Below are 227,438 nucleotides of genomic sequence, written 5' to 3'. Positions count from 1 at the left end.
CGATTTCGACCGCTTCGAGCGGGTCATCCGCGACATTCCCGAGATCGTTGCCTGCTGGTCGGTCGGCGGCGGCGTCGACTATGTGCTGAAAGTGATGGCGCGCGACATCGACGCCTATCAGCGGCTGGTGGATGGCCTGTTGGAACGCGAGATCGGCATCGACCGTTACTTCACCTACATCGTCACCAAGACGGTGAAGGAGGAGACGGTGCTGCCGGTGGCCGACCTGCTGCCGGGGCAAGCGTAGGGCAGAGACGTAGGCGGAGAGATCGTCTCTGCGGACAAGCTAATAGAGACAATCTCTCTACGGACTGACGCCGAAACAGTCTCCTTTTTTGCTCGGCACGTCCGATGCTCCGCCTCAATCGAGGGAGATGACAATGTCCGCGCATTTTGCACGCCCGCACCGCCATGAAGCGCTCGACCGTCTTGCCGATCGCCGGCTGCTGCGCGATCTCGGCTACGTCGGCGGCCACTGGACGGCTGGCCACTCGGCCGCGAGCTTCGAGGTTACGGACCCCGCCATCGGTTCCACCGTGGCCTTCGTCGCCGCGCTCGATGCAAAGCAGACGACGGAGGCGGTCGATGCGGCAGCCCGCGCCTTCCCGGCCTGGCGCTCGGCGCTGCCGCAGGAGCGCTCCAAAATCCTGCGAAAATGGTTCGAGCTGATCATCGCCGCCAAGGACGACCTAGCGCTGCTGATGACGCTCGAACAGGGCAAGCCGCTGAAGGAATCGCTCGGCGAGATCGACTACGCCGCGTCCTTCGTCGAATGGTACGCCGAGGAAGCAAAACGCCTCAACGCCGAAAGCGTCACCAGCCATCTGCCCAATGCCGAGATGAGCGTGCGCCGCGAGCCGCTCGGCGTCGTCGGCGTTGTCACGCCTTGGAATTTTCCGTCGGCCATGCTCACCCGCAAGGCGGCGGCGGCGCTCGCCGCCGGCTGCACGGTGGTCGCCCACCCACCCTCCGACACCCCGCTGTCCGGGCGGGCGCGCGCCGAGCTCGGCGCGCGCGCCGGACTGCCGGCCGGCGTGTTCAATGTCGTCACCGGCGATGCGCGAACGATTGTCGGTGCGATGTGCGCCGATGCCCGCGTGCGCGCCATGAGCTTCACCGGCTCGACCGAGGTCGGCCGGCTGATCGCCGCGCAGAGCGCGCCGACCATGAAGCGGTTGGTCATGGAGCTCGGCGGCCACGCGCCGCTGATCGTGTTGGACGATGCCGATATCGACAAGGCCGTCACGATCGCGCTCGATGCTAAATTCGCCACCTCCGGCCAGGACTGCCTGGCCGCCAACCGCATCTATGTACAGCGCCCGATCTACGAGCGGTTCTGCGCCGCCTTCGCCCGCCGCATCGAGCAGCTGCGCACCGGCAACGGGCTTTCCGGCGACGCCGATATAGGGCCGCTGATGCATGAGCGCGCCGTCAAGAAGGTTGAGGAGCAGGTGGCCGATGCGCTCGCGCGCGGCGCGCGTTGTCTCGCCGGCGGCAAGCGCCACGCGGCCGGGCCACTGTTCTACCAGCCGACACTGCTCGTCGACGTGACGGACGCGGCGCTGATCATGCATGAGGAAACCTTCGGTCCGGTCGCCGCCGTGACGCCTTTCGAGGACGAGGCGGAAGTCGTCGCCCGCGCCAATGCTACCGAATATGGCCTTGTCGCCTATGTCGTGACCGAGAACGGCGCCCGGCAGGCGCGCATGGGCCGCGCGCTGGATTACGGTATGGTCGCGATCAACCGGGTCAAGATCACCGGCGCGCCGATCCCGTTCGGCGGCGTCAAGCAATCCGGCATCGGCCGCGAAGGCTCGCGCCACGGCCTCGAAGCCTTCACCGATCTGAAATATCTCTGCCTGGACGTGGCCTGAGCGCCCGCCGAGAGGATCCGAACAAGGAGAAAAAAGATGCTCGAACAATCCAACGAACTTTCGGCCTGGGATCGCGACCACTTCTTCCATCCCTCGACCCATATGGGCACGCATGCGCGTGGCGAATCGCCCGCCCGCGTCATGGCCGGCGGTGAAGGCGTCACCGTCTGGGACAACACTGGCAAGAAGAGCATCGATGCCTTCGCCGGCCTCTATTGCGTCAATGTTGGTTATGGCCGCCAGAAGATCGCCGATGCCATCGCCGCGCAGGCGAAGAACCTCGCCTACTACCACGCCTATGTCGGCCACGGCACCGAGGCCTCGATCCGGCTGGCCAAGATGATCATCGACCGCGCGCCGAAGGGCATGTCTAGGGTCTATTTCGGCCTTTCCGGCTCCGACGCTAACGAGACCAACATCAAGCTGATCTGGTACTACAACAACGTTCTGGGACGGCCCGAGAAGAAGAAGATCATCTCGCGCTGGCGCGGCTATCACGGCTCCGGCGTGATGACCGGATCGCTGACCGGGCTCGACCTGTTCCACAACGCCTTCGACCTGCCGCGCGCCCCGATCATGCACACTGAGGCGCCTTATTACTTCCGCCGCGCCGACCGCTCGATGAGCGAGGAGCAATTCTCGCAATATTGCGCCGACAAGCTCGAGGAGATGATCCTCGCCGAAGGTCCGGATACAGTCGCGGCCTTCATCGGCGAGCCGATCCTCGGCACCGGCGGCATCGTGCCGCCGCCGGCCGGCTATTGGCAGAAGATCCAGGCCGTGCTGAACAAGTACGACGTGCTGCTCGTCGCCGACGAGGTGGTGACCGGCTTCGGCCGTCTCGGCACCATGTTCGGCTCCGACCATTACGGCATCAAGTCGGACCTGATCACCATCGCCAAGGGCCTGACCTCGGCCTATGCGCCGCTGTCCGGCGTCATCGTCTCCGACAAGGTCTGGCAGGTGCTGGTCAAGGGTTCCGACAAGCTGGGTTCCCTCGGCCATGGCTGGACCTATTCGGCGCACCCGATCTGTGTTGCCGCTGGCGTCGCCAACCTCGAGCTGATCGACGAGATGGATCTGGTGAGGAACGCCGGTGAAACCGGCGCCTATTTCCGCGCCGAGTTCGCCAAGGCTGTCGGCGGCCATAAGCATGTCGGCGAGGTGCGCGGCGACGGCATGCTGGCGGCGGTCGAATTCGTCAAGGATCGCGACGACCGCGTCTTCTTCGATCCGGCGCTGAAGGTCGGACCGCAGATCGCCACGGCGCTCGCGGCAAGCGGCGTCATCGGTCGCGCCATGCCGCAGGGCGATATCCTCGGCTTCGCGCCGCCGCTCTGCCTGACGCGTGAGGAGGCCGACACGATCGTCGCCAAGACCGCCGACGCCGTGAACAGCGTCTTTGCCAGCATCTGAGAAGCGACATGAATGCCATGACCAGAACCATTCCGGCAACGATGGCCGCCGTGCAGCTGACCGGCCATGGCGGCCTGGAGAAGCTCGTCTACCGCACCGACGTGAAGGTGCCTTCGCCGGCCGCGGGCGAGGTGCTGGTCAAGGTCAGCGCCTGCGGCATGAACAACACCGACGTCTGGGTGCGCCAGGGCGCCTATGGCACCGAGGAAGACGCCGGGGCCGTGTCGACCTGGCGCCGGCAGGGCAACACGCTGACCTTCCCGCGCATCCAGGGCACCGACACGGTTGGCACCATCGTCGCCGTCGGTGATGCCGTGCCTGCCGGCCGCGTCGGCGAGCGGGTGATGGTCGATTTCTCCATCTACAACCGCGACGACGATTCGCTTGCCGACATCGACTATATGGGCCACGGCCGCGACGGCGGTTACGCCGAGTACCAGGCGCTGCCGGCCGAGAACGCGCATGTCGTCGACACCGACCTCAGCGATGTCGAGCTTGCCACCTTCTGCTGCGCCTACCTGACCGGCGAGCAGATGCTGGAACGCGCGGCGCTGAAGGCCGGCGAGCGGGTGCTGGTCACCGGCGCCTCCGGCGGTGTCGGCTCCGGCATCGTGCAGCTCGCACGCGCCCGCGGCGCCATTCCCTATGCGATCGTCGGCAAGGGCAAGGAGCAGGCCGTGCTCGACATCGGCGCCGAGAAGGTGATCACGCGCGGCGTGGCCGACCTGCCGGCCGCCGTCGCCGAGGCGACCGCTGGCCAACCCATCGACGTGGTCGCCGACCTCGTCGGCGGCGCGATCTTCAACGACCTGCTGCGGATCCTCAGGCCCGAGGGCCGCTACACCACGGCGGGCGCCATTGCCGGGCCGGTGGTGCAGCTCGATCTGCGCACCATGTATCTCAAGCATCTTCAGCTTCACGGCTCGAGCCAAGGGACACGGGCGGATTTCCGCCGCATCGTACGCTACATCGAGGAGAAGAAGATCAAGCCGCTGGTCGGCGGCGTCTACAAATTGTCGGACTTCCACCGCGCCCAGACCGATTTCATGGCCAAGGATTTCGTCGGCAAGCTGGTGGTGGTGCCGGACGTCGTGGCGGCCGCGAACAAATAACGGTCGACGACGGCCGAGGCCGCGCCCTTCGCGGTCAGCCCTTGCGCTCCTGCAGGATGTTGCCGCCGTCCACGACGAGGACGGCGCCGTTGACATAGCTGGCGCCGTCGGAGGCCAGAAACAAGACGGCCGCGGCGACTTCCTCAGGCCTGCCGGCACGTCCGAGCGGCGTGTTCTGCGCGGCGACGTGCTCTTCCGCCGTCGAGGCGCCCGTCGCAATCCAGCCCGGCGCCACGGCGTTGACCGTAACGCCGCTGCGGCCGACCTCGAGGGCAAGCGCATGGGTCAGCCCGACCATGGCCGCCTTGGCGGCGGAGTAGGCGGCCTCTCCTTCATTGGAGACATAAGGTCCGGTGACCGAAGCCATGTTGACCACGCGTCCATGGCCGCGCTGAACCATGCCGGCCAGAAAGCCGCGTGTGGCAAGGAACGCAGTCTTCAAGCTGACATCGATGCCCCGGTCCCAATCGCTTTCGCTGAGATCGAGAAATCGCCGCTGCAGCGCCGGCTGCGCGATCGTCCCCATCCCGGCATTGTTGACGAGGATGTCGATCTCGCCGACCTCCGAGCACAGCCGCTCGACATCCGCCGAACGCGTCAGGTCGGCCACCACCGCGCGGACGTCGAGCCCGTTGGCCCGCAGTTCCTCGGCGCGTTGCTCGACACGTTGCGAGGAGGCGGTGATTGCGACCGAAAGCCCGGCTTCGCCGAGCGATCGCGCGACCGCGACGCCGATGCCATCGGCGGCGCCCGCGCCGGTCACCAACGCCGTACGGGATTTGCGAAACACGAGCATGGCCCCTCCAGGACGCCAGCCAACAGCCGGCAATTCAGTAGCCGGCGCTGACGCCGAAATCGATCGACAGCGCTGCTCCGGTGATCGGCGCGGCACCCGGCTGGCAAAGATAGTGGATGAAGGAAGCGATCTCCTCCACGGCGATGAACCGCGCTCTTTCCCCTTGCGGGTAGTGCCCCAGAAGCTTCCGCTTGTAGCCGTCCGGGTCATCGCCGCCAAAGGTCTCTGCCTGATACTCGATCATCGGCGTCGCCGTGTCGCCGGGACAGACGGCATTGACCCTGATGCCGTGCGGGGCAAGCTCCAATGCAAGGGCCTTGGATAGCAGCACCAGTCCGCCCTTGGAGGCGCAATAGACCGCCGCGCCGTTGTTGCCGACGATGCCCGCGTCGGAAGCAATGTTGATGATCACGCCCTGCGCCGCCGACAGATGCGGAATGGCGGCCGAGATCAGGAAGAACGCGCCTTTCAGATTGACGTCCAGCACCAGGTCCCATTGTTCTTCCTGGACCTCGCTTGCCGGTCCCTCGAGCCAGACGCCGGCGGCATTCACGAGAATGTCGAGGCCGCCTCCCCACTCGCAGGCCTTGTCCACCGCTTCGCTGCAGGCGGCGACGGATCGGATGTCGAGCGGCAGACCGATCGCCTTCGCGCCTGTCGCGGCAACTTTAGCCACGGCATCGTCGAGTTTCGGGCCGGGAAGGTCGGCGAGCGCGATCCGGTCGCCATCAGCCGCGAGGCGCAGTCCGGTTGCTAGACCCATTCCCCCGGCGCCGCCCGCAATCAGGGCCGTCCTGCCAGCCATTCGATAACCTCCACGAAACGCCGCCGCGACGATATGCGAACCATGTCCAGCAGAGATGCCGCATGCACCACACCGGACAAACAATGATCATAGGAGGTTCGGCTCTGGATCACCCCAGTTCCAGCGTCGTGATGCCGAAAACCTTCGTTGGCGCATTGCCGGGCTTGCCGCCCTTGTACATGCGGGTCGTCGAGAAGCCTGGAAGCATGCCGGCGGCCTGAAGCATGGCGGTGAAGCCGACTTGGGTGGCCGGCACGTCGATATGCAGCGCTTCGCCCGCTGTCATGCCCGCCAGTTCCGCCACCAACGCCAGGGCTATGTCCTGGCCATCGGCGAACAGCGGCCCGACCTTGAAACCCTCCCGGCACCGGCGCGCCACGCCATAGCCGGCAATGCCGGCCGGACCGGCGGACATGAGCGCGATCCGGGGCGGCTGCAGCCATTCCCGCAGGAAGGCCTCTCGCGGCGCCGGGAAGCACTGGCAGTCGTAGGCAAGGATCTCGGCTGCGCCGGCGGCCGTCACGGGCAGGACGTCGCTGCCGCCGGTCAGCCCGGCAGCGCGACCGCTATATCGGACCGTCTCATAGGCCGGCATGAACCCTTTGCGCTGGTAGTTGGCCTGCTGCTCGGCCACGCCGTCGAGACCGATGATGCGGTTGCCGAGCCGGGCCATGCCGGCATCCCAGACCGCCTTGCCGTGGCCTTCGCCACGCCGGTCGAGCCGGCAGATGTAAAGGCCGATGAAGCCGAAACCCGGGCCGTAGGCGACGGCCGAAATGCCGGCCACCATCTCGCTGGCGACAAAGGCGCCGATGAACCCTTCCGGATCGGCCGCGCGCAACGCGGCGGCATCGCCGATGCCTGGATTCCAACCCTCCCCCGCCGCCCAGTCGACGAGCATTTCCACCTCGCTGGCGGTCAGTGTCCTTATCGTTCTCGGCATCGTTCCACTCGGCGGTCTGAGGCGATGGATTTCAAGCCGCCACGATAGGATGCGCCTCGCAAGTTGCAAAGGCCGGCGCCGTCCGTCCGCGCCGTGAAAGACGGAGTCGACCTGCTCTGCTCACACAAGACAGTGGAAGAACGACTACTGACCTGCAACTGCCGGGAGGGTTTTTCCAAGTCGATGCAAGGGGTTAGCAAAGAAATCGCCGAGCAGTCATTCGTTGTTCGAATAGGCAACTGGACACAACCGGCGAAGGCTATAAATCTTCATTTGCCGTTGCTTGGAATCGAATGGAGTGCCGCAGGAAATGCCGCTGAGTGCCGAAGAGATCGCCAGTCATCCGGCAGCGCTTCGTCATGTTCAGGAACAGTCGCGCGCGCTCATTCATGTCTACGAAACCAGCCCGCGCCTTGCCGCCGTCTTTGCCACCCAGCAGCGTTGGCTGCTCGGCCATGTCGGGCTTGCCCTTCATTTCAGGCGCGACCCCAATGACCGCCGCACCGAAATGACGGTGGCGCGTTTCATCGAGGTCGTGCGCCGCAATTCAGTCGCCAGCCGCAACACCGCCGAGGCGTTTGTCAAGGAAATGCTGCATTACAACATCGCCGAATATGTTTCGGCGAGTGGCGACGGCCGCGCCCACCCCTTGCGGGTCAGCGCGGCCACCATTGAGACCTTCACCAGCTGGATCCATGCCCATTTGAGAACGCTCGATCGCATCGACGGCGGGAACCGGCTGGCAACCTTCCTCGAGCACCCCGATATGCTGGCGAAGCTGCAGCCGTTGATCTGCGACGGGCTGCTCGCATCCGATCCGGTGCGGGAACCCGAGCAAACCTTCTCGTTGTTTATCTGGCTGAACAACGGCGGCATCGTCATGGACTGGCTGATGTCGGGCATCGATCCGGAGGACGCCAACCTCGACAAGATACCGACCAGCGTCATTTCGATCAGCGAATTCGCGCACTGGCTGAAGCTGTCCCGTACCCATCTGGCGCGCAAGCTGCATGATGCCGAAGCGCTTGGCAGCATCGGCTGGGTCGGCCAGCGCGGACATTCCGTCATGTGGGTTTCGCGACAGTTCTACGACGAATACATGGCCGTCCAGGCAGCCAAGCTTGCTGTCGTCGACGCGGCCTTCGAAACCTGTTTTCCCCCCGCAGGCGAAAGCTGAGCGCCGCGGCGCCTGCACCGCAGGCCCAGCGGCAAAACCGGCGGTTGCACTGGCGTACGCCGGTCAAAACTGCTATCCGCATCCGGCTAGGGCGATATTTGGCGGATTCTGGGGGGAATGGCGCTGAACTTCGAAGACATTGCCGGCCATCCTGCGCTGCGCGCTTGCATTCAGGCGCAGGCGCGGGCGATGTTGCGGGCCTATGAAGGGAACCCGCGGGCGTCCTCGGTCTTTGCCACCCAGCAGCGCTGGCTGATGGCCCATATCGGTCTTGCCCTGCATTTCCGCAGGGACCCCAGCGACTATCGAAGGGAGCTGACGGCCGCGCGTTTCGTCGACGTCACCCTTCAGCATTCGGTGGCCAGCCGCAACACCACCCATGCCTTCATCAAGGAAATGCAGCATTACAATTTCATCGTCGACGCGCCTGGCGGTGACGACGGCCGCATTCGCCCCCTGCAACCAACGGCCGCGGCATTGGTGGAGCTGACAGGCTGGGTTCTCATGCACCTCAGGACGCTTGACGATCTCGACGGCGCGAACCGGCTGGAGACATTCCAGGCACGGCCGCAAATGCTGGCGCAGCTGCAACCGCTGATCGCGGACGGGCTGGTCTCGTCCGTGCCGGTGCGCGAGCCGAAACGGACTTTCTCGCTGTTCACCTGGCTCAACAATGGCGGCGTCGTCATGGACTGGCTGATGGCCGGCGTCGAACTCGAGGACGTCGGCCAGGAGCGTATCCCGACCGGTGTCCTATCGATCGGCGATTTCGCCAGGTGGCTGAAGCTGTCGCGCACCCACCTGGCGCGCAAATTGCGCGACGCCGAGGCGCTCGGCAGCGTCGGCTGGCTCGGCCAGCGCGGCCATTCGGTGATGTGGGTCTCGAACGAGTTCTACAGCGAGTATGTGACGGCGCAGGCGGTCAAGCTCGCCATCATCGACGCGGCCTTCGCCGCTTGCATGGAGAACGCGGTCTTCCGGCAAGCCGAAGCGAGGTCAGCATCATAGCGAGGCTGACCGCTCCAGACCGCGTTTGCCATCCTCAGTCGATGTCGAACGACACGCCTTGCGCCAACGGCAGCGCCTTGGAGAAGTTCACCGTGTTGGTCGCCCGGCGCATATAGGCCTTCCAGGCGTCCGAGCCGCTCTCGCGGCCGCCGCCGGTTTCCTTCTCGCCGCCGAACGCGCCGCCGATCTCGGCGCCCGAGGTGCCGATATTGACGTTGGCGATGCCGCAGTCCGAACCGTCGACACCGAGGAAGCGTTCCGATTCCTGCAGGTCGCGCGTGAAGATCGACGACGACAGGCCGGCGCCGACCGCGTTGTGCAGGTCGAGCGCCTCGTCGAAATCGGAGTACTTCATCACATAGAGGATCGGCGCGAAGGTCTCCTCCGTCACCGGCGAAACTTGGCTGGGCATCTCGACCAGCGCCGGATGAACGTAATAGGCGTCAGGATGGCCGTTCTCGAACCGCGCGCCGCCGGTGACCTTGCCGCCATGCGTTTCCGCTTCCTTCAGCGCCTTCTGCATGTTGTCGAAGGCGGCCTTGTCGATCAGCGGACCGACCAGCGCCGACGTCTCCAGCGGATTGCCGACCGAGACGCTCTGATAAGCCTTCTTCAGGCGCGGCAGCAGCGCGTCATAAACGCTCTCATGCACGAACAGGCGCCTGAGAGTCGTGCAGCGCTGGCCGGCCGTGCCCATGGCGCCGAAGGCAATCGCCCGCAACGCCATGTCGAGATCGGCGGTCGGGCAGACGATGCCGGCATTGTTGCCGCCGAGCTCCAGCACCGCGCGGGCGAAGCGCTTCGCCAGCCGCGGACCGACCTCGCGGCCCATGCGGGTCGAGCCGGTGGCCGAAACCAGCGGCACCTTCGGATGATCGACCAGAACCTCGCCGACGGCGCGATCACCGATCAGCACCTGGAGCAGGCCGGCCGGCGCTTCAGTGCCAAAACGCTTGACGGCGCGCTTGAAGATCGCCTCGCAGGCAAGTGCGGTCAGCGGCGTCTTTTCCGAAGGCTTCCACACCACTGCGTCACCGCAGACGAGCGCAAGCGCTGCATTCCACGACCACACCGCGACCGGGAAGTTGAAGGCCGAGATCACGCCGACGACGCCGAGTGGATGCCAGGTCTCCATCATGCGGTGTCCAGGACGCTCGGTGGCGATGGTCAGGCCGTAGAGCTGGCGGGAAAGGCCGACCGCGAAATCGCAGATGTCGATCATTTCCTGCACTTCGCCGAGACCCTCGGACGGGATCTTGCCGACCTCGATCGACACCAGCCGGCCGAGCTCCGCCTTGTGCGCGCGCAGTTCCTCGCCGAGCAGGCGCACCAGCTCGCCGCGCTTCGGCCCCGGCACCAGTCGCCAGGCCTGGAAGGCCTTGTGCGCGGCATCGATGGCCTTGCCGGCATCGGCCGCCGAAATCTGCTTCAGCGCCGCGATCTGTTCGCCCGTCACCGGGCTGCGCACGATGAGGTCGCCGCCCGAAAGCGCGTCCTTCGCGACGCCCAGTTTCTCCAGAAGTGAGGCCGTTTCCTTCGCTATCGTCATTTTTTTATCCCTTTCAAATCCCGCCTGGATGGGCGAGCGCCGCGCCTTTGGCGCGCCTTTGGGCATGCCCAGGCGCTTTTCATGGCGTGGCATTACTCGCTTCAGGGAAAAACCGCCACCCCGGCATGGTCCAAGCCCGGCTCGCAAAATTAGGCCAGGCTTGGAAGCGGGATCAGCGTGCCTTCGGGATCGACGACTTCTCGGCGCTTTCCTTGATCAGCCGGTCGATATGCATGCGGATATGAGCGGCCTCGGCGGCGGTGTTGGCAAGCGCGATCGCGCGGTCGAAGGCCACGCGCGCTTCCTCGTCACGGCCAAGCTGCATCAAAAGGCCGCCCTTCAGGCCGAAGAAATGGAAATAGCCGGACAGCCTGTCCTCCAGCGGCTCGATCATGGCTAAAGCCGCTTCCGGGCCGCGCACCTTGCTCACTGCCACCGCGCGGTTGAGCGTCACCACCGGCGACGGCTGCATCTGCTCGAGCAGACCGTAGAGCAGGTCGATCTCGGTCCAGTCTGTATCCTCAGGCTCGGCTGCCCTTGCATGCAGCGCCGCGATCGCCGCCTGCACCTGGTAGGGGCCGGGCTTGCGGTGGCGCAGCGCCTTGTCGACCAAGGCAAGGCCCTCGTCGATCATCTTGCGGCTCCAGAGCGACCGGTCCTGGTCCTCGAGCAGCACGATCTCGCCATTCTCGTCGAAGCGCGCCGGCGCGCGCGCATGCTGGAGCAGCAGCAGCGCGGTCAGCCCCATGATCTCCGGCTCCTGCTGAAACAGCCGGAGCAACAGCCTGGCGAGCCGGATCGCTTCCTCGCAGAGCGGCGCGCGGGCCGGCGCCTCGCCGCCATTGCTCGAATAACCCTCGTTGAAGATGAGGTAGACCATGGCGGCAACCGCCGCCAGCCGCTCGGAGCGCTCGACCGCGCCCGGCGTCTCGAATGGCACGCCGGCGTCCGCGATGCGCGCCTTGGCGCGGGTGATGCGCTGCTCCATGGCGCTCTCGCCGACGAGGAAGGCGCGCGCGATCTGCTTGACGGTCAAGCCGGAGACGATGCGCAACGCCACCGCGATCTGCTGCGTCGCCGGCAGGTCCGGATGGCAGCAGATGAACAAGAGCCGCAGGATGTCGTCGCGATAATGCGCGCCGTCCAGCCGCTCGGCCATATCGCCTTCGGCATCCTCGAGATCGGAAATCTGATCCTCTTCCGGCATCGGCGCCTGCTTGGCGCGCTTGCGCACCGCGTCGATGCCGCTGTTGCGGCCGACGAAGATCAGCCAGGCCGCCGGATCGCGCGGCGGCCCGTTCTTCGGCCAGTTCTTCAGTGCCCTCAGACATGCATCCTGGAAAGCTTCTTCCGCGGCATCGAGGTCGCGGAAATAGCGCAGCAGCGCGCCCATCGCCTGCGGACGGGCGGTGCTGATCGCGTTGCTTATCCAGGCGAGCTCCGTCATACCGCGACCTTTGTGGGGTTGAAGACCGAAACCGGCCTGATCTCGTAGGAGCCGCCGCTCGGGTTGACCTCGGAGAGCTCGCGGGCGAACTCGACGGCCTCATCCAAGTCTTGGCATTCGAGCGTGTAGAAGCCGAGGAACTGCTCCTTGGTCTCGGCGAACGGCCCGTCGAGCACCATCGACTCGCCCTTGACCTTGCGGAGCGTCGTCGCGGCGGTGGTCGGCAGGAGACGCGCCACAGGCCCCAGCCGGCCCGCCTTGGCGTATTTGTCCTGTACGTTGAGGAGCTTTGCCATCACCTCGTCGTCCTGTTCCTTGCTCCAGGAGCAGACGACGTCTTCGGAGGCGTAGCAGAGGATGGCATAGAGCATGGTGCGTCCTTTCCGTATCAAAGGACGAGACAGTAGGACCCTTCCCGACACAACGTCGATAAAAAAATCAGGGCGATCACGGGCTTACCCTGCCCCTGCCGTGTAGCCGGCCGGCGTTTTGAACTGCCGGTCCAGACCGTCGGTCCGCCTGCGGTAGGCGCCGACCACCATATCCGCGCCTGGCTTGGTCCTGGTTTTCGACAGCAGCGCCCGCAATCCACCTTCCAGATGCAGATCGTCGACGTCGATCATGTAAATCCAGGGAAAGCGTGCCTCGGTCAGCGCAAGATTGCGAGAGCCGCTGCGTTCCGGATAGCCGCGGTATCGCGAGAAGCAATCCTTCCCAAGAGAGCCATCGACACTGTCGCGCTTTCAGGCAGCGACCGGGACGACGTCGACGGCCTGCTCGCCGACCTGGCCGCCGGTGGTTTTCAGCACGCCGACGATCGGCGCCACGTCGGAATAATCGCGACCGTACCCGACGGTGATATGGTCGTTGCTCGCCCGCATGCCGTTGGTCGGGTCGAATTCCTGCCAGCCGGCATCGCGGCCGCACCAGGCCTTCACCCAGGCGTGCATGGCATCCGCCCCTTCGAGCCTCGGCTTGCCCTTGGGCGGGATGGTGCGCAGGAAGCCGCTGACATAGCCGGCGGGAATGCCCAGCCCGCGCAGCCCGGCGATCATGATGTGGGAAAAATCCTGGCAGACCCCGCGTTTCAGCGCGAAGGCGTCGCTGGCCCGTGTCTGCACGGTGGTCGCCTCGCCGTCATAGGTGAAATCGCGGTGGATGCGGTTGCAGAGATCGACCGCCGTGGCGACCGCCGAACCGGCGAGGCTTTCCCGCGCATAGGCCGTGATCGCCGTATCGATGCCGGCGTGGTCGCTGGCGGTGAGGAAGTGATGCGGCGCGACGGAGGACAGCGAGCGCACCGCATCGAGTTCCGCCCTCAAGCCGTGAATGTCGGGCGAGACGTCGAGGCCGGGTTCCGGCCGCGAGACCGACACCCGCGCGCTCATCCTGATGTCGAGCTCCTCATGCGCGTGGCGAAAGGCGATCGCGGTGACGCTGTTGCCGAAGAAATCGGAAAAATCCGCGCGCTCGGCAGGCGTTGGTGCAAAAGACAGCGAGGCGGCGATCACCCGCTGCACGCCGGTGATCGTCTGCGGCAGCACGCGCACCTGGTGCCGGCCGCCGCCGGCGGCGGAAGCGTAGTCGTAATGCAGATGGAGCCTGATATCGTAGAGCATCTAGAGCAATTCCAGCAAAAGTGCGTAGCGGTTTTGCGTCCGGAATTGCGTAAAAACAAAGAGATAGAGCATTGAAGGCGATCCTTTTTCGCTGGAGATGCTCTACTCGAAATAGGCCTTGGCGAGGCTGTTGTAGAGATCGCCGATTTGGCTGGCGAGATCGTCGAGCACCTTGGCGGTCATGTCCTGAGGTTCCATCACGGCGATCGCCGTGTTGAGTTGCAGAATTTCCTTCGCCGCCGGCGACATGTGTCCCTCGCCGCCGACGGAAGGCAGCATGCCGATCTCGGCCTTGAGCCGCTCGAGCTGGAAAAGGATGGAACGCGGGTTGAGCGGATCGAGCGCGAGCAGGTCGATTACCGTGCGCCGGCCGGCCTGCACCGGATATTGCCGGCGGTGGGTCATCACGCTGTCGCCGATCTCCAACATCATGTCGAGCGCGCCGTCGGGCGCGCCGTTTCCGGTCAGCCGGGCCAGCGTGCGGGCGATCTGGATGCCGCGCTCCAGCCGGCGCCCGATCTCCAGGAAGCGCCAGCCGGTAAAGCGGTACATGTTCTCGTGCAGCAAGCCAGAGAACCCCGCGAGCTTGCGCAGCATCACGGTCATCGCCCGCGTCGCGTCGTCGCCGGGCGCCACGGTGTCGGCGAACTGATGGATGGTCTTCGACAGGTCCTTCAGCGCCAGCCAGCCGTCCGGCGAGAAGCGGTCGCGGATCTGGCCCGCGCTGTAGACGGCGCTGTCGAGCGTGCCGATCAGCCCAAGCGGGATCGCCGCCTCGACCTCGATGCCGAACGGTTCGAGATAGTCCCTGATGTCGGCGAGCAGCGGCATCTCGGGGTCGGAGGTCTCCGCCAGCCGCACATGGTAGGCGCGCAGGATGCGGACCGTGTCTTCCGAGCGCTCGATGTAGCGGCCGAGCCATGTCAGGTTCTCCGCCGCGCGGCTCGGCAGGCTGCCGGGCATGGTGCGGGTGAAGCTGTCATGCTCCTGCGGCAGCAGCGTCTCGCGTTCGACAGGCCGGTCGCTGACCACCCAGACATCGGCAGCCTGGCCGCCGCGCTGCATGGCGATCGCCGTCGGGTCGAGCGAGAAGCCGACGCGCGCGAAGCCGCCGGGCATGACGGTCCAGCCGTCCGGCGTCCGCGCGAGATAGACGCGCAGGCTGGCGGGCCGAGGCTCCAGCACACCGCCGACAAAGACGGGCGTCGTCGAGAGCGTCACGGCCTCCTGGCCGACAAAGCCCGCCCCGTCGGCTTCAATCCCCGCGATCAGTTCCGCCCGCTCTCCTGCCGAAAGCGCCGAGCCGAGCCGCGTCGCCCCATCGTCCTCGAAGGCGAGCCTGGTCGACAGCGCCGGGCCGATCACCATGCGGTCGATATTGGCGAGCACGTGCGCGCGTTCGGTCTGCTGCCCGCACCACCAGGTGGCGATGTTCGGCAGTTTGAGCTCCTCGCCCTGCAATTCCCGCGCGATCCTGGGCAGGAAGGAAAGCAGCGCCCGCGTTTCCGCCAAGCCCGAGCCGAGCGCGTTGACGGCCGAGACGGTGCCGCGCCGGATCGCCTCGACCAGCCCCGGCGTGCCGATCTGCGAGTCCGGCTTGAGCTCCAGCGGATCGGCGAAGGCCGCATCGAGCCGCCGCCACAGCACGCCGACCGGCATCAGGCCCGAAACGGTGCGCACCATCAGCCGGCCGCCGGACACGGTCAGGTCCTCGCCCTCGAGCAGCATGATGCCGAGATAGCGCGCGATATAGGCGTGCTCGTAATAGGTTTCGTTGAGCGGTCCCGGCGTCAGGATGGCGACGCGGCCGCCGGATTCCTTGGCCATGCCGTTCAGCGCGTCGCGAAAGCGGCGGAAGAAGCCGGCGAGCCGGTGCACATGCAGCTCGCCATAGATATCGGACAGAGAGCGCGTGGTGGCGACGCGGTTCTCCAGCGCGAAGCCGGCGCCCGACGGCGCCTGGGTGCGGTCGCCCAGCACCCACCAGCGGCCGTCCGGTCCGCGGCCAAGCTCGAAGGCGACCATGTGCAGGAAGTGGCCGCTGGCCGGCCGCACGCCGACGACCGGGCGCAGATATTCCGGACTGGCGGCGATCAGCCCGGCCGGCAGGACGCCGGTCTCGATCAGACGGTTCGGCCCGTAGATGTCGACCAGGATCGCCTCGAACAGGTCGGCGCGCTGGATGAGGCCGGCGCTGATCTCTGCCCATTCCTTTTCGTCGATTAGCAACGGGACATGCGCCAGCGGCCATTCGCGTTCATTGGCCCCGGCCTTGTCGTAGACGCGGTAATAGACCCCTGCGTCGCGCAGATACTGGTCGGCGCGGGTAAAACGCTGTCCGAGCGTTTCAGCCCCCAACACATCCAGCGCTTCGATGAAGGACCGCCAGGCCGGGCGCGGATTGCCTGACACATCGACCATCTCGTCGACGACGCCGTCGATCGGCCGATAGTGCTCCAGCAGGCTCTGCGCCCGCGGCCTTCCGCCCGCCCGTTTCTGATTCCCCTTGGCCATTGTGGATCAGAGTCTCGCCGGCCGCCTGAGGTCAAGGGTCATCGGGAAGTCTTCAGAAGCTTCTTCGTCGCGCAACACATAACCGCCGGGCGTGTGGCCGCGCGGCTCGAAGCGGGCGAGCCGCCGCGCCTCTGCTTCATTTCCGTTGACGGGGAAGGTGTCATAGTTGCGGCCACCCGGATGCGCGACATGGTAGACGCAGCCGCCAACCGAGCGGCCCGACCAGCGGTCGTAGATATCGAAGACCAGCGGTGTGTTGACCGGCAAGGCCGGATGCAGGCCGGATGCCGGCTGCCAGGCCTTGAAGCGCACGCCGGCCACCGCGACTTCGCGATTGTCGGTCAACTTCATGGGCACAATGCGGCCGTTGCAGACCACCGCGTGGCGTTCCGGGTTTAGACCTTCGGTCCGCACTTGCAGCCGCTCGACGGAGGAGTCGACGAAGCGGACCGTACCGCCGATGGCGCCCTGCTCGCCCATCACATGCCACGGCTCCAGCGCCTGCCGCAGCTCCAGCTTGACGCCGCTGTGCTGCACCTCGCCGCAAAACGGAAAGCGGAATTCGAGCTGGGCGGCGAACCATTCGGGACGGAAGTCGAAGCCATTGAGCTTCAAATCCTCCAGCACGTCGAGGAAATCCGCCCAGACATAATACGGCAGCATGAAACGGTCGTGCAGCGAGGTGCCCCAGCGCACGAAGCGGCCGTCGAGCGGGCTCTTCCACGCGCGGGCGATGATCGCACGCACCAAAAGTTGCTGCGCCAGGCTCATGCGTGCATTCGGCGGCATCTCGAAGCCTCGGAACTCGACCAGACCGAGCCTGCCGGTCGGACCGTCCGGTGAGAACAATTTGTCGATGCAGATTTCCGAGCGATGCGTGTTGCCGGTGACGTCGGTCAAGAGATTGCGGAACAGCCGGTCGACCAGCCACGGCAAGGGCGCTTCGCCCTTGTCCGGGTGCGGCACCTGCGCCAGCGCGATCTCGAGCTCGTAGAGCGAATCGTGACGCGCCTCGTCGATGCGCGGCGCCTGGCTGGTCGGGCCGATGAACAGGCCGGAGAACAGGTAGGACAGCGAGGGATGCCGCTGCCACTGCAGCACCAGGCTCTTCAACAGGTCAGGCCGGCGCAGGAACGGGCTGTCGTTGGGCGTCGCGCCGCCGACCACGACATGGTTGCCGCCGCCGGTGCCGGTATGGCGGCCGTCGATCATGAACTTGTCGGTGCCGAGCCGCGACTGCCTTGCCTCCTCGTAGATCGCCGTGGTCACGGCGACGCATTCCCGCCAGTTGGCGGCCGGATGGATGTTCACCTCGATGACGCCGGGATCCGGCGCGACCCGGATGACGTTGAGGCGCGGATCGTGCGGCGGGGCATAGCCCTCGATATGCACGGGCAGACCGATCGCCTTGGCCGCGTTCTCGGCCGCCGCCACCAGTTCGAGATAATCTTCCAGCGCCTCGACCGGCGGCATGAACACGCAGAGCCGCCCATCGCGCGGCTCGACGGTGAGCGCGGTGCGCACCGCGCCGCCGATTTCGGTGATCTCCTGCTCGACACGGTCCTGCTGGCTGGTCGCCGCGGTGAAGGACACCGCTTGCTGCCGGCGCGCCGCTTCGTCGGCGCGCTCAGGCTCTGCCGGAGCGGCTTCCGGCAAGATGGCCGCGCGTGCCGGTAGCGAGCCGCGCGGCACTGATGGATCGACCGGCACGATGTAGGGGAATTGCGCCGGCGGCACGTAAGGCAGCGTGCCAAGCGGCAAGCGGTAGCCGACCGGTGAATCGCCGGGAACCAGGAACAGCCGGCCGCGCCGGGTGTTCCATTTCTCCGAACGCCAGCGTTGCCCCGCGGCCTGGCTGTTCCAGCGCTGGACCGGTAGCACGTAGCCGGATGGCTTGGTCAGGCCGCGCTCGAAGACGCGCGCCATGCGGCTCCGCTCTTCGGGATCCTCCAGCTTGGAATTCGACGGATCGACATTGTCCGGCAGCTTGCCTTCCTTGAGCAGCCATTCGGCCGGGTCTTCATAGGCTTCACTGACCATCGCCTTGTCGATGCCGAGTTCGCCGGCGATAGCCTTGAGCAGGTTTCCGGCCTGCTCCGGCCCGACTGCGGTATTGCCCTTCTCCCGCGCGATCAGCGAAGGGTCGCTCCACACCGGCTCGCCGTCGGTGCGCCAGTAGAGCGAAAAAGTCCAGCGCGGCAGGCTTTCGCCCGGATACCATTTGCCCTGGCCGTAATGCAGGAAGCCGCCCGGCGCGAAGCGTTCGCGCAGCCGGCGGATCAACTCATCCGCCTTGTCGCGCTTGGTCGGGCCGACGGCCGCCGTGTTCCATTCGGCGGACTCGAAATCGTCGATCGACACGAAGGTCGGCTCGCCGCCCATGGTGAGGCGAACATCCTGCTCTTGCAGAACCGCATCGACCTTGTTGCCCAACGCGTCGAGCGCCTCCCAGCTCTCATCCGAGAACGGCTTGGTGATGCGCGGATGCTCGGCGATGCGGTCGACCCGCATGTCGAAGCTGAAATCAACATTGGCGAAGCTCGCCATGCCGGAGATCGGCGCGGCATTGCGAAAATGCGGCGTCGCCGCCAGCGGCACATGGCTTTCGCCGGTGAGCAAACCGGAGGTCGGGTCGAAGCCGATCCAGCCGGCGCCGGGAATATAGACCTCGCACCAGGCATGCAGGTCGGTGAAATCGACCGACGTTCCGGGCGGCCCGTCGAGCGAAACCAGATCCGGCTTCAACTGGATCAGGTAGCCGGAGACGAAGCGCGCGGCGATGCCGAGATTCCTGAGGATCTGCACCAAAAGCCAGCTCGAATCCCGGCACGAGCCCTTGGCCGCGGCAAGCGTTTCCTCGGGCGAATAGACGCCAGTCTCCATGCGCACGATATAGGCGATCTCGCGCTGCAGCCGCGCATTGAGCCCTACGAGGAAGTTGACGGTATTCGCCGGGCTGCGGTCGATGGTTTTCAGAAAAGCCGACAAAAGCGGTCCGGCGGGCTCCGGCGCGCGGTAGATGGCGAGGTCTTCTCGTATCTCTTCCGGGTACTCGAACGGGAAATTTTCGGCCGATTCCTCGACGAAGAAGTCGAACGGGTTGTAGACCGTCATGTCGGCGACGAGATCGACCTCGATCTTGAGCTCGCTCACCGGCTCCGGAAAGACGAAGCGGGCGAGGAAGTTGCCGTAAGGGTCCTGCTGCAGGTTGACGAAATGGTTCTTCGGCTCGACCTTGAGCGAATGGCTGAGCACCTCGGTGCGCGAATGCGGCGCCGGCTGCAGCCTGATCACCTGGGGGCCGAGAACCACCGGCCGGTCATACTTGTAGTGGGTCAGGTGGTGGACTGCTGCCAGAATTGCCATGGTGCCCCGGAGAATGGCGTTTTACCGCCAAACCCTGACACAAGTCCTGGGCATTCTCCAAGCAGAGATGTTGCGTTGCACCTAATTTAAGCAGCTAATAAACGCACGACGTCGCCGGATAATAGCCAGTCTCCGGCGTCCGTGATTGGCGAAGACCCCATGCGTTCGTCATCCTATGTCGGAGCAAGGAGCGAAGCGACGCGCGCAGACCATAGGATCCATTCCGTGACGCCAGCCGATGAACGCGGCGGTGCAGAACTAACCTCCGACGCGCTTCTGCGCCGACAATTCCCGTACCGCAGCGGCGCCTCGACGTCACGGCATGGATCCTCGGGTCAAGCCCGAGGATGACGAAGCCAAGGCTTGCGACCGCTCAAAAGAAGGCTTGGATACCCGTCTGCGCCCTTCCCAGGATCAGCGCGTGCACGTCATGCGTGCCTTCATAGGTGTTGACCGTCTCCAGGTTCTGCGCGTGGCGCATCACGTGGTAGCCGATCTGGATGCCGTTGCCGCCATGCATGTCGCGGGCCTGGCGGGCGATGTCGAGCGCCTTGCCGCAATTGTTGCGCTTGACGATGGAGATCATCTCCGGCGCCATCTTGCCTTCGTCCATCAGCCGACCGACGCGCAACGAACCTTGCAGGCCGAGCGCGATCTCGGTCTGCATGTCGGCGAGCTTCTTCTGGAACAGCTGCGTGCCGGCGAGCGGCTTGCCGAATTGCTTGCGGTCGAGGCCATATTGCCGCGCCCGGTGCCAGCAATCCTCGGCGGCACCCATCGCCCCCCAGGAGATGCCGTAGCGCGCGCGGTTGAGGCAGCCGAACGGCCCTTTGAGGCCCGAGACGTTGGGCAGCAGCGCCTCTTCACCGACCTCGACGCCCTCCATCACCACCTCGCCGGTAATCGACGCGCGGAGACTAAGCTTCCCCCCAATTTTCGGCGCCGAAAGCCCTTTCATGCCTTTTTCAAGCACGAAGCCGCGGATCTGGTTGTCATGTGCGGCCGACTTCGCCCAGACGACGAAAACGTCGGCGATCGGCGCGTTGGAGATCCACATCTTGGAGCCGGAAAGCCGATAGCCGTTCGCCGTCTTCTCGGCGCGCGTCTTCATGCCGCCCGGATCCGAGCCGGCATCCGGCTCGGTGAGGCCGAAGCAACCGATCCATTCGCCGGAGGCAAGCTTCGGCAGGTATTTCTTGCGCTGCTCTTCAGAGCCATAGGCGTGGATCGGATACATGACCAGCGACGACTGCACGCTCATCATCGAGCGGTAACCGGAATCGATGCGCTCCACTTCGCGCGCGACCAGCCCGTAGGTGACGTAGTTGGCGCCGAGCCCGCCATACTCTTCCGGAATGGTGATGCCGAGCAGGCCCGCCTCGCCCATCTCACGGAAGATCGAGGGATCGGTCTTTTCATCGAGATAGGCTTCCTCGATGCGGGGCGCCAGCTTGTCGGCGGCGAACGCCGCCGCGCCATCGCGCACCATGCGCTCGTCCTCGGAAAGCTGGTCCTCGATCAGGAAAGGATCGTTCCAGACAAAGGCGTTCTTCTCGGCGGCCATGACCTTGGACTCCCGGCATATTTTTGAGGTTGCCCGGCTTATCGGCCTCCCCAGGAGAAAAATCAAACAAAATTGCGTCACGGATCAATGAGCGTTAGTAATGGATCATGAACGTCCAGCGCCGGCTCCTACCGAACACCGCCGCCCTTGCCGCCTTTGAGGCGGTGGCGCGCCTTGGCTCCTTCACCGCCGCCGCCCGCGAGCTGGATCTGACCCAGGGCGCCGTCAGCCGCCAGATCGGCCTTTTGGAAGAGCAGTTCGGCCGCCGGCTGTTCGAGCGCGACAGCCGCAATGTCCGGCTGTCGATGGCCGGAGAAATCTATGCCGAGGCGGTGCGCGCCGCACTTGGCCAGTTACGCGATGCTGCGCTCGGATTGATGAGCAATCGGCATAGCGGCGTCCTCAACCTTGCCATCCTGCCGACCTTCGGCACGCGCTGGCTGATGCCGCTCATCCCGGACTTTGTCGCCCGCCACCCCGACATCACCATCAACTTCGCCACCCGCATCGGCCGCTTCGACTTCGCCCGCGAGCGGCTCGACGCCGCGATCCACCACGGCATGCCCGACTGGCCGGATTCGGACTGCACGCTTCTGATGCGCGAAACCGTCATTCCGGTGGTTTCACCCGAATTTCTGGCCAACCGCGACATCGCCACGCCGGCCGATATCAGCCGCCTGCCGCTGCTGCACATGGCGACGCGCCCTGGCGCCTGGAGCGAATGGTTCGACGAGCAGGGTCTCAGCGCGCCGACTGGTCCCGGCATGCAGTTCGAGCAGTTCGGCACGGTCGCGCAGGCCTGCATGGCGGGCCTTGGCGTGGCGCTGCTGCCGGAAATCCTGATTGCCGGAGAACTGCAGCGCGGCCAGTTGCTGCCGGCGCCGGGCCAACCGATGCAAAGTCGCAACGCCTATTACCTCGTCGTGCCGCATGACAAGCGCGGCCATCCGCCCGTCGCCAGTTTTCGCGACTGGCTGCTGGGTCAGATCGGCAAGGAGCCGGCTGTCCTGGCGTGGTAGCTACTTGCGCCCTGTTCCGGCCGCTCCCGGCTGGCGCTCCGCCTCGACGTTCAGCTACAGAAGTTCCTGCCATCGCCGCGCACCGTGAACCACGCGCACGATCTCGGCTCCGTCCTCGGTCTGGCGATAGAGGATAAGGTAATTTCCTGCGGGAAACGTCCGTAAGTCCGCCCGCACCTCCGGCCGGGCAACGCCCATTCCCGGCATTTCGGCGATCCGCTGGCAATGGGTGTACATCTCGCCATACCAGCGCAACGCCGCTGACGGGCTGTCTTCGGCAATGTAAAGCGCGATGGCCTCGATATCCGCCTCGGCTTCCGGTCGTAGGCGGAGCGTCATCTACGACTTGCGTTCGGCGATTTTCGCATCGAGCTTGTTTTTGATCCGGGCGAAAGCCTGATTACCGTCGACCGCGTTGCCACTTGCGATGCCTTCATCCCAAAGACGGCCCAACTCGTGGATAGCCTGATCACGCTGTGTCCGACGAAATTTCCAGTCGCGCAATGCCTCGCGCATAACTTCGCTTGCCGAAGCGTATTCGCCCGCAGCGACGACCTCCCGCATCATGTTTGCCATTTCGGGAGTGAGGGCAACACTGACTTTTTCTACATTCGCCATACGCTAATAGTAGGCAACCTTACTACCGATTGCAAGGAACGGCGCTCTTAGCACGCCCACCGGCTACTTCCGCTTCATCGCCTCGGCGAGCGCCGCTCCAAAGGCGCCTTGCTGTGCCGGCCGCTCCTGTTGCCGATGCGGCATCGAAGAGCGCGGCGCGGCCTTGCCGCCCTGATCGCGCTGACTGCTACGGGACGCGCCCTCGCCACCATCCTTGCGCATCGACAGCCCGATGCGTTTGCGCTTGATGTCGACATCGACGACCCGCACCTTCACGACGTCGCCGGCCTTCACCACCTCATGCGCATCCTTGATGAAGCGGTCGGCCAGTTGCGAGACATGCACCAGCCCGTCCTGATGCACGCCGATGTCGACGAAGGCGCCGAAGGCGGCGACATTGGTGACAGTGCCCTCGAGCAGCATGCCTGGCTTCAGGTCCTTGATGTCGTCGACGCCCTCGGCGAAGGTCGCCGTCTTGAAACCGGGGCGCGGATCGCGTCCAGGCTTTTCCAGCTCGGCGATGATGTCGCGCACCGTCGGCAGGCCGAAACGCTCGTCGACGAAGACGCGCGGGTCGAGCGCCTTCAGCGCGGCGCTGTCGCCCATCAGCGAACGCACGTCGCGGCCGCATGCAGCGACGATTTTTTTCGCCACGCCATAGGCTTCCGGATGCACCGAGGAGGCATCGAGCGGCTCCGTGCCGTTCGGAATGCGCAGGAAGCCGGCGCACTGCTCGAACGCGCGTGGTCCGAGGCGGGCCACATTCAACAGATCGCGGCGGGTGGCAAAGGGACCGCCGGCATCGCGATGCGCGACGATCGCTTCGGCAAGCGACGGCCCCAGCCCTGAAACCCGCGCCAGCAGCGGCGCCGACGCCGTGTTGAGGTCGACGCCGACCGCATTGACCGCGTCCTCCACCACCGCCTCCAGCGAGCGGCCGAGCCGGTACTGGTCGACATCGTGCTGGTACTGGCCGACGCCGATCGATTTCGGCTCGATCTTGACCAGCTCGGCCAGCGGATCCTGCAGGCGTCTTGCGATCGACACCGCGCCGCGCAGCGACACATCCAGGCCCGGGAACTCCGCCGCTGCCGTGGCCGAAGCGGAATAGACCGAGGCGCCGGCCTCGCTGACGATAACCTTGAGCGGCTTCGGCCCTGACCCGGCCGGCAGGTCCGACAGCATATCAGCCACCAGTTTCTCGGTCTCGCGGCTGCCGGTGCCGTTGCCGATCGAGATCAGCTCGACCTTGTGCTGGCGGATGAGGGCTGCAAGTTCGGCCTGAGTGCCGCGCACATCGTTCCTGGGCGGGAACGGATAGACTGTCGTCGTCGCCACCAGCTTGCCGGTGCCATCGACCACCGCCACCTTGACGCCGGTGCGGATGCCCGGGTCGAGACCCATGGTCGGCCGCGAACCGGCGGGCGCTGCGAGAAGCAGATCCTTGAGATTGCGGGCAAAGACATGGATCGCCTCTTCCTCGGCGCGCTCGCGCAGATCGCGCATCAGGTCGAGCGTCAAGTGCAGCGACAATTTTATCCGCCAGGTCCAGCCGGCCACCTCCATCAGCCATTTGTCACCTGGCAGGTTGCTGCCGATGGCATAGGCATTGGCGATCATGCGTTCGACCGGCTTCACCGGCGATTGATCGACCGGTTTCACCGGCGATTGATCGACCGGTTTCACCGGCGATTGATCGTCGGCATCGACCTCGATGTCGAGCGACAGCACCTCCTCGTTGCGGCCGCGCAGCATGGCCAAGGCGCGGTGGCTGGGCACGCCGGCCCAGCGCTCGGCATGGTCGAAATAGTCGGAGAATTTCGCGCCCGCTTCCTGCTTGCCGTCGACCACCCTGGCGTGCAGGAAGGCGCGTTCCTTCATATAGGCGCGCAGCTTGCCGACCAGATCGGCGTTCTCGGCGAATTGCTCCGACAGGATGTCGCGCGCGCCTTCGAGCGCCGCCTTGGCGTCTGCCACCTCTTCCGTGACATAGGCGAGCGCAAGCTCGGCAGGCACGGCCGAACGGTCGGCAAGGATCGCCTCGGCCAATGGCCCGAGCCCGCGCTCCCTGGCGATCTCGGCCTTGGTACGGCGCTTCGGCTTATAGGGCAGGTAGATATCCTCTAGCTCAGCCTTGGTGCTTGCCGCAGCAATCTTGGCCTCCAACTCCTCGGTCAGCTTGCCTTGCTCGCGGATCGAGCCGAGGATCGTTTCACGCCGCGCATCGAGCTCGCGCAGATAGGCAAGCCGCTCGGAAAGGTCGCGCAACTGCGTGTCGTCGAGCCCGCCGGTGACTTCCTTGCGGTAGCGGGCCACGAACGGCACCGTCGCGCCCTCGTCCAGCAGCCCGATAGCCGCCGCGGCCTGCTCCGGCCGCGAGCCGATCTCGGCCGCGATGATTGCTGCGATGCGCGTGATATCCGATGCCATGCTGATCCCTGTCGAAGAGAGCGGCGACCATAGGCCGGGATGTCCGTCTCGCCAACCATGGTGCGCTCACCCGACCCGGAAGGTCCACAGGAAACAGCGGTGAATGAAGTGCCGGATCGGCTCAAACCATCACGCTCAGTGCCTCGAAAAACGCCACGATATCGACGTCGAGCCGGTCATCCACCGGCTCCGGCTGCGACGACATTTTCGCGATCACCACCTCGTCCCTGGGATTGACGTAAATCCACTGCCCGTGGATGCCGATGCCGCAAAAGGCGCCGGTTGCCGTGCCCATCTGGTACCATTTGTTGCGGTAGCGCCCCTTGGGGAACAGGAAAGCCATCGTGCCGCGCTGCCAGGCCTCGTAGCTGCCGCCGGCGGCGACCGTGTCGCGCACCCAGGCCTCCGGCACAATGCGGCGGCCGTTGGCCGTGCCGCCCTGCCGCATCATCTCGCCGATGCAGGCAAGATCGCGTGGCGTCATCGACATGCCGCCGGCGGTGCGCGCCGTGCCTTCCATGTCGACCGTCACCGACATCTCGCTCGCGGCGCCGAGCGGCAGCCACAGTTTTTCGCTGAGCAGGTCGCCGACGCGTTTGCCGGATGCCCGCTCCACCAGAATGCCGAGCATGTCGGAATTCGGCGAGCGGTAGCGGTAGGTTTGCCCGTGCGGCTCGGCGAGGCGATGGATCGTCAACAGGAAAGCCGCAAGGCTCTCCGAGCCGCCGCCGGGATTCCACAGCGTCGCGCGGCGATAGCGGGCGAAGGCGCTTTCCGGGTCGAGATAGGCTTCCTCGAAATCGAGGCTGACCGTCATGTCGAGCACGTTGCGCACGCTGGCATCGCCATAGGCCGAGCCTTCGGCTTCGGGAATGTAATGCGTCACCGGCGCTTCCGCGTCGAATACCCCCTCGCCTTCCAGTATGCCGGCGAGAACCGCGGTGACCGATTTGCTGATCGAGAAGATGATGTGACGCTGGCCGAACGGCATATGCGGAGCCGACCAGTCGCCGACCAGCCTACCGCCCTTGATGATCGCCAGCCCGTCGGTGTCGGAGCGTTTGAGGAAGGCCTCGACGCTTTCGGCGCCGCCGGCCAGGCTCACTTTCTCCCCGAGCAGACTTCCAAGCGGTTTGGCCTGTTCCTCGCCGCCGGGCGTCACCGCGACATGCACGCTCGGCACCAGTTCGCCGACATTCTGGAACGACCATTGGCTGAACGGCCTCAGCCGCCAGTTATCGAGCCGCACGTCCTTGCGGGCAAAGCCGTATCTGGTCTCGAACGCAGTCTTGCCGGCCACAATTGTCTCCCGGATCTCTTGTTTCTGGTTCTCAGGCGAGCGCCGCGGCGATGGCGTGCACAGCCTTCAACGTCGCCACCGAATAGGCGATGTTGGTGAAATCCGGATAGGTCGAAAGCTTCACCACGACCATCCTGTTGTCCCAGTCGATGTGGATCAGCTGCCCGAACACGCCGCGGCACATCAGCGAACGCGAACGCGGGTCCTCGATCCAGAACTGGTTGCGGTAGCTGCCTTCCGGCAGACTAGGATTGAAATCCGGGCCATGCCGACCGTTTCGCGTCGCCTCGATCCAGCCGGCCGGGATCACGCCGCCGCCATTGTCGAGGATCAGCTGGCCGAAGCGGCCATAGTCGCGCAGCGTCGCGTTGAACCCGCCTTCGGCCAGCGCATAGCCGGCGCTGTCGACAGTGAAGCAGGCACTCTCGTCGGCGCCGAGCTTCTGCCAGAGCTCTTCCGAGACCAGCTGAGCCAGCCGCTTGCCGCTCACCCGCTCCATGATGAAGGCAAGCACGTCCGTCTCGATCGAGCGATACTCGAAGGCCTCGCCATGCTCGCGTACCTTGTCCTTCAGCCGCAGGATCAGCTCGAACATATGCGCCGGCCACTGGAAGTTGGGATCGCTGCCGGGCGGCACCGGTTTCCAGCCGCTGGCGACATCGACCTGGCCGATCTCGGAATAGCGATCCGTGTATTCCTCGGAGAAGCGCACGCCCGTCGTCATGTCGAGCACGTGCTGCACGGCGGCGCCGGCCCAGGCGGTCTCGCCGAGCTCCGGAAGATAATCGGTCACCAACTTGGCCGGGTCGATCAGGCCGCGCCCGACCAGGATGCCGAACACCGATCCGGTAACGGACTTCGCCATCGACTGCGACAGATGCAGCGTGCGCTCGTCCATGCCGTTGAAATAGCGCTCATAGGCTATCCTGCTGTCCTTCAGCACCAGGAAGCCGTCGGCATAGGTCTCGTCGAGCAATCCGGCGAGTGTCGTCGCGTCACCTTTGCCGTCCACCACCGGCAGGCCATCGAGATCGACATCGGCGCGCTCGAGGCGGCGGCGATGGCCATGGCCGCGCCATACTTCCACCGTCGGCAGGACTTCACGGATGTTCTGGAATGCCCACCGGTTCCAGGGGCCTCTGTCCCAGTCGAGCTTCGGCGGCACCATCGCCGGCGGCGAACCCTGCATGATCGGCGGCCGCGGATCGGAGTTGCGGTAAGACGTCATCAAATCCTCCGGTGCATGTCGCCCAAAAGTGCGCAGCGGACTTGGGAACGACATGCGCAAAAGACAAAGACACAAGAAAGGGAGGCCGGAGCCTCCCCTCCTTCATGCTTTATGGCGGAGCTATTTGCGCAGGTTGGTCCAGATCTTGTTGTAGATCTCCACCACGTCCGGCGGGCACGGCGGCACGAACTCGGGCGTCGGCGAGCCGGACGGCGGGCTGATTTCCGGCGAGTTGGCGAATTCCGCCGGCAGGAATTTGTGGCTGCCCGCGATGCCGTTGTCATAGCCGGCGAACTCCGAGATCAGCGCCGCGTTCTCGGGCGCCATCACGAAGTCCTGGAACAGTTTGGCGTTATCGAGGTTCTTGGCGCCCTTCAGCACCGCGACATTGTCCATCCAGCCTTCGACGCCTTCCTTAGGATAGGCGTATTTGATCGCCGGGATCTTCTGGCGCGAACGGTACGCCGCGCCGTTCCACTGTTCCGTCACGATCACATCGCCGGAAGTGATCTTGGTGATGGTGTCGTAGCTGAAGGTTTTCCATGACGGCTTCGCGGCCGTCAGAATCTCGTTGATCTTCTTCAGATTGGCTTTATCGGCGCCGCAGCGCGGCACGCCGGCATAGCGTTCGGCTGCGTGCATGACGGTGTTCACGTCGTCGAGCACATTGATCTGGCCCTTCAGCGCGTCCGGCGGGTCGAACAGGATGGCCAGCGTGTCGATGTCGCCCTTGAACTTGTCCATGTTGACGGAGAACGTCGTGGTGCCGAACTGCCATGGCGCGGTGTAGTGCCGGCCGGAGTCCCAATAGACGTCGACGAAGCGCGGATCGATGTTCTTGCCGTTCGGCATCGCGTTGGGCTCGGTCTTTTCGAGCAGGCCCTCCTCGACCATGATCTTCACGGTGTAGTCGGACGGCACCACGATGTCGTAGCCAGAATTGCCGGCGCGCACCTTGGACAGCATGGTTTCGTTGGAATCGTAGTCGTCCAGCGTCACCTTGATGTTGTACTGCTTCTCGAACTTCTCGATCAGCTTCGGGTTGGTGTAGTCGCCCCAGTTGTAGATGTGCAGTTCGCCGTCGGCGAGCGCCGGCACTGCCCATAGCAGCACGGCCGCGGAAACGGCCGCCATCAGTTTTCCAGACATTGTATGTTCTCCTTGCCTTCCCATTGTTTTGTGTTGGAGCTCACGGGTCACTTGGCGCGCCGGCGCGCGATCAGGAACGAGATCGAGACGAACAGGATCGACACCAGAAGCAGGATGGTTGAGATGGCGTTGATCTCCGGTGTCATCGGCCGCCGGATCTGGTTCCAGATGTAGAGGGGCAGCGTTGTCTGGCCGGGACCGGCGACAAGCTGGGTGATGGTGAAATCGTCGAAGGAGACGATGAAGGCGAGTGCCGCGCCCGACATGATGCCGGGCACCAGCAAGGGCAGCGTGATGCGTTTGAAGGCATTCCACGGCGTCGCGTAGAGGTCGGCCGCCGCATATTCCAGCGTCAGGTCCATGTCCTCCAGCCGCGCCCGGATCGGCATATAGGCGAAGGGGATGCAAAACACGGTGTGGGCGAGGATCAGGTTACCGATGCCGAAATTCAGCCCGAACGTGCCGGCGATCAGCGCGAAGAAGGAGAGCGTCGCCACCGCCGTGATGATCTCCGGCACCATCAGCGGCAGGTTGATGACCATGAATGCCGCGGCAAGCCCGCGCCATGGCTTCACTCTCGTCATACCGATGGCCGCAAGCGTGGCGCAGACGGTCGAGATGATCGTGGCGCTGACCGAGATGATCATCGTGTTGCGGGCGGCGTTGTGGAATTCCTCGTTGAGCAGCGCGGTGCCATACCAACCGAGCGTGACGCCTTCCCAATGCGTGACCAGCGAGCCGCTGTTCAGCGAGAAGATCATCAGGATCAGCACCGGCACATAGAGCACCAAAAGGCAGATGACGGCGATCGAGCGGAAGCCCGGCTGGTCCTTGATGTCGATGGTGCGGGGCTCAGCCATGCTGCACCTTCCCCGACGTGTTGCGGACGTAGAAGAAGAGCGCCACCAGCACCGCAGCCATCAGGATCAGCGCCTGCGCGCAGCCGAGCGGCCAGTTGCGCCCCGAACCGAATTGCTGGGCAATGAGGTCGCCGATCATCAGGTGGACGCCGCCGCCCAGGATCAGCGGCGTGACATAGGCGCCGAGCGCCGGGATGAAGACCAGCAGGCAGCCTGCGATGATGCCGGGTTTGGACAACGGAATGATCACCCGCCAAAGCACCTGGCGGCGCGTGGCGTAGAGATCGTAGGCCGCCTCGATCAATCGGAAGTCGAGCTTTTCCAGGCTTGAATAGAGCGGCAGCACCATGAACGGCAGGAAGGCGTAGAGCAGGCCGAGCTGGATGGCGAAGTTGGTGTAGAGCATGGTGATCGGCTTATCGATCACGCCAAGCGCCAGCAGCGCGTTGTTGATCAGGCCCTCGTCGCGGATGATGAACATGATCGCCAGCGTGCGCACCAGGAGGTTCGACCAGAACGGAATGGTGATCAGGAGCACCCACCAGTTGCGTTGCGCCGGCGGACGCGTGGCCATGAAATAGGCGGTCGGGAAGCCGAGCAGCAGGCAGATCACCGTCGTCACCACCGCGAACAGGAACGAGCGCAGATAGATGATCAGGAAATCCGGCGTGAACTGCAGCGTGTCGTCGAAGATGTCGCGCTGGAACAGGAAGTTCAGATAGGCGTCGGTCGAGAACTGCCACTGCACGCCGCCATAGGGCGCGGCGACAAGGAACGAATAGACGCAGATGATGATGAGCGGCAGCACGCCGAAAATGCCGATGATGATCAGCGCCGGCAGCGACAGCAGCCGGTTGCGCCGCGCGCCGGCTTTCACCGCCTGGGCTTCGAACGACGCGGCCTTGGAAAGCGTGGTTGGGGAGAGCGTGGCTGTCGTCATCAGTCTTTCAGGACGCGCGCCGCGTCCTCCTCGAACTGGATGCCGACCTTGGCGCCGGTCTCGTAGGTCACCGGGCTCGAGCGGCTGTTCTGGTGGCGCACGATGAAGTTTTCGCCGCCGTCGAGCTTCACATGGTAGTGCGTGTCGGTGCCGAAATAGACGATGTTGGAAAGCGTGCCAGTGATCGTGCCCTTGGCCGGGTCGGGCACCAGGTCGGCATGTTCGGGGCGCACCACCAGCGTCACATCGCCAGACGGATCGAAGCCTTCCGGATAGCCCGCGGCGATCGTCACGTTGCTGGCGAATTTGACGGTCGCCACGCCGGGCTTCTTCGACACCACCGAGCCCGCCAGGAAATTCGTCTCGCCGATGAAGTCGGCGACGAAGCGTTCGGCCGGCCGGTCGTAGATGTCGCGCGGCGTGCCGACCTGCAGGATCTTGCCCGCCGACATTACCGCGATGCGGTCGGACATCGTCAGCGCTTCTTCCTGGTCGTGGGTGACGAAGATGAAGGTGATGCCGGTCTCGTTCTGCAGCCGCTTCAGCTCGATCTGCATTTCCTTGCGCAGCTTGTAGTCCAGAGCCGAGAGCGGCTCGTCGAGCAGCAGCACTTTCGGCTGCGGCGCCAACGCCCGGGCGAGCGCCACACGCTGCTGCTGACCGCCGGAGATCTGGCTGGTGCGGCGCGCCTTGAGCGCCTCCATCTTGACCAGCCTCAGCATCTGCGCGACGCGCGCTTCAATTTCGCCCTTGGGCCTGCCGAGCATCTCCAGCCCGAAGCCGATGTTCTCCGCCACCGTCATATGCGGGAACAGCGCATAGCTCTGGAAGACGGTGTTGACCGGGCGCTTGAAGGGCGGCAGCGGCGCGATGTCCTGGCCGTGCAGCAGGATTTCGCCGCCAGTTGGGAAATCGAAGCCGGCTATCAGTCTCAGCAGCGTCGTCTTTCCGCACCCCGACGGGCCGAGCAGTGTGAAAAATTCGTTCTCGCGGATCGACACCGACACCGTGTCGAGAGCGGCTACCTGGTTTTCGCCGGTTCCAAAAACTTTGCGCACACCGCGAACTTCGATCGCGTTCTTACCCGGTTGTTCCGGCACGATTACCCCATTGAGAGAGCCTGCTCTTGGCGGCAGGTTTGTTCCTGTTTGATTGTCACCATAAGCCGGCTGGCTTGGCAACTGCGGAGCAGTGACTCGATTTGAATCTCGATTTCAATTAAGCAATTCCTATGCCATCGTTAGGCTTGGTAGGTGATCTTCCCCCCACAGATCGTGGTTACCGGCCGCACGGTGTGCAGCGCTTCCGGCGCCGTCCCCTCTATATCGGCCGACAACACGACGAGATCGGCGAGGTATCCGGTCTTCAGGCGGCCCTTGCGGTGTTCCATGAACTCGGCATAGGCGCCCTCGACCGTGTAGCCGGCAATCGATTCATGTAGCGAGAAGCTCTGGTCCGGCAGGCCTTCTGCCCAAGGTTTGCGCATCACCGCCGCCTGGATGCCCAGGATCGGGTCAACCGGTGAGACCGGCCAGTCGGAGGCGAAGACGACCCGTGCTCCAGCGTTCTTCAGCGTGCGCCAGGCATAGCTCAGCGGCCACTTGTCTCGTCCGATGCGCGAGATCGTCGGCTCCAGTGGGAAATTCATGGCGCCCGGCGGATGCGGCGGCTGCATCGACGCCAGCACGCCGAGCTCGGCAAACCTTGGCACGTCGAGCGGCGTGGTGACCTCGATATGCTCGATGCGATGGCGACTGTCGCGCCTGCCGTTCTTCTTCAGCGCCGCCTGATAGCCGTCGAGCACGGCGCGCACCGCGCCGTCGCCGATCGAATGCACGGCGATCTGCAAGCCGCGCCTGTCGGCCTCGACCGCCACTTCGGCGAAATGCGCGGGCGAAAACAGCGGCTCGCCGCGCCAGCCCGGCCGGTCGGCATAGTCGTCGACCATCACCGCGGTCCAGGAATCCAGCACGCCGTCATAAAAGACCTTGACCATGCCCGACGACAGCCACTCGGAATTGTAGGTCGCCGCCATGCGCGAGGCTTTTTCGAGCATGTCCAGCTGCATGAAATTCTTGAAGTGGAACGGGATCTTGGTGCGGCAGATCAGCCGCCCCTCTTCTTCCAGACCGGCGAGCAGCTGGAGCTGGTAGAGGTTGCCGTCCATGTTCTGGATCGAGGTGATGCCGTGCTTTGCGCACCACTCAAGCCCGCGATGCATGAGGTCGCGGTCGGCGGCCAATTCCTCGGCCGATGGATAGGGGCTCGGCTCTTCGCCCGTCAGGCCGAGTCGTGTCCGGTTCGCCCCGAAATGCTCGAGGATCGGTCCGAATGCCTCGCCTTCGCGCAGCTCGCCGGCGGCAAGTCCGTCAGCACCCATGACGACCTCGTTGCCCGGCCCCACCTGCTTGCCGTTGAGCAGGCCGGCCTCTTCGAGCGCCTTGGTGTTTGCCCACATCGTATGGTGGTCCGAGGCCGACATGGCGAAGGGCCGGTCGGGGATGATGCGGTCGAGGTGATGCCGCGTCACCGGTTCGGGCAGGATCGCGTAGTCGACCCCGGCGCCGATCAGCAGCCTCGCATTCGGACGCTTTGCTGCGAAACCCTGGATCGCGTCGCGCAGCGCATCGAAGCCATGCACGCCCGCCAGATGCAGATTGTCGAGCTCGGCCGCGCCGCCGAACAGATGCATATGCGCTTCGATGAAGCCCGGCAGGACGGAGCCGCCTTGGGCGTCGACAACCTTTGTCGCCGATCCTTTGAGTTCTTCGATCGAAGCGCGGCTGCCGATGGCGATGATGACGCCATCCTTGACGGCAACAGCTTCAGCGGCGGGATTGTCGTCGTCCATGGTCAGCACACGGCCGTTGACGACCACCAGATCCGCACCACCATCCGCAACCGACATCGCGACTCCACATTTTGCTGAGGGACCGACAGCGCCGAGGGTCCAACGAGCTGCCGCTCCACCGGGGCGACGCCATGGGACAAAAGTCGATGCCGATGCGCCGTCTTCGAAATTCCCCTTGTTATCGTGGAAGACAGCGTGGATAAAGAATGCGACTGTTTATTCGCGTTTGTCAACAGCCGGAATTTGGAATGTATAGTGGACTGCACCGCGCGCCGATGGTGAGGCCGAGCGGGGAACGGGGGCAACGAGCAGTGAAGCGCAGTCTCGACCGCAAGACCAGAATAGCGCTCGAGCCGCGCAAGCAGCCGCGGCAGCAACGGTCAAGCAAGGTGGTCGACAGAATTCTCGACGCGGCGCTGATCCTGACGCGGGAGCAAGGAACCAGAGCGCCGACGACGCTTGCCATCGCGCAGCGCGCGGGCCTGTCGGTCGGTTCGGTTTATCAGTACTTTCCCAACAAGGAAGCCATTCTTCTGGACCTGGCCCGGCGCTGGCTGTCGTCTTTTCCTCAGGTGATCCAGAAGCGCATCAACGCCCCCCGGCCAACCAACCGTGACGAGTTTCGGCGCGAAGTACGCAAACTCTTCATCGACACATCCAGGCTCTATCTCGAAAACGCCACCCTGATGCCGGTGATCGAGGCCATATCCGGCAACGCCGACCTGAGGCCGATCCAGGACCAATATGACAAGGAGATCATCGCCCTCTACGCCGCGTGGCTGCAGCATGTGAACCCGGCTCTCGAAGACAAGATCGCCAGCCGGCTCGGCGTGTTGATGATGGAAGTCGGCCATGTCTGCCGGCTTGTCGGGCTTAAGAGGGACCGCAGGACATTCGACCTCATCGAGGACGATGTGGAAGCCATGTGGCTCGCTCTGGTGACCCCCTATCTCAATCTCGACTGATTTCGCACCTCGAAAGGATCCCCATGAAGACTGTCTATTCGCCGCTCCATGCCGGTCATGCCGGGCAGATGGAACTGGTCACGTCGGCGATTGTCCCTGGTTTCGAAAAGCCGTCGCGGGCCGAATTCATCAGGGCAAGGGTGGAGAGCGAGAAGCTTGGGCCGATCATCGGGCCGGTCGAGCACGAGCTTGCCGCCGCCAAGCGTGTGCATGAGGCGCACTACATCGATTTCCTGCCGACTGTGTGGCCGGAATGGGTCGCTGCCGGCTTCAAGGGCTCGGCCATGGCCTTCACCTGGCCGACGCGGGGGTTGCGCGGCGACGTGCCGCCGAAGCGCATCGACGCCCTGCTCGGCTATTATTCCTTCGATGCCGGCGCCACCTTCGTCGAAGGCACCTGGGCGGCGATCAAATCATCCTATGACGTCGCGCTGACGGCGGCAGCCCTGGTCAAGGGCGGCGAGCGGACCGCCTTCGCGCTCTGCCGGCCGCCGGGCCACCACGCTGGCGCTGCCTTCATGGGCGGCTACTGCTTCATCAACAACGCCGCCGTCGTCGCGCAATGGTTCCGCGACCAGGGCGCCAAGCGCGTTTCGATCCTCGACGTCGACTACCACCACGGCAACGGCACGCAGGAGATCTTCTACCGCCGCGGCGACGTCCAGGTGCTCAACCTGCATGGCGACCCGATGATCGAGTACCCCTTCTTCCTCGGCCATGCCGACGAGCGTGGCGAAGGTGAAGGCGAAGGCTTCAACATCAACTATCCGATGCCCTTCAGCACCGACTGGGACGGCTGGAACGCCTCGCTGGAGGATGCCTGCGCCAGGCTCGCGGCCTATGCGCCCGACGTCGTCGTGGTGTCGCTTGGCGTCGACACCTTCGAGAAGGACCCGATCAGCCAGTTCAAGCTGAAGAGCGAGGACTATCCCAAGATCGGCCGTCGCATCGCCAGGCTCGGCCTGCCGACGCTGTTCGTCATGGAAGGCGGCTACGCGGTGGAAGAGATCGGCATCAACGCCGTCGGCGTGCTGACCGGGTTCGAGGATCGCTGAGCCGCGTCGAGCCGGAAGGAGATGCGCCCCGGATGCAGCCGGGGCGCATTTTTTGACGACTTTACCTCGAGGTCATCGGCTCAACTCACCCCTGAAATTATCGCCAAGCAACGCGAGACGCGGCCTCTGAGTCGCAACACGAGTCCACCGGATTCGATTTTGTCAAATCGCGTTTGATGTCGGATTCATCTGCGGGTAGATTAGACCCGAATCAGCCGGTCCACGGGGGGCGCGGCAACCACCCAAGGTCTCTTGTTCCGGCGCTCGGCCGGCACCAGGCGCGGACGGCTTCGCGTTCCCCAAAAGGATTCGGCTCGGTTGGGCGCTGTGCGTGCCCTTGAGTGTGTTTTCGTCAATGTGACGCGTTTCGGGTCCGGACGCTGGCTAACGCCGGCACCGGGCACAGGGATCGATTCCGGCCAGAATATCAAAATGAGCAGTCCCGCCGCGCTTCTCCAACCCGACGCTTCAGGCTCGCGCCTGGCGTCCCGCGGCGATCTCACCAGCTTCTTCATGCAGCTTGCCGCCAACATCGGCGCCGACAGCTACATGCTGGTCGCCATCGTCCACGACCAGGACCGCAACGATGCGCGCATCGTGTCGTCGAACTGGATCTTTGACGCCATCGAGCTGATCGGCAAAAGGCTGATTGCCAATCTTGCGCTAGGCCCCCTGACGGCGGCTCCCGGCGTACGCCCCAGACCGCTGGTCGCGGCCCACGCGCCCGATGCCGGCGCGCTGCTGAGCGGCGAGGAGGCCAGGCTGCTCGACGTGCTCGGCCACGCCGAAATCTATTCGCTCAGGCTGAATGTCGGCCGCCAGCGCCTTTTCGTACTGTTTTCCGCCGCCGAGCCCGACAAGATCGACCTCCCGGCCCTGATGAAGGCGCAGCTGAAATGCTGCTACGCGCTGTCCGGCATCCCGCAATTGATCGCCGAGGCATCCATGCAGGATCCGCTGTCCGACCGCGAGCGCGAATGTCTGTTCTGGGTGTCGGAAGGCAAGACCACCGACGAGGTGGCACTCATCCTTGGCGTCTCGTCGAACACCGTCAACAGCTACATCACGCATGCCATCCAGAAATTCGCGGCCAGCAACCGCGCGATGGCGATTGCGACCGCGATCAGGAGCGGCATCATTTGAAGCACGCACAGGTCAAAGAGGCCGCGACCGCCCTTTTCAACGATCAGCGCAATCCGTTCGGCGCCTTCTCGCTCGGATCGGAGACGCATCACGCGGTGACCATCCCGGACGCCGTGCGCCGTTGCCGCTGGATTGCCGTCGACATCAACGCTTCCGGCTTTGGGCTGTTCTTCGTCAGCCCTTCCCTGGAGCGCGCCCGCCTGGTCGCCTGCTTCGATTCCGATTATCCGTCGACCGCCGTCGCGACCAAATTCATCTCGGGCGCCAGCGGCGAGGAGATGGTGCGCCACAGCCGCATCTCGACGACACCGCGCTGGTGGGCCGATGACGGCATCGCCGGCTCGCGGCGGACGTTTGAGAACCTAACATGGTCCGAGGCGACCGCGCCGTTGGCGCCAGGCACCAACGGCATCGCCTTTCCGGTGCATGCGGATCGCGGCCAGTGCGGGCTGGTGGTCTTCCTGGGGCCGGACATTACGCTGTCGGACGACACGCTCTGTGAAATCCACGCGCGTTGCTTTGCGCTGTTCGCGGCGGTCGCCCGCATCCGTCCAGGCGAAACCGGCAGGACGCGCGCGATCTCCAAGCGCGAGCTCGAATGCCTGAAGCTGACCGCCAACGGCAACACCAGCGAAGAGATCGCAAAGCTCCTGAAACTGTCGGTGCACACCGCCAACCAGTACCTGACCCAGTCGACGCAGAAGCTCAACGCGGTCAACCGCAACCAGGCGGTGGCCAAGGCGCTGCGCCTGGGCCTGATCGAGTAGCTCGCTCAGGCCAGGCGCCTACACTCTTCAATTCATCATCAGGGGTAAGCGAGCGGCTCGGTCCTACGGATGCGCGCCTCTTCGATCGCATCCTCGAGCAGGGCCGTGTTGTGCTCCGGCGTCTCGCCCGGCTTCTCGAAAGACACGTAGTTGACGACCACGGACGTCCCCTGCCCGGTCAGCGTCAGCTGAAAGTAGACGGTGACGCCGCGCGGCCGAAGCTCGAGATCGAGCACGATGCGCGGATGGCCCGTCCAGTCGACATGCGCCTCACCGCCATGGCCAAGCCTGAGCGTGCCAGGCTGGAAGTAGAGTTCCGCGGCCGAGTCCACCAGGTCCGAGAGGCAGGCGAAATGCTCCAGCCGGATGAAGGCGATATAGTCGGCGACCTCGATCAGCCGCAACTCGCCGACCACATCCTGGATGGCGCTGGCGACGATCTGCTCGCGTGAATTGGCGTGTGGTTGCCGGTTCATGGATTAGAAGCAGCGTCCGTTCATTGGGTTACTTTTCGCTCGGCCTTCTTCGAGTAGACGATCCGCACCAGCTCGGCGACGGCCTGGTAGAATTGCGACGGGATCACGCTATCAACCGAAACTTGCTTGTACATGGAGCGGGCAAGCGCCACGTCCTCGAAGATCGGGATGTTGTGCTCCCTGGCGATCTCGCGAATTTTCAGCGCCACCAGATCCTGGCCCTTGGCGAGCACCAGCGGAGCGGAGTCCTCTTCGCGGACATATTTCAGCGCGATGGAATAGTGCGTCGGATTGGCGATGATGAGCGTCGCGCGCGGCACCGCCGTCATCATGCGCCGCCGCGCCCGGTCGCGCGCCAGCGAGCGCAGGCGCGATTTCACGATCGGATCGCCTTCCGACTGCTTCATCTCGTCCTTCACTTCCTGCTTGGTCATGCGCAGGTCGCGCCGCCAGTGGAAGCGCGACCAGACGATGTCGGCGACCGCGATCAGTCCCATGACGAAGACGATCGCCGTCAATATGTCGACGGCGATGCCGCGGATCTCCAGACCGAAGGCGACAGAGTTGGTGATCATGCCGGCGAGCAGCCTGCGATGATCCTCCGACAGCGTGAAGGTGAGGACGGCGATCGCAAACGCAAGCTTGGCCAGCGACTTGCCGAATTCGACGAAGCCCTGCACGCCGAACATGCGGCTCCAGCCCTTGGCGATCGAAATGCGTGACAGTTGCGGCCTGATCCGTTCGCCGACAATTTGCGGTATGTTCTGAAACACCGAAGCGCCGACGCCGGCGACCACCAGGAGCACCAGCAGGCTGACGACGGCGCGGCCGACCTCGATCAAGACCTGCTGGTAGAGCGTGATGACGTCGGTCTCGGTGTCCATCGGCCAGGCTTCCGGCTTTTCCAGGAACATGGCGAGGAACATGCCGAGATTGACGATGGCGTCCTTGGCGTAGAAGACGGTGAACACCAGTATGGCAAGGAAGGAGGCGAAGATGGCGGTTTCGCGCGAATGGGGCAGCTTGCCCTGTTCGATCGTGTCGCGGATCTTCTTTTCTGTGGCTTCCTCGGTTTTGGAATCCTTGTCGACCGCCTCAGCCATGGTGCCCTGACCGGATCGCTACCCGTCAGGCCGCTTCGGCGGCGGTCTGCGTCGCAGGGAGCTCGAATGCTCCTTGCCGCGACAGACGGATGGTCGCTACCGCGACCGTCTTGCGCGCCGCCATGATGTCGGTGAGCGCAATGCCTTCCGATCCCTGTCCGAGCTCGGATTCGATCATGCGACGTGAGCGTGCACCGATCGCCGACAGCACCGCTTCGGTGAGCGGCGCCGGCGCGCCGCGCAGAGCCAGCGTGACGAGCTCGGTCGACAGTCCGTCGAACAGAAGCACGCGCGCCTTCTGGGTGAGCAGCGGCAGATCGTCGAAGGCAAAGAGGCGCGACTTGACGCCGGCGAGGTCGGGCGTGCCGGCCTCCTCCAGATCCTGCATGAGCTCGTCGAGCTCGGGCTTGGCCATTTCGTTGAGCACGCTGGCGACGCGCTCCTGGCCGGCTGAAGTGTCCCTGGTCGCCTTTTGCGAAAGCACGCTGGCGCGCAGCTGGTTCTCGACGATCCTGGTCGCCGCGTCCGGAATATTGGCCATCGTCACCATGCGCTTGATGATCTGGCTGCGTATCGGCTTTTCCATCGTCAAGAGCACATTGGCGGCAGTCTGCGGCGCAAGCTTCGACAACACCATTGCGGACGTCTGCGGGTGTTCGCCGGCGAGGAAGGTCCCAAGACGCGCGGGCTCGAGCTTTTCGAGATCCGGCCAGATCGGCGGCGGCCCTTCCGGCGCCGGCTCGAATTTCCTGTCGCCCATGATGGCGCTCATTTCCTCGGGCGACAGCGATTCGTTGAGGATCGTGTCCATCCGATCGGCCGAATCGAGCAGGCCGGCGCCTTCCGTGAACTCGGCCTCGAATTCCGCGACGATGCGCTCCAGATCGGCTTGCGGGATGGTGCGCAGCAGGCGGGCGCCCTCGATCAGCGCCTTCAGCTCTTCCTGCTTGAAGAATTTGAGCAGCCGACTGGCCGAGGGCTTGCCCATCGCCACCAGGATCGCGGCGGCCTTTTGCGGGCGCGTCAGCGTCAATGACGTCATCATGCTTTGCTCCGCTGCCGGTCAGTGCTCTCGCCGTCCATGCTCAGGCGCTCTTCGTCGCGGCGATGATCTCGGTAAGCCTGATGCCGAAGCGCGACGGATCGTGCTCCAGCACCGTGATCTCGCCGCGTGCGATCCTGCGGCCGTTGACCACCACGTCGACCGGCTCGCCAATGCGGCGGTTAAGCGCCACGGTCGAGCCCTTCTGCAACGCCATCAACTCCGAAACCGGCATTTCGGTGCTGCCGAGGATGATCTGCACATCGACCGGGATCGTCATGATGATCGAGGAATTGGCTCCTGCCTGGAGGGCAGCGTCCGGTCGTTGTTCCTCTTCCCTGAGCACGCCGCGCAGTTCCTCGATGGCTCGGTCGAGCTGCTCGTCCGGCTGGTCGGCTTCGGGTTCGGCTTCCACCTTGGTCTTTGCCATGCCTCGTCTCCAATATTCCCAAGCCCGGCCTCAGCCCGGCATCAATCCGTCGATAAAATCCTGCCCGGCGTCGTGGGGATGCCGGATGCGGACCGTGTAATTCTGTCCGAGCTTACCGAACTCGCAGACAAAAAGCGTCTTGTCGCGCGCGCTGAGCCTGGCCTGCAGCTGCGCGTTCTCCTCGAACTCGATCACCTGGCCTGGCTGGAAGGCGGCGAGATCGCCAAGCGTCAGACGGGCGAGCGGCATGGTAGCCTCGAGCCGCACGGCCGAGCGCATCACCTCCTCCGAGAAGCGGGCCCGCCAGTCGAACTCCGTCGCCTGGTCGTCGCCTTGATGGGCGGTGGCGCCGCGCGTCGCCAGAAGGATGCGCTGCGGGATCATCACCGTCACCGTGCCGGCGTCGGTCGGCGTCGAGATGCCGTAGACGATGCGAATCGCCGCTCCGTCGCGCAGCACGCGCCGTTTTGCCTCGTTGCCGGACATCGCTTTGGCAACCGGCAGGCGCAGGTCGAGAGAACGCCTGCCTGATCCGTTCAGCGCCACCGCGACCTCCTGGAAGAGCATGGTCGCGACATCGATCTCGATCTGCGACAGGTCGCGCTCGATCGGCGCCACCGGCTGGTCCGGGTCGCCGCCGAACAGCGCCGAGACCATGACCGCGATCGCCGGCGCATCCATGACCAGCGTCATGGCGTCCGCCGAGGCTGGAGAAGAAACGATCGTCATGGCGAAGGTTTCGCCGGCGCGCATGCGCGCATCGGGGACGCGGCCCACTTCGACGGCCTGTAGGTCGACCGTGACCGGCGCGCCGAGCTCACCCGCAAGCGCCTTCTGCAGCAGCGGCAGCGAGCGTTCGGCCATGCCGCGGCCGACGCCGATCACCTGCGCGGCCTCGCCGCTGTCGCCGACGAGGCGCTCGATGATGAGAGCCCGGGTTTGCGACGGACTGCCCGGACTGGTCATGACGGCAAGCGGCCCTGACTGAAATTCTGCATGCTCAGGCCGCCTTCTTCTCGGCGGCGCCTGCATTCATCGTGCTCTGCTCGACGGCATCGATCGTCGGGCGCTCATAGGAAGAAATGGTCTTGCGGCCGAACTCGATCGCGACCTGCGGCAAGGCGCCGTTCATGTAGGCGAGCAGCGTCTGCTTGACGATGATGTAGAGGCGGTTCTTCTTCTCGCGCACCGTCTTGATCTTGGTGGCGACCGGACCGACCACGGCATAGGACAGGAAAATGCCGAGGAAGGTTCCGACGAGTGCGGCGCCGATCAGGCCGCCGAGGATTTCCGGCGACTGGTCGAGCGCGCCCATCGCCTTCACCACGCCGAGCACGGCGGCGACGATGCCGAGCGCCGGCAGGCCGTCGCCGACCGCGACCATCGCGTGATAGGCCTTCAGCTTGTCGGTGCGGATGGTCTGGATCTCCTCGTCCATCAGCGCCTCGATCTCGTGCGAGCGGGCATTGCCGATGATGATGATGCGGCAATAGTCGCAGATGAAATGCGTCAGATCGTGGTTCTTCAAGACGGTCGGGAAGGCCTGGAAGATCGCCGACTCTTCCGGATTGTCGATATGCGCCTCGACCTCGCTGCGCGACTTCGAGCGCAATTCGCGCATCAGGCTATGCAGCACGCCCAGCGTCTCGAGATAGTCGCGCTCCTTCGGCACCGCCTGCTTGAAGGCCTCGAGAATGCCCTTGCCGGTGTCCTTGACCGTCTTCATCGGATTGGCGACGAGGAAGGTGCCGAGCGCCGCGCCGCAGATGACCACCGCTTCCCATGGCTGCATCAGCACATGCAGATGGCCGCCCATGGCCATGAAGCCGCCGAGAACGCAGCCAAGCGTCACCACAAGTCCGATCAGAATACCCACAACAGGTCCTTCCGCATGTCACGTCGTGGATCAGGGATAGTCCTCGTGCCTTGTGTGAGGCTTGAATCACGAGGCGGGAACTCGATTCAGCTTCGCACAAGGAAGCTTCGCTATCATTCCTGGATAGCTTCGGCCGGAGGCGCATATGTTGAACACCTATACGAGCTACCAGCTCATCGCCAAGGACATCCCCAAGGCGATCGACCAGATCGAGTCGCAGCCCGTCGTGAAGCGCGAGACCGACTACTATCTGGCCAATATCGGCAACGTCAAAACCATCGACGATTTCGTCAAGAACACCAGGTTGTTCAACTATGCCATGAAGGCTTACGGCCTGAGCGACATGGCCTACGCCAAGGCCTTCATGGTCAAGGCGTTGAAGGAAGGTGTCTCCGACCCGGACAGCTTCGCCAACAAGCTGAGCGACAAGCGCTACGCCGATTTCGTCAAGGCGTTCAACTTCGCGGCCTACGGCTCGACCGCCACGCTGTTTCCCTCCGCCCAGCAAGGCGCCATCGACAAATACATGCGCCAGACGCTGGAGGAGAATGCCGGCGAGACCAATCAGGGCGTGCGTCTGGCGCTCTATTTCCAGCGCAAAGCGCCCGACATCACCAACTGGTATGACGTGCTCGCCGACACCGCGCTTTCGAGCGTGGTCCGCACCGCACTCGGCCTGCCCGACTCCTTCGCCTCCGCCGATATCGACAAGCAGGCGCAGGTGTTCGAGCAGAAGCTCGATATCGCCGACTTCAAGGACCCCGACAAGTTGAACAAGTTCCTGACCCGCTTCACCAGCCTGTGGGAGATCAACAACCCAACCTCCAGTGCCGTGACCTCGGTCAGCGTGCTCTTCGCGCAACCGACCACGGTCGGCATCTCGACCGATCTGATGATGGCCATGCAGAAGCTGAAATTCTGAGAACACCATGCAGGACAGTCTCTATGTCGCCCTCTCCTCACAGATTGCGCTCGAGCGTCGCCTCGACACCATCGCCGACAATGTCGCCAATGCCTCGACCATTGGCTTTCGCGCCACCGGCGTGAAATTCGAGGACGTGGTCTCCGGCACCGGGCCGAAGTCGGTCTCCTTCGCATCCTCCGGCAAGACCTATCTTTCCACCGCGCACGGCTCGATGACCGAAACCGGTAATCCTTTCGACTTCGCCATACAAGGCGACGCCTGGTTCGCCATCGAGACGCCGGCCGGCACGGTGATGACCCGCGACGGCCGTTTCTCCATGAACGAGAACGGCGAGCTGATGTCGATCGAAGGCTATCCGGTGCTGGACGGCGGCGGCGCGCCGATCCAGCTCGATCCGCGCAACGGCCCGCCCAAGGCCGGCGCCGACGGCTCGCTCCGCCAGAACGACCAGCTTGTCGGCGCCATCGGCCTTTACGATTTCGATCCGGGCGACAATTTTGTCCGCTACGGCAATTCGGGCATCGTGCCCGCACGCGCGCCGGAACCGGTCACCGACCGCTCCGACGTCGGCGTCGCGCAAGGGTTCCTGGAAGAGTCCAACGTCAATCCGGTGCTGGAGATGACCCGGCTGATCCAGGTGCAGCGCGCCTTCGAGAACACGGCGGCGCTGATCCGGCAGAGCGCTTCCTCCACCGACGACGCCATCAAGACGCTCGGTTCGAAGTAGCGGCATGGCTACCGGCTCGTCCCTGCTGCGCGCGCCAGAGAGGCTTATCGAAGCCAGCCCGACGGATCGGCTGGCCACGCTCGAAGGCGTCTGGCGGCGGTTCGGCAATCCGGAAAATTTGCTCAGCCGCGGCGGCCACGTCGTCGAGGTCTCGCCCACCCACTACAAGGTGGGCGGCCTCTCCGACATCGCCAGGCTCGGCGACATCGTCGAGCAGCGTGGCAAGGCCGGCACGCGCCGCGGCGAGATCGTCAGGATAGGCCGCGACGAGGTGGTGGTAGCGCCGTTCGACCGCAGCGCCGATGCCGGCCTCGGCGACGCCGTGTTCCGGCGCGGTCCGCTCGCGGTCGCGCCGCACGCTTCCTGGCGCGGACGCGCGATAGACGCCTTGACCCGCGTCATCGACGGCGGCCCGCCGCTGGCCAGGCCTAACGCCGCCGATGCCGCGCACGCACTGACGCCGGGCGCCATGTCGCGCCAGCGGGTCGGCACGAGCTTCCTGACCGGCGTGCGGGTGATCGACATCTTCACGCCGCTCTGCTTCGGCCAGCGGCTCGGCATCTTCGCCGGCTCCGGCGTCGGCAAGTCGACGCTGCTTGCCATGCTCGCCGGCGCCGAGGCCTTCGACACCGTCGTCGTCGCGCTGATCGGCGAACGCGGCCGCGAGGTGCGCGAATTCCTCGAGGACACCATCGGCGCCGACAGCATGGCAAAGACCGTTGCCGTCGTCGCCACCAGCGACGAGAGCGCCATGATGCGCCGGCGCGCTCCCGACACCGCCATGTGCGTGGCCGAGCATTTCCGCGACCAGGGCCATCGCGTGCTTCTGGTGCTGGATTCGATCACCCGCTTCGCCCATGCGCTGCGCGAGGTGGCGACCGGAACCGGCGAGCCGCCGGTCGCGCGCGGCTACCCGGCATCGGTCTTCACCGATCTGCCGAAGCTGCTGGAGCGAGCAGGGCCGGGCGTCGAAGGCCCCGGGGTTAAAGGCAAGGGGTCGATCACCGCCATCATCTCGGTTCTCGTCGACGGCGACGACCACAACGATCCGGTCGCCGATTCGGTGCGCGGCATCCTCGACGGCCATGTCGTGCTCGACCGCGCGATCGCCGAGCAGGGTCGCTATCCGCCGGTCAATCCGCTGTCGTCGATCTCGCGTCTCGCCGACAAGGCCTGGAGCGCCGAGCAGCGCATGCTGGTGACCAGGCTGAAGTCGATGATCGCGCGCTTCGAGGACACGCGCGACATCCGCCTGCTCGGCGCCTATCAGGGCGGCGCCGATGCCGAGCTCGACATCGCCGTGCGCCAGGTGCCGCTGATCTACGAGGCGCTCACGCAATCGCCGAGGGATCGCGCGTCGGCCGATCCGTTCGCCGATCTCGCCCGCCATCTCAAGGGGAAGCAGAATGGCGACCAAGGAGACTGATCTTCAGCACACCGAGCGCATGCTGCGCGAGATGATCGCCGAGGCCAAAGCCGCCGAGGAGGTCCACGCCAGCCGCGACTTGGCTATCAATGGCCTGTTCCCGAAAAAGGTGGAGTGGCCGCAGCCGCCGCGAGCCGAATTCCCGCGCCTGGCCAACAGGAAAGCGGACCGGCGCAGCGATTTCGTCATCGCCGCGCTCGGCATCACGCTCGGCCTGATCTGCGCGCTGTTTCCCTGGTACATCTTCTTCAACCAGGAGCAGTTCGGCGTGCAAGCCATCAAGTTCGGCGGCAGCGGCAGCAATTCCGGTCGCGCTGGCGGCGGGGTTGCAGCCGAACGCAGTGGACCGCTGACGGCGAAGGACGTTCCCAATGCCGATATCGACCTGCTTGCCACCGGAACGGTGCAGGACGACCCGGCCCCCGCGCCGGCGCCCGACGAGCAGCCCTTCCCCGTCGCATCGGGATTCAAGATGGTGCATGTCGCCAACGGCCGCGCCATGATCGAGGACGATACAGGCTTGTGGATCGTCCAGCGCGGCTCGGTCCTGCCCGATTCCAGCCGCGTCGCCTCGATCGAGCAGCGCGGCGGCAAATGGGTGATCGTCACCAGCACCGACAAGGTGATCGAGCTTTCCAAGTAGTGACGCGGTCGCGGCCGCGGGCTCGTCCCGCGCAAGGTCCGCGCAAGACTGGCAGCCTAGTCTTGTGCGTACTCGCCCGGAGAGTCCCATGGAACCCGTCAACCTCTTTGACCTCGCCACCCGGCAGTCGCAATGGCTGGCCGTGCGCCAGTCGGCGATCGCTTCCAACATCGCCAATGCCAACACGCCGGGCTACACGGCAAACGATGTCGAGCCCTTCGAAAAGGTTCTCGATCGCACAGCGGTGACGTTGAAAGCCACCGAGGCCGGCCATCTCGGCGCGGAGGCAACCAATGCCGGCTTCAACGTCAAGCCGGAGGAGCCCACCGGCTCGATCATGCCGTCGAAGAACACGGTCGTTCTCGAAGATGAGTTGATGAAGGCCGGCGAAGTGCGCCGCTCCTTCGAGCTCAACACGGCGATCGTGAAGGCCTTCCATTCGATGATGACGATGGTGGTGAAGAGCTGACCATGGACGCGCTGACCGCAGCCCTCAAAGTCGCGTCATCCGGCCTTGGCGCCCAGTCGGAGCGCCTGCGCGTGGTGTCGGAGAACCTCGCCAACGCGCAATCGACGGGCAACACGCCCGGTGCCGATCCCTATCGGCGCAAGACGATCACCTTTCAATCCGAGCTCGACCGCGCGAGCGGCGGCTCGCTGGTCGAGGTGAGCTCGATCGCGCGCGACCCGTCCGACTTCCCGATCGAGTTCCAGCCCGGCAACGAGGCCGCCGACGAAAAAGGCTACGTGAAGATGCCCAACGTCAATGTGCTGGTCGAAATGGCGGACATGAGCGAGGCGAACCGCTCCTACGAGGCGAACCTGCAGGTCATCAAGCAGGCTCGCGATCTGATTTCCATGACCATCGACCTGATGAGGAACCAGTAATGATCGGCGGTATCGGGGCACTACAGTTCAAACCGGCAATCGACGGCGCGGAAGCCGCCTCGCCAGGCCTGCTTCAGGGTGGTGTCGGGACGCAGGCAAGCGAAAGCGTCGGCGGCAGCTTCGCGGAGGCCCTCAGCCAGGCGGCGACCAAGACCGTCAACACGCTGCAGGGCGCCGAGCAGATGTCGATCCAGGCGCTCAAGGGCGATGCCGACACCCGCCAGGTTGTCGATGCGGTGCTGAGCGCCCAGCAGGCTCTGCAGACGACCATCGCCATCCGCGACAAGGTCGTCTCGGCCTACCTCGAAATCAGTCGCATGAGTATCTAGGACCGCGTCATGAAAGCCCTTGCCATCGCCGCGACCGGCATGAACGCCCAGCAGACCAATCTGGAAGTCATCGCCAACAACATCGCCAACATCAACACCACCGGCTACAAGCGCGCGCGGGCCGAATTCTCGGACCTGCTCTACCAGGTCGATCGCACGCAAGGGGTGCCCAACCGCTCGAACACCTCGCTGGTGCCCGAGGGCGTCTCGATCGGCCTCGGCGTCAAGACGACGGCCGTGCGCAACGTCCACACGCAGGGCGAGCTGACCAGCACCGGCAACAGCTTCGACCTGGCGCTGACCGGCAGGGGCTGGTTCCAGATCGAGGGTGCCGACGGCAGCACGCTCTATTCCCGCGCCGGCGCCTTCAACACCAATGCCACCGGACAGCTGGTCACCGTCGACGGCGCCAACGTCATTCCGGCGATCACCGTGCCGACCGATGCCGTCGAGGTCATCGTCAACAAGACCGGCCAGGTCTTTGCCCGCATCGACGGCCAGACCGACCTCCAGCTTCTCGGCCAGCTCCAGATCGCCAACTTCGCCAATGAAGCGGGCCTTGCGCCGCTCGGGGACAATCTGTTCCAGGAGACGGCGGCTTCCGGTCCGGCCAATGTCGGCGTTCCCGGCGATCCCGGCTTCGCCACGATCGAGCAGGGCTATCTGGAATCCTCCAACGTCGATCCGGTCAAGGAAATCACCGAGCTGATCTCGGCGCAGCGCGCCTATGAAATGAACTCCAAGGTCATCCAGGCCGCCGACGACATGGCCTCGGTGGTCTCCAAGAACATCAGGTAACGGATAATGGCGATGCCGGCCTCCTGCCCTGCTTTCCGACGCGCCGTGCTGGCCCTTGCGCTGGTGGCCGTCGACATGCCGGCGCTTGCGCAGGAATCGGCCAATCAAATCGCCGCCAGTCAGGCGGTCGGCGAGGCCGTGCTGATCCCCAGCCGTGTCATCTATCCCGGCGAGACCATCGAGCTTGCGGCGCTGAAGCAGGTGACCCTTGTGCCGGGCAAGCACAAGCCGGACGGCATGGCGACGCGCTCGGAGGAGCTGCAGGGCAAAGTCGCCAAGCGCACGCTGCTGCCCGGCCGCTACATCCCGGTAGCCGCCATCCGCGAGGCCTGGCTGGTCGAACAAGGAGCTTCCGTTCAGGTCTATTTCACTGCCGGCGCGCTCACCATCTCGGCCGCCGGCGTCACCTTGCAGCCGGGCGCCGCCGGCGACCAGATCAAGATCCGCAACATCGACAGCGGCAAGATCATCTCCGGCACGGTGATGGCCGACGGCACCATCAAGGTCGGCGCCTCGTGATGCGCGCCTTCGCACTTCTGCTGAGCGCCGCCATCAGCCTCCAGCCGGCATTGGCCGATGGGCTCACGCCCAAGGCCAAGCGCGAACTTGCGCAGAAAAATGGCGGCGTCTACGACGACCCTGAATACGATCCCGCCACCACCACGCGCATGTTCCGTGTTTCGACGGGACCGAGCACGCTGCCGCCGGGCCAGGTCGCGGCGCGCATCAAGGACATTGCCCAGCTGCAGAGCGCGCGCGACAACCAGCTTGTCGGCTACGGCCTGGTCATCGGCCTGGCCGGAACCGGCGACAGCCTGCGCAACTCGCCCTTCACCGAGCAGTCGATCCGCGCCATGCTGGAGAATCTCGGCATCGCCACCGAAGGCGGCAGCGCGCGTGCCAAGAACGTCGCCGCCGTCATCGTCACCGCCAACATGCCGCCTTTCGTCCAGTCGGGCGCGCGCATCGACATCGACGTCTCTTCGATGGGCGACGCCACCTCGCTCGCCGGCGGCACGTTGGTGATGACGCCACTGAAGGCCGCCGACGGCGAGATCTATGCCGTCGGACAAGGTTCGGTCATCGTGGGCGGCTTCGTCGCCAAGGGCCAGGCAGAGCAGTTGACGCAAGGCGTGCCCACCGCCGGCCGCGTGCCGAACGGCGCCATCGTCGAACGCCCGGTGCCCGCCGAGTTCGACGACCAGGGCGTGCTGACGCTGCAATTGCGCAATCCCGATTTCTCCACCGCCATCCGCATCGCCGACGCCGTCAACGATTACACCTCGCAGCGCTTCGGTGTGCGCGTCGCGGCCGAGCGCGACGCCCGCACCGTGCAGATCAGGCGGCCGAAGAACGTCTCCGCCGCGCGCTTCTACGCCGAGATCGAAAACCTGGTCGTCGAGTCGGATACGCCGGCTCGCGTCGTCATCGACGAGCGCACCGGCACCATCGTCATCGGCAACAACGTCAAGATCTCGCGCGTCGCGATCAGCCACGGCACGCTCACCGTGCGCATCACCGAAGCGCCGAAAGTGGTTCAGCCGGAGCCCTTCTCCAGGGGCGAGACCGCGGTCGAGCCCTTCACCGCCATCGAGGCCACGCGGCCCGACGCCCGCGTCGCCTTGCTCGACGGTCCCGATCTCGAAACGCTCGTCTCCGGCCTCAACCGTCTCGGCGTGAAGCCCGACGGCATCATCGCCATCCTGCAAGGCATCAAGTCGGCCGGCGCCTTGCAGGCCGACCTAGTTCTCCAATAGGCATGCCGATGATCGAGCTTTTCTCCTCAAAACCGCATCATCACCTGAGCCTCGTCGCCGCTGCCGCGATCGTTGCGCTGGTGAGCAGCGCCGCCCGCGCGGAAGAAGTGCGCCAGGTGCTGCCCGGCGGACAGGCGCCGGCTCAGCCGGCCCAGCTCACACGCGAGAAGGCGCCGGACGAAAGCGAGATCCAGCGTTTCTGCTCCAACATCGCCGACGCCGCGCGCGACCGCCGTTATGCCCTGCAGGCCGAGGAGTTGAAGCAGCTCCAGGCCGGCATCGACGAGCGCATGAAAGCTCTGGAGGCAAAGCGGACCGAATACGAAGAATGGCTGAAGCGCCGCGAAGTGTTCCTGGCGCGCGCCGAGGACAGCGTGGTCAAGATCTATGCCGGCATGAAGCCCGACGCCGCGGCCGAGCGGCTGGCGATGGTCAATGCTGAGCTCGCGGCGGCCATCCTGATGAAGCTCGATTCACGCAAAGCCGGCGTCATTCTCAACGAAATGGACCAGAAGGCGGCGGCGGCGCTCACCGGCATCATGGCCAGCGCGGCGCGAAGGGTTGATCCGTCATGAAGTTGAAACTGCTCGTCCTTGTCGCGGCTGTCGGTCTGTCCGGCTGCGGCACCGATCTCAAGGAGGTCGGCCGGGAGCCTGCGCTGTCGCCGGTCGGCTCCGGCATCGGCAATGGCGGCGGGGCTCCCTACAGCTATCCGGAGCCGCCGGCGGCGCCCGTGAAGAAATTCTCGCTGTGGGATGACCGCCAGAGCCGGCTCTTCACCGATCCGCGGGCGCTGCAGGAAGGCGACATCCTGACCGTCAACATCAAGCTCAACGACAAGGCCAATTTCAAGAACCAGAACGACCGCAGCCGCACCGCCGCGCGCAAGCTCGGCTACGACGTCACGCTCGGATGGGACGGCAAGAGCACCAGCGGCAAGGGCGATGCGGGCTTGAGCTCCAGCACCGAGACCAATGCCGACGGTGAGATCAAGCGCTCGGAAAACCTTGAGCTCAATGTCGCTGCCGTCGTCACCGAGGTGCTGCCCAACGGCAATCTGATGATCAGCGGCTCTCAGGAAGTGCGCGTCAACTATGAGCTTCGAGTGCTGACCATCGCCGGCATGGTGCGTCCCTCCGACATCGGCGCCGAGAACACGATCCCCTACGAGCGTATCGCCGAGGCGCGCATCTCCTATGGCGGCCGCGGTCGTGTGATGGAGGTCCAGCAGCCGGCTTACGGCCAGCAGATCCTCGACCAGGTTCTTCCTTTCTAGGCCGGGAGATCGCTGTCCGTGGCAAATGTCGAGCAGACACAGCCCAAGAAGGGACCTTCCCTGGTGGTTCAGCTCGCCATGCTTCTCGCCATGACGGGTGCTGCCATCGGCTTGGGCTGGGTTTCCGGCGGCTACCTCAAGCAGGGCGAAGCGCCGGCGCCGGTGCCTGCCGCGCCGGAGAATGCCGGCAGCCCGGAGAAACCCGCCGACGCAGACAAACCCGTTGCCGGACCGACGGTGGTCCAGCTCGCGCCGATCACCACCAATCTCGCTTCGCCGAGCGAAATCTGGATAAGGCTGGAGGCATCGCTGCTCTACGACGCGCCGCAGCCGCCGGAAATGACCGAGCAGATCCATCAGGACCTTCTCGCATACGTGCGCACGCTGAAAATGCATCAGATCGAAGGCGCCAGCGGCTACCAGCACCTCAAGGCCGATCTCGACGAGCGCGCTGCGCTGCGCAGCGGCGGCCACGTCAAACAGGTTCTCATCAGGACGATGCTGCTCGAATGAGAAAATTCCTCATCGCCACGGCGCTTATCGTCGTCACCACATCTGTCGCCGCGGCCCAGCAGCTCGATCTCGGCGGCATCGGCAAGGCCGACGGCACCACGGTCGGCTACCTCATCCAGATGTTCGGCCTGCTCACCGTGCTTTCGGTGGCGCCGGGCCTGCTGATCATGGTGACGAGCTTCACCCGCTTCGTCATCGCCTTCTCGATCCTGCGCGCCGGCATCGGCCTGCAGTCGACACCCGCCAACCTGATCCTGATCTCGTTGTCGCTGTTCATGACCTTCTATGTCATGGCGCCGACCTTCGACCAGGCCTGGAACACCGGCGTCAAGCCGCTGATGGACAACCAGATCACCCAGGCGGAGGCCTTCGAGAAGATCTCCGATCCGTTCCGCAGCTTCATGCTGCACAATGTGCGCGACAAGGATTTCGACCTCTTTGCCGATCTCGCCCGCGAGCGCGGCCAGACCGTGTCGCGCGAGACGGTCGATCTGCGCATCCTGGTGCCCGCCTTCATGATCTCGGAGATCAGGCGCGGCTTCGAGATCGGCTTCCTGATCGTGCTGCCGTTCCTCGTCATCGATCTCATCGTCGCCACCGTCACCATGGCCATGGGCATGATGATGCTGCCGCCGACGGTGGTCTCCCTGCCGTTCAAGATCATGTTTTTCGTGTTGATCGACGGCTGGAATCTTCTGGTCGGCAGCCTGGTGCGGTCCTTTACCTGACCCTCTCGCCGGCGGTGCGACGGTGCATCGCTCGAACGTTGCGCAATATATTTTCGATTAACCGTCCAGTTTAGCCGTTTGGTAGGAAGTTGCCCGCATAGTCCGCCCCAGATGGCGGGTGATCGGGTCTCAGCGATCATTGGCATGATGCCGCACCGTCATACCGGACAAGCCGGTATGTCAAAAAAATCCGTGTAAAAACAAGGTACGAGTAGCCATGTCCAGTATCATGACCAATTCCGCTGCGCTGACCGCGCTGCAGAGCCTCAGCAACACCAACAAGCAGCTCGAGATCACCCAGTCGCGCATTTCGACCGGCTACCGTGTCGCCACCGCCAGCGACAACGCCGCTTACTGGTCGATCGCCACGTCGATGAAGTCCGACAACAAGGCATTGTCGGCCGTGCAGGACTCGCTCGGCCTCGGCGCCGGCAAGGTCGACACCGCCTACACCGCCATCAATGACATCAAGGACCAGGTCGACCTGATCAAGTCCAAGCTGGTCACCGCGCGCGGTGCCAGCGTGGATGACCAGAAGAAGATCGCGACCGAAATCACGGCCATCCAGGCCCAGATCAAGTCGTCCGCCACCAACGCCAACTTCGCCGGTTCGAACCTGCTGATCAACGACGCCGCTGCAACCTCCGACCTGCATGTCGTCGCTTCGTACAACCGCACCGGCACAGCCGTCTCGATCGACACCGTCGACGTCACGGCCGCCAGCACGCAGGTTTTCGGCAAGACCGGCGCTGGCGCGACGGACTTTACCGCGGGTCTGCTGAAGGACGTCGTCGCCTCGACCTTCTTCGCCCCGGGCGCCACCGCCGTCACCGACGCCGCCATCGACACCGCGCTCGGCACCGTTGAAACGGCTCTGGGCGGCCTGGCGACCGGCGCAGCCTCGCTCGGCGCCGCCAAGTCGCGCATCGACACCCAGAAGAGCTTCCTGTCGAACCTCTCCGACTCGATCGACAAGGGCGTCGGCTCGCTGGTCGACGCCGACATGAACAAGGAATCGACCCGTCTGCAGGCCCTCCAGGTCCAGCAGCAGCTCGGCATCCAGGCGCTGTCGATCGCCAACGGCAACTCGCAGCAGATCCTGTCGCTCTTCCGCGGCTGATCGCCCAGCGAATTTCTGGTATCTGCATCGGGCCGCGCCATCAGCGCGGCCCGATTTTCATTGTGACGCCACTGTCCTCCGACGCGCGCCTCTTCCATTAAGAAATACTACCGCATCGCGGTTTCAAGGCAGGCTTTTAACGCGCCATTAACTGTGACGCGCTAGTTATGGTTAACCAATCGCTATGACGGGCCGACCGGTGGTCGACAGGCATGACGCCCCCGCCAGGAAGTTGACCGGCATGCGCGAGGCATGCCTGCTTTGAGAAGGGGTGTATCTTGGCTAGTATCATGACCAACGCCGCCGCGCTGACCGCGCTGCAGAGCCTGAACAACACCAACAAGGCGCTTGAAACGACACAGGGCCGCATCTCGACCGGCTATCGTGTCGCCACCGCCAGCGACAACGCCGCCTACTGGTCGATCGCAACCTCGATGCGGTCCGACAACCAGGCGCTGTCCGCCGTCCAGGACGCGCTCGGCCTCGGCGCCGGCAAGGTCGACACCGCTTACACCGCCATCACCAACATCAAGGATCAGGTTGACGCCATCAAGGCCAAGCTGGTCACCGCCCGCGGCGCCAGCCAGGACAACCAGCAGAAGATCGCTACCGAAATCAAGGCCATCCAGGACCAGATCAAGTCCTCCGTCACCAATGCCAGCTATGCCGGCTCGAACCTGCTGCAGAACGACGGCACCGCCGCCTCCGACCTGCAGATCGTCGCTTCATACAACCGCACCGGCACGACGGTCGCCATCGACACCATCACGGTCAAGTCGGCTGACACGCAGGTTCTCGACACGGCTGGCACCGGCGGCATCGTCGGCGGCCTGCTCGCCACAGCCTTCTTCGACCCGAGCGCGGCCGCCGTTTCCGACGCCAACATCGACACGGCGCTCGACAGCGTTGAAACCGCGCTTGCCAAGCTCGCCACCGGCGCTGCTTATCTCGGCGCCGCCAAGTCGCGCATCGACACCCAGAAGAGCTTCCTTTCCAATTTGAGCGACTCGATCGACAAGGGCGTCGGCGCCCTGGTGGACGCCGACATGAACAAGGAATCGACCCGCCTGCAGGCCCTCCAGGTCCAGCAGCAGCTCGGCATCCAGGCGCTGTCGATCGCCAACGGCAACTCGCAGTCGATCCTGGCCCTGTTCAAGAGCTGATATTCCGGCTGAAGCAACCCTTCCGTCAGAAGGCCGCGTCTTGACGCGGCCCTTTCGCTTGCGCCGGATCGCTGCTTCCGTGTCTCGCGCGGCCCTTGGCGGCACGCCCTATCATCCTCGCACAAGCTTCGCGGTCTAGTCTTCCGGCGGACAGTCATGCTGGGAGCGGTTGAATCGTGCCGGAACAGATCCAGAGCCTCATCGCGAACCTCCGCGGATTCGGCATCAGGCGTCTCGCTCTCATGGGCGGCATCGCCGCATTGGTCATGGCCGTCATCGGCGTCGCCTCGGTCTACCTCAACCGTCCGGCCTACGAGACACTTTATGTCGGGCTCGATCGCAACGACGTGAACCAGATTGGCCTGGTGCTGGGCGAGGCCGGCATCGGCTTCGATGTCGGCGCCGACGGAACGTCGGTGCTGGTGCCGGCCGGTACCACCGCGCAGGCGCGCATGCTGCTTGCCGAGAAGGGACTGCCGACCAGCGCCAACGCCGGCTACGAGCTGTTCGACAATGTCGGCTCGCTTGGCCTCACCTCCTTCATGCAGCAGATCACCCGCGTACGCGCGCTGGAAGGCGAGATCGCGCGCACCATCCAGTCGATTGCCGGCGTCAAGGCGGCGCGCGTCCACATCGTCATGTCCGAGCGCGCCAATTTCCGCCGCGACGAGCAGCAGCCTTCCGCTTCAGTGGTCATCCGCTATGCCGGCGTTGATGCCGAGAAGAGCGCGCAGTCGATCCGCCACCTGGTCGCCGCGGCGGTTCCGGGCCTGTCGGCCGACAAGGTCACCGTGCTCGATTCCAACGGCAACCTGCTCGCCGCCGGCGACGACACCTCCAACACCAGCGCTGCCCGCACGCTTGGCGTCGAGCAGACGGTCGAGGCGCAGATCGGCGACAACATCCGCCGCGCGCTCACCCCCTATCTCGGCCCCGACAATTTCCGCGCCAGCGTCAAGGCCGACGTCAACACCGACACCCGCCAGACCGAAGAGACGATCTTCGATCCCGAATCCCGTGTCGAGCGGTCGGTGCAGTCGGTGCGCACCAACGAGGCCAGCAACCAGAAACAGGCCTCGACCCCGACCAGCGTCGAGCAGAACCTGCCCGAGACGCAGACGTCCAGCACCGAGGGGCCGCAGTCCTCCTCGCAGAACGACCGCAAGGAAGAGATCACCAACTACGAGATCAACTCCAAGAAGATCGCCACCGTCTCCAACGGCTATTCGGTGACCAAGATGTCGATCGCCGTCGTCGTCAACCAGGATCGGCTCAAAACCATTCTCGGCAAGGACGCGACACCGGAGCAGATCGCCAAGCGCGTCGCCGACATCCAGAAGATGGTGGCCTCGGCGACCGGCTTCGACGATAAACGCGGCGACATCATCGACGTTTCGGCGGTCGAGTTCATCGACGGACTGGATGGCGAGCCAATCGATCAGCCCGGTATCCTAGCCTCGATCGGCACATATACCGGCACGATGATCAATGCCGGCGCGTTCATCGTCGTCGTGTTCCTGGTCGCCTTCTTTGGACTCAAGCCGATGGCGACCGCGCTGACGGCAGCGGCGAAGCCTGCTGCCGTCGCCGGTCCGAGCTTCGACGATGTCCAGCGCTCGCTGCCGACGCCTGACGCGCCGGTGGCCGCGATTGCCTCCGACACACCGGTAGGCGCCTTGCCGGGCGCCCGCCCCGGCACCACCCCGCTCGACGACCTGCGTCAGAAGATCAGGCCAGCGCCGCAGGAACGGCTGGCGCGCATGGTCGACCTCAATGAGGAGCGTACGGCCCAGATCCTGCGCAAATGGGCCGCCGCCCCTGAAGCGGCGGCATAAGTCATGGCTTCGGGAGCTCTTTTCGATCTCTTGCCTGATTTCGGTTCGCGCACCCCGCGCGCCGGCCAAGCGCCGGCGGCCGTCGACATCGAGCGCAAGCCGGAGGTATCGCCGCCGCAGGCCGACATCGGCTCTTTGATCGCCGAGGCGGTGGCCGATGCGGAAGCGGCGCTCGAGGCCCGCCTCACGGCCGCCCATCAAGCGGCGCTCGAAGCCGAGCGCCGGGCCAATGACGATGCGGCGCAAGCATTCCTGGAAAGCTTCGGCGGCGATCTCGGCGCGGCGGTCGCGATGCGCATCGATGCGATGGAAGCGCGCGTTGCCGATCTCACCGCCGCGACGGTTGCCCGCATCGTCGGCGGTATCGTCAGCGACGATCTGCAAAAGCGCTCGCTCGACGCCCTTGCCCGTACCATCAGCGCCGCGATCGCCGACGGCGAGGCCGTGCGCATCGGCGTGCGCGGGCCGCTGTCGCTGTTCGAGCCGCTGAAGGCAGCACTTGGAGACCGCGCGGCCAATCTCGATTTCACCGAAGCTCCGGGGTTCGACCTGACCGTGACCATCGATGAAACGGTGTTCGAGACGCGCATGGCCGAATGGTCGGCTTCCTTCTCGGAGGTTCTGTCATGAGCGCCATCGAGGGTGAGCCCCGGCACGAGATCATCATCGTCAAGCGCAATCACGACGGTCACGACGACGGCCATCATGGCGGCGTCTGGAAGATCGCCTTTGCCGACTTCATGACCGCCATGATGTGCTTCTTTCTCGTCATGTGGCTGATCAACGCCGCCAACGAGCAGACCAAGGCGGCGGTCGCCAGCTACTTCAACCCGGTGGAGCTGATCGACCGCAACTCCAGCCGCAAGGGCCTGGAGGATCTCGGCGACGGGCCGAGCAAGGTTGGTCTCACCGCCGACAACCCGCAGGATGGCGCGAGCAAGGCCGGCGAGAACGGCAAGGGCGGCGCCGGCTCGTCCGACCGCAGGCAGACGAAGGAGGCCTCGCAAAAGTCCGATCTTTCCGACGAGCATCTGTTTGCCGATCCCTACGCTGTGCTGTCAGAGATCGCCACCGACACCGGCGTGATGCAGAATGTCAGCGCCAAGGGCGAAGGCGGCGCCCAGAACGCCGGACCGGCGACCGGTGCTTCCGGCGGCGAATCCTATCGCGATCCTTTCGCGCCGGATTTCTGGTCGCAGCAGGTGGCGACGCCTGGCGCCGAAGCCAGCGCCGAACGCAAGAAGATCGAAGGCGACCCAGCCAAGCCCGGCGAGAAGGTCGCCGAAACCCAAGTGCCGAAGGTCAAGGCCGTTCCGCCCACGCCGCCGCAATTGGATGCGCCGCTCGAGCCGTTGGCGACACCGGAAAAACCCAGTGCCAAGGTGACTGCCGCATCGGACGGCACGAAAGTCGGGAAAGCCGACGGCAAGGAGATCAAGGGCGAAAAAGCCGAAGGTGAGAAGGCAGACGTCGAAAAAGCCGGAGGCGCCGCCAAATCCGATATCGCGAAGGCCGAAGCGGCTAAGGCGGAGACGGAACAAGCTTCCGACAAGGAGGAAAAGGCCCCGAGCAGCGCCGCCCTCAAGGCCGCGGCCGAGATCAAGCAGGAACTGGCCAAGGCCTTCGCGCCAGGTGAAAAACTGGCGGCGGGCGTCTCCGTCGAGGCCACCGACAAGGGCGTCGTCATCTCGATCACCGACCAGCTCGACTTCGGCATGTTCGAGATCGGCTCAGCCCTGCCGCGCCGCGAGCTGGTGCTGGCGATGGAGAAGATCGGCCACATCATCAACGAGAAGAAAGGCACGATCACCATCGGCGGCCATACCGATGCGCGGCCGTTCCGCAGCGACACCTACGACAATTGGCGACTGTCCACCGCCCGCGCCCACTCCGCCTACTACATGCTGGTGCGCGGCGGCGTCGACGAAAGCCGCATCACCGAGGTCGCCGGCTTCGCCGACCGTCAGCCCAAGATCCCGTCCGATCCGCTGGCGGCCGCAAACCGCCGCATCGAGATCCTGATGGCGACCGGCGGATGAGGGGCAGGACCGTCATCGGCCGCGCCGTCGGGCTGCTCCTGCTTACCGCTGGATCGCCCGGGGTGGCTTTCGCGCAGGACGATGGCTTGCAGCCCTATCAGCTGGTGCGTTCGCTGCAGCTGATCCAGGACCGTATCGCCGGCGGCGACCATGCGGCGCTGCCGATGCAGGCCAAGCTTCTGGAAATGGCCGATGCCAGGCTTCGCGCGGCCGATGCCGGGGATTTCAAGAACCCGAAGAATTTCCGCGCACTGCTCGTCTACGGCATGAGCGGCGGCAACCCGGTCACCGTCGAGGCAGCGGCTTCGCGCGCGACGACCGACCCGCAGAGCCTGGCCATCGCCAAGGGGATCGTCGCCTATCTGAACGGCCGGCCGGCCGCCGCGATCGAAATCCTGAAGCCGATCGATCCGATGAGCGTGCCCCCCGACCTCGGCGCCTTCCTGGCGCTGGTCAAGGGTTCGCTGCTTGCGACCGATGAACCCTTAAGCGCGCTCACCCTGCTGGACGAGGCGCGCCTGCTCAGCCCCGGTACGCTGGTCGAGGAAGCAGCCCTTCGCCGCTCCGTCGGCATCGCCGCGGCGCAAGGCAACGCCGCTCGCTTCGCGCTCGCCTCGACGCAGTATGTCGCCGGCTATCTCTATTCGCCCTATGCCAGTCAGTTCGCAGACTCCTTCGTCTCCGGTGTCATTGCGCTCCATATGTCGATCGGCCAGGACAAGCTGGCCGACATCACGTCGATGATGGATGCCGAGCGCGAGAAGGTGATCTACCTGCGCATCGCGCGCCGCGCCGCGATCGACGGGCTGACCGACCTCTCGGCCTTTGCCTCGGCGCGGGCCGAGCGGGGCCGCAACGGCAACGGCAATCAGGACGATCCGCGGGCCGTGCTCTACTCGAGCCTCTCCACGGTGACGTCGGCCACGATCGACGACGTGCGCGCCAGGCTCGGCAAGATCGATCGCGGCAAGCTTTCGGAAGGCGACCGCGCCTTGCTCGATGCGGCGCAAGCCGTCGCCGGCGAGGTTGTCGCTCCTGTGCCGGCGGCCGCCAAGAACAAGACCGAGGCTGCAGATCCGGCAAAGAGCGATGCGGCGAAACCCGCCGCCGAAACCGACCCCGCGGGCCAGGTCGACGCCGATGCCTTGCCGCCGGTGGAAGGCGCGATCTCCGAGCAGCCGGCTGTCGCCGCCCTGGCCAAGCCGGCGGCGGACGCGCCGGCCGCAGCTCCCGTGCCGCCTACCCCACCAGCGACGGCTCAGTCCACGGCCCAAGCTCCGGCCTCCGCCCCACCCGAAACACCGCCGGTGCTGCCTGCGTCCGCGCCGGCGGCTTCGGGTCTTGATCCGCACGATCCCACCGACGCCGCGATGCTCAATACACGCCGGCAGCTCGACCAGATTGACCAATTGCTCGGAGCCGCTCCCAAATGACCAGCGCCCAAATGACCAGCGTGAGTCAGGCCCTGTCGGGACCAGGCCCCACCCACACCCAGTCACGCCAGCAGGCTGCCGACGGGAAGGAGAAAGGCTCGAATTTCGGCGAGATGGTGCATGGCGCCGAAAAATCGGTCCGGCAGGGCAAGCAGCCGGCCGAGTCTCTTTCTTCCGATGCGCACTCGGCGCGGCGCGCCCTCGCCGGTTCGTCCAAGGTACAGCCTGACCAGGATGGGCAGAACAAGACCGCCGCACAAAAGCCGGCAGCCGGAAAAGCCACCAAGAACAATGCCGACACCGGTCATGCGAAGGCAGCGGACAATGCCAGCTCGGCCGGGCAATCGTCCGGTGCCGCTCAGTTCCAGGACGGCTTGCCCTTGCTGATGGCGTTGGGCGACATCCGCCATTTCGCAACATCGACAAATGCCGGTCGCGACGGATCCACGGCCGAGGGAGAGGCAGGGATCCAGCCCCCCATTGGCCGGTCCGCCGCTTCGCACCTGGCGATCCGTCAGGGCAAACGTGCATTGGCCGACGCCTCCGAAAGCTCCGAGCCGTTGCCGCGATCCGGTAGCGCGGGACCAGCGACGGAGAAGTCCGGACCCGATTTCGGACAGAAACCGGTGAGCGCCGGTCCGGCCGGGGACGCACTGGTCCGCAAGGACGACATCCCGCCGGGAACGCAAGGCACCGAAACCGACGCCGCGACGCCGCACGGCTGGCGGCCGGCAGTCGCCCAGAAGGCCACCCAAACGGCGCAATCCATCGCGTCGATCAATCAGACCAGGCCATCCCCGGCTGCCGGGCGCATGGATGTCGTCAGCGAGCAGAGCTTCCCCGCGCCGGCGCAGAATCCCATCAGCCAGACGGCATCGGCGCTGGTTGAGGCGATCGCTTCGGACAATGGCGTCCAGCAGAGCTTCTCGAGCGCCTCGGTTGCCGCTCAGACGGCCAATTCTGTTGCCGTTCCGACACATGTCCTGAAGATCGAGCTCCACCCTTCGGAGCTCGGCATGGTGACCGCCAGCCTAAGGCTCTCGGGAGAGCAACTTTCGATTGAGATGAAGCCGGAAACGCATGAGGCATATCGCCGTCTCTCCGCCGACAGCGACGCCATCGTCAAGTCTATGCGGAGCCTCGGATTCGACGTGGACAAGGTCACTATCCTGCAACCCTCGATAGCAGTACATTCGGCAAGCCGCGCCGATGCCAACAGCGCGCTGCCGATGTCGACGGGCCGCGACCAGCCTTCATTCCAACCGGGGAATTCGGGCGGCAACGGCGCCGGCGGCGATCGGCAACCGGGAAGGAACGACGGCAATGGCGCACAGGAATTCGGCCGCGCTGCTTCGCCTCTTCGCGAGCGCGCTGGCGACGATATCTATATCTAGCCTGGCTGTCGGCGCCGCCAAAGCCGCCGGCAATCCCTGCGAGCCGGAAATCCTGCGCGCCGCCGATCGCTACGGCGTGCCGGCGGGTATCCTCTACGCGGTCGGCCTGACAGAGACTGGAAAGAAGGGCAGCCTTCAGCCCAACGCTTTGAATATAGAAGGAAAAGCTGTCTTCCCGCGCAGCCGCGGCGAAGCGTTGGCGACATTCGAGAATGCCCGTCACGAGGGCAAGACGCTGATCGACCTCGGCTGCATGCAGATCAACCATCGCTATCACGGCGATCATTTCCGCAGCGTCGACGACATGCTCGATCCGCACCAGAATGTCGACTACGCGGCGCGCTTCCTGGTGAGCCTCCATGCCCGCCATATGACCTGGTCGATGGCTGTCGCCCGCTATCATGCGGGCCCGAACAACGACCCGGCGCAGAAGATCTATGTCTGCCGCGTTATCGCCAACATGGTCGCCACCGGCTTCGGCAAATGGACGCCGAACGCCGCCGCCTTCTGCAATCATTAGTTGTTGCTGCGACGACTTTGAACCGGGCGCCGTCGAGGTTCCCGGCGACTCCAGTATCGTCCCCGATCCGGTGCCGCCAATACACCTCGTACAACCGCCTTTATTACGGCTCCCAAAAAAACTCCCAAGAAAATAGCTACAAGAAATGACGGTTTTTCAGGATTCGCCGAGCCGGGTACCCCTTTCCGCACGGGGCAAATGAGCTGATTCGGAGGGGTGGTCCGATGATCGTGATCGTTGATGAGCGGGAGCTCGTAACTGAAGGCTATAGCTCGCTTTTCGATCGCGAAGGCGTCGCCACCGCAGGCTTCGCGCCGGGCGAGTTCGGCGAGTGGGTGAGCTCCGCCGCCGATACCGATCTGAGATCGGTCAGGGCCTTCCTCATCGGTGACTGCCGCGACGGCGCCATCTCGCCGCGCCAGATCCGCGACCGCACCGGCGCGCCGGTGATCGCGCTCAGCGAGCAGCATTCACTGGAACACACGCTGCGACTTTTCGAGAGCGGCGTCGACGACGTCGTCCGCAAGCCCGTGCACATCCGCGAGATTCTCGCCCGCATCACCGCCATCCGCCGCCGCGCCCATGAAGAGGCCGCCTACACCGAAGTCGGCTCGATGCGCATCTTCATGGACGGCCGCGATCCGGAGATCGACGGCGAGCCGCTGCCGCTGCCGCGCCGCGAGCGGCGTATCCTGGAATATCTGGCCAGCAATCGCGGCCGGCGCGTGACCAAGACCCAGGTGTTCAACGCCATCTACGGCATCTTCGACGAAGAGGTCGAGGAGAACGTGGTGGAGAGCCACATCTCCAAGCTGCGCAAGAAACTGCGCGAGAAGCTCGGCCACGACCCGATCGATTCCAAGAGGTTCCTCGGCTACCGGCTGGTGTTTTGATGGCCGCCGCCGACGCAGGCCGCGCCAGCCTCGCGCAAGACACGAGGCATAGCTTTATGGCCTCCTACCCAGGCACTGCGGAGATGTATCGATGAGCCTCTACGGAATGATGCGGACCGGCGTTTCCGGTATGAACGCTCAAGCCAATCGCCTGTCCACGGTGGCCGACAATATCGCCAATTCGGATACCACCGGCTACAAGCGCTCGTCCGCCGAATTCTCGACGCTGATCATGCCGACGACCGGCGGCGCCTATAATTCGGGCGGCGTGACGACGACGATCCGCTCCGCCATCAGCTCGCAAGGCGTCATGCAATACACCACGTCGGTGTCCGACCTCGCCGTCAACGGCGACGGCTTCTTCGTCGTGCAGGATCCGAGCGGCACGCCCTACCTCACCCGCGCCGGCGCCTTCGTTCCGGACGCCGAGGGCAGGCTGGTCAACGCCGCCGGCTACCAGCTGATGGCCTACAGCTATGCCAATGGCGTGCCCGCGGCCACCGCCAACGGCTTTGAGGGCCTGGTGCCGGTGCAGATATCCGACCAGGAGATGACAGCGACGCCCAGCACCGAGGGCACCTTCTCCGGCAATCTGCCGTCGGGCGCCACTCCGGTCGCAGCCGGCAGCCTGCCCACCACCAACACCGCCGCGGCCCAATACACCTCGAAGTCCTCGCTGGTCGCCTATGACAATCTCGGCAACAAGGTGCTGCTCGACGTCTATTTCACCAACACCGGCGCCGGAACCTGGCAGGTGTCGGTCTTCGACCAGTCGAAGGCAACCCCTGGCACGTCCTTCCCCTACACCGGCGGCGCATTGGGTTCGGCCAACCTGACCTTCGACACCACCACCGGCAAGCTTACCGGCGCGACCACGGGCGTCTCCTTCACGGTGCCGAACGGCTCGACCCTCAACCTCGATCTCTCCAAGCTGACCCAGCTAGGCACCGGCTACACCGTTGCCGACGCCGATGTGAACGGCAACGCCCCTAGCACCATCGAGAAGATCCAGATCGGGCAGGACGGCGTGATCTACGCGCAGTACCAGGACGGCTCGACAAAACCGCTCTACAAGATTCCGCTGGCCGACGTTCAGAGCCCCGACAACCTCACGGCGATGCCGGGCAACGTCTATGTGCAGAGCGCCGATTCCGGCGCCGTTCGCATCGGCTTTGCCAACGAAGGAAAGCTTGGCGCGATCGTCTCGGGCGCGCTCGAGAATTCCAACGTCGACATCGCCGAGGAACTGACCAACATGATCGCGGCGCAGCGCAGCTACACCGCCAATTCCAAGGTCTTCCAGACCGGTTCCGACCTCATGGACGTCCTTGTCAACCTGAAGAGATAACCCCATCGGGCGCCAGCCCGTGAAAGACCCGCATGTCGCTTTCCACCGCACTAAGCATCGCCCAGTCGGCGCTCCTGGCCACATCCAAGCAAACCAGCGTCGTGTCGCGCAATGTGGCCGACGCTTCCAACCCGGACTATGCCCGCCGCGTCGCCGTCGTCACCAGCACGGCGCCCGGCGCAAGATCGGTGGAGATCCAGCGCGCCGCCAATGACCTTCTGTTCCGGCAGAACCTTTCCGCGCTGTCGGCATGGAGCGGCCAGAGCGCGCTTTACAGCGGCATGGATCAGCTCGACCTCTCGGTCAACGGGGTCGACAACGCATCGTCTCCGTCGACCGCGATCGCCAATCTGCAGCAGGCGCTGCAGCTCTACGCCACCACGCCGTCGAACCAGAATCTCGGCGCCAGCGTCATCGACGCGGCCAAGCAGGTGGTGAGCTCGCTGAACGACGGCACCAAGGCGATCCAGGATTTCCGCACCCAGACCGATGGCCAGATCGCCACCGCGGTCGACGACCTCAACTCGCTGCTCAGCCAGTTCCAGGACGCCAACAAGGCCGTCATCGCCGGCACGCGCTCCGGCACGGATGTGTCCGACGCGCTCGACCAGCGCGACGCGCTTCTGAAGAAGATCGCGGAATATGTCCCGGTGTCGACCTTCACGCGCGGCGACAACGACATGGTCATCACCACCAAGGACGGCACGACGCTGTTCGAGACGGTGCCGCGCTCGGTAACCTTCACGCCTTCGGCCGGCTACACCGCCGGCGCTCCTGGCAGCACCATCTATATCGACAACGTGCCGCTTTCGGCAGGCACAGGCGACAACGCCAGCGCCGACGGCAAGCTCGCCGGCATGCTGAAGCTGCGCGACGGCGTCGCCGCGACCATGCAGAGCCAGCTCGACGAGATCGCGCGCGGCCTGATCACGGCATTTGCCGAGACCGCGCCGTCTCAGCCCAACGCAGCGGGCCTTTTCACCTGGTCCGGCGCGCCGGCCATTCCGGCTGCTGGCACCCTGGTCAACGGCCTCGCCGGCTCGATCAGCGTCAACGCCGCCTTTGACCCGAGCGCCGGCGGCAGCCCGTCGCTCCTGCGCGACGGCGGCGCCAACGGCGCGGCCTATATTTCCAACACCGGCGGCGGGGCTTCCTACTCGGACCTGCTGATCGCCTATGGCAACAGGCTGGATCAGCCGATGGCCTTCGACACGTCCGCCGGCATCACGGTGAGCTCCGGCGTCTCGGACTACGCGGCCAATGCCATCGGCTGGTTCGAAGGCGTGCGTCAGCAGGCGTCGACCAACGCCGACGCCAAGGAGGCGCTGGCCGCGCGCACCGCCGAAGCGCTGTCGAACGACACCGGCGTCAATGTCGACCAGGAAATGTCCCTGCTTCTCGACCTCGAGCACACCTATCAGGCATCAGCGCGCATGATGAAGACCGTCGACGACATGCTGGACGCCCTATTGAGCGCGGTGGGATAAGCCATGAAAGCGACAGCCGTCTCCTCGGCCGCCATCTCCAACGCCCTGCGCTATCAGCAGATGCGCATGCAGGCCGAGCTCGTCAAGGCGACGACGGAATCCCAGACCGGAAAGGTCGCGGATGTCGGCCTGGCGCTTGGCGGGCGCACGACGCAGGCCGTCACCTTCCAGCGCGATCTCGACCGGCTGAACGGCATCATCGATTCCAATTCGCTGGTCGCGGCGCGCCTGACATCGACGCAGGATTCGCTCGGCCAGCTCTCGGATGTCGCGCAGAACCTTCTGACGGCGCTGACCAGCGCCGTGTCGGGCGACTCCTCGACCGGCATCACCCAGACCGCCGGCGCCAGCGCGCTGCAGCAGATGGCGGGTATCCTGAACACCAGCGTCAACGGCGAATATCTGTTTGCCGGCACCAACACCGACGTCAAGCCGATCGATGATTTCAGCGCTGCCGGCTCGCCCGCCAAGGCAGCGTTCGACGCCGCCTTCACCAGCTACTTCGGCTTCACCCAGAATGATCCGGCAGCCGCCAACATCACCGCCGCGCAGATGGACGGCTTCATCACCACCGCTGTCGAGCCGCAGTTCCTGGGCTCCGGCTGGCAGACCAACTGGTCGAGCGCCACCGACGAGCAGATCACCAGCCGCATTTCATTGGGCGAGACGACGCAGACATCGGTCAGCGCCAACGAGCAGGGCATCCGCAAGCTCGCCATGGCAGCCGCCATGGTCAGCACCCTTTTCACCGGCAACATCAGCGAGCAGGGGCAGAATACGATCGTCAGCCGCGCGCAGAAGCTGGTCGGCGAAGCCATCGGCGGCATCGTCCAGGTGCGATCCGAAGCCGGCCTCGCCCAGAAGCGGGTGTCCGATGCCAGCGACCGCATGAAGACCCAGGTCGATCTGTTCGAGAAGCACATCATCGACCTCGAGGGCGTCGACCCGACGGAGGCTGCCACCCGCGTGGCCGACCTGACGCAGCATATCGAAACGTCCTTCGCCTTGACCGCGCGCCTGCAGCAGCTCAGCCTGCTGAACTATCTCACCTGAACAGATAAACCGGAACGCCAGAGCTCCGACGATGTATCAATTCTCCTACGCCGACATCCAGACCGACTCCGTCGCCGACGCCAAGGACCGGGAGCGACAGTTGCTCACCCGCTCGATCGACATGCTGGCGGCAGCAGCCGCCGTCGGGCCGGAGTCGATGGAAGCGATCGAGGCGCTGCACTTCACCAACCGCATCTGGACCACCTTCGTCGAGGATCTCGGCTCCAGCGACAATGCGCTGCCCAAGGAGCTGCGCGCCAACCTGATCTCGATCGGCCTGTGGCTGCTGCGTGAGACGGAAGACATCCGGCAGGGCCGCACCAACAATTTCGAAGGATTGATCGAGGTCTCCCAGATCATCCGGGATGGCATTCAATGAGCAACACGCTGAAGATCTCGCTGAAGCCGAACGAGAAGATCTACATCAACGGCGCCGTCATCCGCGTCGACCGCAAGGTCTCGATCGAGCTGATGAACGACGTCCAGTTCCTGCTCGAAAGCCATGTCATCCAGGCCGACCAGGCCTCCACGCCGCTGAGACAACTCTACTTCATCGTGCAGATCATGCTGATGAACCCGTCGGGCGCCTCCGAGGCCCGCGACATGTTCCGCCGCTCGCTGCCGATGCTGATCGCCAGCTTCGACAATCCGGACATCTGCAACGCGTTGAAGCAGATCGACCGCATGGTCGGCGAGGATCACATCTACGAGGCGCTGAAGGCGATCCGCGCGCTGTATCCGCTCGAGCGCCAGGCACTCACCGGCAATGAAGACATTTCCGAAGCGCCGCGCGCGCTGGCTGTGGGAGCATAAAGATGGCCGTGGACATGACAACGACGATCCCGGTTGGCGCCAACCAGGCAAGCCAGCAGACCTCGAAAACCGCCGTCGACTACCAGTCGTTCCTGAAGCTTTTGATCGCCGAGATGAAGAACCAGGATCCGACCAAGCCGATGGATTCGACGCAGTATGTCGCGCAGCTCGCGACCTTCTCGCAGGTCGAGCAGTCGGTCCAGACCAACAGCAAGCTCGACCAGATCATGCAGTCCTCGGCGCTATCGCAGGCGGACGCGCTGATCGGCCGCTCGATCACCTCCGCCGACGGCAAGACCACGGGGACCGTGGCTTCGGTGAAGCTCGCCAGCAGCGGCCTGATAGCGGTGCTTCAGGACGGCACTGAAGTCCCCGTCGGCGCGGGCGTCTCGATCAAGCCGGCCGCCTAGCCGGTTTCGTAAGGGGTCTGCCCATGAACGAGGCCGACGCCCTCGATATCGTCCAGTACGCGGTGTGGACGGTGCTTACAGCCTCCGCGCCGGTCGTGCTTGTGGCCATGGCGGTCGGCATCGGCATCGCGCTCATCCAGGCGCTGACCCAGATCCAGGAAATCACGCTCACCTTCGTGCCCAAGATCGTCGCCATCATGCTGGTGGTGGCGCTGACCGGACCGTTCATCGGCAGCCAGATCTCGGCCTTCACCAACGTCATCTTCGAACGCATCGAGCACGGCTTCTGACGAGCGGCTGCCGCAAGTCTTGAGGCCCTTGGGCACAAGCCGGAACATCGCTTGCGGCCGGCCCTGTTGCGGCTAGATTGTTGGCCGCGCCGGCACCTGCCGGCATCTTGGATTTCGGAAAGCAATGGATCAGGCAGAAGCGGCCGGCGGGCCATGTGCGGGATAGCCGGCGTCTGGCGAAAGCGCGATCCGATCGGCGCCGGCGATCTTTCCGACATCGCCCGCATGATGCAGGCGCTGGCGCATCGCGGCCCGGACGATCACGACAGCTGGAACAGCGCCAGGCTGGCGCTCGGTCACCGCCGGCTCGCCATCATCGACCCGTCGCCCGCCGCGCGAGAACCGATGCTGACAACCGATGGCCAGGGCGTCCTTTGCTACAATGGCGAGGTCTACAACTACCGCTCGCTGCGCAAGTCGCTGGAAGCCGAAGGCCTTGAGTTCCGCACGGTCTCCGACACCGAGGTGGTGCTCCAGGCCCTGCATCATTGGGGCGCGGAAAAGGCTGTGCCGCTGTTCGACGGCATGTTCGCCTTCGCTTATTTCGATCAACGCAACGGCACATTGTGGCTTGCCCGCGACAGGCTTGGCATCAAGCCGATGTCGGTGGCCGACACAGGCGAGCGGCTGCTGTTCGCCTCCGAGGACAAGGCGATCCTCACCTGCCAGGATTTTGCGCGCCGGGTCGACGCGCGCGAGATCACCTTGCGGCTTGCCTGGCAGAGCCGCGATTCCAGCTACAGCATCTTCGAAGGCGTCGAGCGCCTGCCTCCCGCCGGCCTCTGGAAGATCAGCGATGGCGGCATCGAGAAGCGGCGTTTCTGGCATGTGCTCGACGTCCTGGAGACATCGCGCATCGTCAACGACAGGACGTCCGACGCCGGGCACTTGGCCGCCCTCCAGGCGCTGCTCGAAGAAAGCGTCGAGCTGCACTGCATCGCCGATGCCAGCCTGGCCACCGCTTGCAGCGGCGGTGTCGATTCCGGTCTGATCACCGCGCTCGCCAGGCGCTACAGGCCGGAGATGCATGGCTATGTGGTCGATCCAAAGCTCGGCCGCAGCGAGGCGGAAAGCGCCGAGCGAACCGGCCGCCATGTCGGCGTCGACCTGCGCCGCGTGCCTGTCGACCGGAACCGGTTCTTCGAGCTCTGGCCCCGCGCGGTCTGGCATCTCGAGAGCGATGGCTGGCATGCCAGTATTGCCGGCCTGCTGGCGCTCGCGGATCAATGCCGTGCCGACGGCGTCAAGGTGCTGCTCACCGGCGAGGGTTCCGACGAGCTGTTCGGTGGCTACAAATGGCAGGCGTCGACCATGAGGTTGTGGCGCCCGTCATGGCTTCGGCACCTGTTCCGCTCCAAGGCGGCGCGCGAACGGAAATTAGCCCAGCTTCGCCGGGCGCCGTTCCGCAATTCGATCGGCCGCGGCTCGCCCTGGGACCGCAACATCGTGCTAAGGGCCTTGTCGCCCGAACTGAACTTCCTGCAGACCAAGCTGTTCGACCGGCTCGACGGCGTCAGCCCGGACAGCGACCGCGCCTTCCTGGCAAGCTGCTTCTACGATCTCTATTCGCATCTGCAGGACCTGCTGCACCGGCATGATCGCCTCAGCATGGCAGCTTCGGTCGAGCTGCGAGTACCCTTCCTTGAGAACCGGCTGATCGATTTCGCCATGCATCTGCCGAGGCAGCACAAATACCGTCATCGGACGAGCAAATGGCTGCTCAAGCAAGTCGCCGAACGCCATCTGCCGCGCGAAAACATTTCTGCGGCAAAGAACGGCTTCGAGATGTCCGGCGCCTTTTCGGCAGGCGCGCAGGGGCTGTTGCGCGGCGGCTTCCTGCGCGACGCCATGAAATGGTCTGCGTCCGAACTGGACGACCTCATCGATTTGGCGAAAAGCCAGGAGCCATCCAGGCTGCGACTTGTCGGCATGGAAATGTTGCTGAGACTGTATGTCGGCAACGAGACGATGGGCAATTTGACCGAGGCATTGCATGCCGAGTTCAGGGCCGCGAAATGATCAAAAATTTGGTCCAGACCGGCAAGATGCTTGGCTTAAACCTTCGCCGACGCATTTTCGCCTTTGCCTTCCTGTTGTTGGGCCGCGATCCTTGACGAGTCGCCAGCATAGCCGGAGCGCGACGAACGGCTGGGTAAGTGGAAGTAGCAGGTAAAGGCGAGACAGCGACCATGATCGACGACGAGCCGGAAAGCGAACGCGTCTCGGCGCTGGCGCCGTTCCGGCACGGCATCTTCCGCGCCGTCTGGTCGGCGAGCCTGGTGTCGAATTTCGGCGGCCTGATCCAGGGCGTGGGCGCCGCCTGGATGATGACCACGATCGCCACCTCTTCCTACCAGGTGGCGCTGGTCCAGGCCTCGACCACCTTGCCGATCATGCTGTTCGCGCTCATTGCCGGCGCTATCGCCGACAGCTTCAACCGCCGCAAGGTCATGCTGGTGGCGCAGACCTTCATGCTGGTCGTCTCGGCGCTGCTCACCATGTTCACCTGGTTCGGCTGGATGACGCCGTGGACGCTGCTTGCCTTCACCTTCCTGATCGACAGCGGCACGGCGCTGAACAGCCCGTCATGGCAGGCCTCGGTCGGCGACATGGTGCCGCGCGCCAAGGTGCCGGCGGCGATCGCGCTCAACTCGATGGGCTTCAACATCACCCGCAGCGTCGGCCCGGCGATCGGCGGCGTCATCGTCGCCGCCGCTGGTGCGGCCGCGGCCTTCGCCGCCAACGCCATCAGCTATATCGGACTGATCGTCGTTTTGTTCCGCTGGCAGCCCGAAATGCCCGCACAGACGTTGCCGCGCGAGGCGCTGGGTGCTGCGATGGGCGCCGGCCTTCGCTATGTCGCCATGTCGCCCAACATCGCCAAGGTGCTGGTCCGGGGTTTTGCCTTCGGCTTCAGCGCCGGCGCGGTGCTGGCGCTGTTGCCGCTGGTGGCGCGCGACGTCGTCAGGGGCGACGCACTGACCTACGGCATCATGCTCGGCGCCTTCGGCATCGGCGCGGTCGGCGGCGCGCTGATCAGCGTGCGGCTGAGGCAATTGCTCTCCAGCGAGACGATGGTGCGCGCCGCCTTCGCCGGCTTCGCGCTCTGTGCCTTCAATGCCGCCGTCAGCCACAATGCCTGGCAGACATCGGCCGGTCTGCTCATCGGCGGCGCCTGCTGGGTGATCGCGCTCTCGCATTTCAACGTCACGGTGCAGATGTCGACGCCGCGCTGGGTGGTCGGCCGCGTGCTGTCGATCTACCAGACGGCGACCTTCGGCGGCATCGCTCTGGGCAGCTGGATCTGGGGCGTCGTCGCCGACGCCCATGGCGCGGAGACGGCGTTGATGGCGGCCGCAGTCGCCATGCTGGCGGGCGGCGCCATCGGCTTGTTCCTGTCGTTGCCGCAGCAGACGACGCTCAACCTCGATCCGCTCAACCGGTTCAAGGAGCCGATGCTGGGACTCGACTTGAAGCCGCGCAGCGGCCCGATCGCCATCATGATCGAATACATCATCCGCGAGGAGGATGTGCCGGAATTCCTCGCCACCATGGCCGAGCGCGGCCGCATTCGCCGCCGTGACGGCGCCCGCAACTGGACGCTCGCGCGCGATCTCGAAAATCCCGGCATCTGGATCGAGCACTACCACACGCCGACCTGGGTCGAGTACATCCGCCACAACCGGCGCGCCACCCATGCCGATGCCGTGGTCGGCGAGCGCATCCGCGCTCTCCACAGCGGCGAGAACCCGCCGCGCGTGCGCCGCCTGATCGAGCGCCCGACGACCGCCGGCACGACGCTTGTCTCACCCAGGGGGCCGATCGATCACTGATGCATGTCGCCCAAAAGTGTAGGCGGGTTTGGGAGAACGACATGCACCAAGAACAAAGAAACGAAGATCAGCCGGCGCTCTGGATCATGTAGAGCTTGCGCGTCGTCTCATGGATCTGCCATTCGCCTTTCCATCCTTGCGGCAGGACGAGAAGGTCGCCCGGGCCGAGCTCGCGCATCTCGCCGTCGGCGCGGCTGACTTCCGCGCGGCCGGAGATGATGTGGCAGATTTCCGAAGAGCCTGAGCGGTCGGCGGTGAAGCGGCCGGGCGTACATTCCCAGATGCCGATGTCGACGGTTCCGTCGGGCGACTGGAAGAACGAACGCGCGGCCTCGACCTGATTGCCTTCGATGGATGTCGGCTTGGGCGAGAAAGTCCCGATATCGGCCTTGGCGAGGTCGTGGAAAGTCGAAAGATCGATCAAGCTGGTGGTCTCCATGATCAGAGCAATTCCCGGAAAAGTGTGGAGCGGTTTTCCGTCCGGAATTGCGTGAAAACAAATAGTTAGAGCGGTTCGGCGAACGCCGGACCGCTCTAATGGCCAGTGATGCTGTCGGCGAGAGCCGCAAGCTTCGAGGTGTGCTGAAGCCCTGCCGCCTCGCGCTGGTCGGCGATGCGGTAGAGTTGGTACATCGAGTGGACGCCAAGCCAGCGGAAGGGCTCGGGCTCCCAGGGCCGCACCTTGCGATTGACCCAGGGCAGGCGCGTAAGCTCCGTCTCGTTGCCGAGGATCAGATCGGCAAGCGTGCGACCCGAAAGGTTGGAACTCGAGACGCCGAGCCCGACATAGCCGCCGGCCCAGCCGATGCGCGTCCTGGAGTCGAGGCCGACCGTCGTGCACCAGTCGCGCGGCACGCCGAGCACGCCGCACCAGGCATGGTCGATGCGGCATCCGGCCGTCTGCGGCAACAGCGTCGTAAGGATCGTGTGCAGCTGGTCGATCGTCGCCTGCTGCGTCCGCCCGTTGACGTCGGTGCGCGAGCCGTAACGATAAGGCACGCCGCGCCCGCCCATGGTGATGCGCCCCTCGCGCGTGCGCTGGGCATAGCAATAGGCATGCGCCGCATTGCCGAGCAATTCATGCCCTTCCCAGCCGATCTCGCGCCAGAGCTCGGGCGACAGCGGCTCGGTGACGATCTGCGCGCTGTTGAGCGCCAGCCATGTCCGCGCTTCGCCCGGAATGCCGGCGGTGAACCCTTCCGTCGCGCGGATGATGGTTTCGGCCCGCACCGTGCCGCGGTCGGTGGTCACGCTGCCCTTGGCGATGGAAGTCACGGTGGTCTTTTCGTAGATCGGCACGCCGAGCCGCTCGACCGCTTCCGACAGCCCGCGCACCAGCTTGGCCGGCTGCACCCGCGCCTGGCCGTGAATGACGAAGCCGCCCATGACATTTTTGATGTTGATGCGGGCGCGCGTCGCGGCGGCGTCGAGCAGTTCGATGCGTTCGGGATCGGCGTCCCAGGAGCGGATGGTCTCGCATTCCTCGCGCACGCGCTCCAGCTGCGCCGGATTGGTGGCGACCGTCAGATTGTCGGCGCGGCGGATGTCGGCATCGATGCTTTCTTCGGTCGCGACCCGGATCACCTCGTCGACGCAGCCGGCCATCGCCTTCTGCATGGCGGTCACGCCCTGCCGGGTCGAGGTCTTGAGATATTTTTCGCGCGACCAGCCGAAGCCGCCCGACAGCCAGCCGCCATTGCGCCCCGAGGCGCCGAAGCCGGCGAATTCGCGTTCGAGAAGCACAATCCGAAGCGAGGGTTTTGCCTTCTTCAGATAATAGGCGGTCCAGAGCCCGGTATAGCCGGCGCCGACGATCGCGACGTCGGCCTCGATATCGCCGGGCAAAGGCGGACGCGGCGCGGGAACCGCGCCCAGATCCGCATACCAGAAGGAGATATCGCCGTTGCGCTTGACTTGCATGGGATGATTTCCAGGAGGGGCAGGATTGATGTTCAGGTGAGCGTCGTGTCGGCGGTGCTGTCGTCGGCCAGAAGCTTGGCGTCGGCGCCGTCGAAGCAGAGCTCCACCTTTTCTCCGAGGCCGAAACTCTCGCCGGTCAGCGGCGAGCGCACGATCGCCACCGAGCCATCGGCGAGCTTCACTTCGTATTTCGAGCCTGAGCCCAGATAGATCGCCTCAGCGATCGTTCCCGACAACCGGTTGGCGCCGGCAGCCGTCGCTTGCCCGGGCCGGCGGATAGCGAGTTTTTCCGGCCGCAGCAGCATAACGGGACTGGCATCGCCCGCGATGCGGCGCGGTGCGGTGACCGTCTCGCCGGCGATGCTCAGCGCGGTGCCGGTGCCGTCGCTCCTCACCTCGCCGCGCAGCACGGTGGAGTCGCCGATGAAGCGGCCGACGAACAGCGTCGCCGGCTCGTCATAGAGCTGTCGTCCGGTGCCGACCTGCTCGATGCGTCCGCGGTTGAACACGGCAATGCGGTCGGACAATACCAGCGCCTCTTCCTGGTCGTGCGTGACGTAGACGAAGGTGGTGCCGAGCTCGCGATGGATGCGCTTGATCTCGAGCTGCAGCCATTCGCGCAGCTTCTTGTCGAGCGCGCCGAGCGGCTCATCCATCAGAAGCAGCGGCGGATCGAAGACGATGGCGCGGGCGAGCGCCACGCGCTGCTGCTGGCCGCCGGACAATTCGCTCGGATAGCGATGCGCGAAGTCGCCCATCTTGACCATGTCGAGCGCCTTGGCGACGCGCGCCTTCCGCTTCGCCTGATCGACACCGCGCAGCGTCAGCGGGTAGGCGACGTTGCGGCCGACCGTCATGTGCGGGAACAGCGCGTAGTGCTGGAAGACGACGCCGATGTTGCGTTTGTGCGCCGGCACGCCGACGACGCTCTTTCCCTTGACCGAGAGCTTGCCGCTGGTCACGTCCGTGAAGCCGGCGATCACATTGAGTGTCGTCGTCTTGCCCGAGCCGCTTGGTCCAAGCAGCGTCATGAACTCGCCGGGCTCGATCCCGAGCGACACGCCGTCCAGCGCCTTGAACGCGCCATAGGCCTTGGTGACGGATTCGAGGTCGATCGCCGCGCCGCGATTGTCCGGTCTTGGGTTCATAAGCGTCCCTTCCGCTCGCGGCCAAGAAGAAGCATGCCGCCGCCGATCAGAATCGTGGTGGCGCACAAAAGGATCGTGCCGACAGCGGCGACCGTCGGATCGGCGTCGCGGGTGATCGAGGAAAAGATCTGCACCGGAAGCGTCTTGAGATAAGGATTGGTGATGAAGAGCGAGACGATGATCTCGTCGAAGGACGTCGCGAAGGCGAAGAGCAGGCCCGACAGGATGCCGGGCAGGATCAGCGGCAGCGTGACGGTCCGAAAGGTGGTGAGCGCGCCGGCGCCGAGGCTCGCCGCCGCCGTCTCCAGACGCTTGTCGAACACTTCGAGATTGGCCGAGACCGCGATCAGCACGAAGGGCAGCGCCAGGATGGTGTGGGCGAGCACGAAGCCCGGCAGCGTGCCGACGAGCTGGGCGTCGAGATAGACGGCGTAGATGCCGATCGCCAGCACCACGCCCGGCACCACCATCGGCGTCAGCATCAGCATCCGCAAAAGGTTCGCCGGACGCGCCTTCATGCGGTCGAGGCCGAAGGCGGCGAGCGTGCCGAGCACCGTCGCCAGCACCGCCACGATCGAGGCGACCTTCAGCGAGTTGAGGAAGCTGGTCGACCATTCCGGATTGGTGACGAAGTTCTGGTACCACTGCCAGGAGAAGCCCTGCGGCGGGAAGGCGAGCGACTTGTTGCCGTTGAAGGACATCGGCACGACGACGAGCGTCGGCGCCACCAGCCAGATCGCCACCAGCAGGCAGACGAGGCCGAGGATAACGCGGGGGAGCGGCTTCATCTCCATCAGCGCCGCCCCGCTTCCCGGTGCCGCGACCGCATCACCGGCGCTGCGAGCGCCAAGAGCAGGAAGGTCGTGACCAGCAGCACCACGCCCATGGCGCCGCCGCGTCCCCATTGCAGGAGGCTGAGCACCTGGGTCTGCACCAGTGTCGAGAGCATAGTCGAACGCGGTCCGCCGAGCAGCGCCGGCGTGATGTAGAAGCCCAGCGCCAGGATGAAGACGATGATCGCGCCGGCATAGACGCCCGGCAGCGACAGCGGCAGATAGACCGTGAAGAAAGCGCGGGACGGTCGCGCGCCGAGGCTTCGCGCCGCCTGCACCAGCCTGAGGTCGATCCCCTTCATCACCGAATAGAGCGGCAGGATCATGAAGGGCAAAAGCACCTGCGCCATGCCGATCACCACCCCCGTCTGGGTGCGGATCAGCCGGATGCCGGAAAGGCCGGCTGACCTGAGCAGCGAATTGATGACGCCGGAATCCTGCAGCAGGATCACCCAGGACAGGGTGCGCACCACGCCGCTCACCCAGAACGGGATGAGGACGCAGAGCACCAGGACGAGCCGGACGCGCGGCCCGACCGCGGTCATCAGATAGGCGTAAGGATAAGCGCACACGATGCAGACCAGCGTCACCCATGCCGAGATGGAGAAGGTGCGCTGGAGCACCGCGAGGTTGACGGGCGCGCCGAAGAACCAGCTATAGTTCTGCACGCCCCATTCCGGCTCCGACAGGCTGCGCAGCACGATGGTGATCAGCGGATAGCCGATCACCGCTGCCAACAGGACGAGCGCCGGCAGCGTGAGCGCGAACGGCCGCCATGCCCGCCCTGCCCGTTTCTCGGCAGCAGGCGCCGTCGGCTCGTGCGCGCTCACGGGCTTTGCCTCCGTCAGCCGGTCAGTTGCCGGCCATCAGCGCGGACCACTTCTCCTGCGCCAGCGGGAAGTTCTCGACCCAGAACTTGATGTTCTGCTTGTAGCCCTGCTTCTGGCGCTCCGGCGTGTTGGTCAGGAAAGCCGCGACGGACTCGTCGACCTTGGGCTGCGCGTCGTTGTTGATCGGCGTGTAGGAGGTTTCCTGCGCCAGGATCTCCTGCGACTGCTTGCCGAGATAGGCATTGAGCAGCGCATAGGCGGCATCGGTATCCTTGACGCCGACGGGGATCGTCATCTGATCCATCACCACCAGCCAGTCCTGCCAGGCGGGCGCATACTTGGCGCCGTTCTTGACCGCCGTCATAGCGCGGCCAGTCCACATCATCAGCATGTCGGCTTCGCCGGACTCGGCGAGCTGCTGCGATTCAGCGCCGGTCTTCCAGTAGATCGTGTCGGGGCCGAGCTTGCGGATCACGTCGATGGCCTTGTCGATATCGCCGGCCGTCATCGCCTTCGGATCGCCGCCCGCCGCCTTGAGGGCCTGCTCGAGGAGGCCGCCGGTCGGATCGCCCGAGCCGTCGAGGCCGCGCACGCCCGGGAACTTTTCCGTATCGAAGAAGTCGGCCCAGCTCTTGGGCGGGTTATCCTTGTACTTCTCCTTGTTGTACATCAGCACGACGCCGTAGTTCATTGCCGGCACCGAGCATTCGCCGACCTGGCCCTCGGGGATCTTCGAGACGTCGAGCTTCGAAAGATCGAGCTTCTGGAACAGCTTGCCGCAATGGACGTAAGGCGGCAGATCGCCGGTATCGACCACGTCCCAGGTGACGTTGCCGGATTCGACCTGCGCCTGCAGCTTGGCGATCTCGGTCGGGCCGTCATTGAGCAGCTTGACGCCGGACTTGTCGACGAACTCCTTCAGCGCCGCCGCCTGACCATCCTGATAGATGCCGCCATAAGAGACGAAGGTCAGGGTCTTGCCCTTCAGCGAGCCCTCCTTCACCTCGCCCGCGACAGGCTTGTCCTGCGCGAAGGCGGCGGTGGCCAGAACGCCGAGCGCCAGCACGGCGCCAAGACCTGCAAGTTTCGACTTCAACATAACTGTAACTCTCCCATTGAGGCCCGCGTTTAATCGGACTACCTGGCCGCGAGCGGTTTCCAGGCCTTGTATTGATCGAGCTCGGCGCGCGCCGAGGTCGGCGGCGCGATGATCCACATCACCTCGGCCCGGCCACTGCCGATGTTCTCGCTGCGATGTGGTGTCGATGTCGCGTATTCGATGCTGTCGCCCTCTTCGAGGACATGGCGTGCGTCGCCGAGGGAGACCTCGACGATGCCGCGAAGGACGACGAGCATCTCGTGCGCGTCGCCATGCGTGTAGAGCGCGGAGCCGGTCGAGCCGCCGATATCGAACTCGCCGACATAGACTTCCATGTCGCTTAACGGCGGACGCGAGAGCAGCATCTTGCGGCAGCCGTCGCTGGGAGGAAGGCTTGGCCGCTCGCTGCGCCGAAGGACGCCGTGGTGATTTTGGGCCGCGCTTTCCTCGAACAGCATCGCGACGCTGACGCCGAGCGCCGAGGCTATCTGGTTGAGCGAAGCGGTGCTGGCGCCGGTCAGGCCGCGTTCGAGCTGGCTGATGAAGCTGGCGCTCGTGCCGGTCGCCTCCGCGAGATCGCGCAATGACAGCCTGCGAGCGAGGCGAAGGCTCTTGAGCCGCGCGCCCAACACTTGCTGGGCATGGGCCGCAGCCGAGCTGGCACTGTTTGCCGCTGGAACCTGACTGCTATCGGAAGCCTTGGGCATCCCGTTTTCCTCCACTTAACACTTTGTACAGTGTCACTGTACAAACAGCAACCCGCGCGTGGCGCCAGGCCGCACCAGTGTTTGGGCCAGGCTTGCAAGCTGGATGGGTATGTCTGCAGGACAAAGGCGCGGCGGCGGATCGACAAGGTAGCGCGGGAAGTCTCGCTACCCCTCGCCGGAGAGATCCCGCCGCGCCTTGTCGAGCTCCTCGGCATAGCGCCGCATCAGATGGCTTTCCGTGAGCAGGCCGCGGACGATGCGATCATCGAAATCCTCGACGACGGCCAGCTCTTCAGCGCCGGCGCGCTGGAAGGTCTCGGCGGCGGACTGGACATTCATCGACGGCACCAGCACCGCATCCTTGAACTGGGCGAGCGCCCGTACCGGCGTCTCCTCGTCTGAGAGATCGCTGTGCAGCTCGGCAACGAGCAGCACGCCGACATAATGCTGCCCCTGCTCGACGGCGATGACGCGTTGCCCCGAGCCGAGAGGGACCTCCTTGCGGAATTCGGCCAGCGTCGTCGCGGCATCGATGGTGCGGACATCCTTGCGCATCATCGAGCCGACGGTGAGGCTGCGCATCCAACCGACATCGTGGGCGCTGCGGATCGTCTCGCCGCGCAGGTGGAAGCGCCAGGTCGAGAAGGAGTAGCCGAAGGTCTCGCGCACCAGGATCGCCGACATGATCGAAGCCGCCAGCACCACGCCCGTCAGCGTCAGATCGCGGGTGGATTCCAGCGCCAGGAAAGTCATGGTCAGCGGACCGCCGACGACGCCGACGGCCAGCGAGGTCATGCCGACTACGGCGGCGACCGCCGGATCGATGCCCGTCGTCGGCGCGGCCATCGCCATGACGCCGGCAAAGACCTTGCCGAGAAGCGCTCCCAGAAACAGCGAGGCAAAGAACAGGCCGCCGCGGAAGCCGGACCCGAGCGAGATCGCCGAGGCCGCCAGCTTCATCACGAAGACGCTCGCCACCACGGCGAGCCCGTAATTCATCGCGAACTCGCGATGCAGCGCGCCATGGCCGCTCGACAGAACCTGCGGCGTGACCAGCCCGAGCAGCCCGACGAGGATGCCGCCGATGCACGGCCTGACCGAAGCATCGATCGACAGTCGCGCGAAACCGCGCTCGATCAGACTGACCAGGTTCATGATGGCGATCGAGGCGGCGCCGCCAAGCAGCCCCAGCAGCAGGAACGGCACATACTGGCTGGCGGTCAGCGTCGGCAGGCCGGAAAGCTCCAGCGGAAACGGCACGCCGCCGAACATCTCCGCCGTCAGCGAGGCGGAAATCGCCGCCGTCATGACCGGCGCGACATTGGCCACCGAGTAGATGCCGATGACCAGCTCGAAACCGTAGAAGGCGCCGGTCAGCGGCGCATCGAAGGCGGCTGCAATGGCGCCTGCGGCTCCGCAGCCGACAAGGATGCGGACGTCGTTGCGGCGCAGCCGGAAGGCGCGCGCCAGCCGCGAGGCGATGCCGGAGCCGATCTGCGTATAGCCGGCTTCCAAACCGACCGAAGCGCCGAAGCCGCTGGAAATCATGGTCTGGCCGACGATGATGAAAGTATCGGTCAGCGACATCCGCCCGCCATAAAGCGCGTTGGCCTCGATCGGGTCGACAGGCGTGCGGAATTTTCGCTTGCGCAGCCAGATCACCGAAAGGCCGAGCACAAGGCCGCCGATCGCCGGAAACATCGCCTGCACCGGATTTGCCAGCGAAAACATCGCCGAAAGCCGCCCGCCCGGCTGCACGTCGAAGAGCAGCCAGTGCATGCCTTGCACCAGCTCGCTCATGCCGGTGACCAGCGCGCCCGCAATCATCCCGACGAGGCCCGCCATCAGCACGATGACGATGCCCCGCGCCTCGAGCACGGGGATCGAACTGATCAGCACGGCGCGAAGCCGGCGGGCGTAAACTTGCGGGTCGTTTCTGGCAGGCAACGGAGCGGCTCGCCGGGTATGCGGAGGATGGAAGGCTGCCGTGCCTGTACGCCCGGCGGCATTGCGAGGCAACCGCAATGCCGACTGGTTGTGGCGCCATTTTGGCGCTGCGTCGATTAGCGACGGTCAGGTCGCTTATCAGCCAGCGCGAAGGCCGGAAAAGCTCATCCATCGAAGATGGTCAGCGGTCCGCAATCGTCTTCCGTGACGAAGATCGCCAGCGACTTCGATCATGGCAGCAAATTCCTCTGTCTGTTTCACACCGTCAGGCGGAAGTCGGCGCGCCAGCCGAGCTCGCTGACGGCTTTGTCGGTCGTGACATGACCGTTAGGCTCCGCGACGTTGAAGGCGCCCTGTGATCCTCGCTCGACGGCGAGCAGCGCCGCGTAGGCCGCGGCATCGACATGCAGCGCCGGATCGGCGGCGGTCTCCGTACCGGTGCCCGGTCCATAGAGGCGCCCATAGCGCAGCACGATGCCTGTCATGGGCGAGGCTTCGAGAACTTGCCGTTCGAGCGCGATCACGCCGCCGACGCTGATGCGTCGGCCGCCTTCGGCTCCGCTGTCGAGCGGATCGGTTTCGGCGTGCGGCTCGGGCCCGGGCGCGAAAACCCAGGCGATGCTTTGCGCGATCAGGCGGCGAGCGCCAGCCGACTTCGCGGCCTCGACCAGGTTGCGGGTTCCTTCGTCGCGAATGCGCGCGTTCCTGGTGGCCGCCTCGGCCATCTTGCTGGGATCGAGGCCTGCCGGCAGATCGGTGAGCTGATGAATGACGATCTCGGGCTTCGCCGCCGCGACCGCCGCCCGCAAGCCGCTGGCATCGAATACATCGATCACCACCGGATCGGCGCCGAGCGCGACGAGCACCTCGGTCTTTGCGGCCTGGCGAGTCGTCGCCGTCACGTGGTGACCCGCCTCCAGCAGTTGCGGGATCAAGCGGCGGCCGATCGCGCCGGACCCACCGGCAAGAAAGATTCGATAGCCCATCGTCTTCTGCTCCACATCGGGATAATATCAGAGTACGAACAACATATAAGAGCTCTGACATCATGCGCAAGCAGAAAGCGTCCCCTGCAATTCCCGCGCCCGGCGAAGGCAAGCGCGGCGAGCAAGGCTATCTCGGCTATCTGCTGCGGCAGGCTGCGGGCGCCTACAGGCTGCGGGTCGAACGCGCGCTGGACGAATTCGGCGTGACGCAGGCGCAGTTCGCGACGCTGACCATGCTGTCGGCCGATCCCGGCATCTCCAATGCCGACCTCGCCAGGCTTGCGATGCTCACGCCGCAGACGGTGAGCGTGATCGTCGGCAATCTGGAAAAGGCCGGTTCGCTGATCCGCAAGCCGCACGCGGTGCACGGGCGCATCCAGCATCTCGACCTCAGCGACAGCGGGCGCGCCTTGCTGAGGAAATGCCGCGAGCGGGTGCAGAAGCTTGAGCGTGAGCTGACGGCCGGACTGTCCGCCGACGGGGAGCGCGCCGTTCGCCGCTGGCTGGTCGGGGTGGCAACGGCGGACATGGCGCGTTAGGTCGCAGCACCCTCGCCCGCTTCGTAGAGTGTGAGGTTGCGATCCCCGATGCCGAGCTCTGCCCAGCTCGCGCGCCATTCGGCGATATGCGCCGACTTGAAGTGTGCATCGAGCGACGCGCGATCCTGCCAAACCTCCGAGACATGGATCAGCCCGGCGTCCAACACATCCTGGGCATAGGAATATTCGAGGCAGCCGGGTTCGGCGCGGCTCGCCGAAATCATCCGTTCCATGGCCGGCCTGGAGTCGGCCAGCCTCTCAGGCGGCACGCGAATAGTGCCGATGATCAGGAGCATGCTCTTGTCCTCGCGATATTCCGGCAACCTTTGCTGCCTCCGACGTCGCGCCGTCATCCGGACTCGGCAGTAGCCCCTCTCCCACCCTCGCGCAAGCTTGGCCGGCTACGGTCGGGCGCCTGCCTTTGCGCTGGGCAAATGCGGATTCGAGGACGACATGGCGATCAGCGAAACAATCCCGTCCGGCGTGGTGGCCAAGAACGGCCGCGACGTCTTCTTCGCGCTCGGCATCGTCGTCATCCTGGCGGTGCTGTTCCTGCCGATCCCGGCCTTCCTCATCGATATCGGCCTCGCCTTCTCGATCGCGCTTTCGGTGCTGATCCTGATGGTGGCGCTGTGGATCCAGCGGCCGTTGGATTTCTCGTCCTTCCCGACCGTGCTGCTCATCGCCACCATGCTGCGGCTCTCGCTCAACATCGCCACCACGCGCATGATCCTGTCGCACGGCAACGAGGGCACGCACGCGGCCGGCTACGTCATTTCGGGTTTCTCCAAGCTGGTGATGTCGAGCGACTTCGTCATCGGCCTGATCGTCTTCATGATCCTGATCGTGGTGAACTTCATCGTCATCACCAAGGGCGCCACCCGCATCGCCGAGGTCGGCGCGCGCTTCACCCTCGACGCCATCCCCGGCAAGCAGATGTCGATCGACGCCGACCTGTCCGCCGGCATGATCGACGAGAAGACGGCGCAGCTCCGCCGCCGTGAGCTGGAGGAGGAATCCTCCTTCTTCGGCTCGATGGACGGCGCCTCGAAATTCGTGCGCGGCGATGCGATCGCCGGCCTCATCATCACCGCCATCAACATCGTCGGCGGCATCGCCATCGGCTATCTGCGCCATGGCATGGGCCTCGGCCAGGCGGCCGACGTCTTCATCAAGCTGTCGGTCGGCGACGGCCTCGTCACCCAGATCCCGGCGCTCATCGTCTCGCTCGCCGCCGGCATGCTGGTCTCCAAGGGCGGCACCCGCGGCTCGGCCAACCAGGCGGTATTCGGCCAGCTCGGCGCGCACCCGCGCGCGCTCTACGTCGCTGGCTCGCTGCTCGTGATCCTCGGCCTGATGCCCGGCCTGCCGCTCTTTCCCTTCTTCGCGCTCGCCGGCGCCATGGCCGGCCTCGGTTACGTCATTCCGCTGCGCCAAAATCGCGAGTTGGCTGCCGCGGAGGCGTTGAAGAACCAAGAGAAGGCGAACAAGGCCGAAGAGGAGAAGAATTCGGTCAAGGCATCTTTGGCCACCGCCGAGATCGAGCTCCTGATCGGCAAGCAGCTTTCGACCCGGCTGCTGGTCGCGCATCAGGAACTGGTGTTCCGCATGTCGAAGATGCGCAAGAAATTCGCCCAGCAATACGGCTTCGTGGTGCCGGAGGTGCGCGTCGCCGACGACTTCGCCATTCCGCCCAAGAGCTACCAGATCAAGGTCCACGGCACCGTCGTTGCCGAATACCAGATGCGCGTCGGCGAGGTCATGGTGCTGCTCGGCACGCGCGGCGTGCCCGACATCCCCGGCGAGGAGATCCGCGAGCCGGCCTTCGGCATGCGCGCCTATTCGGTGCTGGAGACCTTCGCCGAGGATCTGAAGCGCGAGAACTACACCTTCGCCGACAACATGTCGGTGCTGCTCACCCACCTCTCCGAGGTCATCCGCAACAACCTGCCGCAGCTCCTGTCCTACAAGGACATGAAGGCGCTGCTCGAGCGGCTGGACCCCGAATACCGCAAGCTCGCCGACGAGATCTGCACCTCGCACATCTCCTATCCGGGCCTGCAGGCGGTGTTGAAGCTTCTGCTCGCCGAGCGCGTCTCGATCCGCAACCTGCATTTGATCATCGAGGCCATCGCCGAGATCGCTCCGCATGTGCGCCGCACCGAGCAGATCGTCGAGCATGTCCGCATCCGCATGGCCCAGCAGATCTGCGGCGATCTTTCCGAGGGCGGCATGCTCAAGGTGCTGCGCCTCGGCAACCGCTGGGACCTCGCCTTCCACCAGAGCCTGAAGCGCGACGCCAAGGGCGAGGTGCGCGAGTTCGACATCGATCCGCGCCAGCTCGAGGAATTCGGCCAGGACGCGACCAAGGCGATCCGCAAGCACCTCGAAGCCGGCGAGCGCTTCGTGCTCGTCACCGCGCCCGATGCGCGCCCCTATGTGCGCATGATCATCGAGCGGCTGTTCACGACGCTCCCCGTTCTTTCCCATGTCGAGATCGCCAAGGGTGTCGAGATCAAGGTGCTTGGAACGATCTCGTGAACGCGCTCTCGCAAGGCGTCGTCATCGCCGCCTTCCTCGCCTTCTGCCGCATCGGCGCCTGCTTCATGCTGATGCCCGGCCTGTCGAGCACCCGCGTGCCGATGCAGGTCAGGCTGTTCGTGTCGGTCGCCGCCACCGGCGGCCTGCTCGCCTTCCTGTGGGACCGCATCTACCCATATGTCGACCCGCGCCCGCAGGTCCTTGCGCCGATGATCGTCTCCGAGCTTCTGGTCGGCGGGCTGATCGGCGCCATGACCCGGCTCTACATGGAAGCACTGCGCTTCATGGGTTCGGCCATCGCCATGCTGATCGGCTATGGCGGCACCGGTGGGCCGGCGATCGAGGAACCGGAGCCGCAGGCGGCGCTCGCCGCCATCATCTCGTTCTCGGCGCTGCTTCTGCTTTTCGTCTTCGATTTCGACCACGAGATCGTGCGCGCGCTGGTCGCCTCCTACACGGTCGCCCCGGTCAACGTCTTCTTCAACCCGCAGGCCGCCCTCGTCGACGTCACCGACACGGTGTCGGACGCCTTCTTCCTGGTCATTCGCCTGGGCAGCCCCTTCGTCGCCTATGCCATCCTGGTCAATTTGACGATCGGCTTCGTCAACAAGCTGACGCCGCAGATCCCGGTCTATTTCATTTCGCTGCCCTTCGTCATCGCCGGCGGGATGATCATCTTCTACTTCGCCGTCGGCACCTTGCTGTCGCTGTTCGTCGACGGCTTTGTCGACTTGACGCTGGCGAGATAGATCGATGACCTCGCGCAAGGACCGCCTGAAAAAACTGGTCAAGGCGCAGGAGCAACTGAAGGCGCTGCACGAAACCCGTCATGCCGGATTTCTCGCCGCGGCCTCGGCAGCGGAAGCGGAAGCGAAGGAACTCATCGGGCATTTCGATGCCGACAGCTCGCTGGCCGGCCTGTTCCCGGAGCTCTACCATCGCCGCATCGCCAATGCGCTCGCCCGGCAGAAGCAGAACCTTGAGAGCGCCCGGCAGGAGGCAGCGCTGATCGCCACCGCGACGGCCCGCACCAACATGGTCGAGCGCGCCTATAAGGATGTGCGCCGGCGCGATGAGCGCGAGCGCTCCGACCGCGAGCGGCTGGACCTCATCGCCCAGAAGCGAGGACATGAGTAGAGCAATTCCAGGAAAAGTGTATCAGCTGCCGGTCGCGGTCGTGCCGACCGGCTTGGCGGCCCCGATCCGCTCCCAACGCCTGCCATTCCCCTGCGCCTGCCGGGCGAAATAGCTGTAGGGCGTGCTGGACCAGTCACGGACCGAGTTGGTGAGGTTGTCGAGCACCAGGTCGCCCTCATTGGTGCGCACCGTCAATACGGTGTGCCCCTCGCCGTGATAGCTTGCCACGGTCAACAGCAGCGCCGAGGCGGGCCAGCCGCGCTTCATCAGCTCGAGTTTCTTCAGGATCGCAATATCCTCGCAATCGCCGGACACCGTTGGCACGCGCCAGTCGTCATCCTTGCCGACAACGACTCGATCGCTGAGCTCGGTAATGCGCGAATTGACCGAACGGTTCACCTGCTTCAATTGCGCGCTGAGCCCAGACCGCAAGGTGACGACCTTTGTTCCGCCGGCCGTGCTGCACAGGCCGGGTTGGCGGCTGCAGAACGAATAGAAGGCCGGCGGTGCGAACCCCTTGCCTCTGGTTTCCATGGTCGTTCCGGCCTGGGCGGCAAATGGGCAGGCAACCGACAACAGAAATGCGATCAGCGCGACATCGCGTTTCACGATCTAGGTCTCCGACATTTGGCTTTCTAGGGTGAGCGGGGCAGGTTAATGAGCGGTTTCTAAAGGGCACAATTCGAGCCTGGGCGAGGCAACGCCGTTAAAATATTAATACGCTCTAAAATAGGATTTGAGCTTATGCCGAGGCGCTCGCCCGCCGCCTGGGATCGGACTGCAATCCGCCCCCTCTTCCCGCAAGCCTGCCACAAGCTTGTTGAGTCATTGTGCAACTAACAAAACCCGGCAAAAGGCAGCGCTTTCTTGGCTATCTCTCCCCCCAGCGACATCGTGATGGACGTCGCCCGCGCAGCGGAGCCGACCGATGTCGAGGCGGCGCGAGCGGCACTCGCGAGAAGGGTGGGCGGTGCCGCGGGTCCCTTCTCGATCGACCAGACCGCCTCGGTCGATGCCGGTTCTGTGCTGTCGCGCGCGACCGCCGACAAAGCCGAGGCGGCGAACCCGGCGAAAAAATTCCAGCGCTTCGAAGCGATGGTGCTGACGACCTTTATCCAGAACATGATGCCCAAGGACACCGAGGGCGTTTACGGCAAGGGGCTGGCCGGCGACATGTGGAAATCGCAGCTTGCCGAAAAGGTGGCCGATGTGATGGCCGCGCACGGCGGCATCGGCATCGCGAAATCAATGCTTGCCGACCACTATCTGGACGGCAAGCGCAAGGTGCCGGTCGGGCCCGTTGGGGGCGGACCGGAAAAAGCCGAGATCGACCGGCAGACCAGGCTTTCGACCTCCCTGGTCGAGGAGCTTGAGCGCAAAGCCGCGCGGTCGATGACCGACGACGACACAACCATAAAAACGGACATCAAGATCTAGGGACCTACATGGCCGACCAAACGGACCTTTCCAACCTGCCAGCACGAACCAACGCGCCGGAGGCGCCGACCGCGTCCGCGCGGCCCGGCAACCTCGCCGCCATCATCGGCCGCATCGAGGAAGCGGTGGACGAGGAGACGGCGGGTATCCGCAGCGGCACCGGCTACGACCTCAAGGCCTCGAATGCCCGCAAGAGCCGCTATCTCTACGAACTGACCCGGGCCCTGAAGGGCGCCAATGAGATCGAGTTCCTCGAGCAGCATCGCGAAGGGCTGGCGCGGCTGCGCCAGAAGCTGGCGAAGAACGAGGCGGCAATCCTTGCCCATCTCAATGCCGTCAACGAGGTCGCCACGCTGCTGAAGAACGCCATCCAGCGCGCCGATGCCGACGGCACCTACTCGGCCGGCGAGTTCGGATACGCCCGGGCCTGAATGAGATGGTAGGGGGGCAAGGAAGGGTCCGGTGATCAAATTTGTCGCCGCAGCGCTTTGGATCTGCGCCGTGACACTCGGCGCGGTGTTCTATTCCTTCCAGGCGGCGGGCGAGCGCGGCGTCGGCGAGCCGCCGAAGCCGATGCTGGGCGGGCTCGACTACGTCAAGACCGACATCATTTCGGTGCCGCTCATCCGCGGTGCCAAGATCGACGGCTACTTCCTCACCAAGCTCGTCTACACGGTGGAACCGGATCAGATAAAGAAACTGTCGATCCCGGCGCCGGCGCTGATCACCGACCAGGTCTATTCCTACCTCTACGCCAACCCGCAGATCGATTTCACCAAGAAGGAGACGATCGATCTCGATGCTTTCCGCAAGGCGATCCGCGACACCGTCAACGCCCGCGTCGGCGTCGAGCTGGTGCATGACGTGCTGATCGACCAGGTCAACTTCCTGTCCAAGGACGAAATCCGCGACAACGCCATCCGCCGCCGCAAGAATGCCGGTGAGACGGCCCAGGAAATGACCAAGGCTTTCAAGCAGCACTGATCGGCCTGCCCGAGGCTTTCTGGCCGGTTCCTCGGCCCGACGTGGTGCGGCATGCCGCATGGTTACCACCATGCCGCGTGGTAGCTACCATGCCGCATGGCGACCACGTTGACGTAAACGTCAACCGGAAGCTATATGCGCTGGTGACCGTGGCCGCGCTCCCGCGCGACGCGGCGCCTCGCCCAGCGGCCGTGAGCCGATGCGCGTCAAACGCAACGATTGAGGAGAACAGCCATGGGCGTTCAGGAGATTGCCGACCGGATCAAGTCGCGCGTGGCAAGTGCGGGCTTCGAGCACTCGGTCAAGTTCGACACAGGCAGCGACGGCGTCATCGTCATCGACGGCGCGACCGTCTCGACCACCGATGCCCCGGCCGACTGCACGATCAAGCTTTCGCTCGACGATCTCGACTCGCTGATTGCCGGCGACCTCAACCCGACCATGGCCTTCATGGCCGGCAAGCTGAAGGTCGAAGGCGACATGACGGTCGCCATGGCGCTCAGCCAGCTGCTCGGCTGACAGACCACCACTTGTAGGACCGATGCGGCACCGCAGTTTATCAACACGGCGCCGCATCAGCTTTCAGTGATCAAACGAAATCGAGCGCCTTGACCTTGCGGCCGGCGGCCTTGATCGTGCCCTTAACGCCGTCGAGCGTGCCTTCCTTCAGCTCCAGCGCCAGCAGGCGATGCCGCTCATAGGGGCCGGGCATGGCGAGCGTGCCGGTGCGGCCGGCGGAGAAGCCGAACCGACCGTAGTAAGGCGCATCGCCGACCAGCAGGATCGCGCCATGGCCAAGCCGCGCGGCCTCGGCGATCGCTTGCCGCATCAGCGCCGAGCCGATGCCGCCGCTCTTCAGCGACGGCTCGACCGCCAGCGGCCCGAGCAGGAGCGCTGCCGGACCGTTCTCGCCCAGCGTCACGTCCCACAGCCGAACCGTGCCGACGACCGCACCCGAGGGATCGCGCGCGACGAAGGCCAGGCCTTCCGATGGCCGGCGGCCGCGCCGCAGCTTTTCCGACGACTTCTTCCTGCGCTTCGGCCCCATGGCACGGTCGAGCAAGGCTTCGCGCGCCTCTACGTCATCGCCACCTTCGGCGAGGATGACATAAGCGCGGGCAATCTCCCCCCTCGAGGGGGAGATGTCGCCAAAGGCGACAGAGGGGGTCGCCTCGCATGAAGCGCCGGCTCCCTCCACGACGACAGACGGCGTCGGCGATCTACGCGAGACGACCCCCTCTGGCCGCTGCGCGGCCATCTCCCCCTCAAGGGGGGAGAGGAGTCGCGCGGTGCCGTCAACGATGAGATTTGCCATATCCATTTCCGCGATCCTTCACGAGCGGAGATCTGTTCCACAAGCGAGCCCGGCCGGGCGACAGGCGCCCACCTGGGATGATCTGAGCGGCCCTTGCGTGCCGGTCAGATCACGTAGGATCGGAGAGGCTCGAAGCCGTTGAAGGCGACCGCAGAGTAGGTGGTCGTGTAGGCGCCGGTGCCTTCGATCAGCACCTCGTCGCCAATGGTCAGCGACAGGGGCAGTGGATAAGGCGTCTTCTCGTAGAGCACGTCGGCCGAATCGCAGGTTGGACCGGCGAGCACGCAAGGCGCGGTCTCCGCACCGTCACGCGGCGTGACGATCGGATAGCGGATCGCCTCGTCCATGGTCTCGGCGAGGCCGCCGAACTTGCCGATGTCGAGGAACACCCAGCGCACGTTGTCGTTGTCGGCCTTCTTCGAGATCAGCACGACTTCCGACTTGATGACGCCGGCATTGCCGACCATGCCGCGGCCCGGCTCGATGATCGTCTCGGGCAGCGCGTTGCCGAAATGCTTGCGCAGCGCCGAGAAGATCGCCTGGCCATACGCCTGCGCCGCCGGCACGTCCTTCAGGTAACGGGTCGGGAAACCGCCGCCCATGTTGACCATCTTCAAGACGATGCCTTCCTCGGCGAGCGTCGCGAACACCTTCTTGGCGTCGCCCAGCGCGCGGTCCCAGGCCGAGAGATCCGTCTGCTGCGAGCCGACATGGAACGACACGCCATAGGCGTCGAGGCCGAGGCCCTTGGCATGGCGCAGCACATCGACGGCCATCGCCGGCACGCAGCCGAACTTGCGCGACAGCGGCCATTCGGCGCCCTCGCCGTCGGTGAGCACGCGGCAGAACACGCGCGAGCCGGGGGCGGCGCGGGCGATCTTCTCGACCTCCTCGACGCAGTCCACCGCGTAGAGGCGGATGCCGAGCTGGTAGGCGCGCGCAATGTCGCGCTCCTTCTTGATGGTGTTGCCGAAGGAAATGCGGTCGGCCGGCGCGCCGGCGTCCATCGCCATCTCAACTTCGGCAACCGATGCGGTGTCGAAGGACGAGCCCATCGCAGCAAGCAGGCGCAGGATCTCCGGCGCCGGGTTTGCTTTCACCGCATAGTAGATCTTGGAATCGGGCAGCGCCTTCTCGAAGGCGCGGAAATTGTCGCGCACGACATCGAGGTCGACGACCAGGCACGGGCCGTTCGGACGTCGGGTGGCGAGGAAGTCAAGGATGCGCTGGGTGGCCATAGCGGTCTCTCCATCACGCCTTGCGGCGTGCACAAAGGCTGCGGGACGCGGGCGCTCAGCCTCGCGAACACGCGGTGGACAAAGGCGGGACGAAAATCCATGGAACCAGCCGGTGGAGACCCCGGAACCATGAACCGCCGTCTCGCGGCGATGAACCTGGCCTTGCCCGGCCTCGGTTCGCTTTGTCTGCCTTGGCTTGGATGGGAGACCATCCGCACTGCCGGCAATGAAGGTGTGCCTCTTCAGTAACCCCGGTCTTTGGACGACCGGCAGACACCAGAAAGGCCCGCACCGTCGTTGCTTCAAGGTGCCCTCGGTCTGGCGGTTGGCCACGAGACCGACTGGAGGGGTTAGCTCCAGTTACCTTACCGATTGCCCTCACCATTCGAGGATCGGCGGACACCCACAGGCACGTGCGACTTTGGGCAAGCGCGATATAAGAGCGAAGGGTTTTACAATCAATAAAAATCGTAAGCGCCGGTTGTAAAAATTCCGGCATCGAACAATGTTTTGTGGACCGTATCCGGAAATCGAACGATGCCAGGCACCCAAGGCCCTCTGAACGCCTTCCTCGATCTACGCCAAATGCCCGTGGCCAATGCACAATTGGGCCCGCTTGCCGGCCTGCGCCTGGCCGTCAAGGACATTTACGATGTCGCCGGCTACCGCACCGGTTGCGGGAACCCGCGCAAGTTCGAGGAGGCTCATGCGGCCTCGCAGACGGCCGAGGCCGTGCAGGTGATTCTCGACGCCGGCGCGCGCTTCGTCGGCAAGACGCAGACCGACGAGCTTGCCTTCTCGCTGTTCGGCCAGAATTCGCATTTCGCGTTCCCGGTGAACACGGCCGCCCCGGACCGCGTGACCGGTGGCTCCTCCTCGGGATCGGCATCTGCAGTCGCAGGAGGCCTTGCCGATGTCGCCATCGGCTCCGATACCGGCGGCTCGATCCGCGCGCCGGCGAGCTTCTGCGGCCTGATCGGGCTGCGCACCAGCCACGGCCGCATCTCGCTCGACGGCGCGATGAAGCTCGCGCCGAGCTTCGACACCTTCGGCTGGTTCGCCGACGACATCGAGACCTATGAGGCGGTCGGCAAGCTTTTGCTCGGCCGCGATCCGCACCAGCATCCGCTCGACCGCCCGCTGTCGATCCGCTGGCTGGACGCTTTCGTCGCCGGCCCGGCCGAGGCCGCCGAATATGATCGCATGAAGACACTGGCCGCCACCGTCGTCGGCGCGCCGACCGAGACCGAATACGCCTTCGCCTCGTCCCCGGACGACCTCTATTGGTGCTTTCGCCGGTTGCAGGCCTACGAGGCCTGGCAAGTGCATGGCGGCTGGATCTCGGCGGGCAACCACGGCCTTGGCCCTGGCGTCGATGAGCGTTTCGGCTTCGGCCGCACGATCGACGCCGGCACGGTTGCCGCCGAGACGGCACGCCGGCTGGCCTTCCGTTCCGAGCTCGGCGCCCTGCTCGGCAACAACGGCTTTCTCGTCCTGCCGACCGTTCCAGGCGCGGCGCCGCTCGCCGCAAGCACGCCGGAACAGTTCCAGGCCTATCGCGAAAGGGCGCTGCATCTGTTGTGCCTGGCCGGCCTGTCGGGCTTCCCGCAAATCACCTTGCCGCTCGGTTCCGTCGACGGCGCGCCCTTCGGCCTGTCGCTGCTGGGCCCTTCCGGCAGCGACGTCGCCCTGATACGGCTCGGCCGCAGGATTCTCGACGCGGCACGAAAGGTCTGATCATGGATACGTTGACCCGCATGCGCGCCTTCATCGACGTGGTCGAGGCCGAAGGCTTCTCGGCAGCCGCGCGCAAGATCGGCCGCTCGAAGGCGCTGCTGTCGAAATACGTGCGTGAGCTGGAGGACGAGCTCGGCGCGCTGCTGTTGAACCGCACCACCAGGCAGTTCTCGCTGACCGAAGCCGGCCACACCTATTATCAGCGCGCCTCCGAAATCGTGCGCGAGGTCGACAGCCTGGCCGACGCCGTGCGCGAATCCTCCGGCGACGTGCGCGGCCGGATCAAGCTCTCGGCGGCGCGCACCTTCGCCGACGCGCCGATCGGCCAGTCGCTGATCGACTTCGCCAAGCAGCATCCCGACATCGTGCTCGACATCCATCTCGACGACCGCTTCGTCGACCTGGTCGAGGAAGGCTTCGATGTCGCCGTGCGTATTTCGCGGCTGGAGAATTCCTCGCTGATCGCCAGGCGCCTGGGGCCGTTTTCGATCAAGCTTTGCGCCTCGCCCGAGCTGATCGCAAAGCATGGCATGCCGACGCGCCCGCAGGATCTTTCCAACATGCCCTGCATCGTCGACACCAATGGCCGCTCTTTAGCCAACTGGCGCTTCAAGGGCGACGGCGAGGATTCGGTCAGCGTCACCGTGTCGGGTCCGATCGAGGTGAACAGCCCGATGGCGGCGAGAGCCGCCGCCGTCTCGGGCCTGGGCTTCACCATCCTGCCGGATTTCATTGCCGCGCCCGATCTGTCTAGCGGCCGGCTGGTAACGGTGCTCGACGACCGCATTCTCTCGGGCAGCGGCATCTTCGCCGTCTATCCGCACCGCCGCTACCTGCCCGCCAAGGTCCGCGTCTTCGTCGATTTCCTGGTGCACTGGTTCAGGACGCGCGACGGTGCGTGATGGCGCGCGTCCCAATTTCGCCCCCTTTCTGATAACTCTCGGGGTCCACTCCCAAAGTCGATGGAATCGCGGTCCGGAATGCACCTGAAACGGCAAGCAACCATGCTGGCTTCGGCCGCAGCAGTGACATTTGCCGCGGTCGAGCCGGCCGAGGTGCACCCCCACGTCTTCGCCGAAGCTCGCCTCGACGTCATCCTCGGCGAAGATCACCAAAGTGTGACGGCGCTGCGCCACCTTTGGCGCTTCGACGATCTTTTTTCGAGTACAGTGATGATGGAGTTCGACAAGAACTCCGATCTGAAGCTTGACGACAAAGAGCTCAAGGAAGTGGCCGACACCGTCCATTCCTCGCTGGCCGAGTTCAACTACTTCCAGCTCGTCACTCAGGACGGCAAGGACGTGCCCATGGTCCCGCCGCCGCATCTGATGGCGAACTTCGACAACGACCAGCTGATCATCCTGTTCGAATCGCAGCCGAAGACGCCGATCAAGCTCGCCGGCAAGATCGACATCGGCGTTTACGATCCGACCTTCTACACAGCGATCGACTTCACCGACGACGCCAACCTCACCGTTGAAGGTCTGCCCTCGAACTGCACCAAGAAGGTCATCCGTCCCGATCCGGACGAAGCGATCAAGGAAAACCAGAAGACCCTGACGGACGCGTTCTTCAACGATCCGACGGGCACCGACATGAGCAAGATCTTCGCCACCAAGCTCGAACTGACCTGCCCGCCCGAAGGATAATTTTGGTGATGAAACCGTCGCTGCGCTTGGCGCTCGGCCTGTTGGCCGCCACCCTGGTGATCACCCATCTGCCCGGCGCTGCCCATGCCCAGAGCTCGCTCGGCATCGGCACCAATGACGGCATGGCGCCGAGCACCTCGGGCCCGTTCGCCCACATCCTGATGTGGATCAATCTGCGGCAACAGGAATTCTACCATTCGCTGGCAGCCGCGATGAAGGCGATGCGCCAGGACGGCAGCAAGCTCTGGCTGCTGGTCGGGCTTTCCTTCGCTTACGGCATCTTCCACGCGGCCGGCCCCGGCCACGGCAAGGCGGTGATCTCCTCCTATATGGTCGCCAACGAAGTGGCGCTGAAGCGCGGCATTGTGCTGTCCTTCGTCTCGGCGCTGCTGCAGGGCCTAACCGCTGTCGTCGTCATGGTGCTTGCCTATTTCGTGCTGCGCGGCACCGCCGTGTCGATGACCGACGCGGCATGGTTCCTGGAAATCTCGAGCTTTGTGCTGGTCACGTTGTTTGGGGCCTGGCTTTTGTGGCGCAAGCTCGGCCCGTCGATCCTGCGCATGCTCGGCAGGGCGCCCGCCTACAGCCTGTCGGCGGCGCATGCCGGCCATTCGCATGGCGGGCATTCCCATGCCGGGCACGCTCACGCGCATTCCCACGCGAGCCATTCCCACGCTCATTCGCATTCAACGCATGCTCATGCGGCGCATTCGCATGCGCACAGCCACGAGGCCCATGATCACGGCGCGCACGATCACCATCATCACGACCACGCGGCGCATGATCACGATCACGCCGGGCATCATCACCACGACCATGGCCCGGGCGAAGTCTGCGAGACCTGCGGCCATTCGCATGCGCCGGACCCGGCGCTGCTTTCAGGCGATCGCTTCGACTGGAAGACCGCCTGGTCGGCGGTGGCCGCCGTCGGCATCCGTCCCTGCTCCGGCGCGCTGATCGTGCTGAGCTTCGCGCTGCTCAACGGGCTTTGGCTCGGCGGACTGCTGTCGGTGCTCGCCATGTCGATCGGCACCGCGATCACCGTCTCGGCGCTGGCGACCATCGCGGTGACGGCCAAGAACTGGGCGGTCTATTTCGCCGGCGACGGACGCCTCGGCAACCGCATCCACTCGATCGTCGAGATCGGCGGCGCGGCCTTCATCTTCCTGGTCGGCCTGCTGCTTTTGTCGGCCAGCCTGACCGGCGGCGTCTGAAGCCGACCGAGCCTTTCACGAAATCTTTCCGCCGAGCTCATCCTCGATATGCGCGCGGATGATCTCATCGAAGCTCTGCTCGGCCACGAAACCGAGCTCCCTCGCCCGTCTCGCCTCGAACCGCGTCGGCCAGCCCTTGACGATCGCCCAGATCGTCTCGTCGGGCTGTTCGCGGATGCGCTTCACCACCTCTGGACCGGCGATGCGTTCCAGCGCCTCGATCTGCTCGCCGACGGTGACGGCGACTCCCGGCATGGTGAGGTTGCGGCGCGGCCCGACCGCGTTGCCGTCGATCTCCGCGGCATGGATCAGGAAGTTGACAGCGGAGCGTGGGCTGGCATGCGTGTGCAGCACCGAGCGCGGCACCGGCAGGATCGCCTCTTGCCCGCTCAGCGGCTCGCGGATGATGCCCGAAAAAAAGCTTGAGGCAGCCTTGTTCGGCTTTCCGGGCCGCACGCAGATCGTCGGCAGCCGGATGCCGACCCCGTCGAAGAAACCGCGCCGCGTATAGTCGGCAAGCAGCGCCTCGCTCATCTGCTTCTGCGTGCCGTATGAGGTGAGCGGTGTCGGATGGAACTCGTCCGGAATGACATCCGGAAACGGCGCGCCGAAGACGGCGATCGACGAGGTGAAGACGAGGCGCGGCGCAAAGCCTGCCAGGCGCACGGCGTCGAACAGCGCGCGCGTGCCGTCGAGATTGACGCGGTAGCCGAGATCGAAATTGGCTTCCGCCTCGCCGGAGACGATGCCGGCCAGATGGAAGATCACGTCCGGACGCGACGCAACCAGGCTTGCCGCCGCTCCGGGCACGGCGAAGTCGCCGGTATGGATGGAGACCTCCACGCCATCGATTACCGGTGCCTGCGCCGGCACGATGTCGTGCAGATCGAACGCCGTGATCTTGCGGCCGGCGAGCGTGCCGTCCTTGGCCAGTCTTGCGATCAGCTTGCGGCCAACCATGCCGGCGGCGCCGGTGATCAGAATTCTCATTTCAGCGACCCTTCTTGCGCTGGCTGCGTCCGCGCAGCCAGAAGACGACAAACAGCGCCACCATGAAAATTGCGGCGACGACGGCGGCGAGCACTGTCGAAACCTTGCCGACAGCCAGCATTATGGTTGGCAGGAAATAGGCGGCGAGGCCGAACAGGAGCAGCACACAGGCCGCGGCGATAGCCGAATTGCGCGTCTCGCGATCCATCAGTCACCCTTCGATCCGGGGCAGCTCAAAAGTCATCGCCCGGCTCAGTGATAATGACGGCGGTCACGAGGCGCGTCATGCGCATGATCGTGATCATGATGGTGGCCGTGTTCTTCATGGCTGTCGGCGCAGAGCCCGAACTCGGGTTCCACCGTCGCGTGATCGATGCCGTGCTCGGCGGCAAGCCGCTTCTTGATGGCGCTCACCGCCATATGCGGATCGACGCCGTCATTCAGGCAGGCGTGCAGCGTCGCCATGTTGCTGGTGCCGTCGAGCGACCAGACATGCATGTGATGCACCTCGCGCACGCCCTTGACCGAGCCTTCGATATCCCTGGCGATCAGGTCGCGATCGAGGCTCGCGGGAACGCCTTCGAGCAGCACATGGGCGGCCTCGCGCATCAGCGACCAAGCGGTGGACAGGATCAGCAGCGCCACCAGCACGGAGAGGATCGGATCGATCGGCGTCCAGCCGGTTGCGAGGATGATGAGCGCCGCCGCGATTGCGGCGGCCGAGCCGAGCAGGTCGCCCAGCACATGCAGTATGGCGCCGCGCATGTTCAGGCCCTCGCGATCGCCGCCATTAAGCACGAAGAAGGAGGCGATGTTGACCATGAGGCCGGAGACCGCCACCACCAGCATCGGCCCGCCCAGCACCTGCGCCGGGTGCATCAATCGCCCCCAGGCCTCGTAAACGATCCACAGCGCGATGACGAAAATGGCGATGCCGTTGGTATAGGCGACCAGCGTCTTCACGCGGCCGAAGCCGTAGGTGAGACGACCCGTGGCCGGCCGTCCAGCGAGATGGAAGGCATACCAGGCGAGGCCGAGCGCGATCGAATCCGCCAGCATGTGGCCGGCGTCCGCAAGCAGCGCCAGCGACCCGGTGAGCAGGCCGCCGAGCGCTTCGGCGACCATGAAGCCGCCGGTCAGGCAGGCCGCGATCAGCACCCGCTTCTTGTCGGTCGATCCGTGCACATGACCGGGCCCGTGGCTGTGCCCTTGCGAAGCGTGATCATGCGCCATCGCGCAACTCCTGTTTACTGACCAGGATCCTGTCCGAAGCCGGTTTCCCACTCTTCGGAATCATGGTCTAGGCGCCGAACTCGGCGCGGAAATCCTCGAGCCGCCGCTTCTGGCGGCCCTCGCCATCGAAATTCGCCGGATCGAGCCAGGCCTCATAGGCCTTGCGCAGCGCCGGCCACTCCTTGTCGATGATCGAATACCACGCCGTATCGCGGTTTTCGCCCTTTACCACAAGATGCTGGCGGAAAATGCCTTCGAACCTGAAGCCGAAACGTTCCGCCGCGCGCTTCGACGGCTCGTTGCGGTTGTTGCATTTCCATTCGTAGCGGCGATAGCCGAGCTCGTCGAAGGCATATTGCGTGAACAGGAACTGCGCCTCGGTCGCCTCCGGCTTGCGCGAGATCAGCGGCCCCCAATAGATGTTGCCGATCTCGATGACGCCGTTATTGGCATCGATGCGCATCAACGTCTGGCGCCCCGCGACCTTGCCGCTCGCCTTGTCGATGACGGCGAAGAACAGCGGATCCTCGCTCGCCTCGACCTTGTCCAGCCACGGCTGGAAGGCGGCGCGGGTTTCCGGCGGATAGTCGGGCAGCCAGGCGAAGCGGCCGCCGACATCCGGCACAGACGACGCCTCGTAGAGCCCGTCGCCATGCCTTGCCGCGCTCAACGGCTCGAGCCTGACAGTGCGGCCCTCGAGCACCTTGCGTTCCGGACGCGGGCGCGGCTGCCAATCTTTCAGATTTTCCGACACCCCAACATTTTCTGGCACGGGGAACTCCAATCCGTTTGACATTTATCAGCGGACGCTCACAAAAACGCTCGCCAACAGAAAGAACCACAGGGACGGGAAAAATGCTCCACACGATCGCGGCCTTCGATCGTCTCGGCGAGGAAAACGCGTTCGCGGTGCTGGCGCGAGCCACCGCGCTTGCCCATCAGGGCCGCGACATCATCAATCTCGGCATCGGCCAGCCCGACTTCAAGACGCCGCAACACATCGTCGAGGCGGCGATCAAGGCGCTGCGTGACGGCCACCATGGCTACACGCCGGCCAATGGCCTTTTAGCCACGCGCGAGGCGGTGGTGCGCCGCACGCTGACCACCACCGGCGTCGAGGTGTCGCCCGAGAGCGTGATGATCCTGCCCGGCGGCAAGCCGACCATGTTCGCCGCGATCCTGATGTTCGGCGAGCCGGGAGCGGAGATCCTGTACCCCGATCCGGGCTTTCCGATCTATCGCTCGATGATCGAGTTCACCGGCGCCGCGCCCATTCCCGTGCCGATCCGCGAGGAGAACGGCTTTGCCTTCTCGGCGGAAGAGACGCTGGCGCTGATCACGCCGAAGACCAGGCTCTTGATCCTCAACTCGCCCGCCAATCCGACCGGCGGCGTGACGCCCCGCGCGGAAATCGAGAAGCTGGTCAAGGGCCTGGAGAAGCACCCCGAGGTCGCGATCCTGTCCGACGAGATCTACGACGTCATGACCTATGACGGCGAGACGCATTGCTCGCTGCTCAATTTTCCGGAAATCCGCGACCGGCTGATCGTGCTCAACGGCTGGTCGAAGACCTGGGCGATGACCGGCTGGCGCATGGGCTGGTCGATCTGGCCGAACGGCGAAAAGGGCGCGCACCTCTACGACAAGGTGCGCAAGCTCGCGGTCAACTGCTGGTCCTGCGTCAACGCGCCGAGCCAATATGCCGGCATCGCGGCGATAGACGGCCCGCAGGACGATGTCGAAAAGATGATGCGGGCTTTCGACAACCGCAGGAAGATCGTCGTCGAGGGCCTGAACGCTCTGCCCGGCATTTCCTGCATCACGCCGAAGGGTGCATTCTATGCCTTCCCCAACGTGTCGAAGACCGGCTGGAAGGCCAAGAAGCTTGCCTCGGCGCTGCTTGAGGATGCCGGCGTCGCGCTGATCGGCGGTCCCGACTTCGGCGTGCTCGGCGAAGGTTATGTCAGGCTCTCCTACGCCAATTCCGAGGAGAACATTTTACGCGCGCTGGAGCGGATCGAAGCCTTCCTGGCGAAATAGAACTCACCCGCGCCCGACATACGGCATCTTCGTCGCCATCACGGTCATGAACAGCACGTTGGCGTCGAGCGGCAGGCTCGCCATGTGGAGCACCGCGTCGGCGACGCGCTGCACGTCCATCACCGCTTCGGCGGCGATGGAGCCGTTGGCCTGCGGCACGCCGACCGTCATCGGCTGCGCCATCTCGGTCAGCGCGTTGCCGATGTCGATCTGGCCGCAGGCGATGTCGTAAGGCCGGCCGTCGAGCGCCAGCGTCTTGGTCAGGCCGGTGATGGCGTGCTTGGTCGCCGTATAGGGCACGGAGCCCGGGCGCGGCGCATAGGCCGACACCGAGCCGTTGTTGATGATGCGGCCGCCCATCGGCTTTTGCCGGCGCATGACGCCGAAGGCGGCGCGGGCGCACAGGAACGAGCCGGTGAGATTGACGCCGACGACATCGTTCCAGACCTCGACCGGTATCTCGTCGATCAGCGTCGACTTATAGCCCATGCCGGCATTGTTGAAGAGCAGGTCGACGCGCCCGAACGCCTCCACCACGGTCTCGAACATATCCTCGACCTCGCCGGCTTTGCTGATGTCGCAGGCAACCGCGAGCGCCTTGGCTTCCGTCTTGGCTGCCTCGGCAATCGCTTCTTCGAGCACCTTTTTGCGGCGTCCGCAGAACACGGTGTTCCAACCGGCTTTGAGCAGCGCCGTGGCGACGCTCTTGCCGATGCCGGTGCCGGCGCCGGTAACGATGGCGGTCTTCTGTGTCATGGCGGTCATCGTCGTCCTCCCCGGTCATAGCTGGAAGAAGACGTGGCATCGCAAATGCTGGGGGTCGTGGCAAGCGGCTCTTGCCGACAAAAAGAGCAGGCCGACAAAAAGGGCGGTCATTGGCGACCGCCCCTGATCTGAACCGCGCTTGGGAGGAGGATAAGCCGGTCCGACTGCTTAGAATGATGCGCTTGCTGGGTTAACGAAAGATTAACAGTCAGCAAGATGCCACAAGCGCGTTTACCAACCCGATTCGCTACTGCGGATTGGACGCAGTTCCAGCCGGCACTTTTGCCGCTGAGACCGTCGCCTCGACATGGTCGACCAGCGCGTCCGGCAGGCCGAGACGGCCGGCGAGCAGGTCGAGATAGCCACGCTCGGTGCGGGTGTCGGGATCGATGGTGAGGCGCGACGCGGTGTAGAGCTCGAGCTTCTGCGCGTCGGTCTTGGCGCTCGCGACCAGCGTGTCGAGGTCGAGCGGCCGTTCAAGCTCTTCCATCAGGAATTTTTCAGCGTCCGCGCCAACGCCGGCAAGCTTGAGCTTGTCGGCGATCTTCTGCCGCTCCTCGTCGTCGACATGGCCGTCCGCTTTGGCCGCCGAGATCATCGCCCGCACCAGCGTCAGCGTGAATTCGGCCTCGCCCTGCGGCGCCTGCGAGGGATGGAAGGCGGTATCCTTGGGCGGCGGCAGCAATTCCGGCTCGCCGGCCACGGGTTCTTGCGCCGGTGTATTGCCGGCCTTGTAGTTCTGATAGGCCTTGTAGGCGAGGCCGCCGATCGCCGCCAAACCGCCGAGCTTGATGGCCGCCCCCGTCACCTGCCGTCCGGTGCCGGTGCCGAGCAGCACGGCGGCGAGCGCGCCGGCGGCGAGCGGATTGTCCTTCGCCATCTGCACCGCTTGCCCCGCCTTGTCGCGGACGGTCGATCCCGTGCCAGGAATTTGCGAGCCGAGCAGGTCGTCGAGCAGCTTCTTGGGGTCGAGCATCAATGCCTCCAGAATTGGCCCGGCCGAATGCGCCCGGGCGGGGTTTCGGACCGGCATGACGTAGGCCCCGCGCGCTGACATTACAATGACGGGCGAATTGTTTTGGTGCGATGCCGGCCTTGGAACGGAAGCCGATGTGTCGAAAGCAACCGGCATTTCGGCTAAGATCGCGGGCAGTTTCCGAAGGAGCAGTTTGAATGTCGAATGCAGCCAGCCGCGAGCCGGCGCGCGATCCCCAGGATCTCGAGCGCATGCTGATCGAACGGCAATGGGCCGGCGATATCGAAGGGATGCTGGCGCTTTTCGAACCGGACGCGGTCGTCGACAGCGGTGCCGGCGAATTGATCCGCGCCCGCGAGGCGATCCGCGCGCTTTTCGAGCGAAGCTCCGCCGCGGGTCGCAAATTCCAGCGCGGCGAGCAGCGCCCTGCCCTCGTCAACGGCGATCTGGCACTCACCTCGACGAAACTGCCCGACGGCAGCATAACCAGTGAGGTCGCCCGCCGGCAGCGCGACGGGACGTGGCTCTGGGTAATCGACCGTTACTCCGTCGCGTTTTAGCTGCCGATATGGCGTTTGCTGCCCCGCGTCTGCGCCAGTTCCACCTGGCAATGGCGCTCGGCATAGCGGGCGCGGTCCTCGTCCGAGCGCGCTTCGAAGCAATGCGGGCATGAGACACCGACCGTATATTTCGGCGACAGCCGGTCCTCGACGGTCAGCGGATGCCGGCAGGCGCGGCAGAGTTCGGCTTCGCCTTCGGCAAGGCCGTGCGACACGGATACCCGCTCGTCGAAGACGAAGCACTCGCCCTGCCACAGGCTCTCTTCGGCCGGCACCTCCTCGAGATATTTCAGGATGCCGCCCTCGAGATGGAACACGTCCTTGAAGCCCAGCGACTTCACGTAGGCCGTCGCCTTCTCGCAGCGTATGCCGCCGGTGCAGAACATCGCTACCTTGCGGCCTTCGAGCTCCTCGCGGTGCTGCTCGATCCAGGCCGGAAACTCGCGGAAGCTGGCGGTTTTCGGATCGACCGCGCCCTTGAAGCTGCCGATCGACACCTCGTAGGCGTTGCGCGTGTCTATGACCAACGTGTCGGCGTCAGCGATCAGCGCATTCCAGTCGATCGGCGCGACGTAGGTGCCGGCGCTGGTCGCCGGGTCGAGATTGTCGACGCCCATGGTGACGATCTCGCGCTTCAGCCGCACCTTCATGCGGTGGAACGGCATCTCGGCGGCACCGCTGTATTTGACCTCGATGCCGGCAAGCCATTCGATCGTCTGAAGGTGATCGATCAGCGCGGCAATCGCCTCCTCGCTGCCGGCGACGGTGCCGTTGATGCCTTCATGCGCCAGAAGCAGCGTGCCCTTGATGCCGCGTCCGCAGCAGAAGGCGGCGAGCGGCGCGCGCAAGGCCTCGAACCCGTCGAGCCGCGCGAATTTGTAAAGCGCGGCGACGCGGATTGGCTGATTTTCCTTGGCTGTTGTCATGGTCATGCCACTAGACCGTGCTGAAAGCGGTTTCAAGGCAAAGCAAATCCGGGGCCGGCACGACGATCCTCTGCGTGACATCGCGACACGCCTGCCTTCGTGGACTTGGGATACCCCTTCTGCTAATCGGTTGAAATCGATCGGAACGGAGAGACAAGCCAATGACCAGCAAGACCGAAAAGCTCCTGTCGCTCCTCAACGGCCAGCCAGTCATTCCGGTGCTCAAGATCGCCAATGTGGCCGACGCCGTGCCGCTCGCCCGCGCGCTTTCGCGCGGCGGCCTGCCGGCAATCGAGATCACGCTGCGCACCGCCGATGCGCTGGAAGCGATCCGCCGCGTCGCGGCCGAGGTCGAGGACGCAATCGTCGGCGCCGGCACCATTCTCGATGCCAAGCAATTCGACGAGGCAGCACGGGCCGGCTCGAAATTCATCGTCAGCCCCGGCATCACGAGCCAGCTTCTGGACGCGGCGAAGGACAGCCCCGTGCCGCTGCTGCCCGGCGCCATCACGCCGGGCGAGATCATGGCTGCGCGCGAAGCCGGCTTGCGTTTCCTGAAATTCTTCCCGGCCGAGCAGTCCGGCGGCATCGCTTCGTTGAAAGCCTTCGCATCGCCGCTCGCCGACGTGAAGTTCTGCCCGACCGGCGGCATCACGGTCAAGAATGCCGCCGACTATCTCAGCCTGCCCAACGTCATCTGCGTCGGCGGCTCGTGGGTCGCGCCCGACGATCTCATCAAGGCCGGCAAGTGGGATGAGATCGAAGCGCTCGCGCGGGAGGCGAGCAAGCTCAGGAAGTAATTGATCCTCTGATCACCAGGGCAGCGGACCGTTCTCGTCGAAATAGCCGCCGGTCGGCCCGCCCGCATCGAGCGTCGCCAGGCGCACGACGATCTCGGCCGCCTGCTGCACCGTACGGTGGCCCTTGTGCCCGTTGAGATCCGTCGCGGTGTAGCCGGGAGCAGCGGCGTTGACCATGATGCCTTGTGGCGCAAACTCCCTGGCGAAAGCCACGGTGATGGCGTTGAGCGCCGTCTTCGAGCTGCCGTAGCCCATGACATTGGGCGACTGGCTTGCGCCGGCCGCGCGCGCGATCGACCCGAGATAGCTGCTCAGCATGACGATGCGGGCGGCGCCTGATGCCAAGAGCTGCGGCAGGAACGCCTGGGTGACGCGAACCGGGCCGAAGACATTGACCTCATAGGTGGCCTTGATGTCCGCGACAATCTCCCGGCTCGGCGGCCGCTCGTAGCGGCCGTCGGGGCCGAGCGCATCGACATAGCCGGGGGCGACGCCGGCATTGTTGACCAGCACGTCGAGGCCGGCTGTCTGCGCCGCGACGGTCTTGGCCGCGGCTGCCACGCTCCCGTCGCTGGTGACGTCGAGCTCGAGCCACTCGACGTCAAGGCCTTCGCCGCACAACGCTTCCGCCGCGGCTTGGCCGCGCTTGGCATCCCTGGCGCCGAGCCAGACCTTGAACCCCAGCGCCGCCAGCCGCCGTGCGGTCTCGAGGCCGATGCCCTTGTTGGCGCCGGTCACCAGCGCGTTCTTCTGTGTCGTCATTTCCATGTCTCCTTTTCGGTGGCCTAGAAATGACGTGAGCCGATCGGCTTCGCGCGTCGAAAGCTCTCATGCTCTTGCCTAATCCTCTCAGCTGCGCGCTTGCGCGTCACTTAGGTGCGCGCTTGCGCGTCACTCGGCGCGCGCCCTCGTGTCGCCTCGTTGCGCGGCCCGCGCGGATCGGCAATGCTGAGCCGATGAGCGAAGCGCTGCAGGAATTGATCGCGATCGCCGGCCGCCATGCGCGTGGACGGCGGACAAGGACGGCCGTCCCGCGCGTTACGATCGGCCGCAGCGAGGTTCCGACGCTGCCGCTGCCCGAGCTTTGTCAGCCGACGGCCTTGTTCGTGCTGCAGGGCACGAAATCGGTGCTGATCGGCGACCGCACGCTTCGCTACAGCGCCGGCAGTTGCTTCGTCTATGCGGTCGAGACACCCGCGACCAGCCAGCTGATCGAGGCGAGCGCCGCCCATCCTTACATGGCCATCGCCTTCAGCCTCGATATCGAGGTGGTCGCCACTTTGCTCATCGACCACAAGCCGGCGGCCGGCGGCGACAGCTTCGCGACCTACCCCGCCGATGACGAGCTGCTCGACGCATGGCGCCGCATGCTGCGGCTGCTCGACAGGCCGGCCGAGATTCCTGTGCTCGCTCCGATGCTCGAGCGCGAGATAGCCTTTCGTCTGCTGCAAGGTCCGCAAGGCGCAAAGCTGCGGCAGCTCGCGCGCGCCGACGGACGGCTGTCGCAGATCCGCCGCGCCACCCAATGGATACGCGCGCACTACAACGAGCCGATCGATGTGACGGAGTTGGCCGCGCTCGCCCATATGAGCAACGCCGCGTTTCATCGCCACTTCAAGGCAGCGACAGCCATGAGCCCGATCCAGTATCAGAAACAGGTCCGTCTGCTGGAAGCCCGACATCTGCTGATCGCGCAGCCGGGCAACGCCGCCCGTGTCGCCTTCACCGTCGGCTACGAAAGCGCATCTCAATTCAGCCGGGAATATGCGCGCCAGTTCGGCTTGCCCCCCGCGCGCGACGCGGCGCGGCTGTTGGCGAGGGGCGAAGCGCCCGCGCTGGAAATTGACTGAACCGCCTCAAGCGGCATGAAAAAAGCCGACCGCTAGGCTTGCGTGATCGCGTGCCGGCGGCGGTGGGAAATCACGGTCGTGAACTGGTTCCCGCTCATGGATTCGAACCACGATTCACGCCTTCAAAGGGCGCTGTCCTACCATTAGACGAAGCGGGATGGCCGGGGATCAAATATGCCGCCATGGACGAAAAAGCAAAAGCCGCGCTGTTGTCCAACGCGGCTTTTACTCTACTGGCGGGCTCGTTATTTCGTCTGGAAGCGGGCGACCGAAAGGAACTTCACGGCGTTGCCGGTGAACCGGCTGGCGTCCGGCGTCTGGGGATCCGTCTGGAAGCCGGCGGTGTAGACCTCGCTCGGCGGCGTGTGCACGATGTTGTAGGCGTAGCGCGGCGCCGTCGTCGGGTCGGAAACCGTGGCGATGTTCTCGCCGCTGCCCAGCGCCCAGCGCGCTGCCTGCGGCGGCGTCGCCACCACCATCGCCTTCGGCCCGGGCCGCAGGTCGCTGGCGGCAGCCCTGGCCTCCTTGCGCGTCGTCTTCACACCGGCGCCGATCGCCTGCGCCGGATCGGTGCCGGACGGACGGGCGGCGATGGCCTCGCGCGGCGAAGCCGCATCGAGGCCCGACGGATCGTTGAACGCCGAGCGCGGCTGCGGCTCTGTCAGCGAAGCGACCTCATATTCGGCCCCGCTCGCGCCGGCAGCGGTGGTTGCGCTGGCCTGTTCAAGCACCGCCTTGATCTCATCCTGCTTGCCCGTGTCGGGCCGCGCCGTCGGCAGCACCGAGAAGGCATCGGTCGCGCTCTTGTCCTGCGCTGCCGTTTCCGCCAGCGCCAGAAGCACGCTCTTGTCCTTGGAGGCGAGTTCGGCCGGCGTCGAGCGATCGGGGCGCCAGGTCGGCAGCGGGATGTTGTTGACCGCTACCTGGGCAGGATCGGCCGCGGCCTGCGCCGCGCCGGCGGCATCAGCCATGCCGAACGGCACATTGACCGGCGCATGCGCCGTCGCCACCGCCTGCTCGGTGGTGGCCGAGGCGTCCGCAACGGCGAACGGCACATTCTCAGGCGTCTGCTGGCCGACGTCGGCCTTCGGCCTCGGCGCGAAGGCAGGCAGCGGAATCTCCTTCGGCGGCAGCGCCGCGATAATGGTCTCAGGCGTATCCTGCTGCGGCTGCGAATCGTCGGTGCTGTCGTCCGCGATCTGCGGGATGTTGGCGCGCTTGGCGTCCTGCGGCGCGACGATCGCGATGCCCGGCCGGTTGATGCTCTTGGCCGCCGCCACCTGCTTCACAGCCTTTGGCTGCGGCGCGGGCTCGGCGCTCGCGACATCGGCGCTGTCGTCGGCCTCGTCGTCGCCGCCGCCAAACCAGGCCGCAAGCAGCCCGCCGGACCGCTTGGTCGAACCGCCGGCGCTGGCCAGCTCGATATTGGGGGTGCCTGCGCCCTTACGCGCCTTGTAGGCGGCCACGGCCTGTTCATAGCCCGGGAGCGGCCGGCCGTCGCTCGGCACATGCAGCGTCTTGCCGTTCGGGAAAAGGTTGACCAGTTCCTGGCGGCTGATGCCCGGCCAGTGGCGCACATTGCCCACATCCATATGGACGAACGGAGAACCCGAGCTCGGATAGTAGCCGACGCCGCCGCCCTGCATCTTGAGTCCGATATTGCGCAGCTTCTTCAACGGCACGCCGGGAATGTAGAAGTCCATCGCCTTGCCGAGCATGTGCTGGCTTTTCTCGGCGACGCCGCGGCTGCGGCTGCGCAGCATCGCGTTGGTCGACGGCGAGCGATAGCCGCAGACCACCTGGATATAGTCGGTCGCTCCGCTTTGCCGATAGGCCTCCCACACCAGATCGAGCAGCCGCGGATCCATCTTGGTCGGCTCGTTGCGGCGCCAGTCGCGCAGAATGATGTTGATCTTGCGCAGGCCTTCCGGATCGTAGCGGCCATTGCGCTTGTAGACGATCTCGGCCTTTTCGTGCGTGTGGAGATGGTAGAGCTTCAGCGAACGGATTTCGGCCTTCGCGCCGGAGACGGCTGCAGAGAGGAACCCGACGGCCAAAATCACAAACGTCAGCCACCTCGGCCAGACGCTCATATGAAAATGCCGCCCGTTTGTATGTCGTTCGACTTGGTTCAAATCAAAAGGCCTTGCAGGCTGCCGTTTGTCCCCGGATTTGCCCAAACGGATGCGTGGTTCTCACATCCGAATATCGATCCTAATGGTTAATCATCGCTTATTGAAGCCGAAATGCGGTAACACCGTGGCGATATCCCGTCCAAAATGATGCACTGCGTTTCTTGGTAAATCACTGGTTTAGATCAAGAATTCGGCTCGACGCCGAACACGATCTGTTACCATTAGCCTTAATGTGTGATCAACAGCAATTCAAACTGCTGAAAACCCGGTGTTTTCGCGCCAAAAGCGACAATTTGACTCAGATTTTAAACCGCGGGCTGGGCTGGAGCCTGCGTCTCAGGAAGCGAGCCGATCGAGACGGCCCGCCTCGGGATCAATGCCATATTCCTTCAACTTTCGGTAGAGCGTGGAGCGGCCGATGCCGAGGCGGCGCGCCACTTCGCTCATCTGGCCGTTATAGTGGTCGATCGCGAGCTTGATCATCTCGAGCTCGACATCGGCCAGCGCCCGCACATTGCCACGCTCGTCCAAGGCTCTCAGCGTGCCGAAGCGGGGCTGCAGCCGCGACGGGGCCTCGCTCTCGGGCAAAACAGCCACTGCCCCGTTGGCAACGGCGTGGCCGGCCGGCCGCGGCTCGGCCGCGACCGCCGCAGCGGCCAGTGCCGGCTCGGCATCCAGCTTCACCGTGCCTTCGACCTGCGCTCGGATTTGCGGAAATTCCTCTTCGGTCAGCAATTCGCCTTCGGCGAGCACAGACGCCCTGAACACGGCATTTTCGAGCTGGCGGATGTTGCCCGGCCAGTCATAGGCCTGCAGCATCGCCAGCGCCGTGGCCGATATGCCGGTGAGACGGTGGCGCGGATCGGCCGGCGCGACCTTTTCCATGAAGTGCCTGACCAGATAGGGGATATCGTCGCGCCGGTCGCGCAACGGCGGCACGAAGATCGGATAGACGTTGAGCCGGTAGAACAGGTCCTCGCGGAATTTGCCGTCCTTGACCTGCTGCAACAGGTTGCGGTGCGTCGCCGAGATCAGCCGGATGTCGACCTTGACGGTCGAACGGCCGCCGACCGGGTCGACCTCGCCCTCCTGCACGGCGCGCAGCAACTTGACCTGGACGTCGAGCGGCAGATCGCCGATCTCGTCCAGGAACAGCGTGCCCGAATGCGCCTCGACGAATTTGCCGGTGTGCTTGTCGGTGGCGCCGGTAAACGAGCCCTTCTCGTGGCCGAACAGGATCGATTCGACGAGATTGTCGGGGATGGCGCCGCAATTGACGGTGACGAACGGTTTCGAGCGGCGGTCGCCGCTGCCCTGGATGGCGCGCGCCACCAGCTCCTTGCCGACGCCCGACTCGCCTTCGATCAGGATCGGGATGTTGGAGGCCGCCGCCTTTTGTCCGAGGCGGATCACCCGGTCCATCGCCGGGCTGCGGGTGATCAAATCCTTGAAGGTCAGATGGCCGCCGCGCCGCCGCGACGTGCGCTTCATCTCGTCCTCGACCGCCTCGACCTTCAGAGCATTGGAAATCGACGCCTGCAGCCGGTCGGGCGAGGCCGGCTTGACGACGAAATCGAATGCGCCGTGACGCATCGCCGACACGACGGTCTCGATGCCGCCCTGGGCGGTCTGCACGATGACCGGCAGGTTTATGGCGCGCTCGCGCATCGCTTTCAGCACGCCGATGCCGTCGAGACCGGGCATGACCAGGTCGAGGATGACGACCGACACATCGCGGGCGTTCGGTCCGTCGAGCACATCGAGGCCTGCCTCGCCGCCATCCGTGACGATGGCGCTGTGGCCGAATTTCGCCACCGCCGCCTCGAGCAGCCTGCGCTGCACGGGATCGTCATCGACTATGAGTATGGAACCTGTCATGACTGTCTTGGCTGCCCGGCCCTAAGAAATCCCGATGGATCATCTTGGCACAGGGTTCTAAACAAGGTTTCAAAAAACCCGGTGAACGAATTCCTTAGGATTTGACCGGCTTCTCCTTTCCCCTTGGTCCTGGAAGGTATTTTGATGCGCATGATGTTTGGTCGGCGGCCTGCGGCGCCAGCGTCTGGTCAGGGCGCGGCGGAGCTTGGCGATCTGCCGGAATGGAATCTCGCAGATCTCTATTCCGGCATGGAGGCGCCGGAGCTGAAGCGCGACATCGCCCAGGCGGCAAGCGACGCCATTGCCTTCGAGGCCCGCTGGAAGGGCACGTTGGCCGCAGAGGCCGGACGCGGCGCCGCCGGTCGGCTCGGCGAAGCGCTGACGGCCTACGAGGCGCTGGAGGAACTGATCGGCCGCATCGTCTCCTATGCCGGGCTGGTCTATGCCGGCAACACCGCCGATCCGCAGCGCGCCAAGCTCTATGGCGACGTCCAGGAGAAGATGACCGACGCCAGCGCGCATCTTTTGTTCTTCGCGCTCGAGCTGAACCTGATCGACGACACGGTGATCGAAGCCGCGCTCGCGGCCGACGCTGCCTTCGCCCACTACCGCCCGTGGGTGCTCGACCTCAGGAAGGACAAGCCCTACCAGCTCGAGGATCGGGTCGAGCAGCTGTTCCATGAAAAGTCGGTCACCGGACGCGGCGCCTGGAACCGCCTGTTCGACGAGACGATGACCGACCTGCGCTTCGATGTCGACGGCGAGGAGCTGACACTGGAGCCGGCGCTGAACCGGCTGCAGGACTCGGATGGCGAAGTGCGCCGCCGCGCCTCCGAGGCGCTCGCCGCGACCTTCCGCAAGAACCTCAGGACCTTCACTCTCATCACCAACACGCTCGCCAAGGACAAGGAGATTTCCGACCGCTGGCGCGGCTTCGAGGACATCGCCGATTCACGCCATCTCGCCAACCGCGTCGAACGCGGCGTGGTCGACGCGCTGGCGGCCGCCGTGCGCGAGGCCTATCCGCGCCTGTCGCATCGCTACTATGCGATGAAGGCGCGCTGGCTCGGCATGGAGGTGATGAACCACTGGGACCGCAACGCGCCGCTGCCCGAGACCCCGCAGACGGTGATCCGCTGGGACGACGCCAGGGACACGGTGTTGTCGGCCTACCAGCGCTTTTCGCCCGATATGGCGGAAATCGCGCGCACCTTCTTCGACCGCAACTGGATCGATGCGCCTGTGCGGCCCGGCAAGTCGCCCGGCGCCTTCGCCCATCCGACCGTGCCGTCGGCGCACCCTTACGTGCTGCTCAACTATATGGGCAAGCCGCGCGATGTGATGACGCTGGCGCATGAGCTCGGTCACGGCGTGCACCAGGTGCTGGCCGCCGGCCAGGGCGCGCTGATGGCCGCCACGCCGTTGACGCTGGCCGAGACGGCCTCCGTCTTCGGCGAGATGCTGACTTTCCGCTCGCTGCTCGACCAGACCGCCGACAAGCGCGAGCGCAAGGCGATGCTCGCCCAGAAGGTCGAGGACATGATCAACACCGTCGTTCGCCAGATCGCCTTCTACGAGTTCGAGCGCAAGGTGCATGCCGAGCGCCGCAACGGCGAGCTCACCTCCGACAGGCTCGGCGAGTTCTGGCTGGAGGTGCAGGCGGAGAGCCTGGGACCGGCGATCAAGCTGCGCGATGGCTACGAGGTCTTCTGGACCTACATCCCGCATTTCATCCACTCACCCTTCTACGTCTACGCCTATGCCTTCGGCGACTGCCTGGTGAACTCGCTCTATGCCGTCTATCAGAACGCCGCGCGCGGCTTTCAGGAGAAGTATTTCGAGATGCTGCGCGCCGGCGGCACCAAGCATCACTCGGAGCTTCTGGCGCCCTTCGGCCTCGACGCAACCGACCCCGCCTTCTGGCAGATCGGCCTTGGCGTGATCGGCGCCCTGATCGACGAGCTGGAAGCGCTCGACAAATGACGGGCGTTTCGCCCGGCGGCATAGGTCAGAACAATTTAGCCGAAACGCATATTCGCGGCGGCTCTATTCTTGCCCTAAATACCTGTTCTTCAATAACTCTCCGCCGCATTTTTCAATTAGCTTTCCGCAGGCCATATGATAGCGTCCCGCCCCAAGCTCAGCCGGACGCATAGCCAAGACCAGAGACAGCCTTGGCGGCGCTTCGGCGGATGCGATGACGGCCGTCGGCCACAGCCGGAGGAGAGCCAAGCGCCGACAGCTCGATTGAAGCGGCTGTTCCGCCGACCGCGGAACGATTGACGATCCCTGCGGCAAGCCCGTCATTCCGGGCCGCGGCAGCTCGATCCGACTGGAGAGGGAAATGAGCACTTTCTTCTACATGCTCCTGGCGTTCGTTGTGGGTATCTTGGTTGGCTGGTTCATCTGGGGCCGCCTGCGCGGCGAGCTCGACAGCTTGCGTGGCGATCTCGACCGCACGAAGAGCGAACGCGACAGGTTGCGCGCCGATACCAATCGCCTGAGCGGTGAGCTCGATGCATGTGGCCGTGCCCGCGCCGACCTCGAGAACCGGCTGCGCGCAGCGCCGGCGACGCTGATGTCGACGCCGGCCGCGGCCAAGTCGCCTGCGGCAAAACCCTCTGCTGCCAAGCCGGCGGCAGCCAAGACGACCGCCGCACCGAAACCGGCGGCCAAATCGGCTGCGCCAAAGAAGGTCGCCCCGGCTCCGAAGAAAGCCGCTGCCCCCAAGGCGGCCGCCGGCAAGGCCGACAATCTGCGCCGTCTGATCGGCATCGGCCCGGTCAACGAAAAGCTGCTCAAGGGCCAGGGCGTTACGACCTATGCCCAGATCGCCGCGTGGACCGATGCCGACGTGAAGCGCATCGAGGAGGTGCTCAATTTCGATGGTCGCATCGCGCGCGAGAAATGGATCGAGCAGGCGAAATTGCTGGCCTCGGGCAACGAGGCCGAATTTGCCCGCCAATTCCCGACGGCTGGAACCTCAAGCAACACCTGATCCCATTCCAGACTTCGGGCATATGACAGGCGGCGGCGCTCGTCATGGGCACCGCCGCTTTCCTTTTGTTCCAGCCGCCTTTGCGTCCTTGGACGCCGCTCCCTCGATTGCGCGTCGCCACCCCCCCATATAGAGCGATCTCTGGCGCCATCGATTGCAACTCCGAGCCATGCCCCTGCCCTCCGCAATCTTCCGCAACGACGAGACGGCTCGCCAATTGGTCTTCGACCATCCGCGCGAAATCATAGTCGCGCCGAGCGTGGACGAGTTCCTGCCGGCGCTCGAGGCGGCACAGGCGGCCTCCGACGCCGGCAAATGGCTGGCCGGCTATTTCTCCTACGAGGCCGGCTATCTGCTTGAGCCGAAGCTGGTGCCATTGCTGCCAGAGGGCCGCCGCGCGCCGCTGGTCTGTCTCGGCGTCTTCGACGCGCCGCTCGAACAGGCGGTGCCGCAGAACTCGGGCCCCGTGAGCAACGGACCGATCTTCGACGCCAGGGCAACCTGGTCCGCCGAGGACTATGCCGTCCGCTTCGCGCGCCTGCACGACCACATCCGCAAGGGCGACTGCTATCAGGGCAACCTGACCTTTCCGGTGCAGGCGCAATGGTCGGGCGATCCGCTCGCCGCCTTCGACGCGCTGACCGAACGCCAGCCGGTGAAATACGGCGCGCTGATCTCGCTTGGCGATCCGATCGTGCTGTCGCGCTCGCCGGAACTGTTCTTCGAGATCGACGCCGAAGGCACGATCGAGACCCATCCGATGAAGGGCACCGCGCCGCGCGGCGCGACCAAGGCCGAGGACGCGCGGCTGAAGACATTCCTGCGTAACGACGAGAAGAACCAGGCCGAGAACCGTATGATCGTCGACCTCTTGCGCAACGACATCTCGCTGATCAGCGAGGTCGGCACGCTGGAGGTGCCGGAACTGTTCCGCATCGAGACATACCCGACCGTGCACCAGATGGTGAGCCGGGTTCGGGCGAAGCTCTTGCCGGATGTCGGCATCCGCCAGGTCTTCGCCGCGCTCTTTCCTTGCGGCTCGATCACCGGCGCGCCGAAGATCCGCGCCATGGAGATCCTGCACGATCTGGAAGACGTGCCGCGCGACGTCTATTGCGGCGCCATCGGCTGGGTCGCGCCCGGCGGCAGAATGCGCTTTTCGGTGGCGATCCGCACCATCTCGCTCTTTGCCGATGGCGAGGCCGTCTACAATGTCGGCGGCGGCGTCGTCTTCGATTCGACGGCCGATGAGGAGTATCGGGAGTGTCTTCTGAAAGCGCGCTTCGCGACGGGAACCGTGCCGATTTCGAGCTGATCGAGACCATGCGCTGGGAGCCTGGCACGGGCTTCCTGCGCTTCGACCGCCATCTTGCGCGGCTTTACGCTTCGGCGGCGGAGCTCGGCTTTGCCTGCGACCCGCAACGGGTCGGCGAGGCGCTGACGGGCGCGGTCGGCGGACAGCGGATCGCACTGCGCACCCGCCTCGCCCTGCAGCGCAACGGCGAAGCTGCAGCGTCCGCGCAGCCTTACGAACCGCTTCCCGCCGGCAAGGCGTGGCGGCTGCAATTGGCGCGGGTCCGGCTCGATTCCGGCGACATGCTGCTGCGCCACAAGACCAGCCGCCGCGAAACCTACCGGCGGGCGCGCGCCGAATATCTCGCCACCCGCGCCGACGAGGTGCTGCTCTCCAATGAGCGCGGCGAACTCTGCGAAGGCACCATCACCAATCTTTTCGCCGACTTCGGCGACGGCGTGCTCGCCACGCCAAGACTTGATTGCGGCCTTTTGCCTGGAGTATTGCGTGCCGAGCTTCTGGACGAAGGCCGCGCCATGGAAGCGATCTACACCTTCGACGATCTGAAGTCCGCGAAGGCGATCTTCGTCGGCAATTCGCTGCGCGGGCTTATCCCGGCGCAATTGGGCTGACACGAGAGCCGCCGGGCATTTTCTGTTTGATGAGAGCATGACCATTCGCCAGCCGACCCACACGCCTTATGACGGATCCTCGAAGCTCTTCACCATTGGTCTGAAGCCGCTCGAGCTCGACCGCTGGATCGAGGTCGACGAATTCCTCCTGCCGCATCTCGCCGAGAAGCAGCGGCTTTACGCGGAGATCCCGCAAAAGGTCTTTGTCGAGGAAGACGATACGCGCGACGCGCAGCGCGAAGTGCTCGACCTCCTCGCCGCCTATCTCCCGGCAAGACATCCTGAGAGCCATCGCGGCGCCGGCTCGGCTGTCGAGGTGGTCGGCCTCAAGGGAGCGGCCGGCGAACTCTCTCCCGAATTGCGCGAAGCACCGCTTGTCCGGGCATCGCTGCTGGTTCAGGAGGATTTGATCCTGATGCGCTGGGACGACAGCGGCTGGCGGCTCGCCGCCGGATCGCTCTGCTTTCCGTCATCCTGGTCGCTTCAGGAAAAATTCGGCAAGCCGCTGCAGCAAATCCATGCGCCGGTACCCGGCTTTGGCCCTGGCACGCGGCCGGCCGAGGTCATAAACCGCATGTTCGACGGCCTGCAGGGCCAGGCGGTCGAACGCTTCAACTGGTCGATCCAGGCGGGCGACGCGCTCTATCACCCGCTTTCCAACATCCAGCGCATCGACCGCGCCACCAACCGCCCGACGCGCTTTCCGGACGGCGACATCAACGCGCACGCTTTCATCCGCGTCGAGCGCCAGACGCTGCGCAAGCTGCCGGTCTCGCGCGACATCCTGTTCACCATCCGCATCCATCTCGACCCGCTGGCCGTGCTCGCGCGTCACCCCGACAAGGCGGCGCTCGCGACTTCTTTCGCCGAGCAGCTCAACGCCCTCGACCAGGCGCAGCTCGACTACAAGGGCCTCACCGCCGACCGCGACCGGCTGGTTGCCTTCCTTAACGGCATGGCCAGGGCGGCTTAACCACGTGGCCATCCCGGCTTAGCCGGCGGTTGGCGCTTTTCGCTGGTTTATGACAATGATCTGTGGTGTAGCGCTTGGCTGCCCGGCGGAAACGCCGGGCTTTCCCTGTGTTTTTAGGAGTGTCCGAAAAAATGGCGAATGAAAACTGGCCCGTTTACGGTGAAATCACCGGTCCTGTCGTGATGATCGGCTTTGGCTCGATCGGACGGGGAACGCTGCCGCTGATCGAACGCCATTTCAAGTTCGACAAGTCGCGCATGACGGTCATCGACCCGCGCGACACCGATCGCAAGCTGCTCGACGAGCGCGGCATCACCTTCATGCAGGACGCGGTGACCAAGAAGAACTACAAGAAACTTCTGACCCCGCTGCTGACCAATGGCGCCGGCCAGGCCGTTTGCGTCAACCTGTCGGTCGACACCTCCTCGCTCGAATTGATGAAGCTCTGCCGCAAGCTCGGCGTGCTTTATATCGACACCGTCGTCGAGCCGTGGCTCGGCTTCTATTTCGACGAAAAGGCCGACAATGCCTCGCGCACCAACTATGCTCTGCGCGAGAGCGTGCGCCAGGAGAAGGAGAAGAACCCGGGCGGCCCCACCGCGATCTCCTGCTGCGGCGCCAATCCCGGCATGGTCTCCTGGTTCGTCAAGCAGGCGCTGGTCAACCTCGCCACCGACCTCGGGCTCGAGTTTGCCGTGCCGGCGGAGCACGACCGCGAGGGTTGGGCGAAGCTGATGAAGAAGGCTGGCGTCAAGGGCATCCACATCGCCGAGCGCGATACCCAGCGCACCAAGAAGCCGAAGCCGATGGACGTGTTCTGGAACACCTGGTCGGTCGAGGGTTTCATCTCGGAGGGCCTGCAGCCGGCCGAGCTCGGCTGGGGCACGCATGAGACCTGGATGCCGAAGAACGGCAAGACGCACAAGAACGGCTCGCAGGCGGCGATCTATCTGGAGCAGCCCGGCGCCAACACGCGCGTGCGCAGCTGGTGCCCGACGCCCGGCGAGCAATACGGCTTCCTGGTGACGCATAACGAGGCGATCTCGATCGCCGATTTCTTTACCGTGCGCGGCAAGAAGGGCAAGGTGCAGTATCGCCCGACATGCCACTATGCCTACCATCCCTGCAACGACGCGGTGCTGTCGCTGCACGAGATGTTCGGCGCCGCCGGCAAGGCGCAGCCCGTCCATCATGTGCTCGACGAGAACGAGCTGGTCGACGGCGTCGACGAGCTCGGCGTGCTGCTCTACGGCCACGACAAGAACGCCTACTGGTACGGCTCGCAGCTGTCGCTGGCCGAGGCGCGCAAGCTGGCGCCCTACCAAAACGCCACCGGCCTGCAGGTCACTTCGGCGGTGCTCGCCGGCATGGTCTGGGCGCTGGAAAATCCGACCGCCGGCATCGTCGAATCCGACGAGATGGACTACAAGCGCTGCCTGGAAGTGCAATTGCCCTATCTCGGGCCGGTCAGGGGCCATTACACCGACTGGACGCCGCTCGATAACCGCCCCGGCCTTTTCCCCGAGGATATGGACAGGGACGACCCGTGGCAGTTCCGCAACATCCTGGTGCGATAGCAGCCGCGTCTACCGCCGTCTCCACCTTGCAATCGCCCGAAAATCGGGCGATTGAGAAGGTGCGGCCTAGAGCGACATGCGTCCGGTTGGACGCACAAACTACGCTCTAGCACTTTGAATGGACGCATCGTGCTTCCGAAAATCGGATCGATTTTCGGGCCGATGCGAGAGGAGAGGGTTTTCAAATGACCATTGCGCGCAAATTGCTTTCGGCAGGCGCCGCGGCAAGCCTTTTGGCTGCGGCCGCCTGCACCACCACCGGGCCTTCAGAACCGCCGATGTCGGCGCCCAAGGGCGTCGAGGGCAACTGGATCGACGCCAAGGGCACCGGCCTGTCGACCTTCGCCGCCGGCAGCTTCACGACCGTCGCGACCGACACCGGCCAGAAGCTGTCCGAGGGCAGCTATACCATGACCGGCGCGACCTCGGTCGAGATTCACGGCACCTCGCTGATCCGCCAGACGCCTGTCAGCTTCAACTGCCTGATGGTCTCGACCAGCCAGCTGAACTGCACCAGCGCCAGCGGCCAGAACTTCGTGCTGACGCGTCGGGCCTGAACCGAAAAACATCGACTTCGCGAAGGACGGCGGCGCGAGCCGCCGTCCTTTTTTGTGCCGGCAAACCTCTCCCCGATTTCCGCTTGCATCGGCCAAAACGCGATGTGAACATGACCCGAAGCTGACTGTTATTTTCCAGTCAAGCGAGGGCATTAAGCACATCAGGTCAGCTTATCCGGGAGACGAAGATGAAGAAATTTGCCGCCATTGCCGCCCTTTCAGCATCAGCACTTGGCCTGTCGGCCGGAAGCTCCTTTGCCGACTACACGCTGAACATCCTGCATTTCAACGATTGGCACAGTCGCATCGAAGGCAACAACAAATACGAATCGACCTGTTCCGCCGAGGAGGAGACCAAGGGCGAATGCATCGGCGGCGCGGGCCGGCTGATCACCGCGATCGCGCAGGAGCGCAAGAAGCTCGAAGGCCAGAGCGTGCTGCTGCTCAATGCCGGCGACAGTTTTCAGGGGTCGCTGTTCTACATCACCTACAAGGGTGCGGCGGAAGAGGAATTCCTCAATCAGATGAAGCCCGACGCGGTGACGCTCGGCAATCACGAATTCGACGACGGCGAGAGCGCGCTGGTGCCTTACCTCGACAAGGCGCAATTCCCGGTCGTCAGCGCCAATGTCGTGCCCAACGACAAGTCCGGCGCCAAGGGCAAGATCAAGCCATCGCTCGTGGTCGAGGTCGGCGGGCAGAAGATCGGCATCGTCGGCGCCGTCACCAACGACACGCCCGAGCTCGCCTCGCCTGGTCCGAACATCGCCATTGAGGACGACGTCAAGTCGATCACCGCTGAGGTCGAGAAACTGAAGGCGCAGGGCATCAACAAGATCATCGCCGTCACCCATATCGGCTACAACCGCGAGCGCGATGTCATCGCGAAAATCCCTGGGGTCGACGTGGTGGTCGGTGGCCACAGCCACACGCTCCTGTCGAACACCGACCCGAAGGCGGCGGGGCCCTATCCGACGATGGTCGACAACCCCGACGGCTACAAGGTGCCGGTCGTGCAGGCGGCGTACTATTCGAAATATCTCGGCGAGTTCAAGGTCGTGTTCGACGACAACGGCGTGGTCAAGGAAGCGAGCGGCGACCCGATCTATCTCGACAAGTCGATCACGCCCGATCCTGCCGTGCTCGCTCGTATCAAGGAGCTTGGCGCGCCGATCGAGGCGCTGAAGAACAAGGAGGTCGCCGAGACCACCAAGGCCATCGACGGCAGCCGCGAGAATTGCCGGGCGCGGGAATGCGAGATGGGCAATCTCGTCTCCGACGCCATCCTCGACCGCGTCAAGGGCCAAGGCGTCGAGATCGTCATTTCGAACGGCGGCGGCCTGCGCGCCTCGATCGACCAGGGCACCGTGACCATGGGCGAGGTGCTGACCGTCCTGCCGTTCCAGAACACGCTGGCGACGTTCAAGATCTCCGGCAAGGATCTGGTCGCCGGTCTCGAAAACGGCCTCAGCCAGATCGAGGACGGCGCCGGCCGTTTTCCGCAGGTGGCCGGCCTGAAATACTCTTTCGACAAGTCGGTGGCGCCCAATGCCGGCCGCGTCAAATCGGTCGAGGTGATGGAGAACGGCGCCTGGGCGCCGATCAATCCGGACAAGCAATACCTCGTCGCCACCAACAACTATGTCCGCCAGGGCGGCGACGGCTACAAGGTCTTCGCCGAGAAGGCGACGGACGCCTATGACTATGGTCCTGGTTTGGAGCAGGTGGTGGCCGACTATCTCGGCGCGCACCGACCCTACACGCCGAAGCTCGACGGCCGCATCACCGAGATCGGCGCGGCGGTGGCGGCAGCGGAACCGGCAAAGCCTGCCGAGACCGCGCCTGCAGCAACCGCGCCGGCGGCCGAACCTGCCAAACCGGCCGAGACTGCGCCCGCCAACGGCGAGACCGCAATGCCGGCTTTGCCGTCCAATTCCGGCGACATCGCCGGCACGCCGCCGACCGTTCCGGCCGAGACGGCACCGGCAGCCTCGGAAGCGGCAAAACCTGCCGAGACTGCTCCGGCGACCCCTGCCCCCGCCGCCGAACCGGCCAAGCCGGCCGGGACCGGCCCAGAAACCAGCCCAGAAACCAGCCATGTGATCGCCGCCGGCGACACCTACTGGGACCTGGCCAAGAAAAACTATGGCGACGGCGCCAAATGGAAGCTGATCTCCGAGGCCAACAAAGACTACAGGCCGCGCCGCCTGCCGCTCGGCGCAACGCTGACCATTCCACCGGTTGCGAAGTAACTGGTGGCAACCAACGGGCTCGCCCGGGCAACCGGGCGAGCCCCGCATTCCAGCTCGACGATCGAGGTGCGGCCAGACGCAGCATTGAAAACCGGCACGGCATCGCTAGTTTCGCGGCCCGGAGCAATTCCAGGAAAAATACCCAGCGGTTTTCCGTCTGGAATTGCGCAAAAAGAGCACCACTGGAGCGGTCAGCGGCCGAGGAAGCCGACCCGCTCCAGTGGTGCCCGGAGACAGTCGATGACGCTTGCCAATCCCGCCGTTGCGAAAGCCGCCGAGACCGCAGGTCCGGCGCCGGCGGGCGGCGCGCCGGTAAAGGCAGGCCAGATCGGCGTCATGCTGATCAATCTCGGCACGCCTGACGGCACTGATTTCAAGCCGATGTGGCGCTATCTGAGGGAATTTCTCTCCGATCCGCGCGTCATCGAGCTCAACAAGGCGATCTGGTATCCGATCCTCTACGGGCTGGTTCTCACCACGCGGCCGAAAAAGTCCGGCGCCAACTACGCCAGAATCTGGAACCGGGAAAGGAACGAGTCGCCGCTGCGCACCTTCACCCGCGCGCAGGCCGATAAGCTGGCCGGTGCGCTCGCTGACCTGCCGAACGTCGTGGTCGACTGGGCGATGCGCTATGGCAATCCCTCGACGGCAAGCGTCACACAACGGCTGGTCGAGCAGGGTTGCGAGCGCATCCTCAGCTTTCCGCTCTATCCGCAATATTCGGCGACGACGACGGCGACCGCCAACGACCAGCTGTTCCGCGCGCTGATGAAGATCAGGCATGCGCCGGCGATCCGCAGCGTGCCGCCCTATTACGACGAGCCGGTCTATATCGAGGCGCTTGCGCGTTCGATCGAGAAGCACTTGGCGACGCTCGACTTCGAACCGGAGGTGGTGATCACGTCCTACCACGGCATCCCGAAACCCTATTCCGACAAGGGTGACCCCTATCGGGCGCATTGCCTGGAAACGACACGGCTGCTGCGGGCAAGGCTCGGCTGGGACGAGAAGAAGCTGATTACCACTTTCCAGTCGCGCTTCGGCGCGCAGGAATGGCTGCAGCCCTACACCGACGTCACCGTCGAGAAGCTGGCGAAGGACGGCGTCAAGTCGATCGCCATCGTCAATCCGGGTTTTTCGGTCGACTGCATCGAGACGCTGGACGAGATCGGCCGCGAAGCGGCCGAGACCTTCCACCATGCCGGCGGCAGGAACTTCGCCCATATTCCCTGCCTCAACGACAGTGCCGAGGGCATGGCGGTGATCGAGGCGCTGGTCCGGCGCGAGCTGGCCGGCTGGGTGTGACAAACTTCACCGACAGTCTTGATACCGGTGCGCAAAAGCCTCCGCTAACCAATATTCGTGATCACCTGATTGTAACGTTGCGGAAACACACTTAAGTGATTTCGTGAGGTCGCCGCCTTTTGAGGGAGAAACGAAATGGGCTTCAGCGGTTTCGATATTGCCATCATTGTTCTTGTCTTCCTGGTCATCATCCTTCTTTTCAAAGGCATCAAGACGGTGCCGCAAGGCTACAATTACACGGTGGAACGTTTCGGACGCTACACCAAGACGCTGACCCCTGGCCTCAACATCATCAACCCGATCTTTGAGCGTATCGGCGCCAAGATGAACATGATGGAGCAGGTGCTGGATGTTCCGAGCCAGGAAATCATCACCCGCGACAACGCCATAGTCGGCGTCGACGGGATCGCCTTCTTCCAGATTCTCAATGCGGCGCAGGCCGCTTACCAGGTCTCCGGTCTGCAGAACGCCATCCTCAACCTCACCATGACCAACATCCGCACCGTCATGGGTTCGATGGACCTCGACGAACTGCTGTCGAACCGCGACGCGATCAACGAGCGCCTGCTGCGCGTCGTCGACGAGGCCGCGCATCCGTGGGGCATCAAGATCACCCGCGTCGAGATCAAGGACATCAACCCGCCGGCCAATCTGGTGGAATCGATGGGCCGCCAGATGATGGCCGAGCGCGACAAGCGCGCCCAGATCCTCGCCGCCGAGGGCCTGAAGCAGTCGCAGATCCTCGAGGCCGAGGGCCGCAGGGAAGCTGCCTTCCGCGACGCCGAGGCGCGCGAGCGCTCGGCGGAAGCCGAGGCCAAGGCGACGCAGGTGGTGTCGGAAGCCATTGCCAAGGGCGACGTGCAGGCGATCAACTATTTCGTCGCGCAAAAATACACCGAGGCGTTGGCCAAGATCGGCTCGTCCAGCAACAACAAGATCGTGCTGATGCCGTTCGAAGCCTCTTCGCTGATCGGTTCGCTGGGCGGCATCGGCGAGATCGCCCGCGAAGTCTTCAAGGGCGACGGCCCCGCGGGCGGGCAACGGCAGAGCACCCGTCCGCCGCTCGTGCGGCCGACGGACAACTGATCCAAGCTCGTCTGGGTGGGGAGAACGTCAATGATCGACCGCATCGTTTCGGAACTCGGTCCATGGAACTGGATGGTTCTCGGCTTCGTGCTCCTGGTGATGGAAATCGTGGCGCCAGGCGTGTTCATGCTGTGGATTGGCATCGCGGCGCTGATCATCGGCGCTATCTCGCTGTTCATCAGCTATGCTGCCATCTTGCCCTGGCAGGCCCAGCTGGATGCCGCCATTTGGACGTGGCAGGTTCAGGTTCTGGCCTTTCTCGTCCTCTCCGTGATCTCGGCCTTCGTCGGCAAGAGGCTAACGGCAGCGCGCGCCGGAGAGGTCGATCAGCCGCTGCTCAACCGCCGCGGCGCGCAGATGGTCGGCCGCACGGCAACGCTGGCTGAGCCGATCAAGAACGGCCGCGGCCGTATCCGGCTGGGCGACACGCTGTGGCGTGTCTCCGGCCCGGACCTGCCCGCGGGCACGCAGGTGCGTGTTACGGGGGCTGCTGATACTGACCTTGAGCTGACGGTCGAAGCGATCTGAACCGAGAGAGAACCCAGGGATGCGTCGAGTATCGATGCGTCCTAGAGCAATTCCAGGAAAAGTGTGAAACGGTTGGGCTCGGCGCCGTCGCCGTAGCCTTCCGTTCGGAATTGCGTCAAAACAAAGAGATAGAGCGGTTCGGCGTTTCCGTGAAACGATGAACCGCCCTAGGCGGCGCCGATACGCAGCAGATCGTGCAGGTGCACCAATCCAACGGGCCGACCGCCCTCGACCACCATCAGACTGGTGATGGCGGACGTGTTGATCGTCTGCAACGCCGTCGCCACAAGCGTGTCTGGAGCGGCCGTCTTCGGCTTCTTCGTCATCACCTGATCGACGTTCATCGACAGAAGATCGCTGCCGATATGGCGGCGGATGTCGCCGTCGGTGATGATGCCGATCAGCGCGCCGGCGGCGCCGGTGATCGCCACGCAGCCGAAGCCCTTGCGCGACAGTTCGTCGATCGCTTCACGCATCCCGGTGCCCGACGGCACCAGCGGCAGCCGCTCGCCGACATGCATGATCTCGCGCAGCTGCGTCAGGTTGGCGCCGAGCTGGCCGCCAGGATGGAAGGTGCGGAAATGGTCCGGCGTGAAGCCGCGCGCCTCGAGCAGCGCGATCGCCAGCGCATCGCCCATGACCAGTTGCAGCAGCGCCGATGTCGTCGGCGCCAGCCCGTGCGGACAGGCCTCCGGCGCCGGCGGCAGGAGCAGCACCACGTCGGCGGCGCGCGCCAGCGCAGAGCTCTCGCCGGAAGTGATGGCGATCAACGGGATCGAGAAGCGCCTGGAATAGGCGACGATGCCCATCAGTTCCTTGCTCTCGCCCGACCACGACATGGCGATGATGGCGTCGTCCCTGGCGATCATGCCGAGATCGCCATGATTGGCCTCGGCAGGATGGACGAAGAAGGCAGGCGTGCCGGTCGAGGCGAGCGTGGCCGCGATCTTGGAGCCGATATGGCCGCTCTTGCCGACGCCGGTGACGATGACACGGCCCTCGATCCGCGAGATGAGATCGATGGCGGCCGCGAACGGCTCGGCCAGACCGTTGTCTAGCGCTGCGGCAAGCGCAGCGATACCGGCCTGCTCCGTCGCCACCGTTCTCAGCGCCGATTCGATCGCGGCCTGCCTGTCCGGCGGCTTTCTTCCTGGGGACCCCGCATGCATGGCAGATGCCATTAGCGCCATGTCGCCCGCCTGTCCAACGGAATTCCCGTTTCGCGTGCGTCGGGGGCTGCGGAATCGGCCCGCCTCAACCCTCCGTTAACCATCCGCCTTTACGGTTCGGTAAGTATGGCGCAACCGCGCCGCGCAAGCAGTGGTGACGATGTCCGGGGCCCAGCCTGAAACGAAAAGAGGGAGAAAGGGCATAGCCGTCAGCACGCTGCTGGTGGCTGCGAGCGTTCTTGCCTTGCTGCGCCCGGCGCCGGCCTTCGCGCAGGAAACCGAGCTGCGCGGCGAGGTCTCCGAATCGGCGATTCTGGCCGACCAGCAGCGCAAGGCGAGGCAATTGCGCGCGCAGGGATCGCTGGATCAGGCGGCTCCGGCGGCCCAGGCGGCCGAGGACCAGACACTGGCCAACCCCTATGAGCCGGCGAGCCCGGGCGCGGTGCCCGACGACGACCAGGCAGCAGGCGCGGCTGGGAGCATCTTCGACCAGCCGCAAGCGACCGACGACCCGTTCGCCGACGATCAGACCGCGGCCCAGCCCCGCCGGCCTTCGACGGCCAGGCAACGCACAACCGATGCCAATACGAAAAGCGATGCCAAAGCGGCCGGCAAGAAAAAGGCCAAGAACAAGAAGAAGCCCGGCCAGGCGACCGACAGCACGGCCAGCACCGCCTCTATAACCAGCGACAAGGCCGATCCCGCGGCCACCGATGAGGACGGTCCCAACCCCCGCGCCCTTACCATCGACAGCGTCGACAGGCAGAAGCTCGATCCCGGTGCAGAGCGTACCGACTCGATCGAAGGCCAGAAAGTCAAAGCCGAGGACGATCCCTTCGCCGCCACCGGCATCAAGGTCGGCACCTTCGTCTTCCGGCCGACACTGGAGCAGGGCTTCACCGCAACGTCCAATGCCGATGCCAGCAGCGGCGGCTCGTCGGCGGTGTTGTCCGAGACGGCGCTGCGTTTTTCCGCCACCTCTGACTGGCGTGAGAATTCGGCGCTGATCAACGGCTACGGGATATTCCGCAACACACTTTCGGGCCAGAAGATCAACGATGCGCAGGGCCGTATCGAGGGTCAGTTGAATGTCGACCTCGACCATGAGCTGCGCGCCATCGCCAAGCTCGGCTACGAAGCGGTGCCGGAATCGGCGTCCTCGCCCGATGCGATTGCCGGCGTCACCTCGCAGCCGCTGCGCCAGACCGTGGACGGCAGTCTCGGCATCGAGAAGGATGTCGGCAAGATGCGCTACACGCTGACCGGCGCGGTGACGCACGACTTTTTCGGCGATGCCAAGCTCTCGGATGGCACCGTCTTGTCGCAGAAGGCACGCGATTCCACGCTCTACTCGGCCACCTTGCGCACCGGCTACCAGGTGTCACCGGCCATCACCCCCTTCGCCGAGGTGGAAGCCGGCCGGCGGGTTTACGATCTGCGCCTCGACAGCAACGGTTTCGAGCGCTCCTCGACGCGGCTCGGCGCGCGAGCCGGCCTCGAGCTCGACATGGACGACAAACTCTCCGGCGAGTTCTCCGTCGGCTGGCTGCGCGAAGCCATCGACGACGACCGCCTGCCGGCCAATGCTGGCCCATACGTCAACGCCGATCTCAAATGGTCGCCCGAGCGCGGCACCATCATCGGTCTCACCGGAAGGACCATGATCGAGAGCACGACCGCGGCCAACGAGAGCGGCGACGTCCTCTACTCGGGCCGGCTCACCGGAGAGCGGCAGGTCCGCGCCAATCTGACGGCGAATTCGTCGCTTGGCCTCGATTGGCGCGACTATACCGGCTCCGACGGCCACGATCTGATCTTGAGCGCCGAGGCCGGGCTGACCTGGTGGCTGAACCGCTATGCCGGCCTCACCACGCGGGTGAGGACGGAGAAGCTCACCAGCAACCTGCCCGGCCGCAACTATGTCGCCAACAGCGTCTATCTCGGCCTGAAGGTACAGCGGTGACAGCACAACGGACCGAGGGTGGCCGGGTCAGGCGAACCTCACCTGAATAGCTGGGAATATCCTATAAGGCGGCTTCGCGCCGCTCCGCCGGCCGCACTTCATCCAGCAGCGTGCGGATGACCCCCGCCATGCTCGCATTCATGTCGTTGCGCCAGAGCGCGAAGGCGACATTGGCCTCGACGAAGCCTTCCGGCGAGCCGCAGTCGAAGGTGCGTCCCTTGTAATGATAGCCGTAGAAGGACTGCTGCTTCTCGAGCTTCAGCATCGCATCCGTCAGCTGGATCTCGTTGCCTGCGCCGCGCTCCTGGCTTTCGAGGATGCCGAAAATCTCCGGCTGCAGGATGTAGCGCCCGTTGATGAAGAGATTGGAGGGCGCCGTGCCCGGCTTCGGCTTCTCCACCATTTCGGTGATGCGGAAGCCGTGATGGGTATCCTCGCCGCGGCCGACGATGCCGTATTTGTGCGCTTCGGCCGGATCGCATTCCTGCACGGCGATGATGTTGTTGCCGGTCTCGGCATAGAGCTCGACCATGTCCTTCATGCAGCTTTTCTCCGACTGCATGATCATGTCTGGCAACAGCAGCGCGAACGGTTCGTCGCCGACAAGCTCGCGCGCGCACCAGACGGCATGGCCAAGCCCCATCGGCACCTGCTGGCGCGTGAAGCTGGTCTGCCCCGGCGCCGGCTGCAGCCGCTGCAGGCGGGCGAGTTGGTCGTCCTTGCCGCGCTGGGCCAGCGTGTCGTAGAGCTCGAACTGGACGTCGAAGTGATCCTCTATGACCGCCTTGTTGCGTCCGGTCACGAAGATGAAATGCTCGATGCCGGCGTCGCGCGCCTCATCGACAACATATTGGATGACCGGCCGGTCGACGACGGTCAGCATCTCCTTCGGAATGGCCTTGGTGGCTGGAAGAAACCGTGTGCCGAGGCCGGCGACCGGGAAAACTGCCTTGCGAACTCGCTTCATGCTCCACCCCATCCGTTTTGAGCCCATTATCCGCTCGGCGACGTGCTCCGCAATCCCCCTCGACATTTTCACGCCGGAATCATTTTCACGCCGGAAAGTTGGACTACCGAACGGCTGACTTAAAAATCCAAAGTTAAAAGCATCGGACCTTCTTTTCGTTCCAGGCGGTACCTATGGTAAACTAAATACTAACCCGGTTCGGCGTTGAATGATCCTTCCCAATTTGACGAAGGAGGAAAAGATGTCCGTTCGCAACACCGCAAGGCGCCTGACGGCACTGGCGACGGCCGCCGGCCTGACGCTTGCCTTGCTGATGCCCGCCGGACCTGCTTTCGCCGATGCCGGGTTCCGCCAGTGGGTCGCAGGCTTCCGCGCCACCGCGGTTGCGGGCGGCGTTTCCGGCGCTGTCTATGACCAGGCCATGAGAGGCATCGAGCCCGACCCGGTCGTGCTGGAAAAGGCCCAGACCCAGCCGGAATTCACCGCCCCGGCCTGGGATTATTTCGACAACCGCGTGCATGACCAGTCGGTGGCCAACGGACAGGCGATGGCGCGCAAATGGAAGCCGTGGCTGGACCGGATCGAGGCGCGGTTCGGTGTCGACCGCAACATCCTTCTCGCCATCTGGTCGATGGAATCGAACTATGGCGAGACCCTCAAGCGCGACGACATCATGCGCAACGTCATCCGTTCGTTGGCAACCCTTGCCTATGGCGATCCGAAGCGCTCGAAATATGCCCGCACCCAGCTGGTCGCCGCGCTCAAGATCCTGCAGACCGGCGACATCGACGAAAGCCACCTCATGGGCTCCTGGGCCGGCGCGATGGGCCAGACGCAATTCATCCCGACCAGCTACCAGCGCTATGCGGTCGACATGGACGGCAACGGCCGGCGCGACATCTGGAATTCGATCCCCGATGCGCTGGCGACCTCCGCCAACCTTTTGAAGAAGAACGGCTGGCAGGCCGGCAAGACCTGGGGCTACGAAGTGACACTGCCGGCCGGCAAGCTGCCCGGCGGATCGAAGACGCTGGCGCAATGGCGGGCGCTCGGCGTCGCCAGGGCCAACGGCAAGCCATTCAGGAACCTGACCGACAAGGCAACGCTGAAGGTGCCGGACGGCAGAGGCGGACCGGCATTCCTGATGATCCGGAACTTCTCGGTCATCAAGGCCTACAACAACGCCGACAAATACGCTTTAGCCGTCGGCTTGCTTGCCGATGAGATCGCCGGCGGCACCGGCCTTGTGCAGGACTGGCAGCGACCCTTCACCAAGCTCAGCTTCGAGGAACGCCAGGAATTGCAGAAGCGGCTTTCCGAGCACGGCTATTATGACGGCAAGTTCGACGGCAAGATCGGCGAAGGATCGAAGGCCGCCATCATGGCCTACCAGGCAAAGGCCGGCTTGACCCAGGATGGCTATCCGAGCCTGGAAGTGCTGAAATGGCTCCGCAAGCAATAGAGCCGTCCTTGGCGCGAAGTATCCTTTCAAAGCCGGAAAGGATGCTGTAGCGCTTCGGCTTGCGCATGACTTTCCGCGCTTTTGCATGGTCGTGCGCCAAGGGATGGAGAGGTGATTGGTTACGGTTGCGCGTATCTGGCTGATCGTTCGCCGCCTGCCGATCCTCGTTCTGGCCGTCGCCGTGCTCGCCGTCGCCGGCTCCAGCGCCTTTCATTCACCGGCTTTCGCGCAGGAAGAGGAAAGCCGCGGCTGGTCGCTGCGCGACCTCCTGTTCCCGCGCCGCAGCGAGCGCATCGAGCCGCCGGTCGAAATCCAGAAGGCCAGGCCGAAACCAAAGAAGAAACCCAAGCCGCGCCCGCCGGCCGAACCGGAAACGCCGATCGTCGAGAAGGCGCCGGACGCCCGTGTCGTGCTGGTGGTCGGCGATTTCCTGGCGGGCGGGCTGGCCGAGGGTCTCGACGACGCCTTTGCCGACAATCCGGTCGTCAGGATCGTTGTGCGCAGCAACGGCTCGTCCGGCTTCGTGCGCGACGATTTCTACAACTGGCCGGTCGAGATCAAGTCGCTGATCGAGACGGAGAAACCGTCCGTGGTGGTGGTCATGCTCGGCTCCAACGACCGCCAGCAGATGCGCGTCGGCGACGTGCGCGAGCAGCCGCGCTCCGAGACCTGGACCAAGGAATATGAGCGCCGCGCCGACGCGCTGGGCAAGGCCATTCAAGACACCAAGGTGCCGTTCCTGTGGGTCGGCATGCCGGCGTTCCGGGTGGCGAAGATGACCTCGGACATGCTGGCCTTCAACGACATCTATCATTCGGCCGCCCAGGCGCATGGCGGCGAGTTCGTCGATGTCTGGGACGGTTTCGTCGACGAGAACGGCGCCTTCGTCACCTCCGGTCCCGACATCAACGGCCAGCCGGTACGCCTGCGCTCGGACGACGGCATCAACGTCACCAAGGCCGGCAAGCGCAAGCTGGCCTTCTATACCGAAAAGCCGCTGGCGAAGATCCTGGGACTGGCGGCGCCGGGAAGCGTCACCACGGTTTCCGCGCCGGCCGGCGCCCCGGTCGAGGCGTCGAAGCCTGCCGCGGCCCCTGTCATCGTCGACCGCACACCGCCGATGCTGCTCAGCGACCCCGCGCTCGACGGCGGCACGGAACTGCTGGGCGCCGCCCCGCCCGCCAAGGCCGATCCGAACCTGCCCGGCGAAAAGCTGACCGTCGAAGGCAAGGCGCCGGCGGCCGCGCCTGGTCGCGCCGACGATTTTTCCTGGCCGCCGAAACCGGCAGCCGCGGCCGCCGCGGATACGACAACCGCGATCAATCGGTAGTTCTGCGGATCGGCACAGCCGGCCCGCAGCGCAGGATCTCAAACGGTCTCAGCGCGGCAGGACCGTTGACCCCATCAGCGCCTCGTCGATCGAGCGCGCCGCCTGGCGACCCTCGCGGATCGCCCAGACGACCAGCGACTGGCCGCGACGCACGTCGCCGGCCGCGTAGAGCTTGTCGATGCTGGTCCTGTAGTCGCGGTCGTTGGCCTCGACGTTTCGCGAGCGGCGGCTGTCGGTGACCACCTTTATCTCGCCGTCGAGCTCCTTCATCACGCTGTCGCTCGCCGGGCCGGCAAAGCCGATGGCGATGAAGGCGAGATCGGCGCGGATGACGAATTCGGTGCCGGCGATCGGCTTGCGCTTCTCGTCGACCTCGCAGCAGCGGACGCCGGTCAACTGGCCGTCCTCGCCGATGAATTCGAGCGTCGCCACCTGGAATTCGCGCTCGGCGCCTTCGGCCTGCGAGGAAGACGTGCGCATCTTGGTCGCCCAGTACGGCCAGACCGCGAGCTTGTCTTCCTTCTCCGGCGGCTGCGGGCGGATGTCGAGCTGCGTCACGCGCACCGCGCCCTGCCGGAAGGCGGTGCCGATGCAGTCGGACGCGGTGTCGCCGCCGCCGACCACGACGACATGCTGGCCGCTGGCGATGATCGGGTGCGAGGGCCAGGCCACCGACTGGATCGGCTCGCCGCCGACGCGGCGGTTCTGCTGCACCAGATAGGGCATGGCGTCATAGACGCCGCCGAGATCGTCGCCCGGAATGTTGGCCGGCCGCGGCGTTTCCGAACCACCGCAATAAAGCACCGCGTCATGGTCGGCGAGGAGCTCCGCGACCGGCTTGTCGACGCCGACATTGACGCCGCAATGGAAGCTCACGCCCTCACCCTGCATCTGCTCGATGCGCCGATCGATGTAATGCTTCTCGATCTTGAAGTCGGGAATGCCGTAGCGCATCAGTCCGCCCGGCCGGCTCTCGCGCTCATAGACATGCACGTCATGGCCGGCGCGGCCGAGTTGTTGCGCCGCCGACATGCCGGCCGGCCCGGAGCCGATGATGGCGACACGCTTGCCGGTCTTCTTCTCCGGCGGATAGGGCCGGATGTGACCGGTCTCGTAGGCCTTGTCGGCGATCGCCTGCTCGACTGTCTTGATGGCGACCGGAATGTCCTCGAGGTTCAGCGTGCAGGCTTCCTCGCAAGGCGCCGGGCAGATGCGGCCGGTGAACTCAGGGAAATTGTTGGTCGAGTGCAGGTTGCGGATCGCGTTGTCCCAGTCGCCGTTGTAGACGAGGTCGTTCCAGTCCGGGATCTGGTTGTGGATCGGGCAGCCGGTCGGCCCATGGCAGAACGGAATGCCGCAATCCATGCAGCGCGCGGCCTGTTTCTCGACCTCCTTGTCCGACATCGGCAGCGTGAATTCGCGGAAATGCCGGATGCGATCCGAGGCAGGCTGGTACTTGTGCACCTGCCGGTCGATTTCGAGAAAGCCTGTTACCTTGCCCATAGTCCAGTCCCTGCTGTCCGAAGGCACGCTCGAAAGCCTAGCTTGTCGGCGCACCCGTTAACCTCATAAGGCCGCCATGGCAACCTTGGTTCCGAGGTCAGGATTGTTGGTGAGGAGGCCGGCCGGGGCATTGTCTCCCCGGCCATGCCCGAAGCCTATTCCGCCGCCACGCTCATGCGCATGCGTTCCATCTCGATCAGCGCGCGGCGATACTCGACCGGCATGATTTTCCGGAATTTCGGCCGGAAGCTCTGCCAGTTGTCGAGGATCTCGCGGCCGCGCAGCGAGCCGGTGTAATGGACGTGGTTCGAGATCAGCTGATAGAGCCGCTCCTCATCGTGGCTGGTCATGTCGCCGGAGACGTCGACGCGTCCCTTGTGGTCGAGGTCGCCGCCATGATGGAGCAGCTTCTCCATCAGGTCGTCCTCTTCCGGAACCGGCTCCAGCTCGACCATCGCCATGTTGCAGCGCTCGGCGAAATCGCCTTTTTCGTCGAGCACATAGGCGACGCCGCCCGACATGCCGGCGGCGAAGTTGCGCCCCGTCTTGCCGATGACGACGACGATGCCGCCGGTCATGTATTCGCAGCCATGGTCGCCGACGCCTTCGACGACGGTGACGACGCCGGAGTTGCGCACGGCAAAACGCTCGCCGGCGACGCCGGCGAAATAGGCCTCGCCTTCGGTGGCGCCATAGAGCACCGTGTTGCCGACGATGATCGAGTCAGCAGCTACGATCTTGGCCTCTTCCGGCGGGCGGATGACGATGCGGCCGCCCGACAGGCCCTTGCCGACATAGTCGTTGCCGGCGCCGACCAGATCGAAGGAAACGCCGCGCGCGAGAAACGCGCCGAACGACTGCCCGGCCGTGCCGGTGAGCTTGACGGTGATCGTGTCCTCGCGCAGGCCCTTGTGCTTGAAGCGCTTGGCCACTTCGCCCGACAGCATCGCTCCGGCGGAGCGGTCGACATTGCGGATCGGCAGCTCGATGGTGACCGCCTGCTTGGCTTCGAGCGCCGGCTTCGCCAGCTCGATCAGCTTGCGGTCGAGCACGTCGTCGATCGGATGCTTCTGCCGCTCGGTCCAGTGCAGCGCCTCGTGCGGCGCGTCGGGCTTGAAGAACATCTTTGAGAAGTCGAGCCCACGCGCCTTCCAGTGCTGGATCACGTCGCGCTTCTCGAGCAGGTCGGTGTCGCCGATGATCTGGTCGAGATGGGTGAAGCCCATTTCGGCGAGCAGCGCGCGCACCTCTTCCGCCACGTAGAAGAAGAAGTTGATGACGTGCTCGGGCGTGCCCTTGAAGCGCTTGCGCAGCACCGGATCCTGCGTCGCCACGCCGACCGGGCAGGTGTTCAGGTGGCACTTGCGCATCATGATGCAGCCGGCCGCGATCAGCGGCGCGGTCGAGAAGCCGAACTCGTCGGCGCCGAGCAGCGCGCCGATGATGACGTCGCGTCCGGTGCGCAACCCGCCGTCGACCTGCAGCGCCACGCGTGAGCGCAGGCCGTTGAGCACCAGCGTCTGGTGCGTTTCGGCGAGACCCATTTCCCATGGGCTGCCGGCATGCTTGAGCGACGTCAGCGGCGAGGCGCCGGTGCCGCCGTCATAGCCGGAGATCGTGATGTGATCGGCGCGCGCCTTGGCGACGCCCGCCGCAACCGTGCCGACGCCGACCTCCGACACCAGCTTGACCGAGACATCGGCCGCCGGGTTGACGTTCTTCAAATCGTAGATCAGCTGCGCCAGATCCTCGATCGAATAGATGTCGTGATGCGGCGGCGGCGAGATCAGGCCGACGCCAGGCGTCGAATGCCTGACCTTGGCGATGGTCGCGTCGACCTTGTGTCCAGGCAGCTGACCGCCCTCGCCGGGCTTGGCGCCTTGCGCCACCTTAATCTGCATGACATCGGAATTGACGAGATATTCCGCCGTGACGCCGAAACGGCCCGACGCGACCTGCTTGATCGCCGAGCGTTCCGGATTCTTGCCGCCGCCAGGCAGCGGCAGATAGCGGTCGGCCTCTTCGCCACCCTCGCCGGTGTTCGACTTGCCGCCGATGGTGTTCATGGCGCGCGCCAGCGTGGTGTGCGCTTCCCTGGAGATCGAGCCGAACGACATCGCCCCGGTCGAGAAGCGCTTGACGATCTCGGCTGCCGGCATGACGTCGTCGATCGCGACCGTCTTGCGCCCGGTTTCCTCGGCGAGCTTGATCTTGAACAGGCCGCGGATGGTCTGCGCCCGCGCCGTCGCGCTGTCGATCTGCGCCGAATAGTCCTTAAAGGTGTCCCAGGAGCCCTGGCGCACGGCATGCTGCAAGGTGGCGACCGCGTCCGGCGACCACATATGCGCCTCGCCGCGCATGCGGAACATGTATTCGCCACCGACCTCGAGGCTGTTGCGCAGCACCGGGTCGTTGCCGAAGGCATCCGTATGGCGGGTGAGCGTCTCGGTCGCGATCTCGTCCAGCCCGACGCCTTCGATCAGCGTCGCGGTGCCGGTGAAATACTTCTCGACGAAGTCCGACTTGAGCCCGATGGCGTCGAAGATCTGCGCGCCGCAATAGGACTGATAGGTCGAGATGCCCATCTTGGACATCACCTTGAGGATACCCTTGCCGATCGACTTGATGTAGCGGGAGACGACTTCGTATTCGTCGACCTCCTCCGGCAGCTCGCCGCGCCTGTGCATGTCGAGCAGCGTGTCGAAGGCGAGATAGGGATTGATCGCCTCGGCGCCGTAGCCGGCCAGGCAGCAGAAATGATGCACCTCGCGCGGCTCGCCGGATTCCACGACCAGCCCGACCGCGGTGCGCAGGCCCTTGCGGATCAGGTGGTGATGCACCGCCGCGGTGGCGAGCAGCACGGGGATGGCGATCCGGTCCGGTCCGATCTGGCGATCTGACAGGATGATGATGTTGTAGCCGCCGGCGACCGCCGCCTCGGCCCGCTCGCAGAGCCGGTCGATGGCTCCCTGCAGGCCCGCAGCGCCTTCGTTCGAGGCATAGGTGATGTCGATCGTCTTGGTGTCGAAACGGTCCTCGGTATGGCCGATGGAGCGGATCTTCTCGAGATCGCCATTGGTCAGGATCGGCTGGCGCACTTCCAGCCGCTTGCGGCGCGACGTGCCGACAAGGTCGAAGATGTTCGGCCGCGGACCGATGAAGGACACTAGGCTCATCACCAGTTCCTCGCGGATCGGGTCGATCGGCGGGTTGGTGACCTGGGCGAAGTTCTGCTTGAAATAGGTGTAGAGCAGCTTCGACTTGTCCGACATCGCCGAGATCGGCGTGTCGGTGCCCATCGAGCCGACCGCTTCCTGGCCGGTGGTCGCCATCGGCGCCATCAGAAGCTTGGTGTCTTCCTGCGTGTAGCCGAAGGCCTGCTGTCGATCGAGCAGGCTGACATCCTTGCGCAACGCCCGCGGCTCGACCGGCTTCAGATCCTCAAGGATGAGCTGCGTGTTGGCGAGCCAGGTCTTGTACGGGTGCCTGGTCGCGATCTCCGACTTGATTTCCTCGTCGGAGATGATGCGGCCCTTGGCGAGGTCGATCAGAAGCATGCGGCCAGGCTGCAGCCGCCACTTCTGCACGATCTTTTCCTCCGGCACCGGCAGCACGCCGGCTTCCGAAGCCATGATGACGCGGTCGTCGTCGGTGACGATGTAGCGCGCCGGGCGCAGGCCGTTGCGATCGAGCGTCGCGCCGATCTGGCGTCCGTCGGTGAAGACGACCGCCGCCGGCCCGTCCCACGGCTCCATCAGCGCTGCATGGTACTCGTAGAAAGCCTTGCGGTCGGCGTCCATGAGCTTGTTGCCGGCCCAGGCTTCCGGGATCAGCATCATCATGGCATGGCTCAGGCTGTAGCCGCCCTGGAACAGGAACTCGAGCGCGTTGTCGAAGCACGCCGTGTCCGACTGGCCTTCGTAGGAGATCGGCCACAGCTTCGAGATGTTGTTGCCGAACAGCTCGGAATCGACCGAAGCCTGGCGCGCCGCCATCCAGTTGTTGTTGCCGCGCACCGTGTTGATCTCGCCATTATGCGCGACCATGCGGTAGGGATGCGCTAGCTTCCAGGACGGGAAGGTGTTGGTCGAGAAGCGCTGATGGACAAGGATCAGCGCGGTCTCGAAGCGCGGATCGTTGAGGTCCTTGTAGTAGGCGCCCACCTGGTAGGCCAGGAACATGCCCTTGTAGACGATGGTCCGCGCCGACAGCGACACGCAATAGGCGCCGATGTCCTTGTTGTCGTTCTCGGCGTAGATGCGGCCCGAGATCACCTTGCGCAGCAGGTAGAGCCTGGCCTCGTACTCCTCGTCATCGGTGATGTCGGGCGTGCGCCCGATGAACACCTGCCGGTGGGACGGCTCTGATGCGACGATATCCGGCGCCTTCGACAGCGACGAATTGTCGACCGGCACATCGCGGAAACCGAGCAGCGGCAGCCCTTCGGACTGCGCCGATTCGGCGATGATGTCCTCGATATGGGCGCGAAGGGCCGCGTCCTGCGGCATGAACCAGTGACCGACGCCGTACTGGCCGACTGGCGGCAGTTCGACGCCCTTGGCCGCCATCTCCTCGCGGAAGAACTGATCCGGTATCTGCACCAGCACGCCGGCGCCGTCGCCGACCAGCGGATCGGCGCCGACGGCGCCGCGATGGGTGAGGTTTTCCAGCATCGCCAGACCATCCTCGACGATCTGGTGCGACTTCACGCCCTTCATATTGGCGATGAAGCCGACGCCGCAGGCGTCATGCTCGTTGCGCGGATCGTAGAGGCCCTGCGCGGTCAAGCCGGTGGTGGTGCGAGTCGGATTTTTGACGGCTGCCGCTTTCGTCTGCGCGGCCTGGCCGTTGATCGCAGATGGCGTCAGTTCCGTCATCGTCCTATCCTCCGTTCCGCACCCTGTCGCTGCTTTGACTTGGGGCGCTGGTTTGCCTTGGGAAGCACAATGCTTCCCCTTCATCCTTGCTGCACGTCTCGCGAATTCTTGCCGAACCATTCGGCCATACGCCCGGTTCGCACCCGGTATCGTACAGGTCAGAGCGGAGCCGTCTACCCGCCGCTCGCGACAATGGCCGGAATGGCAGCGATGATACGCCAGTCCAGCCTGTTTTGTGCGACAAAATAAGACAGCACTACTGTCCTAAATTTTTTATGACAGAAATCAGGACCCCGCACAAGACCGATTCACAAAAATCTTGGCCACGCCGCGACACAAAATTTCGTGACGAGATCGAGAAACGTAAGCTTTGATCGTAGCCCCTTAACGCTGCCGGCTGGCTTCACCGCTTTGCCAACGATTGGCCCTTGCGCTTCGGGCGCCAAAGCAGTCAAGTCGCGCCCGTTTTGGCAACCACGATACGGACCTCTCGATGTTCTTTGCATCCGACAACTGGGCGGGCGTCCATCCCGACATTTCGGCCAATCTTTCCCGGCACGCGGCCGGCATCGCGACCGCCTATGGCGACGGCGACCTTGACCGGGCCGTCTACCGCCGCTTCAGCGAGATCTTCGATCGGGACGTCCAGGTGTTCTTCGTCGCGACCGGCACGGCGGCCAATGCGCTGTCGATGGCGGCGCTGAACCGTATCGGAGGCATCACGCTTTGCCATTCCGAAGCGCATATGAATGTCGATGAATTCGGCGCAGCGGGCTTCTATACCGGCGGCGCGCGCATGGCGCCTGTTCCGGGTCCATTGGGACGCATTAACCCGCAGGCTCTGGACAGGGCTATCAAACGCTATTCCCAGGACCTTGCACCCGCCGGCCAGCCGATGGCGGTGACGATCACCCAGGCGACAGAGGTCGGCACGGTCTATACCGTCGACGACGTCAAGGCGATTGCCGAGGTCAGCCGGGGTCACAAACTGCCGCTGCATATGGACGGCGCGCGCTTCGCCAACGCGATTGCCGCGACCGATGTCACGCCGGCGGAAATGACCTGGAAGAGCGGCGTCGACCTTATCTCCTTTGGCGCCACCAAGAACGGCTGCTGGATGGCCGACGCGGTGGTGATCTTCAACCCGGAAGTCGGCCGGGATCTGCGCCTGCTGCGCCAGCGCGCCGGGCAGACCTTTTCCAAGGCGCGCTTCATCTCGGCCCAGTTCGAAGCCTATCTCAACGACGACCTGTGGCTGAGGATGGCCCGGCATGCCAATACGATGGCCGCGCATCTGGCCGAGACCATCGAGGACGCGCCGGCGGGCAGGCTCGCCTGGCTGCCGCAGGCCAACGAGGTGTTCGCGATCCTCGACCGCGGCACTGCCGAAAAGCTGCAGGCGGCCGGCGCCAAATTCTATGAATGGGGCGTGCCGCAGGGTTTTGACGGCCATCTCGGCGACAATGAAGCGATCTACCGCTTCGTCGCCAGCTTCGCCACGACGGCGGAAGAGATTGATCGTCTTGGCGCTCTGCTCGCTGGGTAGCTGACAAAAAAGCGGCGCCTCTCGGCGCCGCTTTCGTCTCGGGAGGGAGACTTGATCTTACATATGGAGCCTGCGGGTTACGCGGCAGCCTTGGCTGCGATCTGCTTGGCCTTGCCCGAAGACGAGGTGATCGCGATCTTGCGCGGCTTGAGCTCCTCGGGGATGTTGCGCTTGAGGTCGACGAAGAGCAGGCCGTTCTTCAGCGTGGCGCCCTCGACCTCGACGTGGTCGGCGAGCTGGAAGCGGCGCTCAAAGGCGCGCGAGGCAATGCCGCGATAGAGCAGCTCGGAACCTTCGCTGTCGTTCTCTTCCTTGCGCTCGCCCTTGACGGTCAGCACGTTGCGGTGCGCCTCGATCGAGATCTCGTCTTCCGAGAAACCGGCAACAGCCATCGAGATGCGATAGGCGTTCTCGCCGGTGCGCTCGATATTGTAGGGCGGATAGGTCTGCGCGCTCTCGGGTTGGCCGAGCGTATCGAGCATGGTGAAGAGCCGGTCGAAGCCGACGGTCGAACGATAAAGCGGGGAAAAATCAACGTGACGCATGGTGTGTTCTCCTGTTGAGCAACATGGTTTGCGTGTGACCCGGTGCGGAACCCTCGAAAGGCGTCCCGGATAGGCCAGCGGCCCCGACATCGGCGGCCGCAATCTCCATTTGGGAAGCGCAAAAGCCCATTTCAAGAACTTCGGGCGATCAACTTCCCTTCGATCTTTCCGCCCGATGAACGCCAGATGAACCGCGGCTTCGGCATCCGTTCAGGCTCACCTCGCTAAGCTGCAGCCAAGATGACAGACATGCGGCGCCTCGATCGGACGCCGCGACGAGGCCGAACCGGGTGCAACGTCCCTTCCTCCCGGATCGACAGAGGCCGGAAGCGCGCCGCAAGCGCTTCCGGCCTCCCCGCTCAGCCCAAATCCCAGCAACGCCTTTGCTTTTGGCGCATGGCCGTCTATCACCATGGCAACGCCTGGCCCGTTCGGGCAAAGAGCAATCAACGAAGCGCCGAATGACGGATCTTTTCCACCAGACCGAGGGCAATCCGCAGCCCGAAAATGCCGGCGGCGGCTTTTTCACCACCCGCGACGGCAAGAAGATCCGCTATGGCGTCTTCGGCGCGGTCGCCCGCCCGCTGCAGGGCACGGTGGTGCTGCTGACCGGCCGCAACGAGTGCATCGAGAAATATTTCGAGACCATCCGCAACCTCGCCGACCGCGGCTTCAGCGTCGCTGTCCTCGACTGGCGCGGCCAGGGCGATTCCAGCCGCCTGCTGCGCGACCGCCAGCGCGGCTATGTCCGTAGCTTCCGCGACTACACCCGTGATCTCGAGCAATTCTTCGAGGAGATCGTGCTGCCGGATTGCCGCGGCCCCTATTACATCCTCGCCCATTCGACCGGAGCGGTGATTGCGCTGCTTGCCTCGCCGTCGATGGTCAATCGGGTGCGCCGCATGGTGCTGATCGCACCCTTCCTGGCCGTGCCCGACTTGCCGGTTTCGATAACCACCGTGCGGCGCGTCTGCACGGTGTTCTGCGCGCTGGGCCTCGGCTGGCTTTATGCCGCTCTGGGGCCGCGGCCGAAATTGCCGACGCCTTTCGAAACCAACAAGGTGACCTCGGATCCCGAGCGCTACCGCCGCAACACCGGCATCTACAAGGCCTGGCCACACCTCGCGCTCGGCGGCCCGACCATCCGCTGGCTGAAGGCTGCCGCCGAGGCCTCCGAGGCGATCAGCGACCCGGACTTCATGGCAGGAATCCGGGTGCCGATGCTGGTTGTCGCCGCCGGCGCCGACCAGGTCGTCTCGACCAAGGAAGTGGAAGCCTACGCCAGGCGGCTGCGCGTCGGCTCGCTGTTGATGATAGACGGCGCGCATCACGAGATCCTGCAGGAGAAGGATCTTTACCGCGAGCAGTTCCTCGCGGCCTTCGATGCTTTTGTTCCCGGAACCGGCGACAGCGCTTGACCGGCCGCGCCGGCACGCTCGTCCTGAGAGCCAGTCCGCGGCGGCGCTCCCCGACCGATGGGCAAACTTCGCCGCCTCGGCGCTTATTCCCGTTCGGGTGGCGAGCGCTAGGTTGCTGTCCAGGAGGTCACGCCAGTCGATAGAGACCGGGAGGAGAGAACATGAACGCATCGAACACGCTGCCGCGTCAGGGCCATCGCCTGCTGCAGATTGGCGTCGCCCTCTTGCTGTTTTCATCATTCGAAGGGTTTGCGATCCCATACCTCGCCGCGCCGCGGCTCGGATTGTCCGCGCACACGCTCAGCGGCCTGCAGGGCGTTCTCCTGCTGGCGCTGGGTCTCATGTGGCCCAGGCTCAATCTCGGTGCCGCAATGTCGCGGGTTGCATTCTGGTTCCTGATCTATTCGGCCTTGGCCATCCTGGCCGCCTATGTGATGGCCAGCATCTGGGGCGCCGGCAACGAGACGATGCCGCTGGCGGCCGGAGCCTTCCACGGCAGCGCCTTCCAGGAAGGCGTGATCAAAGGAGTAGGGTATTCGTCTGCGCCGACCGGCCTGATCTCTTTCGCCCTCATCCTGTGGGGCCTGCGTCTCGCGGGCGCTCCGTCCACCGACGCATAGAGCATGATCCCGAAAGTGGGAACCGGTTTCGGGACAAGGACATGCGTAAAATCAAAAACCTAAAGCGCACGGAGCGAATCTGAAAGATCGCGACACGCTTTAGAGCGAGATGCTCAGCCGCGTAGCGCCGCCATCGCCGCGGCGTGCAATTCCGGCGTCGCCGCCGCCAATATGTCGCCGCCCTTTTCCGCCGGCCCGCCCTCGAAGGTGGTGACCACGCCGCCCGCCTTCTCGATGATCGGGATCAGCGCCACGATGTCATAGGGTTTCAAGCCGGGATCGGCGACAATGTCGACGCTTCCCGCGGCCACCATGGCGAAGGCGTAGCAGTCGGTGCCGTAGCGGGCGAGCTGCACCTGCTTCTCGAACTCATCGTAGCGATTGCGCGCCTCGCCCTTGAACAGCGCCGGCGTGGTGGTGAACAGCGTCGCTTGCGAAAGCTCCGTCGTCTTGCGGGTCGTGAGCTTGCGCTGGCCGCCTGGACCTTCGTAATGCGAGCCGGAGGCATTGGCATAGAACAGCTCGCCGGTGAAAGGTTGCGACATCAGGCCCGCGACGGCATCGCCGTCGACCGTCAGCCCAACCAGCGTTCCCCACACCGGCAGGCCGGAGATGAAGGCGCGCGTGCCGTCGATCGGGTCGATGACCCAGACATGCCGGCTCGAAATGTTCTCGCTGCCATGCTCTTCGCCAAGAATGCCGTGATCGGGGTATTCCGCCGTTATCAGCGCCCGGATGGCGCGCTCGGCCTCGCGATCGGCCTCCGTCACCGGATCGAAGCTTTCCGCCTGCTTGTTGGCGACCGCGCCCTGGCTGCGGAAGCGCGGCAAGGTCTCGGCGGCCGCGGCACACGCTATGCGCCGTATGAAATCGATGCTGACGTCCAACTCACTCTCCCCGTTGCGGCAGCCATCGGCAGCCGCTGTTTCCGCCGGAAGAGAAGCGTGAAGCCGGGGTCAGGCGCTTCCCTCCTGTTGCCCCAATGTCACACCTCAGCCGCCGAAGCGGAATTTCCACATCATATTGAATTAAAAAACCCTGAAGTCGATTGACATTTGTGCATCGCACAATAGTTTTGTTCTCGGACAGGTTACTCTGTCCATGCCCTCCTTGGGCGTTTCCTCCCTAGACTTCGACCGTGTCGTGAAAACGATGCGGTCTTTTTTTAGGCCGCGAACGGCCGCGTCGCGGTCATTCCGCAGCGAGCGGCAGGTCGACGAAATGATGGTCGGGTATCGACATCACCTCGGCCGAAAACCGCGTCAGGTCGTCGGCAAGTGCGTCGAAGCCGGCCGATTTCTGAAAAGTCCGTTCGTTCATGTAAAGCCCGCGATTGACCTCGATCTGCAGCGCGTGGAGATGACGTGCCGGCCGCCCGTAATGCTCGGTGATGAAGCCGCCGGCATAAGGCTTGTTGTGCGCGACCGCGTAGCCCATGCCGGTCAGCAGGCCGATCGCCGTCTCAGTCAGAGCCGCGGTCGCGGAAATGCCGAAGCGGTCGCCGATGATGAAATCCGGCCGCACCCCGTTGTCGCCGACCCGGATGCTAGCCGGCATCGAGTGGCAGTCGATGAGCACGGCGTAGCCGAACCTGGCATGGGTCCTGGTCAACAGCCGCTTCAACGTCTCGTGATACGGCTTGTAGACGGTCTCTATGCGCCCCACCGCCTCGGAGAGCGGCAGGCGCCCGGCATAGATGTCTAGCCCCTCCCCGACCAGCTTCGGCACGGTGCCGAGCCCGCCGGCGACGCGGGCCGATCGAATGTTGCAGAAGGACGGCACCGGCTCCGCGAACATGCGCGGATCGAGCTCCCATGGCTCGCGGTTGACGTCGAGATAGGCGCGCGGGAAGTTCGCCGCCAGCATCGGCGCGCCGAGCGCGACGGCGCCGCCGAAAAGCTCATCGACATAGCAATCCTCCGACCGGCGTATGGCGTTGCGGTCGAGCCGCGCCATGGCGAGGAAGCGCTCGGGATAGTGGCGGCCGCTATGCGGCGAATTGAACAGGAAAGGGACGCGTTGCTCGGCGCCCGATCGGATTTCGAAGGGTGGTACGATCGAAAAATCCTCGGCTGCCGTCTTCAATTTGAACGAACCAGCAAACAGCAATGCATCATGATGCGAAACTGCCATCTTGCGCCCGGCATGTCCAGCATTTCAGCCTCGCGAAACGGCTGGCCCTAGCGGCAAGGACAAGGCCAACGTTCACTTGATGTTTACCGTCTCCTCCTCATATACAGGATGGTTAACGGGCTTGCCCGTCGGCAGGCTTGGGGTGGTGATTCGGACGGGACAACATGGCACGCATTTTGCTGGCGGAAGACGATGACGATATGCGCCGGTTCCTCGTCAAGGCGCTGGAACGAGCCGGCTATCAGGTAAGCGATTTCGACAACGGCGCCAGCGCCTATGAGCGGCTGCGCGAGGAGCCATTCTCGCTGCTTCTGACCGACATCGTCATGCCCGAGATGGACGGCATCGAGCTTGCCCGTCGGGCCACCGAGATCGATCCGGACCTCAAGGTGATGTTCATCACCGGTTTTGCCGCCGTCGCGCTCAATCCGGATTCCAAGGCGCCCAAGGACGCCAAGGTGCTGTCGAAGCCTTTCCATCTGCGCGACCTCGTCAACGAGGTCGAGAAGATGCTGCAGGCCGCCTGAACGGTCTTCCGGCAAGGCATAAGCGCTTCTCGCCGCTGCGGCAAAACGGAGCCCTCTTTTCTTATTCCTGCTATTGACGCGCCGGACCAAAAATGGTGTATGCGCGGCTTCGGATGGGCGTGTAGCTCAGCGGGAGAGCACTGCATTGACATTGCAGGGGTCACAAGTTCAATCCTTGTCACGCCCACCATCCAACTCCTTGGTTTTGCTGAATAAACAAACCTAGGCTGCCCTCCGAAGAACCGTCAATTGGCTACTGGCTCCACTCTGGCTCCAGGGAACGCTAATTATGGCTTCGATCCCCAAACACCGAGACAAATATCAGGCCCGCATTCGTAGGCAGGGCTATTCCACGTTGACCAAGACGTTCCACCGCCCGAGCTTCCGTTCACCGATGTCGCATTTATGATTTTATGCAGTCCGTGAATACTCCACCGCCTAAAAGGCGGTGGCTTCAGTTACGGCTCAAAGCCGGATCGGTCCGCCTGCGGCGGACGGAGTGCGAACTCAGATGACGTTGAAGTTGTCATCGGGCTCTGCCGGCGTCTGGTTCTTGATGTATTCAGCCCACATATCGTCCGTCACATTGCCGCTGCTCACAACCCAATAGCCCCGCGCCCACAGATGCTGGCCCCAGTAGCGCCTGCGCAATATCGCGAACTCGCTCAACAGCTTGTGCGAACTACGCCCTTTCAGATGCTGCACCGCTCGCGATACCGACAGCCGCGGCGGGATCGACACCAGCATGTGCACATGGTCCCGATTGATCGACCCGGCGTGCACAACCATCTCATGCGCTCGCGCCGTCTCGCGCAATAGTTCCCGGCAACGCTGGCCAACGTCGCCGCCAAGCACCGCGTAGCGGTACTTCGTCACCCAAACCAGATGATATTTGCAGTCCCAAATCGTATGGTTGCCATGCTTGTAGCTCTCCATTCAATCAACATACAGCACAACCGCCGCAACCCGGCCGCCTAAAGGCGGGGGAGTTCAAGACCCCTATCGGGGACTTTAAATTCTTCAGCGGCTGAACAACGGAATGTTCGCCGGTTCTGCCGTATCGCTCGGCATGCATGGAGAATATTGTGGCAAACTGGCTTCGATCCGATCCCTTTATGAAGGGCGCGCTGCTTATGGTGGCTATCGCGCTTTGGTGTATTTGGATGGCCATCGCCTCGCTTGATCCGAACTGGCATACTCATTCCTGGCCAGCGCGTCTGGTGGCGCTAATGCCGCCGATGGCACGATTTGCTTTTCACGCAGCGCTGGCTCTTTTTTGCGGGCTTGTTGGAATTGGGCTTGCGCGGATTAGGCTTAACATCGATCAAATCGATGTCAGACTGGACGGAATACGCGCAAAGAGCGTGGTAGGATGGCAGGAGGCACGTTGGGCTGACGTTGACCGCATTCTCCATCGCGCCACCTCGCCGTTTCCGGCAATCGCAGTAGTGCGCAAGGACCCCACGTTCATGGACCACCTGTTGCTGAGAAGCAGGTTTGGGGTGTTGCTTCGGCCAGATGCCTACGACCGCGCTCTCCGGCAAATCCCTCCCCAATACACGAAGCTGCTGCAGGCCTATCCGTCTCTCGTTCAGCGGCCACCCGCCGCCCGGCCAATGGGAAGGGTTCCGGAAGCACTGAAGCACCTGGCGATTGTTATCCCTCTTTCGGTCGGCGGAGTTATCCTGCGCCGCTACGATCTCTTCGCGTTCAAGGTTGCCATTTCCCTGCTCGCGGGTGGCTTTTCGGTCTACGCGCTATGGATGTTGCGCCGCCTTTGGCACGATCCTGCGCCCCAAGGAGATGCACGCTGGGTGTTTTACCTGCTTGCTTCATTGCTCACAGGAATGAGCATTGGGATGGCGTATTTTCTCTACCTTTTGTGGATCCCGTAGGCGAGCGTGTGTCGCCACGGTCATTTGAGCTCGCATCGGTCGAGAAGGATCGCGCCTGGTCGGCGACGGCCTCGATCTTGGCCAGGTCGCTGCCCCCCGGTTATGACGATGTGCGATCCGGCTTGAGCGAACGCCAGGGCGGCAGCCTTGCCGATATTTTGACCGGCCGCGGTGACGACCGCTAGCCGCCCCCCCCAAGCCCGGAACTTCCATTTGCTCACGCGTAGTCACAATCGCCTTGATGGATCGCGATTTTGGCAAGCGAAACCAGATTTGCCGGCGAAACGCAAATCCCCCGCGCGGGGCATCGGCTCAGACGCCTGCTACCGCCAAGAAGCTCTTCATCCTGGCGACGGCGAGATCGGGGTTTGTGAGCAAGCCAGCCTTGTCGGCGAGGCGAAACACGTCTGCGTAATGGCATATGCCGCGCGCCGACTGCATGCCGCCGACCATGGTGAAATGATCCTGATGTCCGTTCAGCCAGGCCATGAAGACGATGCCGGCCTTATAATACTCGGTTGGGGCCTCAAATATCTTGCGCGACAGCGGCACGGTCGGCGCCATCAGCGCGTCGTAGCCGACCCGGTCGCCCGCGCCGAGCTTCGCCAGCGCGGCGTTGGCCACCGGCGCAATGGCGTCGAAGATGCCGAGCAGCGCATGCGAATGGTTCTTGCCATCGCCGGCGATCAGCTCCGGATAATTGAAATCATCGCCCGTGAACATCACCACGCCTTCCGGCAGGCGGTTGCGCAGCAACACCTCCTTGCCCGCGTCGAGCAGCGAGATCTTTATGCCTTCAACCTTGTCGGCATGGCGTTCGATGATGGCGACGACGGTGTCGAGCGCAGCGTCAAAGTCGTCGCTCCCCCAATATCCTTTCAGAGCCGGATCGAACATGTCGCCCAGCCAGTGCAGGATCACCTTGCCCGACGCTTGGCTGAGGATGCGGTCGTAAACGCGCGTGTAGTCATCCGGCCCCTTGGCCACTGCCGCCAGCGCGCGGCTTGCCATCATGATCGCCTTGCCGCCCTCGCCTTCGATGAAAGCGAACTGCTCCTCATAGGCACTGATCACGTCGTCCAGCGTCCTTGCGGCCGCCGGCGCCAGATGGTCGGTGCCGGCGCCGGAAGCGAGATCGGCACCCTTCACCGTGCGCGCCTCGGCGATCGAGCGGCGGATTAGTTCCTTCGCGCTCGCCCAGTCGAAACCCATGCCGCGCTGTGAGGTATCCATCGCTTCGGCGATGCGGAAACCGAGCCGCCACAGATGATGGCGAAAAGCCATGGTCCTGTCCCAGTCGACCGCAGCCCGAGACCAGGGATCGGTCATGGCGAAAGGATCGGCGACGACATGGGCCGCGGCATAGGCGATACGCGGGAAAGCCGCGCCGATGATCGCGTCCACCGGTTGGCCGACCAGCCGGTAGCCGACGCGGTCGCCACTCTCCGCAGGCAGGATGATGTCCATGCAAATCTCCCTTTGCGGCAGCCCTATAAATGGAACGTTCCAATAAATCAAGAACCTTTATGATTCTGGCAACTGAAGCGATTCAATGCCCCATCCCGACGTCAAAGTCTTGCATTTGCGACTGATCCATCAATTTTTTGAATTCCGTGCGAATCCCGATTGACTCCGGTTTGGCATGATGTTTAGAACGTTCCAATAAATTTGGCGCCAAACACGGAGGACTGCGCGGACATGGCCAGCCGGGCCAAGGCGACGATCCTGGACATTGCCCGCGAGGCCGGCGTGTCCAAATCGACGGTATCGCTCGTGCTGCAGGGCAGCGGGCTGATTCGGCCTGAAACCGCGACCAAAGTCCGCAAGGCGATCGAGGATGTCGGCTATGTCTACAACCGCGGCGCCGCCAATCTGCGCAAGGCGCATTCCAACGTCATCGGCATGGTGATCAACGACCTCACCAATCCCTTCTTCGCGGAGCTTGCGGTCGGCATGGAGCGCGTCTTCCAGGCGGCCGGCATCGTGCCCTTCATCGCCAACACGGCGGAAAATCCGATACGCCAGGAAGAGGTGCTGAAGTCGCTGATGGAGCAGGGCGTCGCAGGCCTTATCGTGTCACCGGCACGCGGCACCACGCCGGGCGCTTTCCGCCGCATCGAGGCGGCAGGCGTGCCGATCGTCTTTGCCATGCGCCGCCTGCCCGAGAGCCGCATCCCCGCGATCGCGCCCGACAACCATCGCGGCGCCTTTCTCGCCACCCAGCATCTCATCGGCAAGGGGCATCGCCGGCTGGCCTTCTTCGGCGGCTCCTCGGACCTGGTGGTCTATCACGACCGCTTGGGCGGCTTCCTCGAAGCCTGCGAGACTCACGGCATTCCCGCCACCGATAGGACCATCGTCGAAGGCGAGACCAGCCGCAAAGGCGGCATGGCCTGCCTGGAGACTGCCCTTGCGGCATTCGAGCCGCCGACGGCAGCCCTTTGCTTCAACGATGCCGTCGCTTTCGGCGTCATGCTGGCGCTGCGCAAGCGCGGCCTCGAGGCCGGCGCGGATTTTGCCGTGGTCGGCTTCGACGATGTCGCCGAGGCCGAACACTACATCCCTGCGCTCACGAGCGTCGCCGTCGACACCGCCGGCCTCGGCGAGCGCGCCGCCCACGTCATGCTGAAGATGATCCAGTCGCGCACCACGCGCGCCGAGGATCATATCGGCGCGGTCAGCCTGGCCGTCAGGGAAAGCTGCGGGCCGGATCGCAATGCGCGCGGCGCTGGAATGGGAGACGCGGCATGAGCGTGAGATGGGGCCTGATCGGCGCGAGCACGATCGCCAAACAATTCATGATCGACGCCATCCGCGCTCAAGGCGATGGCGAGATCGCCGCCGTGATGAGCTCCAATCCGGACCGCGCCGAGGCCTATGCCCGGGAAAACGGCATTCCGGCCGCCGTCACGAGCCTCGATGCGCTGCTTAGCGGTGACATCGACGCCGTCTACATCTCGACCACCAACGAACTGCACCTCGAACAGGGGCTTGCCGCGATCAAGGCAGGCAAGCATGTGCTCTGCGAAAAGCCGTTGGCGCTGACCAGCGCCGATGCGCGCAAGATGGTTGCGGCCGCCAAGGAAGCCGGCATCGTGTTCGGCACCAACCACCATCTGCGCAATGCCGGTGCGCACCGCGCGATGCGCGAGGCGATTACCGCCGGCCGCATCGGCAAGCCGATCGCCGCGCGCGTCTTCCATTCCGTCTATCTGCCGGAGAACCTGCAGGGCTGGCGCATCGCCAGGCCCGAAGCCGGCGGCGGCGTGGTGCTCGACATCACGGTGCATGACGCCGACACGCTGCGCTTCGTGCTCGGCGACGATCCGGTCGAAATCTCGGCCTTCACGCAGTCGGCCGGCATGGCCGGCGGCGGGCTGGAGGACGGCGCCATGTGCATCTGGCGCTTCAAGTCGGGCGTCATCGCGCAATCGCATGAGGGCTTCACGACGAAGTTCGCCGGCACCGGCTTCGAGGTGCATGGATCGGAAGGCTCGCTCATCGCCAGCAATGTGATGACGCAGAAACCGGTCGGTTCCGTTTTGCTGCGCACGGCAAGCGGCGAGGAAGAACTGAGCTTCGACCGCGGGGACCTCTACACGAGATCGCTGCGCCAGTTCCATGCCGCCATCCGCGGCGAGGGCCAGCCCTCTGCCACCGGCGAGGACGGCGTCTGGTCGCTGGCAGCGGCCGAGGCGGCTTTGCTGTCGGCGAAGACCGGCAAGACCGTTTCGATCGATCCGAAACTCGGGAGCGGAATTTGAGCAAGGTCGTTTCCGCAGCACAGGCCGCCAGCCTGATCAAGGACGGCATGGTCGTCTCGGTGTCGTCGTCGAGCGGCCTCGGCTGCCCGGATGCCGTGCTTGCCGCGATCGGCGAGCGCTTCGACGCGGAAGGCCATCCGACGGCGATCACCACGCTGCATCCGATCGCCGCCGGCGACATGTATGGCATTAAGGGCATCGACCATCTGGCAAAGCCAGGCTTGCTGAAGCGCACGCTCTGCGGCTCCTACCCGTCCGGTCCTTCCTCCGCCGAGCCGCCGCGGATCTGGAAGATGATCGGCGACAATTCGGTCGCCGCCTATAACGTGCCTTCGGGTATCCTGTTCGATATGCATCGCGAGGCCGCCGCCAAACGGCCTGGCGTGCTGACCAAGGTTGGTCTCGACACCTTCGCCGACCCGCGCCACCAGGGCTGCGCCATGAACGCGGCTGCCAGCGAGCCGATCGTCTCGGTCGAGCAGTTCGACGGCGAGGAATGGCTCTATTTCCGCGCCATTGTCCCCAACATCTCGATCATCCGCGCCACCACGGCCGACGAGCGCGGCAATCTCACCTACGAGCATGAGGGCGCCTATCTCGGCGGGCTGGAGCAGGCGCTGGCGGCCCGCAACAATGGCGGCATCGTCATTGCGCAGGTCAAGCGCGTCGTCGAGAACGGCACGCTGAAGCCGCACGATGTCCGCGTTCCCGGCGTGCTGGTCGACCATATCGTCGTCGCGCCCGACCAGTTGCAGACGACCCAGACGCCTTACGACCCGGCGATCTCGGGCGAGATCTTCCGGCCGCTATCTTCCTTCCGCACGCCGGAGATGAACATCCAGAAGGTGATCGCGCGCCGCGTCGCCATGGAATTGCGCGACGGCATGGCCGTCAATATCGGCTTCGGCATCTCGGCCAACGTGCCGCGCATCCTCTTGGAGGAAGGCCAGCACGGCAAGGTCACCTGGGTGATCGAGCAGGGCGCGGTCGGTGGCGTGCCGCTGCTCGACTTCAAGTTCGGCTGCGCTTCCAACGCCGAGGCGATCATGCCCTCGCCGCACCAGTTCATCTATTTCCAGGCCGGCGGCTTCGACGCCTCGCTGCTTTCCTTCCTGCAGATCGACCGCCACGGCTCGGTCAATGTTTCGAAGCTTTCGGCACGGCCGCATGTCACCGCCGGCGCCGGCGGCTTCGTCGACATCACGGCGCGGGCGAAGAAGATCGTCTTCTCCGGCTTCTTCAACGCCGGCGCAAAGCTGTCGCTGGCCGACGGTGCCATCCGCATCGACCAGGAAGGCAAGGTCAAGAAGGTAGTCGATGAGGTCGAGCACATCTCGTTCTCCGGCAAGCGAGCGGTCGCGCAAGGGCAGGACATCACCTATGTCACCGAGCGCTGCGTGATGAAGCTGACGCCGGGCGGGCTGATGGTGACGGAGCTGGCGCTCGGCATCGACCTCGAACGCGATGTGCTGGCACAGGCCGAGATTCCGCTTGCCATCGCCAACGATCTGAAGGTGACGCCCGCGTCGCTCTACCAGGACCGGCCGATCGGCCTCTCGCTCAACGGCGGCGCTTCGCTCGGAGGCGCGCATGGCTGAGCGCCTCGTCACTTTCGAAACCGACGGCGCAGTCGGCATCGTCACCTTGCGCCGGCCGGAAAAGTTCAACGCGCTCGACATCCCGATGCTGCGCGCGCTCGAAGCGGCGCTGGACGAGGCGGAACTGGCCGAGGGCGTCCGCGTCGTGCTTCTCCGCGGCGAAGGCAAAGGTTTTTGCGCCGGCGGCGACGTCGAGGCATGGGCACAATTAAGCGCCGCCGACTTCCAGGTGCAATGGGTGCGCTTTGGCCATCGCGTCTTCGACCGGCTGGCGCGTCTGCGGCAACCGACCATCGCCGTGCTGTCCGGCCATGCGCTGGGCGGCGGGCTGGAACTGGCCGCGGCCTGTGACTTTCGCGTCGCCGAAACCCAGGTGAAGCTCGGCTTCCCCGAAACCTCGATCGGCGTCGTGCCGGGCTGGTCGGGCACGCAGCGCGCCGTACGTCGCTTCGGCGCGCAGGCGGTGCGGCGCATGGCGCTGGGCGGCGAGATCTTTCTGGCGGCCGACGCGCTCGCGCTTGGCATCGTCGACCGCGTCGTCGAAACCGGCAAGGCATACGACGAAGCTAAAGCCTGGGCAGAAAAAATCGCCGAGCGGGGGCCGCTGGCGACCGAGGCCGCCAAGCTGATGATCGGCATCGCCGAAGGCGAGGAAGACGCTGCCGCCACGGAAGCGCTTGCCAGTGGCTTCATTGCGCTGACCGGCGACCTCAAGGCCGGCGTCGGCGCCTTCAAGGCCAAGCGGAAGCCGGCCTTTTCGAGATCCTAGAGAAAGCACGATGAACGCACCCCTCAAGATTTCCATGCCTGCTGAGGCGTCCGCGGCGCCTAAGAGCTACAAGCTTCTGATCGACGGCAAGCATGTCGACGCCCGCGACGGCCGCACCATCGAGCGCAGCAGCCCCGGGCACGGTTTCGCCGTTTCGCGCTATGCTCAGGCAGGCGCGGCGGAAGTGGAAGCCACGGTGCAGGCCGCGCATAGAGCCTTCGAGACCGGCCCATGGCCGCGCATGAAGGCCTCCGAACGGGCCGCCGTGCTGCTCAAGGCGGCGGATCTGATCGAAACCCGGCTGGAAGAGATCGCCAGACTCGACGCGCTGGAATCCGGCAAGCCGATCGCGCAGGCGCGCGGCGAGATCGGCGGCGCCGTCGACATCTGGCGCTACGCCGCCTCGCTTGCCCGCACGCTCCATGGCGAGAGTTACGCCAATCTCGGCGACTCTATGCTCGGCGTGGTGCTGCGCGAGCCGATCGGTGTCGTCTCGATCATCACGCCATGGAATTTCCCCTTCCTGATCGTCAGCCAGAAACTGCCTTTCGCGCTCGCCGCCGGCTGCACGGCGGTGGTGAAGCCGAGCGAAATGACCTCGGCCTCGACCTTCGTGCTCGGCGATATCCTGCTCGAGGCCGGCCTGCCGGCCGGGGTCGTCAACATCCTGGCCGGCTTCGGCGCCGATGTCGGCGCGCCGATGGTCAGCCATCCGCTGGTCGAGATGGTGTCCTTCACCGGCTCGACCCGCGTCGGCAAGATGACCATGGCCGCCGCCTCGAATTCGCTGAAGAAGGTTTCGATGGAACTCGGCGGCAAGAACGGCCAGATCGTCTTCCCCGACGCCGACCTCGAAGCGGCGGCGGACGCCGCCGTGTTCGGCGGCTTCTTCAATGCCGGCGAGTGCTGTAATGCCGGCAGCCGGCTCATCGTCCATGAGGCGATCGCCGACGACTTCCTCAAGACGGTCAAGGCGCTGGCCGAGAAGGTGAAAGTCGGCGATCCACTCGACGACCGCACCAAGGTCGGCGCCATGATCTCGGCCGACCACATGGCAAAGGTAGCCGGCTATGTTACCGCCGCGAAAACCGACGGCGGCAGCGTCTATAGCGGCGGCGGACAGCTCGCTTCCAACGCCGGCCAGTATCTCGACCCGACCATCGTCCGCAACGTCACCGAGGACATGGCCATCGCCCGCGAGGAAGTGTTCGGGCCGGTGCTCTCCGTGCTCACTTTTGAAACGATTGAAAAGGCATTGCACATCGCCAACAACACGCCCTATGGTCTGTCTGCGGGTGTGTGGAGCGCCAGCATCGACACGTGCATGTCGGTGGCGCGCGGTGTGCGTTCGGGGACGGTTTGGGTGAACACGTTCATGGAAGGTTATCCCGAACTGCCCTTCGGCGGCTACAAGCAGTCCGGTCTTGGACGCGAACTCGGCAAACGCGCGGTCGAGGATTATACCGAGGAAAAGACTATCCAGTTTCATCGCGGCCAGCGCACCGGATGGTGGGTCGGCTGAGTTGGGAGACCCCGGCGGCCATCCGCCGGTGATGTGAATGCAACAAGGGAGGTAGTAAATGTTGCGCAAACTGCTTATCGGAACGGCTCTTGCGACGAGCTTTGCGTTCTCGGCGCATGCCGCGGACGTCAAGGAAGTGCAGATGCTGCATTGGTGGACGTCGGGCGGCGAAGCGGCCGCTCTGAACGTGCTGAAGCAGGATCTGGCCAAGGAGGGCTATGCCTGGAAGGACGTGCCGGTGGCCGGCGGCGGCGGCGACGCCGCCATGACCGCGCTGAAGGCGATGGTCGCGGCCGGCAACTATCCGACCGCCTCGCAGATGCTCGGCTACACCGTGCTCGACTATGCCGCCGCCGGCGTCATGGGCGACCTCACCGAGACCGCCAAGAAGGAAGGCTGGGACAAGTCGGTTCCGGCCGCCCTGCAGAAGTTCTCCGTCTATGACGGCAAGTGGGTCGCGGCTCCGGTCAACGTCCACTCCGTCAACTGGCTGTGGATCAACAAGGCGGTGATGGACAAGATCGGCGGCACCGAGCCGAAGACCTTCGACGACTTCATCGCCCTGCTCGACAAGGCGAAGGCCGCGGGCGTCATCCCGCTCGCGCTTGGCGGCCAGAACTGGCAGGAAGCCACCATGTTCGACTCCGTCGTGATGTCGACCGGCGGGCCGGAGTTCTACAAGAAGGCGATGAACGACCTCGATGACGAGTCGCTCAAGTCCGACACGATGAAGAAGTCGTTCGACAACCTCGCCAAGCTGGTCACCTATGTCGATCCGAACTTCTCGGGCCGCGACTGGAACCTCGCCACCGCCATGGTCATCAAGGGCGATGCGTTGGTTCAGGTCATGGGCGACTGGGCCAAGGGCGAGTTCCACGCCGCCAACAAGACCCCGGGTACCGACTTCCTCTGCTATCGCTTCCCGGGCACCGACGGCACTGTGATCTACAACTCCGACATGTTCGGCATGTTCAACGTTCCGGACGACCGCAAGGCCGCCCAGGTCGCTTTGGCCACCGCCACCCTGTCGAAGAGCTTCCAGTCGGCCTTCAACGTCGTCAAGGGCTCCGTTCCGGCCCGCACCGACGTGCCGGACACCGACTTCGACGCTTGCGGCAAGAAGGGCATCGCCGACCTGAAGAAGGCCAACGAGGGCGGCACGCTGTTCGGCTCGCTGGCCCAGGGTTATGGCGCGCCTCCGGCCGTCGCCAACGCTTACAAGGACGTCATATCGAAGTTCGTCCATGGTCAGATCAAGACCTCGGACGAGGCCGTGACCGAGCTGGTCAAGGCGATCGACGACGCCAAGTAAGCCGCGCTTGAACCTGAGCCTTCCCCGCTCCTGTCGGGGAAGGCCTCTATCGAAGCAAAAGTCTGGGATTGTTCCGGCTGGCGTGAGTTCGCGCCGGTCGGTCCCCTGACAAACCGGTACTGGATGAGCCGATGAGCACAGTTGCCGAAACCACCGCGAAACTGACGCCGGAGCACGACGCCCGCCCCACCGCGACGGTCCGCTCGCGACTGCAGGATCTGCTGCCGAAGATCGTGCTGGCGCCGAGTTTCGCGGCGACGATCGTCTTCGTCTATGGCTTCATCCTGTGGACGATCTATCTGTCGTTCACCAACTCCAAGACCTTCCCCTCCTACGCCATCACCGGTGCCCGCGCTTACCAGCGGCTGTGGCGCTGGACCTTCGAGAGCGACCCGCCGTCGAGCTGGTACACCTCGATCACCAACATGGGCATTTTCGGCTTTCTCTACATCCTGATCTGCCTGGCGCTCGGCCTGTTCCTCGCCATCCTGCTCGACCAGAAGATCCGTGGCGAAGGCATGCTGCGGCCGATCTACCTTTACCCGATGGCGCTCTCCTTCATCGTCACCGGCGTCGCCTGGAAATGGTTCCTCGATCCCGGCCTCGGACTGGAGCAGACGCTGCACCAATGGGGTTGGACGAGCTTCCATTTCGACTGGATCAAGAACAAGGATTTCGTCATCTACACGGTGGTGATCGCCGGCGTCTGGCAGGCTTCCGGATTCATCATGGCGATGTTCCTGGCCGGCCTGCGCGGCATCGACGGCGAGATCATGAAGGCGGCGCAGATCGACGGCGCCTCCACCTTCCAGCTCTATCGGCGCATCGTCATTCCGCTGCTGCGGCCGGTGTTCCTTTCGGCCTTCATCGTGCTCGCCCACCTCGCCATCAAGTCCTACGACCTGGTCGTGGCGCTGACCAGCGGCGGCCCCGGCGGCTCGGCCTGGCTGCCGTCCAATTTCATGTATGAGTTCACCTTCAAGCGCAACGAGATGGCGGTCGGCTCCGCCAGCGCCGTGATCATGCTGATGACGCTGACCGCGATCATCGTGCCTTACCTCTATTCCGAGCTCAGGGAGAAGCCGCGATGAGCGCCGTCACCTCACCTGCCCGCCAGGCATCGAGCGGCATCAGCGCCAGGACGATCAACCGGATCGTCATCTACGGGTTGCTGGCGCTGTTCGCGCTGTTCTACCTGATGCCGCTCTTCGTCATGCTGGTCACCTCGTTCAAGACCATGGACGAGATCCAGAACGGCAACATGCTGTCGCTGCCGCAGTCGCCGACCATCGCGCCATGGTTCAAGGCTTGGGGCGAGACCTGCGTCGGCCTGACCTGCGCCGGCATCAAGGGGTACTTCTGGAACTCCATCAAGATGGTGGTCCCGGCGGTGCTGATCTCGACCCTGCTCGGCGCCCTCAACGGCTATGTGCTGACCAAATGGCGCTTCCGCGGCCACACGCTGGTCTTTGCGATGATGCTGTTCGCCTGCTTCATCCCGTTCCAATCGGTGCTTTTGCCGATGGCGACGATCCTCGGCAGCATCGGCCGCTTCGGCGCCACCCTCCGGAACGCCACCGGCTTCAACTTCGGCCTCGGCAATTCGACCGTGAACCTTGTCTTCGTCCACGTCGTCTATGGCCTCGGTTTCACCACTTTGTTCTTCCGCAATTATTACGAGGCCTTCCCAACCGAGCTGATCAAGGCGGCGCAGGTCGACGGCGCGTCCTTCTTCCAGATCTTCCGCCGCATCATGCTGCCCAACTCGATGCCGATCTTCGTCGTCACCGTCATCTACCAGTTCACCAACATCTGGAACGACTTCCTGTTCGCCTCGGCTTACGCCGGCACCGGCGACGTGATGCCGATGACGGTGGCGCTGAACAATGTCGTCAACACCTCGACCGGCGTCGTCGAATACAATGTCAACATGGCCGCGGCGATGATCGCCGCGCTCCCCACCCTGATCGTCTACGTCGTCGCCGGCCGCTATTTCGTGCGCGGGCTGATGGCGGGCGCGGTCAAGGGCTGACCCTATTTTCTGAAGGAACGACCATGGCTTTTCTGGAAATTGATGGGCTGAAGAAGCGTTTCGGGAATGTCGAGATCCTGAAGGGCATCGATGTCGAGCTTGAAAAGGGCGGCTTCCTCGTGCTGGTCGGGCCATCCGGCTGCGGCAAGTCCACGCTGCTCAATACCATCGCTGGGCTGGAAAACATCACCGAGGGCGAGATCCGCGTCGAGGGCCGCGCGATCAACGATCTGCATCCTTCGAAGCGCGACATCGCCATGGTCTTCCAGAGCTACGCGCTCTATCCGAACATGACGGTGGCCGGAAACATCGCCTTCGGCATGGAGATGCGCGGTGTGCCGGCGGCTGAGCGCCAGGCGGCGATCGACAAGGTGGCCAAGATCCTGCAGATCGGCCATCTCCTGCAGCGCAAGCCGAGCCAGCTCTCCGGCGGCCAGCGCCAGCGCGTCGCCATGGGCCGCGCGCTGGTGCGCGACCCGAAACTCTTCCTGTTCGACGAACCGCTCTCCAACCTCGACGCGAAGCTGCGTGTCGACATGCGCGTCGAGATCAAGCGCCTGCATGCGGCGACCGGCACCACGATCGTCTATGTCACCCACGACCAGATCGAGGCGATGACGCTGGCGACCAAGATCGCCGTGATGCGCGACGGTGAGGTGCAGCAGTTCGGCACGCCGGCCGAAGTCTACAACAACCCCACCAACGTTTTCGTCGCCGACTTCATGGGTTCGCCGGCGATGAACCTGATCCCGGCCAAGATCGGCGCCAATGGCAGCGGCTTGTCCGTAGTGCTCGATCGCGAGGCGCGCCAGCCGATCACGCTGTCCCTTCCCGGCGCGCCGGCGGGCCTCGCGGCGTTCAAGGACAAGCCGGTCATCTTCGGCGTTCGCCCGGAAGCGCTGACCGATCCGGAAGGGGCCGAACGCAACGGGTCTGAGATCGCCACCGCCGACTGTCACATCGAAGTGGTCGAGCCGGCGGGATCGGATACGTTCGCGGTCACCAATCTCGGCGGCAAGGGCGTGGTGGCGCGGCTGCGCGCCGATGCCAGGATCCAGCCCGGCACCAGCACGCCGCTGGCCTTCAACCTCAGCAAGGCAGTGTTCTTCGACCCGGCGACCGAGAAGCGCATTCTCTGATGCATGTCGCCCAAAAGTGGCTCCGGTTTTGGGGCAACGACATGCATCGAAATAAAGATCTTTAGACCATGGCAAATCCGGATATCGTCATCATCGGCTCCGGCATCGGCGGCGCCACGATCGCCTCCGGTTTGGCCGGCAGCGGCGCCTCGATCCTGATCCTCGAGCGCGGCGAACCGCTGCCGGCGACGCCGCATGCGCGCTCGACGCGGTCGATCTTCGTCGACGGCCACTACCGGCCGAAAGAGATGTGGCGCGAGGCCGGAGGTGCCGCCTTCAACCCCGGCAACTACTATTATGTCGGCGGCAATTCGAAGTTCTTCGGCGCGGTGCTGATCCGCTACCGCAAGGAGGATTTCTCCGAGCTCGAGCACTTCGGCGGCGTGTCGCCGGCCTGGCCGTTTTCCTACGACGAGTTCGAGCCCTGGTACTCGAAGGCCGAGCAGCTTTTTCGCGTGCGCGGCAGCCTCGGCGAGGACCCGACCGAGCCGTTCCATTCGATCCCCTACGCGTTCAAGCCGGTGCCCGACGAGCCTTCGATCGCACGCGCCCGCGCCGAACTCAAAGGCCTCGGCCTGCATCCCGCTTCGCTGCCGCTCGGCGTCGACATCGAAGCCTGGCTAAAGGAGGGCAAGACAGGCTGGGATGCCTTCCCGAACACCGGCCAAGGCAAGGTCGATGCCCAAACCGGACCGCTGGCGGCGGCGCTTATGGACAAAAATATCCGGCTCGAGACCGGCGCCCATGTCGACTGGCTCGAAGCCTCGCCGGACGGCAAGTCGATCGCCGCCATCCACTACACGCAGAACGGTGCGCAGAAGAAGCTCTCGCCGAAACTGGTGATCCTCTCGGCCGGCGCCATCAACTCGGCCGTCATCCTGCTGCGCTCGCCTTCGGCAAAGGGAAAAGGTCTCGCCAACAGCTCCGACCAGGTCGGCCGCAATTTCATGAACCACAATTCGAGCGCGATGCTGGCGATCGACCCGCGCCGCCGCAACGACGCCGTCTACCAGAAGACGCTGATGCTCAACGACTACTATCTGTCGGACGGCAAGGGCGGCAAGCCGCTGGGCAATGTGCAATTGCTCGGCAAGATCGACGGCAACATGCTCAAGGCCAATGTGAAACTGGCGCCGAAATTCGCGCTCGATTTCATGGCCGGCCACGCCGTCGACTGGTACCTGATGTGCGAGGACCTGCCCGATCCCGAAAGCCGCATCATGGTCGACGGCAAGGAGATCGTCATGCAGTGGCGGCGCTCCAACATGCAGTCGCTGGAAGGCCTGACCAAGGTGATGCGCGAAAACTTCCGCGCCTGCGGTTATCCGATCGTGCTGTCACGGCCCTTCGACAAGCGCACGCCCTCGCATCAGTGCGGCACGGTGAAGATGGGCAACGATCCGGCTACCTCGCCGCTCGATCCATTCTGCCGCGCCTATGACCACAACAACCTGTTCGTCGTCGACGCCGGCTTCCTGCCGACTTCGGCTGCGGTCAACCCGGCGCTGTCGATCGCGGCGCAAGCGCTGCGTGTCGCCGACCACATCCGCAAGACGGAGCTTGCCGCATGATAGGTCGGCGCCGCCCCTCACCCTTACCCTCTCCCCGTGAAAGACGGGGAGAGGGAGTCGCCAGCGTCGCGGCCATCCCCCTTCTCCCCGTCACTATACCGGGAGAAGGTGCCGGCAGGCGGATGAGGGGCAGCGCTGACATTGGTGGAGATATGCTCATATGACCCGCCCGGGAGCCATCGTCACCGGCGGCGCGCGCGGCATAGGCCTCGCCTGCGCCGAGGCGCTGGCCGATGCCGGCTTCGATATCCTTGTCGCCGACCTCGCTGAAAAGCCCTCCGCAGGGCTTGCCGACAAGATCGCCGCGCGCGGTGCGAAGTTCGCCTATGCCGCCTGCGATATCGGTGACCTCGCCGGCCATCGGAAACTGGTTGAAGCGGCGATGGACGCCTTCGGCAGCATCGACTGCCTGGTCAACAATGCCGGCATAGGCGCCGTGGTGCGCGGCGACCTGCTGGAGCTGAAGCCGGAGAACTTCGACCGCGCGCTGGCTATCAATCTGCGCGGCACGGTGTTCCTCAGCCAGGCGGTCGCCAAGGCTATGCTGGCGACGCCTGCCGCTTCTGCCAGATCGATCATCACCATCACCTCGGTCAGCGCGACAATGGCGTCGCCGGAACGCGCCGACTACTGCATCTCCAAGGCCGGCCTTTCCATGTGGGTGAAAAACCTGGCGCTGCGCCTCGCCGCGGAAAACATCGGCGTGTTCGAGGTGCGGCCGGGCATCATCCGCACCGACATGACGGTAGGCGTTTCCGCCAAATATGACGCGCTGATCGAAGGCGGCCTGGTGCCGGCGAAACGCTGGGGCGAAGCCGCCGACATCGGCGCCGTGGTGGCCGCGTTGGCTTCGGGAAAATTCGGTTTTTCGACCGGATCGGTCATCGATGTCGACGGCGCACTCTCCGTGCCGCGCTTGTGAGGAACCATGGCTGACTACATCATTGTTGGCGCCGGTCCGGCCGGCTGCGTTCTCGCCAACCGGCTGAGCGAAGATCCTTCGAACTCGGTGCTTTTGCTGGAAGCCGGCGGCAAGGATTGGCATCCGCTGATCCACATGCCGGCGGGCTTCGCCAAGATGACCAAGGGCATCGCCTCCTGGGGCTGGTCGACCGTGCCGCAGAAGAACATGAAGGATCGCGTGTTCTGGTACACGCAGGCCAAGGTCGTCGGCGGCGGCTCGTCGATCAACGCCCAGATCTACACGCGCGGCAATGCCCGCGATTATGACGCGTGGGAGAAGGAAGAGGGGCTCGCCGGCTGGGGCTATCGCGACGTGCTGCCCTATTTCAAGCGCGCCGAGAACAACCAGCGCTTCGCCAACGATTTCCATGGCGACCAGGGCCCGCTCGGCGTCTCCAATCCGATCTCGCCGCTGCCGATCTGCGAGGCCTATTTCCGCGCCGGGCAAGAGATGGGCATCCCCTTCAATCCGGATTTCAATGGCTCAAGCCAAGAGGGCGTCGGCTACTACCAACTCACCCAGAAGGACGCGCGGCGCTCCTCCGCCTCCGTCGCCTATCTGAAGCCGATCCGCGCCCGCAAGAATCTGACGGTCCGGACCGACGTGCTCGTCACCCGCGTCGTCGTCGAGAAGGGTGGCGCCGTCGGCGTCGAGGTGGTCGACAAGCCAGGCGGCGAAAAGACGATCCTGCGTTCGAACCGCGAGGTGATCGTCTCCTCCGGCGCCATTGGCTCGCCGAAGCTTCTCATGCAGTCCGGCATCGGCCCGGCCGACCATCTGAAATCGGTCGGCGTGACGCCGGTTCACGACCTGCCCGGCGTCGGCTCCAACATGCAGGACCATCTCGACCTGTTCGTGATCGCCGAATGCACCGGCGACCACACCTATGACAACTACGCCAAGCTGCACCGCACCATGTGGGCGGGCCTGCAATATCTGCTGTTGAAGAAGGGCCCTGTCGCCTCAAGCCTCTTCGAGACCGGCGGCTTCTGGTACGCCGACCCGACGGCCGCCTCGCCCGACATCCAGTTCCATCTCGGCCTCGGCTCGGGCATCGAGGCCGGCGTCGAGAAATTGAAGAACCCGGGGGTGACGTTGAACTCGGCTTTCCTGCGCCCGCGCTCGCGCGGCACGGTGCGGCTGAAGAGCGCCGACCCGGCCGACCATCCGCTGATCGATCCGAACTACTGGTCCGACCCGTATGATCGCGACATGTCGATCAAGGGGCTCAGGCTAGCGCGCGAGATCATGCGGCAGAAGGCGCTCCAACCTTATGTGTTGCGCGAGGTGCTGCCCGGCCCTGCCCTGCAAAGCGATGCCGATCTCTTCGACTATGCCTGCCGCGCGTCCAAGACCGACCATCACCCGGTCGGCACCTGCCGCATGGGCCATGATGCGATGGCGGTGGTCACGCCGGATCTCAGGCTGCGCGGTATCGAAGGCCTGCGCGTCTGCGACGCCTCCGTGATGCCGCGCGTCCCCTCCTCCAACACCAATGCGCCGACGATCATGGTCGGCGAAAAAGGCGCCGACCTGATCCTCGGCCGCGAGCCGCTGCCGCCGGCCGTGTTCAAGGGCAACCGGGCGGCTTGAGGTACGAGCGATGATCAGGCACTGCGTCTTCGTCCGCTTCCGCGACGATGTGCTCGCCGCCGAGCGCGCGGCGATCCACGCCGATCTTCAAGCACTTCGTTCGCTGATCGATGGCATGGGTGACGTAAAATTCAGCGCCAATGTCAGCCCCGAGCCCTTCGCGCGCGGCTTCAGCCATGGCTTCACCATCGATTTCCGCGATGCCGCTGCCCGCGACGCCTATCTGGTGCACGAAGCGCATCGGCGCGCCGGCGCCCGTTTGGTCGCGGCGCTCGAAGGCGGCACCGATGGGCTGATGGTCATCGATCTTGAAATCAGCCAAGCCTGAGCGCCACCACGCCGGCGACGATCCCGAGCGCAGCGGTGGCGCGCCAGGCCGTCATCTTCTCGCCCAGCGCCAGCACCGAGATCAGCATGGCGAACAGGATCGAGGTCTCGCGCAGCGACGCCACCGAGGCGATCGGCGCCTTGGTCATCGCCCACATCACGATCCAGTAGGCGGCGCCGCTGAGCACGCCGGTGAACAGCCCTGCCTTCCAGTCGCTCGCCAGCATCGGGAGCGACTGCGGGCCACGGAAGGCAACGCACAGCACCAGCGCCCATGCCGCGTCGCAGACGAACAGCCAGGCCGCGTAACTTTGTGCGCTCACCGCCAGACGGGCGCCGCTGCCGTCGGAGAGCGTGTAGCTGGCGATGAAGATCGAGGTGCCGAGCGCGAAGCTGACCGCGCGCAGATTGAACCGTTCGAGATGCACGCCACCGCGAAATGACATCACCAGTGTGCCCGCCGACAAAAGCATGATGCCGACGATGGCAAGCGGCGGCGGAACTTCTCCCACCAGGACGATGCCGCCGAGCGCCGAGAGCAAGGGTGCCGTGCCGCGCGCCAGCGGATAGGTCTGGGCGAAGTCGCCGGCCTTGTAGGCGCCGATCAGGAAGGTCCGGTAGCCCATATGGAAGATCACCGAGGCGATGATGTAAGGCCACACTTCCGCCTTCGGCACCTCGACGAAGGGAAGCGCGAAGAGCGCGGCAAATCCCATGCCGAGCGTCATCAGCGTGATCGACAGGAAGCGGTCGAGATGCACCTTGACCAGCGCGTTCCAGATCGCATGCATGGCTGCCGCCGAGAGCACCGCGAGGAAGACGAACAGCGTCATGCCCGGCTCACCTGTCGGCCAGGCCTGGGGCGATGCCCGGCGTTTCCAGATCGATATCGACCCTGAGTGGAAAATGGTCGGAAGCGACCTCGCCGATATCGGCGCTGACCAAACGCACGCGCCCGGCCAGCATGCCGCCGACGAAGCAATGGTCGAGCCGGCGTTTCGCCAGCCTGCCGTCGATAATCTTCTCGTGCGTATGAAAGTCAGCCACCGGCTCGCTGGCTACGGCTGCGGCATCGACGAAGCCATCGATATAGGCGGCGCCTCGATGATAAGGCGTGCTGCCGACGATGCGCCGGTATTCGGCGCTGCCCGGCTCCATGTTGAAATCGCCGAGCCAGATCGCCGCCAGCGGGTTCTCCGGCTCCGCCTGGCCATTGCTCCAGCTGCGCTGCGGCTCGTCGTCGGCGCCGCTCCACGGGCCGCCTTCGGACGGCGCGCGGCGATGCTCGCCAAGCAGGTAGTCGATCTGTTCCAGCCGCTCCTCGGCCGCGATATGGGCGAGATGCAGCGAGAAGACCCGCAGCGGTCCGGCGGGCGTGCGGATCATGCATTCCAGCGCCGCGTTGCGGGTGTTGAGCGGCCTCAGCGTGCGGCGCAGCGGCAGCGCATGCAGGCGAGACCAGACGATCGGCAGCTTCGACAGCAGCATCGTGCCGAACTGGCGCCGGCGGTTCACGACCCGGCCGTCGCGCTTTTCGCTGGCGTCCATGTCGAAGGCCGGACCATAGACCCAATAATAGTCGGGCAGCAGCCTCGACAGGATCTCCGGCTGGTCGTCGCCATTGCTGCGCCGCCAATGCCGTTCGACCTCCTGCAAGGCGATGATGTCGGCGCCGTCAACCAGCTTTGGACAGCGCATGAGATCGTAGCGCCCATCGCTGCCATAGCCGTACTGGATGTTGTAGCTGATCAGCTTCATTGGTTAACCGGCTGAATATATGGCCACGCCAGTAGCGCCTCTGCCATGGCGTTGCAATGGACCGCGGCGGCACTCGGAATAGTCCAGCTAGAGCAATTCCAGGAAAAGTGTGAAACGGTTTTCCGTCCGGAATTGCGTCAAAACAAAGAAGTAGGGCGGTTCAGCGTTTCCATGAAACGGTGAATTGCTCTAATGCCCCAGACCAGCTTCTCTCTCAATACGTCGTAAGCGGCTGGAACCGTCCGGCCGGCGATGCCGCCAGCTCGGCCCAGTCGATCTCTTCTTCCAGCCGGTGATAGGCCTCGTCGCCGATCGTGCCGTTGCGGCGCAGCTCCTCCAGCGTGTCGCGCTGACGGTTGATGGCATAGAGGCGAAGCCGGTCGTATTCGGTCGCGGCCTGCGCGTCCTCCGGATTTTCCGCGACCAGGCGCTGGGCCTCGTACTGCTCGCGCACGACAGCCGCGGCGGCCGTCGTCTTGCGGCTCAACACGTCGAGCGCGGCCTGCATGATGGCGACGCGCGCTTGCGCCACTTCGCGATCGACCGTCGTATCCCGCTCGAAATTGAGCCAGCGCAGCAGCGGCTTCAGGCTCATGCCTTGCAGCACCAGCGTGCCGAGGACGACCGCGAAGGCGGCAAGGACGATCGGGTCGCGGCCGGGAAAGCCGGCCGGCAAGGCAAACGCAACGACCAGCGTCACCAGCCCGCGCATGCCGCACCAGCCGACGAGCACGGCACCGCGGAACGTCGGCGCATCTCGCTTCTGCTCTTCGCTGTCGAAGCGGGCAAACCGCCGCATGACCGCGACATAACCCAGCACCCAGACGAGGCGCGCCGCGATGACGACGACCAGCACCGTTGCGGCGAAGACAAATGCATCGCCTTGCCCTTCGCCGGAGAGCCGGCTGACGATCGACCGTGCCTGCAGGCCCATCAGCACGAAAGCCAGCACGTTGAGCACGAACACCGCCGACTCCCAGACCGAATAGGTGCTGACGCGGCGTCTCGCCGACATGCGGCGCGGTGCGGTACGCGCGATGGTGATGGCATAGACGACGATGGTGATGATGGCCGAAAGGCCGGCCTTGTCGGCGATGATCCAGACGGCGAAGGTCCCGGCGAACTGCACCACGGTGCTGCTTGCCGCGTCCTCTATCCGCGTTAGCGTCAGCAGCGAGAAGCGGCCGAACAGATAGCCGGCAGCAACGCTGCCGACGGTGGACAGCAGGACCACCGGCACCGCGTCCTTCAGCATGACCGAGCCGATGGCGGCCGATACTGATATCCGGTAGATCAGCAGCGCCGTGGCGTCGTTGAGCAGGCTCTCGCCCTGCAGGATGGCGGTGAGACGATGCGGCACCTTGAATTGGTTGAGCACAGCGCTCGCCGCCACGGCATCCGGCGGGGCAACAATGGCGCCGAGCGCGATCGCCGCCGCGATCGGCAGGCCGACCATCTTCCAGCCGACGAACGCAACGACAACGGTGGTGAAGACGACGGCGCCCAGCGCCAGCAGCACCAGCGACAGCCGATAGCGCCTCAAATCGCGCAGCGAGGTGTCATAGGCGGCATCGAGAAGCACCGGCGCAATGAAAAGCGCCAGCGCCAGTTCCGGATCGATCTCGATCGTCGGCGCGCCAGGCAGGAAAGCGAGCCCGGCTCCGGCCAAAGCCAGCAACGACGGATAAGGAACCTCCAGCCACCGCGACAGCGCCGTCAACGCGACGGCAATCAAAAGCAGGATAAGGGTGACCTCGAACAGCGCCATGGCCTATCGTAGCGGCGAAGCGCGAAGCTTGGCAGTACCCCCGGGGCAGGATGCTGTTGATTGTCTGGCGGGTTTGCGTTGCCTGTCGGATCGCGCCGCAGAGCTGCTGCACTGGTCGATGCTCGCCGGCCAGTGCAACCGCTGCTATCCGTCATGTCGACGCTGCGCGACCTGGGGCCGCCGTCAGTGCAAGACCAGCATGTCGCCCGACGAGAACGAGATATCCGCCTTCTCGCCGACGACGGGCGGCGGCGTCGCGGAGTTGTTGAAGGTGTCGAGCGAGACCGTGTTGCCGCCGATGCCGACGCGCACGCGGATGACCGAGCCTAGGAAATGCACTTCGGCGATCTCGCCCGACAGGCTGGTGTCGTGGCCGGGTTGCCGCGCCAGCGAGATCGCTTCCGGCCGCAGCGCCAAGGACAGCGTGTCGCCGGACTTCGAGCCGTTGAGCTTGCCCTTGAGCGAGACTTCTTGCGCGTTGACCTGCACCTTGCCCGAAGCGGCGTCGGTGACCTTGCCCTCGAGCACATTGAGCGTGCCGACGAAATTGGCGACGAACTTGGTCGCCGGGCGGTTGTAGATCTCGAACGGCGTGCCGACCTGCTCGGCCTTGCCGCCATACATCACCGCGATGCGGTCGGAGATCGACAGCGCCTCTTCCTGGTCATGGGTGACGAAGATGGTGGTGATGCCGAGCTTCTTCTGGATCGAACGGATTTCCTCGCGCAGCGACACCCGCACCTTGGCATCGAGCGCCGACAGCGGCTCGTCAAGCAAAAGCAGCTTCGGCTTCGGCGCCAGCGCGCGCGCCAGCGCGATGCGCTGCTGCTGGCCGCCCGAGAGCTGATAGGGGTAGCGGTCGCCCATCTGCGGCAGCTTGATGATGTCGAGCATCTCGGCGACGCGCCTGTCGGCGTCGGCCTTCGGCATACCGGCGACTTTCAGTCCGAAGGCGATGTTCTGCGCCACCGTCAGGTTGGGGAACAATGCATAGGCCTGGAACACCATGCCGACATTGCGCTGGTTGGGCTTCAGCCTGGTGATGTCCTTGCCGCTGACCACGATCTTGCCGGCCGACGGCTCCTCGAAGCCGGCGACCATGCGCAGCACGGTCGTCTTGCCGCAGCCGGACGGGCCGAGGAAGGAGACGAACTCTCCCGGCTCGACGTCGAGATTGAAATCCTGCACCACGGTGGTGGCGCCGAAGGACTTTCGCACATGCTGGATGGAGAGGAACGGCTCGGCCATGACTTTGACTTTCAGTTCGGGCGGTTCGCCGATTTCGGCGCGAAACGCGACAGGATCTGGATCAGCGACATGCAGCCCCAGGTGATGGCGAAGGCGATGATGGCAAGCGCCGCCGGTTCATAGGCGCGGTTGGCGCCGATATTCTGCAGATAGGGCCCGAACGCCGGCCGGTTGAGCAGGCTCGCCATGGTGAATTCGCCGATGACGATGGCGAAGGTCAGGAAGGCGCCCGACAGCACCGCGATCAGGACGTTGGGCAGGATGACACGGGTGATGATCGTGCCCCAGCCGGCGCCCAGGATCTGCGCCGCTTCGGTCAGCGTGCGCACGTCGATCGTGCGAAGCCCGGTGTCGACGGCGCGATACATGTAGGGCAGCGCCAGCGTCGCGTAGCCGATCACCAGCAGGGCGTTGGTCGCCGTGTCATTCGCCAGGAAGGGCAGCGGCGAGTTCGAGCCATACATCCTGATGTAGCCGAAGACGATGACGATGGCCGGAATGACCAGCGGCAACAGCGTGATGAACTCGACGACCGGTCTGATCTGCGGCAGCCGCAGCCGGATCCAGTAGGCGGCCGGCACCACGACCAGCACGCCGAGGATGATGGTGAAGATGGCGGCGATCACCGAATACATGAAGGTCGCCTGGAAGCGGGCATCGCCCAACACGATCTGGTAGGCGTCAAAGGAATAGGCGCCGCGCCGCATGCGCATGGAGAATTCCACCGTCGCGATCAGCGGGATGAAGAAATAGGCGGCGCCGAGGATGAAGACGACCCAGGCCCAGAAGCGTCCGGTCTTCATTTCAGCCACCTCTCCGAGCGTGTCCGAAACCAGATGTAGAAGACATTGGCCAGGCCTGTGATGACGATCATGCCGAAGGCGATGGCATAGCCGAGATGCGCGTTGTGCAGCACGTCACCACGTATCTGCGCATAGAGCACGATCGGAATGATGTTCAAAGACGAGCCGGTCAGCGCGTAAGCGGTGGCGATGGCGCCAAAGGCGTTAGCGAAAAGGAGGATCACGGTGCCGAGGAAACTCGGCCAGATCACCGGAATGACCACCATGCGCCAGTATTGCGCTGTGGTGGCGCCAAGCGTGGCGGCCGCCTCGCCCCATTCCCGCTTCAGCCCATCGATCGCCGGGGTGATGATGACCACCATCAGCGGAATCTGGAAATAGACATAGGTCAGCGTCAGGCCCCAGAAGGACAGGATGTTGAAGCCGTGCGCATAGATGTTGAGACCAAACACGGTGTTTAAGAGCACCGTGGCGAGGCCGAGCCGCCCGAGTGTCGCAAGGAAGGCGAAAGCCAACGGGATGCCGGCGAAATTGGAGGCCACGCCCGAAAAGGTCAGCGTCGCCGAGCGTATCCAGTCCGGCAGGCCGCCGCGCACGATGGCGATGGCTATCGCCAGGCCCGCAAACGCGCCGATCAGCGAAGAGGCCAAGCTGACCTTGATAGAGATCCAGTACGCGGCGAGGATCGTGGGCAGGCTACAGTTTCCATTGACCCAGAAAGTCCAGGAATTGATCTGGCACTGCAAATAGTTCGACAGATTGGGCGGGTCGAAGATACCAACGATGTTTTCGAGGGTGAATTCGCCGGCATCGTTCTGGAAGGCGCCCAGCATCAGATAGAGCGTGGGCAGGATAAGGAACATGCTGGCGAAGACGAAGAACGGCGTGACCCCGAGCCACTGCGTCGGCAGCCGCAAGGCGCGCGCCTCGCCTGGGGGCGCGGTCTTTCCGGCAATTACCTCATCGGAAAGCGAGAGATCGGTCATGCGCCGGCTACCGTCCTGGAGGATACCGGGCGGCCTCACGGCCGCCCGGACGATTTCATAGATTACTTGACGTTGGCGCCGACGACGGCATCCCAGTTCTTGGTGATGGCTTCCTTGGCCTTGCCCTGCTCGTCGAGCGTCGGGAACACCGCCGCCGCGTAGGATTCAGCCGGCGGCAGCTTGGCCATCACGTCCGCCGGGAGCTTGCCGTTCTTGGCGAGATCGTTGAAGCGGATCGGATGGCAATAGCCCTTCAGCCAGGCGATCTGGCCTTCGTCGGAGTAGAGATACTCCAGCCAGAGCTTGGCGGCATTCGGATGCGGCGCGAAGGCGCTGATCGCCTGCACGTAGACGCCGGCGACGACGCCCGTCTTCGGCACGACGACGTCGACGGGCGGGTTGCCCTTCAGGGTGTCGCGGCCGGCCAGCGCGTTATAGTCCCAGGTGACCAGGATCGGCGTCTGGCCCTGGGCGAGCGTTGCTGCCTTGCCGATGACCGGCACGAAATTGCCGGCGGCATTGAGCTTCTTGAAGAAGTCGAGGCCGGCGGTGCCGGCGGCGTCACCGGCAGCCGCGCCACCGGAAAGGCCGGCGGCATAGACCGCCTGGATGGCCTGGTTCGAGGCGCGCGGATCACCCGCAAGAGCGACCGAGTTGGCGAATTCCGGCTTCAGCAGGTCAGCCCAATCGGCCGGCGCTTCCTTGACCAGGTCCTTGTTCACTTCGAAGGACAGCACGCCGTAATAGTCCCCGGTCCAAAAGCCGTCGGCATCCTTGGCGCTGTCGGGGATCGAATCCCAGGTCGACACCTTGTAGGCCTGGATCAGGCCGTCCTTCTTGGCGGACGGGCCGAAAGACAGGCCGACGTCGATGACGTCCGGCGCCTGCGGGCCCTTGTTGTCCTTGTTGGCCTTGATCGCCTCGACCTCGTCGCCCGAACCGGCATCGGGGTTGAGCTCGTTGATCTTGAGGTCCGGATATTTCGCCTTGAAGCCATCGATGACGGCGCCATACCCGCACCAGTCGTGCGGCAGCGCGATGACCGTGAGTTCGCCCTCCGCCTTCGCGGCCTTAGCGAGATCGTCCAGCGAAGCCGCCGACGAAATCACCGTCGACGCAAACAGCGCCGCGGCCGAAAGTGAAAGCACCTTCCCCGTGAACTTGAACATTTGTTCTCTCCATTGAACTGACGCCATTGGACGCCTGCGATGCGGTATCGTTTTCGTGTGACAGCCAGATGAAAGCTTTGTGAAACCGGCACCCCGCAGCACGAAAAAGTAAACTCTCTTTAACCGGTTGTAGCAATCGCTCCGCGATTCTTTTTCCGGCTAATTATTCTCCTCCTTGCCCTTTCGCCCTTTTCCCTTTCCTTTCCCCTCGTTTCTAGATCAACTTTCCGCCGCAAAAATCGCCTTACACAGACCCTGCGATGGCGTTTTCGAGCAGCGTCAGCGCCGCTTTCTTGGTGAGCTTGACCGGATTGCCGCCGGCGGTCGGATCGACCACCGCCATGTCGGCGATCAGCGCCTTGCGCTTCTTGTCCATGTCGAGACCCTTGATCAGGCCGGGCAGCGCGTGCGGCACCTTGAGTTCCTTGCGCAGCTTGACGATCGCCTTGGCGAAACCGTCGAAGCCGCCCTTGATGCCGCAATAGGCGGCAAGCCGGGCGATGCGCTCATCGATTGCCTCACGGTTGAAGGCGAGCACATAGGGCATAAACACCGCATTGGTCATGCCGTGATGGGTGTCGTAGAGCGCGCCGATCGGATGCGACAGCGAGTGGATGGCGCCAAGCCCCTTCTGGAAGGCCGCGGCACCCATGGCGGCGGCGCTCATCATATGGGCGCGGGCGACCAGATCCTTGCCGTTGGCAAAGGCCTTGGGCAGGTTCTCGAACACCAGGCGGATGCCTTCCACCGCGATGCCGTCGGCCATCGGGTGATAGCCTGGCGCGCAATAGGCTTCGAGGCAGTGGGCAAGCGCATCCATGCCGGTGCCGGCGGTGATGAAGGCAGGCATGCCGACCGACAGCTCCGGATCGGCAATCACGATCGTCGGCAACAGCTTCGGATGGAAGATGACCTTCTTGGTGTGGGTCGCCTCGTTGGTGATGACGCCGGCGCGACCAACCTCCGACCCGGTTCCGGCCGTTGTCGGCACCGCGATGATCGGCGCGATCGCGTCCGAATTGGCTCTGGTCCACCAGTCGCCGATATCCTCGAAATCCCACACCGGGCGCGTCTGCCCCGCCTGGAAGGCGATCAGCTTGCCGAGGTCGAGCGCCGAGCCGCCGCCGAAGGCGATGACGCCGTCATGCTTGCCCTTCTTGAACACCGCGATGCCGGCGGTGAGGTTGGACTCGACCGGGTTCGGCTTCACCTCGGAAAACACCCCGTAAGGCACCTTGGCGTCATCGAGGATCTTCAGCGTCGAGGCGACGACCGGCAGCTTCGCCAGCCCAGGATCGGTGACGAAGAGCGGCCGCTTGATCCCGGCCGCGGCCAGCACGTCCGGCAGTTCCTTGATGCGGCCGGCGCCGAAGCGGACGGTGGTGGGGTAGTTCCATTTGGAGATGAGCTTGGACATTGCTTGTCTTTCGAAAAATCAGATCGTTTCGCGCAGGTGATAGGATTTCGGCCGGGTCAGGTTGTCGTAGCCGATGGCCGAGAGTGCCGCGCCCTTGCCGGTGTCCTTGACGCCGGTCCAGACCAGCGCCGGATCGAGGTAGTCGCAGCGGTTCATGAAGAGGGTGCCGGTCTCGACGCGGTCGCCGATGGCCACCGCGCGCTCGGTGTCGCGCGTCCAGATCGAGGCGGTCAGCCCATAGGGGCTGTCGTTCATCAGCGCGATGGCTTCCTCGTCGTTGCGCACCTTCATGATGCCGACGATCGGCCCAAAACTTTCCTCGCGCATGACGCTCATCTGGTGATCGACATCGGTCAGCACTTCCGGCGCCAGATAGGGCGAGCCGGGCCTGTCGTTTTCGACCCTCATGTTAATATGCCCCTTGGCGCCCTTGCGCAGCGCCTCGGCCTTCTGCTCGCGGATCAGGTCGGCGAAGCGCGCCTGCGCCATCGGGCCCATCGTGGTCGCCTGTTCCAGCGGATTGCCGACGACATAGTTCTTCGTCTCGGCGACGAAACCTTCGACGAACTCGTCATAGACCTTCTCGTGCACATAGACGCGCTCGATGCCGCAGCAGCATTGGCCGGAATTGTAGAAGGCGCCGTCGACGAGGTTGGCGACCGCATGGTCCATCCTGGCGTCGGGCAGCACATAGGCCGGATCCTTGCCGCCGAGCTCGAGGCCGAGCGTCATGAAGGTGCCGGCCGCCGCCTTCTCGATGGCGCGGCCGCCGGCGACCGAGCCGGTGAAGTTGACATGGTCGATCTTGCCCGAACCGAGCAGCTTTTCGGTCTGCGCGTGGTTGAGGACGACGTTCTGGAACAGCCCCTTGGGCAGGCCCGCCTTGTCGAAGGCCTGCTGAAAACGCTCGCCAACGAGCAGGGTCTGCGCCGCGTGCTTGAGGATGACGGCGCTGCCGGCCATCAGCGCCGGCACGATGGTGTTGACCGCGGTGAGATAAGGATAGTTCCACGGCGCGATCACCAGCACCACGCCGAGCGGCACCTTCTTCACATAGCGGCGGAACCCGTCCTTCGGATTGGAGGCCATGACAGGCTTCAACGCAGCTTCGGCGATCTCGACCATGTAGTTGGTGCGTTCCTTGACGCCACCGAACTCGCCGCCATAGCGCACCGGCCGCCCCATCTGCCAGGCGATCTCCGGCACGATCTCGTCGCTCATACCGACCAGCGCTTCCAACATCGCCAGCATGTATTTGCCGCGCTCGACGATGGGTGTCTCGGCCCATTTCTCCTGCGCCGCCCTGGCCCGCTCTACCGCTGCGTTTATCGCCAGGTCGGTCGCGACCGGCCGCTCGGCATAGATCGAGCCGTCGATGGGTGATTTGAGTTTGACCGTTTCGGTCATTTTGTAAGTCCTCGCATTCTACAACAATACCATTTGGCTTGGCGCCGCCCCTCCGCCTGCCCGTCCTCCGCAGCAGCTGTGGAGGGTGGACCGGCACCTTCTCCCCGTGAAGGACGGGGAGAAGGGATAAGCTCCAGCACTGGCGTCCCCCTCTCCCCGTTTTTCACGGGGAGGGGGTAAGGGTGAGGGGCAGCGCCGACGTTACGGGCTAGCGCTCTAGTACCGCTCGAACCCCCGGTGCAATTCCCAATCCGTAATCCGGCGGTCGTATTCGAACTGCTCCCAACGGGCGGTGTGCACGTAGTGTTCGACCACGTCCTCGCCGAAAGCCTGCTTCAGCATCGTGGAATTCGCCAATGTCTCAGTCGCATCGCGCAGGGTCTTCGGGATTTCCGGCAGTTGCGACGCCTGATAGGCATCGCCGACGAAGGGCTTCTGCAGTTCCAGCTTCTCGTCGATGCCGGCAAGGCCGGCGGCGGTCAATGCCGCGAAAGCGAGATAGGGATTGAGGTCGGCGCCGCCGATGCGGCACTCCATGCGGATACCCTTGGTGCCTTCGCCGCAGAGCCGGAAGCCGGCGGTGCGATTGTCCTCGCTCCACATGATCTTGGTCGGCGCGAAGGTGCCGGCCTGGAAGCGCTTGTAGGAGTTGATGTATGGCGCCAGGAACCAGGTGAACTCCTTGGCGTATTTGAGCTGTCCCGCCGCCCATTGCTGGCCGAGCGTCGACAGCGTCCATTCCGCATTTTTATCGAAGAACAGCGGCGTCTTGCCGTCGGCGCTCCACAGCGAATTGTGGATGTGGCTGGAGTTGCCGGCGAGGCCGTAATTGTACTTGGCCATGAAGGAAATCGCCTTGCCTTCCGACTCGGCGATCTCCTTGGCGCCGTTCTTCAGGATGACGTGGCGGTCGGCCATGTCGAGCGCCTCGGCATAACGCACGTTGATCTCTTCCTGGCCCGGGCCCCACTCGCCCTTGGAGTTCTCGATCGGAATGCCGGCCGCTTCCATCTCGTTGCGCAGCCGGCGCATGACGCCTTCTTCCTTGGTGGTGATGCCGATCTGGTAGTCGCCGATATAGGGCGAGGCGGTGTCGAGACCCTGCCAATGCTTCCTGCGCGCGGAATCGTAGGTCTCGCTGAACAGGTAGAACTCGAGCTCGGAGGCGAAATAGCCGATATAGCCGCGCTCCTTGAGCCGCTGGACCTGCTTCTTCAGGATCGCCCGGGGTGAGTGTGCCAAATCCTCATGATCGTGGTGATCGAGCACGTCGCAGATGACCAGCGCCGTCTTCTCCAGCCACGGGATGCGCCGCAGCGTCGAAAGATCGGGCTTCATGACGAAGTCGCCATAGCCCTTCGACCAGCTCGCCGCCTTGTAGCCGGGCACCGGCTCCATATCGATGTCGGCGGCCAGCAGATAATTGCAGCCATGCGTCTCGTCATGCGCGGAATCGACGAAATACTGGGCCAGGAAGCGCTTACCCGCGAGCCGGCCCTGCATGTCGACGATGCAGGCCAGAACCGTGTCGATCTCGCCGTTGGAGACCGCCTGCTTCAACTGATCGAACGAGAAATTCCCGGCCATTCCTTTGGCACTCCAGTACTTTTCGGTTGAAAAGGAAGAAACGAAGCCATGGCCGGCACAATGCCGGCCATGGCTATGAGGCGAAGTATCAGTTGCCGGTCTCGCCGATGGCCACCTCGGCCGCTTTGATCGCCGCCTGACGTTTGGCAATCTCATCGCCAATCGGCGGGCCCTGGAAGCGGCGGTTCTCGAAGCCGTACCAGAGCACGGCGGTCAGCACGAGGAAGCCGATGGTGATGTAGAGCACCTTGTCGTTCGGCGGCTGGATGGCGATGTAGAAAATGATCGCCATGCCGACGACCGACAGCAGGCAAACCAGCTTGAACAGCCCGCCGCCGAGATTCCATGGACCGGGATTCGGCCATTTCGCCGTTCCGAAAGCCATCATGCCGAGCACGATCGGGATGATGAAGGAGAGGAACAGGAACACCAGCGTCGAGTTGACGACGATGGTGTAGATGTTCGTCCCGCCGATCGAGATGAACTGGGCAAGGAAGACATAGATGATCTCGAGGATCGCGGCCGTCCAGATCGCATGGACCGGCGTGCGCCAAGCCGGGCTGACCTTGGCCAGCGACGCCGACCCGACCGGCATGCCACCGTCGCGAGAGAAGGCAAACAGCATGCGCGAGGCCGAGGTCACCGTGGCCAGGCCGCAGAGAAACTGCGAGATAAGGATCGCCAGATAGAGCAACTCTTTCAGCCAGACCGGCAGGATCGCGTCCATGGTCGAGAAGAACACGCTCCAGCCTTGCTTGGCGCCCGCGGCCAGATCCGGGATGGCCAGCATGATCGCGCAGACCATCGCCCAGCCGATCAGCGACGACCACAGAACCGACGAGATGATTGCCCGCGGAACGGAATGCGCCGCCTTCAGCGTTTCTTCCGAAGTATGCGCCGAAGCGTCATAGCCGGTGATGGTATAGACCGGCAGCAGCAGGCAAAGCAGGAACAAGTAGGTCATAGAGTCTGACTGCGGGAAAACGCCGCCGCCGGCATCGCCGGAATAGTTGGTGAACGTCCACAGCCGCGTGATGTCGATTGCCGGGGCGAATACCAGGCACGCGACGATAAGCACGGCCGTCGCGCCGAGGATCAGGAAGCCAGAGGCATCCGTCAGCATGGCGGTCAGCTTGATGCCGAAATGATTGCAGAGCGCCTGGATGACGGTGATGGCGGCGACAAATCCGACAATCTCGCCTGGCGTGCCGGTCATGCCGAACCAACTGCCGAACGTGCCGACGAAGAAGAATGCGGTGCCGATGTTGATGGCGCCGAGCACAGTGATCAGGCCGAGCAGGTTGAGCCAGGCCGTGAGCCAACCGGTGAAGCGGTTTCCAAGGATCGACGCCCAGTGATAGAGGCCGCCCGCGGTCGGGAATGCCGAGGCAATCTGCGCCATGGCGAGGGCAAAGACCCCGGATACGGCGCAGCCGACGATCCAGCCGATGCCGGCGCCGGCGCCGCCGATCGACGAGATGGCCTGGGCGAAGGAATTGATGCCGCCCGACAGGATGCAGATGATCGAGAATGAGATCGCGAAGTTCGAGAAGCGGCTCATGCTTCGCGACAGTTCCTGGGCATAGCCCATTCCGTGGAGAACCTTCAGGTCCTCGTGCTTGTCGACTTCTGTGTAGTCTTGCGCTGACATTATTGGTCCCCTTAACTTCTTAGCTGGCCGATTGTACTGACTTTCCCATTGCGCGTTGTCGGGAGCCCCTGGCCTCCTCGGGCTCCAGATTCGAAAATATGCCTGTGAGCAGATCCGCCCATTTCCGCTGCCCGGCCTCGCCGGATATCTCGTCGTTGCGGATTTCGATCATCGCGCAGGCAAGGCCGCGCGAGCGCGCATGCCGTTCCAGCGTGAAATAGACGCGGTCGGCCGGCGAATAGGGTTCGTTGACCCCGACGCTGACGCCGGCAAGCCGCTGCAGTGCCGCTATCAGCGGCGCCGCCAGCCTGCGATCGTCGTCGTGGATGATGCCGATATGCCAGGGCCGGCTCTTGCCCTTGTAGACCGGCGTGAAGGAATGCACCGACACCAGCCGCGTCTCCTGGCCATATGCCAGCCGCTGTTCGATGATCTGCGCAATCGTGTCGTGGAAGGGACGCCACGCCAGGTCGATCCGCGCGCCGCGTTGTTTGTCCGAAAGGCCGGTATTGCCGGGAATGGCCGTCGTTTCGCTGACCGGCGGCACGAGGTCCGGCGCGTCGAGCGGCCGGTTGCAGTCGATCACCAGGCGCGAGACGCGGGTTTCGACCAGCGTGGCGTCGAGGGCCTCGGCCATGCGGCTGGCGACGGGAAGCGCGCCTGGATCCCAGGCGATATGGCGGGAAAGGTCTTCCGCGGCCAAGCCGAGCGTGCCGAATTCCGCCGGCAGGAAGTTCGAGGCGTGGTCGCAGGTGAGGACGAAGGGGCTCGAGCCGCCGGGGTTTGTCACCCTCACGGTCTCCGATGGTGCAAGGCTGGTGGGCCGTGCTTTCTCCATACTGTCGTCCCCTCGGGAGCGCTGTATCTTATGTTACGTATTTTGCCTCATTGCGTCCCTGTGGATGATTTCATACAGTTTGTCCGGCTTTGTCAAACGCGGAATTCCGAAAACGGCGCCGACCGGGCCAAAGGGTGGGGAAAACGATGATCTCTAGCATTGCCGAACTGATCTCGGACCGCATCGACACCATGCCGGCGGGCGAGCGCCGCGCCGCGCAGACGCTGATTGCCAACTATCCGCTGACCGGGCTGAAGACGGTGGCCGAATTCTCGACCGCGGCAGGTGTGTCCTCGCCGACGATCCTGCGTTTTGTCGCCAGGCTCGGCTTCCAGAACTATCCCGAATTCCAGTCGGCGCTGCAGGATGAACTGGCCGCACAGTTGCAGTCGCCGGCATCGCGCACGCTCAATCCGGCTTCGCCCGCCAGCGGCGCCGCCGTATCCCCGATGCTGGAGGCAACGCTCGACAACATGCGCGAGACGTTCCGGCACCTCTCCGACAAGCAACTGGCCGACATCGCCACAAGGCTTGCCGAGCGCCGCGGCAAGACCTTCCTGATCGGCGGCCGCTTCACCGACCCGCTGGCCCGCTACATGGCCGCCCACCTCGCCATCATCCAGCCCGACGTCTACCACCTCGCCGGCCAGGAGAGCATCTGGCGCGACCGGCTGATCGACATGGGCAAGCGCGACGTGCTGGTGATCTTCGACATCAGGCGCTACCAGGAGAGCCTGATCCGCTTTGCCGAGACGGCGCATCAGCGCGGCGTGCAGATCGTGCTCTTTACCGACCAGTGGCTCTCGCCGATCGCCCGCTTCGCCCGCCATGTGATCGCCGGGCGCACCGCCGTGCCGTCGGCCTGGGATTCGTCCGCCGCCCTATTCGTCGTCGTCGAGACGCTGATCGGCGCCGTCACAAGGCAGCTCGAAGCCGCAGGCGCCAAACGTATCCGGGACCTGGAAAGCCTGCGCTAGGACGTGCGGCAAGCTACGGCTTGATAAACACCTTGCCGTTCGGCTTGGCCAACTCGGCCGATAACCGCGTCATCGCCTCGTCCAGCGGCACCACCGCCGTCACGTCGGTCGACCAGCGCCCGTCGGAAAAGCGCTTCTGCGCCTCCAGCACCGCCGGGCCGAGCCGGTCGCGAAACTGCCGCATCCATTCGGCCAGCCAGAAGCCTTCGATGCGCTTGTGCTGGAAGATCAGTTGGCCGGGCTCGCGGATCACCGTCGGCTCTGCGTCGAGCCTTCCATAGACGATCCAGCGCGAGCGCTTCGGCATGGCGTTGAAGATGGCCGAGGCCAGCGGGCCGGTCACCGCGTCGAGGAAGATGCGCGGCTGCTCGGCCTTGATCACCTCGCGCAGCGCAGCCTCGAAATCCGCCGCCTTCTCGTTGAGCACATGGGCGGCGCCGAGCTCCTTCAACAAGGCGATCTGCTCGTCACGGCGCACGGTGACGATCGGCCGGAAACCTTCCTCCTTCGCGAGCCCGATGATCAGCTTGCAGAGCTGGCTGGCGCCGGCGGTCATGATGAAGGCCTTGTCGCCCTCCTGCTTGACGATGTCGAACATGGCGAGCGCGGTCAGCGGATTGACGATCATCGCCGCGGCATCCGCATCACGCACCGTGTCGAGCAGCGGAATGCAGGACGCGACCTCGGCCACCGCATAGTCGGCCCACGAACCCCAGTTCGACACACCGGTGGCGAAAGCGACGCGCTTTCCCGCAAGGCTTTTTGCGTACGGGTCGTCACCGGTCGCGACGACGATGCCGACGCCCTCGAAGCCGGGCGGCTGTCCTTTCACGCGCGGCTGGCCGTACTGCCCCTTGATGAAGGCGATATCGGACGGGTTGATCGAGGCAAGACCGACCTTGATCAACGCCTGCGTCGGGCCGGGTGCCGGCACGGCGATGCTGCCCGGCCGAAGATAAGGCTTCGTCGCCTCCAGCGCGCCGGCCGAAGGCGTTTTGGCGTAACCGTCGCCGACAAGCAGCAAGGCCTTCATTTCCGACGGAAGCGCCATGGCGATCAGACCTTATCCTGCGTGTACTTCCTGAGCTCGCTGCGCGCCACCTGCCGCCGATGCACGGCGTCCGGCCCGTCGGCAAGCCTGAGCGTTCTCAAATGCGTCCATGAGCGAGCGAGCGGCGTGTCCTGGCTGATGCCTTGCGCGCCGAACATCTGCACCGCCTCGTCGGTGACCTTGAGCGCGACGCGCGGCGCGACGACCTTGATCTGGCTGATCCAGGGCGCGGCGGCGCGCGCATCGCCCTGGTCGATCATCCACGCCGCCTTGAGGCAGAGCAGCCTGGCCATCTCGATCTCCATCCGGCACTCGGCGATGATGTCGAAGTTGGCGCCGAGCTTGGCCAGCGACCGGCCGAAGGCCTCGCGCCGCACCGAGCGCTGGCAAAGCATCTCCAGCGCCATCTCGGCCTGGCCGATGGCGCGCATGCAGTGATGGATGCGGCCCGGCCCCAGCCTCCCTTGCGCGATCTCGAACCCCCTGCCCTCGCCGAGGATCAGGTTCCCAGCCGGCACCCGCACGTCCTCGAACCTCAGATGCATATGGCCGTGCGGCGCGTCGTCGTCGCCATAGACCTGCATTGGCCGTAACTTGGTGATGCCCTTGCTGTCCGCCGGCACCAGGATCATCGAATGCCGGCGATGCTGCGGCTCGTCGTCAGACCCTGTCCTGACCATGACGATATAGATGGCGCAGCGCGGATCGCCGGCGCCGGACGCCCACCATTTCTCGCCGTTGAGCACATAATCGCCACCATGCCGATCGCAGCGCATCGAGATGTTGGTGGCGTCCGAAGAGGCGACGTCCGGCTCGGTCATCAGATAGGCCGAGCGGATTTTCCCCTCGAGCAGCGGCTCCAGCCATTCCCGCTTGTGCTCTTCCGAGCCGTAGCGCTCCAGCACCTCCATGTTGCCGGTATCGGGCGCCGAGCAGTTGAAGGTCTCGGCGCCGAGATGCGCCTTGCCCATCTCCTCCGCCAGATAGGCGTATTCGACCGTCGACAGGCCATAGCCGCGCTTGGAATCGGTGAGCCAGAAATTCCACAGGCCGCGCTCCCGCGCCGTCTGCTTCAGCCCTTCCAGGATCTCGGTCTGTCTGGCGGTGTAGGCCCAGCGGTCGCCGTTCCTGCCGATTTCGGCCAGAAACTCCTCGCCGAGCGGCGCGATCTCGTCGCGCACCATCGCGGCCACGCGCTGATGGATCGGCTTCAGCCGCTCGGTCATGCCGAGATTCATGTCCGCCATCGGTTCAGGCCCTTTCGCAGATGCATCTTTACCCGTGGCAAGGATGACCGTACTTCGGCTAGCCTTGTCAACGCGAGTCCTTCGGTTTGGCCAGGACGAGGCACGTGGGAGGAATGCGATGAGCTATCTGGACAAGCTGTTCTCGGTCGCCGGCAAGACCGCGCTGGTGACCGGTGCCGCAACCGGGATCGGCCGCATGGTGGCGACCGGATTGGTGCGGGCCGGCGCCACCGTGATGATCGCCTCGCGCAAGGGCGAGGACTGCGTCCGTGTCGCCAGCGAGCTCAATGCGCAGGGCGGCGACGGCCGGGCCGAGGGCTTTGCCGGCGACGTGTCCAGCGAGGCGGGCATCGCAGCGCTGGTTGCCGAGGTGAAGGTGCGCACGGACCGGCTGCATATCCTGGTCAACAATGCCGGCATTTCCTGGGGCGCGCCGCTGGAGGAATTCCCCTACCACGCCTGGGCCAAGGTTTTTGGCGTCAACGTTACAGCCGTCTTCCATCTGACGCGTGAGCTGTTACCGCTGCTTGATGCGGCGGCAACAGACGACGATCCTGCCCGCGTGATCAACCTGGGCTCGGTGATGGGCACCCAGCCGTTGGCCGACGATGCCTATTCCTACACGGCGTCGAAAGCTGCCGTGCATCACCTTACGCGCACGCTGGCGATCGAGTTCGCGGGGCGCCGCATCACCGTCAACGCCTTTGCGCCCGGCCCTTTCCAGAGCCGGATGACGGCCTTTGCCACCGCCACCGAGGAGCAGGCGAAACATGTCGGTAACCACGTTCCACTGGGCCGCATCGGCGGACCGGATGACATTGCCGGCGCAACGCTCTATTTGTGCAGCCGTGCCGGAAGCTATGTCACCGGCGCCATCCTGCCGATCGACGGCGGCCAGTCGGTGCAGCACGGGATGACATTGTTCCAGGAATAAGGCGTCCGGTTCAAGCAATCGCGATCCGGGCGGGGGTGCGGAGGACATCAGGGTGGAACCGATCAGTCTCGATACGCTTCTGGCCAGCGTCGGCAAGGAAGTCGGCGTTTCGCCCTGGCGAACGGTCACGCAGCGCATGATCGACCAGTTCGCCGACGCCACCGACGACCACCAGTTCATCCATTGCGATCCCGAGCGTGCCGCGCGCGAAACGCCGTTCGGGGGCACCATCGCGCATGGTTTCCTGTCGCTGTCGCTTCTCTCGGCCATGACCTTCGAGACCATGCCGCCGATCGAAAACACCAAGATGGGCGTCAATCACGGCTTCGACACGCTGCGTTTCCTGGCGCCAGTCAAGACGGGCTCGCGCATCCGCACCCATTTCGTGCTGGCCGACGTCAAGGTGCGGCCTTCCGGCTGGGTGCAGACGGCGCATGACGTGACCATCGAGATCGAGGGATCGAAGAAGCCGGCGCTGACCGCGCGCTGGCTGACCCTGACGCTGATCGAGCGCCAGCCAGAGACCGCATGAGCGGCGACGCCAACGCGCTGGATCGGGCAGCGCTTGCGCCCTACCTCGAAGCGCATATCCCGGATTTTGCCGGGCTTTCCGCGATCGAGAAATTCAAATCCGGGCAATCGAACCCGACCTATCTGCTCACCGCCGCAAGCGGCCGCTACGTGCTGCGCGCCAAGCCGCCGGGACAGTTGCTGAAATCCGCGCATCAGGTCGACCGTGAGTTCCGGGTCATGCAGGCGCTTGGCGCGACCGCCGTGCCGGTGCCGCGCATGCTGCATCTGTCCGGCGAAGACTCCCCGATCGGCCGCATGTTCTACGTCATGGAGTTCCTCGACGGCCGCATCTTCTGGGATCCGTCATTGCCGGACGCATCCGGCCCCAACGCATCCGGCAATGACGAACGCGCCGCGATCTACGACGCCATGAATGCGACGCTTGCCGCTTTGCACGACGTCGATGTCGAGGCCGCGGGCTTGAGCGATTTCGGCAGGCCCGGCAGCTATTTCGAGCGTCAGTTCGCCCGCTGGACCAGCCAATACCGCGCTTCCGAAACGGAAAAGATCGCCGACATGGATCGGCTGATCGCCTGGCTGGAGATGCACATGCCGGCCGACGACGGCCGGGTCTCGCTGGTGCATGGCGACTACCGGCTGGACAATATGATCTTCGCCAAGGACGAGCCGAAGGTGATTGCCGTGCTCGACTGGGAACTGTCGACGCTTGGCCATCCCTTTGCCGATCTCGCCTATCAATGCATGCAGTGGCGGCTGCCGCATGCGTCCGGCTTTCGCGGTCTCGGCGGCCTCGACCGCGCCACGCTCGGCCTGCCCTCCGAGCAAGCCTACGTCGCCGCCTATTGCCGCCGGCGCGGCATCGACGGCATCGGCAACTGGACGTTCTTCCTCGCCTTCTCCTTCTTCCGGCTGGCGGCGATCTGCCAGGGCGTCTACCGCCGCGCGCTGGACGGCAACGCCTCCAATCCGGAAAAGGCCAGGACCTATGGCGAGGCGGTGAAGCTGCTTGCCGCGCTCGCGGTGGAGCTGATCGACAGCAAGATTCTGACAACGGAGCGCTGAGCAATGGGCCGTTTCGATGGAGCCACGGTGCTGATAACCGGTGCGACCGGCGGGCTCGGCAGCGGCGCGGCCAAAGCCTTCGCCACTGAGGGCGCGCGGCTGGTCCTTTCCGATCTCGACGAAGCCGCACTTGGCGATTTCGCGGCGACACTCGGTGCCGAGACCGCGCTTCTTGCCGGCAACATTGCCGACGAAAAGCTCTCGGAGGATCTGGTCAAGCTGGCGGTACAAAAATTCGGCCGGCTCGACATTGCCGTCAACAATGCCGGGATCGTGCACGCCTTCGTGCGCCTGCCGCAGGTGGCCTCGGAGGAAGCGCGCCGCGTGCTGGAGGTCGACCTGCTCGGTGTCTTCTACGCCATGAAGCATCAGATCCCGCAGATGGAGCGCCAGTTCAGGGAAAGCGGCAAAGGCGGCGCCATCGTCAACATCGCCTCGGTCGCCGGTCTCTCCGGCGCGCCGAAGCTGTCGGTCTACGCCGCCGCCAAGCATGGCGTGATGGGACTGACGCGCTCGGCGGCGGTCGAATATGCCAGCAAGGGGATACGCATCAACGCCGTCTGCCCGGCCCATACCAGGACGGCGATGGTCGACGGCTTCGTGCGCTCCACCGGCGCGCCGGAAGCAGACGCGCTTGCAGAGCTCACGCGCGGCGTGCCGATGAAGCGGGTCGGCGAGGTCGATGAGATCGTGACCGGCATCCTTTATCTCGCCGACCCCGCCAACTCCTTCATGACCGGCCACGCGCTGGCGCTGGACGGCGGCATCGGCGCGATCTAGCGCGGTTGCGGGACAAGTGCGCAACGGCTTTCCGTCCGGGAATCGCGTCAGAACAAGGAGTTAAGGCAGACGTTAGGGAACCAGGCCGCTCCCTTGTCCGTTTCCGTACGGCGTATATAATTTCGTCAGGCAACCAATCACAAAGGCAGGCGGACATTGCCGCTGAGCGTTCAGAAACGCCGCGAGAAACAGAAAGCCGAGCTTCGTTCCGAACTGGTCGACGCGGCCCACAAGCTCGTCCAGGAAGAGGGCTACGAAGGACTTACCATCCGCAAGTTGGCCAAGCGGGTCGGCTACGCGCCGATGTCGGTCTACTCCTACTTTGCCGACAAGCAGGACATCCTGTTCGCGCTGGCCGAGGACGCCTTCGAGACGCTCGCCCGGCGCATCGAGGAGCATCCCTCCGACGATCCCATCGAGGCGCTCCGCGCGGTGATGACCGAATATGCCGCCTTCGGGCTCGGCAACCCCAATGAATATCGCACCGTCTTCATGACCGAGAAGACCAAGCTGCCGGAAGGCCGAAGCTACGCGGAGATGGAAGAGGGCAACCCGGCGATGAAGGTGCTGATCAAAAGGGTCGAGGCATGCGTCGCCGCCGGCAAGCTCAAGGGCGACCCTCGCGCCATCGCCACCATGCTATGGACCGTCGGCCACGGCACGATCTCGCTGCTGATCACCTTCCCCTTCTATCCGTTCGGCGATCCCCAGACCTATGTGAAGCGGATGTGCGACTTCATGCTGGCGTCCCTGTCGGCGCAGGACATCCCCCCGCTCACCGAAACACCCGTCAACTGCTGACCGGCTGTCCCGCCGCTTTCCGCTGCGCCGATCGCTTGATTCGCGGCGGCGAATTCCTACGTTCAAAAAAAGTTGTCGTACGCGTACAAAATCCCTCTTGAATTCACCTTCCGTTAACCGTACATATACATCGCATCGTACATGTACGGAAAGATTACCGGAGACGGAAGATGAAAAGGACAATCCTCGCTCTCGCTACAGTGCTGGCCTTCTCGGGCGCCGCTTTCGCCGGCGCGAGCCAGCCGGCCAAGCACGCTCCCGCGGCTTGCGCTCAGACCCACACCAATGTGACGCTCGACTGCACGGCGACCGGTTCGGTCGAAAAGGCCGACGCCAGCAAGACGCAAACCAACAACGGCCCGCGACTCGGTATCGACGTGGACCCGTGGTTCGTGCCCGGCCTCTAGACACCGCAAAAGCGGAAACGAAAACGGGCGGCATTGGCCGCCCGTTTTCGTTCGCCCTGAAGCCCGATTGCCTGCTGCGACGGCGTTACTTCTTGCGTGACTTCATTCCCGGCGCGGTCTTGGCCTTGCCAGGCTTTGCCGGCCCACCGGGGATGGAGGTACTGATAATCGATACCGGATCGCTGGCCGGAAAGGTATCCTCGAGGCCTTCCTCGAGTTCCTCTTCCTCGATATCGTGATGCCGCTCCCGCTCCAGCGACCGGACGGCCGCGGTCTTCTTGGGCGACTTCGGCGCAGATTTGGACGGCATCGCGCTTCTCCCTCGCCAGAGCAATTGCTCCGGTCGCAAACAACGGGGACGGACCGGCGATGGTTCCGGCTGCGCCCTCTCGGGCAATCAGCTGCCGGAAAAATCAGTTCGCCGCGTCGCTCGCCGCTTCCGACAGCAAAGTAAAGACATAGTCCGAGAAGGAACGCCAGCACTCCACCCGGAACGCGTCCGCCGCGGTGCGCAACAGCACGATCTCGGACTTGCCGAGGATGGTGCGCGAAGCCGCTCCGACCGGGAACGCCTCGAGCGACAGGTCCTGCGGGCAGCCCGAATTGACCGTCACTTCAGCGGCCGGACCGGCGACGGAAATGGCGACGTTGCGATGCGAGATGCCGACCGCCGAATGCAGCGCCGTGACCTTGGCGCAGTCGGCCAGCGGATCGTTTCCGGCCTCGTCGACGATCAGCCACTCGTCCGGCCCCAGCCACATAGCGGTGCGTCCGTCCTTCGCGGCCGAGGTTTTCGGCTTCGCCGGCAGCGTCACGCCGAGCGCCTTGGAGAGCGCGGCGACGGAAGCTTCCGGCGCACGCAGTGAGATGCGTTCGGCCGGCGGCAGGATCTCGACCTTGACGTCCGGCGCCGACAGCGCGCGGCCGGCAAGCGCGGGCCGCCGCTCGACGGAGGCGGAAGCCGCAGCGGCTTTTGTCTTGGCGGCAGCCTTAGCCATTGAGGCGTTCTCCCTTCTCGTCGACGAACACCATGCCGGTGACCTCCACCTCGATCGTGCCGTTCGGCATCGGCACGTAGAGCGTCTTGCCCATGCGGTCGCGGCCGCCGGCGACCAGCGCCAGCGCGATCGAGCGCCCGCAATTTTCCGACCAGTAGCTGGAGGTGACGTGGCCGATCATCTTCATCGGGATCGCCTGTTTCGGATCCTCGACGATCTGCGCGCCCTCTTCCAGCACGACTTTCGGGTCCTTGGTCTTCAGGCCGACAAGCTGCTTGCGGCCCTTGGCGACGAGGTCCGCCCGCGCCATGCCGCGGATACCGACGAAGTCGGTCTTCTTCTTGCCGACCGCCCAGTCGAGCCCGGCATCGTTGGGCGTCACCGTGCCGTCGGTATCCTGGCCGACGATGATGTAGCCCTTCTCGGCGCGCAGCACGTGCATCGCTTCAGTGCCGTAGGCGGTCGCGCCATGCTTCTGGCCCTCGGCCCACAGCGCTTCCCAGACCGCCTCGCCATAATCGGCCGGCACGTTGACCTCGAAGCCGCGCTCGCCGGTGAAGGACATGCGGAACAGCCTCGTCGGCACGCCGCAGATCTTGCCCTCGCGCACCGACATATGCGGCAGCGCCTCGTCCGACATGTCGATGCCTTCGACCAGCGGCGCGATGATCTCGCGCGACTTCGGGCCTTGCACGGCAATGACTGCCCACTGCTCGGTGATCGAGGTCAGCCAGACGTTGAGATGCGGGAACTCGGTCTGGAGGTAATCCTCCATGTGATGCATGACGCGCGGCGCGCCGCCGGTGGTCGTCGTCACATGGAAACGGTCCGGCGCCAGCCTGCCGACGACGCCGTCGTCATAGATGAAGCCGTCCTCGCGCAGCATGATGCCGTAGCGGCAGCGGCCGGGCTCCAGCTTCTCCCACGGATTGGTGTAGAGCAGCTCCATGAACTTCGCCGCGTCCGGCCCGACCACCTCGATCTTGCCGAGCGTCGAGGCGTCGAACAGGCCGGCCGTCTTGCGCACCGCTACGCATTCGCGGTTGACGGCGGCGTGCATGTCCTCGCCGGCCTTGGGGAAATACCAGGCGCGCTTCCACTGGCCGACATCCTCGAACACCGCACCTTGGGCCGCTGCCCAGCCATGGGTCGCCGTCCGGCGCGTCGGGTCGAAAAGCGGACCCCGCGCGTGTCCGACGATCGAGCCAAAGGTCACCGGCGTATAGGGCGCGCGGAAAGTGGTCAGGCCGACCTGCGGGATCGGCTTGCCCAGCGTCTCGGCGGCGATCGCCAGGCCGTGCATGTTCGAGGTCTTGCCCTGGTCGGTCGCCATGCCGTTGGTGGTGAAGCGCTTGACGTGCTCGATCGAGTGCATGCCTTCATGCACAGCCTGGCGGATGTCCTTGGCGGTGACGTCGTTCTGGAAATCGACGAAGGCCTTGACGGTGGTGTCCGGCCCGGCGCCGGGCGCGGCGCCCAGCATGCCGCGCGACCAGCTTTCGCTGGCATCGACCTTCGGCTTGGCGCCCTTGCCCGTCTTGACGCTGGAATCCTTGCCGCCGGCGTCCTTCGCCGCCTTGGCGCCGGCCGCATAGGCCTCGTCGATCGTTGCGTCGAGCCCGTCCGTGCCGTTGCAGGCGCCGACCGAGTCGCAGTCCTGCGCGTAGGTTCCCGGCACGAAGCGTCGCGTTTCCTCGTTGAAGGCGACCTTGCCGCGCGACTGCGAGAAGAGATGCACCGACGGCGTCCAGCCGGCCGACATCAGGATGGCATCGACGGGAATCGTGCGCTCGCCGCCGCCGGTCTTCGGCTGCACGGTCATCGACGAGACGCGCAGCTTGCCGCCGGCGCGGACCACGGCGCGGCCGAAATTGATCTCGATGCCGAGCCCTCTCGCCTCGTCGATCACCGGGCCGGACGGGTTGTCGCGCAGGTCGACGATTGCCGCGACATTGACGCCGGCCTTCTTCAGGTCGATCGCGGCCGCGTAAGCCGAGTCGTTCGCCGTATAGATGCCGACATTCCTGCCGACGGCGACGCCATAGTGGTTGAGATAGGTGCGCGCGGCCGATGCCAGCATGATGCCCGGACGGTCATTGTTGGCGAACACCATGTGCCGCTCGATGGCACCGGTTGCCAGCACCACTCGGCTGGCGCGAACCTGCCACAGGCGTTCGCGCGCCAACTCGCGACCGGGGGCCTTGAGATGGTCGCTGACCCGCTCGACCAAGCCGACGAAGTTCTGCGCGTAGTAGCCAAAAGCGGTCGTGCGCGGCAGCACGCGGACATTGTCCATGGCCTTGAGCTTCGCGATCGCAGCTTGCGCCCAGGCAAAGCCATTCTCGCCGTCGATCCTGGCGCCGCTCTCGAAGCGCAGGCTGCCGCCGAATTCGGCCTGCTCGTCGGCGAGGATCACCCTGACACCGGTTTCGGCGGCAGCGAGCGCCGCCGCGATGCCGGCAGCGCCGCCGCCCAGCACCAGCACCTCGCAATGCGCGTAGCGCGCGGCATAATGGTCGGGATCAGGCCGGTCGGGCGAAACGCCAAGGCCGGCGGCCGAGCGGATCTGCGGCTCGTAGAGGTTCTTCCAGGCCGACTTCGGCCACATGAAGGTCTTGTAGTAGAAGCCGGCCGAAAACAGCGGCGAAGCGATGTCGTTGACCGCGCCGACGTCGAAGGCGAGCGAGGGCCAGCGGTTCTGCGAATGGGCGGTGAGCCCGTCATAGAGTTCCTGCACGGTCGCCCGCACATTCGGCGTCTTGCGCGCGTCGTCGCGCACGATCTGCACCAGCGCGTTGGGCTCTTCGGCACCGGCCGACAGGAAGCCGCGCGGCCGGTGATATTTGAACGAACGGCCGACCAGATGCACGCCGTTGGCAAGCAGCGCCGAGGCCAGTGTGTCGCCCTCGATGCCGGTATAGGACTTGTCGTCGAAGCTGAAGGAGGCGGTCTTCGCCTGGCTGAGGCGCCCGGCGCCGGAAATGCGGAACGCGGCGTTCATTTCGAGGCTCCAGGCAGCTTCGCGGGCTTCGGCTCGCCGGCCTTGTAGGTCATGACGAACTTGTCCGTGACGGTGTCGCGCACGGCGTTGAAGAAGCGCGCGCAGCCATGGATATGCCGCCAGCGCTCATAGATGACGCCCTTCGGGTTCGACCGGATGAAGAAGAATTTCTCGAAATCGTCTTCGCTCTCGGCGGCAATGTTGGTGGGGCGCGCGATATGCGCCTCACCGGCGTTGCGGAACTCGAGTTCCGGGCGCTCTTCCTCGCAATAGGGACAGCGGATGAGAAGCATCAATCGACTTTCTTTGATTCGGTCGAACCGCCACGCGCAGAGCCGTCATGCCTGCCACGGTTGGTCACGACATTTCCTTCGGAAGGGCGGTCTTCAACAAGCAATCCTACTGGGCGCAAAATCGCTTTAGCTCGATCGACATCCGCTTGCGTTCGAGGTCCGGAGAAAGTTCTTTCGAGCATTTTCGGTATGGCAAACGCCCAGACGCAGAGGGCAGTAGGTATCCCTACAAATGCAAACATGGCCAACATGACGGGATCGACCCCATTGGCCTCATACCCGATTATTCGAACCAAAATCTCCCTGACCACCAACAGCGTGAACAGCACCGTGACGCCTAGTAGGCCCAATCCGAACAGTATGGTGTGGGTCTTGCGCGTCATTGCTGTGCTCAGTGCGCCACCGCCGCCGCCGCCGCTTCGTCGATGAGACGACCGGTGCGGAAGCGCTCGAGGGTGAAGGGCGCGTTGATCGGGTGCGGGTCGTCCCTGGCGATGGTGTGCGCGAAGACGTTGCCCGAGCCGGGTGTCGCCTTGAAGCCGCCCGTGCCCCAGCCGCAATTGACATAGAGGCCCTTGACCGGCGTCTTCGCCAGGATCGGCGAGCGGTCCGGCGTCACGTCGACGATGCCGCCCCAGGAGCGCAGCATCTTCATGCGGGTGAAGATCGGGAACATCTCGCAGATGGCGTCGAGCGTATGCTGCAGGATGTGCAGGCCGCCGGTCTGCGAATAGGAGATATACTGGTCGGTGCCGGCGCCGATGACCAGTTCGCCCTTGTCGGATTGCGAGATGTAGGCGTGCACCGTGTTCGACATCACCACGCAGGGCACCACCGGCTTGACGGGCTCCGACACCAGCGCCTGCAGCGGATAGCTTTCGAGCGGCATCCGCACGCCGGCCATATCCATGATGACCGAGGAATGGCCGGCCGCGACCACGCCGACCTTCTTGGCGCCGATGAAGCCGCGTGTCGTCTCGACGCCGGCGACGGCGCCGTTGGCCGCGCGCTTGATGCCGGTGACCTCGCAGTTCTGGATGATGTGGACGCCGCGCGCCGAGGCGCCGCGCGCATAACCCCAGGCGACCGCGTCGTGGCGCGCCGTGCCGCCGCGGCGCTGCAGCGCGGCGCCCATCACCGGATAGCGCGCCTCCCTGGCGATGTTGAGCGGCGGACAGAATTCCTTCGCCTGCTCCGGCGTCAGCCATTCGTTGTCGATGCCGTTGAGGCGGTTGGCATGGATGTGGCGCTTGAACACCTGGACGTCATGCACATTGTGCGCGAGCATCATGACGCCGCGCGCCGAATACATGACGTTGTAGTTGAGCTCCTGGCTGAGCCCGTCCCACAGCTTCAGCGCGTGGTCGTAGATGCCGGCGCTTTCGTCATAGAGATAGTTGGAACGGATGATGGTGGTGTTGCGGCCGGTGTTGCCGCCGCCGAGCCAGCCCTTTTCCAGCACAGCGACATTGGTAATGCCGTGCTCGGTCGCCAGATAGTAGGCGGTCGCCAGACCGTGGCCGCCGGCGCCGACGATGATGACGTCGTACTCCTTCTTCGGCTCGGGCGAGGTCCACTGTTCTTCCCAGCCCTTGTGGCCGCGCATCGCCTCGCGGGCAATGGCGAATACCGAGTATTTCTTCACGTTATAGCCTCGCGCCAAAAATCGCGGATGTCGTCCGGGCCTCTCCCGTCACGCGAGGTGTATCACTAGCGAAACGGCGCCGCCATCCTTGCGCTGTTTGCGACGGCGCTTGCCGTTTTGCGCCGCAACCAAAATGACGTATCCGATCTGGCTTCCGTGACTGTCTTCGGCGACACTCCCTGTCGCGTGACGCTAGAGGACGAACGATGGGTAACGCCTGGTGGAATCTGACCTTGCGTTTTCTGCTCGAGCTTTCTGCGTTGCTCGGCCTCGGCATGGCCGGCTGGAGCTTTCCGGCCGAGTTCTGGCGTTGGATTCTCGCCGTCGCCCTGCCGCTCGTCGCGGCTGTGCTGTGGGGCACCTTCGCCGTGCTCAATGATCCGAGCCGATCGGGCCGGGCCCCGGTGCCGGTGTCAGGCGCCGTCAGGCTGGTGCTGGAACTTGTCATATTGTTCGGCGGTGCCGCTGGATTCTATCTGGCCGGTCATGCGGCCACGGGCATTGTCATGGCCCTGCTGATCGTCCTCAGCTACGCCTTCTCACTGGACCGACTGGGCTGGCTGTTGCGGCAGTAGGACAACTGCAGTCTTTGCAGCTTTCGGGTGGCCGCGACCATCTTCATTTGCGACCCAAGCATCCAACCGCCGGCAAGCCCGGCACAAAGGAAGGATGATAGAGACATGTTCGCACTCACCGACAAGGTCGCCATTGTCACCGGCGCCAGCTCCGGTATCGGCCGCGCCACCGCCAAACTGTTCGCCGAGCAGGGCGCCAGCCTCGTCGTCGCGGCGCGCCGTCAGGCTGAGCTCGACGCGCTCATCGGCGAAATCGAGGCGGCCGGCGGCAGCGCGGCAGCACTTGCCGGCGACGTCAGGGACGAAGCCTATGCGAAAGCCCTGGTCGAGCTCGCCGTCGAAAGGTTCGGCGGCCTCGACATCGCCTTCAACAATGCTGGCTCCGTCGGCGTGATGGCGCCGGTTCCCCAGATGGCGCCGGCGAGCTGGCAGGAGACGATGGACACCAACCTGACCAGCGCCTACCTCGCCGCCAGGCACCAGATACCGGCGATGCTCAAGCGCGGCGGCGGCTCGCTGATCTTCACCTCCAGCTTCGTCGGCTACACCGCCGGGATGCCGGGCATGGCGGCCTATGCCGCGGCCAAGACCGGCCTGATCGGGCTGACGCAGGTGCTCGCCGCCGAGTACGGTCCGAAGGGGCTGCGCGTCAACGCACTGCTGCCGGGCGGCACCGACACGCCCGGCGCCACGACCACCACGCCAGAGGCCCGCGCCTTCGTCGAAGGCATTCACGCACTGAAGCGCATGGCGCAGCCGGAAGAGATCGCCCGCTCGGCGCTCTACCTTGCCTCCGACGCCTCGAGCTTCACCACCGGCACGGCGCTGTTTGCCGATGGCGGCGTGTCGATCAACCGGACGTGATCCGGTTGGCGGCGGGCGGACATGCTCATCCGCTGAAATATTGCGATGTGGCCTTGCATTCCGGTCCGTTTTGACGATTCCGTTTCCTCGTCGAAGACGGACCGGAACCATGCTGCTGATCAGAACCTATGTCGCCCAGAGCGCCATCGAAGGCGTCGGTGTTTTCGCGGCCGAGCCGATCAGGAAAGGCGCCTCGATCTGGCGGCTCGAGCCGGATTTCGACCGGCTGATCCCGGTGGAGAAATACGAGGCGGCGCCGCCGCATCTCAAGGAACTGCTCGACCGCTACGCCTATCCGAGCCCCGACAAGCCCGGTTTCATGGTCTATGAGGTCGACAATGGCCGTTTCATGAATCACTCGGAGCGGCCGAACACGGATTTCTCGCAATATGGCGGCGCCACTGCCATCCGCGACATCGCGGCCGGTGAGGAAATCACCTGCGATTACGGTGAATTCTTCGAGGATTTCGCTCGTCTCCATTTGGCAACGGCGTGAGCGCGGGGCAGGCGAGCGCAGCGCATCGGCTTTTGATCGCGGTTTCCTGCAATCAACGGTGGACAGCACGGCCTGATTCTGCTATCAGCCGCCACAATTCGCGGTGCAACCCGCCGCGGAGGCACAATGGCTATGGTCGTTTGCCTTATCGATTTCAAACCCGAAGACAGGATTGCACGTGCAGGTACTCGTCCGCGACAACAACGTTGATCAGGCGCTTCGCGCGCTGAAGAAGAAGATGCAGCGCGAAGGTATTTTCCGCGAAATGAAGATGCGCGGTCACTACGAGAAGCCGTCCGAGAAGCGAGCCCGCGAGAAGGCGGAAGCCGTGCGCCGCGCCCGCAAGCTGGCCCGCAAGCGCGCTCAGCGCGAAGGCCTGCTGCCGATGACCCCGCGCCCGGCTCCGGCTGGTGCTGCCGGCGCATCGCGCTCGCCGCGCTCATAACGCCAATTTTTCGTCCTTTTCGAAGGATACCGAGGGTGGCGCGATGCGGAATCGCCGCCACCCTTTTGTTTACGCATTCGAGCCGGTTCGGAGAGGGAACGGACTGACGGCGCCGCGGCAGTGAGGACAAAGATGAACGCAATTTCCGTGGAGCGCAGAACCGCTTTTCGCGGCTTCGCCCTGACGGCGGCCCTGCTTTCGGGCCTGACGCTTGCAGCATGCCAGACGACCCCGACTGGCGAGTTCAACTCGATCGACAAGGCGCAAGGGTCGAGCGAGAACATCTCCTCGCTGTCGGCGGTCATCCAGCGCAACCCGCAGGATCCCGAAGGCTACAATGTGCGTGGCTCGGCCTATGGCCGTGGCGGCCAGTATCAGGCGGCGCTGAAGGACTTCGACACCGCCATCCAGCTCAACCCGAATTTCTACCAGGCCTATTCGAATCGCGCGCTCATCCAGCGCTTCCTCGGCAATCAGCAAGCAGCGCTTGCCGACTACAACCGCTCGATCCAGATCAACGCCAACTACGACGCCGCCTATATCGGCCGCGGCAACCTCTACCGCAAGGCTGGCCGGACCCAGGATGCCTTCAACGACTTCCAGAAGGCGATCCAGCTCGATACGACAGACGCACGCGCCTACCACAATCGCGGCCTGATCTATCAGAGCCAGGGCCAGCACAAATTCGCCATCGAGGATTTCTCGACGGCGATCTCGCTGGCACCCGATGCCGCCGAGCCTTACAACGGCCGCGGTCTCTCCTATCTGGCGACGGGCGACGAGGACAATGCCTTCGCCGACTTCAACATGGCCATCAAGCTCGACGGCAAGAACGCCGAAGCCTGGGCCAACCAGGCGCTGATCTACGAGCGGCGCGGCGACAAGGTAAGGGCTGCCAAGTCCTACCGTGAGGCTGTCCACCTCGACCCGAACTACCAGCCGGCCAAGGACGGCCTTTCGCGCACCTCGGGCAGCGCCAGCTGATCGGAGGCTGGCGCCGGGGCACGCTCCCGGTCGTCGCCGGCGATCGCAGTGTTGCGGCGCTGAGACGCCGGTTGCGATCCGTTAACCGCCCGGCGCAATGCGTTAACCCTTGCCACGCTCGCGCCAAGTTTTCGGCGGAACGCTCCACGCACCTCGACCGTTAACCGAGGCCAATTTTGCGAAAGGACCTTTCCAATGATCAAAACACTTGCCTGTGCCGCCGCCGCGCTTGCCGCCACGGTCCTCGCTTCTCCAGTCAACGCCGGCACGCTCCGGCTCGGCACGCTCGATTGCACCATCGACGGAGGTACCGGCTATGTCATCACCTCCAACAAAGGCGTCTCCTGCGTCTTCCGCCCTTACCATCACGGTCCGGCCGAGATTTATACGGGCATGATCTCCAAGCTGGGTGTCGATGTCGGCCAGACCCATCAGGGCCAGCTTGTCTGGGCGGTTCTCGCCGCAACCCGCAGCCATGACGCGGGTGATCTCGCCGGCAGCTATTACGGCGTCAACGCCGAGGCAAGCGTTGTGACCGGCGGCGGCGCCAATCTCCTGGTCGGCGGCCTGAACGGCGCCTTCATGCTGGAGCCGCTCAGCGTCCAGGCCCAAACGGGCGTCAATCTGGCCGTCACCGTGGCCTCGCTGGACCTCGTCCACTCCTACAAGTGAAGCTTTCGATCGGCCGTTCGATAAGAACGGATGCGGCTCGGGACACCCGTTCCGGGCCGCATGTTTTTTGGCGCGCTGACCGCTTGCGCTTGAATTCGTGCCCCTGTTCACAGCCGCGATATCGCTGAAAAAAGCCTCTTGAGCTCAACCTCGCTTGAGGTTCTACAAGCCGTGCCGAACTGGATCTGGCGCCTCCTTCAAAAGCGAATGAGGCTGCAAATGGCATCGAGGAGATCGGCGTGACGGCAGCAAGCGGCAGCAAGGCGGGCGGCAACAAGGTGACCCGTAACAGGGTGGATTGGCGGGCGCTGTGGGCAAGCGGCGACCTGGCGCGCTTCTGCTTCATCAGCCTGGGCATCCTGCTGCATGCCACCAATGAGACGATGGTGGCGACGGTGATGCCGGCAATGGTCGGCGAGCTGGCAGGCGTGCAACTGGTCGGCTGGTCGCTGGCGATCTATGAGCTCGGCGCCATTGTCGCCGGTGCGGCGGCCGGCCGGCTGGTGAGCTATGTCGCGCTGCGCTCCAACATGATGGTCGCCGCCCTGCTTTACGCGACCGGCGCGCTGATCTGCGCCACGGCGCCTTCCATGCCGCTATTCCTCGCCGGGCGCCTGGTCGAGGGGCTTGGCGGCGGCGCGCTGGTGTCGCTGGCCTTCGTCTCGGTTGAACGGCTGTTCCCACGCAACATCTGGCCGCAGCTCTTCGGCATCATATCTGCGATCTGGGGCGTCGCCGCCTTCAGCGGCCCGATGCTCGGCGCGATCATGACCGAGTTCCTGTCGTGGCGCTGGGCCTTCGGCGTCTTCACCTTCGGCGGCGCAGCGATGGCTCTGGCGAGCTTCGTCGTGCTCGACACGCCCGAGGCCAGGAAGCCGCAGGCGGGCAGCGGCACGGCGCCGCCCTTCCCCTATGCCGCGCTCGCCTGCCTCGCCATCAGCGTGGTGCTGATCGCCGCCGCCGGCGTCGATATTGCCTTGCTGCGCTCGTCGCTGCTGCTCCTCGTCGGCCTGATCGGCCTGGCGCTGTTCTTCCGCATCGATGCTCTGAGGCCGCGCTCGCGCCTCTTCCCCTCGCCTTTGTTCTCATGGCGCTCGCCGCTTGGCAGCGGCATGACCATGGTTGCGGCATTCTCGGTGGCCACCTGCACCTTCACCATTTACGGGCCGCTGCTCCTGACCACGCTTCATGGCATTCCGATTCTTACCACCGGCTACATCATCGCCGCCGAATCGATCGCCTGGTCGATCCTGTCGATCCTCATCGCCAATGCGCCGCTGGAACGCGAACGGCTGATCATCGTCATCGGCGCGCTGATGATCGCCTCCGGCCTCGCCGGTTTTGCCTACACCATCCCGTCAGGCTCGATCCCGCTGATCCTGTTGTGTGCTCTGCTGCAGGGCGGCGGCTTCGGTGTCTGCTGGCCGTTCCTCACGCGTGTCATCGTCGCCTCGGCCCGCGAGGGCGAGCAGACAATCGCGTCGGCCGCCGTGCCGACCATGCAGCGCATCGGCTATGCGGTGGGCGCAGCCCTTGCCGGCATCGTCGCCAATGCCAGCGGCTTTTCCGAAGGCCTTAACCGCGAAGCGGCCGCAGGCGTCGCCGGCTGGCTGTTCCTGGCCTTCGTGCCACTCGGCATTCTGGGCTGCATCGCAGCGCTGAGGATTGCCGTGCCGGCCATGCGGCCCCAGGAGGCAACCAGCTAAACCACCATCGTTTTCAGCCGCTCGGCGATTAAGGTGGCGAGGCGCGCCGCGACCTCGTCCTTGCCCATCTCCGGCCATTCCTCAACGCCGGTCCGGGAGACGATGCGCACCTTGTTGCGGTCGCCGCCCATCACGCCGGAGGGGCCGATGCCGCTCTCATGCGAGACGTCGTTGGCGACGATGAAATCGGCGCCCTTTTTCTTCAGCTTCGCCTCGGCGTTGCCGATCAGATCCTGCGTCTCGGCGGCGAAGCCGACGACGAGGCCTGGCCGCTGCTGGTGATGGCCGACGCCCGCGAGGATGTCGGGATTCTCGACCATCTTGAGCGAAGGCGGTCCCTCGCCCGCCACCTTCTTGATCTTCTCGCCGGCCGCGTCGGCTGTGCGCCAGTCGGCGACCGCAGCGACGAAAACCGCCGCGTCCGCCGGCAAAAGGGCCTCGACCGCGTCCTTCATCTCGGCCGCGGTTTCGACGTGGGTTGTCGCGACCCCGGCCGGATCGGCGATGTTGACCGGTCCAGAGACGAGCCGGACATCGGCGCCGAGCTTCGCCAGCGCCGCCGCGATCGCATGGCCCTGCTTGCCGGATGAGCGGTTGGCGATGTAGCGCACCGGGTCGATCGGCTCATGCGTCGGTCCCGAGGTGACGATGATCCTGCGGCCCGCAAGCGGCTTCGGCTCCTCGTCGAGCATCGCCTCGATCGCAGCCACGATCTCCAGCGGCTCGGCCATGCGGCCTTCGCCGGCCTCGTTGCTTTCCGCCATCTCGCCCTTGGCCGGACCGACAAAGGCGATGCCGTCCTTCTGCAGCGTCGTCCGGTTGCGGCGCGTCGCCGGATGCGACCACATTTTCGGATTCATCGCCGGCGCCATCAGCACCTTCCTGTCGGTGGCCAAGAGAACCGTCGAGGCAAGGTCGTTGGCATGGCCGTTGGCGAGCTTGGCCATCAGGTCGGCGGTCGCCGGCGCCACGACCAGCAGATCGGCCTCGCGCGACAGCCTTATGTGGCCGACATCGTGCTCGTCATTGCGGTCGAACAGCTCGGTGAAGACATGGTCGGCCGAAAGCGCGCCAACCGATAGCGTGGTGACGAACTCCTGCGCCGCAGCCGTCATCACCACCCGAACCGAGGCTCCGCGCTCGCGCAGGCGGCGGATCAGGTCGAGCGACTTGTAGGCGGCGATGCCGCCGCCGATGATGAGCAGGATGCGTTTGTCCGAGACGGCCATGCGGCTTCCGACAGACGGGCTGCGCCGTGGGAGCGCAACATCAAAACCGCCATGCGGCTCGACCAAGCTTCGGATCGTCGCATAAAGGGTTTCGCCCTCGGGCGAGGCATCAGATCTCTCTAGCAGAACACCTTTGGCAAGAACCTCGCGTGCCTCTTCTTCCATCGACACGCCGCGCGCTGCGGCACGCTCGCGCAATCTCCGCTTCACATCGTCCGCTAGATTACGGACAGTAATCGTGCCCATGATCCCGCTCCTCGCCGTGGACGGCCGCAGCCACCGTTGCTTGCAATGCTAGCAAATTTGGCGCTAGCAATGCAAGCAGTCAGAGCAATTTCCAGGCAATGTAAACCAACGTCAGCGCGATCACCCACAGCGCCGCGCGGCCGGAGCGGGTATGGCGCGCCTCGGCCCTGCCGATGGCGTGTGCGGTCGCCTCGTCGAAGCGAAGGCCGTGCTCGGCCATCAGGTCGATCTCGCGCGACAGCCGCTCGGTGCGGGCCGCAATGTCCGGCGCCTGCCTTGCCAGCGCCATCAGCGCCTTGCCGGCGTCGCGCGCGTCGCCAAGCATGCCGCGCGGGCCGAGATTGCTGGCGATCCAGTCGCTCACCACGGGCTCCGACGTCTTCCACATGTTGAAGGCCGGATCGAGCGTGCGGGCGACGCCTTCGACCACCACCATCGTCTTTTGCAGAAGCACCAGTTCGGTCCGTGTCGCCATGTCGAAAAGGTCGGTGACCTCGAACAGCAGCGTCAGAAGCTTGGCCATCGAAATCGTCTCGGCCGACTGGCCGTGGATCGGCTCGCCGATGGCGCGGATCGCCTGTGCGAAGGCCGAGACATTGTGCTGGCGCGGCACGTAGCCCGCCTCGAAATGCACCTCGGCGACGCGCTGATAGTCGCGCACGATGAAGCCGTAGAGGATCTCGGCGAGGAAGCGCCGCTCCTTCTTGCCGAGCCGGCCCGCAATGCCGAGATCGACGGCGACGATGGTGCCGTCGGCCTCGACGAACAGGTTGCCGGGATGCATGTCGGCATGGAAAAAGCCGTCGCGCAGCGTGTGCCTGAGGAACGACTGGATGAGGTTGGCGGCAATTGCCTTGAGATCGTGACCGGCGGCGGCAAGGCCGGCGAGATCGCTCATCTTGATGCCGTCGATCCACTCCATGGTGATTACATCGCGGCCGGTCCTCTCCCAGTCGACCGCGGGCACGCGAAAGCCCGGATCGTCCTTGGTGTTCTCGCCGAGTTCGGAAAACGCCGCCGCCTCGAGCCGCATATCCATCTCGATCTTGGTTGTCTGCGCCAGCGTCTCGGTCACCTCGACCGGACGCAGGCGGCGCGACGAGGGGATGTATTTCTCCTGCAGGCGGGCAGCGAGGAAATAGCTTTCGAGATCGTGGAAGAAGTGGCGACGCACGCCTGGCCGGATCACCTTTACCGCCACACGCGAAATCATTCCGTCGCGAACGACTTCGGCGCTGTGCACCTGGGCGATCGAAGCGGCCGCCACCGGCTCGCCGAGGCTGGCATAGAGATCGTCGATCCTGCGCCCGAGCGAGGCCTCGATCGCCGCGATCGCCTCCGCCTTCGGGAAGGTGTCCATCTTGTCCTGCAGCAGGGCAAGGTCGACCGCCATGTCGTTGCCGACGACGTCCGGCCGCGTCGCCAGGAACTGGCCGAGCTTGACGTAGGATGGCCCCAACCGCACCACCGCCTGCGCCAGCCGGTCGCCGCGCAGATGCTTTCTGGCGCGGCGGCGGGTAAGCACGCGCGCCAGCCGCCAGCCGAGCTTCGGCATGCCGGAGAGCTCTTCGCCGGGCAGCGCCGCGACGACGCCCTCGCGGACCAGCACCCAGCCGGCCCGTGCGAGCCTGAAACCAGCGCCGACGGTGGTCATCGCTGCGCTTGCCTCAAAGCTTCCAGCCCGAATGAAGCGCCGCGATGCCGCCGGAATAGTTGCGGAAAGTGACGCGATCGAACCCTGCCCGCGTGATCATGGAAGCAAAATTCTGCTGGTTGGGGAATTTGCGGATCGATTCGACGAGGTAGGAATAGGGCTCGCCGTCGCCGGTCACCGCCTTGCCGATTCTGGGGATGGCGTTGAACGACCAGGCCTCGTAGACCTTGTCGAGCAGCGGCATGTCGACCTCGGAAAACTCCAGGCAGAGGAAGCGCCCGCCGCGCTTCAGCACGCGAAAAGCCTCGCTCAGCGCCACATCGATGCGCGGCACGTTGCGGATGCCGAATGCGATCGTATAGGCGTCGAACGTGTCGTCCTCGAAGGGCAGCGCCTCGGCATTGGCCTCGACGAAATCGGTGTTTTCCGAGAGGTTTTTCTTCTCGGCCCTGTCGCGGCCGACTTCGAGCATCGAACCGTTGATGTCGAGCACCGTCGCATGCGCGTGGCGGTGGCTGGCCTCGATGATGCGGAAGGCGATGTCGCCCGTGCCGCCGGCGACGTCGAGCACCTTCCAGCCCGACCGCTTCGGCGGATTGAGCCACGCGACCATCGCGTCCTTCCACAGGCGGTGCAACCCGCCCGACATCAGATCGTTCATGAGGTCGTATCGATTGGCCACCTTATGGAAGACATCGTTGACCAGGGACTGCTTGTCGCCTGCGCCCACCTTCCTGAAACCATAGGAGGTTTCCATGCCGCCCGCGGCCGTGGTTCTCTCAACTGACATTATTTTGATCCGCCATAAAACCGGCGGGACCATAGCCGATCGATGGGGCCGGCGCTATTGTCCAAGGCGCGGTTTTCGGCCGCGCCTTCGAGACGGGTTCGGGCAGGATTTGGCATGATTTGCAGCCCGCAATCGGCGCGAGGACAAGAATACCGGACGGGATGCCCGCATGATTTTGAAAGCCGAATTGCACTGCCACATCGAAGGGGCAGCAGCGCCCGACCTTGTCGTCAGCCAGGCCCGCAAATACGGCACGGACCCCTCGCCCTATATCCAGGACGGTTCCTTCGTCTGGCACGATTTCAGCTCTTTCCTCGCGGCCTATGACTTTGCCTCCGACCTGTTCCGCACCGAGGAGGACTACGCCCGCCTGACCGATCACTACCTGACCAGCCTCGCCCGCGACGGCGCCATCTATTCCGAGGTGTTCACATCGCCGGACCATGCCAAGAAGGCCGGTCTCTCGCCCAAGGCCTATACCGATGCGCTGGGCGAAGGCATGGCCCGCGCCAAGGCCAGGACCGGCATCGAAGGGCGCATGATCGTCACCGGCGTGCGCCATGTCGGCGTCGAGGCGATCGAGCAGGCGGCGCGCTTCGCGGCACGCTGCGGCCATCCGCTGGTGACCGGCTTCGGCGTTGCCGGCGACGAACGCATCGGTGATTTCGAGGACTATGTGCGCGCCTTCGAGATCGCTCGCGAGGCGGGCCTCGGCATCACCATCCATGCCGGCGAATTGATGGGCTGGGAAAGCGTGAAGGCAGCGCTCGACCATATCCGCCCGTCGCGCATCGGCCATGGCGTGCGCGCCACCGAGAACCCCGACCTCGTTCGCCGCATCGCCGCCGAGGGCGTGGTGCTGGAATGCTGCCCCGGCTCCAACATCGCGCTCAAGGTGTTCGACAGTTTCGCCGACCATCCCTTCCCGGCATTGCGCGCCGCCGGCTGCAAGGTGACGCTCAACTCCGACGATCCGCCCTATTTCTGGACCTCGCTGAAGCGCGAATACGACATCGCCGCCGAGCATTTCGCGATGGACGACAAGGCGCTCACCGCCGTCACCAGAACGGCCATCGAGGCGGCCTTCGTCGACCGGAAGACCAAGGCGATGCTGCTGAGCCGGTTGGACGTGAAGGTGCGGTGAGTAGAGAATAGTGAGTAGTCAGTAGTGATCGATTTGCCCGTGTGCGCACCGCGCGGTTGAAGGCTGGCGCTTTCCCTCAGTCAGGGACTCGCAAATCGGCTCACTATTCACTACTCACTATTCACTACCCACTGCGAACCAGTCGGAGCACATCATGCAGGGCGTCACCGTCGTCGACCACCCCCTTGTCCAGCACAAGCTGACCATCATGCGCAAGAAGGAAACCTCGACGGCCGGCTTCCGGCGGCTGCTGCGCGAGATCTCGCTGCTTCTGGGCTACGAGGTCACCCGCAATCTCGAACTGACCACCACCACCATCGAGACGCCGATCGAGGAGATGGAAGCGCCGACGCTGGAGGGCAAGAAGCTGGTCTTCGCCTCGGTGCTGCGTGCCGGCAACGGCCTGCTCGAGGGCTTGCTCGATCTGGTGCCGGCGGCGCGCGTCGCCCATATCGGCCTCTACCGCGATCACGAGACGCTGGAGGCGATCGAATATTTCTTCAAGGCGCCGAGCGACCTTGCCGACCGTCTGGTGATCGTCGTCGACCCGATGCTGGCGACGGCGAATTCCGCGATTGCGGCGATCGACAAGCTGAAGGGGCGCGGCGCCACCAACATCCGCTTCCTCTGCCTGTTGGCCGCGCCCGAAGGCATCGAGCGCTTCACCAAGGCACATCCGGACGTGCCGATCTTTACCGCCTCGATCGACCGCCAGTTGAACGAAAAGGGCTATATCATGCCTGGCCTCGGCGACGCCGGCGACCGCATGTACGGGACAAAATGAGCAGCTTTCTTTACCGCTCGTTTACGCAACAACGCGGTTCCGCGGCGCGTTAAAGCCGAAAACACCATGCCGGATTAAGGATCGAACCTTCACGAAGGTCGATCCATGCTGCGCAAGCTTCTCCTCCTTGGCGTCTTTGTCGGAAGCTCGGCATCGATCCCGATCGTCTATCAGTCGAACCCGCAGATGGTCGAAAGCCTGCTGAGATCGGCGGTCGCCTCGAAGCCGGCGGCCCCGGAGGCCCAGCCGGACGTCAAACTCGCCTCAGTGCCGGAGAAGCCGGCGGCGCCGATGCCGCTCGGCCGCCAGGTGCTGGTCAATGCCGACGAGCGCGGTCATTTCACCTCCGCCTTCAAGCTCAACGGCCGCCAGATCGACGGCATGATCGACACCGGCGCGACCCTGGTTGCCATCAACACATCGACGGCGCGCCGGATCGGCATCTCGCTCAACCAGTCGGATTTCAATCACCAGGTGAACACCGCGAACGGCGCCATCAAGGCGGCCGTGGTCACAGTCGAGCGCCTGCAGATCGGCAAGATCTCCCTGGATAACGTCCAGGCGGTCGTGCTCGACGACCGGGCGCTGCAAACCAATCTGATCGGAATGAGCTTCCTGCAGCGGCTGCAGAAATACGAGGTCCAGAACGGCGCGCTGCTGCTCGTGCAGTAGTATTCGTGCCTTTGGAGCGGAAAACCGCGACACACTTTTCCCGGGATTGCTCTACCTCAAAGCGGCAGTATCCGCCTGAGTACGGTCTTCTCGGCGGGCGGCTTCGAGGCGCCGATCGAATAGGCGGAACGCACCGCGGCGGCGGCGGCCTGGGCGTCCGCCTCGGTCCGCGCGTGGACCAGCGCCAGCGGCTCGCCCGCCCGCACCTCGGCACCGACCGGCAACAGCCTGGTCAAGCCCACGGCATGATCGATCCTGTCATCAGGACGGGTGCGTCCGCCGCCGAGGCCAACGACGGCAAGCCCGATGTCGCGCGTCGCGATGCCGGCGACGAAGCCGTCCTCCGCCGCTTCAACCGCCAATTCCACCGCCGCTTTGGGCAGGTATTTTTCCAGGTTCTCGACGAAGTCGGCGGGACCGCCGAGCGCCGTCACCATACGCGCGAACACCGCCGCGGCGCGGCCGCCGGCAAGCGTCTCGGCGGCGCGCCTGATCCCGTCCTGGTTGGATGAGACAATCCCCGCCGACTGCAGCATCTCAGCGGCCAGAGCCAGTGTCACGTCCTCAAGCCGGCGGTCGCGGAGCCTCCCGGTGAGGAAATCGACCGCGTTGCGCACCTCGACTGCATTGCCGGCGGCCGAAGCCAGCGGCTCGTTCATGCCGGTCACCAGGGCCGATGCTTTCAGGCCCGCGCCATTGGCGACCTCGACCAGGCTGTTCGCCAGGGCGACCGCATCGCGCGACTTCTCCATGAAGGCGCCGTTACCGACCTTGACGTCGAGCACCAGCGAGCCGAGCCCCGCGGCGAGCTTCTTCGACAGGATCGAGGCCGTGATCAGCGGCACCGACTCGACCGTCCCCGTCACGTCGCGGATCGCGTAGAGCCGGCGGTCGGCGGGCGCCAGATCGGCGGTCTGGCCGATGATGGCGCAGCCGGTTTCCAGCACAGTCTTGCGGAAGCGCGTCACATCCGGCTGGCTGGTGTAGCCGGGAATGGCATCCATCTTGTCGAGCGTGCCGCCGGTGTGGCCGAGGCCACGGCCGGAGATCATCGGAACATAGGCGCCGCAGGCCGCGACGATCGGCGCCAGCATCAGCGAGACATTGTCGCCGACCCCGCCCGTCGAGTGCTTGTCGGTGACCGGGCCCGGCAGGTCGGACCAGTCGAGCACGTCGCCGGAATCGCGCATGGCGGTGGTCAGAGCCACCGCTTCCTCGCGGCTCATGCCTTTGAGGAACACCGCCATCGCAAAGGCGCCGATCTGCCCCTCCGAGAGCGTGCCGGCCGTTATCCCTTCGATGAAGGCCGCGATCTCCGGCGCCGAGAGCTTGTGGCCGTCGCGCTTGCGGCGGATGATTTCCTGGGGGAGCATCAGCTTTCCGGCAAGCCTTCCTCGAAGACGCGCCGCAGGATCGTCGCCAGCCGCGCGCCGCCGACCGGCGCCATGTCCTTGGTTTCCTGGTGTGACAGTTCCGCGCCGGTCATGCCGGCCGCAAGGTTGGTGATGACCGAGCAGGCGGCAACCTTGAGGCCGAGGAAACGGGCAAGGATGACTTCCGGCACCGTCGACATGCCGACGGCATTGGCGCCCATGACGCGCGCCATGCGGATTTCGGCCGGCGTTTCGAAACATGGTCCCGAGAACCACATATAGACGCCTTTGTGCAGCGCGGTGCCGGTTGCCTCCGCCGCCTTCTCGATCGCCTGGCGCAAGCCAGCATCATAGGCCTCGGTGAGCCCAACGAAGCGGCGGTCGCTCGGCTCGCCGATCAGCGGGTTGGAGCCGGAAAAGTTGATGTGGTCGGTGATCAGCATCACCGAGCCCGGCCCCATCTCGGGCTCGACCGAACCGGCGGCGTTGGTGAGGATGAGATGCGAGATGCCGATGCCGGCAAGCACCTCCAGCGCCGGGCGCATCGCGGCGGCGTTGCCGTGCTCGTAGTAATGCGCGCGGCCGGAAAGCATCAGCACCGGCGTGCCGGCGAAATGCCCGGCCACCGCCTCGCCGGCATGGCCGGAAACACCGCTTCGCGGGAAGCCCGGCAACTCCGCATAGGAAATGCGCCTTGCGTCCTCGACCTGGTCGACAAGTCCGCCGAGGCCGGAGCCCAGAACAAGCGCCGCGGTCGGCGCCAGCCCGTCCAGCTTCTCGACCAGATGATCCAGCGCTTCCCTCATTTCAGCCAGCTCTTCATTTCAAGATGTCGCCCCTGAAGCCGTAAGGCAGCATGTCGCCCATGGTGACCGTCTCGACCACACCGGTATCGTCGCAGAGATAGAGCTTGGTCTCCGGCCGGCAGAATTCCGCCAGCCGCTGCCGGCAACCGCCGCAGGGCGAGCATTTGGCCATGCGCTCGGCAATCACCGCGATCTCGGTGATCTTGCCGCCGCCGCCCATGATGTAATGGCCGAGCGCCGTGGTCTCGGCGCACCAGCCTTCGGGATAGGATGCCACCTCGATATTGGCGCCGGTGAAGACGCGCCCGTCCTCGGTGCGCAGCGCCGCACCCACGGGAAACTTGGAATAGGGCGCATAGGCCTTGGCCATCGCCGCCTTCGCCGCCTCGAACAGATCATGCGACATTCAGTTCTTCTCTCCCACGATCTTGTTCAAAAGCCGGTCGCCGAAGCTGCCGAGCCTCAGCGTTCCTTGACGTAGGGCACGCCGCCGGCGCGCGGCGGGATCGCCTTACCTATGAAGCCGGCGAGCAGGATGACGGTGAGCACATAGGGCAGCGCCTGCATGAACTGCACTGGCACCTTGCCGATGACCGGCAGCGGCGAGCCTTGCAGCCGGATCGCTGCCGCGTCGAGGAAACCGAATAGCAGGCAGGCGAACATGGCGTTGACCGGCTTCCATTTGGCGAAGATCAGCGCGGCCAGCGCGATATAGCCCTTGCCCGCCGTCATGTCCTTCACGAAGCCGCCATTCTGCACCATCGAGAGATACGCCCCGGCGACGCCGGTGAGGATGCCGGTGCAGATCAGCGCCCGGTAGCGTAGCCAGGCGACCGAGATGCCGGCCGTGTCGACGGCGGCCGGGTTTTCACCGACCGCGCGCATCCTGAGGCCGAAGCGGGTGCGGAACAGCACCCACCAGGTGAACGGCACCATGGCGAAGGCGAAGTAGACCAGGATCGAATGGCCGGAGATCAGCTCGGCATAGATCGGCCCGACGATCGGCACGTTGCGGACGGCTTCGGCGCCGGGCCAGACGATCGCCTCGAAGCGTTCGCCCGGCTGCAGCGCCGGCGTGCGGCCGCCCTGCTGGAACCAGGCCTGGCCGAGGATGATGGTCGAGCCTGCGGCGACGAAGTTGATGGCGACGCCGGAGACGATCTGGTTGCCGCGATGCGTGATCGAGGCGAAGCCGTGCACCATGGCGAAGGCGACCGAGATCAGGATGGCCATGCCGAGGCCGATGAAGGCCGAATGGAACACGGAAGCGGCCGCCGCTCCGGCAAAAGCGCCGACCAGCATCTTGCCTTCGAGGCCGATGTCGAAGATGCCGGCGCGCTCGGAATAGAGGCCGGCGAGGCAGGCGAGCATCAGTGGCACCGACAGGCGGATGGTCGAGTCCAGCACCTGGATGACGGCGACGAAACTATCCATATCAGGCCCCCTTCCCCTTGACCGCTTCGATGCCGACAGCTTTCGGGCTGAACGAGGCGAACAGCGCCTGGATATATGGCCTGAACATGTGCTCCAGCGCGCCGGCGAACAGGATCACCAGGCCCTGGATGATGACGATCATGTCGCGGCTGATTGCCGGCATTTCGAAGGCGAGCTCGGCGCCGCCTTGGTAGAGCATGCCGAACAGGATCGCCGCCAGCACGATGCCCACGGGGTGCGAGCGCCCCATCAGCGCCACCGCGATGCCGACGAAGCCGGCGCCGGAGACGAAGTCGAGCGCGACATTGTGCTGGTCGCCCATCACCGGATTGAGCGCCATCATGCCGGCCAGCGCGCCGGAGATGACCATGGCGATCAGGATGATGCGGGTTTCCGAGATGCCGGCATAGCGCGCCGCCTTCGGGCTGTGGCCATAGGTGCGCATCTCGTAGCCGAGCCGCGTGCGCCAGATCAGTAGCCAGACGAGGAACGCCATGACCAGCGCCAGCACGAAGCAGATGTTGAGCGGCGCCGAGCGGATCTTGGCGCCGAACAGCTCGATGATCCAGTTGAGCTTCGGCAGTTCCGCGCCGGGCAGGAAGTTGCGCGTTTGCGGCGCCATCGAGCCGGCCGGCTTCAAGACGTCGACCAGCGCATAGACCATGACGCTGGCGGCGATGAAGTTGAACATGATGGTGGTGATGACGATGTGCGAGCCGCGCTTGGCCTGCAGATAGCCCGGGATCAGCGCCCACAGCGCGCCCATGCCGGCCGCGGCGATGATCGCCAGCGGAAAGGTCAGCCACCACGGGAAAATGCTGTCGAAGGCGAGGCAGACGACGCCGATGCCGAGGCCGGCTATGTAGCCCTGGCCCTCGCCGCCGATGTTGAACAGCCCGCAATGGACCGCCACCGCCACCGCAAGCCCGCTGAAGATGAAGGTCGTGGCGTAGTACAGGGTAAACGCGATGCCTGTGCCCCGGCCGAAAGCGCCCTGGACCAGGACGACGGCAGCGCGGAACGGATTTTCGCCGACCAGCATGACGACGAAGCCGGCGACGATGAAGGCCACCGACAGATTGATCAGCGGGATCAGTCCGTAGTCGGCCCAGGCCGGCAGCTTTGCGTAAGGCGTGCTCATTCGGCAGCCTCCTGGTGTTCGACACCGGCCATCAGGAGGCCAAGCTCGCCTTCCGTCGCCTCCGGTCCGCGCTCGCCGACGATGCGCCCGGCAAACATCACAAGGATGCGGTCGGAGAGCGAGCGGATCTCGTCGAGCTCGACCGACACCACCAGCACCGCCTTGCCCTGGTCGCGCATGGCGATCAGCCGCTTGTGAATGAACTCGATGGCGCCGACATCGACGCCGCGCGTCGGCTGGCCGACGATCAAAACACCAGGATCCTGCTCCATCTCCCGCGCCAGCACGATCTTCTGCTGGTTGCCGCCGGAGAAATTGGCCGTCCTCAGCCGCGGATTGCCGGGACGGATGTCGTATTTCTCGATCTTGTCCTTCGCATCGGCCACGATGGCATCGACGTTGAGGAATGGTCCCTTCAGATAACGCTCGTCGTCGTGATAGCCGAGGATCGAGTTCTCGTTCTCCTCGAAGGCCAGCACCAGACCGACGTGATGCCGGTCCTCCGGCACATGGGCGAGCCCGCGGTCACGCAACTCGCCGGGGTCGGCCTTGCCGGTCAGGTCGATCGGCTTGCCTTCGAGCATCACCTCGCCGGAAACGGCGTGCCGGATGCCGGAAATCGCCTCGAGCAGCTCCGACTGGCCGTTGCCGGCGACGCCTGCGATGCCGACGATCTCGCCGCCGCGCAGGTCGAAGGAGACGTCGTCGACCATGGTGACGCCGCGTGAATCCTTGACCGTCAGGTTCTTGACCGAGAGTTTTATGGCGCCGGCTTCCGACGCGCCCTTCTCGACCCGCAGAAGCACGCGCCGGCCGACCATCAGTTCGGCCAGTTCGCCGACCGTGGTTTCCTTCGTTACCCTTGTCGCCACCATGGTTCCCTGGCGCATGACCGAGACCGTATCGGTGATCGCCATGATCTCGCGCAGCTTGTGGGTGATCAGAACCACCGTTTTTCCCTGCTCCTTCAACTGCTTGAGGATGCGGAACAGATGGTCCGCCTCGGCCGGCGTCAGGACTCCGGTCGGCTCATCGAGGATCAGGATCTCGGCGCCACGATAGAGCGCCTTGAGGATTTCGACGCGCTGCTGCAAGCCGACCGGCAGTTCCTCGATGATGGCGTCGGGATCGACCTCGAGGCCGTATTCGCGCTCCAGCCGCTCGAGTTCCGAACGCGCCTTGGCGATGCTTTTCTTCAACAGCGCATCGCTCTCGGCGCCGAGGATGACGTTTTCCAGCACCGTGAAATTGTCGACCAGCATGAAATGCTGGTGCACCATGCCGATGCCGAGCGCGATGGCGTCGTTGGAGGTGTTGATCGACACCGGCTTGCCGCCGACACGGATCTCGCCGCTGTCGGCCTGGTAGAAACCATAGAGGATCGACATCAGCGTCGACTTGCCGGCGCCGTTCTCGCCGACAATGCCGTGGATAGTGCCGCGCGCGACTTCCAGGTTGATGTCGCGGTTGGCGCGCACCGAGCCAAAACTCTTGTTGATGCCTATGAGCTCGATTGCGGCTTGCGCCATGCAGCCTGTCCCACTCAGTTTTTTTATCGCTTGGTCAAAATGCCTAGCATGATGCCCCGCCCGTGCCAATTGGCCGGAACGCCATTCACTCTCGACAAATCCCCGCGCGCTTGTCAATTTCGAAGGTGGCCGAGAGCCTCATATTCACAGAACCCGGGTTTTGAATGACCAGACCTGACGACCGGCTGACGACGCTGGAAATCCGCGCCGCCGAGCAGGAAAAGACGATCGAGGAGCTGTCCGGCCAGATCGCCGAGCAGTGGAAGGTGATCGAGCGCATGGAACGCAAGCTCGCTGCCCTGACCGACCGGTTCCTGGCTTTGGAGGAGCAGGCCGCTCCCGACGTGCCGGTGACCAAGCCACCGCACTGGTGAGGCCGCCGCATTGGTGAGTAAGCAGGGAGTGATCAGGTAGGGGGTGAGCGAGCATGACGGAGAACGGTCATGGCCGGTGAAGGAGACCGCATTGCAAGGGCCGGCGACTATGTGTTCGGCTTGATGGACGAAAGGGAGCGCGCCCGTGCCGAGCGCGACCTTGAGATCGATCCGGCCTTTCGCGACGCCGTGCTGCGGCTTGCCGAACGCATGCGCGCCTTGGAGCCGGCGGCGCCTGGAGCGGCGGACTGTCGCTGGAAGCTGGTGGCGCAGCGCCTCGGCGAACTGCCGCAGATGCGACTTGCTGGTTTGAACGAGAGCGACGCGAAGCCAGCGCCTGTGGTGATCCACAGGCTCGAACGCAAGCCCTATGGCGTCGGCCTGCATTCACTCGGCGGCCGGCTCGGATTTGTCATCGCAATGGCGCTGTTGGCGGCCTTCGCGCTGGGCTATCTCGCCGGCACCTTATAGCTTCGTGACATCAGGAGCATCGGCTCGCCACCCTGATTGAAAGCTTCGTCCAAAAAGAAACCGCCGGGCCTTCGCCCGGCGGTCCAGAAACCTTGGTTCAGCGGTCGATCAATACGGGCACTTGTTGTCGGCGGTGTAGTCGTGCACCTCGATCTTGCCGGCGATGATGTCGGCTTTGGCCTTTTCGACCGCCGCCTTCATCTCGTCGGTCACCAGCGCCTTGTTGTTGTCGTCCATGGCGTAGTCGACGCCGCCTTCCTTGAGGCCGAGATTCTGCACGCCGCCCTTGAAGGTGCCATTCTTGCCGTCCATAAAGGCGTTGTAGACGGCAACGTCGACGCGCTTCATCATCGAGGTCAGCACCTTGCCGGGCTGCAGGCCGTTCTGGTTGGAATCGACGCCGATGCCGAGCTTACCGGCATCCGCGGCTGCCTGCAGCACGCCGACGCCGGTGCCGCCGGCAGCCGCGTAGACGACATCCGCGCCCTGGTCGATCTGCGTCTTGGCGATCTCGCCGCCCTTGGCCGGGTCGTTCCAGGCGGCCGGCGTATCGCCGGTCATGTTCTGGATGACGTCGGTCGCGCCGGCCGACTTGGCGCCGCCGACATAGCCGCACTCGAACTTGCGGATCAGCGGGATATCCATGCCGCCGACGAAGCCGACCTTCTTCGACTTCGACGCCATCGCCGCCAGGATGCCGACCAGGTAGGAGCCTTCGTTCTCCTTGAATACCAGCGAGCGGACATTGGGCAGATCGACGGCATCGTCGATGATGGCGAAGTTGAGGTCGGTGTATTCGGCCGCGACCTTCTTCAGCGCATCCTCCCAGGCAAAGCCGGCCATCACGATCGGATTGCGGCCGTCCTCGGCGAAGCGGCGCAGCGCCTGCTCGCGCTGCGAGGCGTTGGAGACTTCGAATTCGACATAAGCGACGCCGGTTTCGGTCTTGAACTTCTCGGCGCCGTGAAATGCCGCCTCGTTGAAGGATTTGTCGAACTTGCCGCCGAGATCGTAGAGGATGGCCGGCTGGACATCCGCGGCGAAAGCCGGAAGAACCATTGCGGTTGCGGCCAGGAGGCCGAGAACGATACGTTTCATGTGATCCACACCCTGTCGGTTATTTTTCCGTTGCACCGCCTGCCTGCCCGGTTCTCCGGCAGGCATGCGACGTCAGGCAGGAAGTGTATGCCCCTCCCCGCTGGCGGCCAATCTGGCACGGCCCGAGACAAAATTCACGTGGAATTTTGACCTGTTGGAAAAAGCGGCCAACCTGCCCGTTTCCCGGCAGAACGAAACGTCCGCGTCAGTTGGTCGGGGCGAATTCGTGGCGTCGACGCCGGTAGCCGAGGGCGTAGAGCAGGAACGCCAATACCGCGAACACCGCGAAGCCGGGCTGGCTGAGCACCCAGGCGATGGCGACGTCCCAGACCAGCGGATTGGCCTTGGCGCGCACATAGGTCTCGAAGGCCGCGCGGGTGTCGGGGGATACCGCCAGCCAGCTTGCGTTGAGCGGCGTCATGACCAGCGCCGACGCCGCCACCGAGCGCGTCGTGTCGATCACCGCCATGATGACGGAAATCGACAATGCAACCATTGCCGCCAGCCGAAAGATGAAACGCAACATCCCAACGCACTCCCCGGGAGAAGCTCCCGTCTGCCCCGCAACCGACATAGAGCGTGCGCAACCGCCACGCAATTGCGACACGCGATTTTGAGCCGATCTTGTTTGACGCAATTCCGGACGGAAAACCGCCGCGCACTTTTCCTGGAATTGCCGCTTTTTTGTTTTTCGCAATTCCGGACGGAAAACCGCCACGCACTTTTCCTGGAATTGCTTCAGGCCGTTCTTGCCGGTTTGCGCCGGTTGACCCGCCAGATAGCGAAGATTCCGCCGGCGATGGCCCCGACGATCAGCCCTGCGAGGCCGACAAAGACGGCAAAGAACCCGCAGGCGCCCTCGAAGCAGCTCATATGGGTGGCGTCGGCGATCAGCGACCCGGCAAAGAATCCGGCGCAGGCGCCGATGGCGCCGCCGAGGATGATGCCGAGCAGCGCGGCAACGAGCGAGACCAGCAGCGGCGGGCGTTCGGTCTCCGGATTGGCATAGACGGCCTCGGCGCCGGCGCCGCGCCGCAGGAGATAGATGCAGAGCAGGCCGATGGCGATCTCGGCGAGCGTAAAACCCAGCGCTTCGGCGGAGAAGACAAAGTCGGGCACCAGAAGCGTATAGGCCTGGCGCACGATGAGCCACAGGATGATCGCCACCTGCCAGACGGTGTAATGGCGGGGAAACCGCGCCGACCGGTTGAAGGCAAGGCCGAGCAGGTAAAGCCCCCACAAAATGGTGACGAGGCCGCCGGCCAGCCCACCATAAATCAGGAAGAGCACGCTTTCCGGCAGGTTGAAGTCGCCGATCAGCCGCCAGCTCGATATCAGGCCGTAGGCCGACAGGCCCATGACGATGATCAGCCATGCCACCGGGATAAAGGACAGCCCGCTGTCCGGCCGGCCCGCGGGTTGCTGGTTGATCGATGCCATGTCAGGACGATGCCCCTCGCAAAGCCCAAAACGCGCGCAGCGGTTTTCCATCCGCAATTGCGCAAAAACGAATATTTCAGGCAGTCGACAGGCGGCCAAGGCCGAAGTCAAGCGCGGCAGACGCCGCGGCCCGTCCTGTGCACATCATTCGAACGCCGGCGCCCCTTTATGAAGCCCGCCTTCGAGCCATCCACGGCAAAAGCCTTTGGACCGCCTTTATGGCTTGGCATTCGCTTTAGGATCGACTAGATGAGCCCCGCGCCTGTTTGCCTAGACGGCTAGAGGTGCTGGGAAAGGGCTGCCTGCCGGTTGAAGGCACCCCAAATAGTCCGTCGAGGACTTCCCGAGGGAGGTGCATCTCCCCAACCCGCGCGGCGAAACCGGCCGGCGCGAGAGTGCAAGGACGGAGAGGTGGCCGAGTGGTTGAAGGCGCACGCCTGGAAAGTGTGTTTACGGGAAACCGTAACGCGGGTTCGAATCCCGCTCTCTCCGCCATAATTTTGCTAATAACTTAACGTTTTCAAAAATTTAGTAGTATCGACAAGGCGCCTTAAAGCTGAAATATGCGTGGTCTGTGCAACAAGTAATTCCGAATCCACTTAATCCGACAAGCCATCCAAAGCCTTTCTGACGACCAAATCATGGTTGGTTATGCAATTCCGACACCTCGCAGCCTTCCTTCAGCATGGCACGGTTCTCGCAAAAGCCTATCGTCGGAGAAGTGCTTGCCTGAGAGAAAACCGGGCAAAGTTGGCCTTTCTCGAGCAAAGGCGACAGTGCGAACGGTTATCCGCAGCCGACAGGCATCGACGTCCGCTCTTGGATGTGCGCGCTGAAAAGCTGACCTTGCTTTCACCGTAAGCCGACCGTTTTGCTCGTCGTGCCGATCTAATGCATGTCGCCCAGAAGTGTGCAGCGGTTCTGGGGCAACGACATGCATCAAAACAAAGACTTAAAGCGCGTCCCCTGAATCCGTTTCAACGCGACGCGCTTAGGTAGCTGCGACGTTTCCAGCGTAGAGCCCCAACTAATTTCGGTAGATCAGCAGCACGACGCCGCCGTTTTCGGAAAAGGTCTCATGCTCCGCGCCAACGGCGCGAATACAATACTGGCCCGCGGTGTAGGTATTGTCCTGATCTGAGAAGGAGCCTTCCAGCACGAGGATTTCCTCGAGCTGATCATGAGAATGCATCGCGGAGCGTGTTCCGGGATCCATCTTCATCAGGATCGTGGATTCCCCGCTGACCCCATCCTTGTAGATCGTCTTCATGTAGACACCCGCTTCGGCCGGAGTCCACGCGATCGAATTGAGGTCGATGAAGAGTGATCCCCGTTCGATGCGATCTGTGAGAGGTTGGGTCGGCATGGTTGTCCTTTCCAAGCTGGGCCGCAGGAGCCCGTGCTGATGCTGTGCTCTCGCGTTTGTCGGCGCTTCTAGACGGCGGCCATGAACCGATGGCCGTCATAGATCGCTGCGTGGATATTTCGACTGGCGACTGCGTCCCCGATCCTAAACAGCTGGAAGCCACCGTCAGGATTCCTGGTCGTCTGTTGGGGCTGGATTGCGGTCAGCGCCTTGTAGTCGACTTCGCCAAGGTTCTTCGAGAGCGGCCTCAGTGCGAAATAAAGGTCATCCAACGGCGTCACCCCGTTTTCTATGACGACCTGGTCGACGATCTTCTCCGAATATGCCTTCGTGTAATCATCCAGGAAGACCGCAGCGATCTTGTTGCCGCGACGCTCCAAACGTTCAATGCGCAGATTCATCGTAACGGCCGCCTTTGCCTTGCCAAGTGCCTTGAAATAGGCGGGATACGTAGTCGCCCCGATGTCTGCGGCCAGCACCCTAGTCGGGGTGACGAGTTCCAGTTCAGCGCCCGCATCCGCTATGAACTCGGCTGCTGTCATCGCATTGTGAGATCCGCCGTCATCGTAAAGCAGCACAGACTTGGCCACCGGCACGCTGCCGCTCAGGACGTCCCAGGTTGTCGTGGCCAGATCCTGACCACCGAAGAGGCAGTCCAGGTTGGGCAATCCCCCCGTCGCGATCACGACAACATCGGGCCTCTCCTGTACGACGTCGCTTTCTTCGGCGTAGCGATTGTATTCGACCTCGACGCCAAGTCGGTCGCATTCAGCCAGCCGCCAGTCCACGATGCCGAGGATTTCGCGCCGGCGCTTCAATGCGGACGTGATCAGAATCTGGCCGCCGGCCTTGGGTCCCGCTTCGAAGACCTTGACTCGGTGACCTCGTTCCGCGGCGACCCTTGCCGCTTCCAGGCCCGCCGGGCCGGCGCCGATCACGACGACCTTTCGGGCCGGACCATCGCTTTTTGCAATCACGTGCGACAGCGTGGCCTCTCGACCTGTCGCCGCATTGTGCACGCAGGACGCCTGGCCGGGATAAATCGAGTCAATGCAGTAACCCATTCCGACACAGGGACGGATCTGGTTCTCGCGGCCTTCGATGATTTTTCGCGTGATATGAGGATCGGCAATATGCGCGCGTGTCAACGCGACCATATCCAGCTTGCCGCTCGCTATCGCATGCCGAGCTGTGGCAACATCTTGAATCCTGGCGGCATGAAACGTGGGAAGGCCAACAGCTTCCCGAACCTCGCCGGCAAAATCGAGATGCGGCGCGGACGGCTTGCCCATGCTGGGAATGACGTGGCTTAGACCTTCGTCTTTCGACGCGTGTCCGCGGATGACGTTGACAAAGTCGATCATTCCACTCGCAGACAGGCGCTTGGCGATCTCCACGCCCTCATTCGCGGTCAGCCCCCTGTTCATGGCCTCATCGCAAACCATGCGCACGCCAACGATGTAATCTCGTCCGATCCGTTTGCGGATTGCAGTCAAGATCTCCAGGACCAAACGCATTCTGTTTTTAAGCGAGCCGCCATATTCGTCGTTCCGCTTGTTGGTTGCCGGCGACCATGAATGCGCGATCAGGTGCGAGGCGCACTCGAGTTCAAACCCGTCGAGCCCGGATGCCTTCACGCGCTCGGCACTGTCCGCGAACGCCTTGATCACACGCTCATAGTCCCAAGGCTCCATCGCCTTGGGAAACGCCCGATGCACCGGCTCTTGGATGTGGGATGCATCGATCATCGGCAACCAGTCAGCCTTGTTCCAGGCCGTTCGGCTTCCCATGTGGGTCATCTGGATCATGACCGCGGCGCCGTGCGAATGCACATCGTCGGCAAGCTCGCCCAGCCACTTCACGACTTCGTCCTTGTGGAGTTGGATATTTCCGAATGCCTGCGGGCTGTCGATATCGACGACGGCGGATCCGCCGATCATTGTCAGCGCCATCCCACCCTTGGCCTTCTCCGCGTGGTAGAGCCGATAGCGCTCTTTCGGAAGGCCGTCCTCCGTGTAGGCAGGCTCATGCGCCGTCGACATTATCCTGTTCCGAAGCGTCAGATGCTTCAGCTGGAAAGGCTGAAGTAGTGGATCATTTGACATGAAGTTCTCGCCAAGGTGTAGTTGCATCAATTTACAGCCGTAAGGCCCCCATTCATGGGACCTACGTCGACGACTTCGCGCCGGCGGCCGAGGACAACGCGGCCGTAATCTGCCGGAGGGACACCAATCCAAAGGGCTCGCCGCGAGCGTCGACAACGACAGCTTCGTCCTGCGTTGAGTTCGTCAACTCTTTCGCGGCAGCCTCGAGCGTGGTGCCGGACTTCAGCTTCGGTAGCGACGCCTTCTCGGAGCACGGTGCAGGATCCATAACGGCATCGACCCTTATGAAACGCCCGCGATTGACGTCCTTCACGAACCTCGCAATGTAATCGTCGGCGGGGTTCAAGAGGATGTCCTGGCTGTCGCCCTGCTGGACGATCGAGCCATCCCGCAAGATGACAATCCGGTCGCCGAGCCTCAGCGCCTCGTCGAGATCGTGGGTGATAAAGACGATGGTTTTCCTCAGTTCCGACTGCAATTCCAGAAGCATGGTTTGCATATCGGTCCTGATCAGCGGATCGAGAGCCGAGTAGGCCTCGTCCATCAGAAGGATCGAGGCGTCATTGCTGAGCGCGCGCGCGAGCCCTACACGCTGCTGCATGCCACCGGACAATTCGTTCGGATAGCGCTGCTCAAACCCGACGAGGCCCACGCGATCGATCCATTGCATGGCGATCTGGCGGCATTTCGCCGTCTCGATCCCGCGCACCTCAAGGCCGAATGTCACGTTGTCGATGACGGTCCTGTGCGGCAGAAGGCCAAATCGTTGGAACACCATCGCCGTCTGGTTGCGGCGGAACTCGCGCAACTCCAACTCGGACATTTCGAGAATGTTGCGTCCGTCGATGATGATCGAGCCCGAGGTGGGTTCGATCAGGCGGTTGATGTGCCGGATCAGCGTCGACTTGCCGGAGCCAGACAGTCCCATGACGACCTGGATCTTGCCGGCGGGCATCGAGATGTTGATGTTGTTCAGCCCAAGGATATGTCCATGCAGCTTGCCGAGATCGGCCTTTGACAGGCCGTCCTGGACCGCTTTGACGTATTGCCGCGAAGACCTGCCGAATATCTTATACAGGTCGCGGATCTCGATCGAGGCGTCGCCCTTACTCATGCGCTGCACCCCGATGCCTCTGCAGCCGGTGTCCGTAGGCTTGGCTGATGCGGTCGAAAATGATCGCGATGCCGACGATGGCAAAGCCGTTGAAGATGCCTTGCGTGAAATACTGGTTGGCGATGGCTTGCAGGACGTTGAGGCCAAGCCCCTGCACGCCGATCATCGAAGCGATGACGACCATGCCAAGCGCCATCATGATCGTCTGGTTGATGCCGGCCATGATCGTCGGCATGGCGAGCGGCATTTGCACCTTCCAGAGCTTCTGCCCGCGCGAACAACCATAAGCGTCGGCAGCCTCCAGGACCTCCTTGTCGACCAGGCGAATGCCAAGGTCGGTGAGGCGGATGATCGGTGGGATGGCGTAGATCACCACGGCGATGAAGCCCGGCACCCGGCCAATGCCCAACAGCATGACGACCGGAATGAGATAGACGAAAGGCGGCATCGTCTGCATGACGTCGAGTATCGTCTGCAAGACTCCGCCGACGCGCCTGTAACGGTTCATGAGGATGCCTAGCGGTATGCCGATGGCAATGGAGAAAATCGTTGCCGTAAAGACGAGCGAGATCGTCTTCATCGCATCCTGCCACAGGCCGATAAGGCCGATCGCAATCAGCGTTCCGACGACGGCCAAAACCACCGTCCATCGACGCGCTGCAAACCATGCGACCCCAGCCAGCGCAAGGATGACGATCGGCCAGGGCGCGCTCGAGATCACCGCTTCAAAGAAGATCAGAACACGCTGAAGCGGGTAGAAGAAATTTTCGATGGAGTCGCCGTAGACACGCGTGAGGTTCCTGAGCGAACCATCGATTGCCCGTTTGGCAGCCAACAGCAGGTCAGCATCCAATTGGGGAAATTTGAACAGCCAATCCATATCGCGATGCCTTATCGTGAATGCCCCGTCGATCGCGCACGCCGGATGCAAGTGCGCCGCAGGCCTGCACAGGTGGAGGCTTCGAGAAGCCTCGAAGCCCCACTTGTCGGCTGGCTAGATTTTAGAGGGCTGCCTTGACCTTTTCGGCCACGTCGGCCGGGACCCACTTCGTCCAGACTTCCGGCATGTTCTTGATGAACCACTTGGCGCCGTCTTCACCGTTTGCCTGATTGTCGGTCATCCAGAGCATCACCTTGCCGACCTCGGCCTGGGTCCAGCTGCGCTTGCCGAGATAGTCCTTGACCTCGCTGAAATCGGCGCGCTCGGTGAACTTGCTGCTCGCCAATGTGACCTCTTCCGTCAGTGCCCAGTAATTCGGCTTCGGATCCGGGCAATCCTGCTTCGAGGTGCAGCGCTTCCACTCGGTATCGTCGTGCTTTACGCCTTCAAGCCGGACCATGGGATATTTCACCAGGAGCGAGGTCGGCGCCCAGTAGGCCGCAATGAAGCCCTGCTTGCGCTCGTAAGCTTTGGTGATGGCGCCATCGAGCGCCGCTGCCGACCCGCTCGGGACGAGGACAAAACCCTTCTTGTCAGCTTCTATGGCCTTGAAGAGCTGCGCCGTCACGACGGTGTCGCCCCAGCCCTGCGGTCCCTGGATCACGCCGCCCTTCGAGGGATCCTCTGGAGACGGAAACAGTTCAGGATGCTTGATGGCGTCGTCGACGGTTTTGATATCGGGGTGAGCGTCGGCAACATATTGCGGAATATACCAGCCGGAAAAGGATCCATCGCTGATTGAAGTGCCAATTCGGCTGACCCGACCCTCGGCTACTCCCTTGGCATAAAAGTCACCCAGCAAAGTCGGCGCCGCATCCGGAGCGATGTCGGGCTGGCCCTTCTCAATCATTGAAGTGATCGTTGGAACGGTGTCCCCCGCAACTGTCGTGGCATTACAGCCATAACCGTTGTTGAGGATGAACTTGTCGACATAGGCCTGGGCCTCGGCCGACTGCCAGCTGAAGACCGCCAGCGTAATGTCGCCGCAAGCCGCGTGTGCGGCGCCTCCGACCAGCAGGGTTCCCAGAGCAACAGCAGGAAAAAGCAATCGTTTCATTTGTTCTCCTCACTTTTCGCGTGGCTTATTGATGAACCGAAACACCGAACCCACGCCGTTCGGTGAGACTGCCCGCACCGCGCCGGTGAAAAAGACCATGCGCGGCCGTGTTACCCCTACGCGCCGGATGCCTAGGCAAGGCTTGGCGAAATCTGCTCCTGGCGTTTCGCCACGAACGCATCGAGCTCGTCGCGAACCGACTGATCCATGAATGGTTGCTCGTAGCTGGCGATGATTGCCTTCGCCTTTTCGCGGCAACGCTGCGCCATGTCCCTGGAGCCTTGCACCCGCCATTGTTCGTAGCTCAGATAGTCGAGGATCTCCGGCGCTATAAATGCGTCCTTGAAGCGCTTCAGCGTGAAGGCGTCGCCAAGATAATGGCCGCCGGGTCCGATGCGCCGCACCGCTTCGAGAGCGTCGTCGAAATGCTCAAACGAAACGCCTTCCGCATATTTGGCGATGAGGAGGTTCTGCTCGGCGTCGGCCACGAACTTGGCCATGCAGCACACGAGCCCGGCTTCATCCCATCCGCCGGCATGCATCATCAAGTTCGAGCAAGCACTGGCGCCCGACATATAGGAAATGGCCGACTCATATCCGGACTGCGCGTCGAAAGTCTTCGCCGAAGATTGCGATGCGGTGGTTCTCCACGGAAGGCCATAGCGGCGGGCAAGCTGTCCGATGATGGCGTTCATCAACGTGACCTCGGGCATGCCCGACATCGGTGCGCCGCTACGCATCGATACCGAGACCGAATACTGTCCGTAGATCATTTTCGCGCCCGGCGCGGCGAGTTGGGTATATGCCAAGGCAGCCAGCGCCTCGGCGTTCAGTTGGGCGACCGTGGCCGGAATATCGGCTGGCGTATTGGCCGCGCCCAGCACGAACGGCGAGAGCAACACAACCTGATTGGCCTCCGCGTAGACACGCAGTCCCTCGAGCATTGTGGCATCCCAAACGAGCGGCGAGTTGCCCGACACATGCCCCGCGATCACCGCGTTGTTTTCGAGGAATTCCCTGCCGTGCACGATGCGCGCCATCGCGATCGAATCTTCCGCGCGCTCCTGGCCTGTGGTCAGGCCGAAATACGGCATGTTCGTTTCCACGAGACTGGAATGATTGATGTGCAGATGGCGCCACGGAACCGCGATGTCCGTCGGTTCGCAGGTGAAACCGCCGGCTATGTGGAACCCAGGCAACATCTGGGTAAGCCGGTTCATGTTTCGAAGATCTTCGATGGTCGACGAGCGCCGCACTCCTTCGAGATCGCGGATGTTCGGTGCACCCTGCATGGTGCCGAATGTCATCGTGTCGAGCGATATTTCGACACGCTGATTTGGATCCCTGGATGTCATTTCGAAGCTGCGCGGCGCCTTGGCGATCAGGCTCATGACCATGTCGGCATCGAGATGAACGCGTTGGCCCTGGACATCGGCACCTGCTTCGCGCCACTGCCGCAGCGCGGTTTCATCCCTGAACTCAATTCCTATCTCTCGAAGGATTGCCAGAGACGCCTGATGGATGCGCTCCAGTTGCCCGGCATTCACGACCTCCACTGGCTGAATCCCGTATTTCAGCGTCGACAGGCGAGGTCTGACCTCGCCCGCGCGCGCTGCAACGACCGACGAACGTCCACCGCGGCGACGGCTTGGGGAAATGTCGACAGCTTCCATTGCGAGTGTCCTAGCTTATTGGCCCACGCGCAAATTGTGCTTGCGCTTCATGAAGTCCTTGGCGGTCTCGACCGCCACCGCGGCGTCGCGGCAATAGGCATCGGCGCCGACGGCCTTGCCGAACTCCTCGTTGAGCGGCGCGCCGCCGACCAGCACGACATAGTCGTCGCGGATGCCCTTTTCCTTCATCGTGTCGATGACGACCTTCATGTAGGGCATGGTGGTGGTGAGCAGGGCCGACATGCCGATGATGTCGGGCTGATGCTGCTCGATCGCGTCCAGGTATTTTTCGACCGCGTTGTTGATGCCGAGGTCGATGACGTCGAAGCCGGCGCCTTCCATCATCATGCCGACGAGGTTCTTGCCGATGTCGTGGATGTCGCCCTTGACGGTGCCGATCACCATCTTGCCCTGCTTGGGCGCGCCGGTGGCGGCGAGCAGCGGGCGCAGGATGGCCATGCCGGCCTTCATGGCGTTGGCCGAAAGCAGCACTTCCGGCACGAACAGGATGCCGTCGCGGAAATCCTCGCCAACGATGCGCATGCCTTCGACCAGCGCTTCGGTGAGCACCGTGTAGGGCTGCCAGCCGCGCTCGAGAAGGATGTTGGTGCCTTCCTCGATCTCTTCCTTCAGTCCGTCATAGAGGTCGTCGTGCATCTGCTGCACGAGTTCCTCGTCGGAAAGCTCGGAAAGGATGATCTCGTCGTCTGCCATGTCGATCGTTTTCGTTGCCGCATCGAAAAAAAGGGGGCCGGTACCCCATGCTCAATAGGGCACCGACCAGGCTGCCAGCGGAGCCTTGTGAGCCTCAGGCAAGATCAAATCGAAGATCCCGACTGCAGAGACGTCGTCGAGCATTCCGTCCGAGGCCGGTTCGGTAAAGGGCAATTCGATTCATGGATGTATGAGCCAGAGCGCGCGAACGCGCGGCCTTCGGTGGCACTTTTCGAGACGCGGCATCGAAGCCGGCGTCCTGCCTTTGCCGTATCGGCTGGCTACTCGGAAGCGTTTGCCAGGAGCCAGTCGCGAAACTGTACGACCGCCCTGCGGGTCCCCGGCCCGGAGGCTGTCACTGCATAGTGGTGTCGGCCCGTTTCCAAGGGATGGTCGAAGGCGATCTTCAGACGGCCAGCGTTAAGCGCCTGGTTGATGATCGGCCGTTGCCCAAGTATAAGCCCTTCGCCCCTCTCGGCCGCCTTCTGGGCGAGGAGCATGTCATTGGCCTCCAACGCGACAGGCAAATTTGGTGGGACGGACACGCCAAGCGCTCGCAACCACTCGCCCCAGCCAAGTCTGAACCGATACGGGTCGACGTAATGGATGAGCGGGCAACTCACCATCTCCGGTATCGAGCTGAATGGGCCATGACGCTCGAGGAACTCAGGGCTGCAAACCGGAACGATGTGCTCCGGCCAGAGCAGGACGCTTTTGCAGCCAGGCCAGTTTCCGTCGCCGAGACGGATGTGAACGTCGATGCTCGACGACGGCAAATCGGGGTCGCGATCAAGGCAGCGGATCTCGATCTGCAGATTGGGATGCTCTTGGCGCAGGCTTCCCAGTTTGGGTAGCAGCCACTCTGTGGCAAGCACTGCCGAAGCACTAGCCACGATTTTATCCCGGTGTACTGCACCGGAAATCTCGGCCAGCGTCTCAGAAATGGTTCCGAAGCCGCTCGAAACGGCAGAATACAGCCGCACGCCCTGCGTGGTTAAGCTGAGAGTGCGGTGTTCCCTGACGAACAACGGATGGCCCAGAGTGGCCTCAAGCTGCTTTATGCCATGACTCACCGCAGGCTGAGTAATCGAAAGCTCGCTGGCGGCGGTCGAAAAATTCAGGTGGCGTGCCGCGGCTTCGAAAAGGATCAAGCCGTGCAACGAGGGAACTGATTGCCGAAAGGTTCGTCGGTCCCGACTCATATGTCCATGAATCTAATTGCTCTTTACCCGAATGGGGCGTGGCGGAATGTTGGCGTTCACAGTGGACCACCCTTCAATCGCCCGTTCAACGATCCGACCAGAGAGCGTTCAGAGTGTCAACCGATCCGCTTTTCCAGCCTTTGCGGCTCAAACATGTGGCGTTTGGCAATCGGCTCATGATCCCAACCGATAAGTCGGATTGCATCGAGGCGCGGTCACCGGCCCTACAACCACACCGCCGTCCTTGGGCGATCATCGCCTGATGGCATGCGTATGAAGGCCAGCTGTCGCGACGGCCGCACTGACCACCGTTATTCCTTTCGGGAGCGTTCGATGGACAAATTCCGTTTGATCGATGAGCGAGTGACGAGGATCCATCCCCTCGCGTCCAACAAACGCTGCTACGACCTCGCGATCCTCCTCGTCCCAGAGTTTTCTCAGGTCTGTCTTTCGTCGCTAATAGAACCCTTGAGATTGGCCAACGCGCTCTCGCGCCGAGAGATCTTCACCTGGCGGCTGATCGGGCTCTCTGGTGAGCCAGTCAATTGCGCGAGCGGCATTCCAGTCGGAGTAACGACCGACGTTGAGTCCGAGCGAGATGCCGTCAATGCCGGCACAGTGCCGGATGGCGCGGTCGTTTGCGCCGGCGAAGGGATCGAGCGGTTTTGCACACCGTCGGTGATGTCCCTTTTCAGGCTGTATGCGCGGCGCGGAGCAACCCTATTTGGAGTGAATACCGGGACTTGGCTCCTCGCGAAATCCGGGCTGCTTGACGGCATCAGGTGCACGATTCACTGGCACAAGTCGGCCGCCTTGTCCGAGAAGTTCGAAGACCTCAGAGCCGAGACGACGCTCTTCGTGCGGGACGGCGCCTTTGTCACCTGTTCTGGCGGGTTCGCAGCCTTCGATATGATGATCGACACCATCGAGAAGGAAGCTGGTCATGAGCTGGCGCGGACCGTCTGCCGCTACATGACCGCCGACCACGCCCGTGATGGAAGAGCTTCTCTAGCCACGCCTTCAAGTCTGCGGCTCGCGGGGACCAGCGCCAAGCTCATCGGTGCAATTCGGCTGATGGAGGGCAATCTAGAGCAGCCGCTTCCGTTAAACAGGATAGCCAATCTGGCCGGCACATCGCGGCGTCAGCTCGAAAGGCTGTTCCACAACTACCTCTCGACCAGCCCCAGTCGCCACTATTTGAATCTCCGACTTTCGCGCGCGCGGCAGCTGCTGGATTCGACCGAGCTTCGAATCCTCGAGATCGCCATCGCCTGCGGCTTCGAGTCTCCTTCCCATTTTTCAAAGGCCTTCCGCGAACATTTTGGAGACGCTCCGAATTCCATTCGCGTCGTGGCTCGCAACAAATGGCTGGACCGAAGTTATGCCGGCAACAGTCAGCCGCAGCACGTCGCCGTCTAGGGTAGGCACCACGCAGGGAAACGGCATGCCGGCGACCCATCCACCGTTCCCCCGTTAAATACGCTAAGAACTTTTTGGGTCGTTATGCGATCCGGCACCTACGCAGCGCTGCCAACGAATTGCTCGTGACACCACAAGCCGTCGGCCATCAGATGAGAGAGAGGTTGCGCAGCGGATCGCTATTGTTCCGACAGCCGTGTAACAAGCTGCGTGACAGGCGATACGGAAAGATCAATCTTTTCTGTGCTTTATGCATGAATTCGAAAGACGCTCTCTCCGTCAGAAATTTTTCTAATAATATAATTTTTTCAATAGCTTAGAACAATTAATGACCGCCTCAAAGCTGAAACATCCTTGATCTGTGTAACAAACTGCCACGCGGCCGCGGCGGCGCGAACGGTTACCTGCAACCGGCAGGTTGGCGCTCAAGCGGATTGTCTGTTTTCGGCGCCGACCTGACACAAACCGACATTCTCACTGGCCACGTTTTGCCGAGACCGCGCCATTGCGCTAACCTGCAAACATGCGTAGTCGCTGATAGAACGAATTTCGCTGAGGGGGCGAATTCATGGAGATGCAGCAGGTCCGCTATTTCTTGGCCCTGTCCAACACGCTGAACTTCACCAGGGCAGCCGAGGAATGCAATGTCACTCAGCCGGCATTGACGCGTGCGATCAAGACGCTCGAAGAGGAACTTGGCGGCGAACTCCTTCGCCGGGAGCGCCAGCATTCGCACCTGACCGAGCTTGGGCGTCGCATGCTGCCGTTGCTGCAACAGTGCTATGATGCGGCCACTTCAGCCAAATCACTGGCCAAGGCGGTGCAAAGCAGCGACGTCGCGTCGCTCAACGTGACCATTTCCAACAGCGTCAACATCGCGTTGCTGGTTTCACCGTTCACGGAACTGTTCCGGGCCTATCCAGGTGCGCATCTCAAGATCAACCGTGGGTCGCCTGCCGCCGTCGTGGACGCACTCAAGAACGGTGATGCCGAACTGGCCGTTGCCGGCCCGCTGGGGCAGGCCTGGGATCGCCTCGACATGTGGCCGCTCTTCCAGGAGGCAATCGAACTTGCCGTGAATTCCGATCATCCGCTGGCCCGGCGCAACGAGGTCGATGTCGCGTTGACACAGCTTGCCGTCGAACCTGTGCTCAGCCGGATCGACTGGGAAACCAGCGAGGAACTGTCCCGTAGCCTTTCCGCGAAAGGCCTCACCCCCCGAACCGCCCACGAAGTGGAGACCGACCAGGATCTGCTGGCGTTGCTGGAGGCCAACGCCGGGGTTGGCTTTGTCTCGCTAACGGCACCCAAATCCCCGAACACCCGCCGGCTCAAGCTTCGCGACCTCGATGTCTCGCGGATCGTTTCCGTCTATGCGGTTGCCGGCAGGCATAGATCTCCGGTCGCCACGACCCTGCTCAACCTGCTTCGGTCGACCGACTGGTCGTCCTTCGGCGTCAGCGAGCCCGCCTGAGCGCCGCTATCAGGTCATCGATGTCCATGCGCCGGCGGTAGTCCGGGTCGACGAAGCGATCCGAGATGACGCCATCCGTTCCGACGATGAAGGTTGCGGGGATCGGGAGGAACCAGCTGGCGTTGCCCTGGTAGTTTGGCAGATCATACGCAACGCCCATCAGCCGCTCCATCTCGGCCCCGATCCAGATCGCAAGGTTGAGCGAGAGGGCATAGCCATTGTCCATGTCGGTCAGGAACGGAAAATCAGCGCCCACGGCCGCCTTCATCGCCTTCGCAAACTTGCGCCGCTCGGGCATGATCACGGCGACCTGTCCGCCCAGCGACACGATTTCCTGCTGAGCCTCGACGATTCCGACCGCGTTCAAGCGGCAATAGGGACACCAATGGCCACGCTGAAAAGTGACGACGGCCGGCCCCTTGGCAAGGATGTCGGCCAGGCCGACGAGCTTGCCCTCGTCGTCGGGCAGCAGGAAGCCTGGCATGGCGTCGCCGGGAGCCGGTGCCATGGCTCCCGCCTCCTGTTTCTCGAGGCGATCCACCAGGCGGTCCACGGCGTCCGCGAATTCGGCGTTGAGGCGACGCACCGCCGCGGCAATCACCGCCAGCCGTTCGTTCAGGGGTGCGTCGAGTTCTATGGCAGCCTGAACGGCTTCTTCGAATGTCTTTGCTTGGTCGTCGGCGGCCATGTCTGCGCTTTCGTCGATTGCCTCCAGCCTATCATCGAAGCCCCCCGGCCACGGCGATGTTTTTCTTGCATGGTTTCGATGCCCCGTGTGCATCGACGCGTGGAGCACGTCCTATCCTGTTCGCGGCCCACCCTCGATGCGTTACATCATGTTCCTGATATCGGCGGAAAAAGTCGGAAAGCCGTAGACCATCTCACCCAGCTGCGATGCCGTGATGCCATGCCTCATGGCCAGCGCGAAGATATGGATCAGTTCCTCCCCGGCATGACCCAGGATGTGGGCGCCGACGATCCGCTCCGTGGTTTCCTCGACAATGATCTTCGACCACGCAAGGGTCTCGGCATGGGTCCTCGCGGACAGCCAGCCTTGCATGTCATTGACGTGGACCTTGACGCGAAGTCCCTGCTCTCTCGCCTTTGCTTCGGTCAGCCCGACGCTGGCCAGGGCCGGGACGGTGTAGAGCGACGCTGGTATGTGGGCGTAGTCCGGGCGGTGTCTCGGGCCGTCGACGATGTTGCGGCCGACGATACCGCCCTCGTAAGTCGCCACGGGCGAAAGCTGCGGAGAATTCCAGACCGCGTCGCCGCAGACATAGACGTCAGGGTTGGAGCGCGAGCGCAGATGATCGTCGATTTCGATGCGGCCTTCGCGATGCACGACGACGCCAGCGCCAAGATCGAGGCTCTCGACATTGGCAACGCGCCCGGCGCAATTGATGACGCGATCCGCGTTCACCAGATAGTCGATGCCGTCCTTTGCGAAGCTCACTCGCAATCGCCCGTCGGCCTTGTCGACACTCTTGATCCACGCCTTTGTGTGGATACTGATCCCCAAGCGTTCGCTCTCGCCGCCGAGCTGAGCAACGGCATCCGCATCGAAACCTCCTAGCAACTGTGGCAGCGCTTCAAGGATCGTGACGTCTACGCCGGCGCGCGCATAGACGTGGCCCAGCTCGAAGGCAATCACGCCGCCGCCGATAAAGACCACGGCGCCGGGCAGCTCCGGGTCGTTCAGGACATCGTCGGAAAAGGTCAGGTGCTCGGCGCCCGGGATCGGCAGCGGGCGCGGCTTGGAGCCGGTGGCGATGACGATGTTTCGGGCCTCGAGCTGCCGGTCATTGACGCGGATGGCATTGCTGCCGATGAAAACGGCCTCACCGGGGATGACATCAACACCACGCTTGGCCATCAATCCGGACAGTCGGGACGGAATGTCCCGGACGATTGCCTTTTCCCGCTCGATCAACGCCCGCCAGTCGAGCCGCGGTCTATCGACGGTGATCGCGTGACGATCGGCCCTGTCGATCTCGTCGAGAACATGGGCTGCCGCAACCAAGACCTTCTTTGGCGTGCAGCCGCGATTGGGACAGGTGCCGCCTAGGTCGCGTGGCTCTATCATGGCAACCGACAGCCCGGCTGCGCGCGTAGCAACCGTCACGCCCATTCCGGCATTGCCGCCGCCCAGGATCACCACGTCATACTTTTCCATCGCAGCACCTCCGCCGCTCAATGAAGCTTGATCCGGGGTCTGGTGCGCCTGACCACCATCTCGCCGATCGAATCCAGCGCCGTCTTCGCAAGGCCGTGCACTGCCTTCAGATGCATCTTGTGGAGCGAGCGATACATGAGACGGGCAAGGAGGCCTTCGATCCTCAGCCCACCAATCAGGCTGCCGAACGCACCATAGTCGGCGAGCGATACGAGGGAGCCGTAGTCGCGATAGCGGAATGCCGGCGCGGACCGTCCCGCGAGACGCGCGGCAACCACCCTCACCAGATGGTCGGCCTGTTGATGAGCCGTCTGGGCCCGGGGCGGCAAGGCATTGTCTTGGCCCGGTAGGACGCAGTGGGCGCAGTCTCCGACAGCGAATATGTTCGCGTCTCCGACGGCACACAAAGTCTCGTCCACCACCAGTCGGTTGATGCGGTCGGTCTCGAGGCCGTCGAGACTTTTCAGGAAATCCGGCGCCTTGATCCCGGCCGCCCAGACTACCAATTCGGCCGGCACAAAAAGCTTTTCGCCGAGCCGGATACCGTCCTCGGTCACCTCGGTGACCTTGATGCCGCATCGGATCTGCACGCCCAGCTTGATCAGCAGGTGTGCCGAGGCGCGCGCCATGTGCTCCGGAAGAGCAGGCAGGATGCGCGGCCCCG

At 64.3% G+C, this 227,438-nt stretch carries 215 protein-coding genes and 4 tRNA genes (1 of these 219 running past the window's edge); 115 read left to right on the top strand and 104 right to left on the bottom strand.

The window, feature by feature from the left end; genetic code table 11:
- From AC4FWB_RS11410 to AC4FWB_RS11395, 4 genes are all read left to right on the top strand, one after another.
- Positions 1–247 carry the 3' portion of an Lrp/AsnC family transcriptional regulator gene (locus AC4FWB_RS11410; RefSeq protein WP_491026098.1) on the top strand. 245 nt of this gene lie to the left of the window's left edge, so only the last 247 of its 492 coding nucleotides appear in the window; its start codon lies beyond the left edge, outside the window; the stop codon is at positions 245–247.
- 133 nt (positions 248–380) lie between these two features.
- The gene (locus tag AC4FWB_RS11405) at positions 381–1,874 is read left to right on the top strand and encodes an NAD-dependent succinate-semialdehyde dehydrogenase (RefSeq protein ID WP_491026097.1); all 1,494 of its coding nucleotides are present in this window, start codon (positions 381–383) and stop codon (positions 1,872–1,874) included.
- A 36-nt stretch (positions 1,875–1,910) separates the two neighbouring features.
- Positions 1,911–3,290, top strand: a complete 1,380-nt coding sequence (locus tag AC4FWB_RS11400; protein ID WP_491026096.1) for an aspartate aminotransferase family protein — start codon at positions 1,911–1,913, stop codon at positions 3,288–3,290.
- Positions 3,291–3,298: 8 nt separating this feature from the next.
- On the top strand, positions 3,299–4,402 hold the full coding sequence (locus AC4FWB_RS11395; RefSeq protein ID WP_491026095.1) for an alcohol dehydrogenase family protein: 1,104 nt from the start codon (positions 3,299–3,301) through the stop codon (positions 4,400–4,402).
- A gap of 34 nt (positions 4,403–4,436) precedes the next feature.
- Here AC4FWB_RS11395 and AC4FWB_RS11390 read toward each other — a convergent pair whose 3' ends face one another.
- From AC4FWB_RS11390 to AC4FWB_RS11380, 3 genes are all read right to left on the bottom strand, one after another.
- Positions 4,437–5,198, bottom strand: coding sequence for an SDR family NAD(P)-dependent oxidoreductase (locus tag AC4FWB_RS11390; protein ID WP_491026094.1), 762 nt, complete (start codon positions 5,196–5,198; stop codon positions 4,437–4,439).
- A gap of 34 nt (positions 5,199–5,232) precedes the next feature.
- Positions 5,233–6,003 (bottom strand): SDR family NAD(P)-dependent oxidoreductase, encoded by a 771-nt coding sequence (locus AC4FWB_RS11385; RefSeq protein WP_491026093.1) that lies wholly within the window; start codon positions 6,001–6,003, stop codon positions 5,233–5,235.
- A gap of 109 nt (positions 6,004–6,112) precedes the next feature.
- Positions 6,113–6,946, bottom strand: coding sequence for a GNAT family N-acetyltransferase (locus AC4FWB_RS11380; protein WP_491026092.1), 834 nt, complete (start codon positions 6,944–6,946; stop codon positions 6,113–6,115).
- 310 nt (positions 6,947–7,256) lie between these two features.
- On the opposite strand from AC4FWB_RS11380, the gene AC4FWB_RS11375 reads away from it, so the two are divergent.
- Positions 7,257–8,123, top strand: a complete 867-nt coding sequence (locus AC4FWB_RS11375; RefSeq protein ID WP_491026091.1) for a hypothetical protein — start codon at positions 7,257–7,259, stop codon at positions 8,121–8,123.
- Positions 8,124–8,240: 117 nt separating this feature from the next.
- On the top strand, positions 8,241–9,131 hold the full coding sequence (locus AC4FWB_RS11370; RefSeq protein ID WP_491026090.1) for a hypothetical protein: 891 nt from the start codon (positions 8,241–8,243) through the stop codon (positions 9,129–9,131).
- A 34-nt stretch (positions 9,132–9,165) separates the two neighbouring features.
- Here AC4FWB_RS11370 and amaB read toward each other — a convergent pair whose 3' ends face one another.
- The 8 genes from amaB to AC4FWB_RS11330 form a co-directional block, all read right to left on the bottom strand.
- The gene (gene amaB / locus AC4FWB_RS11365; protein ID WP_491026089.1) at positions 9,166–10,680 is read right to left on the bottom strand and encodes an L-piperidine-6-carboxylate dehydrogenase; all 1,515 of its coding nucleotides are present in this window, start codon (positions 10,678–10,680) and stop codon (positions 9,166–9,168) included.
- Between the two features lie 172 nt (positions 10,681–10,852).
- Positions 10,853–12,127, bottom strand: a complete 1,275-nt coding sequence (locus tag AC4FWB_RS11360) for an RNA polymerase sigma factor (protein WP_491026088.1) — start codon at positions 12,125–12,127, stop codon at positions 10,853–10,855.
- A complete protein-coding gene (locus AC4FWB_RS11355) occupies positions 12,124–12,498 on the bottom strand; it encodes a YciI family protein (RefSeq protein WP_126098146.1) in 375 nt (124 codons plus the stop codon). The genes AC4FWB_RS11360 and AC4FWB_RS11355 overlap by 4 nt, the downstream gene beginning before the upstream one ends.
- A gap of 84 nt (positions 12,499–12,582) precedes the next feature.
- Positions 12,583–12,750, bottom strand: coding sequence for a hypothetical protein (locus AC4FWB_RS11350; protein ID WP_491026087.1), 168 nt, complete (start codon positions 12,748–12,750; stop codon positions 12,583–12,585).
- Positions 12,751–12,870: 120 nt separating this feature from the next.
- Entirely contained in the window at positions 12,871–13,746 is an 876-nt protein-coding gene (locus AC4FWB_RS11345; protein WP_491026086.1) for a transglutaminase family protein, read from the bottom strand.
- 102 nt (positions 13,747–13,848) lie between these two features.
- Positions 13,849–16,260 carry a circularly permuted type 2 ATP-grasp protein gene (locus AC4FWB_RS11340; protein WP_491026085.1) on the bottom strand — a complete coding sequence of 804 codons (2,412 nt, stop codon included), beginning with the start codon at positions 16,258–16,260 and terminating at the stop codon, positions 13,849–13,851.
- A 6-nt stretch (positions 16,261–16,266) separates the two neighbouring features.
- The gene (locus AC4FWB_RS11335; RefSeq protein ID WP_491026084.1) at positions 16,267–19,626 is read right to left on the bottom strand and encodes a transglutaminase family protein; all 3,360 of its coding nucleotides are present in this window, start codon (positions 19,624–19,626) and stop codon (positions 16,267–16,269) included.
- 373 nt (positions 19,627–19,999) lie between these two features.
- Positions 20,000–21,190 (bottom strand): acyl-CoA dehydrogenase, encoded by a 1,191-nt coding sequence (locus AC4FWB_RS11330; protein ID WP_491026083.1) that lies wholly within the window; start codon positions 21,188–21,190, stop codon positions 20,000–20,002.
- 107 nt (positions 21,191–21,297) lie between these two features.
- On the opposite strand from AC4FWB_RS11330, the gene AC4FWB_RS11325 reads away from it, so the two are divergent.
- Complete coding sequence (locus tag AC4FWB_RS11325) at positions 21,298–22,209, top strand: LysR family transcriptional regulator (RefSeq protein ID WP_491026082.1); 912 nt, start codon at positions 21,298–21,300, stop codon at positions 22,207–22,209.
- Between the two features lie 54 nt (positions 22,210–22,263).
- On the opposite strand, the gene AC4FWB_RS11320 is transcribed toward AC4FWB_RS11325, so the two are convergent.
- The 10 genes from AC4FWB_RS11320 to AC4FWB_RS11275 all read right to left on the bottom strand — a co-directional run bounded on the left by AC4FWB_RS11320 (position 22,264) and on the right by AC4FWB_RS11275 (position 33,642).
- Entirely contained in the window at positions 22,264–22,548 is a 285-nt protein-coding gene (locus AC4FWB_RS11320; protein WP_491026081.1) for a type II toxin-antitoxin system RelE/ParE family toxin, read from the bottom strand.
- The gene (locus tag AC4FWB_RS11315; RefSeq protein WP_491026080.1) at positions 22,549–22,827 is read right to left on the bottom strand and encodes a type II toxin-antitoxin system ParD family antitoxin; all 279 of its coding nucleotides are present in this window, start codon (positions 22,825–22,827) and stop codon (positions 22,549–22,551) included.
- Positions 22,828–22,890: 63 nt separating this feature from the next.
- Positions 22,891–25,257, bottom strand: coding sequence for a Tex family protein (locus tag AC4FWB_RS11310; RefSeq protein ID WP_491026079.1), 2,367 nt, complete (start codon positions 25,255–25,257; stop codon positions 22,891–22,893).
- Between the two features lie 121 nt (positions 25,258–25,378).
- Positions 25,379–26,557 (bottom strand): serine hydrolase domain-containing protein, encoded by a 1,179-nt coding sequence (locus AC4FWB_RS11305; protein WP_491026078.1) that lies wholly within the window; start codon positions 26,555–26,557, stop codon positions 25,379–25,381.
- Positions 26,558–26,588: 31 nt separating this feature from the next.
- Positions 26,589–27,785 carry a serine hydrolase domain-containing protein gene (locus AC4FWB_RS11300; RefSeq protein ID WP_491026077.1) on the bottom strand — a complete coding sequence of 399 codons (1,197 nt, stop codon included), beginning with the start codon at positions 27,783–27,785 and terminating at the stop codon, positions 26,589–26,591.
- Positions 27,786–27,905: 120 nt separating this feature from the next.
- Positions 27,906–28,934, bottom strand: coding sequence for an extracellular solute-binding protein (locus AC4FWB_RS11295; protein ID WP_491026076.1), 1,029 nt, complete (start codon positions 28,932–28,934; stop codon positions 27,906–27,908).
- Positions 28,935–28,981: 47 nt separating this feature from the next.
- A complete protein-coding gene (locus tag AC4FWB_RS11290; protein ID WP_491026075.1) occupies positions 28,982–29,794 on the bottom strand; it encodes an ABC transporter permease in 813 nt (270 codons plus the stop codon).
- The gene (locus tag AC4FWB_RS11285) at positions 29,787–30,734 is read right to left on the bottom strand and encodes an ABC transporter permease (RefSeq protein ID WP_491026074.1); all 948 of its coding nucleotides are present in this window, start codon (positions 30,732–30,734) and stop codon (positions 29,787–29,789) included. The genes AC4FWB_RS11290 and AC4FWB_RS11285 overlap by 8 nt, the downstream gene beginning before the upstream one ends.
- Positions 30,734–31,834: an ABC transporter ATP-binding protein gene (locus AC4FWB_RS11280; RefSeq protein WP_491026073.1), complete on the bottom strand. Its 1,101-nt coding sequence runs from the start codon at positions 31,832–31,834 to the stop codon at positions 30,734–30,736. Before AC4FWB_RS11280 ends, AC4FWB_RS11285 begins: the two co-directional genes overlap by 1 nt.
- A gap of 140 nt (positions 31,835–31,974) precedes the next feature.
- A complete protein-coding gene (locus AC4FWB_RS11275; protein ID WP_491026072.1) occupies positions 31,975–33,642 on the bottom strand; it encodes an amidohydrolase in 1,668 nt (555 codons plus the stop codon).
- Between the two features lie 254 nt (positions 33,643–33,896).
- Between AC4FWB_RS11275 and AC4FWB_RS11270 the strand changes: the two genes are divergently transcribed.
- From AC4FWB_RS11270 to AC4FWB_RS11255, 4 genes are all read left to right on the top strand, one after another.
- Entirely contained in the window at positions 33,897–34,550 is a 654-nt protein-coding gene (locus tag AC4FWB_RS11270) for a TetR/AcrR family transcriptional regulator (protein WP_491026071.1), read from the top strand.
- A 23-nt stretch (positions 34,551–34,573) separates the two neighbouring features.
- A complete protein-coding gene (locus AC4FWB_RS11265) occupies positions 34,574–35,605 on the top strand; it encodes a histone deacetylase family protein (RefSeq protein ID WP_491026070.1) in 1,032 nt (343 codons plus the stop codon).
- A 432-nt stretch (positions 35,606–36,037) separates the two neighbouring features.
- Positions 36,038–36,748 carry a helix-turn-helix transcriptional regulator gene (locus AC4FWB_RS11260; RefSeq protein ID WP_491026069.1) on the top strand — a complete coding sequence of 237 codons (711 nt, stop codon included), beginning with the start codon at positions 36,038–36,040 and terminating at the stop codon, positions 36,746–36,748.
- Positions 36,745–37,515, top strand: a complete 771-nt coding sequence (locus AC4FWB_RS11255; protein WP_491026068.1) for a helix-turn-helix transcriptional regulator — start codon at positions 36,745–36,747, stop codon at positions 37,513–37,515. The genes AC4FWB_RS11260 and AC4FWB_RS11255 overlap by 4 nt, the downstream gene beginning before the upstream one ends.
- Positions 37,516–37,553: 38 nt before the next feature.
- On the opposite strand, the gene AC4FWB_RS11250 is transcribed toward AC4FWB_RS11255, so the two are convergent.
- Genes AC4FWB_RS11250 through motA form a run of 6 tightly spaced genes read right to left on the bottom strand, consistent with a single transcriptional unit; the run spans position 37,554 to position 42,442 of the window.
- Positions 37,554–37,991 carry a BspJ family T4SS effector nucleomodulin gene (locus AC4FWB_RS11250; protein WP_491026067.1) on the bottom strand — a complete coding sequence of 146 codons (438 nt, stop codon included), beginning with the start codon at positions 37,989–37,991 and terminating at the stop codon, positions 37,554–37,556.
- Positions 37,992–38,011: 20 nt separating this feature from the next.
- On the bottom strand, positions 38,012–39,094 hold the full coding sequence (flhB, locus tag AC4FWB_RS11245) for a flagellar biosynthesis protein FlhB (RefSeq protein ID WP_491026066.1): 1,083 nt from the start codon (positions 39,092–39,094) through the stop codon (positions 38,012–38,014).
- Positions 39,095–39,119: 25 nt separating this feature from the next.
- Positions 39,120–40,139: a flagellar motor switch protein FliG gene (locus tag AC4FWB_RS11240; RefSeq protein WP_491026065.1), complete on the bottom strand. Its 1,020-nt coding sequence runs from the start codon at positions 40,137–40,139 to the stop codon at positions 39,120–39,122.
- A gap of 40 nt (positions 40,140–40,179) precedes the next feature.
- A complete protein-coding gene (fliN, locus tag AC4FWB_RS11235; RefSeq protein ID WP_126098123.1) occupies positions 40,180–40,566 on the bottom strand; it encodes a flagellar motor switch protein FliN in 387 nt (128 codons plus the stop codon).
- Between the two features lie 30 nt (positions 40,567–40,596).
- Positions 40,597–41,532: a FliM/FliN family flagellar motor switch protein gene (locus tag AC4FWB_RS11230; RefSeq protein WP_491026064.1), complete on the bottom strand. Its 936-nt coding sequence runs from the start codon at positions 41,530–41,532 to the stop codon at positions 40,597–40,599.
- Positions 41,533–41,566: 34 nt separating this feature from the next.
- On the bottom strand, positions 41,567–42,442 hold the full coding sequence (motA, locus tag AC4FWB_RS11225) for a flagellar motor stator protein MotA (protein WP_491026063.1): 876 nt from the start codon (positions 42,440–42,442) through the stop codon (positions 41,567–41,569).
- A 145-nt stretch (positions 42,443–42,587) separates the two neighbouring features.
- Between motA and AC4FWB_RS11220 the strand changes: the two genes are divergently transcribed.
- The 32 genes from AC4FWB_RS11220 to AC4FWB_RS11065 all read left to right on the top strand — a co-directional run bounded on the left by AC4FWB_RS11220 (position 42,588) and on the right by AC4FWB_RS11065 (position 72,083).
- Positions 42,588–43,364 (top strand): DUF1217 domain-containing protein, encoded by a 777-nt coding sequence (locus AC4FWB_RS11220; protein ID WP_491026062.1) that lies wholly within the window; start codon positions 42,588–42,590, stop codon positions 43,362–43,364.
- Positions 43,365–43,371: 7 nt separating this feature from the next.
- On the top strand, positions 43,372–44,094 hold the full coding sequence (gene flgF, locus AC4FWB_RS11215) for a flagellar basal-body rod protein FlgF (RefSeq protein ID WP_491026061.1): 723 nt from the start codon (positions 43,372–43,374) through the stop codon (positions 44,092–44,094).
- A 4-nt stretch (positions 44,095–44,098) separates the two neighbouring features.
- Positions 44,099–45,520 (top strand): flagellar protein export ATPase FliI, encoded by a 1,422-nt coding sequence (fliI, locus tag AC4FWB_RS11210; RefSeq protein WP_491026060.1) that lies wholly within the window; start codon positions 44,099–44,101, stop codon positions 45,518–45,520.
- Positions 45,501–46,163: a hypothetical protein gene (locus AC4FWB_RS11205; RefSeq protein WP_491026059.1), complete on the top strand. Its 663-nt coding sequence runs from the start codon at positions 45,501–45,503 to the stop codon at positions 46,161–46,163. The genes fliI and AC4FWB_RS11205 overlap by 20 nt, the downstream gene beginning before the upstream one ends.
- Positions 46,164–46,251: 88 nt before the next feature.
- The gene (gene flgB, locus AC4FWB_RS11200) at positions 46,252–46,632 is read left to right on the top strand and encodes a flagellar basal body rod protein FlgB (protein WP_491026058.1); all 381 of its coding nucleotides are present in this window, start codon (positions 46,252–46,254) and stop codon (positions 46,630–46,632) included.
- A gap of 2 nt (positions 46,633–46,634) precedes the next feature.
- Positions 46,635–47,051 (top strand): flagellar basal body rod protein FlgC, encoded by a 417-nt coding sequence (gene flgC / locus AC4FWB_RS11195; RefSeq protein ID WP_126092197.1) that lies wholly within the window; start codon positions 46,635–46,637, stop codon positions 47,049–47,051.
- Positions 47,051–47,380 carry a flagellar hook-basal body complex protein FliE gene (fliE, locus tag AC4FWB_RS11190; RefSeq protein ID WP_491026057.1) on the top strand — a complete coding sequence of 110 codons (330 nt, stop codon included), beginning with the start codon at positions 47,051–47,053 and terminating at the stop codon, positions 47,378–47,380. The genes flgC and fliE overlap by 1 nt, the downstream gene beginning before the upstream one ends.
- 9 nt (positions 47,381–47,389) lie before the next feature.
- Positions 47,390–48,178, top strand: a complete 789-nt coding sequence (gene flgG, locus AC4FWB_RS11185) for a flagellar basal-body rod protein FlgG (RefSeq protein WP_320219702.1) — start codon at positions 47,390–47,392, stop codon at positions 48,176–48,178.
- Between the two features lie 6 nt (positions 48,179–48,184).
- Positions 48,185–48,697 (top strand): flagellar basal body P-ring formation chaperone FlgA, encoded by a 513-nt coding sequence (gene flgA, locus AC4FWB_RS11180; protein WP_491026056.1) that lies wholly within the window; start codon positions 48,185–48,187, stop codon positions 48,695–48,697.
- Positions 48,694–49,935, top strand: a complete 1,242-nt coding sequence (locus tag AC4FWB_RS11175; RefSeq protein ID WP_491026055.1) for a flagellar basal body P-ring protein FlgI — start codon at positions 48,694–48,696, stop codon at positions 49,933–49,935. The genes flgA and AC4FWB_RS11175 overlap by 4 nt, the downstream gene beginning before the upstream one ends.
- A gap of 2 nt (positions 49,936–49,937) precedes the next feature.
- On the top strand, positions 49,938–50,510 hold the full coding sequence (locus tag AC4FWB_RS11170) for a MotE family protein (protein WP_491026054.1): 573 nt from the start codon (positions 49,938–49,940) through the stop codon (positions 50,508–50,510).
- Entirely contained in the window at positions 50,507–51,211 is a 705-nt protein-coding gene (gene flgH, locus AC4FWB_RS11165) for a flagellar basal body L-ring protein FlgH (RefSeq protein ID WP_491026053.1), read from the top strand. The genes AC4FWB_RS11170 and flgH overlap by 4 nt, the downstream gene beginning before the upstream one ends.
- An 18-nt stretch (positions 51,212–51,229) precedes the next feature.
- Positions 51,230–51,724: a flagellar basal body-associated FliL family protein gene (locus AC4FWB_RS11160; protein ID WP_491026052.1), complete on the top strand. Its 495-nt coding sequence runs from the start codon at positions 51,230–51,232 to the stop codon at positions 51,722–51,724.
- Positions 51,721–52,452: a flagellar type III secretion system pore protein FliP gene (gene fliP / locus AC4FWB_RS11155; RefSeq protein WP_491026051.1), complete on the top strand. Its 732-nt coding sequence runs from the start codon at positions 51,721–51,723 to the stop codon at positions 52,450–52,452. Before AC4FWB_RS11160 ends, fliP begins: the two co-directional genes overlap by 4 nt.
- A gap of 217 nt (positions 52,453–52,669) precedes the next feature.
- Positions 52,670–53,572, top strand: coding sequence for a flagellin N-terminal helical domain-containing protein (locus tag AC4FWB_RS11150; RefSeq protein ID WP_491026050.1), 903 nt, complete (start codon positions 52,670–52,672; stop codon positions 53,570–53,572).
- Positions 53,573–53,850: 278 nt separating this feature from the next.
- On the top strand, positions 53,851–54,735 hold the full coding sequence (locus tag AC4FWB_RS11145; RefSeq protein ID WP_491026049.1) for a flagellin N-terminal helical domain-containing protein: 885 nt from the start codon (positions 53,851–53,853) through the stop codon (positions 54,733–54,735).
- 176 nt (positions 54,736–54,911) lie between these two features.
- Positions 54,912–56,570, top strand: a complete 1,659-nt coding sequence (gene fliF / locus AC4FWB_RS11140) for a flagellar basal-body MS-ring/collar protein FliF (RefSeq protein ID WP_491026048.1) — start codon at positions 54,912–54,914, stop codon at positions 56,568–56,570.
- A 3-nt stretch (positions 56,571–56,573) separates the two neighbouring features.
- A complete protein-coding gene (locus tag AC4FWB_RS11135) occupies positions 56,574–57,200 on the top strand; it encodes a hypothetical protein (RefSeq protein ID WP_491026047.1) in 627 nt (208 codons plus the stop codon).
- Complete coding sequence (locus tag AC4FWB_RS11130; protein ID WP_491026046.1) at positions 57,197–58,609, top strand: MotB family protein; 1,413 nt, start codon at positions 57,197–57,199, stop codon at positions 58,607–58,609. The genes AC4FWB_RS11135 and AC4FWB_RS11130 overlap by 4 nt, the downstream gene beginning before the upstream one ends.
- Positions 58,606–60,042, top strand: a complete 1,437-nt coding sequence (locus AC4FWB_RS11125) for a MotC family chemotaxis protein (RefSeq protein WP_491026045.1) — start codon at positions 58,606–58,608, stop codon at positions 60,040–60,042. Before AC4FWB_RS11130 ends, AC4FWB_RS11125 begins: the two co-directional genes overlap by 4 nt.
- Positions 60,039–61,436, top strand: coding sequence for a flagellar hook-length control protein FliK (gene fliK, locus AC4FWB_RS11120; RefSeq protein ID WP_491026044.1), 1,398 nt, complete (start codon positions 60,039–60,041; stop codon positions 61,434–61,436). The genes AC4FWB_RS11125 and fliK overlap by 4 nt, the downstream gene beginning before the upstream one ends.
- Positions 61,366–61,956 carry a transglycosylase SLT domain-containing protein gene (locus AC4FWB_RS11115; protein WP_491026043.1) on the top strand — a complete coding sequence of 197 codons (591 nt, stop codon included), beginning with the start codon at positions 61,366–61,368 and terminating at the stop codon, positions 61,954–61,956. The genes fliK and AC4FWB_RS11115 overlap by 71 nt, the downstream gene beginning before the upstream one ends.
- A gap of 224 nt (positions 61,957–62,180) precedes the next feature.
- Positions 62,181–62,849, top strand: a complete 669-nt coding sequence (locus AC4FWB_RS11110) for a response regulator transcription factor (protein WP_126092181.1) — start codon at positions 62,181–62,183, stop codon at positions 62,847–62,849.
- A gap of 91 nt (positions 62,850–62,940) precedes the next feature.
- The gene (locus tag AC4FWB_RS11105; protein WP_491026042.1) at positions 62,941–64,197 is read left to right on the top strand and encodes a flagellar hook protein FlgE; all 1,257 of its coding nucleotides are present in this window, start codon (positions 62,941–62,943) and stop codon (positions 64,195–64,197) included.
- Between the two features lie 32 nt (positions 64,198–64,229).
- On the top strand, positions 64,230–65,684 hold the full coding sequence (flgK, locus tag AC4FWB_RS11100) for a flagellar hook-associated protein FlgK (RefSeq protein ID WP_491026041.1): 1,455 nt from the start codon (positions 64,230–64,232) through the stop codon (positions 65,682–65,684).
- Between the two features lie 3 nt (positions 65,685–65,687).
- A complete protein-coding gene (locus AC4FWB_RS11095; protein ID WP_491026040.1) occupies positions 65,688–66,737 on the top strand; it encodes a flagellar hook-associated family protein in 1,050 nt (349 codons plus the stop codon).
- Positions 66,738–66,768: 31 nt separating this feature from the next.
- Positions 66,769–67,116, top strand: a complete 348-nt coding sequence (gene flaF, locus AC4FWB_RS11090; protein WP_491026039.1) for a flagellar biosynthesis regulator FlaF — start codon at positions 66,769–66,771, stop codon at positions 67,114–67,116.
- Positions 67,113–67,550 (top strand): flagellar biosynthesis repressor FlbT, encoded by a 438-nt coding sequence (flbT, locus tag AC4FWB_RS11085; RefSeq protein ID WP_491026038.1) that lies wholly within the window; start codon positions 67,113–67,115, stop codon positions 67,548–67,550. The genes flaF and flbT overlap by 4 nt, the downstream gene beginning before the upstream one ends.
- A gap of 2 nt (positions 67,551–67,552) precedes the next feature.
- Positions 67,553–67,960, top strand: coding sequence for a flagellar hook assembly protein FlgD (flgD, locus tag AC4FWB_RS11080; protein ID WP_126098093.1), 408 nt, complete (start codon positions 67,553–67,555; stop codon positions 67,958–67,960).
- A 23-nt stretch (positions 67,961–67,983) separates the two neighbouring features.
- Positions 67,984–68,250, top strand: a complete 267-nt coding sequence (gene fliQ, locus AC4FWB_RS11075; RefSeq protein WP_027165133.1) for a flagellar biosynthesis protein FliQ — start codon at positions 67,984–67,986, stop codon at positions 68,248–68,250.
- A gap of 153 nt (positions 68,251–68,403) precedes the next feature.
- Positions 68,404–70,269 carry an asparagine synthase (glutamine-hydrolyzing) gene (asnB, locus tag AC4FWB_RS11070; protein ID WP_491026037.1) on the top strand — a complete coding sequence of 622 codons (1,866 nt, stop codon included), beginning with the start codon at positions 68,404–68,406 and terminating at the stop codon, positions 70,267–70,269.
- Positions 70,270–70,439: 170 nt separating this feature from the next.
- Entirely contained in the window at positions 70,440–72,083 is a 1,644-nt protein-coding gene (locus AC4FWB_RS11065) for an MFS transporter (protein ID WP_491026036.1), read from the top strand.
- Positions 72,084–72,150: 67 nt separating this feature from the next.
- Here AC4FWB_RS11065 and AC4FWB_RS11060 read toward each other — a convergent pair whose 3' ends face one another.
- The 9 genes from AC4FWB_RS11060 to AC4FWB_RS11020 all read right to left on the bottom strand — a co-directional run bounded on the left by AC4FWB_RS11060 (position 72,151) and on the right by AC4FWB_RS11020 (position 81,553).
- The gene (locus AC4FWB_RS11060; RefSeq protein WP_491026035.1) at positions 72,151–72,507 is read right to left on the bottom strand and encodes a cupin domain-containing protein; all 357 of its coding nucleotides are present in this window, start codon (positions 72,505–72,507) and stop codon (positions 72,151–72,153) included.
- A gap of 110 nt (positions 72,508–72,617) precedes the next feature.
- Positions 72,618–74,003, bottom strand: a complete 1,386-nt coding sequence (locus tag AC4FWB_RS11055) for an NAD(P)/FAD-dependent oxidoreductase (RefSeq protein ID WP_491026034.1) — start codon at positions 74,001–74,003, stop codon at positions 72,618–72,620.
- A gap of 32 nt (positions 74,004–74,035) precedes the next feature.
- A complete protein-coding gene (locus tag AC4FWB_RS11050) occupies positions 74,036–75,151 on the bottom strand; it encodes an ABC transporter ATP-binding protein (protein ID WP_491026033.1) in 1,116 nt (371 codons plus the stop codon).
- A complete protein-coding gene (locus AC4FWB_RS11045; RefSeq protein ID WP_491026032.1) occupies positions 75,148–75,945 on the bottom strand; it encodes an ABC transporter permease in 798 nt (265 codons plus the stop codon). The genes AC4FWB_RS11050 and AC4FWB_RS11045 overlap by 4 nt, the downstream gene beginning before the upstream one ends.
- Positions 75,945–76,814: an ABC transporter permease gene (locus AC4FWB_RS11040; protein ID WP_491026031.1), complete on the bottom strand. Its 870-nt coding sequence runs from the start codon at positions 76,812–76,814 to the stop codon at positions 75,945–75,947. Before AC4FWB_RS11040 ends, AC4FWB_RS11045 begins: the two co-directional genes overlap by 1 nt.
- Positions 76,815–76,836: 22 nt before the next feature.
- On the bottom strand, positions 76,837–77,913 hold the full coding sequence (locus AC4FWB_RS11035) for an extracellular solute-binding protein (protein ID WP_491026030.1): 1,077 nt from the start codon (positions 77,911–77,913) through the stop codon (positions 76,837–76,839).
- A 38-nt stretch (positions 77,914–77,951) separates the two neighbouring features.
- Positions 77,952–78,620: a helix-turn-helix domain-containing protein gene (locus tag AC4FWB_RS11030; RefSeq protein ID WP_491026029.1), complete on the bottom strand. Its 669-nt coding sequence runs from the start codon at positions 78,618–78,620 to the stop codon at positions 77,952–77,954.
- 165 nt (positions 78,621–78,785) lie between these two features.
- Positions 78,786–80,567: a chloride channel protein gene (locus AC4FWB_RS11025; RefSeq protein ID WP_491026028.1), complete on the bottom strand. Its 1,782-nt coding sequence runs from the start codon at positions 80,565–80,567 to the stop codon at positions 78,786–78,788.
- A gap of 257 nt (positions 80,568–80,824) precedes the next feature.
- Positions 80,825–81,553, bottom strand: a complete 729-nt coding sequence (locus tag AC4FWB_RS11020; RefSeq protein WP_491026027.1) for an NAD-dependent epimerase/dehydratase family protein — start codon at positions 81,551–81,553, stop codon at positions 80,825–80,827.
- A 62-nt stretch (positions 81,554–81,615) separates the two neighbouring features.
- On the opposite strand from AC4FWB_RS11020, the gene AC4FWB_RS11015 reads away from it, so the two are divergent.
- Positions 81,616–82,092 carry a MarR family winged helix-turn-helix transcriptional regulator gene (locus AC4FWB_RS11015; RefSeq protein WP_491026026.1) on the top strand — a complete coding sequence of 159 codons (477 nt, stop codon included), beginning with the start codon at positions 81,616–81,618 and terminating at the stop codon, positions 82,090–82,092.
- Here the strand turns inward: AC4FWB_RS11015 and AC4FWB_RS11010 are convergent.
- Positions 82,089–82,388: a putative quinol monooxygenase gene (locus AC4FWB_RS11010; protein ID WP_491026025.1), complete on the bottom strand. Its 300-nt coding sequence runs from the start codon at positions 82,386–82,388 to the stop codon at positions 82,089–82,091. The two genes, AC4FWB_RS11015 and AC4FWB_RS11010, sit on opposite strands and share 4 nt — an antisense overlap.
- A 157-nt stretch (positions 82,389–82,545) precedes the next feature.
- Between AC4FWB_RS11010 and flhA the strand changes: the two genes are divergently transcribed.
- From flhA to AC4FWB_RS10995, 3 genes are read left to right on the top strand one after another with little or no spacing between them, the layout of a single operon-like run.
- Positions 82,546–84,633: a flagellar biosynthesis protein FlhA gene (gene flhA, locus AC4FWB_RS11005; RefSeq protein ID WP_126098078.1), complete on the top strand. Its 2,088-nt coding sequence runs from the start codon at positions 82,546–82,548 to the stop codon at positions 84,631–84,633.
- A complete protein-coding gene (fliR, locus tag AC4FWB_RS11000; protein WP_491026024.1) occupies positions 84,630–85,382 on the top strand; it encodes a flagellar biosynthetic protein FliR in 753 nt (250 codons plus the stop codon). The genes flhA and fliR overlap by 4 nt, the downstream gene beginning before the upstream one ends.
- Positions 85,383–85,386: 4 nt before the next feature.
- Positions 85,387–85,770 (top strand): hypothetical protein, encoded by a 384-nt coding sequence (locus AC4FWB_RS10995; protein ID WP_491026023.1) that lies wholly within the window; start codon positions 85,387–85,389, stop codon positions 85,768–85,770.
- 21 nt (positions 85,771–85,791) lie between these two features.
- Here the strand turns inward: AC4FWB_RS10995 and AC4FWB_RS10990 are convergent, their stop codons facing one another.
- Positions 85,792–86,379 (bottom strand): transglutaminase-like cysteine peptidase, encoded by a 588-nt coding sequence (locus AC4FWB_RS10990; protein ID WP_491026022.1) that lies wholly within the window; start codon positions 86,377–86,379, stop codon positions 85,792–85,794.
- A gap of 258 nt (positions 86,380–86,637) precedes the next feature.
- Here AC4FWB_RS10990 and AC4FWB_RS10985 point away from each other — a divergent pair, with 258 nt between their 5' ends.
- From AC4FWB_RS10985 to AC4FWB_RS10970, 4 genes are all read left to right on the top strand, one after another.
- Positions 86,638–87,207 (top strand): rod-binding protein, encoded by a 570-nt coding sequence (locus tag AC4FWB_RS10985; protein WP_491026021.1) that lies wholly within the window; start codon positions 86,638–86,640, stop codon positions 87,205–87,207.
- Between the two features lie 8 nt (positions 87,208–87,215).
- The gene (locus tag AC4FWB_RS10980; protein WP_491026020.1) at positions 87,216–87,638 is read left to right on the top strand and encodes a hypothetical protein; all 423 of its coding nucleotides are present in this window, start codon (positions 87,216–87,218) and stop codon (positions 87,636–87,638) included.
- Between the two features lie 31 nt (positions 87,639–87,669).
- Positions 87,670–88,191: a hypothetical protein gene (locus tag AC4FWB_RS10975; RefSeq protein ID WP_491026019.1), complete on the top strand. Its 522-nt coding sequence runs from the start codon at positions 87,670–87,672 to the stop codon at positions 88,189–88,191.
- A 234-nt stretch (positions 88,192–88,425) separates the two neighbouring features.
- Entirely contained in the window at positions 88,426–88,710 is a 285-nt protein-coding gene (locus AC4FWB_RS10970) for an SCP2 sterol-binding domain-containing protein (RefSeq protein WP_491026018.1), read from the top strand.
- Between the two features lie 70 nt (positions 88,711–88,780).
- Here the strand turns inward: AC4FWB_RS10970 and AC4FWB_RS10965 are convergent, their stop codons facing one another.
- Both AC4FWB_RS10965 and odc2 read right to left on the bottom strand, forming a co-directional pair.
- Positions 88,781–89,335 carry a GNAT family N-acetyltransferase gene (locus AC4FWB_RS10965; protein ID WP_491026173.1) on the bottom strand — a complete coding sequence of 185 codons (555 nt, stop codon included), beginning with the start codon at positions 89,333–89,335 and terminating at the stop codon, positions 88,781–88,783.
- A 275-nt stretch (positions 89,336–89,610) separates the two neighbouring features.
- Complete coding sequence (gene odc2, locus AC4FWB_RS10960) at positions 89,611–90,744, bottom strand: ornithine/lysine decarboxylase (protein ID WP_491026017.1); 1,134 nt, start codon at positions 90,742–90,744, stop codon at positions 89,611–89,613.
- 537 nt (positions 90,745–91,281) lie between these two features.
- On the opposite strand from odc2, the gene AC4FWB_RS10955 reads away from it, so the two are divergent.
- The 4 genes from AC4FWB_RS10955 (at position 91,282) to AC4FWB_RS10940 (ending at position 95,344) form a co-directional block, all read left to right on the top strand.
- Entirely contained in the window at positions 91,282–92,481 is a 1,200-nt protein-coding gene (locus AC4FWB_RS10955; protein ID WP_491026016.1) for an amidase, read from the top strand.
- Between the two features lie 2 nt (positions 92,482–92,483).
- Positions 92,484–93,383: a LysR family transcriptional regulator gene (locus tag AC4FWB_RS10950; RefSeq protein ID WP_491026015.1), complete on the top strand. Its 900-nt coding sequence runs from the start codon at positions 92,484–92,486 to the stop codon at positions 93,381–93,383.
- 78 nt (positions 93,384–93,461) lie between these two features.
- On the top strand, positions 93,462–94,130 hold the full coding sequence (locus AC4FWB_RS10945; protein ID WP_491026014.1) for a DUF1007 family protein: 669 nt from the start codon (positions 93,462–93,464) through the stop codon (positions 94,128–94,130).
- Between the two features lie 8 nt (positions 94,131–94,138).
- Positions 94,139–95,344 (top strand): nickel/cobalt transporter, encoded by a 1,206-nt coding sequence (locus tag AC4FWB_RS10940; protein ID WP_491026013.1) that lies wholly within the window; start codon positions 94,139–94,141, stop codon positions 95,342–95,344.
- A gap of 15 nt (positions 95,345–95,359) precedes the next feature.
- Here the strand turns inward: AC4FWB_RS10940 and denD are convergent, their stop codons facing one another.
- The 4 genes from denD to AC4FWB_RS10920 all read right to left on the bottom strand — a co-directional run bounded on the left by denD (position 95,360) and on the right by AC4FWB_RS10920 (position 98,321).
- A complete protein-coding gene (gene denD / locus AC4FWB_RS10935; protein ID WP_491026012.1) occupies positions 95,360–96,334 on the bottom strand; it encodes a D-erythronate dehydrogenase in 975 nt (324 codons plus the stop codon).
- Between the two features lies 1 nt (position 96,335).
- Positions 96,336–96,542 (bottom strand): hypothetical protein, encoded by a 207-nt coding sequence (locus tag AC4FWB_RS10930; RefSeq protein WP_491026011.1) that lies wholly within the window; start codon positions 96,540–96,542, stop codon positions 96,336–96,338.
- A gap of 44 nt (positions 96,543–96,586) precedes the next feature.
- Positions 96,587–97,567: a cation diffusion facilitator family transporter gene (locus AC4FWB_RS10925; protein WP_491026010.1), complete on the bottom strand. Its 981-nt coding sequence runs from the start codon at positions 97,565–97,567 to the stop codon at positions 96,587–96,589.
- 67 nt (positions 97,568–97,634) lie between these two features.
- Positions 97,635–98,321, bottom strand: a complete 687-nt coding sequence (locus AC4FWB_RS10920; protein WP_491026172.1) for a GNAT family N-acetyltransferase — start codon at positions 98,319–98,321, stop codon at positions 97,635–97,637.
- Positions 98,322–98,422: 101 nt separating this feature from the next.
- On the opposite strand from AC4FWB_RS10920, the gene AC4FWB_RS10915 reads away from it, so the two are divergent.
- On the top strand, positions 98,423–99,607 hold the full coding sequence (locus tag AC4FWB_RS10915) for a pyridoxal phosphate-dependent aminotransferase (protein WP_491026009.1): 1,185 nt from the start codon (positions 98,423–98,425) through the stop codon (positions 99,605–99,607).
- A gap of 3 nt (positions 99,608–99,610) precedes the next feature.
- Here AC4FWB_RS10915 and AC4FWB_RS10910 read toward each other — a convergent pair whose 3' ends face one another.
- Positions 99,611–100,372 (bottom strand): SDR family oxidoreductase, encoded by a 762-nt coding sequence (locus AC4FWB_RS10910; RefSeq protein ID WP_491026008.1) that lies wholly within the window; start codon positions 100,370–100,372, stop codon positions 99,611–99,613.
- A gap of 247 nt (positions 100,373–100,619) precedes the next feature.
- Positions 100,620–101,348: a tellurite resistance TerB family protein gene (locus AC4FWB_RS10905; protein WP_491026007.1), complete on the bottom strand. Its 729-nt coding sequence runs from the start codon at positions 101,346–101,348 to the stop codon at positions 100,620–100,622.
- 197 nt (positions 101,349–101,545) lie between these two features.
- Between AC4FWB_RS10905 and AC4FWB_RS10900 the strand changes: the two genes are divergently transcribed.
- Positions 101,546–101,908, top strand: coding sequence for a YybH family protein (locus AC4FWB_RS10900; protein ID WP_491026006.1), 363 nt, complete (start codon positions 101,546–101,548; stop codon positions 101,906–101,908).
- Here AC4FWB_RS10900 and trhO read toward each other — a convergent pair.
- Complete coding sequence (trhO, locus tag AC4FWB_RS10895; protein ID WP_491026171.1) at positions 101,905–102,834, bottom strand: oxygen-dependent tRNA uridine(34) hydroxylase TrhO; 930 nt, start codon at positions 102,832–102,834, stop codon at positions 101,905–101,907. The genes AC4FWB_RS10900 and trhO overlap by 4 nt on opposite strands.
- Positions 102,835–102,995: 161 nt before the next feature.
- On the opposite strand from trhO, the gene AC4FWB_RS10890 reads away from it, so the two are divergent.
- Positions 102,996–103,634, top strand: a complete 639-nt coding sequence (locus AC4FWB_RS10890; RefSeq protein WP_491026005.1) for a 2-dehydro-3-deoxy-phosphogluconate aldolase — start codon at positions 102,996–102,998, stop codon at positions 103,632–103,634.
- A gap of 12 nt (positions 103,635–103,646) precedes the next feature.
- Here the strand turns inward: AC4FWB_RS10890 and AC4FWB_RS10885 are convergent, their stop codons facing one another.
- On the bottom strand, positions 103,647–104,396 hold the full coding sequence (locus AC4FWB_RS10885) for an SDR family oxidoreductase (RefSeq protein WP_491026004.1): 750 nt from the start codon (positions 104,394–104,396) through the stop codon (positions 103,647–103,649).
- Between the two features lie 194 nt (positions 104,397–104,590).
- On the opposite strand from AC4FWB_RS10885, the gene AC4FWB_RS10880 reads away from it, so the two are divergent.
- Entirely contained in the window at positions 104,591–105,484 is an 894-nt protein-coding gene (locus AC4FWB_RS10880) for an AraC family transcriptional regulator (RefSeq protein WP_491026003.1), read from the top strand.
- Between the two features lie 84 nt (positions 105,485–105,568).
- On the opposite strand, the gene AC4FWB_RS10875 is transcribed toward AC4FWB_RS10880, so the two are convergent.
- The 3 genes from AC4FWB_RS10875 to AC4FWB_RS10865 form a co-directional block, all read right to left on the bottom strand.
- A tRNA-Gln gene (locus AC4FWB_RS10875) sits at positions 105,569–105,642 on the bottom strand.
- Between the two features lie 87 nt (positions 105,643–105,729).
- Positions 105,730–107,577 carry a peptidoglycan L,D-endopeptidase MepK gene (locus AC4FWB_RS10870; RefSeq protein ID WP_491026002.1) on the bottom strand — a complete coding sequence of 616 codons (1,848 nt, stop codon included), beginning with the start codon at positions 107,575–107,577 and terminating at the stop codon, positions 105,730–105,732.
- 378 nt (positions 107,578–107,955) lie between these two features.
- Positions 107,956–109,497: a sigma-54-dependent transcriptional regulator gene (locus AC4FWB_RS10865; RefSeq protein ID WP_491026001.1), complete on the bottom strand. Its 1,542-nt coding sequence runs from the start codon at positions 109,495–109,497 to the stop codon at positions 107,956–107,958.
- 144 nt (positions 109,498–109,641) lie between these two features.
- Between AC4FWB_RS10865 and AC4FWB_RS10860 the strand changes: the two genes are divergently transcribed.
- The 11 genes from AC4FWB_RS10860 to AC4FWB_RS10810 all read left to right on the top strand — a co-directional run bounded on the left by AC4FWB_RS10860 (position 109,642) and on the right by AC4FWB_RS10810 (position 122,699).
- A complete protein-coding gene (locus AC4FWB_RS10860; RefSeq protein WP_491026000.1) occupies positions 109,642–111,480 on the top strand; it encodes a M3 family oligoendopeptidase in 1,839 nt (612 codons plus the stop codon).
- Between the two features lie 361 nt (positions 111,481–111,841).
- On the top strand, positions 111,842–112,495 hold the full coding sequence (locus AC4FWB_RS10855) for a helix-hairpin-helix domain-containing protein (protein ID WP_491025999.1): 654 nt from the start codon (positions 111,842–111,844) through the stop codon (positions 112,493–112,495).
- 169 nt (positions 112,496–112,664) lie between these two features.
- The gene (locus AC4FWB_RS10850; protein WP_491025998.1) at positions 112,665–113,810 is read left to right on the top strand and encodes an aminodeoxychorismate synthase component I; all 1,146 of its coding nucleotides are present in this window, start codon (positions 112,665–112,667) and stop codon (positions 113,808–113,810) included.
- Positions 113,759–114,421 (top strand): aminotransferase class IV family protein, encoded by a 663-nt coding sequence (locus AC4FWB_RS10845; protein WP_491025997.1) that lies wholly within the window; start codon positions 113,759–113,761, stop codon positions 114,419–114,421. The genes AC4FWB_RS10850 and AC4FWB_RS10845 overlap by 52 nt, the downstream gene beginning before the upstream one ends.
- Positions 114,422–114,458: 37 nt before the next feature.
- Positions 114,459–115,394: a heme-dependent oxidative N-demethylase family protein gene (locus AC4FWB_RS10840; protein WP_491025996.1), complete on the top strand. Its 936-nt coding sequence runs from the start codon at positions 114,459–114,461 to the stop codon at positions 115,392–115,394.
- Positions 115,395–115,525: 131 nt separating this feature from the next.
- On the top strand, positions 115,526–116,971 hold the full coding sequence (locus AC4FWB_RS10835; protein ID WP_491025995.1) for a homospermidine synthase: 1,446 nt from the start codon (positions 115,526–115,528) through the stop codon (positions 116,969–116,971).
- 185 nt (positions 116,972–117,156) lie between these two features.
- Positions 117,157–117,528: an outer membrane lipoprotein Omp10 gene (gene omp10, locus AC4FWB_RS10830; RefSeq protein ID WP_491025994.1), complete on the top strand. Its 372-nt coding sequence runs from the start codon at positions 117,157–117,159 to the stop codon at positions 117,526–117,528.
- A 188-nt stretch (positions 117,529–117,716) separates the two neighbouring features.
- Positions 117,717–119,780, top strand: a complete 2,064-nt coding sequence (locus AC4FWB_RS10825; protein ID WP_491025993.1) for a 5'-nucleotidase C-terminal domain-containing protein — start codon at positions 117,717–117,719, stop codon at positions 119,778–119,780.
- 240 nt (positions 119,781–120,020) lie between these two features.
- Entirely contained in the window at positions 120,021–121,085 is a 1,065-nt protein-coding gene (gene hemH / locus AC4FWB_RS10820) for a ferrochelatase (protein ID WP_491025992.1), read from the top strand.
- Positions 121,086–121,220: 135 nt separating this feature from the next.
- Positions 121,221–122,171 (top strand): SPFH domain-containing protein, encoded by a 951-nt coding sequence (locus AC4FWB_RS10815; RefSeq protein ID WP_491025991.1) that lies wholly within the window; start codon positions 121,221–121,223, stop codon positions 122,169–122,171.
- A 30-nt stretch (positions 122,172–122,201) separates the two neighbouring features.
- The gene (locus AC4FWB_RS10810) at positions 122,202–122,699 is read left to right on the top strand and encodes an NfeD family protein (protein WP_491025990.1); all 498 of its coding nucleotides are present in this window, start codon (positions 122,202–122,204) and stop codon (positions 122,697–122,699) included.
- A gap of 167 nt (positions 122,700–122,866) precedes the next feature.
- Here the strand turns inward: AC4FWB_RS10810 and AC4FWB_RS10805 are convergent, their stop codons facing one another.
- Entirely contained in the window at positions 122,867–123,868 is a 1,002-nt protein-coding gene (locus AC4FWB_RS10805; protein ID WP_491025989.1) for a KpsF/GutQ family sugar-phosphate isomerase, read from the bottom strand.
- Positions 123,869–124,028: 160 nt separating this feature from the next.
- Between AC4FWB_RS10805 and AC4FWB_RS10800 the strand changes: the two genes are divergently transcribed.
- The gene (locus AC4FWB_RS10800) at positions 124,029–125,831 is read left to right on the top strand and encodes an outer membrane beta-barrel protein (protein WP_491025988.1); all 1,803 of its coding nucleotides are present in this window, start codon (positions 124,029–124,031) and stop codon (positions 125,829–125,831) included.
- A 61-nt stretch (positions 125,832–125,892) separates the two neighbouring features.
- On the opposite strand, the gene galU is transcribed toward AC4FWB_RS10800, so the two are convergent.
- Positions 125,893–126,798 carry a UTP--glucose-1-phosphate uridylyltransferase GalU gene (galU, locus tag AC4FWB_RS10795; RefSeq protein ID WP_491025987.1) on the bottom strand — a complete coding sequence of 302 codons (906 nt, stop codon included), beginning with the start codon at positions 126,796–126,798 and terminating at the stop codon, positions 125,893–125,895.
- Positions 126,799–127,039: 241 nt separating this feature from the next.
- Here galU and AC4FWB_RS10790 point away from each other — a divergent pair, with 241 nt between their 5' ends.
- Both AC4FWB_RS10790 and AC4FWB_RS10785 read left to right on the top strand, forming a co-directional pair.
- Complete coding sequence (locus AC4FWB_RS10790; protein WP_491025986.1) at positions 127,040–128,260, top strand: lytic murein transglycosylase; 1,221 nt, start codon at positions 127,040–127,042, stop codon at positions 128,258–128,260.
- Between the two features lie 115 nt (positions 128,261–128,375).
- Positions 128,376–129,590, top strand: coding sequence for an SGNH/GDSL hydrolase family protein (locus tag AC4FWB_RS10785; protein ID WP_491025985.1), 1,215 nt, complete (start codon positions 128,376–128,378; stop codon positions 129,588–129,590).
- A 48-nt stretch (positions 129,591–129,638) separates the two neighbouring features.
- Here AC4FWB_RS10785 and AC4FWB_RS10780 read toward each other — a convergent pair whose 3' ends face one another.
- Together AC4FWB_RS10780 and gltB are read right to left on the bottom strand one after the other, a co-directional pair.
- Entirely contained in the window at positions 129,639–131,093 is a 1,455-nt protein-coding gene (locus AC4FWB_RS10780; protein WP_491025984.1) for a glutamate synthase subunit beta, read from the bottom strand.
- Between the two features lie 155 nt (positions 131,094–131,248).
- Positions 131,249–135,970: a glutamate synthase large subunit gene (gene gltB, locus AC4FWB_RS10775; RefSeq protein WP_491025983.1), complete on the bottom strand. Its 4,722-nt coding sequence runs from the start codon at positions 135,968–135,970 to the stop codon at positions 131,249–131,251.
- Positions 135,971–136,463: 493 nt separating this feature from the next.
- Here gltB and AC4FWB_RS10770 point away from each other — a divergent pair, with 493 nt between their 5' ends.
- A complete protein-coding gene (locus AC4FWB_RS10770; protein ID WP_491025982.1) occupies positions 136,464–137,516 on the top strand; it encodes a threonine aldolase family protein in 1,053 nt (350 codons plus the stop codon).
- Between the two features lie 77 nt (positions 137,517–137,593).
- Here the strand turns inward: AC4FWB_RS10770 and AC4FWB_RS10765 are convergent, their stop codons facing one another.
- Positions 137,594–138,061, bottom strand: a complete 468-nt coding sequence (locus AC4FWB_RS10765) for an Hsp20 family protein (RefSeq protein ID WP_491025981.1) — start codon at positions 138,059–138,061, stop codon at positions 137,594–137,596.
- 461 nt (positions 138,062–138,522) lie between these two features.
- Between AC4FWB_RS10765 and AC4FWB_RS10760 the strand changes: the two genes are divergently transcribed.
- Both AC4FWB_RS10760 and AC4FWB_RS10755 read left to right on the top strand, forming a co-directional pair.
- Complete coding sequence (locus AC4FWB_RS10760) at positions 138,523–139,479, top strand: alpha/beta fold hydrolase (protein WP_491025980.1); 957 nt, start codon at positions 138,523–138,525, stop codon at positions 139,477–139,479.
- A 161-nt stretch (positions 139,480–139,640) separates the two neighbouring features.
- Complete coding sequence (locus tag AC4FWB_RS10755; RefSeq protein WP_491025979.1) at positions 139,641–140,099, top strand: styrene oxide isomerase; 459 nt, start codon at positions 139,641–139,643, stop codon at positions 140,097–140,099.
- A gap of 113 nt (positions 140,100–140,212) precedes the next feature.
- Here AC4FWB_RS10755 and hisN read toward each other — a convergent pair whose 3' ends face one another.
- Together hisN and AC4FWB_RS10745 are read right to left on the bottom strand one after the other, a co-directional pair.
- On the bottom strand, positions 140,213–140,986 hold the full coding sequence (hisN, locus tag AC4FWB_RS10750; RefSeq protein ID WP_491025978.1) for a histidinol-phosphatase: 774 nt from the start codon (positions 140,984–140,986) through the stop codon (positions 140,213–140,215).
- Between the two features lie 304 nt (positions 140,987–141,290).
- Positions 141,291–142,232, bottom strand: coding sequence for an N-formylglutamate amidohydrolase (locus AC4FWB_RS10745; protein ID WP_491025977.1), 942 nt, complete (start codon positions 142,230–142,232; stop codon positions 141,291–141,293).
- 164 nt (positions 142,233–142,396) lie between these two features.
- On the opposite strand from AC4FWB_RS10745, the gene cpdR reads away from it, so the two are divergent.
- Together cpdR and AC4FWB_RS10735 are read left to right on the top strand one after the other, a co-directional pair.
- Positions 142,397–142,759: a cell cycle two-component system response regulator CpdR gene (gene cpdR / locus AC4FWB_RS10740; protein WP_006199474.1), complete on the top strand. Its 363-nt coding sequence runs from the start codon at positions 142,397–142,399 to the stop codon at positions 142,757–142,759.
- A 115-nt stretch (positions 142,760–142,874) separates the two neighbouring features.
- Positions 142,875–142,949 (top strand) — tRNA-Val (locus AC4FWB_RS10735).
- 317 nt (positions 142,950–143,266) lie between these two features.
- Here AC4FWB_RS10735 and tnpA read toward each other — a convergent pair.
- A complete protein-coding gene (tnpA, locus tag AC4FWB_RS10730; RefSeq protein ID WP_491025976.1) occupies positions 143,267–143,695 on the bottom strand; it encodes an IS200/IS605 family transposase in 429 nt (142 codons plus the stop codon).
- A 149-nt stretch (positions 143,696–143,844) separates the two neighbouring features.
- Here tnpA and AC4FWB_RS10725 point away from each other — a divergent pair, with 149 nt between their 5' ends.
- Entirely contained in the window at positions 143,845–144,654 is an 810-nt protein-coding gene (locus AC4FWB_RS10725; RefSeq protein ID WP_491025975.1) for a hypothetical protein, read from the top strand.
- Positions 144,655–144,662: 8 nt separating this feature from the next.
- Complete coding sequence (locus tag AC4FWB_RS10720) at positions 144,663–144,839, top strand: hypothetical protein (protein ID WP_491025974.1); 177 nt, start codon at positions 144,663–144,665, stop codon at positions 144,837–144,839.
- A 127-nt stretch (positions 144,840–144,966) separates the two neighbouring features.
- Here the strand turns inward: AC4FWB_RS10720 and AC4FWB_RS10715 are convergent, their stop codons facing one another.
- On the bottom strand, positions 144,967–146,121 hold the full coding sequence (locus AC4FWB_RS10715) for a dihydrodipicolinate synthase family protein (RefSeq protein WP_491025973.1): 1,155 nt from the start codon (positions 146,119–146,121) through the stop codon (positions 144,967–144,969).
- Positions 146,122–146,352: 231 nt separating this feature from the next.
- Between AC4FWB_RS10715 and AC4FWB_RS10710 the strand changes: the two genes are divergently transcribed.
- The 13 genes from AC4FWB_RS10710 (at position 146,353) to AC4FWB_RS10650 (ending at position 161,246) form a co-directional block, all read left to right on the top strand.
- The gene (locus AC4FWB_RS10710; protein ID WP_491025972.1) at positions 146,353–147,405 is read left to right on the top strand and encodes a LacI family DNA-binding transcriptional regulator; all 1,053 of its coding nucleotides are present in this window, start codon (positions 146,353–146,355) and stop codon (positions 147,403–147,405) included.
- Complete coding sequence (locus tag AC4FWB_RS10705; RefSeq protein WP_491025971.1) at positions 147,402–148,418, top strand: Gfo/Idh/MocA family protein; 1,017 nt, start codon at positions 147,402–147,404, stop codon at positions 148,416–148,418. The genes AC4FWB_RS10710 and AC4FWB_RS10705 overlap by 4 nt, the downstream gene beginning before the upstream one ends.
- The gene (locus AC4FWB_RS10700) at positions 148,415–150,016 is read left to right on the top strand and encodes an acyl CoA:acetate/3-ketoacid CoA transferase (protein WP_491025970.1); all 1,602 of its coding nucleotides are present in this window, start codon (positions 148,415–148,417) and stop codon (positions 150,014–150,016) included. Before AC4FWB_RS10705 ends, AC4FWB_RS10700 begins: the two co-directional genes overlap by 4 nt.
- Positions 150,009–150,785, top strand: a complete 777-nt coding sequence (locus tag AC4FWB_RS10695; RefSeq protein ID WP_491025969.1) for an enoyl-CoA hydratase/isomerase family protein — start codon at positions 150,009–150,011, stop codon at positions 150,783–150,785. Before AC4FWB_RS10700 ends, AC4FWB_RS10695 begins: the two co-directional genes overlap by 8 nt.
- Before the next feature lie 10 nt (positions 150,786–150,795).
- Positions 150,796–152,307, top strand: coding sequence for an aldehyde dehydrogenase family protein (locus AC4FWB_RS10690; RefSeq protein WP_491025968.1), 1,512 nt, complete (start codon positions 150,796–150,798; stop codon positions 152,305–152,307).
- Positions 152,308–152,365: 58 nt separating this feature from the next.
- Positions 152,366–153,619, top strand: coding sequence for an ABC transporter substrate-binding protein (locus AC4FWB_RS10685; protein WP_491025967.1), 1,254 nt, complete (start codon positions 152,366–152,368; stop codon positions 153,617–153,619).
- A gap of 131 nt (positions 153,620–153,750) precedes the next feature.
- Positions 153,751–154,710, top strand: coding sequence for a carbohydrate ABC transporter permease (locus AC4FWB_RS10680; protein ID WP_491025966.1), 960 nt, complete (start codon positions 153,751–153,753; stop codon positions 154,708–154,710).
- Positions 154,707–155,651, top strand: coding sequence for a carbohydrate ABC transporter permease (locus AC4FWB_RS10675; RefSeq protein ID WP_491025965.1), 945 nt, complete (start codon positions 154,707–154,709; stop codon positions 155,649–155,651). Before AC4FWB_RS10680 ends, AC4FWB_RS10675 begins: the two co-directional genes overlap by 4 nt.
- Positions 155,652–155,674: 23 nt before the next feature.
- The gene (locus AC4FWB_RS10670) at positions 155,675–156,790 is read left to right on the top strand and encodes an ABC transporter ATP-binding protein (protein WP_491025964.1); all 1,116 of its coding nucleotides are present in this window, start codon (positions 155,675–155,677) and stop codon (positions 156,788–156,790) included.
- A 68-nt stretch (positions 156,791–156,858) separates the two neighbouring features.
- Entirely contained in the window at positions 156,859–158,361 is a 1,503-nt protein-coding gene (locus AC4FWB_RS10665; protein ID WP_491025963.1) for an FAD-dependent oxidoreductase, read from the top strand.
- A 160-nt stretch (positions 158,362–158,521) separates the two neighbouring features.
- A complete protein-coding gene (locus tag AC4FWB_RS10660; RefSeq protein ID WP_491025962.1) occupies positions 158,522–159,283 on the top strand; it encodes a 3-ketoacyl-ACP reductase in 762 nt (253 codons plus the stop codon).
- Between the two features lie 6 nt (positions 159,284–159,289).
- Positions 159,290–160,918, top strand: coding sequence for a GMC family oxidoreductase (locus AC4FWB_RS10655; protein WP_491025961.1), 1,629 nt, complete (start codon positions 159,290–159,292; stop codon positions 160,916–160,918).
- 10 nt (positions 160,919–160,928) lie between these two features.
- A complete protein-coding gene (locus AC4FWB_RS10650) occupies positions 160,929–161,246 on the top strand; it encodes a Dabb family protein (RefSeq protein WP_491025960.1) in 318 nt (105 codons plus the stop codon).
- Here the strand turns inward: AC4FWB_RS10650 and AC4FWB_RS10645 are convergent.
- The 12 genes from AC4FWB_RS10645 to AC4FWB_RS10590 form a co-directional block, all read right to left on the bottom strand.
- Entirely contained in the window at positions 161,233–162,078 is an 846-nt protein-coding gene (locus AC4FWB_RS10645; RefSeq protein ID WP_491025959.1) for an EamA family transporter, read from the bottom strand. The genes AC4FWB_RS10650 and AC4FWB_RS10645 overlap by 14 nt on opposite strands.
- 7 nt (positions 162,079–162,085) lie before the next feature.
- Positions 162,086–163,003: an endonuclease/exonuclease/phosphatase family protein gene (locus AC4FWB_RS10640; RefSeq protein ID WP_491025958.1), complete on the bottom strand. Its 918-nt coding sequence runs from the start codon at positions 163,001–163,003 to the stop codon at positions 162,086–162,088.
- Between the two features lie 214 nt (positions 163,004–163,217).
- Positions 163,218–164,771: a cation:proton antiporter gene (locus AC4FWB_RS10635; protein ID WP_491025957.1), complete on the bottom strand. Its 1,554-nt coding sequence runs from the start codon at positions 164,769–164,771 to the stop codon at positions 163,218–163,220.
- A gap of 183 nt (positions 164,772–164,954) precedes the next feature.
- On the bottom strand, positions 164,955–166,019 hold the full coding sequence (locus tag AC4FWB_RS10630; protein ID WP_491025956.1) for an ABC transporter ATP-binding protein: 1,065 nt from the start codon (positions 166,017–166,019) through the stop codon (positions 164,955–164,957).
- Positions 166,020–166,030: 11 nt separating this feature from the next.
- Positions 166,031–166,822: an ABC transporter permease gene (locus AC4FWB_RS10625; RefSeq protein ID WP_491025955.1), complete on the bottom strand. Its 792-nt coding sequence runs from the start codon at positions 166,820–166,822 to the stop codon at positions 166,031–166,033.
- Complete coding sequence (locus AC4FWB_RS10620; RefSeq protein ID WP_491025954.1) at positions 166,819–167,808, bottom strand: ABC transporter permease; 990 nt, start codon at positions 167,806–167,808, stop codon at positions 166,819–166,821. Before AC4FWB_RS10620 ends, AC4FWB_RS10625 begins: the two co-directional genes overlap by 4 nt.
- 62 nt (positions 167,809–167,870) lie before the next feature.
- A complete protein-coding gene (locus AC4FWB_RS10615) occupies positions 167,871–168,977 on the bottom strand; it encodes an ABC transporter substrate-binding protein (protein ID WP_491025953.1) in 1,107 nt (368 codons plus the stop codon).
- Positions 168,978–169,221: 244 nt separating this feature from the next.
- Complete coding sequence (locus AC4FWB_RS10610) at positions 169,222–170,394, bottom strand: iron-containing alcohol dehydrogenase (RefSeq protein WP_491025952.1); 1,173 nt, start codon at positions 170,392–170,394, stop codon at positions 169,222–169,224.
- An 18-nt stretch (positions 170,395–170,412) separates the two neighbouring features.
- Positions 170,413–171,801: an aldehyde dehydrogenase family protein gene (locus tag AC4FWB_RS10605; protein ID WP_491025951.1), complete on the bottom strand. Its 1,389-nt coding sequence runs from the start codon at positions 171,799–171,801 to the stop codon at positions 170,413–170,415.
- A 216-nt stretch (positions 171,802–172,017) separates the two neighbouring features.
- On the bottom strand, positions 172,018–173,388 hold the full coding sequence (locus tag AC4FWB_RS10600) for a glutamine synthetase family protein (protein ID WP_491025950.1): 1,371 nt from the start codon (positions 173,386–173,388) through the stop codon (positions 172,018–172,020).
- Between the two features lie 88 nt (positions 173,389–173,476).
- Positions 173,477–175,039: an amino acid permease gene (locus tag AC4FWB_RS10595; protein ID WP_491025949.1), complete on the bottom strand. Its 1,563-nt coding sequence runs from the start codon at positions 175,037–175,039 to the stop codon at positions 173,477–173,479.
- A gap of 19 nt (positions 175,040–175,058) precedes the next feature.
- Positions 175,059–175,877: an N-formylglutamate amidohydrolase gene (locus AC4FWB_RS10590; RefSeq protein ID WP_491025948.1), complete on the bottom strand. Its 819-nt coding sequence runs from the start codon at positions 175,875–175,877 to the stop codon at positions 175,059–175,061.
- 146 nt (positions 175,878–176,023) lie between these two features.
- On the opposite strand from AC4FWB_RS10590, the gene AC4FWB_RS10585 reads away from it, so the two are divergent.
- The gene (locus AC4FWB_RS10585; RefSeq protein WP_491025947.1) at positions 176,024–176,854 is read left to right on the top strand and encodes a MurR/RpiR family transcriptional regulator; all 831 of its coding nucleotides are present in this window, start codon (positions 176,024–176,026) and stop codon (positions 176,852–176,854) included.
- Positions 176,855–176,867: 13 nt separating this feature from the next.
- Here the strand turns inward: AC4FWB_RS10585 and AC4FWB_RS10580 are convergent, their stop codons facing one another.
- On the bottom strand, positions 176,868–177,905 hold the full coding sequence (locus AC4FWB_RS10580; RefSeq protein WP_491025946.1) for a zinc-binding dehydrogenase: 1,038 nt from the start codon (positions 177,903–177,905) through the stop codon (positions 176,868–176,870).
- 5 nt (positions 177,906–177,910) lie between these two features.
- Complete coding sequence (locus tag AC4FWB_RS10575; RefSeq protein WP_491025945.1) at positions 177,911–179,152, bottom strand: acyl-CoA dehydrogenase family protein; 1,242 nt, start codon at positions 179,150–179,152, stop codon at positions 177,911–177,913.
- A gap of 118 nt (positions 179,153–179,270) precedes the next feature.
- Here AC4FWB_RS10575 and AC4FWB_RS10570 point away from each other — a divergent pair, with 118 nt between their 5' ends.
- The 6 genes from AC4FWB_RS10570 (at position 179,271) to AC4FWB_RS10545 (ending at position 183,670) form a co-directional block, all read left to right on the top strand.
- Entirely contained in the window at positions 179,271–180,086 is an 816-nt protein-coding gene (locus AC4FWB_RS10570) for an SDR family oxidoreductase (RefSeq protein ID WP_491025944.1), read from the top strand.
- Positions 180,087–180,132: 46 nt separating this feature from the next.
- On the top strand, positions 180,133–180,618 hold the full coding sequence (locus AC4FWB_RS10565) for a MaoC family dehydratase (protein WP_491026169.1): 486 nt from the start codon (positions 180,133–180,135) through the stop codon (positions 180,616–180,618).
- Complete coding sequence (locus AC4FWB_RS10560) at positions 180,615–181,682, top strand: phosphotransferase (protein WP_491025943.1); 1,068 nt, start codon at positions 180,615–180,617, stop codon at positions 181,680–181,682. Before AC4FWB_RS10565 ends, AC4FWB_RS10560 begins: the two co-directional genes overlap by 4 nt.
- Positions 181,683–181,685: 3 nt before the next feature.
- Positions 181,686–182,462 carry an SDR family NAD(P)-dependent oxidoreductase gene (locus tag AC4FWB_RS10555; protein WP_491025942.1) on the top strand — a complete coding sequence of 259 codons (777 nt, stop codon included), beginning with the start codon at positions 181,686–181,688 and terminating at the stop codon, positions 182,460–182,462.
- A 156-nt stretch (positions 182,463–182,618) separates the two neighbouring features.
- Positions 182,619–183,263, top strand: coding sequence for a TetR/AcrR family transcriptional regulator (locus AC4FWB_RS10550; protein ID WP_491025941.1), 645 nt, complete (start codon positions 182,619–182,621; stop codon positions 183,261–183,263).
- A 170-nt stretch (positions 183,264–183,433) separates the two neighbouring features.
- Complete coding sequence (locus AC4FWB_RS10545) at positions 183,434–183,670, top strand: DUF680 domain-containing protein (RefSeq protein ID WP_491025940.1); 237 nt, start codon at positions 183,434–183,436, stop codon at positions 183,668–183,670.
- Between the two features lie 85 nt (positions 183,671–183,755).
- On the opposite strand, the gene AC4FWB_RS10540 is transcribed toward AC4FWB_RS10545, so the two are convergent.
- The 6 genes from AC4FWB_RS10540 to AC4FWB_RS10515 all read right to left on the bottom strand — a co-directional run bounded on the left by AC4FWB_RS10540 (position 183,756) and on the right by AC4FWB_RS10515 (position 189,607).
- A complete protein-coding gene (locus tag AC4FWB_RS10540) occupies positions 183,756–183,980 on the bottom strand; it encodes a hypothetical protein (protein WP_491025939.1) in 225 nt (74 codons plus the stop codon).
- Between the two features lie 103 nt (positions 183,981–184,083).
- Positions 184,084–184,668: a sarcosine oxidase subunit gamma gene (locus tag AC4FWB_RS10535; protein WP_491025938.1), complete on the bottom strand. Its 585-nt coding sequence runs from the start codon at positions 184,666–184,668 to the stop codon at positions 184,084–184,086.
- Entirely contained in the window at positions 184,661–187,669 is a 3,009-nt protein-coding gene (locus AC4FWB_RS10530; protein ID WP_491025937.1) for a sarcosine oxidase subunit alpha, read from the bottom strand. Before AC4FWB_RS10530 ends, AC4FWB_RS10535 begins: the two co-directional genes overlap by 8 nt.
- Positions 187,666–187,962, bottom strand: coding sequence for a sarcosine oxidase subunit delta (locus tag AC4FWB_RS10525; protein ID WP_067002607.1), 297 nt, complete (start codon positions 187,960–187,962; stop codon positions 187,666–187,668). The genes AC4FWB_RS10530 and AC4FWB_RS10525 overlap by 4 nt, the downstream gene beginning before the upstream one ends.
- Complete coding sequence (locus AC4FWB_RS10520) at positions 187,962–188,345, bottom strand: hypothetical protein (protein WP_491025936.1); 384 nt, start codon at positions 188,343–188,345, stop codon at positions 187,962–187,964. The genes AC4FWB_RS10525 and AC4FWB_RS10520 overlap by 1 nt, the downstream gene beginning before the upstream one ends.
- Positions 188,346–188,353: 8 nt before the next feature.
- Complete coding sequence (locus AC4FWB_RS10515) at positions 188,354–189,607, bottom strand: sarcosine oxidase subunit beta (protein ID WP_491025935.1); 1,254 nt, start codon at positions 189,605–189,607, stop codon at positions 188,354–188,356.
- Between the two features lie 206 nt (positions 189,608–189,813).
- Between AC4FWB_RS10515 and AC4FWB_RS10510 the strand changes: the two genes are divergently transcribed.
- A complete protein-coding gene (locus AC4FWB_RS10510) occupies positions 189,814–190,182 on the top strand; it encodes a YrdB family protein (RefSeq protein WP_491025934.1) in 369 nt (122 codons plus the stop codon).
- 105 nt (positions 190,183–190,287) lie between these two features.
- Positions 190,288–191,046, top strand: coding sequence for an SDR family oxidoreductase (locus tag AC4FWB_RS10505; RefSeq protein WP_491025933.1), 759 nt, complete (start codon positions 190,288–190,290; stop codon positions 191,044–191,046).
- Positions 191,047–191,245: 199 nt separating this feature from the next.
- Here the strand turns inward: AC4FWB_RS10505 and AC4FWB_RS10500 are convergent.
- Positions 191,246–191,348 (bottom strand) — tRNA-OTHER (locus tag AC4FWB_RS10500).
- Between the two features lie 17 nt (positions 191,349–191,365).
- Between AC4FWB_RS10500 and AC4FWB_RS10495 the strand changes: the two genes are divergently transcribed.
- The 5 genes from AC4FWB_RS10495 to AC4FWB_RS10475 all read left to right on the top strand — a co-directional run bounded on the left by AC4FWB_RS10495 (position 191,366) and on the right by AC4FWB_RS10475 (position 195,349).
- Positions 191,366–191,542: an SET domain-containing protein-lysine N-methyltransferase gene (locus AC4FWB_RS10495; protein ID WP_491025932.1), complete on the top strand. Its 177-nt coding sequence runs from the start codon at positions 191,366–191,368 to the stop codon at positions 191,540–191,542.
- A 178-nt stretch (positions 191,543–191,720) separates the two neighbouring features.
- Positions 191,721–191,987 (top strand): 30S ribosomal protein S21, encoded by a 267-nt coding sequence (gene rpsU, locus AC4FWB_RS10490; protein ID WP_027165252.1) that lies wholly within the window; start codon positions 191,721–191,723, stop codon positions 191,985–191,987.
- A 132-nt stretch (positions 191,988–192,119) separates the two neighbouring features.
- A complete protein-coding gene (locus AC4FWB_RS10485; RefSeq protein ID WP_491025931.1) occupies positions 192,120–192,971 on the top strand; it encodes a tetratricopeptide repeat protein in 852 nt (283 codons plus the stop codon).
- A 195-nt stretch (positions 192,972–193,166) separates the two neighbouring features.
- Positions 193,167–193,643 (top strand): DUF992 domain-containing protein, encoded by a 477-nt coding sequence (locus tag AC4FWB_RS10480; RefSeq protein ID WP_491025930.1) that lies wholly within the window; start codon positions 193,167–193,169, stop codon positions 193,641–193,643.
- A 239-nt stretch (positions 193,644–193,882) separates the two neighbouring features.
- Complete coding sequence (locus AC4FWB_RS10475) at positions 193,883–195,349, top strand: MFS transporter (RefSeq protein WP_491025929.1); 1,467 nt, start codon at positions 193,883–193,885, stop codon at positions 195,347–195,349.
- On the opposite strand, the gene coaBC is transcribed toward AC4FWB_RS10475, so the two are convergent.
- The 3 genes from coaBC to ubiE all read right to left on the bottom strand — a co-directional run bounded on the left by coaBC (position 195,346) and on the right by ubiE (position 199,268).
- The gene (gene coaBC, locus AC4FWB_RS10470) at positions 195,346–196,824 is read right to left on the bottom strand and encodes a bifunctional phosphopantothenoylcysteine decarboxylase/phosphopantothenate--cysteine ligase CoaBC (protein WP_491025928.1); all 1,479 of its coding nucleotides are present in this window, start codon (positions 196,822–196,824) and stop codon (positions 195,346–195,348) included. The two genes, AC4FWB_RS10475 and coaBC, sit on opposite strands and share 4 nt — an antisense overlap.
- Positions 196,825–196,903: 79 nt before the next feature.
- Positions 196,904–198,478 carry a 2-polyprenylphenol 6-hydroxylase gene (gene ubiB, locus AC4FWB_RS10465; protein ID WP_491025927.1) on the bottom strand — a complete coding sequence of 525 codons (1,575 nt, stop codon included), beginning with the start codon at positions 198,476–198,478 and terminating at the stop codon, positions 196,904–196,906.
- A 13-nt stretch (positions 198,479–198,491) separates the two neighbouring features.
- Positions 198,492–199,268: a bifunctional demethylmenaquinone methyltransferase/2-methoxy-6-polyprenyl-1,4-benzoquinol methylase UbiE gene (gene ubiE / locus AC4FWB_RS10460; protein ID WP_491025926.1), complete on the bottom strand. Its 777-nt coding sequence runs from the start codon at positions 199,266–199,268 to the stop codon at positions 198,492–198,494.
- A 169-nt stretch (positions 199,269–199,437) separates the two neighbouring features.
- Between ubiE and AC4FWB_RS10455 the strand changes: the two genes are divergently transcribed.
- The 3 genes from AC4FWB_RS10455 (at position 199,438) to AC4FWB_RS10445 (ending at position 201,868) form a co-directional block, all read left to right on the top strand.
- Positions 199,438–200,412 (top strand): adenosine deaminase, encoded by a 975-nt coding sequence (locus AC4FWB_RS10455; protein WP_491025925.1) that lies wholly within the window; start codon positions 199,438–199,440, stop codon positions 200,410–200,412.
- Between the two features lie 154 nt (positions 200,413–200,566).
- Complete coding sequence (gene upp / locus AC4FWB_RS10450; protein ID WP_059184513.1) at positions 200,567–201,196, top strand: uracil phosphoribosyltransferase; 630 nt, start codon at positions 200,567–200,569, stop codon at positions 201,194–201,196.
- A gap of 105 nt (positions 201,197–201,301) precedes the next feature.
- Positions 201,302–201,868, top strand: coding sequence for a TIGR02281 family clan AA aspartic protease (locus tag AC4FWB_RS10445; protein WP_491025924.1), 567 nt, complete (start codon positions 201,302–201,304; stop codon positions 201,866–201,868).
- 56 nt (positions 201,869–201,924) lie between these two features.
- Here the strand turns inward: AC4FWB_RS10445 and deoA are convergent, their stop codons facing one another.
- Genes deoA through AC4FWB_RS10415 form a run of 6 tightly spaced genes read right to left on the bottom strand, consistent with a single transcriptional unit; the run spans position 201,925 to position 208,151 of the window.
- Entirely contained in the window at positions 201,925–203,241 is a 1,317-nt protein-coding gene (deoA, locus tag AC4FWB_RS10440) for a thymidine phosphorylase (protein ID WP_491025923.1), read from the bottom strand.
- Positions 203,241–204,047, bottom strand: coding sequence for a purine-nucleoside phosphorylase (locus AC4FWB_RS10435; protein ID WP_491025922.1), 807 nt, complete (start codon positions 204,045–204,047; stop codon positions 203,241–203,243). The genes deoA and AC4FWB_RS10435 overlap by 1 nt, the downstream gene beginning before the upstream one ends.
- Before the next feature lie 13 nt (positions 204,048–204,060).
- Positions 204,061–204,453 carry a cytidine deaminase gene (cdd, locus tag AC4FWB_RS10430; RefSeq protein WP_491025921.1) on the bottom strand — a complete coding sequence of 131 codons (393 nt, stop codon included), beginning with the start codon at positions 204,451–204,453 and terminating at the stop codon, positions 204,061–204,063.
- Between the two features lie 56 nt (positions 204,454–204,509).
- Entirely contained in the window at positions 204,510–205,481 is a 972-nt protein-coding gene (locus AC4FWB_RS10425; protein WP_491025920.1) for an ABC transporter permease, read from the bottom strand.
- A gap of 1 nt (position 205,482) precedes the next feature.
- A complete protein-coding gene (locus AC4FWB_RS10420) occupies positions 205,483–206,622 on the bottom strand; it encodes an ABC transporter permease (protein WP_491025919.1) in 1,140 nt (379 codons plus the stop codon).
- Positions 206,619–208,151: an ABC transporter ATP-binding protein gene (locus tag AC4FWB_RS10415; RefSeq protein WP_491025918.1), complete on the bottom strand. Its 1,533-nt coding sequence runs from the start codon at positions 208,149–208,151 to the stop codon at positions 206,619–206,621. The genes AC4FWB_RS10420 and AC4FWB_RS10415 overlap by 4 nt, the downstream gene beginning before the upstream one ends.
- 164 nt (positions 208,152–208,315) lie before the next feature.
- Between AC4FWB_RS10415 and AC4FWB_RS10410 the strand changes: the two genes are divergently transcribed.
- Both AC4FWB_RS10410 and AC4FWB_RS10405 read left to right on the top strand, forming a co-directional pair.
- The gene (locus AC4FWB_RS10410) at positions 208,316–208,525 is read left to right on the top strand and encodes a SlyX family protein (RefSeq protein WP_126097974.1); all 210 of its coding nucleotides are present in this window, start codon (positions 208,316–208,318) and stop codon (positions 208,523–208,525) included.
- Between the two features lie 69 nt (positions 208,526–208,594).
- Positions 208,595–208,996: a hypothetical protein gene (locus AC4FWB_RS10405; protein ID WP_491025917.1), complete on the top strand. Its 402-nt coding sequence runs from the start codon at positions 208,595–208,597 to the stop codon at positions 208,994–208,996.
- A gap of 108 nt (positions 208,997–209,104) precedes the next feature.
- On the opposite strand, the gene AC4FWB_RS10400 is transcribed toward AC4FWB_RS10405, so the two are convergent.
- The 3 genes from AC4FWB_RS10400 to AC4FWB_RS10390 all read right to left on the bottom strand — a co-directional run bounded on the left by AC4FWB_RS10400 (position 209,105) and on the right by AC4FWB_RS10390 (position 211,534).
- Positions 209,105–210,094, bottom strand: coding sequence for a BMP family lipoprotein (locus tag AC4FWB_RS10400; protein ID WP_491025916.1), 990 nt, complete (start codon positions 210,092–210,094; stop codon positions 209,105–209,107).
- A gap of 205 nt (positions 210,095–210,299) precedes the next feature.
- The gene (locus AC4FWB_RS10395; protein ID WP_491025915.1) at positions 210,300–210,620 is read right to left on the bottom strand and encodes a hypothetical protein; all 321 of its coding nucleotides are present in this window, start codon (positions 210,618–210,620) and stop codon (positions 210,300–210,302) included.
- 212 nt (positions 210,621–210,832) lie between these two features.
- Entirely contained in the window at positions 210,833–211,534 is a 702-nt protein-coding gene (locus tag AC4FWB_RS10390) for a hypothetical protein (RefSeq protein WP_491025914.1), read from the bottom strand.
- Between the two features lie 405 nt (positions 211,535–211,939).
- Between AC4FWB_RS10390 and AC4FWB_RS10385 the strand changes: the two genes are divergently transcribed.
- Positions 211,940–212,029, top strand: a tRNA-Ser gene (locus tag AC4FWB_RS10385).
- 532 nt (positions 212,030–212,561) lie between these two features.
- On the opposite strand, the gene AC4FWB_RS10380 is transcribed toward AC4FWB_RS10385, so the two are convergent.
- The 8 genes from AC4FWB_RS10380 to AC4FWB_RS10345 form a co-directional block, all read right to left on the bottom strand.
- Complete coding sequence (locus AC4FWB_RS10380) at positions 212,562–212,900, bottom strand: cupin domain-containing protein (RefSeq protein WP_491025913.1); 339 nt, start codon at positions 212,898–212,900, stop codon at positions 212,562–212,564.
- Positions 212,901–212,968: 68 nt separating this feature from the next.
- Positions 212,969–215,005 (bottom strand): oxidoreductase, encoded by a 2,037-nt coding sequence (locus AC4FWB_RS10375; RefSeq protein ID WP_491025912.1) that lies wholly within the window; start codon positions 215,003–215,005, stop codon positions 212,969–212,971.
- Positions 215,006–215,066: 61 nt separating this feature from the next.
- Positions 215,067–216,119, bottom strand: a complete 1,053-nt coding sequence (locus AC4FWB_RS10370) for a quaternary amine ABC transporter ATP-binding protein (RefSeq protein WP_491025911.1) — start codon at positions 216,117–216,119, stop codon at positions 215,067–215,069.
- Entirely contained in the window at positions 216,112–216,999 is an 888-nt protein-coding gene (locus AC4FWB_RS10365; protein ID WP_491025910.1) for an ABC transporter permease, read from the bottom strand. The genes AC4FWB_RS10370 and AC4FWB_RS10365 overlap by 8 nt, the downstream gene beginning before the upstream one ends.
- Positions 217,000–217,120: 121 nt before the next feature.
- Positions 217,121–218,116, bottom strand: a complete 996-nt coding sequence (locus AC4FWB_RS10360) for a glycine betaine ABC transporter substrate-binding protein (RefSeq protein ID WP_491025909.1) — start codon at positions 218,114–218,116, stop codon at positions 217,121–217,123.
- Positions 218,117–218,247: 131 nt separating this feature from the next.
- A complete protein-coding gene (locus tag AC4FWB_RS10355) occupies positions 218,248–219,789 on the bottom strand; it encodes a trimethylamine methyltransferase family protein (RefSeq protein ID WP_491025908.1) in 1,542 nt (513 codons plus the stop codon).
- 15 nt (positions 219,790–219,804) lie between these two features.
- On the bottom strand, positions 219,805–220,503 hold the full coding sequence (locus AC4FWB_RS10350) for a corrinoid protein (protein ID WP_491025907.1): 699 nt from the start codon (positions 220,501–220,503) through the stop codon (positions 219,805–219,807).
- 281 nt (positions 220,504–220,784) lie between these two features.
- Complete coding sequence (locus AC4FWB_RS10345) at positions 220,785–221,654, bottom strand: LysR substrate-binding domain-containing protein (protein WP_491025906.1); 870 nt, start codon at positions 221,652–221,654, stop codon at positions 220,785–220,787.
- Between the two features lie 384 nt (positions 221,655–222,038).
- Here AC4FWB_RS10345 and AC4FWB_RS10340 point away from each other — a divergent pair, with 384 nt between their 5' ends.
- Both AC4FWB_RS10340 and AC4FWB_RS10335 read left to right on the top strand, forming a co-directional pair.
- Positions 222,039–223,124: a GlxA family transcriptional regulator gene (locus AC4FWB_RS10340; protein ID WP_491025905.1), complete on the top strand. Its 1,086-nt coding sequence runs from the start codon at positions 222,039–222,041 to the stop codon at positions 223,122–223,124.
- 568 nt (positions 223,125–223,692) lie between these two features.
- Complete coding sequence (locus AC4FWB_RS10335; protein WP_491025904.1) at positions 223,693–224,598, top strand: LysR family transcriptional regulator; 906 nt, start codon at positions 223,693–223,695, stop codon at positions 224,596–224,598.
- Here AC4FWB_RS10335 and AC4FWB_RS10330 read toward each other — a convergent pair.
- The 3 genes from AC4FWB_RS10330 to AC4FWB_RS10320 form a co-directional block, all read right to left on the bottom strand.
- A complete protein-coding gene (locus AC4FWB_RS10330) occupies positions 224,582–225,286 on the bottom strand; it encodes a peroxiredoxin-like family protein (protein WP_491025903.1) in 705 nt (234 codons plus the stop codon). The two genes, AC4FWB_RS10335 and AC4FWB_RS10330, sit on opposite strands and share 17 nt — an antisense overlap.
- A gap of 141 nt (positions 225,287–225,427) precedes the next feature.
- Positions 225,428–226,774: a dihydrolipoyl dehydrogenase family protein gene (locus AC4FWB_RS10325; protein WP_491025902.1), complete on the bottom strand. Its 1,347-nt coding sequence runs from the start codon at positions 226,772–226,774 to the stop codon at positions 225,428–225,430.
- Between the two features lie 17 nt (positions 226,775–226,791).
- Positions 226,792–227,438, bottom strand: a 647-nt coding sequence (locus AC4FWB_RS10320) for an NAD(P)/FAD-dependent oxidoreductase (RefSeq protein ID WP_491025901.1), incomplete at its 5' end; no start/stop codon positions are given.

The sequence above is a fragment of the Mesorhizobium sp. LEGMi-168a genome (assembly GCF_058312955.1).
This window is presented reverse-complemented; position numbering and strand designations above follow the sequence as displayed.

Coding starts and splice junctions, on each gene's coding strand:
- AC4FWB_RS10745 (WP_491025977.1), bottom strand. CDS start 142,232: ATGGCAGTTTCGCATCATGATGCATTGCTGTTTGCTGGTTCGTTCAAA.
- AC4FWB_RS10375 (WP_491025912.1), bottom strand. CDS start 215,005: ATGTCAAATGATCCACTACTTCAGCCTTTCCAGCTGAAGCATCTGACG.
- asnB (WP_491026037.1), top strand. CDS start 68,404: ATGTGCGGGATAGCCGGCGTCTGGCGAAAGCGCGATCCGATCGGCGCC.
- denD (WP_491026012.1), bottom strand. CDS start 96,334: ATGAGAATTCTGATCACCGGCGCCGCCGGCATGGTTGGCCGCAAGCTG.
- AC4FWB_RS10670 (WP_491025964.1), top strand. CDS start 155,675: ATGGCTTTTCTGGAAATTGATGGGCTGAAGAAGCGTTTCGGGAATGTC.
- AC4FWB_RS10915 (WP_491026009.1), top strand. CDS start 98,423: ATGCTCCACACGATCGCGGCCTTCGATCGTCTCGGCGAGGAAAACGCG.
- AC4FWB_RS11205 (WP_491026059.1), top strand. CDS start 45,501: ATGGCGACCAAGGAGACTGATCTTCAGCACACCGAGCGCATGCTGCGC.
- AC4FWB_RS10715 (WP_491025973.1), bottom strand. CDS start 146,121: ATGGACATCATCCTGCCTGCGGAGAGTGGCGACCGCGTCGGCTACCGG.
- AC4FWB_RS10630 (WP_491025956.1), bottom strand. CDS start 166,019: ATGGCCGAGCCGTTCCTCTCCATCCAGCATGTGCGAAAGTCCTTCGGC.
- AC4FWB_RS10335 (WP_491025904.1), top strand. CDS start 223,693: ATGGAGATGCAGCAGGTCCGCTATTTCTTGGCCCTGTCCAACACGCTG.
- flhA (WP_126098078.1), top strand. CDS start 82,546: ATGGCGATCAGCGAAACAATCCCGTCCGGCGTGGTGGCCAAGAACGGC.
- AC4FWB_RS10560 (WP_491025943.1), top strand. CDS start 180,615: ATGAGCGGCGACGCCAACGCGCTGGATCGGGCAGCGCTTGCGCCCTAC.
- AC4FWB_RS11290 (WP_491026075.1), bottom strand. CDS start 29,794: ATGGCTGAGCCCCGCACCATCGACATCAAGGACCAGCCGGGCTTCCGC.
- AC4FWB_RS10360 (WP_491025909.1), bottom strand. CDS start 218,116: ATGAAACGATTGCTTTTTCCTGCTGTTGCTCTGGGAACCCTGCTGGTC.
- AC4FWB_RS11065 (WP_491026036.1), top strand. CDS start 70,440: ATGATCGACGACGAGCCGGAAAGCGAACGCGTCTCGGCGCTGGCGCCG.
- AC4FWB_RS10640 (WP_491025958.1), bottom strand. CDS start 163,003: ATGAAGCTGATCAGCTACAACATCCAGTACGGCTATGGCAGCGATGGG.
- AC4FWB_RS11015 (WP_491026026.1), top strand. CDS start 81,616: ATGCGCAAGCAGAAAGCGTCCCCTGCAATTCCCGCGCCCGGCGAAGGC.
- AC4FWB_RS10535 (WP_491025938.1), bottom strand. CDS start 184,668: ATGGCTAAGGCTGCCGCCAAGACAAAAGCCGCTGCGGCTTCCGCCTCC.
- odc2 (WP_491026017.1), bottom strand. CDS start 90,744: ATGGCCACCCAGCGCATCCTTGACTTCCTCGCCACCCGACGTCCGAAC.
- AC4FWB_RS10635 (WP_491025957.1), bottom strand. CDS start 164,771: ATGGCGCTGTTCGAGGTCACCCTTATCCTGCTTTTGATTGCCGTCGCG.
- AC4FWB_RS10555 (WP_491025942.1), top strand. CDS start 181,686: ATGGGCCGTTTCGATGGAGCCACGGTGCTGATAACCGGTGCGACCGGC.
- fliK (WP_491026044.1), top strand. CDS start 60,039: ATGACCAGCGCCCAAATGACCAGCGTGAGTCAGGCCCTGTCGGGACCA.
- flgA (WP_491026056.1), top strand. CDS start 48,185: ATGGCGATGCCGGCCTCCTGCCCTGCTTTCCGACGCGCCGTGCTGGCC.
- AC4FWB_RS11035 (WP_491026030.1), bottom strand. CDS start 77,913: ATGTTGAAGTCGAAACTTGCAGGTCTTGGCGCCGTGCTGGCGCTCGGC.
- AC4FWB_RS11125 (WP_491026045.1), top strand. CDS start 58,606: ATGAGGGGCAGGACCGTCATCGGCCGCGCCGTCGGGCTGCTCCTGCTT.
- galU (WP_491025987.1), bottom strand. CDS start 126,798: ATGAAGCGAGTTCGCAAGGCAGTTTTCCCGGTCGCCGGCCTCGGCACA.
- AC4FWB_RS10485 (WP_491025931.1), top strand. CDS start 192,120: ATGAACGCAATTTCCGTGGAGCGCAGAACCGCTTTTCGCGGCTTCGCC.
- AC4FWB_RS10400 (WP_491025916.1), bottom strand. CDS start 210,094: ATGAAACGTATCGTTCTCGGCCTCCTGGCCGCAACCGCAATGGTTCTT.
- flaF (WP_491026039.1), top strand. CDS start 66,769: ATGTATCAATTCTCCTACGCCGACATCCAGACCGACTCCGTCGCCGAC.
- flgH (WP_491026053.1), top strand. CDS start 50,507: ATGAAGTTGAAACTGCTCGTCCTTGTCGCGGCTGTCGGTCTGTCCGGC.
- flgF (WP_491026061.1), top strand. CDS start 43,372: ATGCAGGACAGTCTCTATGTCGCCCTCTCCTCACAGATTGCGCTCGAG.
- AC4FWB_RS10970 (WP_491026018.1), top strand. CDS start 88,426: ATGGGCGTTCAGGAGATTGCCGACCGGATCAAGTCGCGCGTGGCAAGT.
- AC4FWB_RS11130 (WP_491026046.1), top strand. CDS start 57,197: ATGAGCGCCATCGAGGGTGAGCCCCGGCACGAGATCATCATCGTCAAG.
- AC4FWB_RS10615 (WP_491025953.1), bottom strand. CDS start 168,977: ATGTTCAAGTTCACGGGGAAGGTGCTTTCACTTTCGGCCGCGGCGCTG.
- AC4FWB_RS10815 (WP_491025991.1), top strand. CDS start 121,221: ATGGGCTTCAGCGGTTTCGATATTGCCATCATTGTTCTTGTCTTCCTG.
- amaB (WP_491026089.1), bottom strand. CDS start 10,680: ATGACGATAGCGAAGGAAACGGCCTCACTTCTGGAGAAACTGGGCGTC.
- AC4FWB_RS10860 (WP_491026000.1), top strand. CDS start 109,642: ATGCGCATGATGTTTGGTCGGCGGCCTGCGGCGCCAGCGTCTGGTCAG.
- AC4FWB_RS11320 (WP_491026081.1), bottom strand. CDS start 22,548: ATGACGCTCCGCCTACGACCGGAAGCCGAGGCGGATATCGAGGCCATC.
- AC4FWB_RS11105 (WP_491026042.1), top strand. CDS start 62,941: ATGAGCCTCTACGGAATGATGCGGACCGGCGTTTCCGGTATGAACGCT.
- AC4FWB_RS10325 (WP_491025902.1), bottom strand. CDS start 226,774: ATGGAAAAGTATGACGTGGTGATCCTGGGCGGCGGCAATGCCGGAATG.
- omp10 (WP_491025994.1), top strand. CDS start 117,157: ATGACCATTGCGCGCAAATTGCTTTCGGCAGGCGCCGCGGCAAGCCTT.
- AC4FWB_RS11340 (WP_491026085.1), bottom strand. CDS start 16,260: ATGGCCAAGGGGAATCAGAAACGGGCGGGCGGAAGGCCGCGGGCGCAG.
- fliE (WP_491026057.1), top strand. CDS start 47,051: ATGATCGGCGGTATCGGGGCACTACAGTTCAAACCGGCAATCGACGGC.
- AC4FWB_RS10900 (WP_491026006.1), top strand. CDS start 101,546: ATGTCGAATGCAGCCAGCCGCGAGCCGGCGCGCGATCCCCAGGATCTC.
- AC4FWB_RS10865 (WP_491026001.1), bottom strand. CDS start 109,497: ATGACAGGTTCCATACTCATAGTCGATGACGATCCCGTGCAGCGCAGG.
- AC4FWB_RS10545 (WP_491025940.1), top strand. CDS start 183,434: ATGAAAAGGACAATCCTCGCTCTCGCTACAGTGCTGGCCTTCTCGGGC.
- AC4FWB_RS10950 (WP_491026015.1), top strand. CDS start 92,484: ATGGATACGTTGACCCGCATGCGCGCCTTCATCGACGTGGTCGAGGCC.
- flgB (WP_491026058.1), top strand. CDS start 46,252: ATGGAACCCGTCAACCTCTTTGACCTCGCCACCCGGCAGTCGCAATGG.
- AC4FWB_RS11220 (WP_491026062.1), top strand. CDS start 42,588: ATGTTGAACACCTATACGAGCTACCAGCTCATCGCCAAGGACATCCCC.
- AC4FWB_RS11030 (WP_491026029.1), bottom strand. CDS start 78,620: ATGCCCAAGGCTTCCGATAGCAGTCAGGTTCCAGCGGCAAACAGTGCC.
- AC4FWB_RS10645 (WP_491025959.1), bottom strand. CDS start 162,078: ATGACGCTGTTCGTCTTCCTCGCGGTGCTCTCGGCGGCAGCCATGCAT.
- AC4FWB_RS11360 (WP_491026088.1), bottom strand. CDS start 12,127: ATGACGGAGCTCGCCTGGATAAGCAACGCGATCAGCACCGCCCGTCCG.
- AC4FWB_RS11400 (WP_491026096.1), top strand. CDS start 1,911: ATGCTCGAACAATCCAACGAACTTTCGGCCTGGGATCGCGACCACTTC.
- AC4FWB_RS10410 (WP_126097974.1), top strand. CDS start 208,316: ATGACCAGACCTGACGACCGGCTGACGACGCTGGAAATCCGCGCCGCC.
- AC4FWB_RS10415 (WP_491025918.1), bottom strand. CDS start 208,151: ATGGCGCAAGCCGCAATCGAGCTCATAGGCATCAACAAGAGTTTTGGC.
- AC4FWB_RS10955 (WP_491026016.1), top strand. CDS start 91,282: ATGCCAGGCACCCAAGGCCCTCTGAACGCCTTCCTCGATCTACGCCAA.
- AC4FWB_RS11250 (WP_491026067.1), bottom strand. CDS start 37,991: ATGAACCGGCAACCACACGCCAATTCACGCGAGCAGATCGTCGCCAGC.
- AC4FWB_RS10420 (WP_491025919.1), bottom strand. CDS start 206,622: ATGAGCACGCCTTACGCAAAGCTGCCGGCCTGGGCCGACTACGGACTG.
- AC4FWB_RS10625 (WP_491025955.1), bottom strand. CDS start 166,822: ATGAAGACCGGACGCTTCTGGGCCTGGGTCGTCTTCATCCTCGGCGCC.
- AC4FWB_RS10850 (WP_491025998.1), top strand. CDS start 112,665: ATGCCCCTGCCCTCCGCAATCTTCCGCAACGACGAGACGGCTCGCCAA.
- AC4FWB_RS10365 (WP_491025910.1), bottom strand. CDS start 216,999: ATGGATTGGCTGTTCAAATTTCCCCAATTGGATGCTGACCTGCTGTTG.
- AC4FWB_RS10665 (WP_491025963.1), top strand. CDS start 156,859: ATGGCAAATCCGGATATCGTCATCATCGGCTCCGGCATCGGCGGCGCC.
- flgK (WP_491026041.1), top strand. CDS start 64,230: ATGTCGCTTTCCACCGCACTAAGCATCGCCCAGTCGGCGCTCCTGGCC.
- AC4FWB_RS11260 (WP_491026069.1), top strand. CDS start 36,038: ATGAGCAGTCCCGCCGCGCTTCTCCAACCCGACGCTTCAGGCTCGCGC.
- AC4FWB_RS11300 (WP_491026077.1), bottom strand. CDS start 27,785: ATGACGTCTTACCGCAACTCCGATCCGCGGCCGCCGATCATGCAGGGT.
- AC4FWB_RS11230 (WP_491026064.1), bottom strand. CDS start 41,532: ATGACCAGTCCGGGCAGTCCGTCGCAAACCCGGGCTCTCATCATCGAG.
- AC4FWB_RS10600 (WP_491025950.1), bottom strand. CDS start 173,388: ATGGCCGGGAATTTCTCGTTCGATCAGTTGAAGCAGGCGGTCTCCAAC.
- AC4FWB_RS10605 (WP_491025951.1), bottom strand. CDS start 171,801: ATGACCGAAACGGTCAAACTCAAATCACCCATCGACGGCTCGATCTAT.
- AC4FWB_RS10330 (WP_491025903.1), bottom strand. CDS start 225,286: ATGGCCGCCGACGACCAAGCAAAGACATTCGAAGAAGCCGTTCAGGCT.
- fliI (WP_491026060.1), top strand. CDS start 44,099: ATGGCTACCGGCTCGTCCCTGCTGCGCGCGCCAGAGAGGCTTATCGAA.
- AC4FWB_RS11055 (WP_491026034.1), bottom strand. CDS start 74,003: ATGCAAGTCAAGCGCAACGGCGATATCTCCTTCTGGTATGCGGATCTG.
- AC4FWB_RS10425 (WP_491025920.1), bottom strand. CDS start 205,481: ATGGATAGTTTCGTCGCCGTCATCCAGGTGCTGGACTCGACCATCCGC.
- AC4FWB_RS11370 (WP_491026090.1), top strand. CDS start 8,241: ATGGCGCTGAACTTCGAAGACATTGCCGGCCATCCTGCGCTGCGCGCT.
- coaBC (WP_491025928.1), bottom strand. CDS start 196,824: ATGGGCACGATTACTGTCCGTAATCTAGCGGACGATGTGAAGCGGAGA.
- AC4FWB_RS10390 (WP_491025914.1), bottom strand. CDS start 211,534: ATGGCATCGATCAACCAGCAACCCGCGGGCCGGCCGGACAGCGGGCTG.
- AC4FWB_RS10995 (WP_491026023.1), top strand. CDS start 85,387: ATGACCTCGCGCAAGGACCGCCTGAAAAAACTGGTCAAGGCGCAGGAG.
- tnpA (WP_491025976.1), bottom strand. CDS start 143,695: ATGGAGAGCTACAAGCATGGCAACCATACGATTTGGGACTGCAAATAT.
- deoA (WP_491025923.1), bottom strand. CDS start 203,241: ATGCTCCCCCAGGAAATCATCCGCCGCAAGCGCGACGGCCACAAGCTC.
- AC4FWB_RS10980 (WP_491026020.1), top strand. CDS start 87,216: ATGGCCGACCAAACGGACCTTTCCAACCTGCCAGCACGAACCAACGCG.
- AC4FWB_RS10765 (WP_491025981.1), bottom strand. CDS start 138,061: ATGCGTCACGTTGATTTTTCCCCGCTTTATCGTTCGACCGTCGGCTTC.
- ubiB (WP_491025927.1), bottom strand. CDS start 198,478: ATGACCACCGTCGGCGCTGGTTTCAGGCTCGCACGGGCCGGCTGGGTG.
- AC4FWB_RS10910 (WP_491026008.1), bottom strand. CDS start 100,372: ATGACCGCCATGACACAGAAGACCGCCATCGTTACCGGCGCCGGCACC.
- AC4FWB_RS10350 (WP_491025907.1), bottom strand. CDS start 220,503: ATGGCAGACGACGAGATCATCCTTTCCGAGCTTTCCGACGAGGAACTC.
- AC4FWB_RS10585 (WP_491025947.1), top strand. CDS start 176,024: ATGATCTCTAGCATTGCCGAACTGATCTCGGACCGCATCGACACCATG.
- AC4FWB_RS11135 (WP_491026047.1), top strand. CDS start 56,574: ATGGCTTCGGGAGCTCTTTTCGATCTCTTGCCTGATTTCGGTTCGCGC.
- AC4FWB_RS11265 (WP_491026070.1), top strand. CDS start 34,574: ATGAAGACTGTCTATTCGCCGCTCCATGCCGGTCATGCCGGGCAGATG.
- AC4FWB_RS10510 (WP_491025934.1), top strand. CDS start 189,814: ATGGGTAACGCCTGGTGGAATCTGACCTTGCGTTTTCTGCTCGAGCTT.
- AC4FWB_RS10690 (WP_491025968.1), top strand. CDS start 150,796: ATGAACGCACCCCTCAAGATTTCCATGCCTGCTGAGGCGTCCGCGGCG.
- AC4FWB_RS10610 (WP_491025952.1), bottom strand. CDS start 170,394: ATGTCCAAGCTCATCTCCAAATGGAACTACCCCACCACCGTCCGCTTC.
- AC4FWB_RS10705 (WP_491025971.1), top strand. CDS start 147,402: ATGAGCGTGAGATGGGGCCTGATCGGCGCGAGCACGATCGCCAAACAA.
- AC4FWB_RS10525 (WP_067002607.1), bottom strand. CDS start 187,962: ATGCTTCTCATCCGCTGTCCCTATTGCGAGGAAGAGCGCCCGGAACTC.
- AC4FWB_RS10940 (WP_491026013.1), top strand. CDS start 94,139: ATGAAACCGTCGCTGCGCTTGGCGCTCGGCCTGTTGGCCGCCACCCTG.
- AC4FWB_RS10870 (WP_491026002.1), bottom strand. CDS start 107,577: ATGAGCGTCTGGCCGAGGTGGCTGACGTTTGTGATTTTGGCCGTCGGG.
- AC4FWB_RS10805 (WP_491025989.1), bottom strand. CDS start 123,868: ATGCATGCGGGGTCCCCAGGAAGAAAGCCGCCGGACAGGCAGGCCGCG.
- AC4FWB_RS10580 (WP_491025946.1), bottom strand. CDS start 177,905: ATGGCGCTTCCGTCGGAAATGAAGGCCTTGCTGCTTGTCGGCGACGGT.
- cdd (WP_491025921.1), bottom strand. CDS start 204,453: ATGTCGCATGATCTGTTCGAGGCGGCGAAGGCGGCGATGGCCAAGGCC.
- AC4FWB_RS11240 (WP_491026065.1), bottom strand. CDS start 40,139: ATGATGACGTCATTGACGCTGACGCGCCCGCAAAAGGCCGCCGCGATC.
- fliN (WP_126098123.1), bottom strand. CDS start 40,566: ATGGCAAAGACCAAGGTGGAAGCCGAACCCGAAGCCGACCAGCCGGAC.
- AC4FWB_RS10520 (WP_491025936.1), bottom strand. CDS start 188,345: ATGACGCGCAAGACCCACACCATACTGTTCGGATTGGGCCTACTAGGC.
- ubiE (WP_491025926.1), bottom strand. CDS start 199,268: ATGTCAGTTGAGAGAACCACGGCCGCGGGCGGCATGGAAACCTCCTAT.
- AC4FWB_RS11045 (WP_491026032.1), bottom strand. CDS start 75,945: ATGGAGATGAAGCCGCTCCCCCGCGTTATCCTCGGCCTCGTCTGCCTG.
- hemH (WP_491025992.1), top strand. CDS start 120,021: ATGACGCTTGCCAATCCCGCCGTTGCGAAAGCCGCCGAGACCGCAGGT.
- AC4FWB_RS11050 (WP_491026033.1), bottom strand. CDS start 75,151: ATGAACCCAAGACCGGACAATCGCGGCGCGGCGATCGACCTCGAATCC.
- AC4FWB_RS10575 (WP_491025945.1), bottom strand. CDS start 179,152: ATGGCGGACATGAATCTCGGCATGACCGAGCGGCTGAAGCCGATCCAT.
- AC4FWB_RS11315 (WP_491026080.1), bottom strand. CDS start 22,827: ATGGCGAATGTAGAAAAAGTCAGTGTTGCCCTCACTCCCGAAATGGCA.
- AC4FWB_RS10675 (WP_491025965.1), top strand. CDS start 154,707: ATGAGCGCCGTCACCTCACCTGCCCGCCAGGCATCGAGCGGCATCAGC.
- AC4FWB_RS10570 (WP_491025944.1), top strand. CDS start 179,271: ATGAGCTATCTGGACAAGCTGTTCTCGGTCGCCGGCAAGACCGCGCTG.
- fliQ (WP_027165133.1), top strand. CDS start 67,984: ATGAACGAGGCCGACGCCCTCGATATCGTCCAGTACGCGGTGTGGACG.
- AC4FWB_RS11385 (WP_491026093.1), bottom strand. CDS start 6,003: ATGGCTGGCAGGACGGCCCTGATTGCGGGCGGCGCCGGGGGAATGGGT.
- AC4FWB_RS10380 (WP_491025913.1), bottom strand. CDS start 212,900: ATGCCGACCCAACCTCTCACAGATCGCATCGAACGGGGATCACTCTTC.
- gltB (WP_491025983.1), bottom strand. CDS start 135,970: ATGACGGAACTGACGCCATCTGCGATCAACGGCCAGGCCGCGCAGACG.
- AC4FWB_RS11010 (WP_491026025.1), bottom strand. CDS start 82,388: ATGCTCCTGATCATCGGCACTATTCGCGTGCCGCCTGAGAGGCTGGCC.
- AC4FWB_RS11115 (WP_491026043.1), top strand. CDS start 61,366: ATGGCGCACAGGAATTCGGCCGCGCTGCTTCGCCTCTTCGCGAGCGCG.
- flgC (WP_126092197.1), top strand. CDS start 46,635: ATGGACGCGCTGACCGCAGCCCTCAAAGTCGCGTCATCCGGCCTTGGC.
- AC4FWB_RS11325 (WP_491026082.1), top strand. CDS start 21,298: ATGAACGTCCAGCGCCGGCTCCTACCGAACACCGCCGCCCTTGCCGCC.
- AC4FWB_RS11350 (WP_491026087.1), bottom strand. CDS start 12,750: ATGATCGACGTCGACGATCTGCATCTGGAAGGTGGATTGCGGGCGCTG.
- AC4FWB_RS11110 (WP_126092181.1), top strand. CDS start 62,181: ATGATCGTGATCGTTGATGAGCGGGAGCTCGTAACTGAAGGCTATAGC.
- trhO (WP_491026171.1), bottom strand. CDS start 102,834: ATGACAACAGCCAAGGAAAATCAGCCAATCCGCGTCGCCGCGCTTTAC.
- AC4FWB_RS10650 (WP_491025960.1), top strand. CDS start 160,929: ATGATCAGGCACTGCGTCTTCGTCCGCTTCCGCGACGATGTGCTCGCC.
- AC4FWB_RS11275 (WP_491026072.1), bottom strand. CDS start 33,642: ATGTCGGTTGCGGATGGTGGTGCGGATCTGGTGGTCGTCAACGGCCGT.
- AC4FWB_RS10755 (WP_491025979.1), top strand. CDS start 139,641: ATGAACGCATCGAACACGCTGCCGCGTCAGGGCCATCGCCTGCTGCAG.
- AC4FWB_RS10710 (WP_491025972.1), top strand. CDS start 146,353: ATGGCCAGCCGGGCCAAGGCGACGATCCTGGACATTGCCCGCGAGGCC.
- AC4FWB_RS10540 (WP_491025939.1), bottom strand. CDS start 183,980: ATGCCGTCCAAATCTGCGCCGAAGTCGCCCAAGAAGACCGCGGCCGTC.
- AC4FWB_RS11345 (WP_491026086.1), bottom strand. CDS start 13,746: ATGCTCTACGATATCAGGCTCCATCTGCATTACGACTACGCTTCCGCC.
- AC4FWB_RS10770 (WP_491025982.1), top strand. CDS start 136,464: ATGTTCTTTGCATCCGACAACTGGGCGGGCGTCCATCCCGACATTTCG.
- AC4FWB_RS11150 (WP_491026050.1), top strand. CDS start 52,670: ATGTCCAGTATCATGACCAATTCCGCTGCGCTGACCGCGCTGCAGAGC.
- AC4FWB_RS11330 (WP_491026083.1), bottom strand. CDS start 21,190: ATGGCCGCCGAGAAGAACGCCTTTGTCTGGAACGATCCTTTCCTGATC.
- AC4FWB_RS11390 (WP_491026094.1), bottom strand. CDS start 5,198: ATGCTCGTGTTTCGCAAATCCCGTACGGCGTTGGTGACCGGCGCGGGC.
- AC4FWB_RS10930 (WP_491026011.1), bottom strand. CDS start 96,542: ATGGATCGCGAGACGCGCAATTCGGCTATCGCCGCGGCCTGTGTGCTG.
- AC4FWB_RS10905 (WP_491026007.1), bottom strand. CDS start 101,348: ATGCTCGACCCCAAGAAGCTGCTCGACGACCTGCTCGGCTCGCAAATT.
- AC4FWB_RS10530 (WP_491025937.1), bottom strand. CDS start 187,669: ATGAACGCCGCGTTCCGCATTTCCGGCGCCGGGCGCCTCAGCCAGGCG.
- AC4FWB_RS10695 (WP_491025969.1), top strand. CDS start 150,009: ATGGCTGAGCGCCTCGTCACTTTCGAAACCGACGGCGCAGTCGGCATC.
- AC4FWB_RS10760 (WP_491025980.1), top strand. CDS start 138,523: ATGACGGATCTTTTCCACCAGACCGAGGGCAATCCGCAGCCCGAAAAT.
- AC4FWB_RS11285 (WP_491026074.1), bottom strand. CDS start 30,734: ATGACGACAGCCACGCTCTCCCCAACCACGCTTTCCAAGGCCGCGTCG.
- AC4FWB_RS11355 (WP_126098146.1), bottom strand. CDS start 12,498: ATGCTCTATGCCATCCTCTGCTACGCCTCCGAAGACGTCGTCTGCTCC.
- AC4FWB_RS10925 (WP_491026010.1), bottom strand. CDS start 97,567: ATGGCGCATGATCACGCTTCGCAAGGGCACAGCCACGGGCCCGGTCAT.
- AC4FWB_RS10835 (WP_491025995.1), top strand. CDS start 115,526: ATGGCGAATGAAAACTGGCCCGTTTACGGTGAAATCACCGGTCCTGTC.
- AC4FWB_RS11170 (WP_491026054.1), top strand. CDS start 49,938: ATGCCGATGATCGAGCTTTTCTCCTCAAAACCGCATCATCACCTGAGC.
- AC4FWB_RS11295 (WP_491026076.1), bottom strand. CDS start 28,934: ATGTCTGGAAAACTGATGGCGGCCGTTTCCGCGGCCGTGCTGCTATGG.
- AC4FWB_RS10620 (WP_491025954.1), bottom strand. CDS start 167,808: ATGACCGATCTCTCGCTTTCCGATGAGGTAATTGCCGGAAAGACCGCG.
- AC4FWB_RS10590 (WP_491025948.1), bottom strand. CDS start 175,877: ATGGAGAAAGCACGGCCCACCAGCCTTGCACCATCGGAGACCGTGAGG.
- AC4FWB_RS10660 (WP_491025962.1), top strand. CDS start 158,522: ATGACCCGCCCGGGAGCCATCGTCACCGGCGGCGCGCGCGGCATAGGC.
- flgG (WP_320219702.1), top strand. CDS start 47,390: ATGAAAGCCCTTGCCATCGCCGCGACCGGCATGAACGCCCAGCAGACC.
- AC4FWB_RS10355 (WP_491025908.1), bottom strand. CDS start 219,789: ATGGAAGCTGTCGACATTTCCCCAAGCCGTCGCCGCGGTGGACGTTCG.
- AC4FWB_RS11375 (WP_491026091.1), top strand. CDS start 7,257: ATGCCGCTGAGTGCCGAAGAGATCGCCAGTCATCCGGCAGCGCTTCGT.
- AC4FWB_RS10885 (WP_491026004.1), bottom strand. CDS start 104,396: ATGACGACACAGAAGAACGCGCTGGTGACCGGCGCCAACAAGGGCATC.
- AC4FWB_RS10890 (WP_491026005.1), top strand. CDS start 102,996: ATGACCAGCAAGACCGAAAAGCTCCTGTCGCTCCTCAACGGCCAGCCA.
- AC4FWB_RS10680 (WP_491025966.1), top strand. CDS start 153,751: ATGAGCACAGTTGCCGAAACCACCGCGAAACTGACGCCGGAGCACGAC.
- AC4FWB_RS10435 (WP_491025922.1), bottom strand. CDS start 204,047: ATGAGGGAAGCGCTGGATCATCTGGTCGAGAAGCTGGACGGGCTGGCG.
- AC4FWB_RS10780 (WP_491025984.1), bottom strand. CDS start 131,093: ATGGGCAAGGTAACAGGCTTTCTCGAAATCGACCGGCAGGTGCACAAG.
- AC4FWB_RS10455 (WP_491025925.1), top strand. CDS start 199,438: ATGATTTTGAAAGCCGAATTGCACTGCCACATCGAAGGGGCAGCAGCG.
- AC4FWB_RS10405 (WP_491025917.1), top strand. CDS start 208,595: ATGGCCGGTGAAGGAGACCGCATTGCAAGGGCCGGCGACTATGTGTTC.
- AC4FWB_RS10880 (WP_491026003.1), top strand. CDS start 104,591: ATGAGCGAAGCGCTGCAGGAATTGATCGCGATCGCCGGCCGCCATGCG.
- AC4FWB_RS10825 (WP_491025993.1), top strand. CDS start 117,717: ATGAAGAAATTTGCCGCCATTGCCGCCCTTTCAGCATCAGCACTTGGC.
- flgD (WP_126098093.1), top strand. CDS start 67,553: ATGGCCGTGGACATGACAACGACGATCCCGGTTGGCGCCAACCAGGCA.
- AC4FWB_RS10595 (WP_491025949.1), bottom strand. CDS start 175,039: ATGTCAGCGCAAGACTACACAGAAGTCGACAAGCACGAGGACCTGAAG.
- AC4FWB_RS10855 (WP_491025999.1), top strand. CDS start 111,842: ATGAGCACTTTCTTCTACATGCTCCTGGCGTTCGTTGTGGGTATCTTG.
- AC4FWB_RS11310 (WP_491026079.1), bottom strand. CDS start 25,257: ATGGCATCGGATATCACGCGCATCGCAGCAATCATCGCGGCCGAGATC.
- AC4FWB_RS11095 (WP_491026040.1), top strand. CDS start 65,688: ATGAAAGCGACAGCCGTCTCCTCGGCCGCCATCTCCAACGCCCTGCGC.
- AC4FWB_RS10370 (WP_491025911.1), bottom strand. CDS start 216,119: ATGAGTAAGGGCGACGCCTCGATCGAGATCCGCGACCTGTATAAGATA.
- AC4FWB_RS10505 (WP_491025933.1), top strand. CDS start 190,288: ATGTTCGCACTCACCGACAAGGTCGCCATTGTCACCGGCGCCAGCTCC.
- AC4FWB_RS11335 (WP_491026084.1), bottom strand. CDS start 19,626: ATGGCAATTCTGGCAGCAGTCCACCACCTGACCCACTACAAGTATGAC.
- AC4FWB_RS10340 (WP_491025905.1), top strand. CDS start 222,039: ATGGACAAATTCCGTTTGATCGATGAGCGAGTGACGAGGATCCATCCC.
- fliP (WP_491026051.1), top strand. CDS start 51,721: ATGAGAAAATTCCTCATCGCCACGGCGCTTATCGTCGTCACCACATCT.
- flhB (WP_491026066.1), bottom strand. CDS start 39,094: ATGGCTGAGGCGGTCGACAAGGATTCCAAAACCGAGGAAGCCACAGAA.
- AC4FWB_RS10445 (WP_491025924.1), top strand. CDS start 201,302: ATGCTGCGCAAGCTTCTCCTCCTTGGCGTCTTTGTCGGAAGCTCGGCA.
- AC4FWB_RS11405 (WP_491026097.1), top strand. CDS start 381: ATGTCCGCGCATTTTGCACGCCCGCACCGCCATGAAGCGCTCGACCGT.
- AC4FWB_RS10685 (WP_491025967.1), top strand. CDS start 152,366: ATGTTGCGCAAACTGCTTATCGGAACGGCTCTTGCGACGAGCTTTGCG.
- upp (WP_059184513.1), top strand. CDS start 200,567: ATGCAGGGCGTCACCGTCGTCGACCACCCCCTTGTCCAGCACAAGCTG.
- AC4FWB_RS11395 (WP_491026095.1), top strand. CDS start 3,299: ATGAATGCCATGACCAGAACCATTCCGGCAACGATGGCCGCCGTGCAG.
- AC4FWB_RS10800 (WP_491025988.1), top strand. CDS start 124,029: ATGTCCGGGGCCCAGCCTGAAACGAAAAGAGGGAGAAAGGGCATAGCC.
- AC4FWB_RS10790 (WP_491025986.1), top strand. CDS start 127,040: ATGTCCGTTCGCAACACCGCAAGGCGCCTGACGGCACTGGCGACGGCC.
- AC4FWB_RS11380 (WP_491026092.1), bottom strand. CDS start 6,946: ATGCCGAGAACGATAAGGACACTGACCGCCAGCGAGGTGGAAATGCTC.
- AC4FWB_RS11020 (WP_491026027.1), bottom strand. CDS start 81,553: ATGGGCTATCGAATCTTTCTTGCCGGTGGGTCCGGCGCGATCGGCCGC.
- AC4FWB_RS10480 (WP_491025930.1), top strand. CDS start 193,167: ATGATCAAAACACTTGCCTGTGCCGCCGCCGCGCTTGCCGCCACGGTC.
- AC4FWB_RS10810 (WP_491025990.1), top strand. CDS start 122,202: ATGATCGACCGCATCGTTTCGGAACTCGGTCCATGGAACTGGATGGTT.
- flbT (WP_491026038.1), top strand. CDS start 67,113: ATGAGCAACACGCTGAAGATCTCGCTGAAGCCGAACGAGAAGATCTAC.
- cpdR (WP_006199474.1), top strand. CDS start 142,397: ATGGCACGCATTTTGCTGGCGGAAGACGATGACGATATGCGCCGGTTC.
- AC4FWB_RS10495 (WP_491025932.1), top strand. CDS start 191,366: ATGGTCTATGAGGTCGACAATGGCCGTTTCATGAATCACTCGGAGCGG.
- AC4FWB_RS10945 (WP_491026014.1), top strand. CDS start 93,462: ATGCACCTGAAACGGCAAGCAACCATGCTGGCTTCGGCCGCAGCAGTG.
- AC4FWB_RS10655 (WP_491025961.1), top strand. CDS start 159,290: ATGGCTGACTACATCATTGTTGGCGCCGGTCCGGCCGGCTGCGTTCTC.
- AC4FWB_RS10395 (WP_491025915.1), bottom strand. CDS start 210,620: ATGTTGCGTTTCATCTTTCGGCTGGCGGCAATGGTTGCATTGTCGATT.
- AC4FWB_RS10840 (WP_491025996.1), top strand. CDS start 114,459: ATGACCATTCGCCAGCCGACCCACACGCCTTATGACGGATCCTCGAAG.